The 183,077-nt window shown below is 47.3% G+C and carries 175 protein-coding genes, 1 tRNA gene, 3 pseudogenes and 2 riboswitches (1 of these 181 only partly in view); of the genes and pseudogenes, 73 read left to right on the forward strand and 106 right to left on the reverse strand.

All coding sequences use genetic code 11. The features are described from left to right. A protein-coding gene (locus S2091_RS04600; protein ID WP_243405312.1) for a Fic family protein crosses the window boundary here: on the reverse strand, positions 1–945 show its 5' portion. The gene continues 183 nt to the left of window position 1, outside the view; 945 of the gene's 1,128 nt are visible here — the first part of the coding sequence; its start codon is at positions 943–945; its stop codon lies off the left edge, out of view. 367 nt (positions 946–1,312) lie between these two features. Between S2091_RS04600 and S2091_RS24420 the strand changes: the two are divergent. Next, positions 1,313–1,432, forward strand: a pseudogene (locus S2091_RS24420) (RNA-guided endonuclease InsQ/TnpB family protein); the annotation flags it as partial. Positions 1,433–1,539: 107 nt separating this feature from the next. Here S2091_RS24420 and S2091_RS04610 read toward each other — a convergent pair. Further along, positions 1,540–2,025: a hypothetical protein gene (locus tag S2091_RS04610; protein WP_105530631.1), complete on the reverse strand. Its 486-nt coding sequence runs from the start codon at positions 2,023–2,025 to the stop codon at positions 1,540–1,542. Between the two features lie 296 nt (positions 2,026–2,321). Between S2091_RS04610 and S2091_RS04615 the strand changes: the two genes are divergently transcribed. Together S2091_RS04615 and S2091_RS04620 are read left to right on the forward strand one after the other, a co-directional pair. After that, positions 2,322–2,771, forward strand: a complete 450-nt coding sequence (locus tag S2091_RS04615; RefSeq protein WP_105530632.1) for an excinuclease ATPase subunit — start codon at positions 2,322–2,324, stop codon at positions 2,769–2,771. Between the two features lie 120 nt (positions 2,772–2,891). Continuing rightward, positions 2,892–3,257, forward strand: coding sequence for a DUF4124 domain-containing protein (locus S2091_RS04620; protein ID WP_207769623.1), 366 nt, complete (start codon positions 2,892–2,894; stop codon positions 3,255–3,257). A 603-nt stretch (positions 3,258–3,860) separates the two neighbouring features. On the opposite strand, the gene S2091_RS04625 is transcribed toward S2091_RS04620, so the two are convergent. The 3 genes from S2091_RS04625 to S2091_RS04640 form a co-directional block, all read right to left on the reverse strand. Then, on the reverse strand, positions 3,861–4,478 hold the full coding sequence (locus S2091_RS04625) for a hypothetical protein (RefSeq protein ID WP_105530634.1): 618 nt from the start codon (positions 4,476–4,478) through the stop codon (positions 3,861–3,863). An 82-nt stretch (positions 4,479–4,560) separates the two neighbouring features. Beyond that, positions 4,561–5,145, reverse strand: a complete 585-nt coding sequence (locus S2091_RS04630; RefSeq protein ID WP_207769624.1) for a hypothetical protein — start codon at positions 5,143–5,145, stop codon at positions 4,561–4,563. Between the two features lie 342 nt (positions 5,146–5,487). Further along, entirely contained in the window at positions 5,488–6,954 is a 1,467-nt protein-coding gene (locus S2091_RS04640) for an alpha/beta hydrolase family protein (RefSeq protein ID WP_207769626.1), read from the reverse strand. A gap of 442 nt (positions 6,955–7,396) precedes the next feature. On the opposite strand from S2091_RS04640, the gene S2091_RS04645 reads away from it, so the two are divergent. Beyond that, the gene (locus tag S2091_RS04645) at positions 7,397–8,038 is read left to right on the forward strand and encodes an energy transducer TonB (RefSeq protein ID WP_105530637.1); all 642 of its coding nucleotides are present in this window, start codon (positions 7,397–7,399) and stop codon (positions 8,036–8,038) included. A 174-nt stretch (positions 8,039–8,212) separates the two neighbouring features. On the opposite strand, the gene S2091_RS04650 is transcribed toward S2091_RS04645, so the two are convergent. The 4 genes from S2091_RS04650 to S2091_RS04665 form a co-directional block, all read right to left on the reverse strand. Next, on the reverse strand, positions 8,213–9,073 hold the full coding sequence (locus S2091_RS04650) for a helix-turn-helix domain-containing protein (protein ID WP_165794910.1): 861 nt from the start codon (positions 9,071–9,073) through the stop codon (positions 8,213–8,215). Between the two features lie 54 nt (positions 9,074–9,127). Beyond that, positions 9,128–10,000 carry an alpha/beta fold hydrolase gene (locus S2091_RS04655; RefSeq protein WP_105530639.1) on the reverse strand — a complete coding sequence of 291 codons (873 nt, stop codon included), beginning with the start codon at positions 9,998–10,000 and terminating at the stop codon, positions 9,128–9,130. A 63-nt stretch (positions 10,001–10,063) separates the two neighbouring features. Continuing rightward, positions 10,064–10,462, reverse strand: a complete 399-nt coding sequence (locus S2091_RS04660) for a nuclear transport factor 2 family protein (protein WP_105530640.1) — start codon at positions 10,460–10,462, stop codon at positions 10,064–10,066. Positions 10,463–10,768: 306 nt separating this feature from the next. Next, positions 10,769–11,122: a PilZ domain-containing protein gene (locus S2091_RS04665; protein WP_105530641.1), complete on the reverse strand. Its 354-nt coding sequence runs from the start codon at positions 11,120–11,122 to the stop codon at positions 10,769–10,771. A gap of 689 nt (positions 11,123–11,811) precedes the next feature. Between S2091_RS04665 and S2091_RS04670 the strand changes: the two genes are divergently transcribed. Continuing rightward, positions 11,812–12,924 (forward strand): hypothetical protein, encoded by a 1,113-nt coding sequence (locus S2091_RS04670; RefSeq protein WP_165794911.1) that lies wholly within the window; start codon positions 11,812–11,814, stop codon positions 12,922–12,924. 416 nt (positions 12,925–13,340) lie between these two features. Then, a complete protein-coding gene (locus S2091_RS04675) occupies positions 13,341–14,207 on the forward strand; it encodes an ion transporter (RefSeq protein ID WP_105530643.1) in 867 nt (288 codons plus the stop codon). Positions 14,208–14,391: 184 nt separating this feature from the next. Here S2091_RS04675 and S2091_RS04680 read toward each other — a convergent pair whose 3' ends face one another. The 3 genes from S2091_RS04680 to S2091_RS04690 form a co-directional block, all read right to left on the reverse strand. After that, positions 14,392–14,955: a hypothetical protein gene (locus S2091_RS04680; protein WP_105530644.1), complete on the reverse strand. Its 564-nt coding sequence runs from the start codon at positions 14,953–14,955 to the stop codon at positions 14,392–14,394. A 288-nt stretch (positions 14,956–15,243) separates the two neighbouring features. After that, complete coding sequence (locus S2091_RS04685; RefSeq protein ID WP_105530645.1) at positions 15,244–17,109, reverse strand: ankyrin repeat domain-containing protein; 1,866 nt, start codon at positions 17,107–17,109, stop codon at positions 15,244–15,246. 143 nt (positions 17,110–17,252) lie between these two features. Next, on the reverse strand, positions 17,253–17,924 hold the full coding sequence (locus S2091_RS04690; protein WP_105530646.1) for a hypothetical protein: 672 nt from the start codon (positions 17,922–17,924) through the stop codon (positions 17,253–17,255). Positions 17,925–18,433: 509 nt separating this feature from the next. Between S2091_RS04690 and S2091_RS04695 the strand changes: the two genes are divergently transcribed. Both S2091_RS04695 and S2091_RS04700 read left to right on the forward strand, forming a co-directional pair. Further along, positions 18,434–18,688 carry an AbrB/MazE/SpoVT family DNA-binding domain-containing protein gene (locus S2091_RS04695; protein ID WP_105530647.1) on the forward strand — a complete coding sequence of 85 codons (255 nt, stop codon included), beginning with the start codon at positions 18,434–18,436 and terminating at the stop codon, positions 18,686–18,688. Continuing rightward, positions 18,688–19,050 carry a type II toxin-antitoxin system PemK/MazF family toxin gene (locus S2091_RS04700; RefSeq protein WP_105530648.1) on the forward strand — a complete coding sequence of 121 codons (363 nt, stop codon included), beginning with the start codon at positions 18,688–18,690 and terminating at the stop codon, positions 19,048–19,050. The genes S2091_RS04695 and S2091_RS04700 overlap by 1 nt, the downstream gene beginning before the upstream one ends. Positions 19,051–19,336: 286 nt before the next feature. Here the strand turns inward: S2091_RS04700 and S2091_RS04705 are convergent, their stop codons facing one another. Next, entirely contained in the window at positions 19,337–19,645 is a 309-nt protein-coding gene (locus S2091_RS04705; protein WP_105530649.1) for a hypothetical protein, read from the reverse strand. A 324-nt stretch (positions 19,646–19,969) separates the two neighbouring features. On the opposite strand from S2091_RS04705, the gene S2091_RS04710 reads away from it, so the two are divergent. Further along, positions 19,970–20,296 carry a BON domain-containing protein gene (locus S2091_RS04710; protein WP_207769627.1) on the forward strand — a complete coding sequence of 109 codons (327 nt, stop codon included), beginning with the start codon at positions 19,970–19,972 and terminating at the stop codon, positions 20,294–20,296. 167 nt (positions 20,297–20,463) lie between these two features. On the opposite strand, the gene S2091_RS04715 is transcribed toward S2091_RS04710, so the two are convergent. Then, the gene (locus S2091_RS04715; protein WP_105530650.1) at positions 20,464–21,102 is read right to left on the reverse strand and encodes a DsbA family oxidoreductase; all 639 of its coding nucleotides are present in this window, start codon (positions 21,100–21,102) and stop codon (positions 20,464–20,466) included. A 389-nt stretch (positions 21,103–21,491) separates the two neighbouring features. Here S2091_RS04715 and S2091_RS23960 point away from each other — a divergent pair, with 389 nt between their 5' ends. Then, a complete protein-coding gene (locus S2091_RS23960) occupies positions 21,492–21,644 on the forward strand; it encodes a hypothetical protein (protein WP_165794912.1) in 153 nt (50 codons plus the stop codon). On the opposite strand, the gene S2091_RS04720 is transcribed toward S2091_RS23960, so the two are convergent. The 6 genes from S2091_RS04720 to S2091_RS04745 all read right to left on the reverse strand — a co-directional run bounded on the left by S2091_RS04720 (position 21,641) and on the right by S2091_RS04745 (position 26,193). Further along, positions 21,641–22,984 (reverse strand): type II toxin-antitoxin system HipA family toxin, encoded by a 1,344-nt coding sequence (locus S2091_RS04720; protein ID WP_105530651.1) that lies wholly within the window; start codon positions 22,982–22,984, stop codon positions 21,641–21,643. The genes S2091_RS23960 and S2091_RS04720 overlap by 4 nt on opposite strands. A gap of 9 nt (positions 22,985–22,993) precedes the next feature. Continuing rightward, complete coding sequence (locus S2091_RS04725; protein ID WP_105530652.1) at positions 22,994–23,335, reverse strand: helix-turn-helix domain-containing protein; 342 nt, start codon at positions 23,333–23,335, stop codon at positions 22,994–22,996. 635 nt (positions 23,336–23,970) lie between these two features. Further along, positions 23,971–24,411 carry a hypothetical protein gene (locus S2091_RS04730; RefSeq protein WP_105530653.1) on the reverse strand — a complete coding sequence of 147 codons (441 nt, stop codon included), beginning with the start codon at positions 24,409–24,411 and terminating at the stop codon, positions 23,971–23,973. Continuing rightward, the gene (locus tag S2091_RS04735) at positions 24,399–25,133 is read right to left on the reverse strand and encodes a LysM peptidoglycan-binding domain-containing protein (RefSeq protein ID WP_105530654.1); all 735 of its coding nucleotides are present in this window, start codon (positions 25,131–25,133) and stop codon (positions 24,399–24,401) included. The genes S2091_RS04730 and S2091_RS04735 overlap by 13 nt, the downstream gene beginning before the upstream one ends. A gap of 510 nt (positions 25,134–25,643) precedes the next feature. Further along, positions 25,644–25,940, reverse strand: a complete 297-nt coding sequence (locus S2091_RS04740) for a BrnA antitoxin family protein (protein WP_243405313.1) — start codon at positions 25,938–25,940, stop codon at positions 25,644–25,646. Continuing rightward, positions 25,924–26,193 (reverse strand): type II toxin-antitoxin system RelE/ParE family toxin, encoded by a 270-nt coding sequence (locus S2091_RS04745; protein ID WP_341476985.1) that lies wholly within the window; start codon positions 26,191–26,193, stop codon positions 25,924–25,926. The genes S2091_RS04740 and S2091_RS04745 overlap by 17 nt, the downstream gene beginning before the upstream one ends. Positions 26,194–26,314: 121 nt before the next feature. On the opposite strand from S2091_RS04745, the gene S2091_RS04750 reads away from it, so the two are divergent. From S2091_RS04750 to S2091_RS04765, 4 genes are all read left to right on the forward strand, one after another. Then, positions 26,315–26,602, forward strand: a complete 288-nt coding sequence (locus tag S2091_RS04750; protein WP_105530655.1) for a hypothetical protein — start codon at positions 26,315–26,317, stop codon at positions 26,600–26,602. Between the two features lie 292 nt (positions 26,603–26,894). Beyond that, positions 26,895–27,278, forward strand: a complete 384-nt coding sequence (locus tag S2091_RS04755; protein ID WP_133166862.1) for a hypothetical protein — start codon at positions 26,895–26,897, stop codon at positions 27,276–27,278. 398 nt (positions 27,279–27,676) lie between these two features. Then, entirely contained in the window at positions 27,677–27,952 is a 276-nt protein-coding gene (locus S2091_RS04760) for a hypothetical protein (protein WP_105530657.1), read from the forward strand. A gap of 387 nt (positions 27,953–28,339) precedes the next feature. Further along, the gene (locus S2091_RS04765; RefSeq protein WP_133166863.1) at positions 28,340–31,018 is read left to right on the forward strand and encodes an AAA family ATPase; all 2,679 of its coding nucleotides are present in this window, start codon (positions 28,340–28,342) and stop codon (positions 31,016–31,018) included. Between the two features lie 204 nt (positions 31,019–31,222). Here the strand turns inward: S2091_RS04765 and S2091_RS04770 are convergent, their stop codons facing one another. Together S2091_RS04770 and S2091_RS04775 are read right to left on the reverse strand one after the other, a co-directional pair. Then, positions 31,223–33,238: a Shedu immune nuclease family protein gene (locus tag S2091_RS04770; RefSeq protein ID WP_105530659.1), complete on the reverse strand. Its 2,016-nt coding sequence runs from the start codon at positions 33,236–33,238 to the stop codon at positions 31,223–31,225. Positions 33,239–33,364: 126 nt separating this feature from the next. Then, positions 33,365–33,706 (reverse strand): helix-turn-helix domain-containing protein, encoded by a 342-nt coding sequence (locus tag S2091_RS04775; RefSeq protein ID WP_105530660.1) that lies wholly within the window; start codon positions 33,704–33,706, stop codon positions 33,365–33,367. A gap of 317 nt (positions 33,707–34,023) precedes the next feature. Here S2091_RS04775 and S2091_RS04780 point away from each other — a divergent pair, with 317 nt between their 5' ends. Next, entirely contained in the window at positions 34,024–36,555 is a 2,532-nt protein-coding gene (locus S2091_RS04780) for a TonB-dependent receptor (RefSeq protein ID WP_105530661.1), read from the forward strand. Positions 36,556–36,697: 142 nt separating this feature from the next. On the opposite strand, the gene S2091_RS04785 is transcribed toward S2091_RS04780, so the two are convergent. Then, complete coding sequence (locus S2091_RS04785) at positions 36,698–38,761, reverse strand: hypothetical protein (RefSeq protein WP_105530662.1); 2,064 nt, start codon at positions 38,759–38,761, stop codon at positions 36,698–36,700. A 332-nt stretch (positions 38,762–39,093) separates the two neighbouring features. Continuing rightward, positions 39,094–39,327, reverse strand: a complete 234-nt coding sequence (locus tag S2091_RS04790; protein WP_105530663.1) for a hypothetical protein — start codon at positions 39,325–39,327, stop codon at positions 39,094–39,096. A 168-nt stretch (positions 39,328–39,495) separates the two neighbouring features. Here S2091_RS04790 and S2091_RS04795 point away from each other — a divergent pair, with 168 nt between their 5' ends. After that, entirely contained in the window at positions 39,496–40,665 is a 1,170-nt protein-coding gene (locus tag S2091_RS04795; RefSeq protein ID WP_133166864.1) for a TonB-dependent receptor domain-containing protein, read from the forward strand. Positions 40,666–40,853: 188 nt separating this feature from the next. Here S2091_RS04795 and S2091_RS04805 read toward each other — a convergent pair whose 3' ends face one another. Continuing rightward, on the reverse strand, positions 40,854–41,255 hold the full coding sequence (locus S2091_RS04805) for a VOC family protein (protein WP_105530666.1): 402 nt from the start codon (positions 41,253–41,255) through the stop codon (positions 40,854–40,856). 365 nt (positions 41,256–41,620) lie between these two features. Here S2091_RS04805 and S2091_RS04815 point away from each other — a divergent pair, with 365 nt between their 5' ends. After that, on the forward strand, positions 41,621–46,039 hold the full coding sequence (locus tag S2091_RS04815) for a response regulator (RefSeq protein ID WP_105530668.1): 4,419 nt from the start codon (positions 41,621–41,623) through the stop codon (positions 46,037–46,039). Between the two features lie 5 nt (positions 46,040–46,044). Further along, on the forward strand, positions 46,045–47,085 hold the full coding sequence (locus S2091_RS04820; protein WP_105530669.1) for a response regulator: 1,041 nt from the start codon (positions 46,045–46,047) through the stop codon (positions 47,083–47,085). 157 nt (positions 47,086–47,242) lie between these two features. Here the strand turns inward: S2091_RS04820 and S2091_RS04825 are convergent, their stop codons facing one another. Continuing rightward, complete coding sequence (locus S2091_RS04825; RefSeq protein ID WP_105530670.1) at positions 47,243–48,043, reverse strand: SDR family NAD(P)-dependent oxidoreductase; 801 nt, start codon at positions 48,041–48,043, stop codon at positions 47,243–47,245. A gap of 257 nt (positions 48,044–48,300) precedes the next feature. Between S2091_RS04825 and S2091_RS23965 the strand changes: the two genes are divergently transcribed. The 7 genes from S2091_RS23965 (at position 48,301) to S2091_RS04865 (ending at position 55,901) form a co-directional block, all read left to right on the forward strand. Then, positions 48,301–49,227, forward strand: coding sequence for a hypothetical protein (locus S2091_RS23965; RefSeq protein WP_105530671.1), 927 nt, complete (start codon positions 48,301–48,303; stop codon positions 49,225–49,227). Between the two features lie 429 nt (positions 49,228–49,656). Then, positions 49,657–50,088, forward strand: a complete 432-nt coding sequence (locus S2091_RS24425; protein ID WP_243405314.1) for a polysaccharide deacetylase family protein — start codon at positions 49,657–49,659, stop codon at positions 50,086–50,088. Beyond that, entirely contained in the window at positions 50,085–51,272 is a 1,188-nt protein-coding gene (locus tag S2091_RS04840; protein WP_105530673.1) for a glycosyltransferase family 4 protein, read from the forward strand. Before S2091_RS24425 ends, S2091_RS04840 begins: the two co-directional genes overlap by 4 nt. Beyond that, complete coding sequence (locus tag S2091_RS04845; RefSeq protein WP_105530674.1) at positions 51,269–52,438, forward strand: hypothetical protein; 1,170 nt, start codon at positions 51,269–51,271, stop codon at positions 52,436–52,438. The genes S2091_RS04840 and S2091_RS04845 overlap by 4 nt, the downstream gene beginning before the upstream one ends. A gap of 11 nt (positions 52,439–52,449) precedes the next feature. Continuing rightward, positions 52,450–53,418, forward strand: a complete 969-nt coding sequence (locus S2091_RS04850) for a TauD/TfdA family dioxygenase (RefSeq protein WP_105530675.1) — start codon at positions 52,450–52,452, stop codon at positions 53,416–53,418. Further along, complete coding sequence (locus S2091_RS04855) at positions 53,418–54,251, forward strand: ATP-grasp fold amidoligase family protein (RefSeq protein WP_105530676.1); 834 nt, start codon at positions 53,418–53,420, stop codon at positions 54,249–54,251. Before S2091_RS04850 ends, S2091_RS04855 begins: the two co-directional genes overlap by 1 nt. A gap of 720 nt (positions 54,252–54,971) precedes the next feature. Beyond that, the gene (locus tag S2091_RS04865; protein ID WP_105530678.1) at positions 54,972–55,901 is read left to right on the forward strand and encodes a hypothetical protein; all 930 of its coding nucleotides are present in this window, start codon (positions 54,972–54,974) and stop codon (positions 55,899–55,901) included. A gap of 53 nt (positions 55,902–55,954) precedes the next feature. Here S2091_RS04865 and S2091_RS04870 read toward each other — a convergent pair whose 3' ends face one another. Next, complete coding sequence (locus S2091_RS04870) at positions 55,955–56,326, reverse strand: hypothetical protein (protein ID WP_105530679.1); 372 nt, start codon at positions 56,324–56,326, stop codon at positions 55,955–55,957. Between the two features lie 287 nt (positions 56,327–56,613). Here S2091_RS04870 and S2091_RS04875 point away from each other — a divergent pair, with 287 nt between their 5' ends. Beyond that, positions 56,614–57,183: a protease pro-enzyme activation domain-containing protein gene (locus tag S2091_RS04875; RefSeq protein ID WP_105530680.1), complete on the forward strand. Its 570-nt coding sequence runs from the start codon at positions 56,614–56,616 to the stop codon at positions 57,181–57,183. Positions 57,184–57,262: 79 nt separating this feature from the next. Here S2091_RS04875 and S2091_RS04880 read toward each other — a convergent pair whose 3' ends face one another. The 5 genes from S2091_RS04880 to S2091_RS04900 form a co-directional block, all read right to left on the reverse strand. Continuing rightward, positions 57,263–58,234, reverse strand: a complete 972-nt coding sequence (locus tag S2091_RS04880) for a hypothetical protein (RefSeq protein ID WP_105530681.1) — start codon at positions 58,232–58,234, stop codon at positions 57,263–57,265. Between the two features lie 50 nt (positions 58,235–58,284). Next, positions 58,285–59,322: a type II secretion system minor pseudopilin GspK gene (gene gspK / locus S2091_RS04885; protein WP_105530682.1), complete on the reverse strand. Its 1,038-nt coding sequence runs from the start codon at positions 59,320–59,322 to the stop codon at positions 58,285–58,287. Beyond that, positions 59,322–59,942, reverse strand: a complete 621-nt coding sequence (locus tag S2091_RS04890; RefSeq protein ID WP_105530683.1) for a PulJ/GspJ family protein — start codon at positions 59,940–59,942, stop codon at positions 59,322–59,324. Before S2091_RS04890 ends, gspK begins: the two co-directional genes overlap by 1 nt. Further along, on the reverse strand, positions 59,932–60,357 hold the full coding sequence (gspI, locus tag S2091_RS04895) for a type II secretion system minor pseudopilin GspI (RefSeq protein WP_105530684.1): 426 nt from the start codon (positions 60,355–60,357) through the stop codon (positions 59,932–59,934). Before gspI ends, S2091_RS04890 begins: the two co-directional genes overlap by 11 nt. Positions 60,358–60,494: 137 nt before the next feature. Further along, a complete protein-coding gene (locus S2091_RS04900; RefSeq protein WP_105530685.1) occupies positions 60,495–62,474 on the reverse strand; it encodes a protease pro-enzyme activation domain-containing protein in 1,980 nt (659 codons plus the stop codon). A 981-nt stretch (positions 62,475–63,455) separates the two neighbouring features. On the opposite strand from S2091_RS04900, the gene S2091_RS04905 reads away from it, so the two are divergent. From S2091_RS04905 to S2091_RS04930, 7 genes are all read left to right on the forward strand, one after another. Next, complete coding sequence (locus tag S2091_RS04905) at positions 63,456–65,102, forward strand: tetratricopeptide repeat-containing sulfotransferase family protein (protein ID WP_105530686.1); 1,647 nt, start codon at positions 63,456–63,458, stop codon at positions 65,100–65,102. Between the two features lie 167 nt (positions 65,103–65,269). Beyond that, a complete protein-coding gene (locus S2091_RS04910; protein ID WP_243405315.1) occupies positions 65,270–65,479 on the forward strand; it encodes a TA system antitoxin ParD family protein in 210 nt (69 codons plus the stop codon). Then, entirely contained in the window at positions 65,479–65,769 is a 291-nt protein-coding gene (locus S2091_RS04915; protein ID WP_207769629.1) for a type II toxin-antitoxin system RelE/ParE family toxin, read from the forward strand. Before S2091_RS04910 ends, S2091_RS04915 begins: the two co-directional genes overlap by 1 nt. Positions 65,770–65,924: 155 nt before the next feature. Next, positions 65,925–66,047, forward strand: coding sequence for a sulfotransferase (locus S2091_RS24755; RefSeq protein ID WP_165794913.1), 123 nt, complete (start codon positions 65,925–65,927; stop codon positions 66,045–66,047). A gap of 546 nt (positions 66,048–66,593) precedes the next feature. Continuing rightward, a complete protein-coding gene (locus tag S2091_RS04925; RefSeq protein WP_105530690.1) occupies positions 66,594–66,881 on the forward strand; it encodes a hypothetical protein in 288 nt (95 codons plus the stop codon). Positions 66,882–67,076: 195 nt separating this feature from the next. Further along, the gene (locus tag S2091_RS24760) at positions 67,077–67,166 is read left to right on the forward strand and encodes a hypothetical protein (RefSeq protein ID WP_423828229.1); all 90 of its coding nucleotides are present in this window, start codon (positions 67,077–67,079) and stop codon (positions 67,164–67,166) included. A 230-nt stretch (positions 67,167–67,396) separates the two neighbouring features. Then, positions 67,397–68,293 (forward strand): tetratricopeptide repeat protein, encoded by an 897-nt coding sequence (locus S2091_RS04930; protein WP_133166867.1) that lies wholly within the window; start codon positions 67,397–67,399, stop codon positions 68,291–68,293. Positions 68,294–68,725: 432 nt separating this feature from the next. Here S2091_RS04930 and S2091_RS04935 read toward each other — a convergent pair whose 3' ends face one another. The 4 genes from S2091_RS04935 to S2091_RS04945 all read right to left on the reverse strand — a co-directional run bounded on the left by S2091_RS04935 (position 68,726) and on the right by S2091_RS04945 (position 72,800). Then, positions 68,726–70,030 (reverse strand): HipA domain-containing protein, encoded by a 1,305-nt coding sequence (locus S2091_RS04935; protein WP_105530692.1) that lies wholly within the window; start codon positions 70,028–70,030, stop codon positions 68,726–68,728. Between the two features lie 4 nt (positions 70,031–70,034). Beyond that, positions 70,035–70,385: a helix-turn-helix domain-containing protein gene (locus S2091_RS04940; RefSeq protein ID WP_105530693.1), complete on the reverse strand. Its 351-nt coding sequence runs from the start codon at positions 70,383–70,385 to the stop codon at positions 70,035–70,037. Between the two features lie 638 nt (positions 70,386–71,023). Further along, entirely contained in the window at positions 71,024–71,191 is a 168-nt protein-coding gene (locus S2091_RS23970) for a hypothetical protein (RefSeq protein WP_165794914.1), read from the reverse strand. Positions 71,192–71,219: 28 nt separating this feature from the next. After that, complete coding sequence (locus tag S2091_RS04945) at positions 71,220–72,800, reverse strand: phage tail sheath family protein (RefSeq protein WP_105530694.1); 1,581 nt, start codon at positions 72,798–72,800, stop codon at positions 71,220–71,222. An 823-nt stretch (positions 72,801–73,623) separates the two neighbouring features. Here S2091_RS04945 and S2091_RS04950 point away from each other — a divergent pair. After that, a complete protein-coding gene (locus tag S2091_RS04950) occupies positions 73,624–74,388 on the forward strand; it encodes an autoinducer binding domain-containing protein (protein WP_105530695.1) in 765 nt (254 codons plus the stop codon). On the opposite strand, the gene S2091_RS24255 is transcribed toward S2091_RS04950, so the two are convergent. The 20 genes from S2091_RS24255 to S2091_RS05050 form a co-directional block, all read right to left on the reverse strand. After that, positions 74,385–74,723 carry a helix-turn-helix domain-containing protein gene (locus S2091_RS24255; RefSeq protein ID WP_207769630.1) on the reverse strand — a complete coding sequence of 113 codons (339 nt, stop codon included), beginning with the start codon at positions 74,721–74,723 and terminating at the stop codon, positions 74,385–74,387. The two genes, S2091_RS04950 and S2091_RS24255, sit on opposite strands and share 4 nt — an antisense overlap. 76 nt (positions 74,724–74,799) lie before the next feature. Further along, positions 74,800–75,384, reverse strand: coding sequence for an acyl-homoserine-lactone synthase (locus S2091_RS04960; protein ID WP_105530696.1), 585 nt, complete (start codon positions 75,382–75,384; stop codon positions 74,800–74,802). A gap of 293 nt (positions 75,385–75,677) precedes the next feature. After that, on the reverse strand, positions 75,678–76,454 hold the full coding sequence (locus S2091_RS04965) for a 4'-phosphopantetheinyl transferase family protein (RefSeq protein WP_105530697.1): 777 nt from the start codon (positions 76,452–76,454) through the stop codon (positions 75,678–75,680). Positions 76,455–76,466: 12 nt separating this feature from the next. Next, positions 76,467–77,735 (reverse strand): hypothetical protein, encoded by a 1,269-nt coding sequence (locus S2091_RS04970; protein ID WP_105530698.1) that lies wholly within the window; start codon positions 77,733–77,735, stop codon positions 76,467–76,469. Between the two features lie 4 nt (positions 77,736–77,739). After that, positions 77,740–78,516, reverse strand: coding sequence for an outer membrane lipoprotein-sorting protein (locus tag S2091_RS04975; RefSeq protein WP_165794915.1), 777 nt, complete (start codon positions 78,514–78,516; stop codon positions 77,740–77,742). Further along, positions 78,516–79,736, reverse strand: coding sequence for an ABC transporter permease (locus tag S2091_RS04980; RefSeq protein ID WP_105530700.1), 1,221 nt, complete (start codon positions 79,734–79,736; stop codon positions 78,516–78,518). Before S2091_RS04980 ends, S2091_RS04975 begins: the two co-directional genes overlap by 1 nt. Continuing rightward, positions 79,733–80,401 (reverse strand): ABC transporter ATP-binding protein, encoded by a 669-nt coding sequence (locus S2091_RS04985; protein ID WP_105530701.1) that lies wholly within the window; start codon positions 80,399–80,401, stop codon positions 79,733–79,735. Before S2091_RS04985 ends, S2091_RS04980 begins: the two co-directional genes overlap by 4 nt. A 9-nt stretch (positions 80,402–80,410) precedes the next feature. Continuing rightward, positions 80,411–80,836: a DUF2141 domain-containing protein gene (locus tag S2091_RS04990; protein ID WP_243405316.1), complete on the reverse strand. Its 426-nt coding sequence runs from the start codon at positions 80,834–80,836 to the stop codon at positions 80,411–80,413. Between the two features lie 364 nt (positions 80,837–81,200). Then, positions 81,201–82,124 carry a ketopantoate reductase family protein gene (locus S2091_RS04995; protein WP_105530793.1) on the reverse strand — a complete coding sequence of 308 codons (924 nt, stop codon included), beginning with the start codon at positions 82,122–82,124 and terminating at the stop codon, positions 81,201–81,203. Positions 82,125–82,135: 11 nt separating this feature from the next. Continuing rightward, positions 82,136–82,447 (reverse strand): pentapeptide repeat-containing protein, encoded by a 312-nt coding sequence (locus S2091_RS05000; RefSeq protein ID WP_105530702.1) that lies wholly within the window; start codon positions 82,445–82,447, stop codon positions 82,136–82,138. A 39-nt stretch (positions 82,448–82,486) separates the two neighbouring features. Then, positions 82,487–83,713, reverse strand: coding sequence for an ATP-grasp domain-containing protein (locus S2091_RS05005; protein ID WP_105530703.1), 1,227 nt, complete (start codon positions 83,711–83,713; stop codon positions 82,487–82,489). 97 nt (positions 83,714–83,810) lie between these two features. Then, positions 83,811–84,407 carry an amine oxidase gene (locus tag S2091_RS05010; protein WP_105530704.1) on the reverse strand — a complete coding sequence of 199 codons (597 nt, stop codon included), beginning with the start codon at positions 84,405–84,407 and terminating at the stop codon, positions 83,811–83,813. Then, positions 84,398–84,925: a DUF6622 family protein gene (locus tag S2091_RS05015; RefSeq protein ID WP_105530705.1), complete on the reverse strand. Its 528-nt coding sequence runs from the start codon at positions 84,923–84,925 to the stop codon at positions 84,398–84,400. Before S2091_RS05015 ends, S2091_RS05010 begins: the two co-directional genes overlap by 10 nt. Further along, on the reverse strand, positions 84,922–85,773 hold the full coding sequence (locus tag S2091_RS05020) for an ApeI family dehydratase (protein ID WP_105530706.1): 852 nt from the start codon (positions 85,771–85,773) through the stop codon (positions 84,922–84,924). The genes S2091_RS05015 and S2091_RS05020 overlap by 4 nt, the downstream gene beginning before the upstream one ends. A gap of 51 nt (positions 85,774–85,824) precedes the next feature. Next, a complete protein-coding gene (locus tag S2091_RS05025; protein WP_105530707.1) occupies positions 85,825–87,087 on the reverse strand; it encodes a phenylacetate--CoA ligase family protein in 1,263 nt (420 codons plus the stop codon). Further along, complete coding sequence (locus tag S2091_RS05030; RefSeq protein ID WP_165794916.1) at positions 87,084–88,583, reverse strand: AMP-binding protein; 1,500 nt, start codon at positions 88,581–88,583, stop codon at positions 87,084–87,086. The genes S2091_RS05025 and S2091_RS05030 overlap by 4 nt, the downstream gene beginning before the upstream one ends. A 16-nt stretch (positions 88,584–88,599) precedes the next feature. Further along, positions 88,600–89,895, reverse strand: a complete 1,296-nt coding sequence (locus tag S2091_RS05035) for a beta-ketoacyl-[acyl-carrier-protein] synthase family protein (RefSeq protein WP_105530794.1) — start codon at positions 89,893–89,895, stop codon at positions 88,600–88,602. A 136-nt stretch (positions 89,896–90,031) separates the two neighbouring features. Further along, entirely contained in the window at positions 90,032–91,126 is a 1,095-nt protein-coding gene (locus S2091_RS05040; protein WP_105530709.1) for a beta-ketoacyl synthase N-terminal-like domain-containing protein, read from the reverse strand. Between the two features lie 23 nt (positions 91,127–91,149). Then, complete coding sequence (locus S2091_RS05045; protein ID WP_105530710.1) at positions 91,150–91,512, reverse strand: acyl carrier protein; 363 nt, start codon at positions 91,510–91,512, stop codon at positions 91,150–91,152. A 65-nt stretch (positions 91,513–91,577) separates the two neighbouring features. Continuing rightward, entirely contained in the window at positions 91,578–92,297 is a 720-nt protein-coding gene (locus tag S2091_RS05050; RefSeq protein WP_105530711.1) for an SDR family NAD(P)-dependent oxidoreductase, read from the reverse strand. A 654-nt stretch (positions 92,298–92,951) separates the two neighbouring features. Between S2091_RS05050 and S2091_RS05055 the strand changes: the two genes are divergently transcribed. Further along, complete coding sequence (locus S2091_RS05055) at positions 92,952–93,257, forward strand: hypothetical protein (protein ID WP_105530712.1); 306 nt, start codon at positions 92,952–92,954, stop codon at positions 93,255–93,257. A 681-nt stretch (positions 93,258–93,938) separates the two neighbouring features. Here S2091_RS05055 and S2091_RS05060 read toward each other — a convergent pair. Then, positions 93,939–94,934, reverse strand: a complete 996-nt coding sequence (locus S2091_RS05060) for a hypothetical protein (RefSeq protein WP_105530713.1) — start codon at positions 94,932–94,934, stop codon at positions 93,939–93,941. 340 nt (positions 94,935–95,274) lie between these two features. Here S2091_RS05060 and S2091_RS05065 point away from each other — a divergent pair, with 340 nt between their 5' ends. Further along, the gene (locus tag S2091_RS05065) at positions 95,275–96,876 is read left to right on the forward strand and encodes a hypothetical protein (RefSeq protein ID WP_133166868.1); all 1,602 of its coding nucleotides are present in this window, start codon (positions 95,275–95,277) and stop codon (positions 96,874–96,876) included. A 101-nt stretch (positions 96,877–96,977) separates the two neighbouring features. Here S2091_RS05065 and S2091_RS05070 read toward each other — a convergent pair whose 3' ends face one another. Together S2091_RS05070 and S2091_RS05075 are read right to left on the reverse strand one after the other, a co-directional pair. Beyond that, positions 96,978–98,375, reverse strand: coding sequence for an MvaI/BcnI family restriction endonuclease (locus S2091_RS05070; RefSeq protein ID WP_105530715.1), 1,398 nt, complete (start codon positions 98,373–98,375; stop codon positions 96,978–96,980). 124 nt (positions 98,376–98,499) lie between these two features. Then, on the reverse strand, positions 98,500–98,949 hold the full coding sequence (locus tag S2091_RS05075) for a very short patch repair endonuclease (RefSeq protein ID WP_105530716.1): 450 nt from the start codon (positions 98,947–98,949) through the stop codon (positions 98,500–98,502). Positions 98,950–99,151: 202 nt separating this feature from the next. On the opposite strand from S2091_RS05075, the gene dcm reads away from it, so the two are divergent. Further along, positions 99,152–100,390: a DNA (cytosine-5-)-methyltransferase gene (gene dcm, locus S2091_RS05080; RefSeq protein ID WP_105530795.1), complete on the forward strand. Its 1,239-nt coding sequence runs from the start codon at positions 99,152–99,154 to the stop codon at positions 100,388–100,390. A gap of 215 nt (positions 100,391–100,605) precedes the next feature. Here the strand turns inward: dcm and S2091_RS05085 are convergent. The 23 genes and pseudogenes from S2091_RS05085 to S2091_RS05195 all read right to left on the reverse strand — a co-directional run bounded on the left by S2091_RS05085 (position 100,606) and on the right by S2091_RS05195 (position 122,060). Beyond that, positions 100,606–101,711: pseudogene (locus S2091_RS05085) on the reverse strand (Fic family protein). Positions 101,712–101,964: 253 nt separating this feature from the next. After that, a complete protein-coding gene (locus S2091_RS05090; RefSeq protein WP_105530717.1) occupies positions 101,965–103,314 on the reverse strand; it encodes a type II toxin-antitoxin system HipA family toxin in 1,350 nt (449 codons plus the stop codon). Positions 103,315–103,317: 3 nt separating this feature from the next. Continuing rightward, positions 103,318–103,719 carry a helix-turn-helix transcriptional regulator gene (locus S2091_RS05095; RefSeq protein ID WP_105530718.1) on the reverse strand — a complete coding sequence of 134 codons (402 nt, stop codon included), beginning with the start codon at positions 103,717–103,719 and terminating at the stop codon, positions 103,318–103,320. A 164-nt stretch (positions 103,720–103,883) separates the two neighbouring features. Continuing rightward, a complete protein-coding gene (locus tag S2091_RS05100; protein ID WP_105530719.1) occupies positions 103,884–104,135 on the reverse strand; it encodes a helix-turn-helix domain-containing protein in 252 nt (83 codons plus the stop codon). Positions 104,136–104,718: 583 nt separating this feature from the next. Then, a pseudogene (locus tag S2091_RS05105) lies at positions 104,719–105,123 on the reverse strand (SDR family NAD(P)-dependent oxidoreductase); the annotation flags it as partial. 235 nt (positions 105,124–105,358) lie between these two features. Beyond that, on the reverse strand, positions 105,359–105,994 hold the full coding sequence (locus tag S2091_RS05110) for a 2-hydroxychromene-2-carboxylate isomerase (RefSeq protein ID WP_105530796.1): 636 nt from the start codon (positions 105,992–105,994) through the stop codon (positions 105,359–105,361). Between the two features lie 14 nt (positions 105,995–106,008). Then, on the reverse strand, positions 106,009–106,887 hold the full coding sequence (locus S2091_RS05115; protein ID WP_243405317.1) for a CmcJ/NvfI family oxidoreductase: 879 nt from the start codon (positions 106,885–106,887) through the stop codon (positions 106,009–106,011). Between the two features lie 155 nt (positions 106,888–107,042). Beyond that, positions 107,043–107,948: a LysR substrate-binding domain-containing protein gene (locus tag S2091_RS05120; protein WP_105530721.1), complete on the reverse strand. Its 906-nt coding sequence runs from the start codon at positions 107,946–107,948 to the stop codon at positions 107,043–107,045. Between the two features lie 123 nt (positions 107,949–108,071). Continuing rightward, positions 108,072–108,449: a nuclear transport factor 2 family protein gene (locus tag S2091_RS05125; protein WP_105530722.1), complete on the reverse strand. Its 378-nt coding sequence runs from the start codon at positions 108,447–108,449 to the stop codon at positions 108,072–108,074. A 248-nt stretch (positions 108,450–108,697) separates the two neighbouring features. Continuing rightward, the gene (locus S2091_RS05130) at positions 108,698–109,441 is read right to left on the reverse strand and encodes a 2OG-Fe(II) oxygenase (protein ID WP_105530723.1); all 744 of its coding nucleotides are present in this window, start codon (positions 109,439–109,441) and stop codon (positions 108,698–108,700) included. A 2-nt stretch (positions 109,442–109,443) separates the two neighbouring features. Beyond that, complete coding sequence (ada, locus tag S2091_RS05135) at positions 109,444–110,523, reverse strand: bifunctional DNA-binding transcriptional regulator/O6-methylguanine-DNA methyltransferase Ada (protein WP_105530798.1); 1,080 nt, start codon at positions 110,521–110,523, stop codon at positions 109,444–109,446. A gap of 302 nt (positions 110,524–110,825) precedes the next feature. Continuing rightward, positions 110,826–111,473, reverse strand: a complete 648-nt coding sequence (gene alkB, locus S2091_RS05140) for a DNA oxidative demethylase AlkB (protein WP_105530799.1) — start codon at positions 111,471–111,473, stop codon at positions 110,826–110,828. Between the two features lie 4 nt (positions 111,474–111,477). Next, entirely contained in the window at positions 111,478–112,197 is a 720-nt protein-coding gene (locus tag S2091_RS05145; protein ID WP_243405318.1) for a 2OG-Fe(II) oxygenase, read from the reverse strand. 339 nt (positions 112,198–112,536) lie between these two features. Then, positions 112,537–114,750 carry an OsmC domain/YcaO domain-containing protein gene (locus S2091_RS05150; RefSeq protein WP_105530724.1) on the reverse strand — a complete coding sequence of 738 codons (2,214 nt, stop codon included), beginning with the start codon at positions 114,748–114,750 and terminating at the stop codon, positions 112,537–112,539. A gap of 201 nt (positions 114,751–114,951) precedes the next feature. Further along, the gene (locus S2091_RS05155; RefSeq protein ID WP_105530725.1) at positions 114,952–115,149 is read right to left on the reverse strand and encodes a hypothetical protein; all 198 of its coding nucleotides are present in this window, start codon (positions 115,147–115,149) and stop codon (positions 114,952–114,954) included. Between the two features lie 48 nt (positions 115,150–115,197). Further along, positions 115,198–115,704: a hypothetical protein gene (locus S2091_RS05160; protein WP_105530726.1), complete on the reverse strand. Its 507-nt coding sequence runs from the start codon at positions 115,702–115,704 to the stop codon at positions 115,198–115,200. A 602-nt stretch (positions 115,705–116,306) separates the two neighbouring features. Continuing rightward, positions 116,307–116,669, reverse strand: a complete 363-nt coding sequence (locus tag S2091_RS05165; protein WP_105530727.1) for a hypothetical protein — start codon at positions 116,667–116,669, stop codon at positions 116,307–116,309. A gap of 49 nt (positions 116,670–116,718) precedes the next feature. Further along, positions 116,719–117,135 (reverse strand): hypothetical protein, encoded by a 417-nt coding sequence (locus S2091_RS05170; protein WP_105530728.1) that lies wholly within the window; start codon positions 117,133–117,135, stop codon positions 116,719–116,721. Between the two features lie 77 nt (positions 117,136–117,212). Then, complete coding sequence (locus S2091_RS05175) at positions 117,213–118,958, reverse strand: ATP-binding protein (RefSeq protein ID WP_105530729.1); 1,746 nt, start codon at positions 118,956–118,958, stop codon at positions 117,213–117,215. Next, positions 118,955–120,016 carry an SIR2 family protein gene (locus S2091_RS05180; RefSeq protein WP_105530730.1) on the reverse strand — a complete coding sequence of 354 codons (1,062 nt, stop codon included), beginning with the start codon at positions 120,014–120,016 and terminating at the stop codon, positions 118,955–118,957. Before S2091_RS05180 ends, S2091_RS05175 begins: the two co-directional genes overlap by 4 nt. A 346-nt stretch (positions 120,017–120,362) precedes the next feature. Further along, positions 120,363–120,439 (reverse strand) — tRNA-Met (locus tag S2091_RS05185). A gap of 81 nt (positions 120,440–120,520) precedes the next feature. Then, positions 120,521–121,366, reverse strand: coding sequence for a pyrroline-5-carboxylate reductase (gene proC / locus S2091_RS05190; protein WP_243405319.1), 846 nt, complete (start codon positions 121,364–121,366; stop codon positions 120,521–120,523). Continuing rightward, complete coding sequence (locus S2091_RS05195; protein WP_105530731.1) at positions 121,359–122,060, reverse strand: YggS family pyridoxal phosphate-dependent enzyme; 702 nt, start codon at positions 122,058–122,060, stop codon at positions 121,359–121,361. Before S2091_RS05195 ends, proC begins: the two co-directional genes overlap by 8 nt. A 79-nt stretch (positions 122,061–122,139) precedes the next feature. Here S2091_RS05195 and S2091_RS05200 point away from each other — a divergent pair, with 79 nt between their 5' ends. From S2091_RS05200 to S2091_RS05215, 4 genes are read left to right on the forward strand one after another with little or no spacing between them, the layout of a single operon-like run. Then, complete coding sequence (locus S2091_RS05200) at positions 122,140–123,183, forward strand: type IV pilus twitching motility protein PilT (RefSeq protein ID WP_105530732.1); 1,044 nt, start codon at positions 122,140–122,142, stop codon at positions 123,181–123,183. Between the two features lie 20 nt (positions 123,184–123,203). After that, entirely contained in the window at positions 123,204–124,340 is a 1,137-nt protein-coding gene (locus S2091_RS05205; protein ID WP_105530733.1) for a PilT/PilU family type 4a pilus ATPase, read from the forward strand. Further along, a complete protein-coding gene (locus S2091_RS05210) occupies positions 124,337–124,822 on the forward strand; it encodes a glutathione peroxidase (protein ID WP_105530734.1) in 486 nt (161 codons plus the stop codon). The genes S2091_RS05205 and S2091_RS05210 overlap by 4 nt, the downstream gene beginning before the upstream one ends. 53 nt (positions 124,823–124,875) lie before the next feature. After that, positions 124,876–125,454 carry a DUF2059 domain-containing protein gene (locus tag S2091_RS05215; protein ID WP_105530735.1) on the forward strand — a complete coding sequence of 193 codons (579 nt, stop codon included), beginning with the start codon at positions 124,876–124,878 and terminating at the stop codon, positions 125,452–125,454. A 56-nt stretch (positions 125,455–125,510) separates the two neighbouring features. Here S2091_RS05215 and metF read toward each other — a convergent pair whose 3' ends face one another. The 7 genes from metF to S2091_RS23760 all read right to left on the reverse strand — a co-directional run bounded on the left by metF (position 125,511) and on the right by S2091_RS23760 (position 134,959). Beyond that, positions 125,511–126,338: a methylenetetrahydrofolate reductase [NAD(P)H] gene (gene metF, locus S2091_RS05220; RefSeq protein ID WP_105530736.1), complete on the reverse strand. Its 828-nt coding sequence runs from the start codon at positions 126,336–126,338 to the stop codon at positions 125,511–125,513. A 28-nt stretch (positions 126,339–126,366) separates the two neighbouring features. Further along, complete coding sequence (locus tag S2091_RS05225; RefSeq protein WP_105530737.1) at positions 126,367–126,708, reverse strand: phage holin family protein; 342 nt, start codon at positions 126,706–126,708, stop codon at positions 126,367–126,369. A 146-nt stretch (positions 126,709–126,854) separates the two neighbouring features. Further along, on the reverse strand, positions 126,855–128,261 hold the full coding sequence (gene ahcY / locus S2091_RS05230) for an adenosylhomocysteinase (RefSeq protein WP_105530738.1): 1,407 nt from the start codon (positions 128,259–128,261) through the stop codon (positions 126,855–126,857). Positions 128,262–128,286: 25 nt separating this feature from the next. Next, a riboswitch (S-adenosyl-L-homocysteine riboswitch) is annotated at positions 128,287–128,380 on the reverse strand. 353 nt (positions 128,381–128,733) lie between these two features. After that, positions 128,734–130,473 carry an ABC transporter ATP-binding protein gene (locus S2091_RS05235; protein ID WP_243405320.1) on the reverse strand — a complete coding sequence of 580 codons (1,740 nt, stop codon included), beginning with the start codon at positions 130,471–130,473 and terminating at the stop codon, positions 128,734–128,736. Between the two features lie 10 nt (positions 130,474–130,483). Continuing rightward, on the reverse strand, positions 130,484–132,226 hold the full coding sequence (locus S2091_RS05240) for an ATP-binding cassette domain-containing protein (protein ID WP_243405321.1): 1,743 nt from the start codon (positions 132,224–132,226) through the stop codon (positions 130,484–130,486). A gap of 101 nt (positions 132,227–132,327) precedes the next feature. After that, a complete protein-coding gene (locus S2091_RS05245) occupies positions 132,328–134,463 on the reverse strand; it encodes a prolyl oligopeptidase family serine peptidase (RefSeq protein WP_243405322.1) in 2,136 nt (711 codons plus the stop codon). 244 nt (positions 134,464–134,707) lie between these two features. Beyond that, positions 134,708–134,959 carry a M14 family zinc carboxypeptidase gene (locus tag S2091_RS23760; protein WP_112886584.1) on the reverse strand — a complete coding sequence of 84 codons (252 nt, stop codon included), beginning with the start codon at positions 134,957–134,959 and terminating at the stop codon, positions 134,708–134,710. Between the two features lie 139 nt (positions 134,960–135,098). On the opposite strand from S2091_RS23760, the gene S2091_RS05250 reads away from it, so the two are divergent. From S2091_RS05250 to pdxR, 3 genes are all read left to right on the forward strand, one after another. Beyond that, the gene (locus S2091_RS05250; protein WP_105530741.1) at positions 135,099–136,373 is read left to right on the forward strand and encodes a benzoate/H(+) symporter BenE family transporter; all 1,275 of its coding nucleotides are present in this window, start codon (positions 135,099–135,101) and stop codon (positions 136,371–136,373) included. A 38-nt stretch (positions 136,374–136,411) separates the two neighbouring features. Continuing rightward, positions 136,412–137,197, forward strand: coding sequence for a YggS family pyridoxal phosphate-dependent enzyme (locus S2091_RS05255; protein WP_423828230.1), 786 nt, complete (start codon positions 136,412–136,414; stop codon positions 137,195–137,197). A 151-nt stretch (positions 137,198–137,348) separates the two neighbouring features. Further along, on the forward strand, positions 137,349–138,845 hold the full coding sequence (gene pdxR, locus S2091_RS05260; RefSeq protein WP_105530742.1) for a MocR-like pyridoxine biosynthesis transcription factor PdxR: 1,497 nt from the start codon (positions 137,349–137,351) through the stop codon (positions 138,843–138,845). Between the two features lie 383 nt (positions 138,846–139,228). Here pdxR and S2091_RS05265 read toward each other — a convergent pair whose 3' ends face one another. Further along, positions 139,229–140,119: a M14 family zinc carboxypeptidase gene (locus S2091_RS05265; protein WP_243405324.1), complete on the reverse strand. Its 891-nt coding sequence runs from the start codon at positions 140,117–140,119 to the stop codon at positions 139,229–139,231. Positions 140,120–140,137: 18 nt separating this feature from the next. Beyond that, on the reverse strand, positions 140,138–141,307 hold the full coding sequence (metK, locus tag S2091_RS05270; RefSeq protein WP_105530744.1) for a methionine adenosyltransferase: 1,170 nt from the start codon (positions 141,305–141,307) through the stop codon (positions 140,138–140,140). Positions 141,308–141,574: 267 nt separating this feature from the next. Here metK and S2091_RS05275 point away from each other — a divergent pair, with 267 nt between their 5' ends. The 11 genes from S2091_RS05275 (at position 141,575) to hslU (ending at position 153,168) form a co-directional block, all read left to right on the forward strand. Beyond that, complete coding sequence (locus S2091_RS05275) at positions 141,575–142,438, forward strand: lysophospholipid acyltransferase family protein (protein ID WP_105530745.1); 864 nt, start codon at positions 141,575–141,577, stop codon at positions 142,436–142,438. 15 nt (positions 142,439–142,453) lie between these two features. Beyond that, positions 142,454–143,320 (forward strand): LpxL/LpxP family acyltransferase, encoded by an 867-nt coding sequence (locus S2091_RS05280; RefSeq protein ID WP_105530746.1) that lies wholly within the window; start codon positions 142,454–142,456, stop codon positions 143,318–143,320. Positions 143,321–143,596: 276 nt separating this feature from the next. Beyond that, on the forward strand, positions 143,597–144,460 hold the full coding sequence (gene dapF / locus S2091_RS05285; RefSeq protein WP_105530747.1) for a diaminopimelate epimerase: 864 nt from the start codon (positions 143,597–143,599) through the stop codon (positions 144,458–144,460). Positions 144,461–144,531: 71 nt separating this feature from the next. After that, positions 144,532–145,176: a DUF484 family protein gene (locus S2091_RS05290; protein ID WP_105530748.1), complete on the forward strand. Its 645-nt coding sequence runs from the start codon at positions 144,532–144,534 to the stop codon at positions 145,174–145,176. An 8-nt stretch (positions 145,177–145,184) separates the two neighbouring features. Next, positions 145,185–146,129 carry a tyrosine recombinase XerC gene (locus S2091_RS05295; protein WP_105530749.1) on the forward strand — a complete coding sequence of 315 codons (945 nt, stop codon included), beginning with the start codon at positions 145,185–145,187 and terminating at the stop codon, positions 146,127–146,129. Between the two features lie 26 nt (positions 146,130–146,155). Further along, entirely contained in the window at positions 146,156–147,211 is a 1,056-nt protein-coding gene (locus S2091_RS05300; RefSeq protein WP_105530750.1) for a CobW family GTP-binding protein, read from the forward strand. A 154-nt stretch (positions 147,212–147,365) separates the two neighbouring features. Next, on the forward strand, positions 147,366–147,770 hold the full coding sequence (gene dksA / locus S2091_RS05305; protein ID WP_105530804.1) for an RNA polymerase-binding protein DksA: 405 nt from the start codon (positions 147,366–147,368) through the stop codon (positions 147,768–147,770). Positions 147,771–148,124: 354 nt separating this feature from the next. Next, positions 148,125–149,534 (forward strand): hypothetical protein, encoded by a 1,410-nt coding sequence (locus S2091_RS05310; RefSeq protein ID WP_105530751.1) that lies wholly within the window; start codon positions 148,125–148,127, stop codon positions 149,532–149,534. A 174-nt stretch (positions 149,535–149,708) separates the two neighbouring features. Then, a complete protein-coding gene (locus S2091_RS05315) occupies positions 149,709–150,995 on the forward strand; it encodes an alpha/beta hydrolase family protein (protein ID WP_105530752.1) in 1,287 nt (428 codons plus the stop codon). Between the two features lie 287 nt (positions 150,996–151,282). Beyond that, entirely contained in the window at positions 151,283–151,819 is a 537-nt protein-coding gene (gene hslV, locus S2091_RS05320; protein ID WP_105530753.1) for an ATP-dependent protease subunit HslV, read from the forward strand. Positions 151,820–151,836: 17 nt separating this feature from the next. Then, complete coding sequence (gene hslU / locus S2091_RS05325; protein ID WP_105530754.1) at positions 151,837–153,168, forward strand: ATP-dependent protease ATPase subunit HslU; 1,332 nt, start codon at positions 151,837–151,839, stop codon at positions 153,166–153,168. Between the two features lie 68 nt (positions 153,169–153,236). On the opposite strand, the gene S2091_RS05330 is transcribed toward hslU, so the two are convergent. The 5 genes from S2091_RS05330 to S2091_RS05350 form a co-directional block, all read right to left on the reverse strand. Continuing rightward, on the reverse strand, positions 153,237–154,223 hold the full coding sequence (locus S2091_RS05330) for an NAD(P)H-dependent glycerol-3-phosphate dehydrogenase (RefSeq protein ID WP_105530755.1): 987 nt from the start codon (positions 154,221–154,223) through the stop codon (positions 153,237–153,239). Between the two features lie 81 nt (positions 154,224–154,304). Continuing rightward, positions 154,305–154,754 (reverse strand): SH3 domain-containing protein, encoded by a 450-nt coding sequence (locus S2091_RS05335; protein ID WP_105530756.1) that lies wholly within the window; start codon positions 154,752–154,754, stop codon positions 154,305–154,307. Positions 154,755–154,860: 106 nt separating this feature from the next. Further along, entirely contained in the window at positions 154,861–155,352 is a 492-nt protein-coding gene (gene secB, locus S2091_RS05340; RefSeq protein ID WP_105530757.1) for a protein-export chaperone SecB, read from the reverse strand. A gap of 179 nt (positions 155,353–155,531) precedes the next feature. Continuing rightward, entirely contained in the window at positions 155,532–155,795 is a 264-nt protein-coding gene (grxC, locus tag S2091_RS05345; protein ID WP_105530758.1) for a glutaredoxin 3, read from the reverse strand. Positions 155,796–155,832: 37 nt separating this feature from the next. Next, entirely contained in the window at positions 155,833–156,234 is a 402-nt protein-coding gene (locus tag S2091_RS05350) for a rhodanese-like domain-containing protein (RefSeq protein WP_105530805.1), read from the reverse strand. A 161-nt stretch (positions 156,235–156,395) separates the two neighbouring features. Here S2091_RS05350 and gpmA point away from each other — a divergent pair, with 161 nt between their 5' ends. Genes gpmA through S2091_RS05375 form a run of 5 tightly spaced genes read left to right on the forward strand, consistent with a single transcriptional unit; the run spans position 156,396 to position 161,075 of the window. Then, on the forward strand, positions 156,396–157,142 hold the full coding sequence (gene gpmA / locus S2091_RS05355) for a 2,3-diphosphoglycerate-dependent phosphoglycerate mutase (protein ID WP_105530759.1): 747 nt from the start codon (positions 156,396–156,398) through the stop codon (positions 157,140–157,142). Further along, positions 157,143–158,486 carry a murein hydrolase activator EnvC family protein gene (locus S2091_RS05360; protein ID WP_243405325.1) on the forward strand — a complete coding sequence of 448 codons (1,344 nt, stop codon included), beginning with the start codon at positions 157,143–157,145 and terminating at the stop codon, positions 158,484–158,486. A 41-nt stretch (positions 158,487–158,527) separates the two neighbouring features. Continuing rightward, positions 158,528–160,060 (forward strand): S41 family peptidase, encoded by a 1,533-nt coding sequence (locus S2091_RS05365; RefSeq protein WP_105530760.1) that lies wholly within the window; start codon positions 158,528–158,530, stop codon positions 160,058–160,060. A 14-nt stretch (positions 160,061–160,074) separates the two neighbouring features. After that, complete coding sequence (locus S2091_RS05370; RefSeq protein WP_105530761.1) at positions 160,075–160,836, forward strand: HesA/MoeB/ThiF family protein; 762 nt, start codon at positions 160,075–160,077, stop codon at positions 160,834–160,836. A gap of 17 nt (positions 160,837–160,853) precedes the next feature. Continuing rightward, a complete protein-coding gene (locus S2091_RS05375; protein WP_105530762.1) occupies positions 160,854–161,075 on the forward strand; it encodes a hypothetical protein in 222 nt (73 codons plus the stop codon). Between the two features lie 166 nt (positions 161,076–161,241). On the opposite strand, the gene S2091_RS05380 is transcribed toward S2091_RS05375, so the two are convergent. The 5 genes from S2091_RS05380 to argB all read right to left on the reverse strand — a co-directional run bounded on the left by S2091_RS05380 (position 161,242) and on the right by argB (position 165,864). After that, a complete protein-coding gene (locus S2091_RS05380) occupies positions 161,242–161,577 on the reverse strand; it encodes a hypothetical protein (RefSeq protein ID WP_105530763.1) in 336 nt (111 codons plus the stop codon). 137 nt (positions 161,578–161,714) lie between these two features. Next, a complete protein-coding gene (locus S2091_RS05385; RefSeq protein ID WP_105530764.1) occupies positions 161,715–163,559 on the reverse strand; it encodes a chorismate-binding protein in 1,845 nt (614 codons plus the stop codon). A gap of 31 nt (positions 163,560–163,590) precedes the next feature. Then, the gene (slmA, locus tag S2091_RS05390; RefSeq protein ID WP_105530765.1) at positions 163,591–164,166 is read right to left on the reverse strand and encodes a nucleoid occlusion factor SlmA; all 576 of its coding nucleotides are present in this window, start codon (positions 164,164–164,166) and stop codon (positions 163,591–163,593) included. Between the two features lie 5 nt (positions 164,167–164,171). Further along, on the reverse strand, positions 164,172–164,888 hold the full coding sequence (locus S2091_RS05395; protein WP_105530766.1) for a pyrimidine 5'-nucleotidase: 717 nt from the start codon (positions 164,886–164,888) through the stop codon (positions 164,172–164,174). Between the two features lies 1 nt (position 164,889). After that, a complete protein-coding gene (gene argB / locus S2091_RS05400; RefSeq protein ID WP_243405326.1) occupies positions 164,890–165,864 on the reverse strand; it encodes an acetylglutamate kinase in 975 nt (324 codons plus the stop codon). A gap of 103 nt (positions 165,865–165,967) precedes the next feature. Between argB and S2091_RS05405 the strand changes: the two genes are divergently transcribed. From S2091_RS05405 to S2091_RS05435, 7 genes are all read left to right on the forward strand, one after another. Beyond that, on the forward strand, positions 165,968–166,531 hold the full coding sequence (locus S2091_RS05405) for a sigma-70 family RNA polymerase sigma factor (protein ID WP_105530767.1): 564 nt from the start codon (positions 165,968–165,970) through the stop codon (positions 166,529–166,531). A gap of 69 nt (positions 166,532–166,600) precedes the next feature. Continuing rightward, complete coding sequence (locus S2091_RS05410; protein ID WP_243405328.1) at positions 166,601–166,738, forward strand: hypothetical protein; 138 nt, start codon at positions 166,601–166,603, stop codon at positions 166,736–166,738. 3 nt (positions 166,739–166,741) lie between these two features. Continuing rightward, entirely contained in the window at positions 166,742–166,951 is a 210-nt protein-coding gene (locus S2091_RS05415) for a cysteine-rich CWC family protein (protein WP_105530769.1), read from the forward strand. Positions 166,952–167,192: 241 nt separating this feature from the next. Continuing rightward, complete coding sequence (locus tag S2091_RS05420; protein ID WP_105530770.1) at positions 167,193–167,927, forward strand: YIP1 family protein; 735 nt, start codon at positions 167,193–167,195, stop codon at positions 167,925–167,927. Further along, complete coding sequence (locus S2091_RS05425; protein ID WP_105530771.1) at positions 167,924–169,165, forward strand: efflux RND transporter periplasmic adaptor subunit; 1,242 nt, start codon at positions 167,924–167,926, stop codon at positions 169,163–169,165. Before S2091_RS05420 ends, S2091_RS05425 begins: the two co-directional genes overlap by 4 nt. Beyond that, a complete protein-coding gene (locus S2091_RS05430; RefSeq protein WP_105530772.1) occupies positions 169,162–169,890 on the forward strand; it encodes an ABC transporter ATP-binding protein in 729 nt (242 codons plus the stop codon). The genes S2091_RS05425 and S2091_RS05430 overlap by 4 nt, the downstream gene beginning before the upstream one ends. Continuing rightward, positions 169,883–171,112, forward strand: coding sequence for an ABC transporter permease (locus S2091_RS05435; RefSeq protein WP_105530773.1), 1,230 nt, complete (start codon positions 169,883–169,885; stop codon positions 171,110–171,112). Before S2091_RS05430 ends, S2091_RS05435 begins: the two co-directional genes overlap by 8 nt. A 178-nt stretch (positions 171,113–171,290) precedes the next feature. Here the strand turns inward: S2091_RS05435 and S2091_RS05440 are convergent, their stop codons facing one another. Further along, positions 171,291–171,749 carry a GNAT family N-acetyltransferase gene (locus S2091_RS05440; protein ID WP_105530808.1) on the reverse strand — a complete coding sequence of 153 codons (459 nt, stop codon included), beginning with the start codon at positions 171,747–171,749 and terminating at the stop codon, positions 171,291–171,293. A gap of 137 nt (positions 171,750–171,886) precedes the next feature. Between S2091_RS05440 and S2091_RS05445 the strand changes: the two genes are divergently transcribed. Next, entirely contained in the window at positions 171,887–172,108 is a 222-nt protein-coding gene (locus S2091_RS05445; protein ID WP_105530774.1) for a hypothetical protein, read from the forward strand. Positions 172,109–172,326: 218 nt separating this feature from the next. Then, a riboswitch (yybP-ykoY riboswitch) is annotated at positions 172,327–172,501 on the forward strand. A gap of 3 nt (positions 172,502–172,504) precedes the next feature. Further along, positions 172,505–173,095 carry a TMEM165/GDT1 family protein gene (locus S2091_RS05455; protein WP_105530776.1) on the forward strand — a complete coding sequence of 197 codons (591 nt, stop codon included), beginning with the start codon at positions 172,505–172,507 and terminating at the stop codon, positions 173,093–173,095. A gap of 119 nt (positions 173,096–173,214) precedes the next feature. Here S2091_RS05455 and sppA read toward each other — a convergent pair whose 3' ends face one another. The 3 genes from sppA to def all read right to left on the reverse strand — a co-directional run bounded on the left by sppA (position 173,215) and on the right by def (position 176,888). Continuing rightward, on the reverse strand, positions 173,215–175,071 hold the full coding sequence (sppA, locus tag S2091_RS05460) for a signal peptide peptidase SppA (RefSeq protein WP_105530777.1): 1,857 nt from the start codon (positions 175,069–175,071) through the stop codon (positions 173,215–173,217). A gap of 306 nt (positions 175,072–175,377) precedes the next feature. Next, on the reverse strand, positions 175,378–176,328 hold the full coding sequence (gene fmt, locus S2091_RS05465) for a methionyl-tRNA formyltransferase (protein ID WP_105530778.1): 951 nt from the start codon (positions 176,326–176,328) through the stop codon (positions 175,378–175,380). After that, the gene (gene def / locus S2091_RS05470; RefSeq protein ID WP_105530779.1) at positions 176,325–176,888 is read right to left on the reverse strand and encodes a peptide deformylase; all 564 of its coding nucleotides are present in this window, start codon (positions 176,886–176,888) and stop codon (positions 176,325–176,327) included. Before def ends, fmt begins: the two co-directional genes overlap by 4 nt. Before the next feature lie 169 nt (positions 176,889–177,057). Between def and S2091_RS05475 the strand changes: the two genes are divergently transcribed. The 4 genes from S2091_RS05475 to S2091_RS05490 all read left to right on the forward strand — a co-directional run bounded on the left by S2091_RS05475 (position 177,058) and on the right by S2091_RS05490 (position 182,561). Then, positions 177,058–178,146 (forward strand): LysM peptidoglycan-binding domain-containing protein, encoded by a 1,089-nt coding sequence (locus S2091_RS05475; RefSeq protein ID WP_105530780.1) that lies wholly within the window; start codon positions 177,058–177,060, stop codon positions 178,144–178,146. Positions 178,147–178,155: 9 nt separating this feature from the next. Then, entirely contained in the window at positions 178,156–179,286 is a 1,131-nt protein-coding gene (dprA, locus tag S2091_RS05480) for a DNA-processing protein DprA (protein WP_105530781.1), read from the forward strand. 52 nt (positions 179,287–179,338) lie between these two features. Beyond that, positions 179,339–179,800, forward strand: a complete 462-nt coding sequence (locus S2091_RS05485; RefSeq protein ID WP_105530782.1) for a Smg family protein — start codon at positions 179,339–179,341, stop codon at positions 179,798–179,800. A gap of 226 nt (positions 179,801–180,026) precedes the next feature. Beyond that, the gene (locus S2091_RS05490; RefSeq protein ID WP_105530783.1) at positions 180,027–182,561 is read left to right on the forward strand and encodes a DNA topoisomerase III; all 2,535 of its coding nucleotides are present in this window, start codon (positions 180,027–180,029) and stop codon (positions 182,559–182,561) included. A gap of 423 nt (positions 182,562–182,984) precedes the next feature. Here S2091_RS05490 and S2091_RS05495 read toward each other — a convergent pair. Next, positions 182,985–183,077: IS3 family transposase (locus S2091_RS05495; protein WP_133166869.1), on the reverse strand; the 93-nt coding region annotated here is incomplete at its 5' end.

Raw genomic sequence — 183,077 nt, forward strand, 5'->3', positions numbered from 1 at the left:
GCCGCGTGTAATCGGCCCGGCCGCAAATACATGAAAGAGCGGCAAAATTGCTTCTGCGCGCATACCTTTGTCGTGCATCGAACGAAAAGTAATCAGCGCCTCGATGCGGCGCTTCATACCATCGAGATCAAGCATCTTGCTCATGAAGTTTACTTGATCAAGGCAGATATCCAGAAAGTATTCGACCCATTCATTGAGACCTGCGGTAGTTAAATTTCCTCTTCCATCAAGGTCGCCACGTCGTGGCATATCTGCGTTATGTAGTTTGGCATAATAGGTGTTTACTGTTCGTGCAATTCCTCTACTCGGCGACCACAATCCATCCGATAAATTCCACAAGGCGCAATGTGACTGTAACCTCACCGAACGACCGTTTCCATCCCTGAAAGGGTGTACCCATGCGGCGCGATGGTGCTCACAAGCGACCGAAATTAGTTTTAAATCCCAACCCGTCGAACGATCGTAAACTTCGTCCATTCGCTCAAAGAAATTCAACAGTGATGAAGCGGTGGGAGCAACATGAGTACCAACCTCGACTTCTTGCGTCCGCACTTCGCCTGGCACAATAATATGACCGTCTACGGTCGTTCGGTCTTCTACTTCAAGCCGCGAATACAATGCATGGTGGGATGCGATTAAAAAATTTGACGACATTGCTGATTGGCCACCGAGCACGCGATTTTCAAGAGCTCGTTCGGCCTCAATGTGGGCTAGCGCAACCCGCTGCAGGCGGGCGATGTCCGGCTTATCCGAAAACTCCATCCTGAGCGCACGTTCGATATTTTGTGGGTGTGTCCCTTGACCTTCGATGCGATTGGAATAGTATGAGTTTAGCGAACGTACAATTTCACGAATTGCAGAGCGCGCAGAAGGATGCGCTGCAGATGTCAATCGTAATGAGGATGTTGAGATTTCGGACGCTTTATCGATTAGCGCTTGTGGCATTGGCGACGGAATCAGAGGTTCGAATTGGTTTGCTTTAGAATACATGTTTTTGCCGAGTTGAATTCCGAGTATTAAAATATGTAACTTATTGATTTATATGCAGATACTACATTCATTCATTATTGAATTCAATTAATTATTGCCGACTTAATTGCCGAAATTGGTTTGGTGGTCATTTTCAGACAAATTAGGCCAGTGGCAACCAAAAATGTTGTTGAATACGGTTAATTTCATCGGAACCAATACCGGCTTGTGTCGCAAATTTTGACCAATTTTGTAAAACATCCGACGTATTTTTAATGATGGATTTTATCAGACTTGCGCGTAAAACCTCGTCCTTTAGGGCGGGGATGCAAGCGCGGATGGCATACGGAATATGTCCAGGTCTGCCAAGGGGAATAGCGAACAGCCCGGTACGAAGGTAGCCCAGAAGTCCGGTTTGAACCGTTCTATCCTCGATCAGCGTTGGGGTGAGTTCAGGCGGCAACCCACCGAAGCGACTCAAGCAGTGTTTGTTTGAGCACAGTAGAATCCCGCCGTTTAGGGCGGGGAGGATGTGAAATTTTGTTGGGCTCAATTTAGCGAAGAGGGTAGCTATTTTGAGTTTTCTTCCATTAATTGGATTATTTTGTCCTTCGTTGTTTTGTCGAGCAAAGGGATAACTTTCGCAATCGAATTACCCATTTCCAGTTTTTTTTCTTCTTCGCGCGATTGATTCGTACCCTGGCCAAACCACGTTGAACCGATGAAAATACCAAACAGCGTCGCAATAACCGCAATGCCAACGATGTTGAATTGTTTTACCCTATCAACGGGCTTACTGCTAGATTCGGTATTGATCTGATGTTTAATTGATTTGGCAAATTCTGTTAAATCACGTTTCAGCATTGGCATGTGGGCTACCGCAATTTGCTTGGTTTGCTCAACCATGCGCAGATAGACCTGCTCATTATTTTTTTGAAGTACTTTTGATGGTTCAGCGAGGTAGGTTAATGTAATGGACGCCTCCCGCCCACAACGGCATCGCAATGTGCCAAAGTAGAGTTTCAACACACTACTTAAGTGAGGGGAGGCGTCCATTACATTAACCTACACACTATCTTCGCCAATTCGCAATTGACTCAGGTATTTATCATGTCCATGACCCCATGCAATGGTTAAGTCATGACCAGTAAGCGGCCGCATCCCCGTCGTTAAGGCGCCAGTCATTTTTTTTTGTGAAAGGTCGGATTCGGCACATTTCGGTCAGTGCGAAACTAACTAAAATTGTGGAGGTTAACTGTAGCATGACGAAATTTCGTTTAGTTCAGGCTGCAATTTTATTTGGTGTTTTTTTCTTGAGTGCAGTATTTTAAAAACCGATAAATTTAAAGAATATGAAATCATATCTGATGATCGCGGTCCTAACGATGGGTACAATGTCGTCTGTTTGGGCAGCCGATTCTATATTGGAACTCTCGCTGCAAGACGTGCTGACTATGCCTGAAGCTCGCGATGTCCTTGATGGGTCCGTAAAATTTTATTTGAAAGGACAAGTAACGCCAGAGACGGTCGTAATGCTAAAGTCGGCTGCTGTTGGCAATGTCAAAGGCAATGCTACTGAGATGGGCGATCGATACGCGTGCAAGCAAGCGGCACTGGCAGCGCTCGTTTCATTTCACAATCGTGCCAAAGAAAAGGGAGCAAACGCTGTCGTTGACATGGTCAACTATTACAAGCAAGTCGAGAGTGCGCGAAACACAGTTATTCAATGTCATGTCGACCATCCATTTGCCAGCGTTATGTTCAGGGGCCTTTTTGCCAAAGTGGCAAAAGGCCAGAATTAACAAGCAGATGGATAGACCGGTAAAACAAAGCGATGTTTCATGGCGTGGCGAGAAAAGTCGACCATTGCTCTTGGTACAGTCCGCGTGTGCGGCAAATTAAAACGTTGAAAGGAGATGCAATTGAAGTTATCAGTTCAGTTCGCGATATTGTTTATTAGCCTTCCGCTTCAGGTACAGGCAGGGGTATTTAAATGTACCCTGCCGGACGGGTCAACTAGTTTTCAGGATACGCCTTGTCCCGCTAATGCTGGTCAATCAACAGTCACTCTGCATAGCGCATCGGTCGATTCGGCAGCGACACCGAAGAACACTTCATTACCTTCAAAAGAAGAAAAAGCAGAAGTCGCAAAGCTATTTGCAAGCTGTGCTCACGCTATGGATCATTGGAACGCAGTTAAAGCAGCCAAGGCAACGAGATCGGGAACTGCCAATAGTGACGCTGAGCTTAAAGCGGCAGAAAAAAGGGTGGCCGATGAATGTAATTGAAGTAGAGCTGACAAAAATGTCGTTGATCGACTGAAATCTCTTCTATCAGTATTTTGGACAATTGGTTAAATACATTTCCGATAATCGGGTTCCCCTTAATTTTCCGATGAACTACAAGCCAAAGCGGCATATTGACGGTCGACGCGTTAGGAAGTATTTCGACGACGTTTTTCATTCGGCATTTATGCCAGCCTGGCGTCTCTATTGGATAGGATACCTTACGTTTGTACTCAAACCTCGCTGCCTGAATGACAGGTTTCAGCAACCCGATCTGGCGGCAATGGGCACTCATAGCAGTAATAGCAGTAATAATCCATCTAGCAGCAACCCGTTGAATCCGCCGTTCCTCACCAGACATTCACGCGTTGTTTAAAAAAGTGTTTTTTAGAGTTAAGGACTTAATCAAGCATTCTCACAATGGTGAACATTTAAGTTGGCTGCTGGTTTGACGCATGCAAACTGGTAGCTCATTTAAAATGCGAATTGGTGGCTTTCTTGATGCGAATATGGAGTCTATCCCTGTTGTGCCTGAGCCATCGGATAGGGTTCTCAGAAGCCGCCTTTGCTCATATTGAAGGTCAATCCACACATAGAACTTGTCGTTCAATTTGTTTTGTCAGCTTCGCCCTTGATCCGTGTGTCAGTCGCGATCCAGTTCACTTCCCATGATTTACCGCCATCCTTTGAAAACGCCTGCTCGAAGTGACACGAGTTCTGGGTGATGTCTGATATGACGAAACGGACCAAAATGCTTCGGCCATTCAGGGTTTCCTGATCATAAAATTCACCACGCCCATTCTTGAATTCGCCGACGGTAGGAGCATCAACCGTGCCGCTGCTGATGCTGGCAAAATTTAGGCTCCATTGGTGAGAGTCAGGGTTATATAGTCGGAGAGATAAACCTTGAATGTGGCCCGCAGATCCATCAACATCAAGTTCCACCAGATTTGCGCGGCCATTCCAAACTCTTCGGACTATGGTTGTCCCCTCATAGGCTACCCATGTTGTTGAGCCCGTTGGCGGGTGCAATAGACGCGACAAATGCGTTTTCCATGTGCCTATCTCAAAATCAAAGTCGTGCTGCCCATCTGGCACGGTAACAGCTTGCTGAGCATTTGATGCAGGCGAATCCTGTTGCGCAATTGCCTGCTGTGAAATGCAGGCAATCAAAGTGCAAGTTAAGGAATAGATTAAGGCATAGATGCGCAAACATTTTTTCATGATCTTGACTCCGTTAGTTCTCATCAAGCGTATATCGATTAAATCAGTACTATCTACTGGGGCCCAGCTCGCCTGGTTAGATTCATTCTTGCAGCCGCGTCATTGTTGATATCCAATTTACTTCCCATGTCTTGCCTCCATCGTCAGAGTACGACTGTTCGAAGTGGGCCGAATTCGGAGTGATGTCCGACCAAATATATCGAATAAAAATAGCTCTGCCATTTAAGGTATCTTGGCAAAAGAATTCACCGCGTCCATTTTTGAATTCTCCAACGCTGGGTGGTCCGCCAATAGCACCATCTTTGCTGTTGGCCCAATACAAGCTCCACTGGTGAGTTTGCGGATTATAGAGACGCAGCGTCAGACCTTCAATATGCCCTGACGGGCCCTCGCCCTCAAACTCATTCAGGTTGGCGCGCCCATCCCAAACTCGTCGGACGACAATCGTGCCGTCAAATTCGGCCCACGTCGTGGACCCTGTCAGGGGATGAATTAGGCGCTTGAGGTGCTGTTTCCAGCTGCCAAAATAGAAATCGAAATCATGTTGCCCGTCGTGCAGTGCTGGCTGAATCTCAACCGTCGTAGGAGTGGTCGCTTGCGCCGAAACAAAATTCGGCGCAATCAATAGGCACATTGCTAGTGTAATTAGAGTTCGATACCAATTCATTAATCTCTCCAAATGTTCAAGAGTGGAATTGCCTGAGCGGTGAATTTGGGTTCTGATTATGCAAACTCATCCTGCCTTCTTCGATTTTTCAATCAAAATGAAGGGAAGATTATTAACGACAGTGCGCATTAGTATAAATAATCCAAGTAGGTTTTGTTCCACCATTTATGAAAACATAAATTTCATAAATGCAGGTAATAAGCCGCCCACAGCTGAAGTGGTTGCGAGCGCAAGTCTTAGAGCGTGGCGCCTCAAAAAACTATTCGATGCGCTCTACGATGGTGCCCACTTTTGAAGAGCAGGCATCAATTTCAGAGAATTCTTTAGCGTCAACCCGCCCCATCACTTCGTATGTGCCGATACCCAATCACCGATAACATTCAAGGCGATAGGATTGATGGTTTCCTCAATTACCGCATATTCCGTTGGCGATCCCGTGCTGGCGGCTTGGAAGAGATGATTAAGATTGGCTAACTCCATTACCGTCACATCTTTATTGTTGCTCAAAGCATCCCGCATGGCAGCCAGATCGTCCTTAGGTGGAACCTGCAAGTCGAGTGATCCATTAAGTGCCAGTACCGGGACCTTCACCTGGCGCAGCGCAGGAACGGGATCGTAACTCAGGAAATAGCGCATCCATGGCGTACTCAATTGAGAAAAGCCTGCTGCTTTGGTCTGTGCAACGTCGCCAAATATCTTATGGTCTTCCACTGCCTTGTCAAAAATGGCTTCTGCCTTCAATTTTGCCTCGGACTCATTCGCTGCCTCAGCAATTGCCGTGAATATTTCCTCATTTATCTTACGACTGATGGTGCCATGATCTTCGGGAACGCCGGACGCTTTATCTATCAAATATATTTGTTCCGCCAATAATTTATCGCCGCGGATGGCGGGGCCCGCTAGCAGAACGATAAAGCTGACTTTCGCATCATTAGCCGCAACCGCTGGCACAATCTCGCCGCCTTCAGAATGGCCGATCAATCCGATATGTCGTACATCGACATCGGCCCTGCTGCGCAAATAGGTGAAAGCAGCTTCGGCGTCAGAAGTAAATTCCGCCGTGGTGGCTGATTTGTAGTCACCGGTTGACTGGTCGACGCCGCGTTTGTCGTACCGCAATACGGCGATACCTCGTTTAGTTAGATAGTCCGACAGTACTAAAAAAACCTTGTGGCCGGCAACCCCTTCATCACGTGTATTTGGACCCGATCCGGCAATCAACACCACAGCTGGGAAAGGGCCTTCTCCCTTTGGAGTGCTAAATGTTCCGGCTAATTTGACATTTGCGTTCCCGCCATCAAAAGTAACTGCCTGCTGGCCATAGGGTAAAGGTGCAGTCTCAATCGCGTGTTCCTGCGGTCGTCTTGGCCTCGGTATGTCGCCGTTTGTTCGTGATAGCGTAAGCGGCATGCCCTGGCCTTGTGTCCAGGTTCCGGCCCAGGCTTTGGCCTTGTCGTCCCATTTGGCATCGAAGGAACCATGAACCGTCGTGGCCGACAAAATGAGGTGATCAGCAGTGACTTCCAGCTTATCAACCGGAATCATGGCATTCCCTTGATCCACGCTCTCCATGACTGCTGTATATTCGCCGGAAGGTGATTTTTTGACGTGCAAAATAAGGCGCAAGGTTCCCGCCAGCGTTCCGCCCCAATTCCCCTCAATTTCCTGAGCGATTGAATGCGTATCCGCCTTCGGCTCTATCTTTATATCGGAAGAACCGGCTACTGCCGCGCTGGCAAGGAATGCGAACGCCGCGCCCGCAAGAATTTTGATCGATGCTACTGCCACATTCATTTTTTTCTTTAGCATACTCGAACACCTTTTTAAGATTCATAACAGAGACTACGTATCTTCCTATGCGTCCAAGCACATTTTCTGCCTGTAATTACTCAGGGACACATTTAAACGCACTCTTACCTTTTTTTATTGATAAGTCAATCTGCGATTTATTTGCGTTTTCACACAGTCTTTGCCGTTTTCTGCCGGTCAGCGCTCACATCAAAACATGGCTTAATTCCCTATGCTGCCGGATCTTATTCCCTAAACAGGTCATTCATCGGCGGGGATTTCATTCCAGCCTGTAACCCTATGTTCGATAACGAACAGATGGAATTTATTTAAAAACATACACTCAATTTCATAGCAATATTTTTAAATGAACCAAGATTAAAAAGTATTGAAGAAAAGCGATGTTAATTCCAAATGCTGAATTTGGATTTTGAAGTAACTATTACGCCGCATTGGGGGATATATGAATTTTTCAGAACGCGAGCAAGATCCGATCAAAAAAATGACGGGTATTTTTGTTGTTGTGGTGATTCATGCGATAGTTATCTATGCGCTGCTAACCGGCTTGGGTAAGCAAATTATCGCCGTAATAAAAGAACTGCCGATAGAAACAACAATCATTGAAGAGGTGAAGCCACCACCTCCTCCACCTGAGACACCTCCACCTCCACCGAAATTAGTTGAGCCGCCACCACCGTTCATTCCAGTGCCGGAGATACAGGTAGATCAACCAGTTTCGCCAAACGCGATTGCGGCTACAACGAATGTACAACCGCAGCCTTCAGATGCGACTGAAGTCGCGACGACATCAACAACAGGCCCTTCGGTTGTCAAGGCGCAGGTCGATTTCAGTACTTGTGATAAGCCAGCGTATCCAACTAATTCCCTGCGCAATGAAGAAGCGGGAGTCGTCCGGATTCAGTTCTTGATTGGATTGGATGGTCGTGTAGCAGATTCAAAAATCGAAAAGTCATCTGGCTTTAAAACATTAGATGTCGCTGCAAAAAAAGCGTTGGGCTTGTGTAAGTTCAAACCCGGCACCGTTGATGGAAAACCACAGCAATTATGGACTGCCGTGGAATATGCATGGAAATTGCCGAGTTAAGCCGATCGACAAAAATATGCCCTATTGACGTTATCCGCAACAATACCTATTTTGTTTTAGCACAGGCTACGCTGGCTTCTTAGTAAAGAAGCCAGCGTAGCCGTAACAGTTAACATCTGATCTTTTTCGTCTAAAAATATATATAAAAATTGTGGCCGAACATTTTTCCGTAACTCACTTCGCTTTTAATTTGAACCAGGCTGCAGTCGCATCATCAGCCGGAAAAAACGACTCCACCCGCAACTCGTGCACGGTCACGTCGTGCGGCGTTCCCATGGTAGTAATCGACGTGAACAGATTCAGCGTCACGTCGTTCTTGCGTATGGTGACAGGCATAAAGGGCAATGCCCGCGTATCTAGATTGGGCACGTTCTTCGCTGATTGCACGCCCGGAATGGTGGCCAGTTCTTGAAGCAACAGTGTAGATTCACTGCCCGGCCCATCACTCATTGCTTCGCGCTGAATCCAGTGCAGCAGATCTGCGCAAATGTGTTCCCAATTAACCAAATAGGGCCTTAGCGACGAGGGATCAAGCATCATCTTGATAACGTTCAGACCTTCAGTTGAAACTGGCTGGCTGTCTGGAATATCTAACAACCATTTGATCATCATCAGCGCCGGCTCATTACTCATGACCAGATTCCAGAGGCGATCAACCACTAGCGCTGGATAGGGTGCCTGCTGCGCCAACATGAAATTTAGCGCATATCTGACCGACTCCAATTCCGGGTCCGACATTTTCCGCTCCTGGTAGGCTGGCGCGAAGCCTGCTGCCAATAGCATCTGGTTGCGCTGGCGAAGTGGAATATCGAGAGTCACTCCCATTTTCAGAATTAATTCCTTACTTGGTTGCGCTCGACAACTTTCAAGAAAACTAATATGTCGCTGCGAAATATTACTAACTGTCGACAAGCGCAGCTGGCTAAAACCGCGCTTGTCGCGCCAATATCGAAGCGCCGAAGCGAAATCCTTGAAATAAGGATTGGAGACGGCATGGCCGCCCGAAGTATCTGTTACAGCATTTGAGGCAGACATAGGGTCAACTCCATAAAATAAATCGACAATTGGCATGCAGTTTGCGGCATATGATTATTCCATTTTTTTGCCGCCAATGAATTCCAACAGGTCAGCATTAACCCGATCCACGTCGGTAAGGAATAAAGCATGCGCTACATTCGCATACTCTTTCAGCTTGGCTCCTGGAATCAATGCGGCAGTACGGCGCGCGGTCAGTTCCAGCGGTGCGCTGACATCTTTGTCCCCATGCAAAATCAGTGTAGGTACATCAATGTTGGTCAGCTCTTTCCTGAAGTCTGCGTCCTGCAGTGAACGGCTGCATTCCAACAAAGCTTTCCCAGAGGTTGATAGCGCTATTTGAGTAAGCCATGTATCCATTCCTGTCGGCGTTTTCTCTCCAAAGAACGGCCCTTTACTTCCTTCTATCCAGCCGGGAAAATTCTGCATCAACTGCTTAGTTAAAAAATAGTCAATTGCCTCATCAGGAACACCGTCAGGATTATCTGCGGCTTTACGCATGCAGGGAGTGACGGTACCAAGCATGGCAATACGCTTGATGCGTCCGCTTCCATAGCGAGTCAAATAGCGTGTGATTACTCCGCAACCGATAGAATGCCCAACCAACGTAACGGACTGCAGCTCAAGTACGTTCAGTACTGCGGCCAGGTCTTGCGCCATTGTATCGAAGTCGTATCCGCGCCCTGGATCGCTGGAGCGACCATGGCCCCTCATGTCGTAGGCAACGCAGCGGAAACCTTGGTCGTTCAGATGCAGCATCTGATAGCACCAGGTATCGGACGACATAGCCCAACCGCTGAGGAACACCACGGTTTCGCCAACACCCCAATCACGATAAAACAAATTCACGTTATCGGTAGTGCGTATAAATCCTGGCTCGCCCAACGTGGCGACGGGGACTTGCTTATCAACGTTTTTCGCAGTCATGATCAACTCCATAAAAAATTAGTTTGTATTAAATTTGAATTGGAAAATTAGTTCAGTGCAGAATCAGCCTGGTACCGCCGCCGCATCCAAAAAACCGGTTACTTTACTGATGCGTCCATCTTCAGTAACAATGACGATGTCGGTGCCGAACGCGACCGGTGCAGCATTCTTTGCTGCCAGCTTCCAAGAAAAACGCACGACATTGTTATGCCCGTCCGGCGTTCCATGTAGCTGAAAACGAAAATCTGGGAATTGTGCCTGCACAGCGGCGATCATTTTGTCCATGCCGTCATGGCTGGCACTTTGCATCATGGGGTCGGTATATTCCACGTCGGGGGTAAACGTGGACGAAATCAGAGAGCGGCGGTGGGTAGCGCCCATTTCATCCCAAACGGCAATATATTGCGTAGCAATACGATGCGCCTGTTCGGCAATCAGTTGAGAAGTTTGTGAGGTTGACATGGTAGAGCTCCTTTATGTTTGAGCCGGATTTTCCGGAAAGTTGTTTGTCTTAATCGACAGACGAATTCTCTACTCAACATTTAGTCCGGTCGATTACCTGCCAGGTAATCAAACTGGCTTGCTCAATCATTTTGTGCAACTATTTTGGGGCAGTTCAAAAGGTATACGCAAAAGGGGTCTAACACTCAAACAACTAAATGGTTGAGTGTTAGACCTCAGTTTTTTATAGAATCTACTTAGTACTGAATACGCGGGCTGACTGATCAACAAACTCAATGCTGGAACAGGATGAACCGTCATGGGAAGTCACGCGAGAAGCAAGCGCAACGATTTCAACGCTTCCTCATTAATACGGTCAAATTTGAATCCGACCCGAAAACCGGTTGTGCCAACACAAATCGAATAGACGGCTTCCGCGTTCACAGTCACATTGATCAGCTTGCTGCTGGTAAGTTGGTTTGCGGATAGTGCCTCAAACATGATTATGCATTGCGGCGCATGGTCGAAAGGTTCGTCCAGCATTACGCTGATACCAGTCAGAGAAATGTCGATTGATCTCCCGACGAGCACTGAACCATTTTTCGAAATCACCTTAACCTTGCAATGCAATATCCTGCGCAAATGAGAGCGGCCTTCTTTGGTAATTGTCATCGTTGTCATACGAACTCTTTCCGATATAAAGTCTTGCTTCGTCTGCTGATTCAACGCGCAAGTTGCGAAAAAATATTTCTGTTCAATTCACTCAACGTCTAACTATTTACTTTTTATTAATGGACACATCAGCCACAATGTCATGCAGCGGGGTTTATAGTATCGCAAATTGGCATTGTCTATCTTAAATCAATGCGCTTCACTAGAGTGGCGCTATGACGCTATACGTCAAAAATGTAGGCATCTTAGACCTGACCTAACTCGCAAGGTGTCATAACGTAGCACACCAATTATGAGGCCACATAATCCCGCATCACATCGCTATCAGTCGAATTCAATGGGTAACCGCCATCTGTCACCAATCGATGAAAAAGTAAATTTGCTGACTTTTTGACCAATTTACAAAGAACTGTCATGCCACGACACTGCTCGGCATGCCACCTTGGAACGACTACCATTGACTCAACATAATGCGTATCCCCTCCTTGCCTTTTGCTTTAACCGCACGTAGTTTCGCATAGCTTTTTCGGCCTAAATACACATATACTCTTGATCATCATTGATGAAATGCTATTTCGTGTTTCTTGCTTCGCATTATCTATAGAAAGAAAACTGCCACTATGCGAGTTAAAACAGGGGCTCAAACTGACCTATCAAAACAGCCGCAAAGTCTAACCTCATCGCATCCAACACAATTAATGGCAACGCCACAAATTGTGGTCGAAGATCTCCGTCCACAGCTGGCGCAGCAAAAAGTAATTCAGGCTCAAATGGTGAACAGCTTTCCGCAGCAAACGTTAATGGCTATGCAAGCAAAAATGGATAACAGCCAGCAACGACAAAGCATGCCACGCATGGACACTCGTAATATTACGCCGTCAATTCAGCGTCTAGCCAAAAACGAAAAACAACATTCGGATTTTTCGGGTCCACGACCAGCTGAGAATTCGACTATCCAACGTATGCTGGTTCCCTTTAAAACACCGGCAGCAGCCAATGCCGATCAAACCAACATCATCACAGACGCCAATGTCATTGAAGGGATCACCAACGCCGCTTATGTCAATACCTGGAATAGGCTGAATGCAGCTACGCTTCCAGGCGCTGCAGTCCCGCTGGCCCAAGCGCAATTTCCCGGCGTAACAAACGGACACTTCGCCCACTTCGTTAATACCATGGCAGGTAACAACGGTGCGCTGAAAGCCGCCGCCGTCGGCTATGTCATTGAGGATCAGGTGACCCACAATGGGGCCTTACCAGCTACTGCGGCCCCACAAACACCTTCAGGAAATGCCATTCTTGACTTCGTTATTACCAGGAATGCGGAACGAGGAATCGTGGACATTACCTCTACTGGACAAGCAGGCCATGTGCTCAATAAGAGTTTTACCAAGGGGCCTTTTTCCTATATCGGTGAATCCATGTATCAGAGCATCGACTTCACCCAACTCAATGGTGGCGCTGCGCCGCAAATTGGCGTTGCCGCTGCAGCCTTGGCATTGGCTGCCAAGCGACAGCGTGCCAATAATTTTATCGGCAGTCAGCTAAATCAATTGAAGCAATCCATTGAACTCTACAAAATGGGAATCAAGCACAACGACGGAGGCTTTGAAATGGAATCCAATACGGTCGTGGAAGGGATTAATGCATTACCGAACGGAGCCTACCCGCCGGCAGATATAATCCAACTGGATCTCGACATAGCGACGATGAACCTTGGATTGGGCGCTGCATTTCAATTGAACACTCTCACGCAAATAATCACCGCGGCCCAAAACAATTACCTTCTTGCTGGCAATCCGATGTGGTAGCGGCAGGAAATAAATACATTGCCAATCTAAAAGGATTAGATGCGCAGATAACAAGTGATGTCTTTCAAAAAACTGATCGCCTCTTTTGGGCCGGGTGTTATCAGTCGATGATTTCAACCGCAAAGGAGGCCGATCTAACATTCCAATAACTAATAAATGATTGGGTGTTAGGCCTGACCCAAGATCCATCTTTCCAAGCAAAACAGTAAAGTTCAAATTTAGTGTGCCAATTTCTAAAAATATTTTTCTCAATGCAGAGACACTTTGCGTTGATCGCTATAATATTTTCAACCACACGTCGACAAGCAGATTGGTGTAGCCCAATGAAACTGTTTTCCGCATTAATGCGAGATGACATGGCGCAGTTAGCTGTTAGTCTGACTCACCACAAAATGAATAAAATTCAGAAATAAATAATGTCCACTCTTAAACCAACTACATCGAACGGCACGGCGCAGAATCGCGATTGGCGTGATCGCCTTTACACCATCATTTTTGAAGCAGATACCGATGCAGGCCGGCGCTTTGACAAGATGTTACTGGTTCTCATTGTGTTGAGTGTGGCAACCGTCATCATTGATAGTGTTGGCGCCATACGGTCAAACGATTATTTTGTTTTGAATGCCCTGGAATGGCTTTTTACCGTCTTATTTACGATTGAATATGTGGTGCGGCTTCTGTGCGTAAAACATCCCTTACGTTACGCGCTAAGTTGGTTTGGCATTGTTGACCTGATTTCCATTTTACCGACTTACCTTGCCATTATTTTTCCGGAATTTTATTATTTAATTGATGTACGCCTACTCCGCATGTTGCGTGTATTTCGCATATTAAAACTGCCGCGTTATTTTGATGAGTCGCAAATTTTATGGCAGGCGTTACGAAACAGCCGCGTAAAGATTATGGTGTTTTTAGGCGTAGTGCTCATCATGAGTGTCATTCTGGGAACAATCATGTATGTCGTCGAAGGACCCGAAAACGGGTTTACCAGCATTCCGGTTGGCATGTACTGGTCAATCGTAACGCTAACAACTACTGGCTATGGTGATATACATCCTAAAACACCGTTAGGGCAACTGATCACGTCCTGCGCGATGCTGCTAGGCTACGGCATCATTGCATTACCGACCGGGATTGTAGGTGTTGAGCTGGCAATGACGATGATGAAAAGAGTACCTACAACACGTACATGTTCCTCATGCATAACGGAAGGTCATGAATCCGATTCCACGTTTTGTAAGCATTGCGGTGAAAAATTAGATCCATACCAATTTGAAAAATAAAAGTAAAAAATGAACCAAAAATCATTGCGCCAAGCACGTGATTAGGATGTCAGAAATAGCACTGCGGAACGTGAGCGCGCCAGCCAGCGCGCTCACGTCGTAGCAAAACAAACTAAAACAGCTTTTGTCGTCGTGCGTAATGGCGAATTAGTAAAAGAAAATCTAACTGGATAAAAATATCCAGTTATTTGCTATATCTATCGGAAAGAAATTCCATTTCTGTACCGATGTTATATCTGTCGGATGACCATCGCGCATAAAGCTTCTCATTTTTGCTATTCTTATTTTCTTTGTGATTCATTGGAAAATCATATATATCTAAAAATAATTGCTCCAAGTATTTTGCAATACGGTTTTCACATTCATAAAATGAAAGGTGCAGCAAACCTTGATTTTCATACTTCTCCTTTGTATGTTCCTTGACCCTGTCTAAAATATCCCCTTTACCCACATATACACAGAGCATTGAATAGATTTTATGATCAGAACAGCGACTATTTTCTACCCAAAGGTGATAAACCCCAACCTTATCTTTTGCACGGGTAAGAAGCTTATTAAATTTAAGTACGTCAGTTGGATCATTTTCAATAAAATCAAGTGGAATCGAAGTGCAAAATTTACTCAGATTAATAATCTGATCTACGGTGACTGCGTTAATTAGTTCATTCGCACATACATCGTCAAAAAAGGCGTAGTTATTTGACTTGCACGGGACTTCGTCCGCGTATTCACAAGAAGCCATTGTCATAGTTATCCTTTTAAATTACAGCACAATCATTTTAGTTAAACCTTCGCAGGCTATCAGCCATCAACTCATAAACTGTAATGCGAAATGACTTGCCATCGTAGGTATATAGCCGCCAACACATCCTACTTATTACAGGCTACGACAGTTCTAGCAACCATGTCATGCATGCAGCGTTGTTTCTTGCTAAAAATAGGGAGTAAATCAATTAGAGCAATTAAACCGGTCAAATAAAGTCCGTCAAGAAAGAACACTGGCCGTGCTGTCAGCCCCCCATATTTCACACAATCGCTACTCTACAGCCCCAGCTTTTTGCAGCAAGTGCACTATCTCAATTTGATCTTCGTACTGTGCAATGGAAAGAGCGGTATCACCAGACATGTTCTGTGAATTCACGTCTGCTCCCTGCGCAATGAGCAGCCTGACGTTTTCAACATTTTTGCCCGCTACTGCATACATCAGCGCAGTACTTCCATCCGCATTTTTGGCATCAACAGGAACGCCAAGACTGATCAATCGTTTAAATAATATAGGCCCCTGGTTTTCCGCTGCGAGCATAAGAGTGCTCAAGCCAGTGACACTGATTAATTTTGGATTGGCTCCGCGATCTAATAAAAGCGTAGCTAATCCACTGTCAGACTCTTTAAGCAATGCGTTATGTAATGCTGTCAGTCCGTTTGCATCTTGTATGTTCAAGTCGCACTCCCCAGTGGCGAGCAGGCTTTCAAGGGCCTTTCTGTTATGGAGTGCAACGGCTGAGATGACAGCACTGCGACCAAACCAATTGGGCGTTACAAAACCTACCTTTGCTGCGAGTGCCTGTTCGCGATTTTCACTTCGTTTAATTTCCAGCTCATCGGCTTCCCATAGTGCGATTCTTCCGCGCCAATGTTCGTCGCCACATAGTTGTGTCGGAAGCGCATTTTTGTCATTGAAGAGGTTCAGTGGCGTTTGACCATCGGCCAACAAAACAGGGACTGCGCCTTGTATGCTACGGCGTTTATTGTCAGGCCGGGTCTCTCCATATGTATTGCCACCCCAAGCACAAACAAAGCCATCTTGCGTTAGCGTCAGCGTGTGATCGTAGGTAGAAAGTGCTTTAATTTGGCTCATTTGTGGAGTGACTAATGACATTACGTTTTTCCGCAAACCCATTGGTAGGTCTCGAACACTCTCATAATGGACACCCCAGCTGATGAGTTTCCCCTCTGCGGTTCTTGCGATTACGGTCGAGCCACCCGTCGCCAATTGAACAATCTCATTAACCGTTGCGATGTGACGAGGTGCAGAAGTAGTTGGATCGGTTTTTTTTCGAGCCGTAGTTTTAAATCCCAATTGCTCACTCCAAGGATCACCCCAGCCCCACACCGTGCCATCAGCGCGGTACGCATAAGTACTCTCGACCCCAGCCCCGATTCCCGCAGCTTGTGTGAATGCCACCTGAGGTTTAGGATTGAAACAAATGGATTCGTCTGGGGCGGATGAATGCCCAAGCTTGCCATTGTTTTCGTGCCCCCATGTCAATACGGCGCCATCATCTCGCAATGCCACGCCGTGAAATTGTCCAAGCCCAATCGCCTTGATTTTCTCTAGCCCGATTATTTGCTGCGGAGCTGATACGCCTGACCAACAATAGACATTGCCGTCGCGGCTAACAATGATGGTTGTATCGTCTAAAGCAGCGACAATAGCCGCAGGTGGTATTCCTGCTATGCGTATTGGCTTGGCGACATAAATCTTAGTAGCGCGTGCTATCTCCTCTTCTGCGCAGGGATTCTTGCCATGACCGCCGGATAGGAGTCTTTCTAACTCACAAACACCAAGCAAAGGTTGCCGCATAAGTACCTGGTATTCATTGTAAGGACTAAAGCCCCATTCATAAACACTGCCATCTTCCGCAATTGCTACACTATGTTGCCACCCGGCCGCAACTGATTGGATGCGCGGCAATCCATCAACACGCATCGGCGATTTCGGTTCGATCGGAATACGGATAAAATTTCTCGTACCCTGATCGTTACCCCACCAGTACACAGTGCCGTCACTTGCGAGTCCTAAATTATGATACCGGCCAGCAGAAATTTGCGGTTCAGCGGAGTGTGCGTCAACCAAGCAGAGGAAAAATAAAAAGAAAATAGATGTTTTTATTGTAGCCATTGATCGCTTAATTTAGTAATCGTGAATACCAGAAATCGTCCGATTGCTTACCTGTGGTGAGTCAAGCATTCCGATTAGTCGTATGCGTATTTCCTCAACGGCTGTGTCCCGGGGAAAATGAAGTACCACACACATTGCCAAGGTCACGCAATCCAATGGTGAGTGGAAAAATCCCAGTCAAAATGTACAGAAGTATTGCAGGACTCATATGCCGGTAGCGGTATCTCAACCCCATTGAGCCACGCGGAACCAAAGCCAACTCGAAAGGTGTCGAATTTATCCAATGTCACCGGAAAAGCCAGGAAATATGTCTTATGCGTAAAGTTCACCGGCAAGGTTACCTCCGTCTCCGGCATTTCCGCTCCGGTCCAAATGCGCGGTATAGCTGGGATTCTCTTGCCTTGCACCTCAATGTACGCCTTGGCGGGATCATAGGCCATCACAGGGAGCCCTCGATCGCGTGGAATCGGGCTGCCATCCAGCTTTATCCAATACACGCCAGAAAGCAGCCCGGAAGTTATCGCCTTACTATTCCACGATTCATCGCGAACAGAAAAGAAATAACGTCCTTCCTTTTGATCCAATTGCGATTGGACGCGATTGTATTTCCAATTGCTTAGAGCGTCGGCTTGGCACAAACTATGTTGGGCGGGATAAGCATTAATGAAACAGCCTGACAGGAGCGACGCCATGCTTACAGTCACCAACAGTGCATGGCACTGCTTCACCGGCGCAGTAAATTTGTTAAAAGTTTGCGTGACGCGTTGTCCGATGGCGAGCGCATTATCAGTCGCCATCGTTTTAAAATTTTGCATATATAAATCCTTTAGTTCTCTTTATTAACCAGCCTGTGTTGTGGTCCTAATGCATCCAATGAAGAAGCCATAATTCAAGATCTTTTTTTATAATTTAATGGTGAAGGATTAATAGGAAATGATTTCTAAAATATCGCCAAGTCAAATAATCAACCAATGAATATTGTCGAAATTGGGAGACATTTAATGCCATCTATCAACAAGGCGTCAATTTAATTTTATAGCCCGCAGCGATTATGTCTTATTGCGGCACATCTCCCTTCAAAATGACCTATATAGGGAATTGACGGCTTGAATCATATCGAGTAACAATCAACAGAAATGCAATGACCGGAACCATAGAATCTCGACGACCTGCATAGAGCCGCAGGCTGGCGTACGTCACGTCATATTTGGACGTGACGCAAAAGAGGTCGTGCGAAATATTTGTCGATATGATTTAATATGTATATACGTGTTGAAACATCCACACATACGTATATACTTGCATCTACACTAAAGGAGTTATTATGGGTAAGACAGCAACCTTAACTGTCCAGCAATGGGGGAATAGCTTGGCAGTGCGTATTCCCGCAGCGTTGGCACGAAAAGTTAACTTTGTAGTTGGTCAACCGGTGGAAATTTCTACTGATGATTTCGGCGTGGTCGTTCATCGAAAAGGCTCGCCAAAGCTCACACTAGAACAACGGCTGGCGGCGTTTGACCCAGAAAAGCATGGTGGTGAAGTGATCATATCCAGCCGCGTCGGTGCCGAGGTGTTTTAATGGTTAGTAAAATTTGGATACCCGAACGCCGAGATATTATCTGGATAGACTTCAATCCCCAAGTTGGCCAGGAAACGAAGGATATGCACCCGTTACTTGTATTATCACCGAAAGAATTTAACGACCGTACAAGAATTGTTATTGGCCTACCGATGACTACTGCGAAGTCTAACGAAACCAATCCATTTGCAGTGAAATTCGTTGGAGAAAAAGGCAAAGTTAGCTACGTATTGGCCCACCAACCTAAAAGCTTTGATTGGCGACTGAAAGGTGGAAAACCGCATCCTTGGAAGCAAGCGTCCGAAGAAGTTTTGATACAAGCTGGTGAAATGCTGAATCAAATTATTGCAATTTGCGAATAGGGCAATTTAGATGCCTCCAAGCCTGAATACTCAATTTAACTCCCGGATGTTCTGGCGTTAATTAGTCGAGAAGGCTGGGTTGAAAACCCAGCTTATACACTCTACTCAGAAATGCTGGGTTTTCAACCCAGCCAACAACTCAATGACAGACTGAAATGTTTTATCTCAATGAATATATTCATAAACGCATTGAATGAGTTGATAGCAAATTCCATCACGTCTGATGGAATTCTGTTAAACAAATCAAAGTCTTATTTTTGAACTTTACTGCAATACAAAAATCAACCTACTCTGTCGTAACGGTATTATTCGCAGGGCCGGTGGCCGTGGTCGGCACCACCACCACTGCGCCATTCGTTGTGTTAGTCGTGGTATTGCTCCCCGCAACGGTGACCGTTGTTCCGTTGGCACTGACCGTTGTTCCGGCAGGAACCAAGACCGAATTGTTCTGCTGCATGGTATAGGTCGCGCCAGGTGCCAGCACAGCCGGGCTAGAATCTGGAATAGAACCACTACCACCACCGCCGCACGCAGATAACATGGAAGCCAGAAAGCAACCAGCCAGTACATACGTTGCGCAAAATTTGGATTTCATAATGACTCCACAATTAGTTGAAAGGGAGTTCATCTTATCCTGCGACCAAGATCGATTCTGTGCGGTACCACACCTTCAATTTTTAAATACAATAGGCTCGTATACAAACTTAACATCCATCTACGAGTTGTGTATAAGCTGGGCTTTCAAGCCAGCCCAGATGAATATCATATTATCAAGGTGATTGCAGGATATGGTTTATGTCACCTCAAAATTTAGAATGCAAATGTTGACGCCATGTTGAAAATTTAAAAGTGCGGCACCGTACAGAAACAATTCTATTCTTAGGACAAGATGAAATCCTTTTGAACTATTTATGAAGTTATGATGAAACTCAAATTTGGTACAACGTACTTACTAGTTGGCTGCTTACTGGCTCCTATGGCAGGGGCTTATGCCGACAATGTTGATAATGATCATCCGATGAATTTGGTCAAAGACTCTGCAATCACCGCCGCAATTAAAACAAAGCTGGCCGCTGAACACCTGCCTAGTTTAAAAGATATTAAAGTGGATACCGACGACAAGGGTGTCGTCTGGCTGAGTGGAAGCACGGACACGCAAACTTCAATAAATAAAGCAGGATCGATCGCACGTAATACCGATGGCGTAATAGCCGTGAAAAATCAAATTATCGTGAAATCAAATTAGCTAACGCAAAAATTGGCATCGCCTTGTCTGCTGATAGTGTGAGTATTATTATCAGTTGACACAGAAAAATGCTGGCAGGTCACACTTTCCAACATCTAATAAATAAATGTAGGAAAGTGTGACCTGCCCCAATTTTCTCTATCTCCATTTTCTGAAGCAATCCAGACTCACTCTTCTTCCGCGATCTTGCGCAACGCTTCCACAAACACGTTCGGCGGCTGACCACCGGAAATCAAATGTTTTTGATTAATGATGAATGCTGGCACCGAGCTAATACCTGCCTGTTGCCAGTATTTTTCGGCTTCGCGTACTTCATCACTATAGAGATCACTGTTCACCACTTCACGCGCTTGCGCCTCGTTCAATCCGGCCTTAACCGCCACTGTGACGAGTGTTTCCGGATCTGCCGTATTGAGCCCTTCGCCATGATAAGCCTGCAGCAACGCGTGCTTAAGTTTGCGCTGCACATCGGGGATATTCTGCAACCCGGCCCAGTGCATCAGGCGATGCGCGTGAAAGGTATTCCATACCCGATTTCCGGTTCCAAACTGAAAACCAACTTCAGCGCCGCGTTGATGCAAATTCAACCGATTCTGCGCAAGCTGCTCTTTGCTCATCCCATATTTTTTGAGCAGATATTCAGCGCTGTCGACACCAGCAAAATCCATTGTCGGATTTAATTCAAATGGCTGAAAGTGCAATTGCACCGGAATGTCATCGCCAATTTTTTCCAGCGCCCGTTCCAATGAATTCAAGCCGACCGCACACCACGGGCAAGCCACGTCTGAGACGATATCGATACGCATAATAGTCCTTTAATAAATAGTTTCAGTTGAGCACTTATCCAGCAGTGTAATTGAAAATTGAGAAGCGGGCTGACGGGCCGAACCTGCCTAATTAATCTCAAAAATGCTTGACGCTTATAAAACACTGGATGAACTGAAGGTGAACAGCGCAGTAGGCTGGGTTGAAAACCCAGCATTTATTGATGAGTTGAGTTTAAAAGCTGGGATTAAATCCCACGCTTAACTATTTAGACGGAATTGGAGTGTTTGAACTGCCTCCAAAGCTCACATAGTTAGATGCTGGGTTTTCAACCCAGCCTAATGTAATGGACTCCACCCAATATACGGCATCATAATGTGCAAGCATGTCAGGTCGGCTGACATGCAACAGTCGAGAGGGGGAGTCCGCTATGAATGCTACCGCAAAAGTAATCGGTTTGGATATTGCCGAGCTGCTTTCTGACTTTCCATCCGAGCCAACGTTATCGACCGTGCCACAAAGAGGAGCGCCAATAGCGCAGCTGATCGACGTTACCTCGGGATGTATTACTGCATCAAGTTAAGGAAGTAAAGCACGCAATTTCGGAGTTGAAATTTTATCGATATGCCTGAATGCATTTGTCGCTTGCTCAATCGATTCAGTCGGCGCACCAAATTTTTCGAAATAGCTCTTCCATTCCCTTACTCGCTCCCATACATCGGCGATGATGGTAGTCGCTTCCTGTGCCGACAGATTAAAGGCTTCCTTGGCAGTTATTGCATTGTCCAGCGTTGCAACACGCCCCAACTGACCTACACCGAGAAATTGGTAGCGCTCAGTCGCAATTGTAGAACGGGGCATGACGTCATACAAAGGACTTAGACGCCATGCTGCCAATGTGGGATCCCAAAGAAAACCATGATTGCGCGGATGATCATCATCATTGGACACGAATATGTTGTAGACCATACGGGTAAATAATTCTCTGTTGTTGTCGCGAATGACGGTCTGACCGCAATATTTTCGAATTGCGTGGGCTAGATCACTATAGCTTTTTTCGCGTGACTGCATTTCGTCACATGATAGTAGTGTCAACCCGCTTATAAAATGCAGACTCTTTTCGACCCGGCCATTACCCGGCGTCGTTCGGAATAACGCATCCTCCATCGGAGGTGCTTCGCCAACATTTGCCCAATAACGATCAAAACGACGAATGAGCATTACGTTGCGATCACCGATTTGAATTACCTTCACTTCCGGGACAGTCATGCCACACTCTGAAGCGAGATGCATGGTAGCTGCCTCAATATTTGGTACATCTAATCGCTCATGCCTGCTTTGAAATTTTGCTAGCCACATCACACCTTGCTCATCACGAACAGTCGCTTTGGGACGAGCTCCTCCCAATGAGGCTCCGGCTTGAAATATGATCTCCAGCTTGGCAGGAATCGGGGCTCCTTCTTCGATACGTTCGGCTGCATCCAACAAATAATGAAGATCGGCCACTGATTGAACTCCGTCTTTTGCAGGTGAGCTGATGTCGGGGCGAATATCGAGGGCTCCGACTCTATTGCTGCCAGCTTCCAGCAGATAAGTTGATTCTGGCAAATCGTTTGCCTTAGCCTTAAGCTTGGCTTCGATCACACGGCGCCCCCATGCGTCTGGGGCTGCATCACGAATCCCCCCAAACATCCGCAAATCAGACACTGGAGCGACCTTCTTTTTATAGATCGCCTTTTTTGGGGAAATAGATAAGCTGACAGGGTCAATTTCGATTGCATTGGGCCGTTCAAGATATTTGGTGCCGTATGCAAATTCCGAAGCAATGACATTCGTGTTCTCTTCGGTGAGCGTCAGGATTCCTGCTGGGGCGAATTCGTTCTCAATTTTCGCAAAAACGAAAAGTTTTTTTTGATTAGGCATTATGGTGACTTAAAAATTCAGTTCTTCCAGTTCTTTCTTCGACAGCGAACGCACACGTTTTTTACGTTCGCGTTCCCCTAGCGCGGCGATTGATGGGTCACTTTCGGCGAAGAAGCTTTGAAGGCTTTTTCCAGGTGCAATTACATCAAGGTAACGGAGCAGCTGTCCTATGGCGACGCCCGGATCCCCTTTTTCCAATCGATAAGCAGTATTCCGTGAAATCCCCGCTCGGAGGGCAGCCTCTGTTTGTGATATATGGCGCGCAACACGAAGCCGTGCCAATCGCGCACCGATTTTCTCGGATTCGACGGCGAGCTCAGTAGGAAGCGCCAAGGATAGAGTGACACGCATTTGAATGAGGGTGGACTGTTAAGTATTGTATTGAATATAGGGGAATGTATGGGGCAAAGTCAATGTTAATGTTCGATAAATCAATCATTAAGAGGTTACGGATCGATTTATCGAACAAATTCACAACAGGAAGATCCCTTTAGCCCACCTGAAAAATTTTGATTATTAAAAGACGTCTTAGTACTAATGCCGTTCAGTTAAGCCAATAAACTGTGTAACGTCATCCTCGCGTAGGCGGGGATCTGGTGGCACGAAGTGCCTTCAGCGGTTGATTGACGAGCTTCTGGATTCCTAAGCAGGAGCCCGTGCCTGCAGGCACGAGCCGTTCCACTGGCAGACGATGTATCGTCTGAATTCCCAGTTCCACCGCGAGAATGACGTTAATGACCGCATAACCGTGCAACTATTTTGTGCTTAACTGAACGGCATTACGTCTTAGTACGCATATTTTGGAAGAAACTTGACAATTGATTTCTCATAGAAGGCTGGGTTGAAAACCCAGCATTTATTGATGAGTTGAGTTTAAAAACTAGAATTAAATCCCACGCTTAACTATTTAGACGGAATTGGAGTGTTTGAGCTGCCTCCAAAGCTCACATAGTTAGATGCTGGGTTTTCAACCCAGCCTACGCGGGCTAAAATCCCATAAGTTGAGACCCTTTAAGCACCCAAATACTGCACGAAAGCGTGTCTGAATTTGGATCATTTTTATTATAGAAGTCATCTATAGTGGGATAACCGATTGCCTTCCAATAATCGGGATATTCAGGATTAAATTTCACTTCAATTACCTGAAGCCCACAAGCTTTTTCACTCGAATTTTTAAGCAAATAAGCGATATGCGGGGATTTAGTAGAAAAATCCTTTTCAAGAATCGTGTAAGGCGTTTGCTTACACACAGTAAATGGCGTATTCCATTCAATCGTCTTGGTTTTAATGAATAACTTGCCATAGCACCCCCGCCCCTGCCCCTCAAACACACCAGTAAATGGCTTATCGGCGGCAAAAACTAACCAAGGTGATATAACGCAAAAAGAAAGAATGAAAAATTTAGTAAGCCTGTTTATTGTGAACATGATGCCCCTTTTCTATTGCAGATAACATTTAAAGCAAATTCTAATTTTTCAGCATAATTTTTATCGCCCTTGTTGTAACGTATCGCAATCATGCCCGTGGTAATAGGGCTCCAACCGGTGATGACTTTTTTGATAGTGGATTTTTGATACTTCAGTACCTGGCCTGGGCGCAAAATATGGGCGCTGGGATTGAGCTTTTTAAGCGTGGCGATAGTGCTGCCTTGAGTCCGGGCGATCCGGTCCAAACTGTCGCCTGGTTTGACGGTATAGCTGAGGACGGTGGTGTTAAGTAGTGTATTTTCAAAGCCGTATTCGGCTGAGCGCATTAACAGATAACCAATACCCGCTTGGATATTGTAGCTAGAATTGTGTTTGATCCGTTCACGAGTTAGCATGATTCTCAAATGTGGTGGCACGATGATTTCAGCCCCTTTATCATTCGCCAAAAAATCATCTATGCCCGGGTCGTTTCGATTCCCTATCTGCATCGGTTTGATTTTCCATTCATCATTCCCAGCCCCGGTTTCCACCCAAACCATTGCTTTGATCATCTGCCAGCTCAAATTCGGCTGTCGATAACCTTGGCGAATTAAGTGATGTGTGTAGGTAGTCAGGGTCGATTTGATTTCAGCATCATGGGCGTCCCATTTGGGGTCACCCGCGGCTTTTCTGATGCCGTCTTTCCATGCATCCAAGCCATTTGCGTGTTGTGATGTCGCCATATTTCCTCCAGATAGATTTCCATAAAAATGGCAATAAATACTAATAAATTTATTAATATGTTAATAAAATTAATAGTATAGCTATTCTTAGCGAATCTGTAAGGAGAACCCTTGATCTTCTAGAACTCGTTGTTTCAAGCAGGGATGAATGTCGACGTCATCGATTTATTAAGGCAGTGCTGTAGGCTGGGTTGAAAACCCAGCATTTATTGATAAGTTGAGTTTAAAAACTAGAATTAAATCCCACGCTTAACTATTTAGACGGAATTGGAGTGTTTGAGCTGCCTCCAAAGCTCACATAGTTAGATGCTGGGTTTTCAACCCAGCCGAGCTACGCTGGCTTGTTGGAGTCCGTCAAGCTTGCGCCATTGTGTACAGCACGGGGGGATGAGCCGCTGCAACAAAAGCAGCATCCGTATCGGGCGGAGTCTAAGGACTATGCATTGATCCCATCGCAGATCGGATCAATTCGGAAGTTGCCGAATGGCGAGGTGGTCGATTGAATAGGGTTCAGTTATTTTTTGCGTGTGTTTTTACCCATTCACGCATCACTTCATTAACACGAGTTTGCCAGCCTCGACCTGTAGAGCGCAATGCGGCCAGCACGTCTGGGTCAAAACGAAGTTTCACCGCTTGTTTAGCATCTGCCTTAACACTGCCAACCGGTCGACCGCGTCGCGCCACAATTTGCTCTGGTGTATGTACGGCAGCGTATTCGCCTTTTTTGGCTTGGTCCATACTACGCAAGAGCGCATCTTCAAAATCACGCATTTCTGGATCAATTACTGCTTTATTTCGTTTGTTCATCAAAATGCTCCTTCAATTTCAACAAAAATTCTGGGCGCAAGTTGTCGAATTTAGCCTTAGCATAAACCAACAACAGTACCAATTCACCACTAGCCAGTCGGGTGTAATAAATTACCCTGGCACCGCCGCTTTTACCCATTCCGCTGCGCGACCAGCGTACTTTGCGCAAACCGCCCGAGCCTGAAATGACATCGCCGGCAAGCGGATTATCGGCAATCCAATCTATAAATTCTTCACGCTCGGTGTCGCGCACACATGAGTGGCCCAATTTCTAAATTCAGGCGTTTCTATTACGGTCAACATGGTTTAACTGTGCTCCCAATTAATTATTTTTACAAAGTCGTTAAAACGAGTATTGGTCAAAGGGTGATTGGGTGAATCGAGATGATGTTGAGAAGGTAGGTCAGGCAGCATTAGCCTCAATTGAGTTACTGGCTGCCGATTGGTTCCCCAACGGCGTACGTGAAGGGCGCGAGTGGTGCATTGGTTCACGCGAAGGCGAAGCTGGCCGTTCGATGAAAATTTGTTTGTCGGGCGAATCGGCCGGTGTCTGGAAAGACTTTTCTGCAGACGATACTTGTGGTGATTTCATCTCGTTGTATGCCTACATTTTCCGTGTTGAGGAAGCTGAGGCAATGAAGGCACTTGCATGCGAACCGTAAGGGCAGTTATGTTCTGGTACCCAACGGCTTCTTAAATATAGTTATCGATGATTTACGGATTATGGTGTGTTACGCGTTAGACCTGCTGCCCGCCGATCATGATATTCATAACGAACGCGGCTAAATCAATGTCAAAAATGCTTGACGCTATACACCGCGTTACCTGATACTTAACACTTCCCTGAGAAAAAGGGGAACAGGCTTGGAAACCTGCCATATCCCACCCCGCACATACGGCGCGAAGCCGTTTTTTTGTGCGTATGCTGTCACGCCCAGTCTTTGGGCGGCGGTAGTGGGAGCCTCCGGGCTGCTGGTTTTGGGTGGTAATGCCAGTTTCCAACCTGTTATTTGCCGCCCACCCTCCGTGGTGGGTATCGGTCAAACGAACTGGAAGGAACGCACCATGCACACGCAACAACGTCCCCCACGTAATACTCACCTCGCCATCGACACAATTGACGCCTATACACAGGCCCGTGACATCGTCAGCGATCTTTCGGCCATTTTTGAAGTACTCGATCATCTTGCTCTGACAGATTTTTCCAATAAACGCATTACACCCATCTTATTCCGGGCAGGATTTGGTCATGCGACTGAACAGCTCAAATTCATTGAAGAAAAAATCTCCGACGCTTATAAAACACTGGATGAACTGAAGGTGGATAGCAACTCGTAACCTGTAGGGCTACAAGCGCCTCGTATTACGCCGCATGTGAGTTTCGAATGAACGAATACGTCTACAAGTTATGTATTTGGTTGTTTTACTTTCCCATGCGTCGCAATACGCTGCGCTATTGACGACCTACTTAATACGGGCTACAGGCTACGCTGGCTTTGATAAGGCAACGTTAATCTCAATCGTATCCATCTATAAATTCCACTTGACCAGCAACTAACGCTATCTGGCAACACCAACACCGACCAATTTATTCAAATATTACGCCTCATGAATCAAAATGCCCTATTTAGGGCATAGACAAACACACATTATAAAGATAGTGTTTGTTAGTTTTAAATTAGCAACGTTTAAGTTATCAATCAGAATGCGTCGAGCAGGCACATATAGGAAAAGTAATGTCCAGCATTAAACTATTTATGCCATCTGGTGGGGAGGATGGCGTAATAATCGCAATACGTGACGATGATGTCCGAGTCGAATTTAGAGGAAGTCCATATAGTAAGTGGAACGTAAATGAAAGTTCGCCTATGTATCAACTGCATTCCTCCCTTCGACGTATTGATATTTCTCAACTTCATAATGGGGAAATAGAAGTTGTCACACCTTGGCATCCAGAATGGAAAATAGTTAGCGAATTATTTGATACTGCGCTGCAAATCGGAAATATCTAAATTTTGGATGAGTATTATTTTGCAGCCCCTCTCTGAACGCCTAAACAGCATTAACACTAAAGTGAGTTTGCGAAAGCCCTTTAGCAAGCAAAAAAACTGAGATGAAATAAAACAGAATTAATTCGCATTCTTGGTCTTGCTAAAGTCAGTGTCGTGAATGGAAAAGCTCTATAAAAATGCACGCAATCAATAATTGAGAGGCAAAATTGCATTTTGGTACGAGATCCTTTCGACGCTCAATACCATGCTGAAAAAGTGGTGTCAAGGGGTAGAGATTCGGGAAAAATAAAGCGAAGGGTATTCAGTAGATTTTTGAAACCAATTAGCGACGATATAAATTTAAGAAAATTTACTCAGCAACATCAACCACTCATTTATCGGATCGCTATGTCTAAGTCAATTTCAGAATTTAAACGTTTTCTTATTAAATCTCAGGCAGCGTTTTCGGAATACGAAAAGAAGTTGGCAAAACTTGTTTTAGATAATTTTCACGAAGTGGAAGCATCTGGGACTGCCGGAGGAAAAAGGGGGAAGCTTATTGCGAAGTTTATCGAGAATGCCGGCGACTCTGCATCTAGTGATTTAAATATCGAGATTGATGCATCTACCGACGATCTTAATAGAATTACCTACCTTTCGGCTATAAAAATTAAAAATTTTCGTGGATTCTCTACTGAGAAAATACTTGAGTTCAAGAATCCGTACACGTTTATATATGGGCCAAATGGAACTGGAAAATCTAGTCTATGCGAAGCTTTAGAATATTGCCTGCTTGGATCAATCAACGAGGCTGACGCCAAAAGAATCGATATTACTACTTACATAAAAAATTCCATAACTAAGAAGTCAGATCAACCATTATTATCTGGTAAAACTTCAGACGGGAAAAGTGTCGCTGTTCAAGCTGATCCAAAGCGATATGAATTTTGCTTCATTGAAAAAAACAGGATCGATGGTTTTGCACGTGTTGCGGCGAATACAACGGCTGCGCAACAAGTTAGATTGGCGGCACTTTTTGGATTGGAAGAGTTTAACGGGTTCTCCACGCAGTTCAATGACAACTTTGAAAATTACATTGATTCTACCGGCAAGAAGGCCAAAGAACTAGCCGACAAGGAAAAGCAGATTGCAGGCCATAAAGCAATTCTGCTGCAAATTCCTGAAAAAGAAAAAGAAGTCAAAAGCAAACAAGATGCACTCCTACTAAAATACCCAGCCTACAAGGCATTGGATGAGATCAAAGAACACATTTCCGGGTTAGATGGTAACGGTGGCGTCACAAAAAAAAATCACACCGAAATTGGGCGACTCAACAATCTTAAATTGGCGGTTGACCCTGGCATAGATGTTATTTCGACCGAAATTCTAGATATGACAACTCTTATCCAAGAGAGCAAAGCAGCTAAACAATTTTTAGCTGGATACAAAGATCAACTCTCTCTTGGCGATTTGTATTCAGCGATACTAAAAAATAAGGAAAAATCTGAAAATCATTGTCCAGCTTGTGAATCGCTTTTATACGATGGGGACAAAATTATGGTTCCGGTTGATCCCTATCAAAACGCTACAGAAAAGCTGAAGCAGTTTGATGTCGCGATCAAGAAAGAGGCGCGCATAAAAGACATTGCAACGCAGCTCAATGATAGATGGCCGAAATTAGTATCAAAAGTCGGAAATTTGGCCCCTGCTGCAATTTTAGTAGCCTTTGCGAAATCAGTTGAAATCGATGCCCTTAAAGTTTCAGCTGAAAATGCAAACAACCCGAAATTAAAGGAAGATGTCCTGACTATGCTATTAAGCAAAGCGGATCTTTTGGGAGAATTGAAGAAGGCAATTTTGAATTTCAATGAGGCAATCGGAAAATCAAAATCGGAAATAAAAAAATTAGAAAACTCCAACACCGCACTCGCAAAAAATCTCGAAGAAATCGTTGCGATAAAAACGACAATTGATCAGAATATAAAAAATGCGAATGCAGCCAATATCGCCATCGAAAAGTTCAAAGCAGAAAACGATACTCTCATCAAACTCGTTGAAATAGAAAAACCGATTGTCTCGCGCAACATAAAATACCTAGTTGCCTACGAGAATTTCCGTGAAAAATTATTACAATACAACGGTAATCTTCCGTTGAATCTTGCTGCCGATTTAAACGATAGAACACTGAAATACTATAACGCTATCAACAAAAACGATCATGTTTCCGATAGATTGAAATCACTAACTCTTCCTACATCACCTGGAAAGAAAATAGAAATTGAATTTGAGGTGGGGCAGAAATGTGATGCGTTGCAGATTCTAAGCGAAGGTCATATCCGTTGCTTGGGACTTGCAATATTGCTTTCCAAAATCGTTCGGGATGACCTGCCATTTTTGATTTTTGACGATGTTGTAAATTCAATTGACGATGAGCATAGAAGTGGCATTATCGAACTAATATTGGGTGATGATGAAATCAAGAAACGGCAGCTTATTATTACAACTCATGGGGAGGATTTCGTTAAACGTCTTGAAAATGCCATACCGAAGATTGAATATAAGAGTACTGTCTGCCGCATTGACTTTCTTATACCAGTCGATTCGAAGCAAATTCTCGTGAAATTGGATTCACCTCGACATTATTTGGTGGTTGCCGAACAGAGCTATCAAGATGGGAAGATTCGTGATTGCTTGAGTTACGTGCGAAAATCGTTTGAAGACCTTCTCAACCGACTTTGGAAGAAAATCGGGAATAAAAGCCATACTGCACAAATTCAAGTCGGACTGCGTGGCCCAGGAGGATCACCTGATTTGATGGCTATTGCAAGTGGGCTTCATGGATTTCTAAATAAAAAAGAAGTTACGATTTTTCAAGACGTTATTCCATTGCTTGCCAAAATGATTGGGAAGGAAAGTACCCACGCTTTGGAATGGAATTATCTAAACAAGGGTACTCATGAAGAGGATAAAGAAGAAGAATTCGATATTTCGATGGTTAAAGAAATGCTTGAACTAGTGATGGAGATTGATACAGCTGTCGAGAAATCTGGAGCAACGCCTCAACTGCTAAAAGTAGTTGAGGCGTAGAGGTCGCGAATTTGTACGACTGACTATATTCGCAAATGGTGTTGTTCTAACATTCCAAACACATATTAGCTAATTGTTAGAATGTTAGGCTTAGCTTAGCCCTACTCACGTGCGAATTTTATTTAGTACTGAACCGAACAAAACCAACACACAAAATAATTAATGTCTTGGTGTCCAGGTGTTCCATGCAATATTCAAATTTGCCTAATTGAATGGAATTTGGAGTTTGTCAAAAAATGCTCGATTGCGTTTTTTTGCATCATTAAGCATTTTGTCATATGACAGAATTTCAATATAGCAGCCACTATTTTTATGAAAAGAAAAATATCCTTCGTTATCAGCCGTAGGGGTAAAATCACGATCTGCAGCAATTTGTCTGATCTTAGGTGTAAGGCTACAAATTATATAGGCATAAAAAGGTATCTTCTGCCCATTTATAGTTTTCCCTTTAATACTTTTAGCTTCGCCGTCTTTTATCTTTCGCACATAGCGAAGTATTTGCTCTACCGGATCTTCGTCTTTGCTTGGATATTCATTTCGTTCTGGCCGTTTAAATTCAACGAGTACAATTGATTGAAACGCTTGCTCCGATTCTGAGAATGCGGTGAGTGCATTGAAAACGACTATATCAGGTTCATCAGAATCATTTAAATTAACAACCTTTAATTTTTTCAATGAAACGTCTGACCCTAAATGTATGTGAAACGCGAGTCTCTCATCTATAACCCAAAGATTTTGCTCCGAGAATGCAACATCATCTGAAGTGACACGCATAGGAAAAATTAGCTTATGTACCAGCTCTTCTTTTGCGTAACGACCATCATCTTGAAATACCAGCGCTTTATCCAACAGATCAAGAATTGTTCGCCTGTGGATCACATACTTTGCTAGAGCAGCTTTTCCCAATTCATTTTCTTCTTGAATATAGCGATCATAAAGCGCCTTATACTGATCAGAGTCGGTAACAGCATTGGTTGATAGTGTTGAAATTTGTTTTGCTTTTTCTCTGTGCTCAACTTCTATTTCTCGCTGAACTTTAAAAAGTGCTAAATCCAAGGCATCGTCGGTTAAATGAGGTGGCACTGAATCCAGATGTGTTTCGTACCTTTCGTTTAAAATAAAACGATATTCAGGGCCTTTATTTGCGACAAATTGCTCAACATTTCGAATTTTTTCCACTTTCAATGTAGCCAAATATGGTGCGGCGACACTTCTTATTTGGTCTCCTACAGCCTTATAAAGCTCTTGTTTGGAAAGCTCTTCAATTAGATCCGATTCATCATCACGCATGAATAAAAAATCTGTTCGTTCAGAATTTACATTCTCATCTAAATATAATCCAGATATGTATGTAAGAAATACAAAAGACTCGTCGTCGTCGTCCAACAATTTAACTGTTAAATCAGAGACCAACGAACTGGCTTTTTGTGCCCGAACCTCTCGTTGATGTGCGCAATATGAAACTGAATGCTGCTTTGCTGTGCTCGAATGATATTTAACGATTCTCGCCATGAAAGGCCACTCTTTAACCATAAAAGGAATTTCAGTGACGGATGACCGGATTTCATCGGCAAACATATCATTCACGCTTAACGCAGAGCTGCCTAAATTATCGTGCAACCAAATCGATGGACAATTTCCCGATACAAAATAGATCAATAGATGATCAATAATTTTTCGGCTAATTGTCTCCAAATTCTTAGGGAAGTGTTTTTGGTATTCTGTTCGTAAAGAGCTAAGTGAAACAATAGTTTGGTATCGATTTGACTTTGACTCCGAAATATTTTCGTTTTCAACCCCGCTCTTTGTTTTTAAGAAATCAAAACTACGTTGAAACCATTCGGTATCATCACTATATGTGCTGAATACCGACGCTTTCTCGAACACTTTTAACCATGTAAAACGTCCAATACCTTTGTTCCCGTTTGAAACTTTATTAGTAGAATCGGAAAGAAAAAATGCCTGGTAATTTGCGTCGTTAAATCCAACACCTGTATCGGTGATAGTTATGTTTTGAATAGAGGAAGCTGCGTCTTCTATCCCTTTGAAACCTTGTTGGCGGATGTCATGCTCTATGTTGACATCAATGCGACGAGGACTCGAATCTGGCAGATTAGCCATAGCTTCAATTGAATTTACCAAACATTCAAATAAAGGTATGTAAGGCTGGGTTCTTGGCAATTGAAGATTATTAATTCTCCCAACAATGTCTACTTGCATCCAGTGCTCCTATTTACATTAAATTGCTGAAAATCATTCATTAGATCAGTTTTTCCTCATGACATGTCGCATGCACCCAACAAAGGCAGGCCATCTTATTTTAAGAAACCTGGCAGTATTACCGCCTCACGAACCCAAATGCTCAGTCAAACTCTCCACTATCCCCACCACAAACGCCCTATCCTTCGGTGAAAGAGCATTAATAAGATTAGTGATCAACTTCCCCTGATCTTTGGCTCGATTACTAGACTCAATCAACAAATCGCCAACTTGGGAATTAAAAATATCTGCCAATTCAACCAAACGGGAAACCGTCGGCATTACCGTTCCACGCTCCATGCGTGATACAGCCTCAGTTCCAATATTAAGACGTTCCGCCACATCTTCTTGAGTGAGATTACATGCCAATCTTCTCTTGGAAATAGCTTTACCTATCACCTGCGCTAATACCCGCTCATCTATTTTCATACGTAAACCTCCATTCGACTTGAATGGTCGCTTATCAACTTATTGAATTGAAGTGCTAAATAAGTTGATAGCCAACCTATAAGGTTGTGTTACGATTAATCTCGCTTAAACATAAAAGCAATTCCAACCGCAATTTGGAATACAAATTTACCTTAATAACGTAGTTGAATAAATTCTTATCTGCAAGTTTATCTTAGCGAAAGCTGTCTACAACCTAGTCAGCAATCATTCAGGGAGTTTTGAAAAAAAATTTAGCGCGTGCCTGAATTGACACAATTAATTCAACGCATCAATTCAATTCCTTAGGAGACATAAAAATGAAACAAGCAACACATGCACATTCCAAACGCGCACTCATTTCCAGCAGCATTGTTCTTGGTCTGGGCTTATTGGCCGACCCTGTTATGGCACTTGACGAGACGATAGAAGAAGACGGTAAAAAAGTACAACGGGTAGCTATTACCGGCTCGGCCATTAAACGCTTAGATGCCGAAACCGCCGCGCCGGTTGATGTGTATACCAAAAAAGATATTGAACGTACCGGCGCGACAACGGTGGCTGAATTAATTAAAAGTCTGGCGACGATTGATATTTATGACCAAGGTGAATTGAGCGGTAATTCACCTGCCGGTTCTGGTACGGCCACCGTCAAAATGCGTGGTTTGAGTTCACGTAACGTGTTGGTCTTACTCAATGGCCGTCGCTTGCCGACTAACGCTATGGCAGATGGCAGTGGCGCGGGGTCGGCAGTGGATGTGAATACCATTCCGGTCAGTGTGTTAGAGCGGGTGGAGATATTAAAAGATGGCGGTTCCGCTATTTATGGCGCTGATGCGGTAGCCGGTGTAATGAACTTTATTACCAAGAAAAATTATGAGGGCTTTGAAGTTAAAACCGGTTATGGACAAGCTGCGGTGGGTGATGCGCAAGAAAAAACGGCTAGCGTGGTTTATGGTTTTGGTGACTATGACGAAAATCGTTTTAACGTTTTAGCTACCGTCGATATTCTGCGCCGCTCTCCGGTGTATACCGCTAACCGGGATATTACCCGCTCTGCCGATTGGCGGCGCATGGGTGGTTTGGATGGGCGTAGCGGGTTTCATCCATCCGGCAATATTGTCGGCGGTGGGCAGGTAAAACCATGCCCGCCTGAAGATGTAAAAGGCAGTAGCTGCCGCTTTGATTACAACAAGTCCTTATTAACCGCCATCAATGGTGCTGACCGCGTGAATGGTATGTTGATTGGCAGTTTTAAAGTTAATTCCACAACGCGTGCGTTTACTGAGTTTATTTATTCAGAGAATAAAGACCATTTTTTATCTCAACCAGCGCCGGGTAATTTTAAAATGAATGGTAAAACCGTTGCAGGCCGTTTTATGCAAATCGGCCCGCGCACGACAGATCGCAAAGGCAGTTTGGCACAATTTACCGTGGGCTTAGAAGGCAGTAATTTTGACATTGATTGGGATGTGGCGATTGGTCGCGGCCAGACTAAGGTTTCTAATAGCGATTCCAATTACATGGATAAAGGCCTTTTTTATAAGGCCATCGATAATGGCTGGATTGACCCAACCAGCACCACTAATTCCGAAGCTGAAATTAATAAGTTCAGAATAAGGCCTTACCGCGAAGCGACGTCTAAACTGACCTTTATTAATGCGAAAGCGTCGGCACCCATTATGCCGCTGGCGGGTGGCTCGCTTGCTTATGCAGTCGGTTTTTCTGTGAATAAAGAGGCATTGGAAGACACGCCTGATTTCAATCAAATTAACGATAACGTGTTTGGCGGAATTCGACAGGCTGCGGTGAATGCCAGCCGTACTTCTAGCGGCGTGTTTGGCGAGCTCTCTATTCCCTTCCATAAAAATGTGGAGGCGCAAGTCGCTGCGCGTTATGACAATATCAGTAATGTGGGTAGTAAAACCAGCCCTAAGGTGGCAATACGTTATCAACCTTTGCCGAGTTTAATGCTACGTGCTTCGTATGCGGGGAGCTTTTTAGCGCCGACGTTGAAGCAAATGTTTGGCGGCCAGGAGGCTGGTGCGGAGACCACTGAAAATAAGATAATTTGCGCTGTATTTTCTCCAATTTCAGGCGCATGTGAACCGTTTTCTTACAGCAGGGTTAGTGGTTCAAATTTGAACCTGAAACCGGAGACAGGTAAAACCTTTAATTTTGGCGTGGTGATTGAACCGATTAGTGCGGTGTCGATAGGCGTTGATTATTTCCGAATCAACAAAAAAAATGAGATTGGTAAACCATCTGTGTTTCAGGCACTCAAAAACGGTCATTTCGGCGTTGTGAACGGTGAAGCTCAAATTTACATGACTAATCAAAATATGGCGAGCACTGACGTTGAGGGTTTTGATATTGATTTGCGCTACAAAACTGGCAGTACGCCACTCGGTAAAATCACCGTGCGCAATACCACAACGTGGTACACCAAAACAAATTCACAAGAAATCGCTGGAGAGGACATGGGAAAATATTTAGGTACCTTTGCGAATCCCAAATATCGAAATGTGATAACCGCGTCTCTTGATAACGATGAGTGGAATGCGACCGCATCGGTACGCACTGTTGGCGGCATGATTGATTTTGCTTCGTCGCTGGATAATATACCGCCGGGAACACGGTTTATCCCTGCGCATTCAGAACTTGATGTGATGGGACAATATACGGGTTTAAAAAATTTGACCTTCACTGGCGGGGTGAAAAATCTGATGGATAAAATGCCGCCGTACAGCGACATGGGCACCCTCGGTCAATATGGCTCAGGCGGTTTTGCCCAACTCTACAGCCCGCGTGGACGTTATTTGTATGTGGGGCTGAATTACAAGTTTTATTGATGGGGGTGATTTAAGTAGCCGCCTAAATCAAGAGAAATTTCGCGGCGTTAATTCTAAGAAATAAATGTAGCAACGGGGCAGGTCTAACTTCCCAATATTTTTCTGAAAATATTGGGAAGTTAGACCTGCCACGCTCTTGTGCCTACTTCTGACTTGTTGAGCTATTTTCAAGTGTGATACGGATATGCCTGTCAATTGCGGCATCAAAACTAAGTGAATCGACAGTGCCGTGAGCGCTAATATTTGCTGGTTTAGATATCAATCTTCTCCCAAGTATTAATTGGGCCCATATTGCCCGATTCTTTGCAATCGCTTCGTTTTTTTCGTTCTCACACTTCAAGCGCGTCTTCTGATCAGGAAGATTTTTTGAACAAACTGGCGGCGCATGTGAAGCGTAGCCCTCAACATGAACGGACGAGTAGTTGTAGCGCCAAAGATTCAACACGTTTGCCAACTTGAATAAATTCATTTCAATCGCGTTGTCATAAGTCGCACCTAGCGCAAAACTGGCATCAAACTCAATAATAAGTTGACCGTTCAAATTTGTGCAATGCGTTCCGTTAACGCTCGCGACTATCCTGTCGCAGACTGGATCTGGTTTGACATCTGGTTTCGGAATGGCCGCCAATACCTTGTCCAGCGTAGATTTAAATATAGCGGAATCTGCATCAAGTTGGCTGGCAGCCTGTGCTGCAGCAGCTTTAATTGCCTGTTGCGAATCAGCTAGATTAGACGTCTTGTTTACTATGGCCGATACAATCGCCTGACCGCAGGCCTGACGTACAACGGACAATGTATTTACGTCTTTGCCGTTGCTCAATGTTAATGCCTCCTCAATTGCAGAACAAAGTGCAACTTGATCAACCATCGCTGGTGCTTTGTTATTTTTAATATCACTTACGTAGGCATCACTTGCTTCACTTAAGATTGTATTGACATAGGTATCGCCAGACTTGTCCTTTTCTTTCGCCTCCTTTAGTGCAGACTCTCTTGCATCACCTGTTAAGGGCCCATCTTTCGCAAGATCAATTTGCACATTAATCAGAGTCTCATATAAAAATGGGGTAAACATGGAACGATTTTGAGCGGCATCTGCCGTGCCCAATCCCATTTTTTCGCACGCCGCTGAGGCGAACGCCAACTTGGCCGTATTCGTTGGAAAACCTTTGTTTATAACGTCGTTGAAAATATGGTCAAATTGTTTTTGCAATTTATCTTGCTCTAAATAGACCGCCAAATTGATAGCGCCAAAAAATCGCTCATCGACTTTATCGATCGCATGATCAGCTTGACTCAACATACCATCGATTACTGTTAACATTCGCGCTGCGACTTTGTTGTAGACTTTAAATGCCATGAGATCCGACGCAGCACCTTCAAAGTCTTTGCTTGATAATCTCTCCAGCGTCTCCTTTCCATTTTCAAGTCTTGCATCCAACCCATTAATAGTAGTCGAAAGCTTGGTGTACTCTTCAATTAAAGTATCCATTCCTGGAGCCTGATAATCAAATTTAAATTTTGTCAACTGATTATTCAGCGCAACTAAATCCGGACTAACCTTTTTTAGCGATTCTTGAAGCGTCGATACACTTTTCTGAAGATCTGCAAATTGAACTACATCGGTTTGCAGTACTTCAGCTAGATTCATCATGCAATCACTTCGTTTTTTACAGTTATTCAACGTGGTATCTCCGTTAATAGCTACTTCACGAAGGCCAGTCAGCTGCTTCTTTACGGCACCGTTAGCATTCTTCAATTGTTCAAAGTCACGAACTAATTGGCCAAACGCCACATTTATATTTTCAACCGACACGTCGAATTTTTCTGCATTACTTTGGTTGTTTGCGCTTACTGCACCTATTTGTTTTTTAAATTCAGCCTCCAGATTTTCCTTCGTGTATTCGCTCGCATCAAGCGACAAATTTTCATCTGTTTTTTTATCGCAAGCGTTGAGACAAGTTCCGACTAATCGCACAGATAAAGCATCGAATAGCTTACCTGTTTGCTCCTTAGGTCCAACAGGAATTGCTTCTTGTATAGCATTACAACGAGACTCAGTCTGAATTGCATGATCTATCGTATCTTTGACGGGGTTTGAATAACAGCCGGCAAGAAACAGACATAGAACTAAAGTCAGATAGGTGCAAAGAGTTGATGTTTTTTGATTCGCTTGTGAAGAAAAAGATTTAATACAGAATTGATTCATTTTTAGTTCTCCATTTTTGTGAGAAATAAAGCATGTTCATAACATTGCGAATCGTATTTTTTGAATTGCCTATTTCATTAAAATTCAATAATTGAAATTTCTCAAAGTACCTTTCGTCCTACAAATACTTTAGATGCAATTGAACAAGATAATACTCTGGAAAATAAAAAAACCGAATCAGCGCAAGGCTAAAAGCAGTTTTTGTACGTTCTTGGATACTTAAGAACGGAATTTTGGAATAAGTGGAGCGTATTAGTGGTTTGAAAACCACATAACGAAGGGCAAGAATTTATTGAAAATAAATACTACTTAAATTCCATGGAACATGTCAGTTAGTTTGACTTAGATGCTATTTCTGTTTTTTCAAAATAAGCATTCGCAGCCCAACCAATTACTTCGGTAACTGACGCCGCCGTACTGGCATTAATGATGTTGCCAGCAACGGGAATCCATCCCACCAAAAATTGACTAGCCGTGCGTCCCACCATTGTCGCGGTAAACGTAAGAAGCAGATCTGCTGCAATACCTTTGCTGATCGACACGCCATGTTCAGCGGCAATTGACATAATCATTGCCGTTTGGATAGGCACTATCGCAGCAGAATCTGAACCTGGAATTTGGGCAAGTCCAGCACCAACAATTCCGAAGCGGAAATTAATAAATTCAGATTAAGGCCTTACCGCGAAGCGACCTCTAAACTTACATTTATTAATGCTAAAACCTCGGCGCCTATTATGCCGCTGACGGGTGGCTCGCTCGCTTATGCAGTCGGATTTTCTGTCAATAAAGAGGCATTGCAAGACACGCCTGACTTCAATCAAATTAACGATAACGTGTTTGGAGGAATTCGGCAGGCGGCGGTTAATGCCAGCCGTACTTCTAGCGGCGTGTTTGGCGAGCTCTCTATCCCCTTCCATAAAAATGTGGAAGCGCAAGTCGCTGCGCGTTATGACAATATCAGTAATGTCGGGAATAAAACCAGTCCTAAGGTGGCAATACGTTATCAACCTTTGCCGAGTTTAATGCTACGTGCTTCGTATGCAGAGAGTTTTTTAGCACCTACGTTGAAGCAGATGTTTGGCGGCCAAGAGGCTGGTGCGCAGACAACTGAAGATAAAAAACTTTGCTCTGCTTTTCCTATTATTTCAGACGCTTGCGATCCGTTTTCTTACAGCAGGGTTAGTGGTTCAAATTTGAACCTGAAACCGGAGACAGGTAAAACCTTTAATTTTGGCGTGGTGATTGAACCGATTAGTGCGGTGTCGATAGGTGTTGATTATTTCCGAATCAACAAAAAAAATGAGATTGGTAAACCATCTGTGTTTCAAGCACTCAAAAACGGTCATTTCGGCGTTGTGAATGGTGAAGCCCAAATTTACATGACTAATCAAAATATGGCGAGCACTGACGTTGAGGGTTTTGATATTGATTTGCGCTACAAAACTGGCAGTACGCCACTCGGTAAAATCACCGTGCGCAATACCACAACGTGGTACACCAAAACAAATTCACAAGAAATCGCTGGAGAGGAAATGGGAAAATATTTAGGTACCTTTGCGAATCCAAAATATCGAAATGTGATAACCGCGTCTCTTGATAACGATGAGTGGAATGCGACCGCATCGGTACGCACTGTTGGCGGCATGATTGATTTTGCTTCGTCGCTGGATAATATACCGCCGGGAACACGGTTTATCCCTGCGCATTCAGAACTTGATGTGATGGGCCAATATACGGGTTTAAAAAATTTGACCTTCACTGGCGGGGTGAAAAATCTGATGGGTAAAATGCCGCCGTACAGCGACATGGGCACCCTCGGTCAATATGGCTCAGGTGGCTTTGCCCAACTCTATAGTCCACGCGGACGTTATTTGTATGTGGGGTTGAATTACAAGTTTTATTGATTGGGGAGATTTAAGTAACCGCAGCAATCAGGAGAAATTTCGCGGCATTGATTTTAAGAAATAAATGCAATGATGAGGCAGACCTAGCTTTCCAATATTTTTCTGCAAATGTTGGAAAGTTAAATCTGCCCACTTTCTTTGGCTTCACAGTTTTCTTGGCTGTTAATGCATTGATGGACTTGTAGTATTCATACGCCAACCGCTTGCTGCTGTTGCAGAGAAAATTTACAGACTGCTTCGATGTGATAACCATCTGGATCTATCAAAAAGGCGGCGTAGTAATCCGCTCCATAATGCAGACGCAGACCCGGCGCGCCGTTGTCTTGTCCGCCTATAGCCAGAGCGTCCGCATGAAAGTTATCAACCGCCGCGCGCGATGGGGCAGCCAAGGCAAGGTGAAAGCCAGCGCCCGGTGGCGTGGCGTTTGGTCGCAGCTTCAAACAAAGAATGTCCTTGCCATCGTAAAGGCCATAGCCTATGGCTGTATTGTCTTCAAACACACGGCGGAAATCTAGTGCGGCCAAAGCCGCGTCGTAGAACGCACCTGCTTTGGCCAGATTGGTTACGCCAAGGGAAATATGGTGCAGCATGTTATTCCTTTAACTTCAAGAACGGAAAAAGTAATCTAATTATTGCCTACGCTAATGGGCTACCTTTAACGATGACATCGATTTGTTGTAACTTGGAAAATGTCGTGGTTAACTTCAGCAATTGGCAAGATAGCGGTTGAAGATCTCGTAATATAAGCCTAAATTTAATGTAACTCAAAGTGTGCGTCATCACTAGAGCCTCCTCAATTAATTCTTTTTTTGCAACAAAATGCGACCATTTACTTGCGTCCATTATGAGTCTCGCCACCTAGCTTTAAATAGTAGCAATCCATCGAACATTTACGGGATTCGATTTGCTAGTGCTTAGCGATCGTCTACATCAACGGAAGATCTTGGCCACACGTATGCTACATAATCGCATCAACTTGCCTTCAAGACGCGGACTAACCGAATGGATGGCATTGATGTTAATGCTCGTGGCTTTCGGTGCATTTCTTACCTACTCCCATGTAACCGAGACAGATCGTATCAACAGTAGCGAGCGCGAGCGCTTGCATACGCTGACGAATGTAGTCGCCAGCGACATTCAAAACAATCTAACTACTGTCAACCATACATTAGAAGGGGTTATACAGGACTTCCTGGTGGGCCATCCAGTCCAATCTTCTGACGCGCTCTTGCTTCGATTGCGTGCCTTGGAGTCAGCCATACCTGGCATTCGCGCTCTGCTCGTATTGGATGCGCATGGATTGGTCGTTACAGCGTCACAGCCGATCCTGTTAGGCAAAGATCTGAGTTTTCGTGACTATTTCAAAAGAGCACAACAACAATCCGATAGCGCTACTTTATATGTGTCTGCCCCATTCCAGTCTCTCAAGAAAGAACCGGACTTGGTCATGGCAGTTTCTCGCGTTGTGCTTAGTCAAGATGGCCAATTTACCGGAATGGTCGTCGCAGCACTTAATCAAGATTTTTTCTCCGACTCGTTCACCCCAGTCGTTTATGCTCCAGACGTATGGGGTTTTGTCGTTCATGGCGACGGTGAGCAATTGCTGAACTATCCGGAGAAAAAAGGCATAGGCGGTACGAACTTAAACCGATCTGGGACTTTTTTCAGTCGCCATCGTCAGAGCGGTCAAGTGGAAAGCGTGGTGACAGGAACCATGTACACGACAGGGGAACGTCGGATGATGGTCTTGCAGACCATCCAGCCAGCCGCCTTGCACATGGACAAGGCAATCGTGATTGGAATTAGCCGCGAATTGACGGCTATTGCGGTACCTTTGCAACATCAAGCCGCTGCATACAGTGTGTTCTTTGTCGCCATTTCCCTGCTCTGTTGCTTGGCACTGTATTGGATGCAAACCCGGCGTTCTCGTATCGAGACACTACGAGTTGAAATTGAACAGGAGCGGCTCGACGCGAATGACCGGATAAAGCTAGCACTGCGGGGTGCTAATTTAGCGCTTTGGAGCGTCCATATTCCAACCAACACCAGATGGTTCGATGAAAATTGTTTTGCGATCATGGGTATTGCATCGCTTAGCACGAATGAAGATACCGATTTATTTCGCCAACGGATACATCCCGACGACTACGCCGCGTGTTTCTCTGAAGTAGGCACATGCATAAACGGCAGCAAGCCACTACTGGAAGTCACCGTCCGCATGCAACATTCCCTCGGCCATTGGATTTGGATTTTAACGCGCGGGCAAGCCATTGAACGCGACGCTAACGGGCGCGCCGTCATGCTAATGGGCACGTTCATGGATATCAGTGTTACCAAAACTGCTGAACAAGAAGTGGTTCGTGGACGTAATGAACTGCAAGTTATTTTTGACAATATGACGGAAGGCGTTTTTGTATTTGACAACACGAATACATTGATCCGCGCCAATGATGCCGCACGCAGTATCCACGGACTGTTTTACCAGCCCCGATCAATTGAAGAAGTGTGGTCTGGCATTGACGTATACCTGCCTAACGGCGAGATATTGCCGAAGGAAAACTGGCCGACACGACGGGGATTCCGAGAGGATTTCGTGCGCAATTTCGAATTGGAAATTCGGAGAAAAGATACAGGCATGGCTGTGTTTGTCAACGTCAATGTGACGCCTGTTTATGGCGAATCGAAAGAGTTATCGTTGTTGATTGTGACGTTTACAAACATAACCGAGCAACGACTCACCCATGCGCTGCGCGAGAGTGAAGCACGTTTCCGCACCTTGATTGAAGATGCGCCACTAGCAATCGCCATCCTGCGCGGTGGACATTTCGTGTACACCAATCCGCGCTACAACATTCTGCATGGGTATGCGCCAACCGACGATTTAAAGGACCAGCCGTGGCAAACCATGATTTCACCGGAATCTCTCGATCAATTGCATGAACAAGAAACGCTAATTAATGAGGATTCTCCCATCGAACAAATGTTTGAAGCGCACGGGCTAGGCAACAATGGCAAACTGGTGCCCGTCTTCAAAACCACCACCCGGGTGGAATTGGTCGACGGGCCGGCCACACTGATTTTTGCCCAAGACATCTCCGCGCAAAAGCGTGCAGAATCATTATTGCTTGAGGCGCGCGATGCTGCCGAGACTGCCAACCGCAGCAAAGCCGAGTTTCTGGCCAACATGAGCCATGAAATTCGTTCGCCGCTGAATGCTATTCTGGGACTGGCTTACTTATTGGAACAGGCACATCTTGATCTCGATGCCCACAATATGGTGCATAAGATAAGAAAGTCCGGACGCATGTTGTTGGGCATCATTAATGACATTCTGGATGTATCCAAAATTGATGCCGGTCACATGGTGATCGAACAGGCGCCGTTTAAGCTGGGTGACGTAGTTGATAATATCGCGAGCAGCATGGGCGTTATCCTTGGAGACAAAGACATTCAGCTGATCATTCAGCCTCCTCCCGCAGGAATTTTATCCCTGATAGGTGACGCGCTGCGGCTGGAGCAAATATTGAACAATCTGACTAGCAACGCCATTAAGTTCACTCATGAAGGCCGTGTCGAGTTGTGTATCTCTTTACAGTCCCAGAATGAGAAGCATGTTGTTCTGCGTTTTTGCGTGAAGGACACCGGTGTTGGCATTCCGCTGGAACTGCAAACAGCGGTGTTCTCGGCCTTCACTCAGGCTGACAGTTCTACTACCCGCCGCTTTGGCGGCACCGGCCTTGGATTAACCATCTGTCGCCAATTGGTGAGCTTGATGGGTGGCGAAATTGGTTTGACCAGCACGCCCGGACAGGGTAGCGAATTCTGGTTCACACTCCCGTTACAACTGATCACCAACGCTGATTTCTCTTCGCCGGATATGGTGCGCGTTGATGCGATGATCGCTGACAGCTGTGATATCGAATTGAAAGCCATTACCGATATCGCCCTTGGCTTGGGTTGGCAAGTCAGCGCATTAGCCTCGGGAGAGGCCGTGCTGGCAGAAATTATGGAGCGAAAAGATGGCGAATTGCCCGATGTCGTCATCCTGGACTGGAACATACCCGGCATGGACGGATTGGAAACGGCACATGCGATTCGCGCGTGTCTTGCAGACGACGAGTGCCCCGTCGTCATTATGGCAACTGCCTTTTCATTGTCCAGCTTGGCCAGCAGGCCTGGTGCGGAATTGGTGGATGCCATTCTGAACAAGCCAGTTACCACCTCCGCGCTGTACAACGCAACGATCGAAGCACAACGCAGGCGAGCCGTCTCCTTTGGCACATCACATACCGTTGCGCAAACGACGACTTATGGGCTGGCAGGTATTCGTCTGTTGGTCGTCGATGACAGTGAAATCAACCGTGACGTGGCGCAACGGATATTACAAGGAGAGGGTGCCATCGTCACGCTCGCTGTTGACGGCAAGGATGCACTGGATTGGTTGCAGGCGCATCCCGACGACGTCGACTTGGTTTTAATGGATGTGCAAATGCCCGTTATGGATGGCATCGAAGCCACGACTCGCTTGCGACTTATGCCTCAGTTCAATGACCTTCCCATCGTTGCATTGACGGCCGGAGCCTTCCAGTCGCAACAAGAAGCTGCACGCGCAGCCGGTATGACGCACTTCATCAGCAAGCCATTCGACGTGCCGACTACGGTTACCCTGATACAGCGACTTAGACGTACGCAAAACAGCGTCAACTCAGACACGCATAACATTAATGATGCGACGCCGGCAGAGCGCGCCAATATTGAGTTACCTACAGATTTGCCCGTCATTGATATTGCGAAAGGTTTGCAAATTTGGCCCAATCTTCAAACCTATCGCGACTACTTACGCCGATTTGTCAAAGGCTATGGAAATACGATTAACGTGATCAACGCAAGTTTGGTCAATGATGATCGCCCTGGCGCAGCCGCACTAGTACACAAACTCGCAGGGGTCGCAGGGAGTATGGCGATGCCCACCACCTACCGGCTGGCGATCGAGGCTGAACGGGTACTTGCTTCGGAGTACGATGCGACCTTGATACTGGGACGTCTTGATGATGCGCTAAAGCAAGTTATAGTCGCAATTGATCGATTTGCCCCGGCGGTCGTGATGGAGCAGTTGGTACCAGCATCTACGTTTACTGTAGGCGATATGTCATCAGCGCTCTGCGCTCAACTCGATATATTGCTCGCCGCGCTACTCAAGGCACTTGATACCGATAATCCGGCACCAGTTAGAAAAATCTTGTCTACACTAGTAACACTGTTACCTGCTCAAGAATTGTCGGCCATTCGCGAAAACGTGCATGCGTTCGATTTTCGCGCTGCTGAGACTGCCACAATCAAACTGGCCCAGCAGATAGGCATTACTTTGGAGTAGCTGTTATGAGTCTTCAAACCATCCTCATCGTGGACGATGAACCTGCCAATTTGGCTATTATGGAAGATGCCCTGGCAGACAGTTACAAACTCGCGTTTGCCCGCAATGGCCGTGAGACGCTGGCTGCTGTCGCGAAGCATTGCCCAGCAATGGTTTTGCTGGATATTGGCTTACCAGATATCAACGGCTACGATCTATGCCGGCAGATCAAGAAAATTGACTCTACAGGTAGTGTTCAGGTGATTTTTGTCACGGCCTATACGGATACGGCGCACGAAGAAGCTGGATTTGACGCTGGCGGCGTTGATTATCTGATCAAACCGGTTTCGACACCGATTGTTCGCGCGCGAGTAGCAACCCATTTATCTCTTGTGCGCGCCACGTTGCTGGAAAAGAGTTACCGAGATGCCATTTTGATGCTGGGTCAAGCCGGGCACTTTAATGATACAGATACCGGCGCACATATCTGGCGCATGGCAGCTTACGCGCGCGCTCTTGCACAAGGTTACGGTTGGAGTGAGGAAAATAGTGAACGGCTTGAGCTGGCCGCGCCCATGCACGACACCGGAAAAATTGGCATACCACAAGGCATTTTGCGCAAACCGGGGCCATTAGACGAGCAGGAATGGGTTGTTATGCGAACCCATCCGCAAATTGGCTACAATATTTTGAGTAAGAGTGATGCACCAGTTTTCCAATTAGCGGCGGAAGTTGCACTACGTCACCATGAAAAATGGGATGGCAGCGGCTATCCTGATGGCTTGCGTAGAAAGGATATTCCGGAATCAGCACGCATTGTTGCACTTGCTGATGTGTTCGACGCACTTAGTATGAGACGGCCGTACAAGGAGCCTTGGCCGATTGAAAAAATTCTGGGCTATGTCAATGCTAGCTCCGGGCAACACTTTGATCCTAAGTTGGTGGATGTCTTTTCTAAAATTCTGCCGCAGCTTCTCGATATTCAAAGTAAATGGGCATCTGCTGAAGACAAATCTATATTAAATCAATCGTCAACAACCAACGGCACTGATGCGAAATTGCCGTGACGTTGCAGTTAAAATCGCCGTGCGTAATGCCACAACTTTGTGCACTAAAATAAACTCACAAACTGACACTGGCGATGAAGTTGGAAAATATTTAGAGTCATTTGTGAGCCCCAAATATCGAAATGTGATGACCGTATCACTTGATCAAGATGATTGATTATGCCTCCTTGCTGAATGATATCGCGCCGGGGCTAGCTGGAAACGAAATACCCGAGACGCGCCTACACTCAGCCAAAAGTCTGTCTTGTATGTCCGTTTGGTACGCGATTTCATTTGCACTACCTTGTTCAAAATGAAAAAAATATCCGCCAGAAACTTTGGCTGCAGAGCTATTACTTACTGCCAACCATGCCTGTGTCCGTGGGGATTCCTTCAAGTCATCCGTCGCATTTTTTCCTCCCATCCGTGTTGCTACCCAGCCCGGCGAAACGGCATTCGCGAGAACATTTGGCAAAAACCTGGGCACAGCAAACGTCAAGAGAACACCGTAAAGCTTCGACTCAGCGTACGCATCATTCCTATTCCATTGACGGGTGGTCCATTGAAGATCATTGAAGTGCGCACTAGAGGCACGATGGGCGCCAGAACCTATATAAATGAAGCGCTCTACTCGTTCCATCATGGCAGTAAGAATATACGGGGCCAGTACGTTGACAGAAAATAGTTCGGATATACCGTCGCTTGAGATACTTTGAGTGAGTGGCATTGCGCCAGCATTGTGGATTATTGCGTCGAATGATCCCAACTTGTTTGCCGATTCAGCCATTGAACGTGTTTCAGAAATACTCCGCAAATCTGCAACCAGGACAGCCTCGGCATCTGGCAATGCTTCATGTGCTTCTTTAGCGCGTTCGCCGTTACGTGCATGCAACACTACACTATGCCCTTCTTCCAGTAGCACACGAGCTGTCATCTGGCCAATACCACCTGCTGATCCTGTAATAAGAATACGAGCCACGTCAACCTCAATTTAGTAGATTGTCCGCCACGATAGCGTTGGATTATTCACGATTTTGGCTAAAATTAACGCTCAATCGCATAGTTTGACATTTTAAAATTAGTAATTCATACTCCATCGTCAGAAGCGTTCAGCTAAGGCATTTGCAGTTATTTATAACTCGCCTCTAGAAGTACAACTAGTCCCAATATACCATACGACCACGATATGATTATTGATCTAATACGCGCAATTAAAGACATCCGACGGCTTGCAAAATGAAGCCAGATTGCCGGATTTGGGCGGTAACTGCTTACTTCAATCCATGCGCGTACAAATCACGCCGAGAAAACTATCGCTTATTTCGTGAGCGACTAAACATCCCATTACTGGCTATAGAATTACGATGCAATGACCACTTCGACCTAAGTGATGATGACGCTGACATTGTCGTAAGGGTCGCCGAGGGATCTTCGTTGTGGCAAAAAGAACGCCTGCTGAATGTTGCTGTCAACCATCTTCCGAGTGACGTAGAATATATCGTTTTTGTCGACTGTGACATTATATTTGAACGGTCAGATTGGGCCGACGAGCTCCAACGTGTTTTAGAACATTTCCCGGTCGTTCAATGTTATTCAGAGTTGGTTGATCTTCCAAAGGATCACAATTCCTCGGAAAAAATGCCCAATTCAATTTCAGGATATTCGGTCGCATGGCTAGCCCAAAGCGGCGAACTGGATGGGCCGCTTAAGTCAGACACTGCGCGTCGACGTTCCTCCGCTGGGGGAGCGTGGGCAGTGCGCCGAGACCTCATAAAAAAACACAATCTATACGACGTTATGGTGCTTGGTGGCGCTGATCGCCTTTTTGCCTATGCATGTTTAGGTAAATTTGAAGAGGCCATTACGCTCGCTCGATTAGGGCCCCGCCGTGCTCAACATTACCTTGATTGGGCAAAGCCTCTACACCAAACGGTGTGCGGAAATATTGGAGTGATTGAAGGGCGGATTTATCACTTATGGCATGGCACCGTCAGTGATCGCAGATACATCGAGCGCCATGAAGCGCTTGAGAATGCGGGCTTCGACCCTGATCAGCATATAGCACTAGGAACTTCAGGAGCGTGGGAGTGGACAAGCGCCGCGCCTGCATCCCTGCGGCGTCTGGCGCAGGATCACTTCCAGGCACGAAACGAAGACTCATAATAGTACAGAAAGTCCACCTTTAATGACGCAGGGGAAAGCGCAATGGGGATTCATTTGTTACATGGGTGTGCACCTACGTGGGTACAACACCGACAAAGCTTCCGCAACTATGTGCCGGAAAATCGACTTTGGACGTATCTTAAGTCCTTGGAACAAAAGTACGTACCTTGGTCAAAACACGGAATTAATCACCACGTATTGACCGTTGATGATTCAACTCAGGGGGCAGCAAGAGCATGTGTACTGGCTCGTGAACTTGGTCACCATGTCATACTTTTTGTAAATCCCCTCCAAATCATTCGGCAAGTCCCTTATTTCTTCTCATTACTGGATGAATTACTGGACCAGTGCGCCAATCATACAGTTACGTATGGTGGCATAAAGTATGAGCTGTACGGGCTCACTGTTACGCGAAGTTTGAGACGTGTCTTGAAGGCCGACTTACTGACCATATCAGACGAAGCAGCTTTGCAACGAGTCAGAGAACTTGCACGAGAATTTGACGCTCCTGATCTGAATATAAGCCACCATGCGCAAACCATGTCAATCGATGAGCTGCGCGAAATCAGCTCCCTGGGTGTAGAAATAGCAAACCACGGCTGGTCTCACCTCGAAATCAGTCATCTGAACCATGAACAAGTTGCTGCCCATATTTTGGACGGACAAAAGTGGATTCAACAAGAAATCGGGCTACCGGCAGAGCACTATGCAGTGCCGTTCGGAACGTCATTCGTTAGTGACGCTGCGCAGGTGCTAGTACGCGGCATCACCATGCTAGCGAACTCATCGCTTCCGCAGGGAGAATTACGGCCCGGACAGTGGAACAGGTTTGAGTTGACTGAGGAGCTACAGAAACCATGACGCTGTCCATTCATATCGTGACCGGGCAGTTTCCCCCAACTGCCGGCGGCCTAGAGCTTTGGACTCAGGAGCTCGCGGCGAACCTTGCACCGAGATTGGCCTCAGTAACCATTTATGTCACCGGTGACCAGCGCGAGATTGCAGCGCCAACGGCAAATTACGAGATCGTATCCATTGGCAGGGATCGTTCCGTGTGGGAGAGATCAATCGAAAAAGCGAGTTGGTCGGAAGCGCGCAAGGAAAATGAACGTGCAAGATTAAATTTTTTACTGCTGCGTAACGCTATCTCCGATCGTGTTGAACGTAAAAAAGAGTCGCACCACATCATTGTGTCTAACTTCGCGATGACTGTAGGGCAACTGGCGATGTTGGTGGCCGATGACCTGGCACTTCCGCACGTCACGACAATTGTAGGAACAGATTTCTCACGCGGGTTTCGCAATTTGCGCGAACGAATTAGCCTGCGTGAAGTTTGTCAGTCAGCTCGTCTCATTGTGTGTAAGAGCACGGAGCAATCGAACCGATTGTCGTCACTCACCCGAACCCCGATCATTACCATTCCAACTTCTGTCAATGTGGAAGAGTTGCTCCATTCACCTGAGAAAAAAACCGAAGTGATTCGCCTTATAGCGGACTCTGGTTTAAGTTACCACAAGGGATCGGACGTCCTAATCAACGCATTTCTCACGCTGTTAGAAGCCAATCTTCCGGTAACGCTCAAGATTTATGGAAAAATAGAAGAGCATCAAAAGGACTATTGGGAATCAAGATTGAAAGACGTCCAAACCCGTGCAGGCCAGGCATTTTCATTCATGAACTACGTTTCACGCGATGAGATATATACCGAACTACTACACTCTTCTATCTATTGCTCCGCAACGCTTGGGGAAGGCAGCTCCGCCGCACGTATTCAAGCGCTGTGTTCAGGAATTCCTATTGTAACCACGCGCTGCGGAGAATTTGCTGGTGACGTTACGGAAGTCGCCGATCATATTCGACTTGCGAGAATAGCCGATAGTGAAGACTACACACGTCAATTAAATTCGATGGCTCTCGACATGTTGGCTGGTCATGTTTCGATCAATCACGACTTTGTTTGGATGTGGCGCAAACGTTTTGCACCGGCCCGAGAATGGGCCTCGTGGGTCAACGCTTTTGAAATGGCAACGAAGGATTCCCAATGATTCATCGACAAATGCGAGTACTACTTTTTTGCCACGACGCCAAAGGACTTGGGCATCTCCGACGCATATCAAGAATCGCAGCTTCCCTGCAGGGAGATTTCTCTTGCCTGATAATGACTGGCATGACCGAATCCCACTGGATGGTTCCGCAAGAATGCGAAACGATTAAGTTGCCGAGCTGGGACGGTATTAGTGCTGTCCGAGCAAAACGCTATAACCGCCCCAGGTGGCTTCACGTTCCAATCGAAGAGGCTGTGAGCATTCGTTCTCGAATGATCGCTTCAGTAAGCGAGGCTTTTCAACCGGACGCAATCTTGGTTGATTATCTACCGTTCGGCATCAATGACGAGCTTCGCCCACTGCTCAAAACGACGACAGCAAGGAAGTATTTCATTCATAGAGGCATTGCTGACTCTGCTGACGCTGATATGCTTTTCGGTGCTGCAAGTCAAGACTTTGGCGAAGTTTATGACCGCATTATCGTCACGGCAGATCGTCGAATCGTCGATGTCGTTAAAGAGTATAAGTTCGTTCCTAATACCGCGGCAAAGACGGTATATGTGGGCTACGTATGGCCACCTCAAGCAAATCACACCCACGGTACAAGTGAAGACGCACCCAGAGTCGTTTGTTCTTGTGGCGGTGGCACCGGAGGTGGCGCACTACTTGCCGCGTGTATTGATGCGGCACGCATGATGCCCAATTGCAACTTCGATGTCATCGTTGGCCCGCATGGTGCAGTTCCCATCACGGCATCGTTACCAATTAACTGCCATATAACAATGGTGCATAAGGATCTCACCTCACTTCACCAGAACGCCGCCGTCGTCGTGACGCATGGCGGATATAACTCCGTGATTGAAGCTGCAAGCGGTGGGGCACGAATTCTCGTATATCACCTTGAAAGTCAAACCCCTGACAGTGATGAACGAATTCACTTCGAACAACGGCTCTCGCGTTACTACCCAGTAACATCAGTAAAATCGCTACAAGAACTCACTAACGATATTAAGCGAGAGGTGTCCCGTGCAATGCTAGAAGGAAAAGCAAAGTTTGTGCTTGAAAGTGACGCTCTGCCCCGCATAAACATGCTACTTAAGTCAGATCTTATGAGCCCCAAAGTTAGGCAGTTGGGAGAAGAATTCGAGCTCGACTCACAGATATAGAGAGAAAGCATATGCCTAGTACTTCAAGAGCCGGATCGACCGTATCACCCTTGATCGAACCAAGTAATTCGAGGGAAGCCACGTTAGATTATCTATTGAATTACATCAACTCTGATCGACAGAAATTTCGACTAGAACTGGAACAGTCGGGCACTTTACTTTTCCGGAACTTCCAGATAAATACCGTCGAGCAGTTTGACCGATTCACGCAGACGGTGCTTTCATCCCGAGTGCGGTATCGCGGAGGGGACGCACGCCGGACGTTGACCACTGATTACGTTTACACATCCAACGACACTTCAGGAGAAAAATACATTTCCGTACACAACGAAATGGGATACTCCCGCGCGCACCCTGAGATTTTAATTTTCTATTGCAAGAAAGCCGACATGATCGGCGGTGAAACTTTGTTGACAGACGGGCGGAAAATAGCAGAACGGCTCTCACCCGCAGCAGCACTTGCCTTCGCGCTGACCGAAGTGACATACATTCAAAACCTACCAGCTCAATCAAACGGTGCGCCCGAATGGCCAAAGACATGGGCACAAACCTTTGAGAGTAACAACCCAGATGAGGTGAGCCGATTGCTTGATAAGCGCGGCGCGCGATTCTGGTGGACACCAGAGATGAGTCTACACATAGAGGAGACTTTACCCAGCGTGGTCGCTGGAGCTTACACGGGTGTTAACGCACTATTTTGCCAAGCGGATCGTTGGCACGCCTCGCAGCATGACGATGGAACCAGGCAAGAGATTTTGGCAATCAATGGGTCGGATCGCTACCACCATTGCATCTTTGCGAACGGTAAAGAAATGAATCCAGATCATCTCCGAGAGCTAGGCAAGATAAAGAAAGAGCTGGCAATCGGCCACCAATGGCAATCGGGTGATGTGTTGCTCATTGATAATTCGATGACTTTACACGGGCGAACACCATACCGGGGTCTGCGCGAGCTTTTTGTTGCAATGGGTAAGTTCTGATGCGGGCGTTCGCCGACCTAATACGTGCCAGACAGAGTGAGTTGTGGTCTGCAATTACTCAGAGTGGACACCCGCAAGTGTGCGAACACGAACTTCGAACGCGTTTTGATGATTTTGCTCATTGGAAATGCTGCCCACAATGGCATCGAAAACTGAGCCACAAACTTAACGCCAAGGAATTTGCTGCAAAGTGCGGCGTACGCGTCGCCAATTTGTATTGGTACGGGACAGACCCCGCCGCAATCCCGTTCGACACGTTGCCAACCTCCTACGTCATTAAACTTTCTAACGGTGCCAATTCGGAACAAGTCATACCTGTACGCAACGGCACCTTTGATGTGCTTAAGGAGCGCCATATTTCGCACACAACTATTGAGCAAACATTAAACGAAATGCGCGGAGTAGTTGCAGATCCAAATGCGGGAATAATAGTAGAGGAATTCATTGGCTCTGCGGAAGAAGGGCTTCCACACGACTATAAGTTTTTCTGTTTTCACGGCGTCGCAAAAGTATTGTACGTTTGTGATCGGCATCGCAATACGTTAACCTGGTACGACCGTGATTGGAATTTGATCCGGGACCCAATGCATACAATGCGAAATTTCGGCCCAACTGAGGAACGACCGATTAATCTTGAAGCCATGCTTGAAACTGCAGAGTTGCTGGCACGATCCTATGAGTTTCCGTTTGTTCGGATTGACATTTATTGCCCGCAAGATGTTGGGCCTACGTTTGGTGAATTTACCCACACACCTTTTGGAGACAGTCTCGATTTTTTTACGCCGTTCGCGAATAAATGGCTCGGGCAATTCTGGGAACGGTCGGGCATCTAATTGAATCGATTTATAGACGCCGAGCAATGTTGATTTGCGGCATAAATTCCACCGTTTAAAAAATAAAATATTCTGTTGAGACAAGGCGCACATAGCGTCGACCCGTCCTTATAAGACATGCTCCTACGCTATGAATTGCGTCAACCAATTCGATAAAAATTCCACGCTGCAACACACTATTTTCCCTAGTAGCAATTCAAAATAGTGCCTTAAAAAAACATCGAAAGTTAATGGGCCTGATGCCTATTTATGTCCGGTTGCAACAGCACCACACACACCCCAAAAAAGCCTAGGGCGCTTAGTTTTTATTATGGTAGATTCGTGATTGCATCAAATTTTTTCGGAGTTGAATTAACATAAAGGAGTAATGGAAATGGGCACACACCTACACAATCCAGACCAGTTTGTAGACTATGCAGATATAGCCTCAATGTTAAGCACTTTAAAGAGCGAGGTAAATTTTCTTGCACAAATGAATGGATTCAATGAAAGAGAATTACATGCAGCGGCCGTTCTACATTCATTAACACAAGGGCACGACCCAGTATCCACTGATAAGCTTATAGAATTATTGAATGCTATTAAGGCTCACAAAAAACCTTTCAACTAACTACATGTCACACAGCTGCTTCATTGCAACAGAGCAAAGGTTGGTATCCTGCCAGCCGCAACTACCTACGTGGTTCCGGCTGACTGAGCACTATCAATCTGGGCTTTAGTTTGAGTACCGCAGCTCGAATCCCTGATCATATATTGGTCTTCAACGGGTGGGATGGCTACTTAGCGCAACATCTCTATCCAACTGCCGTAGTGTCCACATTGAAATTTGTAGATGGATGTATTTCTTTTGATCCAATAGAGATCGAGAAATGCACATTACTGTTAATTCATTTTGACATCAGCTACTTGGGAGGACTCCTTAATGAATTCCAAGGACTGTTTGATGCGATAAGATCCAATGGCGGTGTCATCTGGAATTCGGGGATATTGGATATTCGAAAATCGGCCGTGCAGAAGCATGCTCAAAAGATTGGATTGCCAACGCTCAGGGCGAGTCCCGAAATAAATCAAGACACTTTCCTTCTCTTAAAGACGGAACTTAATGCACGTGGCTGTCCAGAGGAACGTTTGCCGTGCGACGTACTTTGTAAATTGGGACTTCCCACTTTGTCTAAAACAGCTTGTATTTCTGAATATCCCTACTTACGCGCGGGTGATCTTTCCGCAGAAATCTGGGAAGATAAAAATCTGCATATTGAACGTTTTATTCATCGTTCAGATGGCATATTTTTTCGCGTATTTTTTTCTGGTCAACACTGCATTTTATGTGAAGGCCAATCGAATGCGGTAATAAAACGCATGGAAAGCGCAAGTGGCAGGAACGATTCGTTGCTTACACGGGATCAGTCCAGCGACGCTCTAGTATGCCTGTTGCTTGGATCACTAAAGGCCAACGTATTCGCCGCAGCAGTGACCTTTTCTAATGCTATTGAGCTGGATTTTGGCGCAGTTGACTTAGTTGTTGATGACGACGATGTCGTATACGTGGTGGACGTGAACTTAACGCCGTACTGGGGGCAACAAAAAATGCTTCCGACATATCTCAAACACTTTACTGGTAGTCTTTACCAACCAGCCAGTCTAGAGTAATTCAGACGCTACAAGCAGAGTTAAACCACTTGATTTCTATTTATAGATATCAGTTAGTTTGACTTAGATGCTATTTCTGTTTTTTCAAAATAAGCATTCGCTGCCCAACCGATTACTTCGGTAATAGACGCCGCCGTACTGGCATTAATGATGTTGCCCGCAACGGGAATCCATCCCACCAAAAATTGACTAGCGGTGCGCCCCACCAGCGTTGCAGTAAAAGTAAGGAGTAAATCTGCTGCAAGACCTTTACTAACCGACGCGCCATGTTCAGCGGCAATGGATACAATCATTGCCGTTTGAAGAGGCACTATCGCAGCAGAATCTGAACCTGGGACCTGGGCAAGCCCAGCGCCGATTCCAGCACAGGCTACGGCACAGGTATGAATAACTCCATGTATTTTTTTACTACGCGTAATTAGCATGATGCCCTCCCCCTTCATTATCAATTTACCGTTGCCCTCGGAAGATAGGCAGAGATAGGCTGATTATATCTGGCTTTAAAAATTTGACCTGCACTGCCGGTGTGAAAAATGTACTGGATAAAATATCCGCCATAGATAGGCAGACTCAACCAGTCATTGCAAATAAACCGCTGATTGTTGGATTCTGTTGGATTTTTACGCCGATTGTGCAAAACTAGATTGCGATTAAATGGTGAATTAACATAATTGCCGAATTCACTGCCGACTGAAGACTAAGGAGCGAATTAATGAAGCTTAAAACCAACCTGATCACTATTTTTGCTACCGCATTAATAACCCATTACGTTGTCGCAGCGGCTCAACCCAATACAGTATGGGTACCGATACAATCGCACACGCCCGACGTGTCAATGGCGAAGCCCGGTGCAGTGATGAATGCTGATGAAGCATTGCATATTACGGTTTCCCTGCAAGTTCGGGACAAGGCTGGCCTGGATGCATTAACGTCAGGTGTCACCGCCGGGGCTTCACCCGCCCCGCTGACGAGTGCACAATTTCAAAGCAAATACGCTCCTGCCGATGATGCGGTAAGCGCCGTTGTAGCTTATCTCAGTAAAAACGGTTTCAGTAACATCACTGTCGCCTCCAACCACTTGCTCATCACTGCTAACGGCAATGTCGGCGCAGCAAAATCTGCCTTCCATGTCAACATGCAGCATTTTTCCGTGGGTGGCAGAGACGCCTATGCGAATGTAAATGACCCCGTTGTACCGAAGGAGCTCGGTACTATTGTGCTAGCAGTGCAGGGGCTGCAAAATGTGCATATGCCACATACGATGCTGAAGGCGAAAGAGTAGCGAGATTCTTTTGCGCAGACGAAGAAGTTGTCGCTGCGCTGTTCCTCCCGCCACCTCATTTTTTCAGTGTGTGCACGATTTAACTCAAAGGGCCATCGGCGCAAATAGCTGCCACTTGTTCGGCGAGTGGTGCATCTTCCGTATTGAAATGCATCTCCCAAATTTGGTCACGATAGCCAGTAATAGTTCGCTCGACATGTTTCAACGCAAAGAACAACGGCGACAAACGTACGATGGCGGCGACATCCATATTCCAGCAAAAACGCCGATACGCTTCTTCGGCGGGAATCGGAAATGGTGAATAGTGCACGTCGACGAACCAACGCATATAGGCAATGGTCTCGTTTAGAACGGTGTCGTGCTTGTAGCTGCCTTGTGCCATATGCCCGTATACTTTATCGAAAAGATTTTCAATAAATACGGCGTAGTATTCAGCCAGACGAACCTCCTCGTGCTCACCTTCCGGACACCACTCCAAATTCCCACAAGCGCCAATCAAGAGGTGGGCTAAGTCATGGGTAGGAACTGTGTTGGTTACCCCGGCGTTTGCAAATATTTTACCGGCGCCATAGAACACTTGAAAATCCGGCTCCCAGCGCATGCCGAATTCAGTGATGGGCATTTGCCGATCTAAGATAGTCCGTATTTCTGTCGATAGCTCAGACGAATAGCGCTCACCCGGCGCAACGGCGGGGCCGATTTTCTGCTTCTGATGTTTGGTAGCGGTGTTGCCGATTGCATGCATCACGTCCGAAAAGGCGAGTTGGCAATCTTTGATCAAGAGCGCGGCTTGCTGCCTTTTGGAAAACACGGGGGAAATTTTTTTGGTCTGGTTCTTATAGCCATAATTCGGGATCGTCACTTGGTTGACCAGGTCGCGGCTCAAATCCATGGTTGGCATACTCTGATCAGGCATGAACGCGGCTGTGGTTGCAGTGGCGAAGTTACATAACGCAGCAGGCGCTCTCAAGCGATATTGCACATCGTATTTTCCATACATGTTCTGCACCATAGAATCGGCATTGCTTTGTAACTGTGACTCATTTTTCATTCTAGTCTCCGTATTAGTTCAAGAATTATTTTCAATGCATTTTTTAAATTTCAATATTCACGTAGCCACATGACGGTTGTATTTCCAGAGCTCTTGCGATAAATCAATGCTTGCATGTTCAGACTAGCGCGATCCCACTGCACCTTGTTAAACACCATGAAAAAGCTGGTCGATACGGCTATATCGAATTTACCTGAAGGCACATCAACTTGCGCGCGGCTCTGAAAATCATTGGTGGTGATGAAATAGGCGTGACTACGGCTCGCTATCATTGCGGTGGCCTTTTCCATGGAAAGGTTCGCCTTCGCTGCCAGCACTTCCACACCGGCAGTATTGACGTTGACCGGAGTTGGACGTGGCAGAATTACGACATAGTTTTTTAGTTTATCGATCACTGCTACCGTATAGCCGGGGATAGTAATTAAGTCTTCGGTGTGAATAAACAACGCAGGTTGCTCTGTACTACCAGCGCTCGGGGCACTTGGAGTCGAGGCTGGAGTTGAGTCGGGTGTATTGGCAGGAGGCGATGGTGCTGTTGTTGGCGCTTGTGTTGCCCCAATCGCCTTAGCCGTAGCTTCCGCTAGATTAGGATTGATGCTGAGAAAACCCAGCAAGCGTTTAAAAACAGCTATCTCTTGTGGGTCAACGACGCCACCCACCGCCAGATTATTGAGGTTGTAATAGGACTGCGCGTCAATCACCTTACCTGATAAGGTGCCGCCGCTTGCACCTGAATTACCGGAGTCACTGCCGTCTTTTTCAATGTAGTCATCAAGAGGTGTTTCCGGCAATGGTGTTGCCCACACTTCACCAAGTTGATCAACTGCCGTTGTGCGCGCATCTTCGCGCAAGATAATGCGGGTCCAATCAAGTGCTGCGCGCTGTACCCATTGTGTTTGTGATTGCAAACGTTGGTTTTCCACCGCACGAACCTGAACTTGCTGCTGCCAAAAAACACTGGCAACAATCGTCACGGCCAAGGCAGTCAACAATAGCGCGGTGACGATGGCGACGCCGCGTTGTCTACAAGTCGACGTTGGCCGGTTCGATGCCTTCAACGTCGACTTTTTTGTTATAGCGGCCTGCATCAGTTTGTCCCCATCAGTAATGCTTTGACGATGGCAGTTTGATGCCCGGAAATTTTCATTTCTACTTCCAGCGCACTCGGCATGGGCCCTGACAAATCGGTCAGCATAGCCGGTATCCATCCGTCGTCCTGCCAAACCCGCATTGTCATCGACGCCATATTTGACTGCAAAGTCACTGCCGCGCCATGATCGGCGTTTTGCAACGCGTCGTTCCACATTTGATCGAGTACACCCATGTCACGCGTTGGGGGCGATTCGCTGCGCGTTAAATTGCCATTCGCAATCCGATACGTCACTACCTCGAACCACATGGGTTGATTATCAACTTCGACGGTACGCCGAAGCGTCAATTGACCATCGGTTGCCTGCAATGCCTGCCGGCCGCTGAGTGCATCAATGCTGGCGGTTTGCGCACAGTCTCTTTGCAGCTGTGCAAATGTCAGTTGCATTCTGCGGGTGAATTCCATGTCGGCGGAAATGGCAACCCGTGCTCGCACGATGCCATCCAGGCCGCGCCACCCTATTACTGCGATCACCGCAAGAATGGAAATGGCGACCAATAGCTCTACTAAGGTAAATCCCTTTTTGAGATGGCGGAATGGTTTCAATTTATAAACCATTGGACACCAACTGCACTAAATGTGCGACACGTCGCTGGGTATCTTGCGCGTCATAAACGTTGATTTCAACGCGCCGAAAATTTGGATTATTGGACGCCGTCACGCTTTGTTCGCACACCAGTTGCATATCGTCTTGCGGACAGTTGATCGATTGCTTTCCTACATCTGGCCAGACCTTGGAGAGGCGAAGATTGACCAAGGTATTTTCAGCCGACCAAGAACCCATCGTCGACGCATGTAGCGCACCGCTGTTGCGTGTCAGGTTACTGACCGCACGCAAACTGGCGCTGAGAGCAGTGCCGACAATAACCAAGGCGACGAGAACTTCCAGCAAGGTGAATCCTGACGCTTTGTACCTTTTGTACGTTTGGGGATATCGTTGTTGTTCCAAATCACCAGTCCTAAAAATGACCATTAGTATTTACTAATCTATCGGCCTCACACGAATAGCAGCCGTAAGAGAAGAGTAAATCACATGAGATAAAAGCTCAAAATCCCCCGCTCCAATTGGAGAGGGGGACGTCCTTCTTACTACTTACTAACTAAAGCCAATTACTTGAACGTAGCTGTCAGCGTTACACCGCTGAAAGCTTGATACGCTTCAACAAACACGTAATACGTTCCGGCTGCAGGATTGCGATATGTGACGCTATCGTTGTCGCCGTAGTTGTCGGAGTATTTATCGAAGTTATTTAATGTAGGTTTGTAATTTTTACCTACATAAATATCATCATCACCAACAGTGCCCGTGGTCTTGATGACCAAGCTGCTCTTACCAGCCGGAACCACGATGGAGTAATACAAACCACTACCTTCAGTTGCTTCAGCCAAACCAGTCACTGGCACGCCACTGCTCAACACGTTGCCTGGTGGTGGTGGTGGTGTACCGCCCATCACTGACGCAAAATTCGCCATATTCAAGCTACCGTAGCCACTTGCATAATCCCAACCAGCTGCAGCTGAATAACCGCCGTTGCTGCCGGAGACAATGTCATGGAACATGGTTGGATTAGCTGCCGCCAGTTGATACATTTTGGCAGCTGGGAAAGCCAACGCGTTAGCATTCATCGATTGAACACGCGCCCAGAATCCAGCAAACAATGGTGCTGCAAGGCTAGTGCCACCGATCTGTGTTTGCTGGCCGTTGATGAGCACCATTGCGCCAGTGTTAGGATCTGCATCAAGAGCAATGTCAGGTACGCCACGTTTGGTTGCGCCTTTAAGCACGCCTGCCGAAATTTGCCAACTTGGTGCTGTTTCATCCAGGCTTGGTCCGCCGCCTGCACCGCCGTTTGCACTTTGCTGGCAGCTTGATGCGCTAGTACATGCCCACACTGTTTCACTTGCCCATGTAGTTGTGCCGGTTGTATTGACGGATGAACCGCCAACTGCGATCACATATGGGGAGGACGCTGGATAGCTCTGAGCAGTACTGGAACCACCGCATTCATAAGCGCCGGAGTCACCGGAAGAGATAGAGAATGTCTGACCTTGAGCAACAGCACTCTGGAATATCAGGTCATTACTGGCCATAGTACCCGCAGATTGCGCATCACTTTCGCATTCGCCAAGAGAAACGTTAATGGCTTTTGCAGTGTTATCGCTAACTACCCGGTTATAGGCAGTTGTCAGATCGGCGTCACTCAATGTGCTAGCCGTATACAGAATCATCTGTTTGATAGTACCGCCTGCGGCAGCCAGAGAATCCTGCGTATCCATATTCCATTCGTCTTCGCCTGATGTAGAAGAACTAGCGGAGCCGAGTGTCACAACACTCACGTTAGGTTGTGGATAACCGGAATTTGTCGCAAAGGTTTTCAAGTCAGCCAGCGTTGGTGACATATTGCCTGACGTGATAATACCGATGGTCGCGTTAGTCGCACTTGGCAAACTGCTTGCGTTATAGATTAACGGGAAATCAGTCGGATTATGACCAACAGCTGTCAATGTATGAACGCTATTCGGTTTTGCCTTCACCAACATTGTGTGAGCCATTTGCACGTCTTGCAGACCATGTACTGCCAAAATGGTGTCGCTCAATGATTGAGGAATGAATACATCACCGGTATTAGCATGTGCTGTACGGCCATTGACGTTATAAACATGCATTTCGGTATTGAACGCTGTTTTTACAGAAGCAGCCGTACCATCCGCACTGACCAGCATGTTATTTGGTTCTACCTTGATATTTCTAAAGCCGCTCCGAGTCAAGTAAGCGACCACAGACTGCACTTGTGCAGCGCTAGGTGCATGACGACTCATGAACTCTGCGCTTGACAACGTTTGAGTAGTGCGACCTGCCAGAATATTGGCCGTTAGCTCATCAAGTTGTGCTTTGTTGCGCACTTTGAGCGCTACCACAATATGTGTCGGCGCGCCGACTTGCATTGCTGCAACATGAACTGCTGAAGGCACCAATTGGCTCGATTTAGTTGCCGTCGGTGCCCATGGTTCGGCATGGGCTGCAACTCCCATTGATGCCAACACCATTGCTGCAAGAGGCAGCATTTTAAAATTACTTCTGAATTTCATTATTTCTCTCCGTGGTGATAAAAGACAAGATAATTCACAAGATAAATTCATGTGAGGATAGTCACAAGAACGCTTTCGCCTACACTGCCGCCGCGCAGGAAGTTACTCTTGCGTCGACGCAACAACTCCCCTGCCAGCGTCTCTAGAAAACGCGACAAACAAATTGTTGATCACAATCCAGACGATCGTGTAGATCGTCTACATTGAAACTCTATTCGGGGGGGGGAAAGTACTTTAAGTAAGAATTCGATGCAGCCGTGAATTCGCACTTGCGAATGACGGTTGCTGCGACTCATACTGAGCCGATGTCGAAAAAAATGAAGGTGTAATAAAAGATGATGATGCTGTAAACCGGAACCGGTACGACAAGCGATTTAAACGAAATTTCATGCAGGCTCTCCGTGTGGAAATCTCTATATATGGGAAATCTCTCTCTTATATGCCGTCGTTTGAGTTCTTGACTCATGCAGCATTTTTTCAATCAAATTTATTGTCAGTGCATTTAATTGATGTTGCAATTTATGACGCGTCAGAAATATATTCAACCAGTAATTTGTTACAAAATGTTGAGCTTTGATACTGCACAATTGCTCTAGAAAAACTTAATTTCCACAAGACAATACGTCATTACTGCTTGACGATAAAGTTTCACAAATGCACTCATTAATTTATGCAGATCGACTATTTTTAGGAAGAATTATTTCTCTTCGGCATTGTTTAGAATTCACATTCTAATTTGAATTTAGTGTGTGATTTTTGGCCTATTAATGTGAATTATTTATCGCAAATACGAACGCAATAATAGAAGCGCGATTACAACTCCGGCATCAAAAATTTTGGCATGAGTAAGCGGTTCGGCTCGGAGCAACGGGCGAATAAATATCGATCTCAAAAGCCCAAAAAAATGGTTAACTCTATCGAAGGGATTCGATATATTCTATGTTTTCGCTTAACTGACCAACCCTATCGGAGCGCCGCCTGATGCACGACGAGCAATCTAAGTTACCGAATATTCCATCGATAAAAACCTCCGACAATTTATTGGCGAGTGAGCCAACCACGCAGGAGATCGATGCGCTGGTTGTACTGTTCACCCAACGCCGTTATGCAGAAGCGGAAACGACGGCAATTGCCTTGATCGCACGCTTTCCAAAGCACGGTTTTGCCTGGAAGGCGCTAGGAACAGTGCATAGGCGCCAAGGCCGTAAAGACGAAGCGGTAGCGGCGCTTAAAAATGCGGCGGAATTAATGCCGGAAGATGCAGAAGCACATAACAATTTGGGTAATGCGTTACGTGAACAAGGCCGATCGATCGATGCAGAAACCCTTTATCGGCACGCACTTGAACTCCGGCCCACCTATGTCGAAGCACATTACAATTTGGGTTGCGTCCTCAAGGATCAGAAACGTGTTGAGGAAGCAGAAACCCAATATCGACGGGCGCTTGAATTAAATCCAGACTATGTGCCGGCGCATAATAATTTGGGCAACGTCTTGAAAGAACAAGGTCGTTTGGAAGAGGCTTGCGCATCGCTCGAAACGGCGATTACCATCAAGCCAAATTTTATCGAATCGCATTACAGTTTGTCGTCATTGAAGACATATCATGAAAACGATCCGCATCAGGATATGCTCGAAGCGTTGCTTGGCGAGGTCAAAGCTATGCCCGTAGAAGCGCGCATTCGTTACTGGTTTGCGTTAGGGAAAATGCGCGAAGATGTGGGACTCTACGATGCGTCATTCGCCGCCTACCAAGAAGCGAATCGATTGCAGCATGCCTTGCTACCTTTTGATGAAACGGCTGACGAAGCTGCGCATAAGCGCATGATGGACGTGTTTTCCAAGGAGTTCCTTGCACAACGTGCGCGCCCAATTGATATCGGCAAAGCTCCGATATTCATCGTCGGCATGCCGCGTTCGGGCACATCTTTGCTTGAACAAATCCTGTCTAGCTACCCCGGAGTCTTCGGAGCAGGAGAATTATCTGACATGAGTGAGGTCATCACGGCGGCGTTACCCGATGCAGCTTTCGAGCGTTTTCCCGATGTGGTACCGGATTTTTCAGCCGACGATTTCAAACGCTTAGGCGAACACTATTCCGAGCGCGTTGCGCGGCTGGCACCAACCGCTACACATATTACAGATAAGATGCCCGCCAATTACTATTACGTGGGCATGATTTATCTGATGTTTCCGAACGCGAAAATTATTCACGCGATGCGCGAGCCGATGGATTCTTGTTTCTCGTGCTACTCGCGCTTATTCAATATGAAGAACCTCGCATTCAGCTATGACCAGGGTACGCTGGGCCGTAGCTACGTGCGTTATATCAAGTTAATGCGGCATTGGCATGAAGTACTGCCGCCTGGGACAATCCTCGATTTGCGCTACGAAGACATGGTGGCCGACACAGAAGGTCAAGCGCGCCGCTTGTTGGACTATATTGGCTTGCCGTGGAACGACCAATGTTTGGCGTTTCATGAAAATAAGCGACGGGTTAAGACTGCCAGCGCCGCGCAGGTACGTAAGCCGATTTATAAAACTTCGCTGGCACGCTGGAAGCGCTATGAAGGCCATCTTGGCGAATTATTTGGGCTCGTGAAAGACTACCGTGATGTTGGTGATTAATTGCCGGAACGAGGTTATGGTAAGCAATGATCGCATCCGTATTCTTGAAGCTTGGATGCCGCAAATTTGCACCAATATGAAGGCAATCGATGGTTGTAAAAGGTAACCTTTTAAGCTAATATGAAACCAATTAACGATGGAAAGGCCTCCCAAAAATGTCGAAAACCATGAAGATATCAGAATCACTTATTGAAATTGCAAAGCCATATGCGGAAGCTCAGCACAGATCCGTCCCAAAGCAAATAGAGCATTGGGCCAGACTTGGCAAGGCGGCCGAGGAAAATCCAGAACTATCAATCGTCTTTATTCAAAATAGCATATTAGCTTTAGCGGAAGAAAAAGCTGGGATGGCAACGCCCTATAGTTTTGGCGAATAATGCTTACAATTCTGGCAGTACCCTCATTTACCAGAATTTCAAAGAAATTACATAAAACGGAAAAATTGGATTTAGAAGTTGCAATGAAAGCTGTGGCAGCTGATCCAACCGTAGGTGAAGAAAAGAAGGGGGATTTATCGGGCATGTTTGTTTATAAGTATTACAGTAACAAACAGCAGGTATTACTCTCTTACCATCTACAACCGAGCAAGTTTAATCCGGAGTCAGTCACATTTCTTAGTATTGGTTCACACGAAAATTTCTACGTAAACCTCAAGCTTATAAAGTAACTATTAGCCGCAAAAAAATCCCGGACTCTGGTACCGGGATTTTTTTATTTCTAGGCAGATCGGAAGAAAAGAACCATAGCATTGGGTTCAGCCGTTTGTGTTTTTTAAAAATCACTCTTCAAGAGATGATTCCGCCGTTTTCCATTACGGATAAGATGCCCACCAATTACTATTACGTGAGCATGATTTGCCTGATGTTTCCAAACGAAAAAATTATTCACGCGATGCGCGAACCGATGGATTCTTGTTTCTCATGCTATTCGCGCTTATTCAATTGAAGAACCTCACATTCAGCTACGACCTGGCTACGCTGGGTCGTAGCCGCCTGAATCAGGAGAAATTTCGCGGCACTAATTTTACGCAATAAATGCAACAACGCGGCAGGTCTAATTTTTTAATATTTTCAAATGCAGGGAAGTTAGGCCTGCTCCCATATCATTGAACTTATCACTGACCGTAATCAAATTACCGGTTGAAGGCTTATGACCGAATTTGTTTTTTGATTATCCAAATTGTCGACAGTAATATTCGTAACGAACCTGCCTAAATCAATATCAAAAATGCTTGACGCAATACACAGCATTAGCTGATACTTCAAACTTCCCTGAGAAAAAGGGGAACAGGCTTGGAAACCTGCCCTACTACAACCGCACGAACGGCGCGAGCCGTTTTTTTTGTGCGCATGCTGTCGCGCCCATTCATTGGGCGGGGGTAGCAGGAGCCTTCGGGCTGCTGGTTGTGGTTGTAGTGCCAGTTTCCAACCTGTTATTTGCCGCCCACCCTCCGTGGTGGGTATCGGTCAAACGAACTGGAAGGAGCGCACCATGCACACGCAACAACGTCCCCCACGTAATACTCACCTCGCCATCGACACAATTGACGCCTATACACAGGCCCGTGACATAGTCAGCGATCTTTCGGCCATTTTTGAAGTACTCGATCATCTTGCTCTGACAGATTTTTCCAATAAACGCATTACACCCATCTTATTCCGAGCAGGATTTGGTCATGCGACTGAACAGCTCAAATTCATTGAAGAAAAAATCTCCGACTCTTATAAGACATTGGATGAACTGAAGACAGATAGCAGCCACACTTCCGCTACCAAATAATTCGTAACATGTAGGGAGCTAATAGCGCAGCGCATTACGCCGCATGTGAATTTCGAATAAACGAATACGTCTACAAGTTATGTATTTAGTTGTTTTACTTTCCCATGCGTCGCAATATGCTGCGCTATTGACGACCTACTTAATACGGGCTACGTGGCTAGAATTTTTGGTGATGTGACGTTGACGAAGGGGGATGTGATTGCTAGCGGTGTTAGTTTGTCGGAGCATCCGCATGAGGGTGTTAAAAAAGGGAATGATACTAGCGAACCACCCAAAAAGAAGTGAAATAAAAACAGTATGGGGAATGTACGTGGCTGCCACCGATTAGCAAGGAACTGGTGACTGCCAATTAGGATGTTGGCGTGATTGAAGTATTGTTTTAAGAGGGATTATTTTTTAGGTTTGTTATTTTATTGTGCTCAAAATGCCCTATTTAGGGCATTGCCAAAAGGCATTTCAATAGATTGGAGTTTGCCAACTAACATTTTGGCAATAAATAATATAAGAGACTATCAATGACTACACATCATTCAAGCGTAACCGGGAAGGAAGTAACTGTAATGAAATCAAAACCGCTGACGATTATTGTAATTGTCGTGGCACTCTTCGCAGGGGCGGCTATGTGGATTTATTTTAGTTGGAATAAAGAGGCGGGCCCCGCATCGACTCAGGTCACCGCTGATCAGAGTAACCCTGAAAAATCAACGGGGCATCAATGGTTTTCAAACATAACGAACACCTCGAAGCCTGATGGGAGCAAAACTAAGCTATCAATATTTAAAGGAGGTGATGGGAAATATGTTGACGTGAATGGAACTACTGTTACTCAATACGTAAATGGGCTTCGTGCCGCTGCCGATAAGGGTGATACGCTCGCTGAATACAATATCTATTCAGCTGAAACCTATTGTACAGGTGTCGTCAAGCGCCAACGGGTATACAACACCCAACCGACTGACACTGAACAAGCATTCTGCAAAGACTTTAATTTCTCACCTAAAGAACGGCTAGACTACCTGAATATGGCTGCGAAGGGCGGTAATAATATGGCTCTCGTGACCTTCGGCACAGAAGCCCCCGAGTGGCTTTCGCAAGACCCCGAATCTGGAGTAAAAGACCCTCGCTATACTGCTTGGACACAACAGGCATTTAACTATAATCAACAGGCCGCACAACAGGGTAGCTCGATTGCTATGTTCATGTTAGGTGATAGCTATGCGAGAGGTTTGGGCGTTCAGCAAAATTATCAACTCGCTGTAACTTATGACTTAGCGTTCAGGGCTCTTTCGTACACAAACAAAGACCTCACCACAATACCACCCAATCCGAACTACGCTGAGCAACTTACCCCTGACGAGATAGCACAGGCTAGATCAGCAGCAGCTGCGCTAATCAAGTCAATCCCTCACTAATTCCGAATACTTTTTAGTAGTAATTAGCTTCCGCAGAGGAGGCAGTAATGTTGCAGTCTTTTTGTTATTTTCACTTTCAACCTAAATGGATATGTTCATGATGAAAAAGAAATTGATATATTTGATGTTTACTATTGTTGCTTTAATGGGATTTACTGCAAGCGCAACTGCTCAAAACGCACCTAATATGTTGAGCCTTTAAGACAGACGAAGTAATGACTAATGATGTCGAGGACAAGTCCTAATACCCTTCGACAAGTTCACTTCTACCGTACCAGAATGCATAAATCCTGAAATTCCACGAATACGAAAGTGATCACCCAGGCCAGGGTGTCACAAAAATGCGGAGGTCGTGGCCTCAATTTTGGCAGTATAAATTTGCCATAGCTGGAGGCAAGGGATGAGTTGAAGTGCGAAAATATTTTGATAGTTTTATTGAACGGATGCCTTATTAATCATCTCTGGAACAATAATGTGTTTGATTACCCCAATGAGACGAATTTCTGAAGCGAGAAATTTTGCAGTTTCTGGGTTTAAAGTCGCATTTTCTTTCACGATTTCCGCCTCCATCTGCTCCACTGCCTTGGGCAACTTCGAAATTTGGCGATCCAGCTCACGTACGCAAGCGGCTGGACGCAAACCCAAGTCTGCACCGGCTTGTAAAATGGCAGCCCTGGTGACATCAGAAAAAGACTTAACATCACCCAGCGCAATTACCATATCTACTTTATCCCAAGCGGCCCGGTCATTCGCGATCGCCCTCGTGTGATAGACCCCTGTACTCAATATATCGTAGAACGGAGACAGATCAATTCCTTGCTGACCCACCGTGAAAGAAAGATTTTTTAAATGATTATCTTCGTTGGCAATAAGAACGTTAAACACCAACCACTGATATAGCCGTGATGTCGCTAACACTCTGTTGCGGCACCGGGAAATCACGGCTTTTAATGTGGCAATCGACGCATCTTTATACTTAAATAATCGGTCTTTATTGAGCAGTTGGCACGTGTCGATAATATGATGTCGTTGCGTTTGACCACTCGGATCCGTATATCGATCAAAACGTTGAATAATGTAGACGGGTTCCGGCGTGTAATGGCGATAAATAGGGGGGACATTGAGACCCAGTTTGGAGGCCAATCGCATTGTAAAGTACTCATTCATTACGGAAGCCGGGTAATCTGCGCTTTGATGATTGGGCTTCAAAATATGCGTCGACGGCGTACGTCCGACAGGCTCGTGCAGTTTCCCGTCCATATACACAACCAATAATTTGTGTTGCGCGCCGGCCAACGACATTCTCTTGGGCGCATTCTTTGCAAAGGTAGCGTGCGGCAGATTTTTAATCCGCTGGCACAATGCCTCATCAGGAAGTTCCCGAGTCTGGCTAATAGGAGGCTCTTGCTGACCTGGTGGCAACAGAACAAGGGAGCCAGCGGACTCCGCCCCAAAATATTCTAAGAGAGAGAAGGCATCACTGCCATCAAACTTGTTTTCTTTGGCCAAGGCACTGCGCAATTCTTCCTCTGGCAGTAGATTATCGAAATACCACTGAACAGAACGCACCGTTGAGCCGTCGACGTGCTGTAGCTGAGACCGACTTAAAGCAGGTGACAGATCGAACCCAGAAGGCGACGCGGCCCACTCGGGATCATAGGTAAAGACCCATATATTGTTATCCTCACTCAGGACACCAACAAGTTCCTCATTTAATGTCGCATTCAACTGTCTCAAGATATCACCTTGACCGTGTTCGAGAGGCTGGTGTTAATGGATCCACCCCACCAGAGCGCTTTATTTTGGCCGTCGTAGCAAACCCCGCCGGCTTCAAACCACCGGATTTCTTCAATTCGGTAAACATTTGCTCGGCACTGGGAGGGATATCTAAGAAGACACGAATTCCAAGGTCCGACAACATTTTCAATGTCAACCCCATTTGAACGGTCTCTTTGCCGTGCTCGACGTCAGAAACGAATTGTTTACTCACTTTGCAGATGCCTGCCATATCATCAATACGGATCCCGCTCGAACGCCTGGTAGCGCGAACAGCAAACCCAACATCGGCAACAGATTCCAAATTAATAATCATAGACACCCCCAAAATAATTCCTATATACGTAGGAATTATATCGTATTTATCCAAAAAAAATCACACTAATTCCTACGTACGTAGGAATTAGTGTGAGTAAATTCAATAAATCATGAGATAATCCTACGACCGTAGGAATAAATTATTATAAACATGATTAAGTGAAGGTGAATCCTACGATCATAGGAACTCCATAAAATTCAAGCGTCCATCTTTGCAACTTTGTGATTAACAGTATTCGGGTAATAACCTATTTACTAACAAAGCACTTTCCTGGCACTGTGTGACTCGTAATTGGAACTAGTCGTCTGTTATTTTTTGCAATGGATGCAGGGAGCGGAGGATTGTGGTTTTGGCTACTGACGAATAGGATAGTGAGTCTGTTGACGAAAATTATTATTACGGCAATCTAAAATGGCTGCATATTATTCCAACTCATTGATTTATAAAGAATATTTTTCGATAGATGGACTTGAACCGCCGACCACAAACTAGATCCCCGCCTACGCGAGGATGACGTTACACAGTTTTTGGCTTAACTGAACGGCATTAGAGCCATTACAGGCTTTTGATTGAACCAGTCTAAAAATAGGTGCATCTCTTGATTTAACTTGTCGGCTGGTAGCGCCAGACACAACTTACATTGCGCCAGTCGCATCATCACGCCAAGAGCCAGTGCGAATTGTTGACAGGTTGCTGTAACCGGTTGGAAAAAGTTCGGCATGCCAAGCAAACAAGCGATCCTGAGTGAAGAATTTTCCAAAATTAGTGGTCGCACCCAGTACCATCTCGACTATGCCATCCACGTGGCGCTCTGCGTTATCAGTGCAAAAATCAGCCAGAATTTGCCTGGACTTGCTGGAAGGTGATGGTAATAAATTCAGCAGGGTGAACCACACAAACCTGAACAGTCACATTCAAAATTCCATTCAAAACATCGTCACCAGTCATTGTTGTACCAAGCCCGACACTCACGTTAAAGGCATCCGCAGGAGTCGCTCCAATTAACCCGCCTTCTTTCCACACGCTCGTCAAAAAACTATCGACCGTGCTTTTTATCGCAGCCCACGTATTGGCATCATTAGGTTCAAATACATAAGAACGTGCTGCTAATTTTATAGATTGTTCTAAAAAAATCATCATTCGTCGCACAGAGAGATAACGCCAATCTTGACTGTTGCCGTCGAGCGTTCTGGCTCCCCAGATTAGAATTCCCTGACCTGGAAATGATCGAATAGCGTTAATAGATTTTCCAGATACGGCATCTACATTTAAATTTGCTTGCTGACTATCCGACAGATTAATGGGAAGACTAACCGCACCAACAATCGAGGTATTTGCTGGGGAATTCCAGACACCTGCCATATTGTCGTTAACTGTATACACACCGGCCATCGCACCGCTTGGAGGCAAAATATTGGCCTCTGCTAAAACTAGGTTGATGATTTTACTGTAGAGCGGGCTCGCGTCAATAAGGTCGGCCTGCAACTGACTATTTGTCTTTGGATCTGATGGCGGCGTCTCGATCATTGATAAAATCTGGCCAGCAACAGGATTGGGATTACTCGGCGGATTGAGAATGGCGGCAAGTTGCTTGATGTCGCCTCCAAACAGATTCGTAAAATCTACATCTCCCGATTGCATAATCGTTGTGCCAATAAATGGATAATAACTTATGCCGTAATTCAGTCCAAGACTTCCAGTACTATTCCGAAAATTTTGGATATTGGTAGTGTACATAATTGGATCTGGATTAACTCCACCAATGACATCTAAGAGACATACTGCGGTTTGCATCTTAGCAGCCTGCAAAAGCATACTCTGCATGAGTTTCTCATTATCTGGCAAAGATAATAGCGTCGCGTCCGGGCAAATGTACATCGTTGGTTCCATCTCATTTAATAGCAAAGAAAGACCACGCTGTAAGTCGGATAATTGGACGTTAGGATTGACCACATTAACATTCGGACCTGAGACTGGTTTGCCACTTGGTGGACCATATGTACCAACGGAAACAATGTATGCATTTGCACCGCCGTTTTGAAAAAAGAGGCGAACGCTGTTGTACATGTAATAGATCGTATTTGGATCTGGCAGGACAGAATAATAAACTCCGTCAATTAAGACATAGTCGCCAGCTGTTGGAACGCCAATTTGCGCAACCAAATAGTATTCAGGATTATATTGCTTCGCCGGATCAGCTGGCGGCGGTGGATCTGGCAACATAAAAATTGCTTGAAACTCTGCAAAGGAAGTAATTAAAGATGGGATATTGAAATACGACTTCCCCAGATACGCTGCTGCCGCGGTATACCCTATAAATGCTGGTACCGCCGTTTCAACCGGGACAACCGAATTTGGAAAACCATTAATCTCGTTGATGTATACGCCTGGTGTTGATAGTGATGTGGTCATATGATGTATCGTCCTAGAATCCTGATGAGTACTATTGGAAAATTCCTTGTGCAGGGACTGGAAAAACAGTGAGCCAATTACAAATACATATAGATTTAAATCGGGATAAAAATATTGACGTTATTTTGTAGCCGAAATAGTTGAGCATCCTAGCTCAATTTGAGATTTAATCTGAATCCAAGTATCTCCTGGCACATACGAACTGGCCATATTTACGATATCGTACAGCGGTGATACTTGCAGGTCATCAGAGATTGAGTCTGTGTAACCAACCCTATTCATCAACTCATCGACTACCCACTTGGCACACGCAAAAAAACACGGATTGTCAAACAACACAACAAAATCATGTTTCAAGGGAATGTTGCTGAATTACTACAAATATGCAGAATGCATAAATAGGGAATAGATCTTTAAAATATTTCCGTGTAAATTTACTTAGCTTGATAATTTATTAAAACGTATGCCGGCTGTAAGTAGAGAGAAACAGGGGACATGTTTTGGCAGGGTTGGCGCACAACGTCAACATCACCTCGAGCGAGGTTAGCTCGAATAAGTAGTTGTTTACATGTTTGCTTAAGTAAAAAGTCTTCCCCCTCAAAGTAATAATTAAAAGAACAAATTGGAATAGATGAATACCTTGCCCGAGTTGTATTAGGTCATTGTTCTTTTCATCCAGCAGTCTTAATCATATTAAATTAACGTACATATCAGGGAATAATTGTGCTTAAAAAAATAGTATTTAGTTGGTGGATGATCAGTGCGTTGATGATGGTTGGTCAGCAGGTACAAGCGACGATTACCATAAAAGAGGATCGAACTTATGGATGAGGTTTTCGGAAATTCCGGCGTCGCGCCAGATTTTTTTACGACCTATGACGCGCTGATGAATGCGCGCGATGAAACCGATACGATCACGCGGTTGCAGACAGCCGCTCAGGGGCTGGGGTTTGATAAGGTGCTGTTTGCCGTCATCCCGCAGCCCAAAGTTAACATTGCCGACATCTACCTGCGTAGTAATTATCCGGACAAGTGGCGCGAACACTACGACCGCAACAATCTGAGCGCCGCCGATCCTACGGTCGAGTACTGCTTTAAATCCAGCTCGCCGTTTGTTTGGATGCCGCAGTCCTTCAAAACTACTGAACAGCAGGCGCTGTATGAAGAAGCCGCTTCGTTCGGCCTGAAGGTCGGCGTCACCTTGCCGATCCGCGGTATCGCTGGCGAGGTCGGCATGTTGACCTGCGTGCGCGACGAAAATCCCGGCCCCGCCTTCCTCAAAGAACTGAGCCAGAACCTGGGCGGCCTGTCGCTGCTGCGCGATGTTGCCTTCGACTCGCTGCACCAGTATGTGCACGCGTCGGTGGCGCCAGCCATAGACGTCCCGACGCTAACCTCCCGTGAGATGGATTGCCTGCAGTGGATGTGCGCCGGAAAGACCGCCTGGGAAATCGGCCGCATCCTCAGCATCTCGGAAGCGGGCGTCAATTTTCACATCTGTAATCTGCGTACCAAATTCGGCGTCAGCCGCCGCAATGACGTCGTGATCAAGGCGATCCGTCTCGGCCTGATCACCCTGCCCGGCTAATTGCCTTCGCTGTCGAAGCTGGGGGATCTCACCTGCTGCAAGTTGGAGTCATCAATAACACGCAGCAGGTAAAGCCGGATCAGCAACAATACTGGCAGCGGAATCGGCTTACCCCGTTCAAAACGGCTGCCCTGGGTCTGCGTTACCCCGAAACGGTGCCAGAACTGGGTCTGATTTTCCCGCATCACATGACGCAGGTCGCGTATCAAATTTTTATCCCGAGAGGTAATCCAGTACAGATTATTTTCTCCGCCGCCGGTTTTATCCTCTGACAATTCAAGAATTAATCGGCCTTCTGGAATAACTTCGCTCGTGGTTTTATATATTTTTAGCATTTTTGTCTAAGTTAAAACAGGCAACGATTAGTCGTTTAAAAATCGCCACCTTTTTATTTAAAAATCGCCGCTTTTTTTAATGCACAGCATTGCCAAACAAAGCCGTGCGAGTTTTTTCGCCCAGGTGAATTTCCAGGGCTACCGCACGTTCCACACCGACTTGCAGCGGAGGACCCATACGGCTGGTTTCAACGCCGGTGTGGCGCAGCAAACGCTCAATGGCGGTGGTGGTCACGGTCACATATTTGTCGATACCCTGCTTGTCGGCGAATTCAACGATGCCGCGCATCGCTGCAATCGCGCGCTCGGCAAAACCGAACTTGGAATCACCGTCGGTTTCTATGGCGAAGCGGCTCAGCTCCCAAATACGCTCTTGTTCCGGAGCTGTTGCACCGTGCAGCAACTCTGGGAAGGTGTCCTTCAGCATGTATGGGCCTTCGGTCGGCATCATGCGCCAAGTACCGCACACTTTATTGTCGTCGTCGCGGATCACCATGTAGTGCGGCTCGAGCGCATCGTAACCATCAATTTCCATTCCAGCCAAAACCGGCACTTCCCAGCCCATGCGGTCCTTGAAGACTTTGGCGCGCAGTACGTGCATGTCGCGCAGGTCGTTACGGTTGAATTCGTTGCGTTGGTTTATTTGAATCGTTGAGCCCATGACAGTTTCCTTTAATAAATTAGATTTAATTAGATTTAATTAGATAACCCGTTTTTGCTTCACTTTTCGCTACTCACTTACTGCAGTTGATGTAGCTACTTTATGCGTTTTGACTAAGCAAAATAACTAGCAGCTCGACTAGTGCAACTGACGCAACAACCTATTAGAACTACTAGCGATGTCCGGGTTAAAACCTGTTAAACAAATCAAAAATACTCAACCATTACTAAAGAAAATAACCATTCCCTATTGGGCGAGCACCATCAGGCACCAGCCATGTTCCCAGCGTATTTTTAGCTCGTATCCTGCCAAGGCAACGCGGTATCGCCGTTCAGATAGCGGAAGCGGACCGGCCGACCGTAACGGTAAGCCAGCGCCAGCTGGCAACCGCGCATGCGGCGCTGGGCGATAAAAGCATTAGGCGCGACTCTGTCCTCCACTGGCGCGCGGTCATGCGCGACAATCAGGCCGGCAGAGGTGCGTTCAAAACGGCAGTCGGCCATCGACTTGTGCATACCCAATCCCAGCGCTTTCAAATGAGCTTCCTTCAGCGTCCATTGTTCCAGGAAGCGCCCATAGCGCTGCTCTTCGGGCACTTCCATCAGTTGCGCCAGATCGTCCGGATGGAAGAACTTGCAGGCAATGTGCATAAAACTGGACCGCACCGGCACCACTGTCTCGACGTCAACCCCGAGCACCGAATCGCTGCCGACCGCCAGCGCCACGTGCGAGGCGCAGTGCGACAGACTGAAATGCAGCTCTCCATGCTCGGCCAAAGTAGGACGGCCCCACTCATCGCGATGGAAAGTCAGTGAGCGCGGGTCGCACTCGGCATACGCGCCCAACACCAGTCGCTGCAATACCCGGCTTTGCAGGTATTGCCACTGGCGTTCCACCGGTCGGATCTTTTGCCAGTTCGCCAGTTCCAGCGCCGCCAACAGCGACAGATAGCGCTGGGGCGAGTCGCGGCAGGCCGAATGGTCAAGTTCCAGCAGATAGATCGCCACCGCGTTGTGGGCGGGCAGCCCTAGCGGATCTATCGTCGGCGGCAACAAGAATGCTTCATCCATGATCGTCTTTCGTTAAAATGTCTTCAGCAACACCAGGTGAGCCTGGTAGCGGTATGGGGTCAAGCCAAATTCACTATTTGCTTTGCCGGTGAACGCGTTCAAATCGGCCTCCAATGTCAGGTGGTCGCGTAACTTCCAGGTCTTGGACAAGGTGGTCATCGCGCTGCCATCGGCCACGCCGGCAAAGGTGGACAGAAACCAGGTGGCGTCGCCCTGCCCCAGCTCGGCGCGCAGATACAAATAGTCGCGCCGCACGCCGTTCGGTGTGCTGCCCAACAGAGACAGATCGGTGCCCAGATTGCCCACGGCGGCGTCATGGTAAGGACCGTTCAGCGCAGCGGTATGCAGCGCTAGTTGTTCGTTGTATAGTTTCCACTGGCTACCGGACACGCCGTCGCCGTGGTGCACCCACTCGCCATACAACGCTACTCCGCGCTGCGGGGTCCAAGTGGCACCAATCACCGAACGCAGCACGTAATCGTGCCCAGGGTCGTAACTGAACTCCAGCGGCGGAAGAAACAACTGCGCCGGACCGGACAGCAAGCCGACCGGGAACTCGCGCGCCTCGGCTGGACCATAATAAGCATCGGCGTGCAGCGTCACTTCGTCCACGCCATACGACGTCGACACGCCAGCACCGACGCGCGCGCTATCGCGCTTGCGCAGCATCAGCGCAGTGTTCAGTCCCGGCGCCAATTCGCCCGACCAGCGGATCGCCAGCTGGCGCGCATTGGTCTGCTCGGCCTGATTATTGCCAGGGTTGGACGTGCTGGCCACGATGTCGGTCGTGACCGAGTCGCCCAAATAGGTAGCCACCAGCATCGGAATGCCCTGGCTGCGGCCTTCGGTATCGAACACGTCGCGCAGATCGGTCTGCGACGACTTGAAAAAGCCCAACGGCTGGAACGACATGCCGTTATCCCAGGTCAGCAATTGCTGACCTGCCGAGAAATGCCAGCGTTCACCCCAGAGCCAGCCATAATACAATTCCTGCAGGCTGGCATAGCGCTCAGTCGGCGAGCCGCTGCCGCTATAGCTCTCGCTGTCCACGGTCAACCGAGTGCGCCAGCGTACACCGCTGACATTGCCTTCCAGCCCCAGCGCCAGCTCGCCAGCGCCGCCACCCGCACCGAACAAATTGTCCGGATTGGCGGCGGTACTGCGCGCCTGCGTCTGTATCAGGTCGGTCAGGGCATAGCCATGCACGCCAGCATCATCGGCCAAGGCGGTCACCGGCAGAGCCAGCGCCGCGTAGATCAAGGGAAGAAAGACGGGGCGCATCAGATCAGTTTTCCAAAACTAAGGCTTGTGGTTGGAACATCGCGGCTGGCGTGCTGCTGGACTCCACCGCATCAATTTGCTGCACCGTGCGCTTGTCCGTATTGACGGCGTCAATATAGGTCAGCGTGGTCAACAGATTTTGGCCGCCGACCTTTTTCAGGCCGCCGAACTTCAGCGTCTTCAGTTTGCGGCCAGTACCCGCCATCAGGTCGGCCTGCACCGGCACCTGATCGGCCTTGTTCACGTACAGCGTAATGCTGGCGTACGAGGCTTCCGGCGATTTAGCGATTAAAGTCAGCACCCAGCAATCATGGTCGTCGATGCGGGCTTCGCTCTGGCTGGCGAAGGCGGCGCTGTAATCATCGGCCAAATTCAAGCGCGAGATGTCACCGATACTGGCCTGTCCACGCAACGTCTGTAGTGGCGTCAGGCGCATCGGACGGCGGGTGCGCGGTGCGTACAACCAGTAGCCGCCCGGCGTGTACAGATATTTCTGGCCGCGCTGATCACCGTCTTCCGCCAGCACCAGAGTGCCAGCGTCACGTCGGATCAGGCCGGTGTAGCGATAAGTATCCTGAGCGCCGCTCTCACTGGTAGTCAGCGTGAACACCATTTTCAAATTGGCGGCGCTGGGACGGCGCAAGGCGTCCAACTTAGCCACCAGCGCAGCCGGGTCGACCGCGGCAGTGGTGGCGGTGGCGGCTGTGGCGCTATACCAGCAGGAGCTGGCCAAAGCGAACACCAGCGCAGCGGAAATGTGTAGAGTCGTTTTCGTTTTCATCAGAGTGCTCCTAAAGCGTCGATTACTTTCAGCCGCGTAACACGGCCACTTGCCATCCATGCCGCTGCGATCCCCAGCAACAGCACCACCGTTGCAATGCCAGCCGTCGCCGACCAATCCCACAACACGCGCAACGGATAACCTTCAGTTTGTCCTGGCGGCGGTGGCATAGTGAGACGCAACGCATTGATACTCTCACCAAGCCCAGCCGCGACCAGCATGCCGAGGACAACGCCGATCACACACAACGCCAGACCTTCCAGCACAAAGGCGCGACGCACATGCCAAGCGCTAATACCAAGGGCGCGCATCACGCCGATTTCACGTGAACGTTCCAGCACGCTGGTCAGGATGATGGTCGTCAAGCCCAGCAGGCTGACCACGAGAATAAACAGGCCGAAGATGCGGAACAGGTTTTCATACAGTCCCAACACTTGGGTGTAGTACGGAGCAAGTTGCAGCCAGTTGCGAAGTTCCAGCTGCGGCAGCGCGGTGCTGAGGCGACGCTGCACGTCTTCGACGTCAGCCTGGTCATCCAGCAACAAAGCCACGTACGACACACGGTCGGTGGCCAGCAATGTTTGCACCATCGGCAGCTTGGCGCGCAACAAATGCAGATCACGTTCCGGCGAGCCGGTGCTTTCGATACCCACTACTTGCATGTCGGCCGCGTTGATGGCTCCGCTAACAGTCGAGGTCAACACGGTCACGCTCTGCCCTGGCTCAACGCCGAGACGGAGCGCCAATTCGGTACCAAGTACTATGCCGTCGTCCGGTGCGGATGCGTTCAACTGTGCTCCTTTGACGATGTCATGGCTGGCGCTGAAGGCGGCACTTTCCAGCGCAGGATCAACGCCGCTGCCGCTGAAGGCTAAGGTACGCGGACCGTTAGATACCAAGCCCTGAAAAGTCAGGCCCGGCACGATGCGGCGCACCGTCGGTTCAGCATCTGCCGCTTTTTCCAACGCCGCGTACTGAACCGGCGTCATGCCGTGTTGTAACTGCTTTTCTTCGTAGGCGTCAAAGCCACCGTGGGCAGCCACGCGCAGATGACCGAGGCCATCGTGGATGGTGGTGTGGCGCAAACCGACACGGATCGCGTTGACGTAACCGGCGAACAGCATCATCGCCACCGCCGCCGCCGCAATTGCGGCTAGCGCCAACATCGAACGACGCCGGTTGGCGACAATATTGCGCAAAGCAAGGGATAACCACATCATGATAAAACTCCATTCTCAAGACGAATAATTCGGTCTACACGGTCCAGGCAACGCTGGTCGTGGGTTGATACCAGGGCGGCCATGCCGCTTTCGCGCGCTAGTGCGGCCAGTTGATCCATCAAGCTCTCGGCATTGGCGCGGTCCAGCGCCGCCGTCGGCTCGTCGGCCAACACCACGCTAGGCTTAGCCGCCAGCGCACGTGCAACCGCGACACGCTGCTGCTGCCCGCCGGACAGTTGGGCCGGACGACGCGACGAATGCTCAGCCAAACCCATGCGGCGCAGAGCTTCGGTGGCGCACGCACGGCGCTCGGCCTTGGACATGCCGGTGTTCAACAGCGACAGCTCAACGTTTTCCACCGCGTTCAAACCTGGCACCAAGTGGAACTGCTGAAAGATGAAGCCGACGGTGCGGGTGCGCAGCGCATCCATCTGGGTCGGCTTGGCGCGGGTGACGTCAAACCCGTTAACCACCACGCTGCCGCCGTCCGCCTGGTCGTAGCCAGCGATAATATTGAGCAGTGTGCTTTTGCCGCTGCCGGATGGGCCGGTCAGCGCCACCAATTCGCCCGGCTGAATGGAGAAGGACACTTTGTCTAGCGCGGTGAACGCTTCCGCATCGCGCTTATAGCGCTTGGACAATTCGGTAACGTGGAGGGCAACCATGACAGCCTCTCAGTATTTAAGGGTGATTTGAACCGGCACCGCGGTCGCGCCAGCGCTCACGATCACAGCCGCTTGCCTGAACTGCGGCGGGCCGTACTTGGCGGTGGCACCGTTCGAGAAGCCGTAACCTTCGGTGGGGATGCCCATTTCGTCACGGTCCAGCTTCTGGTTGTCGTTTTCGTCGTGGTAAGCCATTACCGCCCAGTTACCAGTCGGTACATCAGGCACGTCGACCGTCACTGAACCGGTATGGGCTGGCGCCAGCGCGCCGATCGTGCATTTTTTCAGGAAGGTGCTTTCATCGCACACGGCCACGCGCAGCTTGCCTTTACCGCTGGCGACGCCGTCGATTTTCACTTGCAAGGTAGCGGCAGAGGCCGAAGCCGCCGATGCCACCAACGCACTCAACAGCGCCATTTTTAATATTCGTTTCATGATGTTGTCCTTAAATTGGGGAATGGAATACGCCTTCTAGAGCGTAATGGCAATTCTAAGGAGCGAGGCTGGCGGGCGTAACTAGTAAGACTAATAGGTTGACTTACTAGTGGTCGGAGAAAATTGCAATTTTGAAATGAAAAACGCCGCAACAGCGGTAATGCCGTTCAGCGAAGCACAAAATAGTTGCACGGCGATGCGTTCATTAACGTCATTCCCGCGCAGGCGGGAATCCAGGAGCTCGTCAATCAACCGCTGAAGGCACTTCGTGCCACTGGATCCCCGCCTACGCGAGGATGACGTTACACAGTTTATTGGCTTAATTGAACGGCATTACCGCGACAGCGGCGTAAGGGGTAAAAATTCAGGCGGCGAGAGCGTGTTCGTAGACTTGCAAATGGCAAAGCGCCATCCGCAAACAAGGATGCGGCAGTCCGGCGGCGGCAGCACATTGCGCCATATCGCCGACGATGTGTTCGGCCTCGGTGCAATGACCGGCCTGCAGATCGCGCAGCATGGAAGCGGCAAATGTCGAGCCCTTTTCTGTGAAGGCGCGCATCGCCAGCTTGTGCGCCAGTGGCCGCACCGCATGCCCATTGGCCGCCGCCACCGCCTGGCATTCGGCCAAGGCATCGCGCATCAGTTGGTCACCGGGCGCGGTAGCCACGATGCCGCCGATATCGCTGCGCAGCGCGCAGGTCATGCCAGCCAGCGTGGTGATGAAAACAAACTTCTCCCACATGTCCTGTTCGATGTCCGAACTGAGCACACTAAGGAAGTGCGCGCTCTTGAACACCTCTGCCACGGCGCTCGCGTCGATCGGTCCAGGCGCTTTTGCTTCCGGCTGTGCGCCAAAGCGAAGTTCATCGTAGCGGTTGTAGTGTTCTATGGCGCCGTCCGCCGAGCGGCCGACGCTAATATTGCACATGCCTCCCAGCACACGTCCGCGGCCAAACGCTTGGTTCAGCCGCTCCAGATGACGCAGCCCGTTCAGCAGCGGCAGTACCAGCGTATGCGCGCCGACCGCCGGGGTGATGGCGGCAATTGCCGCCTCGAGGTCATACGATTTGCAGCTCAGGATCACCAAGTCGGCAGGCTGCTCGACCTGGGTGACAACTTGCACCGGCATATGCACGTCGCCGCGCACACTGGTCAGCTTCAGGCCGTCACGCGCGATCCGCTGCGCGCTACCCGGCCGCAGCAAAAAGGTGACGTCACAACCAGCCGCAGCCAGACGCGCGCCGTAATAACCACCGGTGCCGCCGACGCCCAGTATCAGGATACGCATGGCGTCCACGCTCAGGCTGCCGCGCGGGCGCCGTAGGCGGCCAGCATGTCCGTCACCAGGATACCTTCGATACGCAGGCCTTCGTAGTTGGAGGCACGAATATCGGTGTTGACGAAGTTGGCGTTCTCGAAGCGGGCATTGTCGAAGCGGATGCCCTTGAAGTTGGCATCAGCCATGCTGACTTTAGTGAACTCGGCTTTTTCCATCGACACCAGGTTAAAACTGGAACCGACAAAACCTACATCTTCAAAGCTGCTGTTGGCCAGGTTGGCGTCTTGCACTTCCAGCTGATAGTGGCAGCGTTTCAATACGATTGCACTCATGATGGTATTCCTTTCAATTTAATTTAAATGGTGTGGTGATCAGGCAGCTTGCATTTCCAACGCGTTGTAAAAGCGCTCGGACAAATTGCGGCGGCGTTGCTCGAAGTGATCCATGTCGTTGGAGCTGAATACGAACAGACCGAGGAAATCGGTACAGTGCGCGGCGGCCGGTTTAAATACGCCCTGGCCGATGTCGATCTGGCGCACGTGGATCCAGTCCTCGCTGAAATCGCTTTGCTCGGCGGCACGTTGGATAAAGGCCGACTGCGCGCTACGGAAACCCATCAGTCCGACCAAGCCCTGCTGTTGCGCCGGGATCTGCAGCTGTTTGCCGTGGCCAGCTTCCAGCATCATCAGCGCGTGGTTGTAGTTGATGCCGCAGTGCTGCTCGATCATCCACACAATACCGCCACCGCCCGGACGGGCACCTACTTCGCAGAACACAATCTCTCCCGTTGGCGTGACGAAGCACTCCAGATGGGTGACGCCGTCGCGCATGCCCAACGCCGCAATCACCAGGTTAGAGAAGTCCTCCAAACGTCCTTTCAGCACCGGCTCGATAACCATGGCGCTGACGAACGGCGTGCCAGCCGCGAAATCAATATTACCCATGCCCGGCACATAGATTGCGCTGGCGGTAAGCAACGGTACGCCATCGCGCACCAACGCATTAACGTGATACAACACGCCGTCGATAAATTCTTCCGCTTCAAATTCGGCAGTGTTTTTGCCTTCAGCATACCAAGCGTCCAATTGAGCGGCGTTGTCGATGAAGACCACATCGCGGGCACCCATGCCGTTGACTGGCTTAACCACCAACTTGCCGTACTTAGTCAGCAACGCTTCCACCTCGGCGCGGTCCGACGCGTGGCAGGCATTTGGCGTGCGCACCTTGGCCTGATCCAACACTGTCTTCATACGCATCTTGTCACGAAACAGCTCCGCTGCTTCCGGCGTCAAGCCAGGCAAACCCAGCGCATCGCGGATCTTGGCCGCCAGGCCCACTATCTGTTCGTCGAAGGTGGTGACGGCGGTGAACGGCACGCCGGTGTGCAATTCGATGGCACGCTGGATGATGGCTGGCTCGTCGCTCCAACGTACCACTTCGATTTCGTGCTCACCTTCCAAGGCGCGCAGATCAGGGCCATTGCCGCGGTCGGCAAACAGGGTCACTTCAAATGGGAGACCGTCCAACAAGGAGCGGCCATCAACGCCGCGGTAGGTGCGGGCTTCGCCGCGGGCCAAAATTAAAAGATGTTGGTTCATGATGAGTTCCTGAATGTAAAGTTAAATAAGATAAAGTTTAATTAAGTAAAATTTAATAATGCATTTTTTCAATAATTCATTTGATCAATAATTCATTTTAGCCTGCAACGGGGAATTGGACCCGGTTGCGCATCGCCTGTTCGGCGAGTTGCGCTGCACGCTGCCTGGCAGAAGCCGGGTAGCGATCAGAAAACACGATTGCGGCAGCCAGCGACACATAACAAGCCAGTTGCGAACTCAGCGGCCAGGAGTGTGACAACGTCATCAGCACGCCATTCAGGGCAAAGGTCACAGCCCAGGCCAGCGAGAGGTGCTGGTTGATCCTAATAAAGTTCGGATGCTGCCAGAACTCCTGCGGCACGTAACGGCGGCCTTGGCTGGCTGTGAACGGTGCACGCAGCAACACCGTAGCCAGCGCTGTAACGGCCAGTGCGGCATAACACAGCGTGCTCGCATAGTCGTTTGCCCAAGGCAGTATGCCGGTGTAGCCGTTGGCGAACAGCCCTAAGAACAGCGCCAACGCGACGATTGCTACAGGGTTCCCCTCGCGCAGAGCGCGCCATCCCAAGATCAACTGGCTTGCAATCAACAGCAACCAAACCAGCACCAAATAGCGCGGCGGCGTGAAGTGTAGCAGCAGATTGAAGGCTGCCCAGGGCAAAATTCCGATGGCGATTTTTCTAGTCAGTTCCATGTCAAACCTCCACTGCCGTCAGTGCTCAACCGAGTGCGACCCAACAGCAACTGAGTAGCACTGGCGCCCCACAGCAAGCCGCTGGCGATGCCCGGCACGAGGCCAGTCAACAACGCGCCGCCGGTGCCAGCCAGTAGTTCCGGCTGCCAGCCCGCCACCGTGGCCAAGCCGAACTTCAACACGAAGGCCACCAAGCTACACACCAGCATCAACCAGCTGCCGGGACGTTGCAACTGTCCGCTCTGCTGGTCCCAAACATAACCGGACTGACCGGCAAATAAACCCCAGCCGGCAGCAGCACCCAGCACCAAACCCGCTGCCGCTGCGACCAAGGCGGCCGGTAACAAAGAACCAGTGCGGGCCAGACCCATCGCGCCCAATACCGTAAATATCAGCGGCAGCAAGAACAACCGCGGCAGCGTGACACTGTTGGGCTGCGCGGCGACCAAGCCACGTTGAATCAGCAGCGCCAAGATTGCCCACACCCACAACGGGGTATGCGTCAACACGGCGTTCATGCTGCCACCTCTGTTTGTTCGTCCTGCGGCACGGCCAAGCCGTCCTGCATACCTTCGAAGTGAAATATGCCCTGGGAATGGACGTCGCCGTTGGCTGAGCTCAGCACAAAGCGGAAGCGGCCAGGTTTGCCGTCCGCGGCTAAATCGCGCAAGCTGCAGGTGTAATCAACACCGGGAATGACCGGACGCACGAAGCGGGCGTCGTCAATCTGCAGTTGCTTGCCGCGTACGCCCAAGCGACGTGCCGTCTGTTCCCAGACAAAGGACAACACCAGCGAGCCGGGTGCGACTGCAAAACCGGGGAAGTGTTCTTCCAACAGCGGGCAACCGGGATTAACCTGAAAACCGTAGCGGTCGATCTGGCTGAACGGGCTGGTCAGGCGGAACAGCGGATCGTCATTCACTTGCCAGTTCAGCGGCGGCACGCTGTTCGCGTGGGCCGGGGTTCCGTCCGCCACAGCCACTACACCGGCCACGGCGGCCGCCACTTCCGCCTGCATCAACACCGGCGTCGCTTCCGCGCCCATCTTGCGCACCGTAATGCGCACCCGGGCAGTCGGGCCGAACTGACTGACGTCGCCTTCCACCAGAAATGGGCCCGTGCCTAGTTCATCCAGTTGTTGCAAATTACGGATACCGACTGGCAGCACGCGCAAGCGGCTTCCCATCACTTTCGGCAGCACGGTACGGGCGAAGCGCACGGCGAACTGATTCATACCTTCAGTCAGCAACGCGTTCATCGGTAGGTCACGCCAGTTCGAGAAACGCTTGACGTCGATCTCGGCGCAGGCATGGTAGGGCGCAGTGTAGACAGGCAGACTGCACATGTCCAAAAAATTTAAAGCCATTATGTTCTCCTAATCGTTGTGTAAATTCGTTGTGTAAATTCGTTGTATGAATTAAGTACGGTAGTCGAGGATCTGGCGCTGCTTTTGGCGGCCCGACAGCACGGCCTCTTCCAGCTTCGCGCTGCGCACTTCGACCCGACCGGCGTTCTTCTCGGCCGCTTCGCGCAGCTCCGGCAACGAGGCCACCAGTTGACGGGTCTGAACCAACTCGTCGTCAGACACGCCGTAGACGCGCAGCGTCAGCTCGTCGCGGCCGTCTTCGCCGGTGTACAGCACAACGTCGATCAACGGATCTGCCACGCCAGTGGTTTGCGCCACGGCAGCACGCAAGCTGCGCAGTTCGACCAGGTTGCCCATGAAGTTGAAGTCCAGATTGCTACGCTCGATGTGGCGTATCCAAGCCCCCTCCTCGGTGGTTTCCAGCGTGATGCGGTCGCCCGGCATGTAGCGCACCACCGGAATCGGGTTCGATGGGTCGAGGCAGGTCAACAGCAAACGGCCGTCGGTGTCGGTCTCCAACAGGTACGCGTTCTCACGCACCTTGTGGCTGCCGCTGCCTTCGTCGCCGATGGCGACAAAGCCGACTTCCGAAATGCCGTACAAGCTAATCACACGCACGCCGGGAAACACGCTGCGCAACAGCGCCAGCTTGGTCGAGCCCAGACGTTCGCCGGTGAAGGCGATGCGCTTGATCGGCACCGAGATGCCGGTGCGGCGCACCGCGTGAGCCACTTGCACCAGTGTGCCTGGTGTACCGACCAGCACGTTGGTGCCGATCTGCGCCAGGAAGTTCAGCTGGCTTTCGACGCAACTTTCATCCAGCGTGCCGAGTGGAACGATGCTAGCGCCGCAGGCTTCCAGCACGCGGTTCACGCCGTGGTGAAGGATTGAAAACAGGCCGACCATGAAGCCGTTGGCTACCACATCGCCCGGCTGGAATACGCCGTTCTGGCGCAGGTTGCCAATCAATTCGCGCTGCTCGTCGGTCGGCGCAATGCCTAGACGCGGGGTGCCGGACAGCACCAGCTTGGGTTTGTTAGTGGTACCGCTGGAGCCGCCGATATAAAAGCCGACCGCGCCGTTCTGGGCAAAGGTGGCTTCGGCCAGCGCCGCGTAGGTGGTGCCGTCCATCACCGGCACCAGACGAGTGAAGTCTTCGTAGCTGTTGATTTCCGGTACGCTGTCGGCCGGCTTGCCGCTCAGCGCGTACTGGCGTTGCAATAGTGCGCGCACGGGCACCGGATCAAAACGGGTGTGAGCAGTGGTGCGGACCGCGGACGATGCCGCATTGGTCGGGGTAAGAGTTTGGTTCATGCGAATTCCTTAGCGAGAGTCATGTTGAGTTCCTTGGCGAGAGTCATATTGAGTTGTTTAAAATCGATCTTGCCGCTCTCGGTCCGCGGCAAAGCCGGCACGATGCGGATATCAGAGTGCTTGCCGCCCAACGTGCGCGACACCACCCGGCGCAATTGCGCGCCCAAATCGCTGACAGGCTGCTCAGCTTCGACAAACAAATACAGTTCGTCGACCTTGCCGCGTGCATAGCCGACCCCGGTCACGGTCTGGTATGTCAGCAAGTCATCCGCCAGGGCTCGCAGTGACACGAACTGGCCGTTGACCTTAATGGTGTGGGCAGCACGACCAGCCCACAGGTAAGCGCCGTTGGCGGCGCGGCGGAACAGGTCGCCGCTGGCGATCCATTCCGGCGGCGGCGTGATGCTGCCGTCGTCATTCAAATAGCCCAGCATGGCGTAAGGCGTGCGGTAGGAAAGCACTCCGCAGCCGTCGGCGTCGTCGCTGGGGGCAATGCGCAGTTCCAACGCATCGAAGGCAGGGAAGCCCGGGGCGATGGTTCCGCAGTAAGTCACGCTGTCGAGGTCGTCGATCTGCGACAGATTAATGGCGAACATGCGTGGGCCAGATTCAGTCTGACCAAAGTTATTCCACAACGCCGTTGCATGCGGCAACAAAGTGCGTGCCTGTTGCTGGGTCAGGCGGTCAGAAGCGTTAAGCAGTAGCAAGCGTTGCGGTGCGTAGCCCAGCTGTTGCCAGCGTGTGCTCAAGCCGTCGGCCCAATCACCGATCACCGGCAGCACCGTAATGCCGTGCTCCGCTACCTTAGTCGCCAGCAAACCGGGATGCAGAAAGTCGCAGTATTCAATATGGCCGCCCGTCAACAAGGTGCACAGCGATGTCGAAAGGCCGTACATGAAGTGCACGGGGAAGGTGCACAAAGTACGGTCGCTGGCTTGCAGACCCAAGTATTCGGCCACCATTGCCGCGTTACCGATCAAGCGACTTTCGGCGCACAGTACGCGCTTAGGTTTGCCGGTAGTGCCGGAGGTGTTGAACACCAGACGGCATTCCTGCGCCGGCGGCGGTAACGCTTCAAACGATTCTTCGATGGCGGCTTCTGGCGACAGGTCGAGCAACAGCGCACCATAACTGGCAGCGGCGTCGGGCAGCTTATGGCCGGACGGCGCCACCAGACGAACCACCAGTCCTGGACCAATATCGTCAAGGAAGCGCGGCAAGGTGCGTGGCGACAGCACAGCAGCCAGCAAACCCAGACGCGAAGCGATGCAATAACACAGCAGTGTTTCTAACGGTGTGAAGGCACAGAACACAGTCAGTTGTTGACCAGCGACAGTGCCGGTAGCCAAGCGCAGTGCGTCCTGCGCTGCCTGCTGGACGTTCTGCAGCCGCTGCGCTGCCTGTTCCACAAGTCGGCGCGCGCTTGGCGCATCCAGCTTGACGCCGCGATAAATCGCGGTCCAAGTCGCGTTGTTAAGCAAATCGATGAATCGCATGGCGCGCCCTTTCATTTCAGTTCACCAGACGTGGGTTTTGCAGCACCATCGACGAGGCCAGGCCGCCCATGCCGAACGAGTTCTTCAGCACGTTGCGTACCGGACCGTCGCGGCGTTTGCGCAGCAATGGCAAGATGGCTTCTTCGTCACTCTCACCGAGGTTACGGATAGCTGGCAAGAAGTCGTCGCGGAAGGAGCCGATCACGCCCAGCACTTCCATCGCTCCGGCGCTGGCAATCAAGTGACCATGCTGCGATTTGGTGGCGGCCACGGCGGGAATCTTGAAGCCTTCAAACACTTCAGCGATGGCGCGGCTTTCGTGGTGATCATTCAGCTTGGTCGAAGTGCCGTGTGTATTGATTGCAGAGAATTCGTCCAGCGGAATGCCAGCATCGGCCAGCGCACGCTGCATGCACAAACGCATTTCAGTGTTTTGGGTGTGCGGCGCAACGATGTGTTCGGCAGACAAGCTGGCGCCGTAACCTTTCAAGCGAGCATAGATCTGGCCGCCACGGGCGCGCACTGCGTCTTCGCGTTCGATCACGAACAACACCGAGCCTTCAGCTGGCATGAAGCCGGAACGGCGGCGGTCGAATGGACGCGAACGTTCGGTGCCTTCCAGCGCCGCGTCGGTGCAAACAGCGCCGATCGCTTCCAAGCGGGCGATATTCATCGGCGTCACTTTGGCCGAGACGCCGCCGACGATGGCAGCGTCAATGCGGCCCTCGCGGATTGCGTTGAACGCCATGCCCAGCGCCTGCAACGACGCCGAACACAAGCCGACGTGGGTGCGGGTGTAGCCAGAGAACGGTATCGCTTTATGAATGGTGCGCAACACGGCGGTGGTGTCAATATCAAGCAGCTCGGAGATGCGGAACGACTGCACCGCTTTGTTAATCATTTCGCGGCGGTTGTTGATGTTGTCGCGGCCGGTGCGTTGCACAATGTCGATGCAGCGCTGCGGGTTGATGGCCGGCTCGTCGACGCCGAGCACACAACCGACGCGGTCGGCGGCATAAACGTCGAGCGGATTAAATTCCGCCAGCAAGCTTTGAATAGCGCGCTCGGCATACAGCACTTCGCCAGGGCGGGGGCTGTAACGGTTTTCGCGGTCGGGCCAGTGCATCAAATCATTGGCGATCGGCGGCAGGCCGGCCCATTTTGTGTCGAAGGTATCAGTGCTAAATTTTTCGATTTTGCGGATACCGCTGCGGCCTTCATAGAAGGCGCTGGTCACTTCGTCCAGCGTATCGCCCAGCGGGGTCACCGCGCCGATCGCACTGATGCAGATGGGGGAGTTATCGTAAGCCATAGTATGTAGTTCTCGTTTTAGGGTTGAATACATTTGCGCAGGCATGCAGGTCTCCCTCGGACGACCCCAAAGCCGTCCATGCACTAATGCGGGAGCTGCGCGCCGGCGGCGCGTGTTTATGCTTGTCTATGCTTGTCTATTGCAATACCGGTTTGCCCAGTTTGCGCACCAGCAAATAGCCGATGCCGAAACCGAAGCCCGCCCCGCACAGCAACACCGTGGCACCGACCGGAATACTGTCGTCAGCAAGGGTGGCCGCCAGATCGAGCAGGTTGTTAGCCTTGCCCGTATAACCGAAATAGCGCTTGTAATTACGAGTCGGTATTGGGCCGAACACCTCGTTGCGCGCAGCCGTTTCCGTCTCTTCCAACTGGCGCGAGCCGTTGGCGTAAGTGACGATAAGATCCGGCAAACCGTGGCGTTCGCGGGCGGTGGTGAATAAGGTTTTCCAGGTCTGCACCGTGACAAAAGGTTCAGGCGCAAACAAGGTCTGCACCGCCAGCACTTCCGCGATCGGCGCTGGGCCGTCTTGCGCGTCGGCGCTGTCAACTATCAGCGCGGCAGCGCCGTAGGAAGGATCGACCTGCTGCTGACCGCCGGCTTCATCCAACAAGCCCAGCTTGCCAAACACCACCAACGAATCGAAGCTGCGCATATTGCCCGAAGCGACCACCACTGCACGTTCGCTGATGCCAGCACGCAACGTATGCACCGCATCTTCCAACGCGCACAGGCCGGACAGCGACATGCTCTGGTTCGGATAACCACCGCCCTGAGCACCGAAGCGCTTGGAAACGTGGTAGGTCGAATTGGTCGACAGCATGCGCATCATATTGATCGGATTAGTCAACGATTTCAGCTCACCCAAGCGGTCGATGGCTTCGTCGCCGGCACGGTCGATCAGGCTGCTGATGGCGTTAAAGGTTAGTTCGTTACCGTCGGTACCGGTGAACACGGCGACATTGTTCATCTCGCCCATCCATTCGGTGCCGGTGTGGCGCAGCGCGTCTGCGATGGCGTTCAACACACCAGTCGAGATTTCGTTCAAGATCGAGCGGTCTTCGCGGCCGATTACGGCCAAGCCGTCGGCGTTGAGCCGGATCGCCGGCGTGCTGTAACGATCGGCCGAGGCTGGTGTTACAGCGCCGCTGCCGAGATTAGCGGTCAGTTGCTCCGTATCCTGGCAGCGCTCGCTATTAATGCCGATGGTGCGGATGTACAGTGATGTCATGATATTCCCCTGATGGCGGATGATTACAGTGCGCGCAGGCGGTGTTCAACGTAACCGACCGAGAACAACGCATACAACTCTTCGGTGCCGCCCGAGGCTGGCACGGTGGTGTAGCCATCAAACAAGCGCACTAATTCAGCGCGGCCAGCATCAGTCCAGCTACCGCCAGCGTAGAACACTGGGTTGTTCATCATGACGTTGATTGGCCACAATTGGTCTGGATCGAATTCCTTGTTAGCAGCTGCTTTCAACTCGTAAGCAAAATCGACGAAGTCCAACGACGACATGCCGTATTCCTTAAAGAGTGATTTGCCAGTGTCGATGGCGTTAGCGTCATCCAAGTACAAGACAGAAGCAGCGATTTGTGAGATTTGGTTAGCGTTCATGGTGGTTCCTTAGGTTTAGGTTAAAAGGTTAAAAGTAATGAATGGGTGCAGCAGGGTTAAAAAAGTTAGAAAACCAGTTCGCCGTTGCCCAGCACCAAAGTGGTGCCGGTCGACTTGATATGGCCTTTGACGAATAACAGGACAGTCTCCGCCACCTGGTCCGCCGTCAGAATTTCTCGGGTAGGAATTTCACGAATAATGTCCCGCGCATTGCCACCTGAGAATTTCTGAAACATCGGGGTATCAACGAAGCCTGGCGAGACACACAGTGTGCGCACTTTGAAACGGGCCATCTCTAACGCCAACGTCGCGGTGAAGCGCTCCAACGCAGCCTTGGCACTACCGTAGATGGCGTTGCCAGCTTTCGGACGCTTGGAAGCGATAGAGGTGATGTTGACGATCGAACCGGTGCGACGCTCAGTCATCAGCTTGCCGATGTGGCAGGCGATGGTGACCGGCGCCAGGTAGTTAATGGTGGTGGCCTGCTCCAAACGGGCCCGCACATCGCCCAACGACAAGGAGTCGGCGGCCATGCCAGCGCTGTTGACCAGCACGTCCGGCGCGTTGGCGCTGTCGACGGTAGCCAAGAAGGCTGAAACCGCGTCCAGCGAGGACAAGTTCAACTGAGTGCAGGTGCAGCTGTCGCCATACTGGAGGCGAATCGCTTCCGCACTGTCGGCGTTGCTGTTGTAGGTAAAGTGGACGGAGTAACCAGCTTCGATCAGACCCTTGATGATGGCCTGACCGATTCCTGCGGTTCCGCCGATGACTATGGCTTTTGGCATTTTCTTGCTTCCTTCAATCGTTAAGATTTGAGTGTTTCCGGTTTGCGCACTAGCGCTATACCGTTGGAAGCATTAAACCAAAATCACGTTTCTTACATAACTAGTAAAGCTGATAGGTGGGGGGATAAGTCACAGTCCGGCAACCGCACCGAAACCATGGCTTACGTGCATTGCGCAGGTAGTGTTTGATGTTGCCGGAACGCATAGTTGAGCTGGGAGCCACATCACGTTCCACGAGTGAAAATTTGGGTCAGGGGCTCTTTTTCGCTGTTGCCTAACATTCAAATTAGCGGCTGCAAGCTTGTGACCGAGTTTGTTTTTTGATTGTCAAAATTGTCGACAATAATATTCGTAACGAGCGTGTCTAAATCAATGTCAAAAATGCTTGACGCTATACACCGCATTAACTGATACTTAAGGCTTCCCAGAGAAAAATGGGAACAGGTTTGACAGCCTGCTCTACTTTACTACCCGCATGAACGGCGTGAGCCGTTTTTTTACGTGCGTGTACTGTCGCGTCTCTTCATTGGGCGGCGATAGTAGGAGCCTTCGGGCTGCTGGTTTTGGTAGTAAGTGCCAGTCTGTCAACCTGTTATTTGCCGCCCACCCGTTTAATAGCGGGTGGCGTTCAAACCGAACTGGAAGGACCGCACCATGACCAGCACCGATCAGATACACACGCAACAACGCCCCCCACTAATTACCCACCTCGCCGTCGACACAATTGACGCCTATACCCAGGCTCGTGACATCGTCAGCGATCTTTCGGCCATTTTTGAAGTACTTGATCATCTTGCTCTGGAAGGTCTTTGCACTGACCGAATTTCACGCATATTGTTCCAGGCAGGAATTTGTCACGCGACTGAACGGCTCAAATTCATTGATGAAAGAATTACCGACGCTTATAAAACACTGGATGAACTGAAAGCGGACAGCGGTAACAATTTCAATACCAAATAGTGATGCCGATTCAAGCTTAGATTCACTTAGGTATTGGTTTCCAAAAATGCGCTGTGCCTTGAGCTTGCAGTTGCTTTTACGTGAACTTTGCTTTTTATTTTGGCGTAGCTAACTGGATGGATTGATGCATCAAACAGATTAAATAAATGAATGTTTGAATCGGGTTGATGCATCACCCATTAGCATCCGGTACCTGTGAAGATTCAGAATGCCACAAACATGGAAAATCTTGGGCGAACAAAAAACCCGCTTAAGCACAAGGTGGATAGGTGGGATAGGTGGACTTTTATAAGCCTTTATAAAGCGCACGATATATAGGTTTTTATTCTCATAAAAATTCATATGGACATAAAATATGGCCCATTAATTTTCAAACTTTTTATTGCAATAATTGACACCAAATTATTGCAATTTTACCTCAACAAAATTACCATTTTTTTGTTTGAAAGGGCATAAAAACAACTGAAATTAATGAGAGCCGTAAAATATCGCGTAGATATGTTTACATACTTTCACCATTGGACTAAGTCACACACATTCCGTCCCGTGTCCCTCCAACAGAGAAGGCTCTTGAGGTGGACTGTGAGCGACTCTTTTATTTGTTTCGCCTAACTGCTTGCTCTTATGATCTGGCGCATCTGCACAGGAACGGACGACTTACTCCACCTCTGTCACGAACGCCTATTTTTTTGAAAAGTTTCGAATATCCAGTAACCCCTTTCGTGGTCGCGAAAATACATCGCCATCATCTGCAGGTCGTTCTTCGATTTTTATCGGGCCCTTTGCCCAAGGTGTACCATCGGAGTCTGGCAAATGGTAGATATAGTGCGGTTGAAAATCGCACTGACCAACCCGAAGGTCAAATACGTCATACCCTAACATTAAACTCCTATAGTCTCCGTGGTTCCAATCAGCAGGCAAATCATCGCTGCGATAGGATTTGTCCCAAAATTTTGTGGTCGCGAGTTGGGCTCCAAATGCTCCAATTCTACAAACCTGCAATTGACCACCGTATGGCCTGTCTTTTGAATTGTCCCTGACAAATAGTTCAACTTGCCTAGCAACTAGATCCTCGGCATCACAACTAGCATCTTCATCGCGCGACACTGACAGTACTTGGTTCTGAATACGCTCATATAGATTATCATCCGTAGGGCCGGATGCTATTGTAAGAGACGTACTAGGGACGTCAATTTCAGTGAAATACTTCCCGGATACACACTTTAGCGTTATTTGTCTAAGCACTACTTCCTGCTTAGACTGATCATAACCACCTACCAATAACCTCAAGTTAGTTGCTTGATGCCTATTGTTTGAGTATTCGGTAATGCTTACCTTGAGCGCTTCAGCGACAAATGACACAATTTGCTCTATTGAGGGTAACGTTTCACCAACAAGATGTCGCAACACATGTGCAGAAAAATTCAAAACACTCAATGCGACCAACGCTGACGCTCCCGCATAGCCAATTGCAACATCCGTGGTTAACGTTCGACGATCTGTGGTGACAACCTTAACCTCTTGAACGGCAATTTTCGGAGCAGTATCAATTATTAAATTAGCGCCTGCTTGGTCGCTAATTCTCCCATCGGCGAAGAGCATCACATCACACTCTCGTTGAAATACATGGGTATCTAGTATGCTCGATGAAAAAGAAAAACTCGCCAAAATTGTCATCACTCTCCCCTAAGAATTGATATAGCCATTGAACTCTTCAATATTTTTGGATTCTTGCGCAAAACGATCAATGCGTGCTTAGCGCCCGGCAACGCAATTTACTTAAAACGATTTCATTATTCGTTATTAGCCGTTGTATGAGGTCACGTCACTCAAATTTTTGTCGACCAGAATCTACTACCAATCGCGAAATACTTGCTGCAACCACTAAGGTGTCTAATATTCCTACATTTATTAATATGTTGAAATAGAACTATATGTCATTCAACCATTAATGTTACTGTGATAATCTTGCACTTTATTAATTTCACCATACAGTGTTTATCCTCTAAGGAATGCAATGACATTTGAAGCGTTAGCCTACTTCCATGATTTCAATGTTTCTGACTTTCCTCAGGAATGGCTACCCCTTACTTATTTGTATGATCCAGACCTCCCGCTTTTCCCAATTTTATATTTTCATGAACTTGATCCAACTCTTGATGCCACACAAAGACCCGGAGAAAGGGACAGGATATTCGGATTTGTACATAGCATTGCTTATGATCGTTCATTAGGGGTACTTCGCGTAACCCTTGCGTCAAGTAAAGATCTTTCGTTGCATGTAAATTCAAGATTTGTCGATATTGCTAAGATGGCAGCTCGGTCAAGGTTAGGGCTTGATAATCCTGTAGTGTTAAACGATATTACGGGTGCATTAACGAATTCATTGGTCGCTGCCAACGCTTTATTGCGGGAATTATGGATTCAAATTGTTGCAAGCTCATTTGGCGGAAAACTTCCGTTTGGAAAGTGCTGGGATGCAATATTTGGTTTAGCGAGATATATTGCAAGCTGGAACTCAGAGGGTGGACGTAAGGGCGAATTGATCCAACTACACGCTTATGTTGCTGCATTCGGTGAAAGAATTCAAACGGGTGGTGGTATACATGCAGATTTCTATTTATTACCAACTTGGAGCGAATTTCGTGATAATTCGAACCCTCTTGCGTTGTTTTCCAAATACTCATCATTAGTGGGACCGAGTGGTGCAACTGTTTTTTTCTCCAATGCTTTTACAAATATTGTTAATCTCGGAAGCTCCTCCTACTCTCGCTTTGAACTCAATAACGTAAGAATTTCAACTGGCAACAATTTTCGAAATTTAAATACCGATGCTCTGGTTGCATTGATAGAACAAGCACCGCGAGGTAGGGTTAGAACCGCCCTATACGATAATTATTCTGCATTTAATAGAGGACCTGGTCGAGCAATCCTTTCATTATTGATGCATCATGATCTGCGGACGGGTAAATGGAATCCAGAAAAATTGACTCAACAAGATTGCATTTCCCAATATACCGGACTTTCGAGCAGTTATCAGAGCCCCAAAGTGATGCAACTTTATGCCCAGCAGTGTTTTGGCTCCCTACCCGCACTTCCAATTGATAATTGGGTAAAAACATTTCTAAGTGCCCCTATTGGTCTTTCTGTAGCACCTAGAAATTTTCACGCCACTATTTTTGCTAGCAGCACCGTTTGGGGGAAAGTAGAACGGTTGATCTGGATGGCAGCACAAGCACGCAAAGTCCACTCTTCAGTTGCTGAAAATATTTTATGGTGCGTTCGGTACGGCGGCCCTGCTAAAGAAATGCGCTCTGCAAATCCACTAAGCTGTAAGGTGTGTGATACGCATATTCGAGCTGCCTGTCCATCATATGCATCAATACAGAATATGAATATTACATTCAACTTAGTAAGTGCGCCGCCAAATGGTTTCAACGTTCGGACAAGCTCTGGAGATAATTTAAATCAAAATCAAACATTTACTGCCAGCGAAGGACTCAATGCCTATGATGAATATACAACAAAGGATCGACCAAGCCAATTTGCAGCATATCCATCACCTAATCATGCTGGAGGTGCGGCGATGACTGTCTCAAACTTCATAAATACATACTGACTTATTTATTGTTTATCACAGGGCAGTGGGGACAGGTTTGGCATTCGTAAATTTATTTTGCAAACTTTGAAAAACTTGATCTATGAATGACATTGCTCAGGTTATTCACATAAATCAATTAGTTCGAATTTTTTATAAAGGGCACCTATATCCTTGTGATTAACTCTGAACTGACTTCTGCGTTTAAGCTTGGGGGAATTACCAGTCGCCATTTCCAGCTTTATGCCTGGATCATAATAGACATCACCTTTATGCATAGCAACCAGAAATTTTTCAAAATTGGTGCCCTCCCCTAATTCGATATCTTTGCCGTAAGAATATTGAAACGTACCGGAATCAGATCTTCTCAAACAGGGGATATAAACTGCCTGCGAATGTTTACGTTTCCAGTGATCCATCAGTTTCGCAAAACTCCAGCTCGCGCTCACATTACCGGCTTTGTCTAACAACGCGATGACACCATTTGCATCCGTAATCTTCGATAGCGCCGGATCGTAACCATTAAGATGCAAAGTTAGTCCAGTAAGATTCTGATATTGATCAACAATATGTTTTCCGCCAAAGTTTATTCTGTCTTCCTTGCCACTTTTATCCGGATATCCAAAGGTGCGAACAAATTCCATAGCGCCATGTTCCGTATAAAAGCCACCATTCGGTTCAGGTGTCATGAGTGTCGTCGGTTTTGATCCGGTTCGCGGGAATTTTGTGACGCCGAATTGTTTTACTTCCCAACCTAAGTAATCGGGTTCTGCAATGCCGTTTGGAGATATTCCAAGCAAAGCTTCAAGAGTGTATCCACCTCCGTTAGCTGCCTTATACGACTCCATCACCATTTCTGAACTTAACTTCTGACTTGCGACCCATCCCATATTGTGAATTTCAAGCAATTTAGTTTTTAGTGCTTCTTTTGTGGATTTTATTGTTGCAATGTGACTGGTATTCAGTTGCCAGAATATTGTGCTTATCTTGATGTAGTTTGCATTTGCGAGTTCCTTTGAAAGATCACTTTCAGGCGTTGCAAGATAGGCGTAAATCGAATTATCTTTAGAGACGCCTAAAAGCAACCATCTTCCCTCACTTCTTCCCTGTTTTTCGGGTGCCATCCATTTACTGATGTCTGCTTTGGAACCACTTAGAAATCCAGAAAACCTGACTTCTGGATATTGAGGGTAATAAATGAGTTTGGAATTCGGCGCTGCATACGTTTTGCCTTCAGCATCCACCCAGGATAATTTCAAATTAGTTTGATATTTGATTTTTCTTTTTGGATCTAACGTTTTTTGGGATTCAGAATTTGATGCGATCATTTCGCCTGTCGGCAAAAATGACAAATCCGTCAGATGGCTGCCAAAGAAAGGTTGATTTTTGCTGTTATCGTTCGAGGCTAATTTCTTAACATAGATATTTACAACGCCTAAATCATGAAATATTCGCGTGATATTTGACATCGTGATTTGTTTGGAAGATTGAGTGTCATACGTTCCCTGAACTGCTGCCATTAAAACTACCTTTCACAATTTTACTAAAATTATCTTCAGCGAAAAACCAACTCGTAATATTATCAAGAATTTCTTCTGTAGTTTTAATTTATTACGCAATTTTGAAATCAACATTTTTTATCGTTTAAGGTAATTCAAAACCTAGAGATTTTGGGTCATTAAGCCATTCAACAAATTCACTAATGAGCGCATTTAGCTTTTGATTACCGCATCCTTTTATTCCACATTCCCAGATCACAGCAATTCTCCACCCTGCGTCTGATAATTTTTTATAGATGAGTACGTCACGACTCATATTGGCTGAAATTTTAGAAAGCCAAAATTCTGTTCGTGTTTTGGGTGTTTTCGAAAGATGGCAGCGATGACCATGCCAGAAACAGCCATTCACAAATACGACCGTTTTAAATTTTGGCAAAACAATATCCGGCGTACCGGGCAGCGTTTTTACGTGAAGACGAAAACGCAGACCTCTTGCGTGCAAAGCCTGTCGAATAATGATTTCTGGCTTGGTATCCTTATTCTTAATGGCCCGCATATTTTTTGACCGGATAGCGGCGCTATGTACGTCAGACATATTCGTTAAAATGAACTGAAAGAGTTTAAATTGTGACAGGCATTAAATACAGACACATTGGTATTCAAATTAAAATACTGTTTTTATATACAGTAAATTTTACTTGACGGTTAATAATATAGGACGTATTGTCCTGCCTTATTCCCTTTTTATCGATATTTATATGGATTATGTCTTAGAAACGTCTGACCATGATGAAGCTATGTCCTACCTAGCCTTAGCGCGCGCGAAATTTACTCAGACCGAAATCGCCAGACACCTCAAGGTCGATTCCCGCACAGTACGTCGCTGGGAAGCCCGCCAGTCTTCACCCCAGCCATACATAACGGCGGCATTGAAGCAATTAATGTTACCTATTCACAGAATACCTGAACCTTCTGACGAATTTAAATTTATCGATTTATTTGCGGGCGTAGGTGGAATCCGTCACGGATTTCAGGCTGTCGGAGGGCAATGTGTATTCACCAGCGAGTGGAATACTTATGCGCAAAAAACGTATGAAACCAATTATCCTGATGAACACAAAATAGATGGCGATATCACTTTAATCGATGAAGAGGACGTACCAGATCACGACGTTCTATTAGCGGGTTTTCCGTGCCAGCCATTTTCGATTGCGGGCGTATCAAAAAAAAATTCACTAGGAAGATCACACGGTTTTGCTGATGAGACACAGGGAACACTTTTCTTCGATGTTGCACGAATCATTGCAGCAAAACGTCCACGCGCTTTTCTTTTGGAAAACGTAAAAAATTTACTATCGCATGACAAGGGACGCACATTCGATGTTATTAAACGGACGTTGAGCGAAGAGTTGGGCTACCACATTCACTACAAAGTCATTGATGGTGCGCATTATGTTCCACAGCATCGTGAGCGCATTATTATTGTCGGCTTTAGGGAACCGGTTGCATTTGATTGGAACATGTTGAATTTGCCTGAGAAAAACCAAATTAAGCTACAAAGCATCTTACACAAAACGGATGGAAGTGAACCCGTTCTGGCATGGGATGAAAATAAATATTTTGATCATCAACAACGGTGTGTTCCCGCAAAATATACCTTAACCGATAATTTATGGACTTACCTGCAAAACTACGCAGCTAAGCATAGAGAAAAGGGAAATGGATTTGGGTATGGGATGGCATATCCAGATTCAATTACACGAACACTCTCTGCTCGTTACCACAAAGACGGTTCAGAAATTTTGGTTTATCAGGGTGAGAAAAAAAATCCGCGTCGTTTAACGCCGCGGGAGTGTGCTCGTTTGATGGGCTATCCCGATACGTTCCTTATCCCCGTATCTGATACCCGGGCATATCAACAATTTGGTAATTCTGTTGTCGTTAATGTGATATCTGAAATAGCTAGGATCATGAAACCCTTTATCTGTGAAAATGAAATGCAATATCCGGAGTTTCCTGAATTAATCGCTAATTAAGTAATCAACTTGTATCAGTCGCGTGTAGCAACATCATTTAATCGCTTTAAGCCTTTGTAATAAGGCCCGCACAATTCTCTCCATGCCGTGGAGAGAGTTGACGACAATTAATCAAACTTTGCAGCGAAAATCTCTTGCCGTTTCCGGTACTGAGTTTTTGCGATAATTGTTGCAATGCTTGTTCCCCGCCCGATCGAATTTGGTAGCCTACAGCTTCATTTTTCCAAAATCAATTCATAGCTAGTACTTCTCCCACCAGAATCAGATTTATGCATTAATCCACGCTGAATTAATTCCGTCGCATCTCTTAATGCGGTGTCTGGTGAGCACTTTGCGATTGCCGCCCATTTACTGCTAGTCAGTTTTCCATCGAATCCATCCAGCATGCGGTTGATTATTTTAATTTGACGTTCGTTTAAAGGAGTGCCAGCCCAGCGCCTCCAAAAATTAGACTTTTCCAACACCGTTGATAAAGTGATTTCTGCGCCATCTATCGCCCGCTGCAAACATCCCAAAAACCAACTTAACCAGGCAGTGACATCCAAACTTCCTTTTTGGATTCTTTCTAACAGATCGTAATAATCCCTGCGCTCACGATGTATCTGTGCGGATAAGCTGTAAAAGCGTTGTGGCAATTGTTCTGATCGTGCCAGCGCCATATCACCAACAGCACGGGCGATGCGGCCATTACCGTCATCAAACGGATGTAATGTCACCAACCAACAATGCGCAAGCCCTGCTTTAAGAACGGGATCTATTACAGGCCTTTGATTGAACCAGTCTAAAAACAGGTTCATCTCGTGATTTAACTTGTCGGCAGGTGGCGCTTCAAAATGGATTTTTTGTCGACCGATAGCGCCAGACACAACTTGCATTGGGCCAGTCGCATCGTCACGCCAACAGCCGGTGCGAATTGTTGACAGGTTACTGTAGCCTGTTGGGAAAAGTGCGGCATGCCAAGCAAACAAGCGGTCCTGAGTGAGTGGTTTTGCATAATTAGTGGTCGCGTCCAACACCATCTCGACTATGCCATCCACGTTTTGATCCGCGGGTGCCAACGCACCGATATCAATACCTAATCGTTGTGCAATGGATGACCGTACGGTATCGGGGGTTCAATTTTTCACCCTCGATTTCGCTGGTTTTGATGACGTCTTCAGTCAGAATTTGTAGCATTGCCTGGTCACGCAGCGGAAACCCTAACGCTTCCATGCGGCCCAACATACGCCCTTGCGAGCAATGTCACTAACGCATCAGCATCAAAATGCCAGTTTGGCCAGTCTTGGTGTTGCCAGATATAGGTGTAATTTCCGCTTTTCATGCGGAGATTAAGAGCATTATTCTCCGCAAGTGACATTACATCGCCCCAAACCTGGCTTTGGAGGTTTGGGGGTAGTCGTAAAGTGCGTGGTAATACCGCCGGGGACGCTTACGTTTTTTTGACCGAAAAATGAATGAAACCCTTACCCATTTTCACTCCCTCTTAATCTGCAGATATGCGTTACAGAAAAGTCATAATTTCGCCATTTCAACGACCAAGACCACGACTATGGAGAGCGGTGTAAGTGTAAAAACTATCGTTGGTCAAAAGGTGGCATAGCACTTAGCTTATCGCTCTGGTGAAGAATTCCGTCTAAAATTGATTGTGCTACATCGATAGGAAAATCTACAGGTAGTAAGTTATACATCGCGTCTACAACGCCATTAACGGCGGCCAGTACTTCCACAATGATTTCTTCAGCTACATGATTACCCAAGCCAACCTGTTGCGCCATTTTAGTCCAGTGGCGCCGTTGAATTTGCGCTATTTCATAGTAATTTTTGCTGCCTCGTATCGCCATTGCGAGCTTCACTTTTTGAGGAGCATACTGGTTCTGACCTGTTCCAATAACTGGATGCGCAGAAAGAACGTCGTACAACGGCGTCGCACGATATTGGCTGCCTGGCAGATGTGCAATACTGAAGTTTTTGGCGTGACCATCTATTGCAGCTAAAAGCCAGAAAATTAATTGGGTTTTGAAAAAGTTACGACGATCAATGATTTTTTGATCTGATCCTAAGAGCACGTCCATAATGTTAATTATGCCTGGACCACCATCAGCCTGATATTTATGCAGGGGCGCTGTGCCAGTTACTTGGCAAAAATCCTCTTGAGGTAGACGTACGATCCATTTTCCGTCTGCAGAATATTTACGATCAAAGCGTTCCACTACCAATACCTTTTGGTCTTCGAAAGTGGAAATGTCGCAGTGTGCGACGGGGAGGCCAAAAGCAGCCACTATCTTTGAACACAGCCATTCATTTTCTACCGAAGTCCTCATATCTGCTTGCATGTTGCCAACAATGCCAAGTGGTAGTTTTAGAATATGGGTCGTTGGCGTGCTTCCGCCAGGGTATAGCCACTGATTTTGATGGAATAATAAAGCACTTTTCTCCTGTGCTCCTGCGATTGAGAGGCGTAAATCGTGATCATCGTCATCGAAACGAAGTGGCTCTGTCGATGTGGCGTTACGCAGGATTTTGGCAATAGCCGGCTCGTCCAGTGGCCGTCCTACGATCTGGTACAGGTTTTGTGGTTCTTCGTCTGGGGGGAGTAGTTGGATAGCTCCAACGCAATCACGGCCGATCTCAGAAAGCAATTGATATGGCTCAACGCCACCTGTTTTGAAACGTTGTGCCAACCGCTTCCGAATTAAATCTCTGTCCGGCAGCAGATTGTCAAAGTAATTGGCTACCAGCTCACCTCGGTACCGTTCATTACTTGGTGTAAATGGTAGCGACAATGAAAGTGGCCGGCCTTGATCATCTTGTATCCATTCGTCGAAATAGCCGAATGCGTTGCGACCAGGTGCTGCATCCCATTCACCTACGGGTAGGCCGTTGAGCCACACTATCAGGCGTTGGGTATGTGAGTGTCGTCCCATTATTTACCACGATTCCTTTTTAGCTGAAGGAGGCATAACTCTTTTTGGTGCTTTTCGGCTAGTCGATTTTTTTGCTGTTGTACGGCTAAATTTAACTGTTTCCGGCTCAACCTCTAACGTCTTCTCAATATTCTCATTCATTTCCTCTAGGCGAGGCGTTGAAAACGTACCCTGATCAATTTTTTGATTAGGTTCGTAAGCAAGTATCAATTCAACATTTAATATCCGCAAAATCTTATATAAGCGTTCCATGCTACTTACAGCAGGGTTCGCCTCTATCTGTGCGTAACTTTGCTGTGTAATGCCAAGCTGACTCGCCATTGCCGCCTGAGTGAGGCCGGCTGCTTTGCGAAACCCTTGTAATACCAGACGCAGTTGACTTAGTGTTTTAATTGGATATTCCATGGCACTCTCCTAAACCGGAACAGGCTTTATACAATATAGCAACAATACAGTATATAACTTGTATATCGAATATACAGTGTATTACCTGTAAAAATAAAATACAAGTCATATACTGTACGATTAACGAATTCCTATGTGGCATGATTTTTTCTAATTTCAGTGCCTTATTCATCATCCTTAAAAAGTTCTCTTAATTCGGCCTCGGAAGGGCGACTACCACCTGGTTTAATGGTTAACGTCAACTCCAACGCGTACAAAATTCTGGTCAGGCGACGAAGACTGATTGATGTTTTACCTGACTCAAAATCGATGATCGCTCTCCGACTAATTTGAGCAAGTTCAGCCAATTGGATTTGTGTTAACCGCAATTCTTTCCGGCGATTGATGAGCGTTTGAATGAGTTTTTGATTATCCATATGTGCAGTATTTAGCACATTATGGTTAATTTCAATATAAAAGTGCAAAATACCGCACAAATTAAGTAGTTTAAAGATAATAAAGTAGCGTCTTTAGCAAATGAAGGCTTTCCACAAAACTGGAGTCAAGTCTAATAGAGACAGCATCAAGATTGCACACGGTGCTGCGGCTTGGGACTATCTTCGATGCTGTTTGTCTTAAGCAAAATTGCGTAAGGTAGACCTTACACAACTTGCTTTGTGTTAGGTCTACCTGTTAAATAAAACAACGAATTTATGTGCGCATGAAAAAGTGCCTAGCGTGAATAAATGATTTGGCTTTTCGTGTAATCCCCTCTGCGTACTACCCGGTTTTAACAGTGATTTATTACTAAATTGCATTCAATCATTCGGCCTTTACGACCATTAGAAACGGTGAGAAGTCGTCAAAGGTTTAGCATTTTAGGGACGTTAATTCATGACTCACTTGCCAAGCCACTTGGATTAACCTCACCATGGGCCACGACTTTGTTACGGCCATTACCCAGCATGATGAGTCAGTGACTTATAACGCTTGCCAAGTGTTAAAACCCATTGGAGTCACGCCGGCCCGTTTAAGCATCGCGGGAAGTTGATACTTCGCACAGAGGAAAGCGCTCGTCAGGTTGGTCTTGATCGTATCCTCCCAACTCGACAGCAACACATCGGGCGTGGCACCCATATCGCCCATCGTCCCGGCGTTGTTGAACGCGACATCAAGACCGCCGAAACGATCTATCGCAAGTTCGACCAATGCCTTTGCGAAAGCCTCATCCTTGACGTCACCGGTAAGCGCGACAGCGTGACCGCCCGCTTGGGTGATTTCTTTAACAAGTGCGTCAAGTTCCAGTTGGCGACGCGCTGCGACAACGACGCTGGCACCCTCTCGGGCGAATAGTTTTGCGGTTGCATAACCGATTCCGGAACTTGCTCCGGTGATAATGGCGACCTTGTTGGACAATGCAGACATTTTTTGAAACCTCTCATAAGTTAGTTCTCGTACGGACAAGAATTTGTCCCGGTACGGAATAACCAATATAGAGATTTATGCGCGCATTCGCGTCCCGGATCTTGCTATGTTCACTGAATAAATTGCATGATTATCGGCATCTCTCATATAGTCATCGACTTCGCCGCCGGATAAAAATCACCAGCCACTGTCACCATCATTATCTGAAAGTTTTCGATACATAAAGCCAACTGGACTAATCCAACGGCAGTATCTTAAGTCCGGCAGCAAATATCAATGCATCCTGCAGCCGATCATTGCCCCAAAACAGAGTGCCGTCGACAAAAAAGGTTGGTGCACCGAATATACCTCTTTGCCGTGCTGTTTCAGTTTGCGCACGCAACCGGCGCTTGTTGTCTTCCGACTGTGCTTCTGCAATAAGTTGCGAGGCTGGCAGACCTAGTTCAGTCAACACTTTGGATACGATTTCTTCATTGTCGATATCCAGATCCTCGACAAAGTTGACCTGCATCATTCGCTTGTTATAGTCGACAATCCACGGCTTATCAGCTCCAAGTAATGCAACACGCATTGGTAGCAGCGCGCTTCGGGGAAAGCTGGTCGGGCATTTCCACGGTAAATTATATTTCACGCATTCACGCGCCATGTCTTGCCAGACATAGGCACCTTTTTCCTTTTGCAGCACAAAAGGCGAACTTTCCCATCCAAAGGACTTGAAAATCGGCCCCAGCAAAAATGGCTTCCATACGATGGGCACGCCATATTGTTCGGCCAGTTCTTTGACGCGCATCACGGATAAATAACTGTAATTGCTGCCGAATTCATACCAGAATTCAAGCGCCACAGGAGCGTAGGGAGTTGCTGTTTCCATAGAGGTCTCGGGATTCATTCGTAAATTACCAGGCAACGTGCTTCAATGCTTTCACGAAGCGGTGCATCCGGCGGAGTATAAGGGTGATCAAACGCTGCATGGGGTGTGAAGCGTGCGACGCCGCTGACTTGAGAGTCATATTGCTTGAAGATAAGCGCTTCGTGATTATTCATCTGGGAGAAATAAGACCAGCAGTGTCGTGGCGAATGCCGCAGCAGGTAAATCTCCCCAACCCGCTGGGGATAGCGCACTTCGGCACAGACCAAATCAGCAACGTCGATGGAGCGCGCATTGCAAACGGCCAGCGGCGTGTCAAGAACCGGGCCATTGATTGATCGCCAGACATTCACGATGCTATACCGATTTCTGTTCAATTCTGCAGTCTTTACGCCAAGGACCAGCGCCAGCCGCTTGCGGCCGGATTCCTCTGAATAGTCATTGTGAACGCGCCCATTTGCGGTCGCTGGGATTCCTTTGTTGGAACGTCCGAATCCAAGCTTGCTGCGGTCTGCTTCGCGTTTACGAACCAAATGATCAAATACGAATGCCTGCTTTGCGCCGGTTGCCGAGCAGGCCAGTGCCGCGACTTCGGGATAGTACCGTCGAATGATCGTATCGCGATCGTAAAAATCTCGCAGCTCGGACGACGCATCCAGCAGCTCAAATCCTTCATGATGAATTGAGCTCTGTGCCGTCGCATGGCGTGCGTCGAGGATACGCACCTCTCGATTATCGTGCGCGTAATTTTCCCAGGCTATGCCTGCTGGTGGCTCGTATGCATAATTGTAGGGGCGCGCTTCTGTCGGTTGCATATAGCCGAGCACTGCGTCAACTGATGTGATTGCTGTAGCTGCCGCAACGACTGTGTTGTGGGGATATAAATGAGTATTCATCACATTCTCCTTTGGAGCAGACATCGGATTGCCTTACTCAGGTCAACATTGAAACCCATTCACACAAAATCGCGCAAACGCAAATTTCGCGCAGTTCACATGCAAGGAATTCATGTGAGTCGATCAATGACAAAGAATTGTGGACAGGCTCTGCTTTATTGGCTGGCTTCGGAGAGAATCCATGCAGTCAATGCGGCGACTTCAGGTCGCGGAGCGGCATTCGCCTGAATTAGCCAGTAAGAATGATCGGTTCTTGGGCCACTATGTGAGGTAGGAACCAGTCTAAGACGTCCGTCATTTAACATCGGCTGAATCAGTTCGACTCGGCCCAATGCAACTCCCTGGCCTGCCATTGCGGATTGCACTACCTGATCATATTGATTGAAGCGTAAAAGTCCTTTTGGTTTTACACCGCCCAAACCGGCCGACGCCAGCCAGTCATTCCAATGAAGCCATGGACGTCCCGGGTCGTCGAATTCAAGCAGTACTTGTCCGGCTAAATCGTTTACCGACGTTAGCTGATCCAACGCCAGCGACGGGTGAGATACCGGAGCAACCGTTTCGCGAAAAAGCAGTGTCGCGCCTTCTTCCATGTCAGAACGAGATCCGTAGCGAATCGCCAGATCGATTCCTTCGCTGGTGAGATTCTGAATCCGGTTGTTGGCTGCAACGCGCACATCGATTTCGGGGTGCAATTGCTGAAAATGTCCAAGTCTGGGCAAAATCCACAGGCCCGCAACACCAATGCTGGCACTGAGTGTGACTGGACGGCATACGTGGTCAGGAATAATCGTGCCAACCGTGTCCTGAAGTTGCTGTAGCGCGCTATCGGCACTGCGAAAGAGTCGTTCACCCTCAGCAGTGAATGAAATCGAGCGGTGCCCGCGCACCAGTAACTTGATGCCAAGTCGCTCTTCCAGAGCCTGCACTTGTCTGCTCATCGCAGACTGGGTCAGGCACAAGTCACTGGCAGCAGCAGTAATACTCATACGACGTCCAACCGCCACAAATCCGCGCAACGGTTCCATCATTGAGGCAAGACTTAGCAAAGATACTGGCATACCCATTCCTCATGCAAATCGAAAAAGTATAGCATTTGGACCGAGGCACTATGGCAAATCGGGTATGAGCTATACGCGCAGAGCCCAAGTTAGGTATCAATTTCTCCTTGCGGTCCATGGCTGTCACTCGCGTAGTTTTGGTACCCGTTGCGCAGGGTCGTAGAAAAAAATCTCCTCGGCTATTCTTTCGCCTTCCCAGCGTTGGTACGCGAGTTCTTCCATGTGTGTTGATGTTCCATCCTGCCATTGGAATTTAAATATCCAGCGTATAACAACCCTATCGCCGCTCACGAAAACGGGCCTGACACATTCTGATGTCAGAGATCGCGCGCGAGCCATGACCTTCTGCTCGTTCTCAACGTGCGCGTCACGCCCTCGCCGGGAAACGCCTTGATTTTCCTGCATTGTAGAATCTTCAGTATAGAACTCTTGAACAGCCTCGACGTGAGCATTCTGTTCAACACGCGCAATGAAGCGCTCTATGGTTTCAGCTGTAGGCATAAGTGATCCTGGAAAGTTGGAATTGAACCTAATTAGTTTAGATCGCTACTATTGCGCGTGCTTTGTAATATGTTGGGTCAAGTGATTTACATATCGCTCCGGTTGTTCAATATCAGGGAAATGTCCGCAATCTTCAAACTCTATAATTTCTGCATGTTCGACACAATCAAGAAGTGACTGTGCATTAGTTTTGCGGTGTGATTTGTCTATCGATCCCCAGATCATTGTGCATGGCGTTTTCAGGAGTGTTAGGGAATGAATGGATTTCCTTGCGCATCATTGTGGAACAGCAGCTCAATTCCGATGCGTTCCCCACCGCGCACGCGGCTAATTGCGTGCTTGAGATTGACGCGATAATAGCCCTTGCTGCCCAAGTGCGGCCGATGGGCAACAGTAATCAGTGCCGCGTCGCCTTGCTGCAGCGGTAATACCATGGGTCTCGACTGCATGCGTGGCCGCTGTTCGGTCATCACGAATTCACCCCCGGTAAAATCAGTGTCTGGATCAGAAAGTAATATGACCAGCTGCAGTGGAAAGATGTACTTATCCTCCGCATGTTGATGCAAGGCCTGGAAGTCGCCCTCCCGCAGGCAGCTTGCCGTTGTTAGCGAGTCTGTTTGACCAGCTTCGTGGTTAGCTCGCAGATAGCTGATGAGCGTGTCCGGATAGTGGCAGTCAGCGCCAAGAATTTCGGCCCAACGATGCGCGATTGGCGCCAACTGTCTATATAACGCCTCACGCCAGGCGTCGAGCAGATCGGGCAATGGCGTTGATAGCCGCGCTATATTTCCCCGTCCTAAATCAAGGTTCGCGAGCGACTGCCATCGTTCTCGTGAATCGACATCACGCACCAATGTAGTCAGGGCTTTCACCTGTACCGAGTTGAGTAACTGAGGTAGCAATGCATACCCTTCCTTGTCAAGATCGGAAGTGATGCGCGGCCAATCCAGCTCTGCGATGGCGAGCTTTTCGGTTATTCTCCAGTCCGTCATTTTCACGCTTCACGTTGCAACAGTTCGCGCTTGCGCTCGACACCCCAGCGGTAACCGGAAATGTCGCCATTGCGCCGTACAACCCGATGACAGGGAATGGCTACAGCGATGTGGTTGGCAGCGCATGCCTGAGCGACTGCGCGCACCGCCTTAGGTGAACCGATCCGCTCCGCTATGTCGCTATAGCTGGCTGTCATGCCGGGAGGAATCTCGCGCAATGCCTGCCAAACGCGTTCTTGAAACGCTGTGCCCTGCACATCTAAAGGTAACTTCAGTCCAAGCGCAGGCGCTTCAATGAAGCCAACAACTTGAGCAATCAACTGCTCGAAATCAGCATCGCCACCGATCAGATGCGCCTTGCGAAATTGATCCTGCAAGTCGCGCACCAACAGATCGGGATCGTCACCGAGCAATATTGCACAGATACCGCGTTGGCTCTGCGCGACCAGTATGGCACCCAGTGAGCATTGACCCACTGCGAAGCGGATCTCGGCGTTATATCCGCCATCCTTGTAATCACGCGGACGCATACCCAGCATGCCCACTGAAGCTTCGTAAAAACGGCTATTGGAGTTGAAACCCGAACCATAGATGGCATCTGTGATCGTTCCTGATCCACCTAATTCCCCACGCATGCGACGCGCCCGTGAAGCGCTGGAATATGCCTTTGGCGTCAGGCCAGTCTCGGCCTTGAAAATACGGTGGAAGTGAAACGTGCTCATGCCTGCCTGTTCAGCCAATGCGTCCAGATTCGGTTGAACTTCGGCGTTTTCAATCAGGCGACAGGCTTTGGCAACCAATGCCGTTCGCTGCGTTGCCGCTGCGGTCCGGTCAGCTGATGCGCGCCGACTTGGTCGGTAACCCGCCGCTTCGGCAGCTTGTGCGTTATCGAAAAACTCTACATTCTCCCGCTTGGGCAGGCGCGCGGATGAGCTCGGGCGACAATAGATGCCCGTCGTCTTGACGCCATAGACAAAATCACCATCGGTTGCCGCATCACGTCCCTGCACGGCGGCCCAACGAATGTCATCAGCAGACGATTTCGGTGGTAAGACTGACGGCAGGGTGAGGCGAGGTTTCATGACCATGTCCATGTAAACGTGTTAATGAAGGTACTTTAAGACAAAATTCAATCGCAAGCACTCCGTTTTTTGCTATCGAATTTTCTGTGCATTTATTCAGCGTTGTGCGAGCGGCGTACCGGGCTAGTGCTATGACTATTTGAATTCAACGGCAGGACGCAGACACGGCAAAAACATCGTAACGATTATGTACTCACCACATAGGAGTCACCATGCAAATGTCAGACATTTCATTCGGCACCACCGATTGGTTGCAGAATGACAAAGTCGAACACAAGGGAGAACGAGCAACACTAAAAAGCTCAATCCGCCTTTCGGAACGTCAAATTAAGGCGTTGGCTACCTAGCAAACTATGCGGCTTTTCTTTAAGCGGCATCACGCCGTGATATCGTAGCCGGTCCACACCGCCCCACACCACCACATCGCCGTGCATCAGAGGGATACGCGCGGGTTTGTCGGTGCGATCAAGCCCTCCAAACAGGAAGACTGCCGGCATGCCGAGCGAAACCGAGACAATAGGTGCAGCAAAATCGCGCTCGTTTTTATCCTGGTGTAAAGAGAGCCGACTGCCTGGCAGATAACGATTCAGCAAACATGCATCAGCAACGAAATCAGCAAACCCTGCTGCGGACGCCGCTGCCTGTGCCAAGCGCATGAACGCAATTGGCATCAAGGGCCATGGTTGGCCCGTATCGGGATCGATTTGCGTATAGCGATAACCGCGGCGGTCGGTCGTCCAGCCAAATTGCCCGCAATTGGTCATGGCAACCGACATGGTGAAACCGCCCGGTGTAATCATGTTTCTAAATCCCGAGCACCGTTCCAGCGCCGCGACGGCAGGCAGTATTTCATCGACATACGGTAAAGCGAAACCGCGCAGGACAAAAGAACCGGGGCCTATCGCTTCCGGTTCATCGGAATGCTCCAATGGGAAAAGTTCGAGTGTCATAAAATCAGTGCGCATCGTGAAAGATCAATCCGACGGCATGACGACTGCCACTGCGTATCTTGCTCACACCATGCCGCATGGCGACTTTGCGCATAGAGCGCCTGCCTTGTGTTGGTCGCTGGTACACAGTGAAGATGACACCATCGCCCTGTTTTAACGGTACGACATCCGCACGCAGCTGCGATGAGCCTCGCTCAGTCATCACGAATTCGCCGCCGGTAAAATCCTCACCCGGGCGAGCCAGCAGAATGGCAATCTGCAACGGAAATACATGTTCGCCATATAAATCTTGATGCAGACAGTTGTAATCACCTTCGCCGTATTTCAGAATCAGCGGCGTGGGGCGGGTTTGACCTGCGGCGTGACAACGCTCAATAAAAGTATGCAAGTTTGCAGGATAGCGCATACCGTTTCCCATCAACTGGTTCCAGCGATTGGCGACAATTGCAAGATGGGGATAGAGTTCATCACGAAGTTTGGCAAGCATGTCCGGCAATGGATATGCGAAATATTTATATTCACCAAGTCCGAATCCGTGCCTTGCCATCACAACGCGGGAACGGTAGCGTTCCTCCTGCGAATACATGACGACCAGTTCTTCGCACTGTGCAGATGTCAGCAGATCCGGTAGGACTGCGTTGCCGCCGGCATCCAGGGATTTTTCTATGCTTGCCCAATCCTGCAAATGCAATGCCGGCATGGATTTGTGACTGTTCGTGCTCATTGGATGCGCTCATGTATTTGGTGATGCGTTCAGTCTAGGATACACGCATCGAATCAAAACCCCGCTCCTTGCGGTTGAATTCAAATACCGGCGAACGACGCTTGCCAAGCATTAAAACCAATGTCACGCAAGGGTGGGGATTTTTAATCAAATTCAAAGTTGGCACAAATTTGACACAGCTACATCACCGATGGAACCAGCTTTTCATGCTTTATTTCCATTTACTGAAGTACCGCCTCTACATTTGCCAAACACGTCAATCGCTTGGAATGCAACGGATTAATACCTGATCGGTTGAGTCCGCCGCCCTTAACGGGCAGATGGAACTCCGCATTGCCGTCATTCAAAATCTGAGGAGCTTGCCGTCACCTTGGCCCGTGCCGTGTGCAATTTTTTGTAGCTATCGATCAGGCGCTGGTGTCTATCAAGCCCCTCCAGTTTCATACTCGTTGGCGTTAAGCCGAAGAAGCGCACGCTGCCGTCCACTGACCCCAACACGGCGTCCATCCGAGGATTACCAAACATCCGGCGGAAATTGACCACGAAATCGTCCAGTTCCAGGTCGTCATCCAGCAGCACCTCCAGCACCACATTCAAGGCCTGATAAAACAATCCTCGCTCGACCGTGTTGTCGTTGTACTGCAGGAAGGTTCCCACAAGTTCATGCGCGTCCTCAAATTGCTCCAAGGCGAGTTGAATCAGCAGCTTTAACTCCAGCACGGTGAGCTGACCCCACACCGTATTCTCGTCAAATTCGATACCGATCAATGTAGCGACGTCGCTATAATCGTCTAGCTCATTGTTCTCTAAACGGTCTAGCAGCGCTTCGAGGCTGGCATCGTTCAGCTGATGCAAATTCAAAATATCGGTGCGGAACAACAAGGCTTTGTTGGTGTTATCCCAGATCAAATCTTCTGCCGGATACACTTCCGAATAACCCGGCACCAAAATTCGGCAAGCGGTCGCGCCTAATTGGTCATACACCGCCATGTAGACCTCTTTGCCCATGGCTTCGAGTATGCCGAACAAGGTCGCGGCTTCCTCTGCATTCGAGTTTTCGCCTTGACCCGAGAAATCCCATTCAACAAAATCGTAATCAGCCTTGGCACTGAAAAAGCGCCACGATACGACACCGCTGGAATCGATAAAGTGTTCGACAAAATTATTGGGTTCAGTCACGGCGTTACTGACAAAAGTGGGCTGAGGTAAATCGTTCAAGCCTTCAAAACTGCGCCCCTGCAGCAATTCCGTCAGACTACGTTCCAGCGCGACCTCTAAGCTTGGGTGCGCGCCGAACGAGGCAAACACACCGCCGGTGCGCGGGTTCATTAAGGTGACGCACATCACTGGGTATTGCCCACCGAGCGACGCATCCTTCACCAGCACCGGAAATCCCTGTTCTTCCAAGCTCTGAATGCCGGCCAAAATGCCAGGGAATTTTTCCAGTACTTCTTGTGGCACATCAGGCAAGGCAATTTCACCTTCCAGAATTTCACGTTTGACCGCCCGTTCGAAAATTTCGGACAGGCATTGCACCTGTGCTTCGGCCAGCGTATTACCGGCACTCATGCCATTGCTGACGAAAAGGTTTTCGATCAGGTTGGATGGAAAGTACACCACTTCGCTATCCGATTGCCGCACATAGGGCAGTGAACAAATACCGCGCGCTGCATTACCGGAATTGGTGTCGATCAGGTGCGAACCACGTAACTCGCCGTCGGGATTGTAAATGTCCAGACAGTATTCATCCAGAATTTCAGCCGGTAGCGCATCTTTTTTGCCAGGCTTAAACCAGCGCTCGTTCGGATAATGAACGAACGCCGCGTTAGCGATGTCTTCGCCCCAGAACGAGCCAGCATAAAAATGGTTGCAACTCAGTCGCTCGATATATTCTCCCAATGCCGATGCCAAGGCGCTTTCTTTAGTCGCGCCCTTGCCATTGGTAAAACACATTGGCGAGTGGGCATCCCGGATATGCAGCGACCAGACATTCGGAATAATATTGCGCCACGAAGCAATTTCAATCTTGATGCCCAAGCCCGCCAATAAGGCAGACATATTGGCAATGGTTTGCTCCAAAGGCAGATCTTTGCCTGCAATATAAGTGGCGGCATCGGCAGTTGAACTTAAGGTCAGCAAGGCCTGCGCATCGGCATCTAAATTCTCAACCTCTTCAATCACAAACTCCGGCCCGGCTTGCACCACTTTTTTTACCGTGCAGCGGTCGATGGAGCGCAAAATACCTTGGCGGTCTTTGGCGGAGATATCCGCCGGTAATTCGACCTGAATCTTGAAAATCTGCTGATAACGGTTTTCCGGATCAACAATATTGTTCTGGGATAGCCGGATATTTTCGGTGGAGATATTGCGCGTATCGCAATACAACTTCACAAAATAAGCAGCACACAAGGCAGATGATGCTAGAAAGTAATCGAAAGGCCCAGGCGCTGAGCCGTCGCCTTTATAACGGATAGGTTGGTCGGCTATCACCGTGAAATCATCGAATTTGGCTTCAATACGAAGCTTATCGAGAAAGTTGACTTTAATTTCCATGAGGGAATTCCAAAATAGTGCTCAAAATGATTAGCTTGTGCCTCGGTGCAGTCGTCGTTGCACATAAAACATGACACCCAAATGGGTACGATCACGGCCGTTGGCTACCGATGGTCAAGCGTGGGTATGCGTTTCTGAATGACACTAATGTGTCGAGATCGTGTACAAACTCCAGATCCGACAATTTTAATCTAAACGCCTTCAAACTGCGAAATATACACTCATGAGTGGCCCCAGTTTGATCTGATTTTTAATTTCTCGATGTATCGATTTTTTCAGCTCATCTGTCGCCCGCACTCGCAAGTACGGCACAATCTCCACTTCCACTCCTGCGATCATTACATCAGAATTGGCTGACACATTCATCATGAGCCCCATATCTGGTGACCTTAAGATCATTATTCTCCGTAAAGGGCATCACATCACCCCAAACCTAACTCTGAAAATTCAGAATACCGAAAACATAGAAAGCCTTGGGATTTCATTTAAATCGCTCAAAGAAATTGCACCAACCAGATATTCGTCCGAAACGACTAATTTGTTTCGTAGGTAGTTGATGGGCAAGGTTGATACGTCTTTTTCGAGCACATTGAAGATTAATCGAACGGAACCTTCTTCGATTTTTACGAAGGACAATTCCATATCGCCAGTCAATTTCTGAAGTAACTCTAATACGGTATTTATTTTGTCCGAATTCCAGTCTTTGATTTCGCCATCGAAAATAAGGGCAAATTGAATTCGTTTTGATTGGACTGCCGCAGTATCCACCTTGTCTTTGGCAGGAATCAGCTCAGGTATTAGAGTGATTGTCCCGTCAGAATCAGAATTGGAGTTAATATTGATAATGATCGGAGCGTTATTGTCCCCTCCAATGGAAACGCTACCGTTATTTGCAGAGACGGAATTTCGAACGAAAATATTAATCAGCCACTTAAATATTGCAGAATCGTCCAAAGCGCAATTGCATCATTTTCTCCATCAATCTAATGGGCGTCAGTTTTCGGGACTAACACCATACACTTTAAATGCCGAATTAACTCTCAGAAAACACAGGGCTCCACGCAACAATCGGCATTGCTCTGCGATTTATCTATTTCGTCAATAACCAAGATTTCCCTGAATCTGATTACAAATGCCGCAGTTCGCCAGCTTCGTTTATCAGACGTTCTCCGCGCACTTTTTCAACTTCTCGGACCAACCACATCCAATTGTCCTGTGCTACACCGTTCTCGTTGCGAAGGAGAGTATCGATATCTTCTTTGGTATGCCCACGGAGCATAGCCGCGACTTTTCGGAAATCATGTAAGTTGGCTGGTTCGGAAAGCACTCGGTCAATTAAACTTGCATGAATTGATCGATGTAGCGGGTTGCTCTATCGCACTTGTGATGCCATTGAGAAAATGATGATTCGAATGGGCTACTCCAATGAAGAGCTATCTATGATAGCGAATTGCCGCGCATTGATAATAAATACGAAGCGCGCGACAAAAGAAGCGGGCAAAGAAGATGAAATCGCCCATTGGATCCGTTAAGAATTTAATTTTTACGTCGACTTGTTATGGTTGCTCAACATAACCAGAATCTATCAATTGCGGCGGAAGATGGTCGTGAGGGAAATCCTCAACAATGAACGATTTTAATTCTCTCCCTCCGCCTTCTGGCCGCGGCGTAATATCGAGCAACTCCGTACCGGTATCAACTACCGAGTGTAAAGCAAACACACATTGTGCAGTAATAAGCCAGCCCAGCACCGCATGATGATTTGGATGACTAGCGATCCAATCGGCGACGTTATCATGACACTCTCGTTCGCGATAATGGGAGCAAATATCATCTGACGCGAGTACGATTTTTCGTACATTTCCGTTGTCAATTGCGTGGCGAATTTTTTTCAATAAAACGCTATTAGCGATTTTCATTTTTAAATTTGAAATAGATTTTGTATCTGTTGATTAGTTATGGACTATTTTAAATTTTAAAATTCAGAATCGACACATACAAATACCAACGTCCATAAAAAGCGGGCAAAAATGCGATTGACCCAAGTGTTGCACAGCCAATCAAAAGCGGGAGAAAATCAAATGGCCGTTTAACAAAATGCTCGAAGAAAATTTTTTTTTCAAGAGTCTTTGCGGCCTCGGTGCTCTGACTACGAAGTCGGTTTATGAATGGGGGGAAAGCGCTAAGTCCGAAAAAATATGACCATGTAAGCAATATCGAAGAGATTAACGCACAAGTATGTCTGTATTCCCCTGTTCCGAGGCAAGCCAAAAAAAGCAAAAATGAGGCAGTTCCCCAGGTATTTAAAAACCACCACCAGACTCCAAATTCTTTATCTATTTGTTCGTGCTTGCCGATTTTCGGCGGATTTTTTGGGATTTCCATAAGCAGTATTAAATAAGGTTGTCATCCAGCGTGAGTTATTAAATGCGCGTATTGTCTTGCTTCGTCAGTACCCACGTTCAACGCACTTGCCGTCGGAGCGCTTCTACTGCTTTGGGAATTGCATCGACCTTTGGCACCTGATTTGCCCAGTCAGTCCAAAACTGCCTAGTAGCACTAGCAGGTTCAATTTTCGGTCTGTCCAATTTAATCCTCGTCGGAAGCAAGATAGAGTCGCCAAGCAGCAGCGCCTCACCAAGATCAAGCAAAGGAAGTATGTCTGTGATACCGGCCATTGATTCAGGCATCAATCGTTTTACAACACTTTGATCTTGATCATTAGTGAGTCTCAAGACAAGAAAATTATTGCATTGACTTAAAATTGTGCGACTCACATCGGATGGTCGCTGACTTACGACTAAAAGTGAAACCCCATATTTACGTCCTTCCTTTGCGATCCGCTCAAACGATTCAAGTGCGCGCTTTTCTGCCGCCTCAGCAGAATCTCGCACCGGCAAATATAAATGTGCTTCGTCACACACAATTGTAAGGGGATGCCGTGATTCCTTATCCATCCAAAATTGAATGCTGTATAACAACCTCGCAAGAACGCCAGTAACTATCGGCAAAACGTCCGATGGAACCTCAGAAAAATCAATGATTTTTATACCGCGTTGTGTGTCAGATACGGCAAAAAGACTACCTAGCATTTTTTGGAGCCAATCATAATCATTACACATTGCTGGAGGCTGAAACATAAACCCACATCGTCTATCATCAGTCTTCGCCTTCATACGAATAATGAATCGACTGAGTTTTCCATTCCAATCGCCCTTGATATCCTTGTCGTTTGCGCCCTTCTTTGTACCAGTATCATCCTCGTTCAACAAAGCTTGAAGGGATTTAATGGGATATGGAATCGGTGAATCGACGGTAAAGGTTGCAAGAACATCTTCCTTCTTTGATTCCTTTAGCACTTGCTCTTTCAATGAACGAACATGTTCGGTAAATCGAGCCGCTTGATTCGGGGCATTGTCATCACTCCGGTCCAAAATTAGCGCTAACATTTCTTCTCGATTGAGTAACCAATAAGGCAAAAATAAACAGCCATCATCGGGCTTGTCCAAATCGCCAGGTCCTGCAATACGGTACTGCTGCGCAATTGCATTGGGTCCTTGACACAAGGTCGAATACTCTCCATGCATGTCAAGCACAATCAAATTCGCAGACTTCAAGGCCGCAGCACGCTCTAGCATTAGCGCAACTGCCCAACTTTTACCTGATCCGGTACTTCCCAATATTGCAGCGTGTCGTTGAAAAAATTTATCCCCGTTCGCTACTGCAATAGCTGTTTGATCGGCCATAAAATGACCAAGTGTTAGACGCTCCCCTTCTTTCACGTTCATGGATAACAAGTTCATGAATTGCTGAAGGTTCTTGCTATTAACATGGAAGCAGTCGCGATCAACTTGCGGAAAACAATCTGCTCCGCGCTTGAAGGTATTTGAAAAACTTCCGTCTACTGTTCGATAGGTTCCGATAAGAACAGTCTTGATGAAATCCTCTTGACTCTCGCCGACAGGAATTACACCTTCTTCTGTTGGCTCATCAACAAGCAGCTTCTCGCTTACAGATCTGGTCGCCCTCTCAACGATTCCAATTAGGAATTCGGCAGCGGTACGTCCCTGTATAGCAATAAGGTTACCAACTGCAATGGTGGTCATGTGTTGATGATTTTCAACTGAAATCAACACACGACTTGTATCGACCGCAGCAACTCGCCCGAGTCGGTCACTGTCTTGAAATTGCAATGCCGCGTTAGTCATATCGTCAAAACTCCTTTAACAAAATTTTCCACATCCCACCATTGCATATTTGGGATAAGCGTTTCAGTCGTACCACGAACTACTATAGTTCCTGGGCTAGCGGCATCCGCACAGCTAACAAGAGCGATGCAGTTTGATGATTGAACGACGATGGCCCGCGCAGTCGTCGATAAATCGCGGGTAAGCAATAGTGCTTTTGTCCCGCCTTTTAGTTTGGGGGACAGGTGAGTTTGTAGGTGGTCATCATTGAAGCCGTAACCTATGCACAGAATCGAGGAGGCACTGTCAATCGCCGCATTCCCACGTTCACGATGCGCATCAAATGGCTGCCCATAACCTTTTTTGTACTTGCCAGCACCGGGTGTGATAATTAGTGGATCAGATGGGAATGCCATGCTGCATGTCATTGGTGTATCGCCTGCCATAAACCAATCTAGACTCCCATGCGGTTTGAACAGCTTGACGTGATTTCTGTATAGAAGCCTAACAGTTCCTTTGTTTCCGTTGGATAAGCTTTTGACCATTAGCTTGTCGCTCAAGTCAGGATCATGCTTTCCCCAGTACCGTCCAACCATCATCGAATCTACCCCCCAACCTTCAGACTCTGCAGCAAACTCAATCAACCGATCGTAGTTGGTAGTGATGATATGTGCGATTTTGGGATTTGCCGCTGAAATATGAGGAAATAGATTCGCAATTTTTAACTTTCGAGTCCCGTTCATACAGGCAGTCATTACTTCTTGCTCTTTTAAAAGCACGAATGCAGCGGTAATCTTGATCACGACCGATTCAATATTGTCTGTTGGCGCATGCTTGAGCAGTGCACCTTCCAAACCATCGGACGTTAAGCACGCTTCAATTGCTGTCCATGTTGATTTATCTGCGTCAGGAATAGCGGATGGAACTTTCGACGCCAACTCTGTCGCAAGCGCCCCCATTCCTGGCAAACCCTCTGCGCACGACAATCCCGAACCAACGATAGTCACCAAACCGTCAGAAAAAATTGCCTGGAGTTCTTTTTTTAGCGCGTCTTGTGCTGAGGCCGTTATGGTATCCATCTTGTCAGTGTTGTCTTCAGGTAATCAAACAGTATATAGGCCGATTCAAATAAATCTTCGGCCTATGGAGTTAGGATTGATTTGACAATTATTTATAGAGCATCGTCAAAATGCTCTTACTCTACATCAGAAGGCATTTAATGCTGTCGAAATAATTATGAAAATAGCGAACAAATGTAGCTCGAAAGGAAATAAACTATGAAACACAGAAGGTGCGTCAGAAGGGGTCAGGTCTAACATTCCAACAAATAGCTACTCGCAAATACTCTAGAACACAAAAAACCCGCTTAAGCACAAGGCTAAAAGCGGGTTTTTGTAAGTTCCAGGTTGCCCTAAAACTAAATTTTGGTGGTGATAGGTGGATTTGAACCACCGACCCCAGCATTATGAGTGCTGTGCTCTAACCAACTGAGCTATATCACCAGGAAGCACGAGATTATGACTTCATGGCTTTAGGCTGTCAAGAAAAAAGTCAGAATTTTCGGTCTATTGTGGTACTTCTGACTAACGGCTAGGCTCACTACCAAATTCGTCCCCTAATTCACTGCTGCGCTCGGCTGCGGCTTTCAATGCGGTGACTATTGCATTGGAAACACCACTTTGCTCCATGCTCGTCAAGGCGGCATAGGTGGTGCCGCCTTTGGATGTGACTCGCTCACGCAATACCGCAGCAGGTTCACTTGATTGAGCCGCTAATTGTGATGCGCCTAAAAAAGTCGCCAAGGCTAATTGGCGGCCTTGTTCTTGATCTAGCCCCATTTCTTGCGCGGCTTTTTGCATGGCTTCGATGAAATAAAATACATACGCCGGGCCGCTGCCCGAGATGGCAGTTAGCGGGTCTAGCAGTGCTTCGTTGTCCAGCCAGACTGTGGCGCCAACTGCGCTCATGATGGCATTGGCAATAGTGCGTTGTTCCGCACTGACAACCGGCATGGCGTACATGCCGGTAATGCCTTGATTAATCAGGGCGGGCATGTTGGGCATGGTGCGCACTATTTGGGGGTAGCCATTTAACCAACGTGATAAATCTAATGCGCGGATTCCGGCGGCAATTGAGATGATTAATTGCCCTTTTAAATAGGGAACCAATTGCTCGGCTACTTCGCGCATTTGCTGTGGCTTTACTGCCAACAATACAACGTCGCACTCCGCAATTTGTGCATCAATCTGGTTGCTGGTTTTAATGCCAAACCGCTCCGTCAACTGACTTAAACAAACCGGGCTTACATCCACTACGTGAATGTCTTCCGGCTGACTTACTGTGCCGCATAGCCCGCCGATTAGTGCGCTGGCCATGTTGCCTCCGCCGACGAAGCTAATTTTTATTGGTTTCATTGTCTTATTAAGCATAATTTCTTTTCCCAAAAATAGCGCTACCGATTCGCACCATGGTGCTGCCCTCTAAAATCGCCGCTTCCAGATCTGCCGACATGCCCATAGATAAGGTATCCAGCGCCAAGCCTTGTTGATTTAACTGTTCTTGCAGCGTTTTAATTTGCTGATAAGGAGTGCGTTGTTGCTCCAGTGTTTGCGCAGGCTCTGGAATTGCCATCAAACCACGCAAGCGTACATTCGGTAACGCCGCTATTTGTTGGGCAAGTTGTGCTGCCTGATTTATTGGCACGCCGCTTTTTGTTTCTTGTTCGCTAATATTAATTTGTAAGCAAATATTTAATGGCGGCAAGTTGTCTGGACGCTGTTCTGATAAACGCTCGGCGATTTTTAACCGGTCCACCGCGTGTGCCCATGAAAAGTTTTGCGCGATTAAACGGGTCTTATTACTTTGAATTGGGCCGATAAAATGCCATTCCAAGGCAAGCTCGGGGGACAAACGGCGTACCTCCGCCATCTTATCCAAGGCTTCCTGTAAATAATTTTCACCAAAAGCCGTTTGGCCTGCTTTGCCCGCTTCTAAAACAGCTTCCGCATTAAAGGTTTTGGACACAGCTAGCAGCTGAATTTCGTGCGGGGAGCGGCCTGCTATTTGCGCAGCATGAATAATCTGTTGCTGTACGGCTTGCAAGTTAATAAGGATTGTGGACATAATCGGGATAATTTACTTTCATGCGCCATGTATTAAGCAAGGCGCCTCAACTTATTTACTTGGACTGTCAGGATTATAAATGGATATTTCCGAACTACTCGCGTTCTCAGTCAAGAATAATGCATCCGATTTACATCTGTCCGCCGGCCTGCCGCCGATGATACGGGTTCACGGTGACGTTAGACGTATTAATTTGCCGCCGCTGGAACACAAAGACGTCCATGCGCTGATTTACGACATCATGAACGATGGGCAGCGTAAACAATTTGAAGAATTCTTAGAATGCGATTTTTCTTTCGCCATTCCTGGCCTGGCTCGTTTCCGGGTTAATGCATTTAACCAGGAACGTGGCCCTGCCGCGGTACTACGTACCATTCCGTCCAAAGTGCTTTCGCTGGAACAACTGAATACACCTAAAATTTTTGCTGATTTAGCGTTAAAACCGCGCGGCTTGGTCTTGGTTACTGGCCCTACCGGTTCGGGTAAATCAACTACCTTGGCGGCGATGGTGAATCATGTCAATGAAAACGAATACGGTCATATTTTGACTGTTGAAGATCCGATTGAATTTGTGCACGATTCTAAAAAATGCCTGATTAACCAACGTGAAGTCGGGCCGCACACGATGTCATTCAACAACGCGTTACGTTCCGCATTGCGCGAAGATCCTGACGTGATTCTGGTGGGTGAGTTGCGTGACTTGGAAACCATCCGCTTGGCACTCACTGCCGCAGAAACTGGTCACTTGGTGTTTGGTACGTTACATACTTCCTCCGCCGCTAAAACAATCGATCGTATTGTCGACGTTTTCCCTGCAGAAGAAAAAGAGATGGTGCGTTCGATGCTGTCCGAATCGTTACAGGCAGTTATTTCACAAACGCTGCTTAAAACCAAAGATGGTTCTGGCCGTGTTGCTGCGCATGAGATCATGATCGGCACGCCAGCGATTCGTAACTTGATACGTGAAAGTAAAATCGCCCAGATGTATTCTGCGATTCAAACCGGTAGCAATGTGGGTATGCAAACCTTGGATCAAAATTTAACTGAACTGGTTAAACGTAATCAAATTTCACTTGGCGCTGCACGTTTCGCTGCCAAAATTCCTGATAATTTCCCAGGCTAAAATAGAAAGAGCTAAGCAAAATGGAACGCGATCAAGCCACCAAGTTCATGAACGATTTATTACGTCTGATGCTCACCAAAAATGGCTCAGACTTATTTATCACAGCAGACTTTCCGCCCGCATTTAAGATAGATGGCAAAGTAACGCCGGTATCAAACCAGCCGCTGACGGCCGCGCATACGATCGAATTAGCGCGCTCCATCATGAACGACAAACAAGCAGCGATGTTTGAACAAACCAAAGAATGTAACTTTGCGATTAACCCTGCGGGACTAGGGCGCTTCCGGGTTTCTGCCTTTGTGCAACAAAGCCGCGTCGGCATGGTGCTGCGTACAATTACCACCACCATTCCTAAATTTGAAGATCTTGGCCTGCCGGCTATTTTGAATGACATTGCCATGACCAAGCGCGGTCTGGTGATTATGGTGGGTGCGACTGGTTCAGGGAAATCCACTTCCTTAGCAGCGATGGTTGGGTACCGCAACGCCAATAGTTACGGCCACATTATTACGGTGGAAGATCCGATTGAATACGTGCATCCACATAACAACTGCATCGTTACGCAACGTGAAGTGGGTATTGATACGGAAGACTGGGGAGCCGCGTTAAAGAACTCGCTGCGTCAGGCGCCCGATGTTATTCAGATTGGTGAAATTCGTGACCGCGAAACGATGGATCATGCCATCGCCTTTGCCGAAACGGGTCACTTATGTTTAGCCACATTACATGCCAACAGCACCAACCAAGCACTCGACCGGATTATTAACTTTTTCCCTGAAGAGCGTCGTCAACAATTGTTGATGGATTTGTCGCTGAATTTAAAAGCCGTTGTTTCTCAACGTTTAATTCCTTTGCGAGGAACCAAAGGACGTTGTGCTGCATTAGAAATTTTAATCAACTCACCGTTGATTGGTGACTTGATCTTTAAAGGTCAGGTGCACGAAATTAAAGAGGTCATGAAAAAATCACGCGAACATGGCATGCAGACATTTGATCAGTCGCTCTTTGAGTTATATGAAGCGCAAAAAATCTCTTATGAAGATGCGTTACGCAATGCCGATTCGGTCAATGAATTGCGCCTGGCAATTATGTTGCACGGTAAAGAAGCTAAAGAACGTGACTTGAACAGCGGCACCCAACATTTAGGAATTGTATGAGTAATGTTTATGATTTTTCAGCCACCAGTTTGGCTGGCCAGCCTGTGTCATTAAGTGATTACAAGGGCAAAGTTATACTGATCGTCAATACGGCCAGCGCGTGTGGCTTTACGCCGCAATACAAGGGATTAGAAGCGCTTTACCAGGAATTTAAAGATCTTGGCGTTGTGGTGTTGGGATTTCCATGCAATCAATTTGGTCGCCAGGAACCGGGAACGGCGTTAGAAATTGGTGCGTTTTGCGAAAAAAATTATGGCGTTACTTTTCCCTTATTTGAAAAAATAGATGTCAATGGTGATGAAGCGCATCCGCTCTTTCAATATCTGAAACAACACGCACCCGGTGTGCTTGGTAGCGCTGCGATCAAGTGGAATTTCACTAAATTTTTAATAAAAAAAGATGGCACCGTTTATGACCGCTACGCGCCGCTCACTAAACCGGAAGAGTTAATTGAAGATGTAAAAAGTTTACTGGAAGAGTAATTGCACTTGGTGCAAACTTCTGCTTGTAATTCACCACTTTTTCGGATTTAGTAATGAAAAAATTGTTCGGCTTTATCGCAGCACTGACTTTACTGGCAAGCTCTCAAGTATTCGCACAAACGACTAAACCTACTCAGGAATCGTTGCAAAAATTATTTGAAATAACGGAAGTAAGTTCCATGATTCCAAAACTTCAAAGCCAGTTGGAAGCAGCGGTGAATCATTTGGTTCAAGAGGCGATGAAGGGAAAAACAATCACTCCGGACCAACAAAAAGCACTTGATGCATTCCGTGCAAAAATCATCAAAATTCAAAATGATGAAATTAGCTGGAATGCGATGGAGCCAAGAATTGCAGAAATTTATGGAAATACGTTAAGTCAGGCCGATGTTGATGGCATGATTGCTTTTTATCAATCGCCAGCCGGCATATCCTTTAGTAAAAAAATGCCTGAAATCATGCAACAAACCATGAACATGATGCAAAAAATGATGGGGCCGTTGATGGAAAAAATGGGAGCGGCGCAAGCTGAATTAGCACAAGATTTAAAACCTGAGGTGAAATCGGATGTAAAACCGGAGGTTAATCCGGATCTAAAACCCGAATTAACACAAGCATCACCTCAGAAATAATGAAAAAGGGCACTTAATCTAAGTGCCCTTTTTTATTTACCGAATAAAACAAAACATCACAGCAAGCGCTGCCAAATCGCACTAGTTGCTACCGCTTGATTCATGGAATAGAAATGCAAACCCGGTGCACCACCGGCCAGTAATCGTTCGCACAATTGCGTGACCACATCCAGCCCAAATGCTTTAATGGAAGCGCTATCATCGCCATAACTGGCTAATTTCAAACGCACCCAGCGTGGGATTTCAGCACCGCACATTTCAGAAAAACGCATTAACTGCGTGTAGTTGGTGATGGGCATAATACCAGCCACAATCGGGACATTCACGCCGAGTTTATTGGCGGCGTCTACAAACTGAAAATAGGCGTCGGCATTGTAAAAATACTGGGTAATTGCTGCATCGGCACCCGCTTGAATTTTACGTGCGAAGTTTTTCAAATCGTCTTGCGGTGAACGGGCTTGTGGGTGCATTTCCGGATAAGCAGCAACTTCAATCCGAAACCAGTCGCCGGTTTCTTTACGGATAAATTCAACCAATTCACTGGCATAACGGAATTCGCCTCCAGCACCGTATCCACTCGGCAAGTCACCACGCAACGCCACTAGGCGATGAATGTCATTGGCTTTATATTGCTGCAAAATGGCGCGAATTGATTCAGCGCTTCCGCCAACACAAGACAAATGCGGTGCTGCAGCAAACCCTTCTGCGCGCATTTCCAATACGGTGTCTAAAGTGCCTTGCTGGGTCGTGCCACCCGCACCAAACGTGACGGAGAAATAGGTTGGATTTAACACAGCCAGCTTTGCGCGGACTATGCGTAATTTCTCAACTCCTTCAGGTGTTTTAGGAGGGAAAAATTCAATACTAAAATTAGGTTGTGGCATGAGCTTAGTCTCGCAATTCGTTTCGTGATTAGTCTTTAAGTATTAAAGTCGAGAGCGCCCAGGAAATAACGCTATAGAGCATTGCTGCAAGCACCGCAGACCAAAATCCTGCAACATGGAAACCGGTAAACATGGTTGCCACCATCCAAAACAATAGTCCATTTAACACCAGCACAAATAAACCTAAACTAACGACGGTGACAGGCAAGGTCAGTAATAATAAAATCGGCCGCAATACCGTGTTCACAAAACCTAACACTACCGCAACTAATAAGGCAGTCGCGAAACTGTCGATGCTGACGGAATGCATTAAATACGGCAATGCCAATAGTGCCAGGGCATTGATTAACCATGTAGCTAACAGACGCATGAGGTCTCCTATAGTTGTTATCTGTAGGGTGGGCACAGGTTCATCGTGCCCACGCGTAACCGTACATCAACAACGGATTTGTGTAAAAATATTATAGATCGAAGAGAACGCGTGGGCACAAAACCGTGCCCACCCTACGAAAATAATCAATAACGATAATGATCAGTTTTGTACGGGCCTTCTTTTGGCACGCCAATATAAGCCGCTTGCTGGTCGGTGAGTACGCTCAATTGTGCATTGAGTTTTTTCAATTGCAAACGCGCGACTTTTTCATCCAGATGCTTAGGCAAGGTATATACGCCAACTGGGTATTTGCCTGGATTAGCAAACAGCTCAATCTGCGCAATCGTTTGATTAGCGAAAGAAGAGCTCATTACATACGATGGATGACCAGTACCGCAACCCAAATTAACCAGGCGACCTTTAGCCAACAAAATGATACGTTTTCCGCTAGGGAAAATCACGTGATCAACTTGTGGCTTGATGTTGTCCCACTCGTATTTTTCTAATGAAGCTACGTCGATCTCATTATCAAAATGGCCGATATTAGAAACGATCGCCTGATCTTTCATCGCCAGCATATGTTCATGCGTAATCACATGATAGTTACCGGTGGTAGTCACGAAAATATCGCCTTGTGCAGCAGCGTATTCCATGGTCACTACGCGGTAGCCTTCCATGGCCGCTTGCAGGGCGCAAATCGGGTCAATTTCTGTTACCCAAACTTGGGCTGACAAGGCGCGCATCGCTTGCGCACAACCTTTACCCACGTCGCCGTAACCGATGATGACGGCAACTTTACCGGCGATCATGACGTCGGTGGCACGCTTAATACCATCCACTAACGATTCGCGGCAACCGTATAAATTATCAAACTTGGATTTGGTAACGGAGTCATTCACATTAATCGCAGGAAAAGCCAATTTGCCTTCTTTATGCATCTGGTACAAACGATGCACGCCGGTCGTGGTTTCTTCGGTCACGCCTTTAATTGCTGCCAGGCGTGTTGAATACCAGCTACCGTCAACAGTGAGATGTTTTTTGATCGAATTAAACAGGCAGATTTCTTCTTCTGAACCTGGATTATTCAAGACGGAACTGTCTTTTTCAGCACGGCTACCCAGGTGCAACAACAGCGTAGCGTCGCCGCCGTCATCCAAGATCATGTTCGCAGGCTGGTCAGCCCAGTCAAAAATACGATGCGTGAATTCCCAATATTCATCAAGATTTTCACCTTTGAAGGCAAATACCGGATGACCGGCTTCAGCAATCGCCGCAGCAGCTTGATCTTGAGTTGAGTAGATATTGCACGAAGCCCAGCGCACTTCCGCGCCGAGTGCAGTCAGTGTTTCAATTAGCACGGCTGTTTGAATCGTCATGTGCAAAGAACCGGCAATGCGCGCACCGCGTAACGGTTGGCTGGCAGCGAATTCTTCACGAATCGCCATTAAGCCGGGCATTTCTGTTTCTGCGATATTGATTTCTTTACGTCCCCATGCGGCCAAGCTAATGTCGGCGACGAGGTAATCTTTGTTTTTATTGATGGCGTTCATCACGCCCTCCTTTCAGTTGAAAAAAGTAACGTGAGCGCAGTTGCGGTGTGAATTCTCCAAGCCTGGCAAAATACCGATTAATGTTTTAATCTTACTTTGTCGCAACGCTCCTTGGGAAACGGAAGTATACAGCAAAAAGCAACAAATGCCAGCTGCTGCTCACGTATCTTGATCATTGTAGGAGATTTTTTGTGGAACTAAAGGCGTTTAATCGGGTGCTGGTTTTAGTGAGTTTGTGAGGAATTTTCGGGAAATTTGCCATTTTTCCATGTACTTCACTGTTTTTTGACGGTAGCAGAGTAGATACAAAGGACTGCTCAATCAGTTAAGCCAATAACAATAATATCGTCATTCCCGCGCAGGCGGGAATCCAGTGCACGTAGTGCCGTCAATGGTAGATTTACGAGCTTCTGGATCCCCGCCTGCGCGGGAATGACGTTATTTAGGTTTTTAGCTTCACTGGAACGCCTCCTTACTCTTCCAACGCCTGCAATAAATACAGTTTTTGGTAAATGCCTTGCGGCAACTCCATCAATTCCGCATGCCGTCCTTGCTCCATCAATTTGCCATGATTGAGCACAATAATCTGGTCAGCGTCCCGTATCGTAGAAAGCCGATGCGCAATGGCGATGATGGTGACTTTACCGCGCAATTCCGCCAAGGCTGTTTGCACCACTTGTTCGGTTTCGCTGTCGATATGCGAGGTTGCCTCATCCAGCAATAACAACACCGGATCGCCCGCCAAGGCGCGTGCAATCGCTAGCAATTGCTTTTGTCCGGTAGATAATTTCGCACCACCTTCGCCTAGCTCTGTGTCGTAACCGTGCGACAGGTGTTGAATAAATCCATGTGCGTGAGCGCTTCTGGCGGCGGCTTCTATTTGCGCCTGCGTTAACTCGCGTCCCATTGCAATATTGTCGCGCACGCTGGCAGCCAGTAAAAAGGGCTCTTGCGGCACCAAACCCACTTTAAGCCGGAATTCTTCTTCGCTGACGCCAGCTAATGGCAAACCATCTAATTCAATACGGCCGGATTGCGCTATATAAAAGCGCAATAACAAACTCAGCAAGGTCGATTTTCCGCTGCCGGTATGTCCAACCACGCCGTAAAAATTTCCGGCTTTAATCTGCAAATTAATATTGTGCAAAACCGGATGGGCCGGATCATAGCCAAAACTAACGTCATGAAAAGCCACGCTACCGCTGCGCAATTTTTGCGTTGAAGTTGGATAAAGTTCGGTGCTTTCATTGAGTAAAGTGTTGACCCGCGCAGCGGATACCACCGCTTGCTGAATCTGCCCGAATTGCATGGTGATTTGAATTAAGGGATCAACCACGCGCGCAATGTAACTCACAAAGGCATACAAGATACCGACTTCAATGCCGCTAAAAGTGCGCTGACTAAAACTGTAAATAACCACCACCAGCAACATCGAATTCATCAAATCCAAGGCCGGACGTAATAGCCAGGCATTAGCACGCAATTCTGCAATACGCGCTTGGTAATGCGATTGATTGGTTGCGCCAAAACGCGCCGCAAAACGACCATCCGCCAAGCTGGCTTGTAGCACGCTCATACCAGCAATGCTTTCGGCCAATTGCGCATTTAAATCGCTACGCAATTGCCGCGCACGCGCCACTGCTGGTGCGCTCCATTTTTGATAAAACCAAACTATCACCACCATGGCGGGAATTAAGGTTGCTACGATCAGCATCAAGCGCCAGTCCAGCCAAGCCATGGCCGCTAACGCGCCCAACACCACAATCGAGCTATCCAACATCACAAACAGCACTTGTACGTACAAGTTTTTGACTGCTTCTGTGTCATTGGTGACGCGGCTCACTAATTGCCCGGTAATGGCTTTATCAAAAAAACTCATCGGCAAACGCAATACATGGGCATACACCTGCTCGCGCAAACGTCGCACCGAACGCATCGCCACACCGGCCAGTCGCAACAATTGCAAATAACGCAGCCAGGTCGCCATGCAACCAGTCAAGAAATTAGCCAATAAAAGGCCGCCGATCCAAACCCAATCGGCGTGCTTGGGCAGTAAATAATTATCAATGAAAGCTTTGCCCAATAAGGGACCCATTGCTTCAAGGCCAGCTGCAATTGCTAGTAAAAAAATACCGACCCAGACATGCGATTGATCGATTTTCGCTGCGCTTTTTAGCAATTGAACTGCTTGCCATTTTTCGTTTTTTTTCATATTAAGAATTTCAGAGTTCATCTAACGCCGCCTCCAATTGCTGATAACGCCATTGGCTAGCATACCAACCGTCTTGCTCCAACAAACTGACATGCGTTCCTTGCTCGGTTATTTTTCCATGACGCAGCACTACAATATTGTCGGCATCTGCTACCGCGCTTAAACGGTGACTGACTAACAGCACCGAACGGCCGACTCTGGCACCGCGCAAGTGCTGCAAAATACTAGTTTGAGTGCCGGTATCGACCGCAGATAATGCGTCATCCAATAACAACAGCGGGCTATTTGTCAGCAGCGCACGCGCAATCGCAACGCGTTGTCTTTGTCCGCCAGATAGCGTCACACCGCGCTCACCTACCGGCGTGTCATAACCCAATGGAAAGCGCAAAATATCGTCATGCACGGCAGCGAGTTGCGCGGCTTGTTCAATCTCGACCTGAGTCGCGTCCGGCTTACCCAAAGCGATATTGGCAGCGACGCTGGCGGAAAATAAAAACGGCTCTTGCGCAACCCAACTTATGTGGCCTCGCAAATTTTCTAAGCGGTAATCCGATAACTGATGTTCACCCCAATTTATGCTGCCTTGTTGTGCCGCATATTGGCGCAGCAGCAAACGGATTAAGGTGGATTTTCCTGAGCCGGTCGGTCCAACCAAACCAACCGTTGTTCCCTGTTTCAACGTCAGGCTTACTCCTTGCAAAGCGGCTTGCGCCTGCTCTGAATAGGCAAAATGCACATCGCTAAATTGCACCGAACCGTGCGGTGGTGTTGTGATGGTGCCTGCATCTTCTATCGACAATGGCAAACCCAGAACGGGCTCCAAACGTCGCCAAGCTGCACGGCCGCGCTCAACTAGGGAAAGCACCCAACCGGCAGCGAACATCGGCCAAATTAACTGGCCTAAATACATGGTGAAACTGGTCAACGAACCTATACTCATTTGCGCATGCCAGACTAGATACCCGCCTAAACTCAAGGTTAAAAACCCTGCGGTAGTTAAGGCTAATCCAACAGCTGGCTCATAACCCGCTTCCCATCGCTGCGCACGCAAGCTAGCGTCGGCAGCCTGTTCTGCTAGCACCGCAAACTGACTGGCATTGCGCGACTCTAAACCGAGCGCACGTACCGTCCGTACACCAGCCAAACTTTCTTGCACTTGCCCATTCAACTGACTAAAACAGGTTAAGGCTTCATGTGATGCATCATGCACTTGCTGGGTGATGCGCTTGAATGCTAACGCCATGAAAGGAAATGGCAGCAAGGCGATTAACGCCAAACGCCAGTCAACCCCTAAAAACATCATTGCCAGCACCATTACCAACGTTAACGTGCCATCAAACCCCGCCAACATCGCTTCACCGGCGGCCAGCTCAATCGCATCGGCATCATTGGTACCGAGCGCCATTAAATCACCGGTGCGCTGTTGCTGGAAAAAGTCAGGGCCTTGCAAGCAAAGTCGTTTATATAATTCAGTACGTAAATGCACGCCCAGTTGATAAGATGCGACGAACAATTGCATGCGCCAGCCAACCCGCAGAAAATAAATCGCCACGCCCATTAGTAGCAAAATGCCCAACTGCTGCAAAATCAAGGTATCAGTCAAGCGCCCAGCTACCATTTCATCGACCAGATGCCCGACCCGACGCGGGATCCAGACTGTCAACGTACCGACGGTAAATAGCATGGCGGCGGCCAGAAAATAGTGGCGCCGATGACGTGACACGAAGCTAAAAATTAATTGGGAAAACGTCACAGAAGAATCTTTCGGTTTTGAGTGAAATGTGAAAGTTTAATAAAAAAACGTGCAGCTTGCGCCGCACGTTTTGTGTAACCTACATCAAATTGCGAACCGCTTTATTTTACGGCATGTAAGCTATCTGTTGCTTGCAACATTTTCCACATAAAGGTGTATTGCAACGCATTCATGTCGGCACGTTGCGCATTATTAGCTGCTCCACCGTGACCGCCTTCAATGTTTTCATAGTAGCGCACGTTTTTATGCCCTTGCTCTATCATCTTGGCCGCCATTTTACGTGCATGTCCCGGATGTACGCGGTCGTCACGGGTTGATGTTATAAACAACACGTTCGGATAAGCCACGTCAGTTTTGACATTTTGATATGGCGAATATTTGCTGATATAAGCCCATTCCGCAGGCACATCAGGGTTACCGTATTCGCCCATCCAGGAAGCGCCGGCCAACAATTTATTAAAGCGTTGCATATCCAACAAAGGTACTTGGCTAATCACCGCATTAAATAACTCAGGATGTTGGGTCAGCATCACGCCAGCCAACAAGCCACCGTTGCTGCCGCCTTGTGTGCCGAGACGTTTAGGATTAGTGACGTTGGTCGCGATTAAATCTTGCGCTACGGCGGCAAAATCATCGTAGGCTTTTTGACGGTTTTCCTTCATCGCTGCTTCATGCCAAGCCGGGCCGAACTCTCCGCCGCCGCGAATATTCGCCACCACATATGCGCCACCTTTTTGCAACCATCCCAAACCGATTCCTGCTGAATACGAAGGTGTCAGTGAAATTTGGAAGCCGCCGTAGCCATATAACAAAGTAGGATTTTGTCCGTCCAGCTTCATGTCTTTACGATGAATGATGAAGTAAGGGACCTTGGTACCGTCTTTTGATGTTGCCTGCTTTTGCTCAGTTTGATAAGGGCTGGCGTCAAAAAAAGCTGGTGCGGTTTTAAGCACTTCGCGCTCATCATTGCCAGCTTGCGCCAACATATAAGTACTCGGCGTTAAGTAATCGGAATAACTTAAAAAATAGCCGTCGGAGTGCTCATCATCCAGCGCCGTTACGCCAATACTGCCGATGGTTGGCAGATGTACCGTGCGAGAAGCCCATTTACCATCAACAAACTTCCATTCAGTCATGCTGCTTTTTACGTTATCCAAGGCTTCCACCAGCAAGTAATTTTTGGTGGCCGTGGCTCCTGTTAAGGAAGTACGCTCCGTCGGCGCAAACAGGGTAGTAAAGTTGCGTGCGCCTTTTTTATACGCATCAAAGTCGATCGCCAATAAAGCACCGGCCGGATAAGTTACGTCCTTGATGACCCAAGGTTCACGTAAGGTCACCATAAATTGTGAGCCAAAAAAACTGATTCCGGCTTTGCCTGGCACATCCAACTTGTCTAACTTGGCGTCGTCGTACAGATAATATTCAGTATCGAAAAAACCAACGCCACGCTGAATAATTTCATGGTGTACGCCCAAATGATTACTGCTGGAACCGGATACGCTGATATCGGTCTTTTTCCCCTCTAACAATGTTTGAGCCTGAGATAAGGGAGTGCCGCGCTGCCAAAGTTTGACGATGCGCGCGTAACCTGAATCGGTTTTACTGCCAGCCCCAAAATCGGTCGCGACAAATACACTATTTTTATCGCGCCACTCTATATTGCTTTTTGCTTCAGGCAACACAAAACCACCCTTTACAAACTGCTTGCTGGTCAGATCGAATTCCCGCACCACAACCGCATCTGCACCGCCGCGTGAGAGTTGTAACAAGCAGCGATCATAATCCGGCTCACGGCATGCACTGCCTTTAAAAACCCAGTTTTCTTTTTCTGTTTTTGCCAACTCATCTAAGTCCAATACCGTTTCCCATTTTGGGTGTTCTTTCCGGTATTCTTCCAAGCTAGTCCGACGCCACACACCGCGCTGATGGTCACCATCTTGCCAAAAATTGTAGAAGTACTCGCCCATTTTCCCAATGACAGGAATTTTTTCTTTTGAATCTAATGCGGCTTGTATCTGGCTGCGCAACGTTAAAAAATCAGGCTCTTGTTCAAGCTCAGCACGGGTAATCGCATTACGCCCTTTTACCCAATCCAATGCTTTTGAATCGGTGACTTGCTCTAACCATTGGTAGGGATCAGCCGTGTTTTGTTGATCAGTCGAGTGCGCTAAATTGGCGGCGCTTAACAACGCAACAATGACGCTCAGCGTTGCAATGGATGGGGGATTTAGTTTCAATTGTCTTCCTCGTTATTGTGGTGATTTTAGGAGTAATGCAGAGATCATTCTAAAACGACAGCCACCAATCTTTGCGTGTAATTTATAACACTATGCCAAACATTGTTTTGGAAAACTAATTACTTACTAAGCAAAACGATAACAGCTATTTTTCGGCCAGCTTAGCCTGCGAAGGAATATCCAACTTCACCCAATCCAACATATCTTGCCAAATGCGGGCAATCTCTGCGTCGGGTGAGATTTGTTATTGCGGGTTGCTGGGGCAGTCAAAGTCCAATACACCGAACGGCACATGTACCGAAATGTTGACATCGGGCTGAAATTGCTCGACCTGATTGAATACCCAGCGACTTTCCGGCTCTGAAAGAGCCGCTTTGTCGGGGACGCGACAGGAGTCGCTGCCAGTTTTGGTGCTCCAATATTGGAGCACTTCGTTACCCCAATTGAAAGTGGGGAAATTGCGATTTAAATCTACTCCGTTTGCATTTACGCGGATAGCCTTAGCCGCTAATAATCCAAAGTGGTCTGTTAAAACATTAAAAAGTGCATGGTTCTAATAGCCCACTTGTACGGTATAAAACAGCTTCTATTAGCTCAGTTAAGCAACCATGCTTTTCAGAAAGTGCCATGACATCATGTATTCTTCAGCGTCATCAAAGTCAATAAGTCCGTCCTCTTCCATTCGACCAAGAGATCTAATACATCCCATTGTCGCTGGAATGATTTCAGTCATCGTTAATTATGGTGGCACCTTCATCTTAGTCTTTCAAGCTGCAAAAATTGGTGGTCTGAGCCCAGAGCTTACGGCCTCATGGGTGTGGTCAGTTTCTATTGGCGTTGGTGTTACAGGAATTTTGCTCAGTTGGTATACTCGCGAACCGATCATAGCGGCATGGTCAACACCTGCTGCTTTTCTGGTAGTCGCACTGGCAACCACGCCCTATGCCGAGGCAGTCGGTGCATATTTAATTTCAGCTGCTGCTTTTGTCGTACTTGGTTTGTCAGGCTATTTCGAGAAGGTCATTCGCCTGATTCCTCCAGGGATCGCTGCTGGATTACTTGCTGGCATTCTTCTGCAGTTTGGCATCGGCGCTTTTGGGGGAATAAGTGTCGACCCTCTGTTGGCAGGAATATTGATTGTTACTTATGTTGTTCTTAAACGTTTTACCGCACGATACGCAGTAGTGGGGATTTTATTGATTGGATTGGTTTTTCTACTTATTCAGGGTCGTGTCGACTTGTCGGGCCTGATGCTTGAGTTTGCTGCTCCAGTATTCACGACGCCAGTATTTTCGATAAATTCTTTGTTAAGTGTTGCATTGCCGCTTTTCCTAATTACCCTAACAGGGCAATACATGCCAGGCATGCTGATATTGCGGAATGACGGTTTCACGACCAGTGCGAATCCTATCGTAGCCGTAACTGGGCTAGGCTCTCTCATTATGGCACCGTTCGGATCACATGCTTTTAACATCGCCGCAATTACGGCAGCGATTTGCACTGGAAAAGAAGCACACGAAGATCCGTCGAAACGATGGATTGCAGGCATTGCAGCGGGAATTTTTTATATTCTTATCGGGATATTCGGCGTGACGCTTGCGGCTGTTTTCATGGCCTTCCCAACGACTTTTATTACCACGTTAGCGGGGCTAGCTTTACTTGGTACAATTGGCGGCAGCCTGGCTAGTGCCATGTCCGCCCCAGAATCACGGGAAGCGGCACTTATCACTTTTTTAGCATCGGCGGCCAACATTACGTTGTTCGGCATTGGTGGTGCGTTCTGGGGACTGTTAATTGGTTTAATCACTTACACTGCACTCAATGGTTATTTGCCGCGCAATAGTACTCTTTCAGGAGAGACGGTGAATCTTGTTTCAACATCGCCAAACAATAAAGGGCAGAAAAAATGATGACATCAATATCTTGTATTGGTGAAATAACTGCCACCGTGTTATCGGAAACTAACTCTGATCGTCAAGATCAAGCTCACTATCCGCAAGCCAATAACATTGAAGACTTTCGACACAATCTGGCTTGCGTGAATGAGCGCATTACTCGTGCTTGTCGGCGCGTCGATCGTAATCCATCAAACGTACGCCTCTTACCGGTAAGCAAAACCTTTGATGAAGCGAGCTTACGTCTAGCTTACACAGCAGATTGTCGGTTATTTGGTGAGAACAAGGTACAGGAAGCAAGTCGTAAATGGGAATCAATGACTGATTTGACTGATCTAAATTGGGCGCTAATAGGTCATCTACAAACAAATAAAGTTAAGCAAGTAGCTCGCTTTGCTTCAGAATTTCATGCGCTGGACAGCTTACACATTGCGGAGGAATTAGATCGTCGCTTGCAGGTTGAAGGACGCTACTTAGACGTGTACGTTCAAGTCAACACATCTGGTGAAGCCAGTAAATACGGATTACCACCTAATGAAGTAATTTCCTTTTTAAATTCGCTGCCTTCATATAACTCATTACGTGTTAGAGGCTTAATGACATTGGCAATATTCTCTTCTGATGAGGTTCGTGTCAGAAGCTGCTTTGCACAACTGAGGGAACTCCGTGATCAGGCAAGACAGGACGTTCATACATGCATTGAATTGGAAGAATTGTCGATGGGGATGTCGAGTGACGCTGAGATCGCCATTGAAGAAGGTGCAACTATAGTCCGTATCGGACAGGCTATTTTTGGCGCACGCTCGTTACCGAATGCGTATTACTGGCCCAGAAGTTAAAAAAAGTGACTAGAACAAAATCCTAAAAATAGCGTCATTTTTCACCATAAATTAGCTGCACTTATAGTCAACTATTCGGCAATGAAATTCATAGCTAAATGAAAAAATTGTCTGCTAAATCAGGACAATTGCTTTCTTTAAAGGAGCCCGAATGACAAAATCCTTCGAACTCGAAACACTTAAAATTCGAATGAATGAGACTGATTTTCAGAGTCTGGGTATTCATCAGCGCATTCAACGTGGATTACGTGATCTGATACTTGACGGTGCTCTTCGTGCAGGCTTGAAGTTACCGTCAAGCCGTACGCTTGCCGTGTCACTCCGTGTCGCCCGCGACACCGTCGAAAATTCCTATGAGCAACTTCACCGAGATGGTTTTATTGTTAGACGCAAGGGCTCGGGAAGCTATGTCTCTAAGACATTCGGTGCTCAATTGCGAGGACTCTCAGATAGTCGTTTAAAGCCTGAAGTGAGTAAGTGCAATGTGAAGAATGCCTCGAACGGCCTTAGCCGACGTGGGCGAAATATTTTTGATGGCGGTGGCGTTTCTGATCAACAGCTAATCAAAGCGTTTGCTACGGGCTTGCCCGAAACCCGAAACTTTCCTATCGATGTATGGGAGCGCCTGCAGCGCCAGACGATGAAGGAATTTCGTTCCAATGCTCTTCTTCATGGTGATCCGCAAGGTGCAAAACCATTGCGCAGGACTATCGCGGCCTATCTCAATCTTGAACGCGGAGCCAAGGTTTGCGCCGAACAGATAGTCGTGTTGAGCAGTACAAGGCAATCACTGTTCTTATGTGCGCAACTTCTAGTGGACGCTGGCAAGTCCATATTATTTGAGAATCCAGGATACTTTGGTGCCAAAAAAGCGTTTGAATTTGCGGAGACAAGTATTGTTCCCATCGAGGTCGATGCTCAAGGTATACGTACTGATCTTCTGCTGACAGACCGCAGTTCTGCAAATTGCATCTATGTGACCCCTTCTCATCAATATCCTACTGGCGTCACCATGTCGCTGGAGCGCAGACTTGAGTTAATCAGTTGGGCTGCCAAAAATGATAAATGGATTATAGAGGATGATTATGATAGCGAGTTTCACTATGACGGATTGCCAATCGCATGTGTGCAGGGACTGGACAAGTATCACCGAACAATCTATCTCGGCACTTTCAGCAAAACACTTTATCCAGGCCTTAGAATCGGATACATCGCTCTACCGCAAGAACTAGTCAAAGCTTTTACCAATGCTCGCAGCATTATCGATGGGCATACACCTCAGATTCTCCAGTTAACCCTAGCCCGTTTTATGGAAGATGGTCATTACAACTCACATGTCCGATCTATGCGTAAGCTATACGCGGGTCGGCGGAAAATTATGCTTGACGCAATAAGCAAACATCTGGCGGGCATCGTCACTCCATTACTAACTGAAGGGGGGCTACAGATACCGTGTTTGCTAGCGCATGGATGGTCCGAGGCTAAAACAATTTGTCAGGCAGCGGCAGCTGGCGTCGAATTATCAGGACTCAGCCGCTTATATGCAGGTGAGAATAAAAAAGAGGGATGGATCTTAGGTTACGCCTCTTTGACTGCAATTGAAATCGACGTCGCGATGCGACGACTTGCTAAGGCTCTGAGGAGTTAATAACTACTTTTAACTATTTTCTGATCCTCAAAGTTGACGACTATTTATTCGATTTAATTTTCTCTGTAACCATTCAATGATTTTTTGACGATAGTTCGGATTGTTGAGTGGCTCTAGTTTCGCCCACCCACCAACCATATCCATCAAAGACCACGCCGCTACTACTAACATTAGCCAACACAATCCACTATTCCTTCGTGAAGAATGGAGAACTGACTTCAGCACAGACGATGTTGGCTGGCACCAGTCTTGGTCTTGGTACACAAAACGTACCGCCGGCAAATAGCTTGCAGTATTTGTCACCCCGGATGAATTAGTTCTGCATTCGTGGCGGCCTTGCTTTACAAAGTAAGGCCGCCACGCGCACCGTCTCAACGCACGATTTATTTTTCGGCCAGCTTAGCCTGCGAAGGGATATTGAGCTTCACCCAATCCAGCATATCTTGCCAAATGCGGGCAATTTCTGCGTCCGATGGCATCTGGGATGAATTCGTGAGTTCAATGGTTACCACAGGAATCTCTTTGTGCAGACCGCCGTAGTTGCCTAACGAGCCTGGATAAACGCCAACCCGGTTAAACAGTAAGCGACCAAATTTGCTGGGTGGGGTGCCGGAACCGTCAAAATCTAATACACCAAATGGTGCATGCACCGAGATGATGACATCAGGCTGAAATTGCTCCATCTGATTAAATATCCAGCGACTTTCTGGCTCAGAAAGAGCGGCTTTACCAGGGAAACGACGTGGATCGCTACTGGTTTTGGTACGCCAATATTGAAGAGCTTCTTTATTCCAATTGGGTGTGGGGAAATTGCGATTTAAATCTACTCCGTTCGCATTCACACGAGTCGGCTTTGCTGCTAGCAAGCCATCAGGATTAACTACCGGAGCAATTTTCCAGTGGAACTCATTACCTGCTGTATTGTTTAATTTATCCAGCCACTGAAACACAATCGCCGAAGCGGTTTTTTCATCGCCATGAATGCCACCTATCAGCAAAACCTTGATGGGTGACTTGATAGGAAGGGTGTTATTAACAAGACGGGCAGGTACGTCTTTAATTAATAGTGGAAAACCTTTTTTTGAAACGGAACCACTAGCCTGCAAAGCACTATTTTGGCATTGCGCCATGGTGACTTTGGGCAAGCGATTAACCAGCGGTGTGCACCATTGGTTAATCGGGTTTTTAACGTTTTTTGGTGGAGTTGAGCTGCCTGCTAAAACAGGCAAAGAAAACATGAGCCCAACGAGAACACCAACATAGCCGTTACGCACGGAGTTGATTTTACTTGTTTAAAATTTCAACCCTGCGGCATCGCGCAGCAAGGCAGCTTTATCGGTACGTTCCCAGGTAAATTCAGGCTCGTCACGTCCAAAATGACCGTATGCAGCAGTTTTTTGATAAATCGGACGCAATAAATCGAGCATTTGTACGATGCCTTTAGGGCGTAAATCAAAAAATTGATGCACTAATTCTGCAATTTTTTCATCAGGAATAATACCGGTACCTTCGGTATACACAGTTATGTTAATCGGCTTAGCGACACCGATTGCATAGCTGATTTGAATCTGGCACTGACGCGCCAAACCGGCTGCCACAATATTTTTAGCCACATAGCGTGCAGCATACGCAGCAGAACGATCTACCTTGGTAGGATCTTTTCCTGAGAATGCGCCGCCACCGTGCGGGCAAGCGCCGCCGTAGGTATCGACAATAATTTTACGGCCAGTCAAACCGCAATCGCCTTGCGGTCCGCCGATCACAAAACGACCGGTTGGGTTAATTAAATAGCGGGTATTTTTTAACCATTCTTTCGGCACGACCGGGTTAATAATGTCTTCAATCGCTGCTTCTTCAATCGCTTTATGGTGCATTTCCGGCGCATGTTGCGTGGACAGCACAATAGTATCGATTCCCACTGGACGGCCATCGACATAACGGAGAGTCACTTGCGATTTGGCATCTGGACGTAACCAAGGCAGGCGGCCGTCTTTGCGCAATTGCGATTGACGCTCCACAATCCGGTGCGCATAGTAAATTGCAGCAGGCATTAATTCAGGTGTTTCGTCGCAGGCATAACCGAACATTAAACCTTGATCGCCAGCGCCCTGATCTAAATCAAGACCGCGGCCTTCATCCACACCTTGTGCGATATCTGGAGATTGTTTGTCGTAGCAAACCATGACGGCGCAACCGCGGTAATCAATCCCGTAGTCGGTATTGTCGTAGCCGATGCGTTTGATCGTTTCGCGTGCAACGTTGATGTAATCGACATTGGCGTGGGTGGTAATTTCACCGGCCAATACCACTAAACCGGTATTGCAGAGAGTTTCTGCGGCGACGCGTGCGTGCGGATCTTGGGCTAAAATTGCGTCCAAAATTGCGTCGGAGATTTGATCGGCGACTTTGTCAGGATGACCTTCTGAGACGGATTCAGAAGTAAAGAGGTATTCATTTGCCATGTCAGGCGTCCTTTGCTTATGGTTGACCATGTCGCAGAAAAATAAGAGCCTGCGACGCTTTAGCGGAATTTATATACCGTCTCGCAAGTTGTCTGTTAACTCGGCGGTAATTCAGCGCCACAAGCTTAAGAACTATGCAATAAGCTTAGTTCAAAACGCCAGATTTTCCAGATTTCTGGGGCAATTCGGCAGGCAGTGAGGCTGGATTTCGTGCTATTTTACGCCTCTTAGGAATTTTTTGCTGCAATTCACTACATACAAGGTCTTATGCTGGTTGGATTATTTCGTTTATTGTCATTTTTGCCTCTGCCTATTCTGCATGGAATCGGTGCCAGTCTTGGTTGGTTGGTCTATCTGATCAGCCCTTCTTATCGTCATCGCCTGCAAACGAACATTCGGCAAGCCGGCTTTGCCGAGCACACCCGGAGCGCTGTTTCTGAAGCAGGTAAAAATATTTTAGAACTGGCTTTTGTTTGGTGCGCGCCACCGGACAAAGTATTAAAAACGGCAACAATAGAAAACTGGGAGATAGCGCAAGCAGCGCTGGATGCCAAGCAAGGTGTTATTTTTTTAACGCCGCATTTAGGCTGTTTTGAAATTATTGCGCAAGCGATTGCCGTCAGAACGCCGCTCACCGCCTTGTATCGTCCGCCGCGCAAACAAGCCTTACAACCGCTAATGACTGACGCCCGCTCACGCACCAATTTACTGCTGGCGCCAGCCAATTTAACTGGCGTGCGCAGCATGCTTAAAGCGTTAAAAAAGGGCGGCGCAGTTGGATTGTTGCCAGATCAGGTTCCTCAGCAAGGTGAAGGCATTTGGGCTAATTTCTTTGGTCGCCCCGCTTACACCATGACACTGTCGTCCAAACTGCATAGCATGACAGGCGCGCCGATTATTCTTTCATACGCTGAACGACTTTCTTTTGGCCGGGGCTTTTTAATCCGCTTCGTTCCGTTCACCGAAACATTAACCGGCACACCAGAACAACAAGCCAGCGCGATTAATCTGGCGATGGAAAAATTAATTGCGCAGTGCCCAGCGCAATATTTTTGGAGCTATAACCGCTACAAAACACCGGCGAATGTGGCAGCGCCGACGACCAACTCAGACAACAATCATAAACAATAATAATTAGAGAAAAATATGAGATTACTATTAGGACTAATGTGGTGTTTACACTTTTTACCGCTACCGATATTGGGACGTTTTGGTGAAGCTATCGGCAGTATTTTTTATTGGATATTGCCTTCACGTCGTCACATCACGAAGACCAATTTACGTTTATGCTTTCCAGAGCTCTCCGAAGCAGAACGTACAACCATCGCAAAACAACACTTTCAAGCTTATGCGCGCAGCGTTTTTGAACGCAGTATTTTGTGGTGGAGTTCCGAGCAGCGGGTACGCAAACTGATCCGTGTTGAACCGGCTGTACCGACTGAGTTAATCGCTGCTGGTCCGGTGATCTTGCTTTGCCCGCACTTTGTTAGCTTGGACGTGGCGGGTATTGGCTTAGTGTTGGAGACGCCGATCTGCTCAATTTATGCGCCACAAAAAAATGCCGTATTTGATGAAGCTTTAAAAAATGGCCGCAACCGTTTTGGGCTGGTACGGCTGTTATCCCGTGCTGAAGGAGTCAAACCGATTATTCGTGCGATGCGCGAAGGGTATGGATTTTTAATGTTGCCGGATATGGATTTCGGGATTAAAGATGCAGAATTTGTGCCGTTTTTTGGGATTCCGGCAGCCACCTTAACTGCGCCAGCTCGGATTGCGGCAGCCACTAACGCTAAAGTTGTGCCAGTCATTGCCACCATGCTGCCTAACTACCAAGGCTGGCGAGTTACCGTACATCCAGCTTGGGAAAATTTCCCTGGCGACGATATTGTGGCGGCGACCCAATACATGAATACATTTTTGGAAGAACAGATACGCTTAACTCCGGCAGAATATTTTTGGTCGCATCGTCGCTTTAAGACTCGTCCGGAAGGCGCTGAAGATTTATATAAATAAAAAATTTAGTTTTGGCATACCCGTGTATTAAATAAATATTTGTTGATATTAACCAGGCTCTACATTGGGAATTATTAATACTGTCGAAAAACTCATTTTTAATCGACAGATGACCCATTGGATACGTTAAAATTTTCAAAAAAACATGAGAGTATATGGAAAGCTTCTCTGCGATAGTAAAATTGCTTACTATCATTAGAGCAGCCTATAATCCAATGTTGTTTGTTCGCTTACTTGTTCGCCTATTCATTTGTTCCACTCAAATAGAAACGCAGCATGAAAATAAAATTCACAAAAATGCACGGCGCGGGAAATGACTTTTTGGTGTTTAACGGCATCCATCAGCAAATCGCATTTACGCCAGAACAATGGAAAAAATTAGCCGATCGACGCTTTGGTGTCGGCGCGGATCAAATGCTAGTTGTAGAGCGCTCCACACTTCCCGAAGTTGATTTCCGTTATCGCATATTTAATGCCGACGGTGGCGAAGTGGAACATTGCGGCAACGGCGCCCGGGCATTTGTAAAATTTGTCCACGAAAAAAAGCTCATCAAAAAAACCCGCATTAAAGTTGAGATCATGAAAGGCATTATTGAGCTCAATCTTGAAACGGATGGCAGCGTTACAGTAGATATGAACGCGCCAATTTTAGATGCGACGCAAGTCCCTTTTGATACAACAGATTTAGTCAGCAAGACTGAAGCACAAGCGACGCTTTGGCCACTGAATGTCGGTAAAAAAACCGGCAAATCCGCCGTCTTAATTTCCGTCGTTTCAATGGGCAATCCGCACGCGGTACAAATCGTGACAGATGTTGATGCGGCACCGGTTCTTACCGACGGCCCATTGATTGAATGCCATCCGCGCTTTCCACATCACGTGAATGCCGGATTTATGCAAATCATTGATCAGCACAATATTAAATTACGCGTCTTTGAACGCGGTGCCGGCGAAACGCTAGCATGTGGTACCGGTGCTTGCGCAGCCGTTGTGGCCGGAATTTTACGCGGTCATTTAACCTCTCCGGTGCAAGTCACTGCGCGCGGCGGCGAACTCACTATTAGCTGGGCCGGCGTCGGTCAATCGGTGTTTTTAACTGGCCCTGCCGTAACCGTCTTTGAAGGCGAATTTAATCTATAAGACTTACCCATCGTGCTCTCCTTGCCTGAGCACTATGCGCAAGTCCTAATTTATAAAAGGTTGTCACTAGTATGAATCACATCGAAGTAGCCAGTTTCTTAGCAACCAATCCGCATTTTTTTGAAGAGCATGCCGAACTGTTAGGAACGATTAAATTGTCTAGCCCCTTATTGGGCCGCGCAGTTTCTTTGCAAGAACGACAAATGGAAGTAGTGCGCGATAAATATCGCCATCTTGAATTACGTTTATCTGAATTGCTGCGCATGGCGCAAGAAAACGACAACGCTACGGCTAAATTTCAAAAATGGACTAACTCACTTTTATTAGCTAGAAATGATGTCGATTTACCGCATTTACTCACGACCAATTTGCAAGAATTTTTCTCACTTCCACACGCTTCTTTGCGCCTGTGGAATGTCGCGGAAGAATATCAGCATGCCTGGTTTGCCAGTCCAGCCAGTGATGATATCCGCTTATTTGCACGCGGCTTAAATGCTCCGTTTTGTGGCGAAAATAAAGACTTTGAAGCCGCAAGCTGGATAGACGCGCCGGTCGCCTCCCTTGCCATGTTACCGTTACGCGCCAACGGCGAAGTGATCGGTTTATTAGTGCTTGGATCATCCGATAAATATCGTTTTACCAGCACCATGGCCACCGACTTGTTGTCACAAATTGCCGACACAAGCAGCGCGGCATTAAGCTGCTTGATTAAGTAAGTAGCAGCATGAATACCGCCACGGAAACCACACCAGTATTGCATCCAGACTGCGTAAGTTTCCTGGCGTATTTGCGTGATATTCGCCATTATTCGCCGCATACTATTAGCAGTTATCGGACCGATTTAATTAGCCTATCCGCCCTGTTCGCCAGCACCCCGCCGCATCAGGTCAGCACCCTGCAAATCCGGAAACTGACCAGTCAATTACACAGCAAGCAGTTACAAGCGCGTTCCATTGCGCGACATTTGTCATGCTGGCGCAGTTTTTTTTCCTGGTTATCTAATCATACCGATACAGAGATCAATCCCGTTATCGGCATCAAAGCGCCTAAACGCAGTAAAAGCTTACCTAAAGCGTTATCGGTCGATGAAGCGGTGCATTTAGTTGAACATGCGCTAGGTACTTCCGCGTCGCAAGCGGCTGACCATGCGATGTTTGAATTGCTGTATTCGAGCGGCTTACGGGTATCTGAATTAGTTAACCTGGACATCGGTTATTGTAAAGAAGCTGCTTATACATCGTCCGGTTGGATAGACCTGGCAGAGCAAATGGTGCATGTGACAGGAAAAGGCAATAAAGTCCGTGAAGTGCCCATTGGGAGTTCGGCAATTACGGCGCTGCAACATTGGCTGGGACAACGCCCCAGTTTATTAAAGTTGGAACCGCATGCGCTGTTTTTAACCAGCCGCGGCACACGCATGTCAGCACGTTTAGTACAATTACGGATCAAAGCACATGCGCAGCAATTAGAAATAAAAAGCAATGTTCATCCACACGTTTTGCGCCATTCTTTTGCATCACATGTGCTGCAATCCTCCGGCGATTTACGTGCCGTACAGGAATTATTAGGACATTCTTCGCTGGCATCTACCCAGGTATATACGGCCTTGGATTTTCAACATTTATCTCAAGTTTATGATGCGGCGCATCCGCGCGCAAAAACAAAATAAACTATTTATAGCAACGATTGAATATCATGAAACTCATTCCCAGCACAATCTTGACCGGTTTTTTAGGTGCAGGAAAAACCACCTTGTTAAACCGCATTTTGCATGAAGATCATGGCTTTAAAATCGCCGTGATTGAGAATGAATTCGGCGCAGAAAACATAGATAATGAAATTTTGCATCGCGACACCAAAGAGCAAATCATTGAAATGAATAACGGCTGTATTTGTTGCACGGTGCGCGGTGATTTAATTGTTGCATTAAGCAATCTGGCAGAAAAACGTAACGCTGGTGAAATTAGTTTCGACCATTTAATTATCGAAACCACTGGTCTCGCCAATCCAGGCCCGGTCGCGCAAACTTTTTTTGTAGATGATCAAGTCGCTAGCCACTATATGCTAGACGCCATCATCACGGTAGTGGACGCCAAACACGCCATGCAACAGTTAGACCAACATCAGGAAGCGCAACGTCAGGTTGGCTTTGCCGACAAACTGTTTATCAGCAAAGCAGATCTGGTTACGGCAACAGATTTAGATTCTTTAACCGCCAGACTCAAACGGATTAATCCACGCGCGCCAATTACCACCGCACATTTTGGACAAGTTGCGATTGCCGATGTATTAGATTTGCGTGGCTTCAATCTTAATGACAAGCTCGCCATTGATCCTGACTTTATGGGTGAAACTGAAGAAGAACATCATCACCATGACGATGCAGAACATTGCGAACATGAAGATCATTCCCACTGCGACCATCACGATCATGACCATGCCCATCAACATCTGGACGATATTTCCGCTTTTGTTTTTAAAAGCCAACGTCCTTTTAATACGGCATTGCTAGATGAATATTTAAGTGGAATAATTACTGCGTTTGGCCCTCAAATGCTGCGTTATAAAGGCATCCTATTTATGGACGGAGCCGATTGCAAAGTGGTTTTTCAGGGCGTTCATCAGATTATGGGCAGCGATGTTGGCCGCCCATGGGAAAAAGATGAAATAAAAGAAAGTAAAATTGTATTTATTGGGAATAATTTGCCAAAAGATATTTTTATTAGCGGTTTAGAGCAATGTCTGGTATAAACTATCGGATTACTGATTTAGAAAAAAATTTCTTATCAGTTGGGTCGTGCGGTCGTTAAGTGACTGCTCTTATATCAAATCTGTCGTATCGAGAGTATGCGAAGTGGCAACTAAAACTACCAAAACAAGTGCAGCAAGCAATAAACCGGCATCCATTATCACGGAAGAAGAACTTCTGAAGATGGGTGAGAAGGATTATATGAACGAAGCCCAATTGGCTTTTTTTAAGGCGCGTTTGCAACAGCTTGAAAAAGATCTGCTCAAAAACGCCGACGAAACAACTGAACACTTACGTGAAACAGTCTTGGTTCCAGATCCGGCTGATCGTGCGACGATTGAAGAAGAGCATGCGCTAGAACTACGTACTCGTGACCGCGAACGCAAACTGCTCAAAAAAGTTCAACAATCTATCGGATTAATCGATTCAGGTGAATACGGTTGGTGCGAAGAAACTGGCGAACCAATTGGCGTAGCAAGATTATTAGCGCGTCCAACGGCTAACCTGTCTTTAGAAGCACAGCAACGACGCGAATTAAAGCAAAAACTTTATGGTGATTAAGCAATAATTATTACTGCTTACATTATAAAAACAGGTAGCTTAGCCATTAATGGCAAAGCTACCTGTTTTTACAAGTGCGATCGATTTTAATCTCTCCACATCTAATTTTTTCTGTTTTACATAGCGAAAAACGACAAATAATGTATTATTAATGAGAGGGAATATTCGGATTTAATTTGGCGCATACTTCACTAAATGCTGCAGTAAAAATAGTAAGATTGTGTTACGGCAACATTTACATGTTATTAAATCGAATATACTTACCGTTTTAAGTGAAGCATTGCTAGTAAGTGTATTACTATAAAAAATACCTCAACACTTACCCCCACCAGCAATTAACACAGGAATACAGCAGTGATTTTTTCGATTTTCGGCAAAAAAAATGGAGGCAAGAAAACATCTGAGACTGATCAAAAATCAGCCAAAGACAGCCTCTTGACTACGACTGGCCTTACCGCCAATACGAGTGCTGATTTCGCCAATTCAATCATGGCGCAACGCCATATTGCTCGTGCTACAGAACGTAAGATTGACGCGATTGAATACGAAATGTCGCGTGACATTATCAAGAAAAAAATCGAACCACAGCAAGAACCCGTCAATAGCCAACAGCCCGACGCAAACATTAACTTGTTTGATGACGACAACACCATCGATCATAAAAAATACCCTAATCAGACCGATAACTTTGAAGCGACGATGCCTCTTCTCGGTGCCGTAACTGAGTATTTACTGGGTTCCAGTACCGAGGCACTCGCCAGCCATTCTTCACTTGAAAATATACCGGCACTAGAAGAAGCCGCGATTCTTTTTGCCAGTGAGCAATTTGAAGCCGCTGAACTCATTCTGCAAAACTTAATCCACACTGAAAACTACAATGCATTAAATCCTTCCGCATGGTTAATGCTGTTTGATTTATACCAAATCACCAACAATCAGGTGAAGTTTGAACAGTTGAGCCTGGATTATGTGAGCAAGCTAGAAATTTCTGCGCCGATTTGGGTAACCGCACAAACTCAAAGCGCACCTAAAAAAGAAAAAGGTTTTGTGCCTGGCGTTTCTTTTTCAGGAAAACTCAACGCGCAAATTAACAAACAAATAGATAAGCTTAATTCGCTTGCCAAGCAACACCAGCAAATGCGGCTTGAATTTGTTCGTATTACCGAAGTGGATGTAATGGGCTGTGAACTCTTATTAAAAGGGTTTCAGTCTTTAAAAAAATCCAAGCAAGAATTGACAGTAGTTGGTGCGCACGATTTAATTAAATATGTACGCGCCTTAGTCGCTGTGGGCCGACGCGATGAAAGCGAAGCGCCCTGGTTGTTACTGTTAGAGTTATTACAGCTCATTAATGACGAAGCGGCCTTTGAAGAAGCTAGCATTGATTACTGCATTACCTATGAAGTTTCCCCTCCGTCATTTGAAGCGCCAAAAAATAAAGCTACAGCAGCATCGGTAGGTATTTCTATTGAGTTTGTTGAAGCCGATCGCTTTTTACTGCCTAAAATAATCGATGGCAATACCGACGTGCTCATCGGCAACATTGCTACTTTTGCGCAGCAACACAATTCAGTTCAGTTAGATTGCTCTCAGCTGGATAGAATCGACTTCAGCTCATGCGGGCAGTTGTTAAGCGGGCTCATCCCACTTTCCAAACAACTGAATGTATCTATTGAATTCCATGACGTGAATCATTTAGTAATAGCTTTATTAAATGCCATGGGATTTAAAAACATCGCCATGATATTCCCACGAAAACGCTAAATCTCGCCTACACTTACTCAGTAATATATTTTCATCTACTGTCAACGCTACGCAATAAACACGAAGCTAGCACCGTCAAAAAATCATTTCCCATCGCTAGCGAATCATATAGTTAAGCTAATTCTCCCACTCCTTTGAGTGAACAGTAGTTATACGTTAAGTAAAAGGTGACCTATGGTTTTCCCGATAATAACTTTAATTGCGCTTGGTGTTTTACTCTGGCAGCTCAATCTTCTCCACTTTCGCCGACTTCCCATCACTCTGTATGCGACAGGCATTTTTCTGTTCGCTACCAGCGCAGCTACGCAGGGGCAAGAAAATGAAATCCGCGTCCCATCGGGAGTCACATACCAACTCATCGCGACGTATAGCGTTGATCGGCTAAATCAAATTTTGACTTCGGAATTGAAAGAGTTTTCAGATTTTCCGATGAGTTATCCTCCCGCACGGTATCCGGTGAAACTGTACCGGATAACCTACCCATCGGTGATCCCGGAACACAATAGCAGACCCACTAGCGCCTCCGGTTTGCTGGCAGTACCCGAGAGCGGAGCCGACACAATGCCGGTGGTCTCCTACCAACATGGAACGGTATTTAGCAAAACCGAGGTGCCATCCCACCCCGATAACTCGATGGAAACTCGCTTAATGATCGCCCAGTTTGCAGGGCAAGGCTATATGGTGATCGGTGCAGATTATTTTGGCAAAGGCATATCACCGGAGACCGATAGTTTTCTTGTCAAAGCCTCTACCCAGCAGGCTTGTTTGGATATGATGCTCGCTGCGCAGGCGGTCAGCGTCAATCTGAAACTTCACTGGGGACCTCTATTTTTAAGCGGCTGGTCCCAAGGCGGCTGGAGCACCATGGTTTTTTTGAACAAATTGGAAAGTCTTGGCATTCCAGTCAAAGCGGCCGCCGTTGCTAGCGCTCCCAATGATATGTTTGCCATCATGAATCGATGGCTGCATGCGCCAGAAAACCATGACGCGGTATATCTTCCCGGCTTGGCAATCTTGCAGATAAATGCCTATGAAGAATACTATGGCTTGCCTAACCTGACTCTGTCCGCCTTTAAGCCTCAATACCAATCCATCGCCCGCGACCTCTATCTCAACAAAATCACCTACGCAGAGGCTGGGCCTAAACTACCGAAACGCATGAACGATTTACTCCAGGATGATTTCATCGCCGGAAGCTCATTGGGCAGCAGCCGATATTGGGCGCTTTTACAGGACAGCCAAGCCTTTCGCTGGCGCAGCATAACGCCTTTACACACTTACTACGGGGATGAGGATGAGGTGGTACCTGCTTACATCGCCACTCTTCCGGTCAGCTACCAAAAATTCGTGGGAGGCGCTAGCGCTGTGGGAATAGAAGTTAAAAAAGCGAATCATCGCGGAACCTTTGTGTACGCCGTTGCAAATCAGAAAAAATGGTTCGATCAGCTACTAACCAAGTAAGCAGCCTTTCAGAAAAATTTGTATTCGCCAGCTTAAAAGCACCGAACTCAGGGCTGCTATTAAGTCAGATAAACCATGCCTACAGATATGTAGCATTAAAACATTGCCAGAATATTTCCACGGAAACGATGATTTTCATCTACACTTATTTGAGAATGCATTGCAATCGATAAGCTTCTATTAACTAACTAGCTTGTAATTTTTAACTCCTGCCCCAAACTCCTGCTTATCGTTCGACATGGCAATCATTAATGATTGCTTAGACAATATCCAACTTTAAGGCATTTATGGAACAATTTCACGGCACCACCATTCTGTCCGTCCGGCGTGGCAACAGCGTGGCACTAGGCGGCGACGGACAAGTCACACTAGGCAACATCGTCATGAAGGGTACCGCTCGCAAAGTGCGTAAGCTGTACCACGGTAAAGTGTTAGCTGGTTTTGCCGGCGGCACCGCTGATGCATTTACCTTAATTGAACGGTTTGAAGCCAAATTAGAAAAACATCAAGGACATTTAATGCGCGCCTCGGTCGAGTTAGCCAAAGACTGGCGCACTGACCGCATGTTGCGTCGTTTAGAAGCCATGTTATTAGTCGCTGATCGCGAAACAACCCTGGTTATTACCGGTAATGGCGACGTACTGGAGCCGGAAGATGGCATTGGCGCGATTGGCTCTGGCGGTACATTTGCTCAATCTGCGGCAAAAGCGTTGCAAGAAAATACCGAGCTCTCGCCCATTGAAATTGTCAAAAAATCACTGACTATCGCTGGCGAATTATGTATTTATACTAATTTATCTCACACTATAGAAACACTGGATTAATCACCATGAATAACATGATGAGCATGACTCCCCAAGAAATCGTCTCCGAACTCGATAAGCACGTAGTAGGGCAAGATCGAGCCAAACGTGCTGTGGCAATTGCGTTACGTAACCGCTGGCGTCGTCAGCAAGTGGCCGAACCACTGCGTAATGAAATCACGCCAAAAAATATTTTAATGATCGGGCCAACCGGCGTTGGAAAAACTGAAATTGCCCGTCGCCTGGCAAAACTGGCCGACGCGCCTTTTATCAAAATTGAGGCCACTAAATTTACTGAAGTTGGCTATGTCGGACGCGATGTCGATACCATCATTCGTGACTTAATTGAAATTGGTATTAAACAAACGCGTGCCACGGAAATTAAAAAAGTCCGGGCTCGCGCCGAAGATGCAGCCGAAGATCGCATACTCGATATTCTCTTACCGCCAGCGCGTGATTTTGGTCTTAATCCGCCTGATGCAGCCCCAGCTGACAACAACACTCGCCAGACTCTACGCAAACGTTTGCGTGAAGGCGCACTGAACGATAAAGAAATCGAAATTGAAGTTGCTGACGTTGCGCCTCAATTAGAAATCATGGCACCGCCCGGCATGGAAGAAATGACCGAGCAAATTAAATCGATGTTTTCTGGCGTTGGTGGCAGTCGTAAAAAATCACGCAAATTACTAATCCCGGAAGCGCTCAAATTATTGATTGAAGAGGAAGCGTCAAAATTACTCAACGAAGACGATATTAAGCAAAATGCGATTCAAAGCGTTGAGCAAAACGGCATCGTTTTTTTAGATGAAATCGACAAAATCGCCAGTCGCTCTGAAACCGGCGGTGCCGAAGTTTCACGCGCTGGGGTGCAACGTGATTTACTGCCATTAGTAGAAGGCACAACAGTCAACACGAAATATGGAACAATTAAAACGGACCATATATTGTTCATTGCATCGGGCGCATTTCACTTAGCCAAGCCATCGGATTTAATCCCGGAATTACAAGGCCGCTTCCCAATTCGGGTTGAGTTGGAATCGCTTTCCATCGCTGACTTTGAACGGATTTTGACCGGCACCGATGCCTGCCTGACTAAGCAATACATCGCCTTATTGGCCACAGAAAATGTACAAATTGTGTTTGTAGATAGCGGCATTAAAAAATTGGCTGAAATCGCTTATTCTGTGAATGAAACGACTGAAAATATTGGTGCTCGTCGTTTGTATACAGTAATGGAAAAACTGTTGGAAGAAATCTCTTTTGAAGCCGACAAAAATAGCGGCGATGCTATTGAAATTAACGGTGAGTACGTTCAACAACGGTTGGGAGCTTTAGCTGTAGATGACGATTTATCGCGCTACGTTTTATAAAAAAAAACGGATTCCAGTTTGCGCTGGAATCCGTTTTTTTAAACCTAATGTACACCTTGCAAACTCAATTAGTTAAGCTCCGCCTTAGCGTCCCGCGCCAACAAACGCCGCACCATGTCTGCGGTACTATCACCATCAAATAACACACCCGCAACAGCATCAGTAATTGGCATATCTACGCCGTACTGACGGCTTAAACTTTGCACAGCTTGTGCGCAACGCACGCCTTCAGCCACATGCCCTAACTCTTGGACGATCTGCGCTAGCGGCTTACCTTGCGCCAACGCCAGACCTACTCGCCGATTACGCGACAAATCCCCGGTACAGGTCAGAATTAAATCGCCCATACCCGTCAAACCCATAAAGGTTTCCAACTTCCCGCCTAAGGCTTGCCCGAGCCGCGTTATTTCTGCCAAACCACGGGTAATCAATGCAGCTCGTGCATTTAAACCTAAGCCAAGTCCATCTGCAACGCCGGTGGCAATAGCCAAAATATTTTTTACCGCGCCACCCACTTCAACACCGACCACATCGTCGCTAGAATAAACACGCATGGCAGAACTGTGCAAAGCGCTAACAACCAAATCAGACAATACCGGGAAGTTCGAGGCGATAGTGAGCGCACACGGCTTTCCAAGTGCTACCTCTTGCGCAAAGGATGGACCGGACAAAGCACCGCAAGGTAGCGTATCACCCAACTCTTGTTGCACAACTTGATGCGGCAATAGCAAACTGCCTTCTTCCAAGCCTTTGCATAGCCAGATCAAATTCGGCACAGAATGCGCTTTCAACGCTTGCGATAACGGACGTAGGCCAGCAACCGAGGTTGCAACAATCAACAAGCTATCCGATTGATTTACATGTGCTAGTGCCTGATTAAAATCAGCACTTAATTGCAGGGACGGTGGGAGAGTAAAACCTTGATGCTGACGCGTTTGATCAGCCTGTTGAATAACTTCACTATTACGCCCCCAAAGTATTACCTGATGACGTGGCGCCAAGGCGATTGCCAACGCACTACCCCAGGCACCGGCACCTAGTATGGTGATTTTCATGTTTTATAATGGAAAATAGTTAACACGCAACGTTCGACAGCATAATGGCGGGTATGCGTTTTTGCTTGCTTCGAATCTTAATTAAATGCCCCAAACATCATTCAGTCGCACATAACCCGTTGCACCATCGCTATGTTTTACTTTAGCCCAGCCTGGAATGACCGTATCAACCAATTCTAAGACAACACCTTTATCTGCAGAAAACACCACTTCAGAATAATCGTCTGCAGTAATGCGGATTTTTGCATTTAAATTGCGTACCAGAATATTTTTACGCTCACTTAATTGCTTGGTTTCAATCCAAGACAGATCACCGGCAAAATCACGTACTTTTGACCAGGCGCCATAATTAATGACGACTTCGACAGGCATTCCGCGTGGTGCTATAAATAATTTTTGACCGCGAATAGAAGGTGCGTCATACATGATGACTGGACTAGCGCCGACATTTTTGAAGTCAAGTGCGAAGGCTCCACTAGCATATCCACAAGCTGCCAGTGCCAAAATAACCAAGCGAGTTTGTGATTTCATACTAGCTCCCATCTGTTGATAACAGTTTAGTGATAACTAAATGTTTTGCGTGATATTTTGTGCCGGCCAAGTTACTAACTGGCCGACACAAAGTGAGGCCAGGCTGTTAGTGCGTTACTTGCGCAACTTCTTCAGTTCCTGCAGCTTGAGCTTGTTCTGCTGCAGCGGCGGCAGCTTGCATACGTTGTTGGAAAAACATTTCGAAATTGATTTCCGACAAGTGAACTGGTGGGAAGCCAGCACGGGTAATCGCATCAGCGATATTCGAGCGCAAATATGGATAAACGATATTTGGGCAACCAATGCCTAACAATGGAGCGAGTTGATTTTCTGGTACGTTGCGTACTTCAAAAATACCAGCTTGCTTGCCTTCTACCAAAAACGCGACTTTATCTTTGATCTTGGCAGTAACAGTAACAGTCACTGTCGATTCGTAAATGCCGTCAGCCAAAGGTTGAGCAGCGACATCTACCGCTACTTCAATTGCTGGCGCTTCTTGTTCCAAGAAGATTGCAGGGGAATTAGGCTGTTCTAAAGATAAATCCTTCAGGTATACGCGTTGGATTTGAAATACTGGCTGCAAATTTTCTTCTGACATGAAACACTTTCTATAAATTAGTATGGAAACTGCCGGAACATCTTAGAGCAGTGGTAAAAAATTAAGGCGGGTTAGGACAGAACAGCAAACTTAGTTAGCTTAACAGCGCCTCGTAGTTGAGGTCGCCCTCGAACTTATCAAGACCTTGCTTTGCATTAAGTTGCATCCGTTGCGCAATATTACGCAGGATGCAGCAATTCGTCTAGCTTTCCGCTTCGATCTAATACAGTTAAATCGTCAAAACCGCCTACATGATGTTCGCCGATGTAAATTTGCGGCACCGTGCGGCGACCAGTTTGTTGCATCATTAATTCACGTTGTTGCGGGTCAAGATCAATTCTGACTTTCTCAATCTGATCAACACCTTTAGACTGCAATAAACGTTCTGCCATAATACAATAAGGGCATACTCCAGTACTATACATCTTCACTTGCACGGTCATCTTACTACTCCAAAATTACATATTCACAACTAAAACTTTATTTGACAACTGGTAGGCCTTGCTCTTGCCAAGCAGCCATTCCGCCATCCAAACTCACTACGTTGGTAAACGCAGCACGATTTAACATTGCAGCAGCAGTCGCTGAACGGGTTCCTTTTGCGCATACGGTGATGACTGCGTGGGATTTTTGCTTTTCCAGTTCACCGAGTCGTTTAGACAGGTCGGACAATGGAATATTTTTAGCGCTTTTGATATGACCAGCTTCAAATTCAGCGGCTTCACGCACATCTAGCACCACGCATTTGCTTTGATTCATCAATTGCGTTGCTTGCAAAAGAGATACTTTTGCACCACGTCGTTGCAGTACCGGAACGAGTAATGCGCCACCTGAAATCAGTATCAAACCAATCAGCCAAATATTATCAATAATAAATTTCACACAGATCCAATAGTCTAAGTTAACGGCGTCATTATAAAATAGATGACCAAACAATGTGCTAATACTCTGTCAGACTTTTAGAAACGGTGAGAAAATAGCGCCAGTTTTAGCTTTAATGGCTCTAGCGCTTCCTACTTTTATTATCCTTATTGAAATCTATTATGTATAAACTCGTTTTAATGCGCCATGGCGAATCCACTTGGAACTTGGCTAATCGTTTCACTGGCTGGACCGATGTTGACCTGACAGAAAAAGGCGTAGCCGAAGCACGCGCTGCCGGTGAACTACTGAAACAATCCGGTTTTGATTTCGATATTGCTTACACGTCCGTACTCAAACGTGCCGTGCGCACTTTGTGGAATACCCTGGATACGATGGATTTAATGTGGTTACCGGTGCAGCACGACTGGCGCTTGAATGAGCGTCATTACGGTGCATTGCAAGGTTTGAACAAGGCCGAAACCGCAGCACAATATGGTGAAGATCAAGTCATGATCTGGCGCCGCAGCTATGATATTCCTCCTCTGCCTTTGGCGCAGGACGACCCGCGTACTGATTTTAATAATCCGCGTTACGCTCAATTAGATCCAAAGCAAATCCCACTGACCGAATGTTTAAAAGATACGGTTGAACGTGTTTTACCGGTCTGGAATGACAGCATTGCACCAGCCATCAAATCTGGCAAACGGGTTTTGATTTCTGCTCACGGTAATAGCTTGCGTGCGTTGATCAAAATGCTGGATGGCGTGAGTGATCAAGACATCGTTGGTTTAAATGTACCGAACGGCCAACCGTTGGTATATGAATTGGATGCCGATTTAAAGCCGATCAGACACTATTATCTGGGTGATCAAGACGCTATCAACGCGGCGATGGCTGCCGTTGCAAACCAAGGTCGGGCGAACTAATTGCCTAAATCTTACGCAGCAAAATTAGCCGCCCTGGCGCTGGTTCTGGCTTGGTTTACTCCAAGCTGGTCTGCCAGCCCTGGTCGCGACGAACAAAAGCGCACGGCTGAATCTGAGCATGCCGAATTGCGTAAAAAATTAAGCGACTTAAAACAAGATATCCTCACCACGGAGTCTGCCAAGCAGCGCGCAGAAGATAGCTTGGCCGATTCAGAAGCCGCGATCTCAAACGCCAATCGGAAGTTAGTCGGACTCTCTGCCGAGCAGCAGCAAACCCAACAAAAATTGACTGATTTAGCTGGGCAGCAGCAAAAATTACAGCAGCAAGTTGAACAACAAAAAAAACAATTCTCTGCTTTGCTGCGACAACAATACCAAACCGGCAATAGTGACCGGATTCAGCTACTGTTATCAGGAGATAATCCCAACCGGATCAATCGTGACCTGCAATATTTAGGTTATTTATCGCAAAGCCAAAACAAGCTGATCAGCCAATTACGCGACAACTTAGCCGCCGTCGATAAAAACAAACTCGCGACTGAGCAAGCCAAACAAGATTTAGATGATATCGCAGAGGAACAGCAGCAACAGAAATCGGATTTGGTTAAAGAACAAACAAAACGTGCAGGCTTAATTAAACAACTGTCCAGCAAGCTGAGTGCGCAACGTAAAGAAGCCGGACAATTACAAAAAAATGAGCAGCGTTTAGCCACCCTCGTTGACAAGCTTAACCAGCTCATCGCAGAACAACGCAAAGCCGAGCAAGCTCAGCAAGAAAAGCGGCGTTTGGCGCAATTGGCGCTGGAAGCCAAGCGTAAAGCAGCTACCGAAGCTAAGCCGGCTAAGGATGCTGGCAAATCTTCGTCGACTAAATCAGGCTCCGGCACAATCACCGAGTCTGCACCGATTCAAGTCACCAAAACTCCCGAAGCCAGTTCAGATAATAGCCAATTTGCTCAGCTAAAAGGCCGCTTGCGCTTACCAACCAAAGGTGAGCTGAGTGCTAAATTTGGCAGCCAACGTGGCGAAGGAACCGCGTGGAAGGGCTTATTTATCCGAGCTAACGAAGGAGCGGAAATTAAAGCGGTCGCCTCTGGCAAGGTTATTTTTGCAGAATGGTTGCGCGGTTTCGGTAATTTAATTATTCTTGATCATGGCTCGCAATACATGAGCATTTATGGCAATAATCAATCGGTTCTAAAGCAGGCAGGGGACACGGTCAGTGCCGGAGAAGTGATTGCTACTGTTGGAAATAGCGGCGGCAATGAACAATCAGGTTTATACTTCGAACTTAGGTTTCAGGGTAAGGCTATTGATCCACTTAGCTGGATTAATCTCAAATAGTAGTATCAATTTAGATTCAAACTAAATCTTTCAGGCGAAAAATGGGTAACAAATTAAAGAATTTTGGCTTAATCACTTTAGGTTTAGTGGCTGGCGTTGCTGCATCTTTACAGTTTTCTGCAATGGCGCAAAAAACGGCTACGCCACTTCCCATTGAAGAATTAAGACAACTTGCCGATGTGTTTGGCCTGATTAAATCCGATTATGTTGAACCGGTTGATGACAGCAAACTCATTTCCGAAGCCATTTCGGGCATGGTTGCCTCGCTTGATCCGCATTCCGTTTATTTGGACAAAAAAGCCTTCAAAGAACTCCAGGAGACGACCCAAGGTAAATTTGTCGGGTTGGGAATTGAAGTCGGCATGGAAGATGGTTTTGTTAAAATTATCTCCCCAATTGAAGATTCGCCTGCTGACAAAGCCGGTGTCAAAGCGGGCGATTTAATCACCCGCTTAGATTCCTTATCCGTTAAAGGCATGACGCTCGATGAAGCAGTAAAACACATGCGTGGTGAGCCAGATACCAAAGTCACACTGACTATTGCGCGTAAAAATGTTGATAAGCCAATTATCCTGACGATTACTCGCGCATTGATCAAGACTCAAAGTGTCAAAGGCAAAATGATCGAACCGGGTTATGCATGGTTGCGTGTTTCACAATTCCAAGAGCCGTCACTCGATGATTTAGTTAAAAAGATCAACGCCTTATACGCACAAGATCCACACATTAAAGGCTTGGTACTCGATTTGCGGAATAATCCAGGTGGCTTGGTTCCTAGCGCCATTGGTATTTCTGCCATATTTCTGCCAAAGGATGTCACCGTAGTTACCACCAACGGACAAATTCCTGAATCCAAAGCAAACTACACTGCCAGCCGTGAGTTTTATAGTACCCGCAACGGCCCGGATGCTCTCGCTAAATTGCCTGAAGCGATTAAAAATGTGCCGATGGTTGTGTTGGTGAATACCGGCTCAGCTTCCGCTTCTGAGATTGTTTCGGGTGCTTTGCAAGACTACAAACGTGCAGTCATTATGGGTACCCAGACTTTTGGTAAAGGTTCGGTTCAAACCATTCGTCAGATTAGTGCCGACACCGGCGTGAAACTGACTACAGCGCGTTATTACACGCCAAATGGCCGTTCGATTCAAGCCAAAGGGATTACGCCTGATTTGAACGTGGAAGAAACCGCAGAAAATGACGGCATTAACAGCCTGCGCTTGCGTGAAGCTGATTTGCAAAAGCATTTAGATAACGATAAAGATAGTACTGCCGGCACAGAAAAACGTGATGAAGCAGCAGATGAAAAGCATGCACTTGAAATTGAAAAAACGCTCAAACCATTGGAGTACGGAAGTGCGACTGACTTCCAATTGATGCAAGCGTTAAATCATTTAAAAGGCTTGCCAGTTCAACTTGCTAAAGTAGCGGATAAAGCCGATGCTGAATCTAAAGATGATGCCAAGTCAGATAAGAAGTCGGATAAAAAATCAGACGAAAAAACTGATAATAAAACTAAAGCACCAGCGGCAACTCCAGCAATTCCAGACGCCAGCATTCCTGCCACTAAAAAATAGTTAGCGAGAACGCTGTGAATGACCAACAACTGCTGCGTTATTCGCGCCACATCTTGCTTGATGAGATAGGTATAGAAGGACAAAGCCGGTTGCTGGCTTCTAAGGCACTGATCATCGGCGCGGGTGGCTTAGGCTCACCCGCTGCTTTTTACCTCGCGTCTGCAGGCGTTGGCAGCATTACCCTGATTGACCACGACCAGGTTGACCTGACTAATTTACAACGTCAAATTCTGCATACTGAAGAGCGCGTCGGCTTGAATAAAGTCGATTCCGCCAAGCTCACCTTAGCGCAACTTAATCCCCATATCCAGATTCATGCTTTGTGCGAAAAAGCCGACGCAGCGCGTTTGTGTGAACTAGTTCAACAGGCCGATGTGGTACTGGATTGCTCGGACAATTTTGCCACCCGACACGCGGTGAATGCGGCTTGTGTCGCGCATAAAAAACCGTTAGTTTCCGGTGCTGCAATCAGCTTTGACGGGCAATGCAGTGTGTTTGATGTACGTCAGGCAGATGCGCCCTGCTATGCCTGCATCTTCCCTGCCGAACTACATTTTGAAGAAGTAGCTTGCTCAACTATGGGCGTATTTGCCCCCTTGGTTGGCATCATCGGCACGGTGCAAGCGGCCGAAGCGTTAAAGCTGTTAATGCACGTAGGTACTTCATTGGCAGGTAAATTATTATTGCTCGATGCACGCAGCATGGAATGGCAACAAATTAAAGCAAAACGCAATCCGCACTGTGCAGTTTGCGGCCCCGTTCACCAAAACCCTTAACCTTACGGAAAATTAACATGGCCAAGAAAAAAACTGAAGAAATTGATGCCGAAACGATGGCAGTCATTGAATGGTGCATCGAAGTAGAAGGCCATTTAGTAGCCGCCGGCGCTACTCAAGCGCAGGCGCAAGATCATATTGAAGAACACGTTGAGTGGTTTACCGATTTATTTTATGACGGATTAACGCCAGAACAAGCGGCTAAAGAAGCACTTAATGATCCAGAAGAGAATACATAGCACTCAGCGACAAACTACCTACATAGAACTCAAAATGCCCTAAATAGGGCATTGCGTTCTTTCCCACCGTTCTATAAAATCGCGCAAACATAAATTGCAGATAAGCATTTATGTTTGTCTCAGATTCCCTACTTCCTTAGTGAACTAATTTTTCTTCAAAAGAAAGCTACAACATGCAAAATAGCCTGCGCACATTCTTAGCACTCTGCTTCGTTGCAACTTTATCTGCCTGCGGTGGCGGTTCAAGCCCAAGCTCAGCAACTTCAGCTCCATCATCGCTGACAGCAGGCAGCTCGTATACTATGCCGGCGAACAGCTCCGTCTTGGTACCATCCGGAACAATCATCACTTCTAATGGCTCCACCATCACAGTGAACGGAACTGGCAATACGGTAAATACACAGGCTGGCGCAGTGATCACTGTACCAGGCAGCGCCATAGGCCCGGCCAACAATACAGTCAATGCCGGATAAGCTATAAGCAAATGAGTTAAGTTGGGCATTGCCTCATCTGCCCAACCGATGAAACAGCAGCTTGATATATATGATCAAAAAATCGTGCTTCCATCGGCCGGAAAGCCATTGGATACGTTGAATATAAAAAAAATAGGGGGATATAATTTCCCGATAAAACCCTGTCTTAAATCAACACCAACTGCGCAGTCAACACGCCGCGTAAGGCATTACATACAGCAATCTCTTCCGCATTCATTAGCAGCTCTACGCTGATGCTGCGCTCGGTCAGCGCCCACGCCGGATCATCCATTAATACCGAACGCATTACGCCCGGCAATACGCCAGCACTTAATGGCGGTGTGATCCAACGACCATCTATTTTCACTAACAAATTCGTCCGACCACCTTCAGTGAGTTCACCACGCTCATTACAAAACAGCATATCAAACGCGCCCTGGCTTTCTGCCATTTGCCAGGCCTGATCATACTCAGCGCGCTGCGTCGTTTTATGTTGCAGCCATAGGTTTTGTGTCTGCTGCTGAGCACTGGCAAATAACACTTTTACCGGCATGGTCAGCGGGGCTAAAACGGCGCTTTGAATTTGAATTTGACCTGTGCCATCGACGCTTAATTTGAGGCGATGCGGAATATTTTCAGGTAGCGCAGCGCAAGCTGTTTGCAGTTGCTGCTCTATGTCAGATACATGCAAAGGCAGCCCAAAATAGTGCGTGCTTTTAGCCAATCGTTGTAAATGCCGTTCAACATGCCGGCAACCGTTTTCTTTGGTGGCGTACATGGTTTCAAACAGCGCAAATTGTGCGGGCAAGTCAGTTAAAAAGCGCGCTTTCAATTGGCACTCCTGGTACTCGTCGGCTGCCACACTATCAAACACAATGCCTGCGCCAACGCCCATCACGCCACGGCGATTGCCGTTTGCTTGCGGCGCTTGCAAATGCAGCGTGCGGATTGGAACCGACAAACAAAAATCGGGGATATTTTGTATACCGTAGGAGCTGTGTTGCGTCGGATCAAACCAACCTATCGCGCCGGTATAAATGCCGCGCGTTTCGGTTTCCACTTCCTGGATAATTTGCATGGTGCGGATTTTCGGCGCACCGGTAATCGAGCCGCAAGGGTAAATCGCCAGAAATAAGTCGGTTAAATTTACGTCTGCCCTTAATTGTGCCGTGACGCTGGAAGTCATTTGCAGTACGGAGTTAAAGCGCTGTACCTCAAATAATTTGGGTACTTGCACGGAACCGAGTTGCGCAATTCTGCCCAAATCATTGCGTAATAAATCGACGATCATCAAATTTTCAGCGCGATTTTTTACGTCTAGAGATAAGTGCTCACTGCGCTGCGTATTGAGTTGCTGATTCAATGTTGCGTCACAGGTATTTGACGCGGCGGCAGTGCCCTTCATGGGACGGGCACTTAGTTTGCCCTGGCTATGGCGAACAAATAATTCCGGTGACAATGACAGCATTGCCGAGCCGTCCGGCATGGCAATCAACGCGCCATACGGTACTGATTGACGTTCGCGCAAGCGTCGATACAACGCGCAAATGCTGCCGTAAGTCGTGAAGTGTAAACGGAATGTGTAATTCACCTGATAAGTGTCGCCACTGGCAATATAGCGCTGAATCCGTTCTATGGCGCGTGTGAATTCATCTTCATCAACGCTGGAACGTAGCCCGGCAATACCCGCCACCTCAGCTACACATTCCGACTGTTGTTGCAACCAGCTACCGACCTGCTCATGGCTTAAATGCTGACACTGCCGATACAACAAAATGCTGGATGGCTGCGCAGGGCCAGAATCTAAGCCCTGCAACTCCACACCCAATTCATACGAAAACACCGCCACTGCATACAACCCTTGCTGCAAAGCGGCTTGCATTTGCTCAAGCATGAATGAAAATTGCGCAGCGTCGGTGCAGCTTAATACTTGCTGAAGATCGGTATATAACCGCGAAGTGGGCTGTGCCGCACTGGCGTCGCTGTCATCAAGTAAGGTGAAACTGGACATGGTTTGCCGTTAAAGAGAGTCAGGAACCGCCTTACGACAACAAAAAGCTAATTTGCGCCGCTGAATTTTCTAATGGGTCATTCTTAAACGATGTTTTAACAAAGCGCTGCCAGCGCCCCAAAACAACAGAAAGGATCAAATTAGCGCGCACTGCCACATCTGCCTCATTAATCTGACCGGCCACTGCCGCCAAGCGCAACGATTGCTTCAATGACAGTTCAATCCGGTCAGCAAATTGATTCATGCGCAGTTGCAAACGCTCGTCTTCATTGATGAGCGCATGGCCTGTCATGACTTTGGTCATACCGGGATTGCGCGCAGAAAAACTCAGCAACATGGTGATGATTTCTTGCGCTTGCAACATGCCATTTTCTTGTTGGGTGGTGATCTGATTAATTAAACCAAACACCGAGCTTTCGATAAACTCAATCAAGCCTTCAAACATTTGTGCTTTACTGGCAAAGTGCCGATACAGCGCCGCTTCAGAGACGCCGATACGCGCCGCAAGTGCCGCAGTGGTGATTTTCTCAGCCTTGGGATTCTCTAGCATGCTGGCTAAAGTTTGTAGGATGTGTAGCTTTTTTTCGCCCGGTTTGGAAGTGGCCATAGTTTCTATTTATTTAATGACAGTCTGGATAGTTGTGTTGGAATTTGTTTAATGGAACGGATTTTCAAATCAATATAGTGCGCTCGAGTAAATCGTTTTTTTTCTTTTAAATACTGGGTAATCCACACCGTTTTCATCCCCAGTTGTTTAGCGGTACGTAAATTCTCACGCGTGTCTTCAATTAATACACAATGACGCGCCGATAATTTTTGCTTCGCCAACAATTTCCTCAACAACCAGCGACTTGGCTTAGGACGCAGCTTGCCATGCACGCGCATAGACTCAATCGAAATATGCTGATCAAAATGCCGATGCAACCCTAAGTGCTGCAACACCTGCCGCGAATACTGACGCGGTGCATTAGTGAATAAAATCTTACGTCCCGGCAAACGCTTTAATAAGCGCTTCAAGCCGGACTCATAACGCAGCAAATTAGGTAAATCGTCAAAGTGATGCGCTTGCTGCAAAAACTCTGCCGGATTGACATTGTGATGATTAATCAAACCCAGTAAAGTCGCGCCATATTTTTTCCAATACAGCGTTCGTGCAGCATTTACTGTTGCGGCATCTGCCGGGCTTTTCCCGTCACCCAAAAGGTCCGCCATATAGGCGTTCATGTTGGCATGAATTGCAGGAAAAACCGCGTGACTGGCGTTGTGCAGGGTGTTATCTAAATCAATTAACCAGGTAGTTTGCGGTGTTGAATCGCGCTTTAGCTTCAAGTTAGTGACTACGAATCATCGTACCGAATGCCTGTTCGGTCAGCACTTCCAGCAATAGGGAATGTTCAATTCGGCCATCAATAATATGTACCGTATTGACACCCGATTTTGCAGCATCTAAAGCAGATGAAATTTTTGGCAGCATGCCGCCAGAAATTGTGCCGTCGGCGAACATTTCATCAATTTCACGCGCGGACAAATCGGTAACCAGATTACCTTCTTTATCTAACACGCCAGGAATATTGGTCATCATGATGAGTTTTTCGGCTTTTAGAATCTCGGCAATTTTGCCGGCAACAACGTCGGCATTAATATTGTAAGCCTGGCCGTCGACACCAAAACCAATCGGCGAAATAATCGGGATAAAGGCATCGTCCTGCAACGCTTTAACCACTGCTGGATTGATCGCGTCAATTTCACCGACGAATCCAATATCCAAAAATTTGCCCGGATTTTCACGGTCTGGCATTTCAAAACGACGCGCACGGATTAAACCGCCGTCTTTGCCGGTTAAGCCAACAGCCTGACCACCATAATGATTGATCAGCATTACGATGTCTTGCTGCACTTCACCGCCCAGCACCCATTCAACGACTTCCATGGTTTCTTCATCGGTAATTCGCATGCCTTGCACAAAAGTGCCTTGCTTGCCGATTTTACGTAACGCGCTATCAATTTGCGGGCCGCCGCCATGCACCACGACCGGGTTCATGCCGACCAGCTTTAATAAAATTACATCGCGGGCGAAACCGTGCTTAAGACGTTCTTCCGTCATGGCATTACCGCCGTATTTAACGACGATGGTTTTACCGTGGAATTTGCGAATATACGGCAGCGCTTCCGCTAAAATTTCCGCTTTAATGTGCGCGGGAATAGAATCTGTAGCTAGTTCGCTAACAATCGGCGTCGCTGTTGCTAAATCAGAAGCGGCATCAGTCAGTGAGTCGGAGGGCAATTCAGGAGGCAGATTGGTCATGTCAAATCCCATAAAATTATCGATGAGATTTTACAGCTAAATGCATGCCTCGTTCTGTGATTTTCTTGTAATAAGTCATTGAATCCAGTACGCTACCGCACAAATGACTACTCCAACCCTATTCCAACAGCTTGAAGCCATGCGCCCGGCCTTGTTACGCTTTGCATTATTGCAATTGCGCAATCCCGAATTGGCGGAAGATTCTGTGCAAGATGCCTTATTGGCGGTGCTAGAAAAACCAGATCAATTTGCTGGCGCTTCTAGCTTGCGCACTTATGTGATCGGCATTCTTAAATTTAAAATCATTGATGGCTTGCGGGTGGCTGGTCGTACTGTTCAAATTGAAACTGAAACAGACCAGTCTGAAGACGATGTCATTGATCATTTGTTTCAGGCTAACGGCCACACGGTTGATCCTCCTCGCGCCTGGGGTAATCCCGAAGCAGTACTTGAACAACAAGATTTTTTTAAGGTGATGGAAGTTTGCCTGGAAAAATTACCCGCACAAAATGCCCGCGTATTTATGATGCGTGAATGGCTGGATTTAGAAACGGAAGAAATTTGTAAGGAATTAAACCTCAGCGCGTCTAATCTATGGGTGATCTTGTATCGCGCCAGATTGCGGCTGAGAGAATGCCTTGATATTAATTGGTTTGCACATAGTTAAACGCCTTTAGGACACATCGTGGGAATCAAACCTACTTGCAGAGAAGTACATCGCTTAGTTTCTGAGCAAATGGACAGAGACTTAAACCTTGTCGAAAAAACCCGCTTGCACTTGCACATGATGATCTGTGTCGCCTGCACCAACTTCGGCGGCCAAATGCGCCTTATCCGTCGCGCCATGCATCAGTTTCCTCTAGATAAAGAGTAAGTCATGAGCATCTGCCCGCGCTGCGCCGCCCAATTCACCTGTGCCATGGCCGACCAGACCGGCCAGCCTTGCTGGTGCGCAGCGCTGCCCACGGAACCGGTTTTACCGATTTATCCGGAATTATCGTTAAGCGAAGATGCGCGTTGTTTTTGCCCGATTTGTTTGCAGGAGTGGAAGAAGAGCAAAGCATCCTCGAAAGATTGTAACGAATAGCCAACCCGAGCTCATCGCTCAGAACCGTCATTTCATGACAAAAATGTAGATGTTCACCGCAAACATCATCATCTTGATTGCACAGCAATTAAAATCCCTGCACTTGATAAAAACCGGGTCGCGAATTATTTGCCAGTTGACAATAAATTGGTTGATTAATAGTATTACCCAGCTTTCTTTCATTACGCCCATACCATCCGTATTCCCTTTGCAGCACACTCATTAACGTTGAGGATTGCACATGACGACTACCGCATCAACCGATATCAACCACGTTCGCAGCTCCGCTTTTTCAACCCTGGTGAGCATGTTCACCGAGCCTTCCCGCGCCTTTGCCGCACTTGAAAAACGTTCTATGGTGTTGCTGCCATTATTGCTTGCCACGCTTGGATCTGCGCTGCTTTTACTGTGGTATTACCAAAGCGTGGATTTCGCCTGGTTACAAGAGAAATTATTAGCCGGAAAAGACATGGAGCCCGCGCAACTAGAAGCCGCTAAAAAATTCATGGGTAAAAGTACGCTCATCGGTATGTCACTTGCGAGCACATTCATCGGAATTCCCGTGTTTTATGCGCTGATTGCCGTTTATTTTCTTATCGTCGCCAAAGTCAGCAACTTAACCATCGGCTTTGGTCAATGGTTTGCTTTTGCCACTTGGTCGGCGGTGCCGAGTTTACTCAGTATTCCTCTGGGCGTAATTCAAATTTTATTGACGCAGCAAGGACAACTGGCACCCAACCAACTCAACCCGCTCTCGCTCAATCAATTATTTTTTCATATCGACATGAACCTGCCTTGGGCCGGTCTGTTAGACAATATTACTGTCACTAGCATCTGGGTGATGGTTCTAATGGTGATTGGCTTCCAGACATGGAGCAAAAAATCGCGCGCGACCAGTATCGCTGTTGTCGTAACACCGTGCCTGATCATTTATGGCGTAATGGCAGTAATCAACTTAATGCATAAGGCATCATGAAACGTAAATGGTTAGTATTCACAGGAATCGCCTGCCTATTCGCCGTGCCTTTCCTGCTCAAGCTGGTGCATAGTGAGACAGCCCAATTGGTCGAGGTGCAAAAAGTAGCGCCGCGTGAGATCAAGGCGTCGATTCTTGCATCCGGTAATTTAGTGTTTCAGGAGCAGGCGTTATTGTCGCCGGAAGTGATCGGCAAAGTCCGCTCGGTTCTAGTGAAAGAAGGCGACCATGTTGAGGCTGGCCAGGTCGTTCTCACGCTGGACGATCAGGCTTATCGCGCCGATTTAGCGCAGCAGCAGGCGCTGGTTCGACAAGGGCAGATTGATATTGAACATCAACAACTCAGCATCACCAATCAAACCAGTCAGTACCAACGCAAACTGGATATGCAGCGTTTGAAGATGGTTTCTGATTCGGCATTAGATGATGCCCGCTACGCTTTTGATTTATCTAAAATTGAATTGCGCAAAAGCCGCGAAGGTTTGCAGCAAGCGCAAGCGGTGCTCAATCAAAGCATGGAACGTTTAGCTAAAACCAATATCCGTTCACCGATTTCTGGCACGGTCACTTCCTTAGATATCAAGGTCGGTGAAACGGCGGTAGCCAGCCAAATCGGCATTGCCGGTTCCAGCCTGATGACGATCGCCAACACCGCCAGCTTAATGGCTGAAGTGAATGTGGATGAAGCCGATATTGCCCGGATTATGCTTGGGCAAGAAGTGCTGATTCATACCGCTGCTTATCCCGATACACCACTGACCGGCGTGGTTAAAACGATTCCTTTATCACCAAAAAAAGACTCAGGACAAACAGGCACATCGTTGGCGCGTAACTATTCCGTTAAAGTCAGCATTGCCAATCCAGACAAACTGATTCTTCATCCCGGCATGACGTGTCGCGCTGAAATTTATACCGCTACTTCAGGCAAATCCTTGGCAGTTCCATTGCAAGCGGTGCAGTCGAATAATGATCAACAAACCGATGTTGGCGCGGACAATAAAACAAAAAACAAAGCAACGGTCAAAATTGAAAACTATGTGTTTGTGCTAGAAAATGGCGTCAGCCACAAGCGGGTAGTGAAACTGGGTATTTCTGATGATACTAATCAAGAAATCGTGGCAGGTTTAACGCAGGGAGACTCCGTCATCATCGGCCCTTATAAAATTTTGCGCCACTTAAAACCCGATGAAAAATTGCAGGCTAGCGCAGCCAATGAAACCGCTGCGGTTAAAAAATGACTGAACTCATACGCTTGCACGACATCGGCAAACAATACCAAATGGGTGGGGAAATCATTGCGGCGCTGGATGGCATTAATCTCACCATTCAACGCAATGAATACATGGCATTCATCGGCTCTTCAGGTTCGGGCAAATCCACCATGATGAATATTTTGGGCTGTTTGGATACGCCGAGCAGAGGCAGCTATTCTTTAAATGGCCGCAATGTGGCCAGCATGAGTCAAGCTGAACTGGCGCAAACCAGGAACCGTGAAATCGGTTTTATTTTTCAGAGTTTTAATTTGCTGCCGCGCGCTACAGCGCTGCAAAATGTCATGCAGCCGCTGATTTATCGCGGCATTCGACCGGCTGAACGCGAGCGACGTGCGCGACAAGTGTTAGCACGAGTCGGCTTAGAAAATCGCGTTGACCACTTACCCAACCAGCTCTCCGGCGGGCAGCGCCAACGGGTTGCGATTGCACGTGCTTTATGCGGCGAGCCGTCTATATTGCTGGCAGATGAACCCACCGGCAACTTAGATTCCACCACCGCTGCCGACATCATGAGCTTGTTTGATACCTTGCACTCGGAAGGGCAAACCATCATTGTGGTGACGCACGAACCCGACATCGCCAACCACTGTCAACGAACGGTGCGCTTATCTGATGGACGGGTTCTCACTGATACAAATACAGCATCAACTACAGCGCTGTCTCCAACTGAGGAAATAGTCCGTGGTTAGTTTTCTTGAAAGCATACGCTCCGCTTTACTCAGCATCCGCGCTCATGCGTTGCGCAGTTTTTTGACCGCACTCGGCATCATCATCGGCGTTGCTTCGGTGATTGCCGTGGTCTCAATTATTCAAGGTTTTTCTGCCACCATTGGTGACCAATTTAAGGGCTTGGGCTCCAACAGTTTAACGGTGTACGCTTACACACCGTTTGAACTCCAGTTGCAAGGAGTTGTGAATCGTTTGAGCTTGAATGATTATTCCCAAGTATTGCAGCATATTGAAGGCGTGAGCAATGTTTCACCATCCTTCATGCCATTTGGCAATTCGGGCACGACCGTAAAAAACAGCAGCACCTCAACCTTCACCCGGGTTCAGGCGATTACGACGAACTACCAGGACGCTAACCAAATTTATCCTGAATTAGGTCGGTTTATTACTAGCGACGACAATCAGTCACGCCGCAAAGTGTGCGTAATTGGCAGTAAATTACGTGAAAACTTAAAGCTACCGAATGATCCGCTCGGCAGTTATATTGAAATCGGCGGCGAATGGTTTAAGGTCATCGGCGTGACCGAATCTCGCGGTGAAATGTTTGGCATAAGCCAGGACGATTACGCCTTAATTCCGTTTTCGGTCGGCCAAACCATCGCTGGCAATGCCGCCAAAATTAGTGTTGTCATCACATTTACGGTTGATCAAATGGAGCAGCTCGATGAAATCCAGGATCGGGTTACCGCATTGCTGCGCCAATTACATCGTTTAAAACCCGGCCAGGCTAACGATTTCAAAGTACAAACAGCGCAGCAACTAACCGATACTTTTTCAAAAATCATCGACACCATGACCTTGGTGTTAGGCGGCATCGTCAGCGTTTCTTTGCTGGTTGGCGGGATTGGGATTATGAATATTATGTTGGTGTCGGTCACTGAGCGCACCCGCGAAATCGGCATCTGCAAAGCCTTGGGTGCACAACGCCACCATATTTTGATGCAGTTCTTAATTGAAGCCGTGCTCTTGTCGATTTTGGGCGGTCTGATTGGTTTGGGACTTGGCTATTTGCTCGGCATCGGCGCGGCAAAAATGATTCCCAACTTCCCCGCTGCCTCCGTACCTTGGTGGGCGGTGCTGCTGTCTTTCGGTTTTTCCAGCGTAGTCGGCATTGTGTTTGGCATTATGCCGGCGGCAAAAGCGGCCAATCTTGATCCGATTGAGGCTTTGCGCTATGAATAAAGGCGGAAAATGATGCTATTTACGCCCTTTTCATATACTCCCTTGTTTTTTTGAAACAGGTAACGTAACCATTACTCACCATCCTCGCGCAGGCGAGGAGCAACGGCTACAACGTAGAATGGTGGATTCCTGCCTGTGGGGAAGCGATGATATTTAAAAATTAGTTATAAATTAATACTTAATCCAAAGTCAGGTTATACGTATAAAACTCTTCATCCCGCACCCAACCTAGCGACGCATACAGCGATTGCGCCGTACTATTAGTTTTTGCCGTTGTCAGATCAAGCCGGGCTTTACCGTCGGAAATCCCCAGTTCACGTGCCGCATTAAGTAAATGCTTCGCAACGCCGTTGCCGCGTGCCTCTGGGCTGACGAACAAGTCATATAAAACATAAATTGGTTGCGCCAATACTGAGCAAAATGTGGGGTACAACTGGCAAAATCCGCTCAGGCCGCCCGCGCTGTTTTCGGCGACCAAAATAACGGATTCGCGCTTTTCCACTCTCGTAGCCAGGTAGTGTTCGGCAAGCGCCAAATCAGGTGCTTGCTCATAAAATTGACGATATGCGTCAAACAATTGGGCCAGCTCGTTCAAATCACGGTGCTCAAATTTTCTAATTAATGCCTGATATTTCATTAAATTACCCATGCGATTAAAAAAAGTTAAAAATAAAGTGGAAATCTGAAAAAACCTTGTCAACCACAACCCGCACACCCCGTTATTAGAGCGTGGGTTGCTTTACTTAACGTAGTCTAAACTTAATAGGATCTAACATGAAAACCATTATCTCCGCATTAGTTGCTAGTTTGTTTGCTGTTTCTGCTTTCGCTGCTGCTCCAGCTACTCCAGCTGCCGCTTCAACTCCAGCACCAGCCGCTACACCAGCTGCAATGCCAGCCAGCACTCCTGCTTCAACACCAGTAAAAAAACATAAAAAGCACCATAAAGCAGCTGCCGCTTCAACACCAGCCGCAACTCCAGCTGCATCAAAATAAGATTCACCCGTTTTGATGTTAGTCCAGATCAAATAGACAGGCATAGCCTGTCTATTTGCTTTTTAAGTCTAGCTGCAGTTAAGTCTAGCACCTCTAAATTAATTCCCAAAAGAAACTTTTCACCACGGCACTGCCAAACCTTGCCAGTCCTGCGCTTCACGCAAAACAGAATAATAAAAATAGCTGGTAGCAAACCCGTTGAATGCATTGTTATAATGCGGGCTGTCATTGGGGAGTAGCCGCCCTTCATCTAGAAAGGGACTTACATCAACAGACTTGTCGCCCGCGACATGGTGTAAGTGATTCCAAGAATTTGGCGAGACCTTTGACCGTATTGCTTCCGCATGGCCGGGGTAGCATGCGGTCATCGCGTTTCTACCGGTCAAGGAGTCCAATGTGTTACAACCATTTCTAGTTTCAACCAGTGTCGTCGCGTTAGCCGAAATTGGCGATAAAACGCAATTACTATCCCTCGTCCTCGCTGCGCGTTATCGCAAACCCTTGCCGATCGCTCTTGGTGTATTGGTTGCGACGCTCGCCAACCATGCCGGAGCTGGCGGATTAGGCACCTTATTATCTGGCATATTAAATCCCACCGTGCTGAATTGGGCGGTCGTCGCGTCGTTTGTACTGATGGCAGGATGGATTTTGATCCCCGATAAGCTGGACGAAGGCGAACTTGCCATGCCCAAGAAAGCGATGGGCGTATTTGGTACTACGGTGTTCGTTTTCTTTCTCGCGGAAATGGGTGATAAAACGCAGATTGTGACGATTGCCTTGGCGGCGCGTTACCATGATTTTTTTGGAGTGGTCAGCGGCAGCACATTGGGTATGATACTGGCGAACGTGCCGGTTATTTACCTTGGCAGCCGTTTTGCCAACAAGCTCCCAATCAAGGCCGTGCACATTATTGCATCCATCATTTTTGTGGTGCTAGGCGGGCTAGCATTAAGAAATGCCATCACCGGCACCGCCTTCGCTATGTAGACGCTGTTCACCGAATTAAGGTGTCAGATTGCTTTTGATATTACAAAAAAAGCCTCATCGGCATTTCAACCGATGAGACTTTTTCGTTAAACACTAAGTAACCAGGCTATGGGTTCATATCATGGTACGCTGCACATGCAATGCGTCACCACACTAAACGCCTTATTACGGTCGGTCATATCTGATAACCAGCGCATATCATTTGTCATTTCTTGCGCAGCCTTAGGAGGAATTCCGGCTGGCAATATGTTGACATTGAAATGATCAGAAACTACTTTTGCTATCGAGATATCAAATATTTTAAAGAAACGATCAAGCCCGGTTGGCTCGGCTTCAATATAATCCACATTGTAATTACCAGTCAGCTTGGCTCTTGCTGCAGCAGACTTAATCGCGTCACCATAACTTCCCAAAGTATCAACCAAGCCGCGTTCTTTGGCTTGCTGGCCAGTCCAGACCCGACCTTGTGCTACTTCATCGATTTTCTCAGGCGTTGACTTACGTGCGACAGCTGCTTTGCTCGTGAATTCGGCATAGATATGGTTCACACTTTGCTGAATCAATTCAGCAAAACGCGGGTCTATCGGACGCATCGGATCATAGCCACCACGCAACCAAGTCGTAGTAGTGCCAGCGCTATGCACGCCAATTTTTTCCATCGCTTTATCGGCGGTCGGCAAAAGTGCAAACACGCCGATGGAACCGGTAATGGTTGCGGCATCAGCGAAAACCTCATCGGCGCTCATTGATATCCAATAACCACCGGAAGCGGCAACATTACCCATCGAAACCACGACCGGCTTGCCAGCCAGACGAGTAATTTCCAGTTCGCGACGAATCAACTCTGAGCCAAATGCGCTACCGCCGGGAGAATCGATCCGCAATACCAGTGCTTTAATCTGGTCATCTTCACGGGCTTTACGGATTAAGTTGGCGGTGGATAAGCCACCGATAGAGCCTGGAGGCGCCATGCCGTCACTAATTTCACCTTCAGCAACGATCACGCCGATGGCGTTGCCATTGGGATTAATAATCGGTTTTTGACGAGCTAAGTAATCTTCATAATTAACTTGGCGGAAGCTTTTTGTTTGCGCGTCTTTAACGCCACGATCCAACATCAGTTGACGCAATTCATCGCGGGTTTTTAAGCCGTCTACTAATTTATCGTTGAGTGCCAATTGTGCCAAATCACCATTCACTTGTTTGATTTGGTTGGGCAAATCATCAATATTACGCATGATGCTGCCAGATCCTAATTTGCGCGCTTTTTCTACATCATTAGTGTAGGTTGCCCACAGATCGTTATATAAAAATGCTTCTGCTTCCGATGCGGCATTAGATGGTCCATTAGCGATATACGGTTCTGCAAAGCTTTTATATGTACCGACCCGCATCAAATTAACGGTAATGCCTAGTTTGTCTAGCGCATCACGGTAATAGTTTTTGTAACCGCCAAAACCTTCCAGCGCAACCATCCCCATCGGATGCACATACACTTCATTCGCATGCGCTGCCAAGAAGTATTGCTTCTGATTAAAGCTGGAGCCCCAAGCGACAATAGTTTTACCGCTGGCTTTAAAACGGTCCAAGCCTGCTGCAACTTCGCGCAACATCGGCAAACCGGCGTTTTGCATTTCATCCAGCAATAACACGATACTGGTTATTTTTTTGTCTTTCGCTGCGGCGTCCAAGACATCAAGTACATCGCGCAACTGGGTATAATCTTTTTTCTCTCCCTGCGCTTGCATCATCAATAACTGGCTAGTACTGCCGCTTTGCTGCTCGACCAGATTGCCGCGCAAATCCAAGATTAATGCGGTTTTATCGTCCAGTTTTTTAATGCCGCCACCAAACAGCCCTACGGCTATAAAAATGATGACAATTAGAAAGAGCAAATTCAAAAAAATCCGTCGACCGCCATCCAGCATGCGCCAAAGAAAACTAAAGCTGCGCTGAGCATATCGTAGTAGAGACATCGTTACTCCTTTTTAAATCAATCTGGATAGTGCATGTTGCCGTCAACAACGGCATGTTGAGATTGTAATCCAGATAACTACCGCCGGATATACGTTCTAACAGGAAAAAAACGTTTAGGTAAAAAAAAACCCGCGACCTTATACAGGTTACGGGTTAAATCCAATTCCTTAGGAGGGTTTTGGAGGAGACAGGTGCAACTATAGTCGTCCAACGATAATTTTCCTAGTTTATTTTTCACATATCAGATATTCACAAAACATATAATTGATTCAGCAAGAGCTGCTCCAACATATAATGAACACCCTTCATTCAAAGCAACTTTTGTCATCAAGCGCAAACCCCTTCAAGAATTCAGCTGTAGGCAAACGCTTTCCTCCTGGCTTTTGCAACTCGAACAAACGCAACGCTCCTTCGCCACACGCCACCAGCAACATATGATCTTGCAGTATCAGTTGCCCGACTTTTGCTGAGTCAGGCCGCTCGGCTAATTCAGCACACCATAACTTTAGCGTTACGCCATTGACGACACCGCAAGCACCTGGGAACGGATTAAATGCGCGAATTTTTCGCTCTAATACAGTAGCAGGTAGCGCAAAGTCCAATGCGGCTTCTTCTTTAGCGATTTTGGCAGCGTAGGTAATCCCTTGCTCCGGCTGTGCAATCGCAGTTAGCCCGCCTGTGGGCAATTGCTGCAAAACACTCACGATCATTTGCCCGCCCAGCTCCGCCAATTTATCGTGCAAAGCCGTCGTAGTATCCGCAGCAGCAATTGGAATGCGCTGCATAGACAACATCGCTCCAGTATCTAACCCTTGATCCATTTGCATGATCGTGATGCCGGTTTCAGCGTCGCCCGCTTCAATAGCACGATGGATCGGCGCAGCACCGCGCCAGCGCGGCAATAAGGAAGCGTGAATATTCAGGCAACCATAGAGGGGAATAGTTAATATCGATTCCGGCAAAATTAAGCCATACGCAGCAACAATCATTACGTCATGCGGAGTTGCCTTCAGTAATTCATGCGCATCGTGTGCTTGTTCGGGGTATTTACCATCCAGCTTCAACGACATAGGCTGAAGAACCGGTATTTGATGCTGCAAAGCAAATTGCTTAACAGCAGAAGCATGGAGCTGCATTCCTCGCCCAGCCGGACGATCAGGTTGAGTTAGTACCAGCACCACTTCATGGCCTGCAGCTTGAATCGCGGCTAACGCGGTGGCAGCAAATTCAGGTGTCCCAGCAAATACTACCTTCATAAACGATTACGTCTAGGTGCTTGCGATGCGGCATTATTTCCTCGCCCACTGCTACGTTCCAATTCGCGTTCTTCTTTTAGCATCCGTGTTTTAATACGATTACGCTTTAAAGGCGATAAATACTCAACGAACACGATACCTTTTAAATGGTCTAGTTCATGTTGCACACAAACCGCCAATAAACCGTCGGCGTTCAGCTCAAACGGCTTGCCATCTAAATTCAGTGCACGCACGTTAACTTCGGTTGAACGTTCAACGCCATCGTAAATACCAGGTACCGAGAGGCAACCTTCGTCGTAGAGTATTTTTTCTTCGCTGGCCCAAGTAATTTCTGGGTTAATTAAAACTTGTAACTCATTTTGCGTTTCTGAAACATCTATCACCACAAGCTGAATATGCTCATCAACTTGTGAGGCAGCTAAGCCAACTCCAGGCGCTTCGTACATAGTTTCAGCCATATCAGCGACTAATTTCTTTAAACGGTCGTCAAAATTTGTCACTGGTTTTGCAATTTTATGCAGCCGTTTGTCTGGATAGCGTAGTATTGTTAATATTGTCATGGGACTTTCGCGCAACTTAAGCGCGTTTTCTCTTGCTAGTTCAAGGATTTATGTGCAAAATTTGATTCAAATTAGCAACTGTCGGTCTTAACCACTACTTAGCAACCGCAACCAATGAGGATATTTTTGATAATACTTCTCAAAATTGGCTGTACGCAATGGATAAATAATGAAAAAGTTTAGCACAATCGCGCTGCTCCTTGCTTTAAGCTCGTCAGTTTTTGCCGCTGATGAAATGAATGCACCTCAAACTCAATGTGCATTTTTGCCTAATGCGCCTGATCAGCATTTAGTCGTCAAGGGCGATACTTTATGGGGCATTTCCCAAATGTTTCTGGAACACGCTTGGTGCTGGCCGCAAGTTTGGGGCATGAATCGTGAAGACATTAAAAATCCACATTGGATTTACCCAGGTCAAATCGTCTACTTTGATCGCGCTGCAGGACGTCTGCGACTTGGTCAACCGGCTGGCGGCGGCGGTTCGGACACAAGCCCGGGCAATATACCAACGGTACGCCTTTCTCCACAAATACGCGGAGAAAATTTAGCCAGCAATGCTATCACCACAATTCCTTCCAACGTTATTGAGCCATTCTTATCGCAGCCATTAATTCTCGAAGAGAATGAATTAAAAGATACACCGCGCATTGTTTCAGCTCAACAAGGTCATGTGAATGCTGGTAAATCTGAAAAAGTTTATGCCATGGGTGATCTGCATGGCGGTAGCTTCTTCCAGGTGTATCGTCCGTCAACACCATTAAAAGATCCTGAGACCAATAAAATCATTGGTTACGAATCAGCTTACCTGGGCACGCTTAAATTAACCCGGGAAGGTAAAACTGATAATGAAGCGCATACGTTCTTAGTCACCACCTCAAAAGAAGAAATGACTGTGGGCGACCGGTTATTGCCTGTTCCTAATAGTGAAATGGCTAACTACGTTCCGCATCCGCCAAGCGCTGATGTCAATGCACGCATCGTTTCTATCTACGGCGGTGTTGCACAAGCGGGACAAAATCAAACGATCTCGATTAATCGCGGCTCAAAAGATGGCATCGATATCGGAACCGTATTGCAACTGTATCGTTTGGGCGACATCATTGCCGATAAAACCAAAAGCAAATCAGTCATCAAATTGCCTGATGAACAATACGGTACTTTATTTATCTATCGCGTATTTAAAAACATTTCTTACGGTCTGATTATGCAGGTAACCGATTCAGCTCAAGTCGGCGATATCGTCAGAAAGCCGGAATAAGGCGTTTGCGTGTCAGACGTAAGTGACTGGATACGATTAACTGCAACACCGGGAATTGGATGTGAAGCAGCAAGAAAATTGCTGCTTGAATTTGGTCTCCCAGATCAAATTTTTTCGGCAAGTTACGCAGCATTAAAACAGGTTGTTTCAGAACGGCAAGCAAAAGCACTTTGCGAGCCGCCAACTGAAACAATCCTGGCTTTAATTGAACGCACTCACTTGTGGTGCGCAGAACCAAATAACTTCCTCATCACGCTAGCCGATAACAACTATCCGACGCTGCTACTCGAAATCCCAGATCCGCCCACACTCCTATATGTAAAAGGCCGGATAGAGTTACTTAGTAACACCTCCATTGCCGTCGTTGGCAGTCGCAATGCCAGCACCCAAGGCTCAATCAATGCCAAACAATTCTCCAGCAACCTCAGTCAATCCGGGCTAACCATTGTTTCTGGTATGGCGCTGGGTATAGACACGGCCGCGCATGAGGGTGGACTAGAGAGTTTAGACTTAACTTCGGGTTCGACGATTGCCGTGATTGGCACCGGTGCAGATATTGTTTACCCAGCGCGTAACCGGGGCTTAGCACATAAAATAGCCGAGCACGGCTGCATTGTAAGTGAGTATGCACTTGGCACGCCCGCCATTGCCTCCAACTTCCCGCGCCGCAATCGCTTAATTTCTGGGTTATCCCAAGGTGTCTTAGTGATTGAAGCAGCGGCGCAATCCGGCTCTTTAATTACCGCACGCATGGCACTAGAACAAGGGCGCGATGTATTTGCCATTCCCGGCTCCATTCACTCCCCGCTCGCCAAAGGCTGCCATTTACTAATTAAGCAAGGTGCAAAACTGGTTGAAACTGCGCAGGATATTTTGCAAGAATTACGTTTAGATACGTTAGACAGCAAGCCAGAACCAGCACAATCCATGCTGCCATTCCCGTCCAATACAAATAACGAAATTGAAACTGAGGCTGAATCTGAACTGCTCATCGCAATCGGCTATGACCCAATTCACCCTGATGTCTTAGCGCAACGTTGCAATGTAGATAGTGGCGAACTGAGCGCTAAGTTACTGATGCTGGAGTTAGATGGTCACGTGGAAGTGTTGGCTGGCGGTTTATATCGCCGCCTGGGATAAATAGTTTCTTTAAAAACTTGAATCCTGACTCGCTAAAAGTTAAAGTAGCGTTATGTTTGATATTTTAGTTTACCTCTACGAGACCTATTACCGTCCTGATGCTTGCCCTGAGCCGCAAGCACTGGCTAAGAAACTGTCAGCGGTTGGTTTTGACGAAGATGAAATTTCCGAGGCCATCGACTGGTTAGATATATTGACTCAAACCACGCTAACTATTCCTGAACAGCCAGAATCAACCGGATTTCGTGTTTATGCAACGCAAGAAATCGCCATGCTGGGCATTCCTGCTGTTGGTTTTATTCATTTTTTGGAATCAGCGAAACTGCTTACTTCACAGCAACGCGAGATCGTTATTGAGCGCGCTTTAGCAGTAGACGATACGCCAATTACCTTGGATAAACTCAAAATCATCGTATTAATGATGCTTTGGAGCCAAGGGAAAGAACCTGATTTGCTGATGTTTGATGAGCTTTTATTATCTGATGAAGTCATCAAACCACATCTTTTGCACTAACACTCTGCTCTCGCACGGCAAATAATCCTTCGCTTATTGCTGATTTGCAAGCAAGTTATTACATAACTTACAATGCAAATACCAAGTTAAACGCAAAATTACCCTATAACAGCGTGTATTTTACAAATTTGCTTTATCATTGGCGAAATTTTGCACTATAGCTTTACCTCGGTTACAACTATAGTGTTTACTTGCGCCATATTAGAATTTACCTGAGAACAAAAAAATGACCAAAACCCTCATCATCGCCGAAAAGCCTTCTGTCGCCTCTGACATTGCCAAGGCCCTAGGTGGTTTCACCAAACACGATGAGTACTTTGAATCCGATGACTACGTCCTGTCTTCCGCTGTCGGGCATTTGCTCGAAATTACAGTGCCGGAAGAATATGACGTCAAGCGCGGCAAATGGAGTTTTGCTAATTTACCGATGATACCGCCGCACTTTGCGTTGAATCCCATTGCTAAAACCGAAGCACGCTTAAAAGTTCTCACTAAATTAATTAAACGCAAAGATGTATCCGCCCTAATCAACGCATGCGATGCGGGCCGCGAAGGTGAACTGATTTTCCGCCTGATTGCACAGCACGCCAAAGCCAAACAGCCGGTAACGCGCTTATGGTTACAATCCATGACCCAAAACGCAATACGCGACGGTTTCTCACGCTTGCGTACTGACAGCGAAATGCTACCGTTAGCCGATGCAGCGCGTTGCCGCTCGGAAGCAGATTGGCTGATCGGAATTAACGGCACCCGCGCCATGACCGCGTTTAACTCGAAAGAAGGCGGTTTTTACCTGACTACAGTAGGTCGGGTACAAACCCCAACGCTGTCGATTGTGGTGGAACGCGAAGAAAAAATTAAACAATTTGTGCCACGCGCTTATTGGGAAGTACGCGCTGAATTTGTCTGCGCCGCTGGTATTTATGAAGGCCGCTGGCTCGATCATCAGCATAAAAAGAATGAATTAGATCCAGAGCAACGCGCTGAACGCTTATGGAGCCAAACTGCTGCTGATTCGATCGTGACGGCGTGCCGTAACAAGATTGGCGTGGTTACAGAAGAATCAAAACCAGCCACACAATTAGCACCGGCCTTATTTGACTTGACCAGCTTACAACGCGAAGCCAACTCACGCTTTGGCTTCTCCGCTAAAAACACGCTCGGTTTAGCTCAAGCCTTGTATGAAAAACATAAAGTATTGACGTATCCGCGTACCGATTCACGTCATTTGCCGGAAGACTATATTGCTTCGGTGAAGCAAACGTTGGAAGTGATTTCAGAAAATAATAATTACCAACAGTTTTCATCCACCATTTTGAATCAAGGCTGGGTTAAGCCAAACAAACGGATTTTTGATAACACAAAAATCTCGGATCACTTTGCTATTATCCCAACCACACAAGCGCCTAAAAACTTATCCGAACCAGAACAAAAACTGTATGACTTAGTCACACGGCGCTTTATGGCGGTGTTTTTCCCAGCAGCAGAATTCCAGATCACGACCCGTATCACCGAAGTCTCCGGACATCATTTCAAAACCGACGGTAAGGTCATGACCAAACCCGGCTGGTTGGCTATTTATGGTAAAGAAATGGCCGCCGACGGTGAAGATAACGGCACTCTGGTCGCCGTCGCCAAAAACGAAAAAGTCAAAACCGAATCGATACACGGCAATGAGTTAGTCACTAAACCGCCAGCCCGCTATACCGAAGCGACGATTTTATCGGCGATGGAAGGTGCCGGTAAATTGATGGATGACGATGAATTACGCGCCGCCATGACAGGCAAAGGTTTAGGTACACCAGCGACCCGCGCCACCATTATTGAAGGCTTGCTGACTGAACGCTATTTATTACGTGAGGGCCGCGAATTACAACCGACCGCCAAAGCGTTCCAGCTGATGACGTTGCTACGCGGCTTGGGTGTGGATGAACTCACCTCACCGGAACTCACCGGCGGCTGGGAACATAAACTCGCGCAAATGGAAAAAGGCCAAATTAGCCGTGAAGAATTCATGCGCGAAATTGCCCAGATGACCCAAATCATCGTCAAGCGCGCCAAAGAATACAACAACGACACGATCCCCGGCGACTACTCCACCTTAACTACGCCATGCCCGCATTGCGGCGGGGTAGTGAAAGAAAACTACCGTCGTTTCGCCTGCACCAAATGCGAGTTTAATATTTCCAAAACGCCAGGCAGCCGTCAGTTTGAAGTAGCCGAAGTGGAAGAGTTATTAGCCAAACGTGAAATCGGTCCGCTGCAAGGCTTCCGCTCTAAAATGGGTCGCCCGTTTGCCGCCATTCTGAAAATTGTGCCTGACGATGAAGGTACTAATCTCAAGCTCGAATTCGACTTTGGACAAAATCAAGATGACGAAGACGCTGAACCAGTCGATTTCACCGGACATGCCGTATTAGGGCCTTGCCCAAAATGCGCGTCCAATGTGTACGAACTCGGTTTGGGTTATGTATGTGAAAAGACAGTGGCAAAACCGAAGGCCTGTGATTTCCGCAGCGGCCGGATTATCTTGCAACAAGAGATTTTGCCTGAGCAAATGGTTAAATTGCTGGTTGATGGCAAAACTGACTTATTACCTGGCTTTATCTCACAACGCACCCGTCGCCCGTTTAAAGCATTTTTGGTGAAAGCCAAAGACGGCAAGATCAGCTTTGAATTTGAAGAACGCAAACCTAAAGTAGCTGGTGCAGCTAAAAAGCCGGTTAAGAAAGCGGCGGCGAAAACAAAAGTAGCTGCTTAAATTCGTTATAGCGACACACCATACCGTCAACAACGTCATTCCCGCGCAGGCGGGAATCTAGGTTAACACGGCGCATCGTTAAATAAACAATGCGGCTTTTGATGGTTTGGTGATGGAATAAGACGTAGGGTGGGCACGGTTTTTTGTGTCCACGCGTTACCTCCGATTAAAGACATCCCCAAAAAAATCCATTGTTTATTAACCGTTACGCTTGGTGTAGTAGGGATTTTGAGTGGCATGCCACTCACCTACGGAACGGTCTGTGCATGCAGGCACAGACTCCCTCCCTATAGGAATACAGGGGCACAAAACCGTGCCCACCCTACGCAAAGATGACGATAAATGTAACCCTGCATAAAATGACGTTATCGAAAAAAAAGCCGATCAATTGAACTGACCCCATTTAGTTGGACAGATTAATTGCTAGGCTACCGAGGGCTGATTTCTGTATTGCACAGGACTCAGCCCTTTTAATTTCAGTTTAATGCGGTCGTAATTATAGTAGCGAATATAGTT

Source organism: Solimicrobium silvestre (assembly GCF_002976435.1).
Lineage (GTDB): Bacteria > Pseudomonadota > Gammaproteobacteria > Burkholderiales > Burkholderiaceae_D > Solimicrobium > Solimicrobium silvestre.

Coding starts and splice junctions, on each gene's coding strand:
- S2091_RS04610 (WP_105530631.1), bottom strand. CDS start 2,025: ATGGACGCCTCCCCTCACTTAAGTAGTGTGTTGAAACTCTACTTTGGC.
- S2091_RS04615 (WP_105530632.1), top strand. CDS start 2,322: ATGAAATCATATCTGATGATCGCGGTCCTAACGATGGGTACAATGTCG.
- S2091_RS04625 (WP_105530634.1), bottom strand. CDS start 4,478: ATGAAAAAATGTTTGCGCATCTATGCCTTAATCTATTCCTTAACTTGC.
- S2091_RS04630 (WP_207769624.1), bottom strand. CDS start 5,145: ATGAATTGGTATCGAACTCTAATTACACTAGCAATGTGCCTATTGATT.
- S2091_RS04640 (WP_207769626.1), bottom strand. CDS start 6,954: ATGCTAAAGAAAAAAATGAATGTGGCAGTAGCATCGATCAAAATTCTT.
- S2091_RS04645 (WP_105530637.1), top strand. CDS start 7,397: ATGAATTTTTCAGAACGCGAGCAAGATCCGATCAAAAAAATGACGGGT.
- S2091_RS04650 (WP_165794910.1), bottom strand. CDS start 9,073: ATGTCTGCCTCAAATGCTGTAACAGATACTTCGGGCGGCCATGCCGTC.
- S2091_RS04655 (WP_105530639.1), bottom strand. CDS start 10,000: ATGACTGCGAAAAACGTTGATAAGCAAGTCCCCGTCGCCACGTTGGGC.
- S2091_RS04660 (WP_105530640.1), bottom strand. CDS start 10,462: ATGTCAACCTCACAAACTTCTCAACTGATTGCCGAACAGGCGCATCGT.
- S2091_RS04665 (WP_105530641.1), bottom strand. CDS start 11,122: ATGACAACGATGACAATTACCAAAGAAGGCCGCTCTCATTTGCGCAGG.
- S2091_RS04670 (WP_165794911.1), top strand. CDS start 11,812: ATGGCAACGCCACAAATTGTGGTCGAAGATCTCCGTCCACAGCTGGCG.
- S2091_RS04675 (WP_105530643.1), top strand. CDS start 13,341: ATGTCCACTCTTAAACCAACTACATCGAACGGCACGGCGCAGAATCGC.
- S2091_RS04680 (WP_105530644.1), bottom strand. CDS start 14,955: ATGACAATGGCTTCTTGTGAATACGCGGACGAAGTCCCGTGCAAGTCA.
- S2091_RS04685 (WP_105530645.1), bottom strand. CDS start 17,109: ATGGCTACAATAAAAACATCTATTTTCTTTTTATTTTTCCTCTGCTTG.
- S2091_RS04690 (WP_105530646.1), bottom strand. CDS start 17,924: ATGCAAAATTTTAAAACGATGGCGACTGATAATGCGCTCGCCATCGGA.
- S2091_RS04695 (WP_105530647.1), top strand. CDS start 18,434: ATGGGTAAGACAGCAACCTTAACTGTCCAGCAATGGGGGAATAGCTTG.
- S2091_RS04700 (WP_105530648.1), top strand. CDS start 18,688: ATGGTTAGTAAAATTTGGATACCCGAACGCCGAGATATTATCTGGATA.
- S2091_RS04705 (WP_105530649.1), bottom strand. CDS start 19,645: ATGAAATCCAAATTTTGCGCAACGTATGTACTGGCTGGTTGCTTTCTG.
- S2091_RS04710 (WP_207769627.1), top strand. CDS start 19,970: ATGATGAAACTCAAATTTGGTACAACGTACTTACTAGTTGGCTGCTTA.
- S2091_RS04715 (WP_105530650.1), bottom strand. CDS start 21,102: ATGCGTATCGATATCGTCTCAGACGTGGCTTGCCCGTGGTGTGCGGTC.
- S2091_RS23960 (WP_165794912.1), top strand. CDS start 21,492: ATGAATGCTACCGCAAAAGTAATCGGTTTGGATATTGCCGAGCTGCTT.
- S2091_RS04720 (WP_105530651.1), bottom strand. CDS start 22,984: ATGCCTAATCAAAAAAAACTTTTCGTTTTTGCGAAAATTGAGAACGAA.
- S2091_RS04725 (WP_105530652.1), bottom strand. CDS start 23,335: ATGCGTGTCACTCTATCCTTGGCGCTTCCTACTGAGCTCGCCGTCGAA.
- S2091_RS04730 (WP_105530653.1), bottom strand. CDS start 24,411: ATGTTCACAATAAACAGGCTTACTAAATTTTTCATTCTTTCTTTTTGC.
- S2091_RS04735 (WP_105530654.1), bottom strand. CDS start 25,133: ATGGCGACATCACAACACGCAAATGGCTTGGATGCATGGAAAGACGGC.
- S2091_RS04740 (WP_243405313.1), bottom strand. CDS start 25,940: ATGAACAAACGAAATAAAGCAGTAATTGATCCAGAAATGCGTGATTTT.
- S2091_RS04760 (WP_105530657.1), top strand. CDS start 27,677: ATGTCCAGCATTAAACTATTTATGCCATCTGGTGGGGAGGATGGCGTA.
- S2091_RS04765 (WP_133166863.1), top strand. CDS start 28,340: ATGTCTAAGTCAATTTCAGAATTTAAACGTTTTCTTATTAAATCTCAG.
- S2091_RS04770 (WP_105530659.1), bottom strand. CDS start 33,238: ATGCAAGTAGACATTGTTGGGAGAATTAATAATCTTCAATTGCCAAGA.
- S2091_RS04775 (WP_105530660.1), bottom strand. CDS start 33,706: ATGAAAATAGATGAGCGGGTATTAGCGCAGGTGATAGGTAAAGCTATT.
- S2091_RS04780 (WP_105530661.1), top strand. CDS start 34,024: ATGAAACAAGCAACACATGCACATTCCAAACGCGCACTCATTTCCAGC.
- S2091_RS04785 (WP_105530662.1), bottom strand. CDS start 38,761: ATGAATCAATTCTGTATTAAATCTTTTTCTTCACAAGCGAATCAAAAA.
- S2091_RS04790 (WP_105530663.1), bottom strand. CDS start 39,327: ATGTCAATTGCCGCTGAACATGGCGTGTCGATCAGCAAAGGTATTGCA.
- S2091_RS04795 (WP_133166864.1), top strand. CDS start 39,496: ATGCCGCTGACGGGTGGCTCGCTCGCTTATGCAGTCGGATTTTCTGTC.
- S2091_RS04805 (WP_105530666.1), bottom strand. CDS start 41,255: ATGCTGCACCATATTTCCCTTGGCGTAACCAATCTGGCCAAAGCAGGT.
- S2091_RS04815 (WP_105530668.1), top strand. CDS start 41,621: ATGCTACATAATCGCATCAACTTGCCTTCAAGACGCGGACTAACCGAA.
- S2091_RS04820 (WP_105530669.1), top strand. CDS start 46,045: ATGAGTCTTCAAACCATCCTCATCGTGGACGATGAACCTGCCAATTTG.
- S2091_RS23965 (WP_105530671.1), top strand. CDS start 48,301: ATGAAGCCAGATTGCCGGATTTGGGCGGTAACTGCTTACTTCAATCCA.
- S2091_RS04840 (WP_105530673.1), top strand. CDS start 50,085: ATGACGCTGTCCATTCATATCGTGACCGGGCAGTTTCCCCCAACTGCC.
- S2091_RS04845 (WP_105530674.1), top strand. CDS start 51,269: ATGATTCATCGACAAATGCGAGTACTACTTTTTTGCCACGACGCCAAA.
- S2091_RS04850 (WP_105530675.1), top strand. CDS start 52,450: ATGCCTAGTACTTCAAGAGCCGGATCGACCGTATCACCCTTGATCGAA.
- S2091_RS04855 (WP_105530676.1), top strand. CDS start 53,418: ATGCGGGCGTTCGCCGACCTAATACGTGCCAGACAGAGTGAGTTGTGG.
- S2091_RS04870 (WP_105530679.1), bottom strand. CDS start 56,326: ATGCTAATTACGCGTAGTAAAAAAATACATGGAGTTATTCATACCTGT.
- S2091_RS04875 (WP_105530680.1), top strand. CDS start 56,614: ATGAAGCTTAAAACCAACCTGATCACTATTTTTGCTACCGCATTAATA.
- S2091_RS04880 (WP_105530681.1), bottom strand. CDS start 58,234: ATGAAAAATGAGTCACAGTTACAAAGCAATGCCGATTCTATGGTGCAG.
- gspK (WP_105530682.1), bottom strand. CDS start 59,322: ATGCAGGCCGCTATAACAAAAAAGTCGACGTTGAAGGCATCGAACCGG.
- S2091_RS04890 (WP_105530683.1), bottom strand. CDS start 59,942: ATGGTTTATAAATTGAAACCATTCCGCCATCTCAAAAAGGGATTTACC.
- gspI (WP_105530684.1), bottom strand. CDS start 60,357: ATGGTCATTTTTAGGACTGGTGATTTGGAACAACAACGATATCCCCAA.
- S2091_RS04900 (WP_105530685.1), bottom strand. CDS start 62,474: ATGAAATTCAGAAGTAATTTTAAAATGCTGCCTCTTGCAGCAATGGTG.
- S2091_RS04905 (WP_105530686.1), top strand. CDS start 63,456: ATGCACGACGAGCAATCTAAGTTACCGAATATTCCATCGATAAAAACC.
- S2091_RS04910 (WP_243405315.1), top strand. CDS start 65,270: ATGAAGATATCAGAATCACTTATTGAAATTGCAAAGCCATATGCGGAA.
- S2091_RS04915 (WP_207769629.1), top strand. CDS start 65,479: ATGCTTACAATTCTGGCAGTACCCTCATTTACCAGAATTTCAAAGAAA.
- S2091_RS24755 (WP_165794913.1), top strand. CDS start 65,925: ATGCCCACCAATTACTATTACGTGAGCATGATTTGCCTGATGTTTCCA.
- S2091_RS04925 (WP_105530690.1), top strand. CDS start 66,594: ATGCACACGCAACAACGTCCCCCACGTAATACTCACCTCGCCATCGAC.
- S2091_RS04930 (WP_133166867.1), top strand. CDS start 67,397: ATGACTACACATCATTCAAGCGTAACCGGGAAGGAAGTAACTGTAATG.
- S2091_RS04940 (WP_105530693.1), bottom strand. CDS start 70,385: ATGATTATTAATTTGGAATCTGTTGCCGATGTTGGGTTTGCTGTTCGC.
- S2091_RS04945 (WP_105530694.1), bottom strand. CDS start 72,800: ATGACCACATCACTATCAACACCAGGCGTATACATCAACGAGATTAAT.
- S2091_RS04950 (WP_105530695.1), top strand. CDS start 73,624: ATGGATGAGGTTTTCGGAAATTCCGGCGTCGCGCCAGATTTTTTTACG.
- S2091_RS24255 (WP_207769630.1), bottom strand. CDS start 74,723: ATGCTAAAAATATATAAAACCACGAGCGAAGTTATTCCAGAAGGCCGA.
- S2091_RS04960 (WP_105530696.1), bottom strand. CDS start 75,384: ATGGGCTCAACGATTCAAATAAACCAACGCAACGAATTCAACCGTAAC.
- S2091_RS04965 (WP_105530697.1), bottom strand. CDS start 76,454: ATGGATGAAGCATTCTTGTTGCCGCCGACGATAGATCCGCTAGGGCTG.
- S2091_RS04970 (WP_105530698.1), bottom strand. CDS start 77,735: ATGCGCCCCGTCTTTCTTCCCTTGATCTACGCGGCGCTGGCTCTGCCG.
- S2091_RS04975 (WP_165794915.1), bottom strand. CDS start 78,516: ATGAAAACGAAAACGACTCTACACATTTCCGCTGCGCTGGTGTTCGCT.
- S2091_RS04980 (WP_105530700.1), bottom strand. CDS start 79,736: ATGATGTGGTTATCCCTTGCTTTGCGCAATATTGTCGCCAACCGGCGT.
- S2091_RS04985 (WP_105530701.1), bottom strand. CDS start 80,401: ATGGTTGCCCTCCACGTTACCGAATTGTCCAAGCGCTATAAGCGCGAT.
- S2091_RS04990 (WP_243405316.1), bottom strand. CDS start 80,836: ATGAAACGAATATTAAAAATGGCGCTGTTGAGTGCGTTGGTGGCATCG.
- S2091_RS04995 (WP_105530793.1), bottom strand. CDS start 82,124: ATGCGTATCCTGATACTGGGCGTCGGCGGCACCGGTGGTTATTACGGC.
- S2091_RS05000 (WP_105530702.1), bottom strand. CDS start 82,447: ATGAGTGCAATCGTATTGAAACGCTGCCACTATCAGCTGGAAGTGCAA.
- S2091_RS05005 (WP_105530703.1), bottom strand. CDS start 83,713: ATGAACCAACATCTTTTAATTTTGGCCCGCGGCGAAGCCCGCACCTAC.
- S2091_RS05010 (WP_105530704.1), bottom strand. CDS start 84,407: ATGGAACTGACTAGAAAAATCGCCATCGGAATTTTGCCCTGGGCAGCC.
- S2091_RS05015 (WP_105530705.1), bottom strand. CDS start 84,925: ATGAACGCCGTGTTGACGCATACCCCGTTGTGGGTGTGGGCAATCTTG.
- S2091_RS05020 (WP_105530706.1), bottom strand. CDS start 85,773: ATGGCTTTAAATTTTTTGGACATGTGCAGTCTGCCTGTCTACACTGCG.
- S2091_RS05025 (WP_105530707.1), bottom strand. CDS start 87,087: ATGAACCAAACTCTTACCCCGACCAATGCGGCATCGTCCGCGGTCCGC.
- S2091_RS05030 (WP_165794916.1), bottom strand. CDS start 88,583: ATGCGATTCATCGATTTGCTTAACAACGCGACTTGGACCGCGATTTAT.
- S2091_RS05035 (WP_105530794.1), bottom strand. CDS start 89,895: ATGGCTTACGATAACTCCCCCATCTGCATCAGTGCGATCGGCGCGGTG.
- S2091_RS05040 (WP_105530709.1), bottom strand. CDS start 91,126: ATGACATCACTGTACATCCGCACCATCGGCATTAATAGCGAGCGCTGC.
- S2091_RS05045 (WP_105530710.1), bottom strand. CDS start 91,512: ATGAACGCTAACCAAATCTCACAAATCGCTGCTTCTGTCTTGTACTTG.
- S2091_RS05050 (WP_105530711.1), bottom strand. CDS start 92,297: ATGCCAAAAGCCATAGTCATCGGCGGAACCGCAGGAATCGGTCAGGCC.
- S2091_RS05055 (WP_105530712.1), top strand. CDS start 92,952: ATGACCAGCACCGATCAGATACACACGCAACAACGCCCCCCACTAATT.
- S2091_RS05060 (WP_105530713.1), bottom strand. CDS start 94,934: ATGACAATTTTGGCGAGTTTTTCTTTTTCATCGAGCATACTAGATACC.
- S2091_RS05065 (WP_133166868.1), top strand. CDS start 95,275: ATGACATTTGAAGCGTTAGCCTACTTCCATGATTTCAATGTTTCTGAC.
- S2091_RS05070 (WP_105530715.1), bottom strand. CDS start 98,375: ATGGCAGCAGTTCAGGGAACGTATGACACTCAATCTTCCAAACAAATC.
- S2091_RS05075 (WP_105530716.1), bottom strand. CDS start 98,949: ATGTCTGACGTACATAGCGCCGCTATCCGGTCAAAAAATATGCGGGCC.
- dcm (WP_105530795.1), top strand. CDS start 99,152: ATGTCCTACCTAGCCTTAGCGCGCGCGAAATTTACTCAGACCGAAATC.
- S2091_RS05090 (WP_105530717.1), bottom strand. CDS start 103,314: ATGGGACGACACTCACATACCCAACGCCTGATAGTGTGGCTCAACGGC.
- S2091_RS05095 (WP_105530718.1), bottom strand. CDS start 103,719: ATGGAATATCCAATTAAAACACTAAGTCAACTGCGTCTGGTATTACAA.
- S2091_RS05100 (WP_105530719.1), bottom strand. CDS start 104,135: ATGGATAATCAAAAACTCATTCAAACGCTCATCAATCGCCGGAAAGAA.
- S2091_RS05110 (WP_105530796.1), bottom strand. CDS start 105,994: ATGGAAACAGCAACTCCCTACGCTCCTGTGGCGCTTGAATTCTGGTAT.
- S2091_RS05115 (WP_243405317.1), bottom strand. CDS start 106,887: ATGAATACTCATTTATATCCCCACAACACAGTCGTTGCGGCAGCTACA.
- S2091_RS05120 (WP_105530721.1), bottom strand. CDS start 107,948: ATGCCAGTATCTTTGCTAAGTCTTGCCTCAATGATGGAACCGTTGCGC.
- S2091_RS05125 (WP_105530722.1), bottom strand. CDS start 108,449: ATGCCTACAGCTGAAACCATAGAGCGCTTCATTGCGCGTGTTGAACAG.
- S2091_RS05130 (WP_105530723.1), bottom strand. CDS start 109,441: ATGACGGACTGGAGAATAACCGAAAAGCTCGCCATCGCAGAGCTGGAT.
- ada (WP_105530798.1), bottom strand. CDS start 110,523: ATGAAACCTCGCCTCACCCTGCCGTCAGTCTTACCACCGAAATCGTCT.
- alkB (WP_105530799.1), bottom strand. CDS start 111,473: ATGACACTCGAACTTTTCCCATTGGAGCATTCCGATGAACCGGAAGCG.
- S2091_RS05145 (WP_243405318.1), bottom strand. CDS start 112,197: ATGAGCACGAACAGTCACAAATCCATGCCGGCATTGCATTTGCAGGAT.
- S2091_RS05150 (WP_105530724.1), bottom strand. CDS start 114,750: ATGGAAATTAAAGTCAACTTTCTCGATAAGCTTCGTATTGAAGCCAAA.
- S2091_RS05155 (WP_105530725.1), bottom strand. CDS start 115,149: ATGATCTTAAGGTCACCAGATATGGGGCTCATGATGAATGTGTCAGCC.
- S2091_RS05165 (WP_105530727.1), bottom strand. CDS start 116,669: ATGAAAATCGCTAATAGCGTTTTATTGAAAAAAATTCGCCACGCAATT.
- S2091_RS05170 (WP_105530728.1), bottom strand. CDS start 117,135: ATGGAAATCCCAAAAAATCCGCCGAAAATCGGCAAGCACGAACAAATA.
- S2091_RS05175 (WP_105530729.1), bottom strand. CDS start 118,958: ATGACTAACGCGGCATTGCAATTTCAAGACAGTGACCGACTCGGGCGA.
- S2091_RS05180 (WP_105530730.1), bottom strand. CDS start 120,016: ATGGATACCATAACGGCCTCAGCACAAGACGCGCTAAAAAAAGAACTC.
- proC (WP_243405319.1), bottom strand. CDS start 121,366: ATGCTTAATAAGACAATGAAACCAATAAAAATTAGCTTCGTCGGCGGA.
- S2091_RS05195 (WP_105530731.1), bottom strand. CDS start 122,060: ATGTCCACAATCCTTATTAACTTGCAAGCCGTACAGCAACAGATTATT.
- S2091_RS05200 (WP_105530732.1), top strand. CDS start 122,140: ATGGATATTTCCGAACTACTCGCGTTCTCAGTCAAGAATAATGCATCC.
- S2091_RS05205 (WP_105530733.1), top strand. CDS start 123,204: ATGGAACGCGATCAAGCCACCAAGTTCATGAACGATTTATTACGTCTG.
- S2091_RS05210 (WP_105530734.1), top strand. CDS start 124,337: ATGAGTAATGTTTATGATTTTTCAGCCACCAGTTTGGCTGGCCAGCCT.
- S2091_RS05215 (WP_105530735.1), top strand. CDS start 124,876: ATGAAAAAATTGTTCGGCTTTATCGCAGCACTGACTTTACTGGCAAGC.
- metF (WP_105530736.1), bottom strand. CDS start 126,338: ATGCCACAACCTAATTTTAGTATTGAATTTTTCCCTCCTAAAACACCT.
- S2091_RS05225 (WP_105530737.1), bottom strand. CDS start 126,708: ATGCGTCTGTTAGCTACATGGTTAATCAATGCCCTGGCACTATTGGCA.
- ahcY (WP_105530738.1), bottom strand. CDS start 128,261: ATGAACGCCATCAATAAAAACAAAGATTACCTCGTCGCCGACATTAGC.
- S2091_RS05235 (WP_243405320.1), bottom strand. CDS start 130,473: ATGAAAAAAAACGAAAAATGGCAAGCAGTTCAATTGCTAAAAAGCGCA.
- S2091_RS05250 (WP_105530741.1), top strand. CDS start 135,099: ATGTATTCTTCAGCGTCATCAAAGTCAATAAGTCCGTCCTCTTCCATT.
- pdxR (WP_105530742.1), top strand. CDS start 137,349: ATGACAAAATCCTTCGAACTCGAAACACTTAAAATTCGAATGAATGAG.
- metK (WP_105530744.1), bottom strand. CDS start 141,307: ATGGCAAATGAATACCTCTTTACTTCTGAATCCGTCTCAGAAGGTCAT.
- S2091_RS05275 (WP_105530745.1), top strand. CDS start 141,575: ATGCTGGTTGGATTATTTCGTTTATTGTCATTTTTGCCTCTGCCTATT.
- S2091_RS05280 (WP_105530746.1), top strand. CDS start 142,454: ATGAGATTACTATTAGGACTAATGTGGTGTTTACACTTTTTACCGCTA.
- dapF (WP_105530747.1), top strand. CDS start 143,597: ATGAAAATAAAATTCACAAAAATGCACGGCGCGGGAAATGACTTTTTG.
- S2091_RS05290 (WP_105530748.1), top strand. CDS start 144,532: ATGAATCACATCGAAGTAGCCAGTTTCTTAGCAACCAATCCGCATTTT.
- S2091_RS05295 (WP_105530749.1), top strand. CDS start 145,185: ATGAATACCGCCACGGAAACCACACCAGTATTGCATCCAGACTGCGTA.
- S2091_RS05300 (WP_105530750.1), top strand. CDS start 146,156: ATGAAACTCATTCCCAGCACAATCTTGACCGGTTTTTTAGGTGCAGGA.
- S2091_RS05315 (WP_105530752.1), top strand. CDS start 149,709: ATGGTTTTCCCGATAATAACTTTAATTGCGCTTGGTGTTTTACTCTGG.
- hslV (WP_105530753.1), top strand. CDS start 151,283: ATGGAACAATTTCACGGCACCACCATTCTGTCCGTCCGGCGTGGCAAC.
- hslU (WP_105530754.1), top strand. CDS start 151,837: ATGAGCATGACTCCCCAAGAAATCGTCTCCGAACTCGATAAGCACGTA.
- S2091_RS05330 (WP_105530755.1), bottom strand. CDS start 154,223: ATGAAAATCACCATACTAGGTGCCGGTGCCTGGGGTAGTGCGTTGGCA.
- S2091_RS05335 (WP_105530756.1), bottom strand. CDS start 154,754: ATGAAATCACAAACTCGCTTGGTTATTTTGGCACTGGCAGCTTGTGGA.
- secB (WP_105530757.1), bottom strand. CDS start 155,352: ATGTCAGAAGAAAATTTGCAGCCAGTATTTCAAATCCAACGCGTATAC.
- grxC (WP_105530758.1), bottom strand. CDS start 155,795: ATGACCGTGCAAGTGAAGATGTATAGTACTGGAGTATGCCCTTATTGT.
- gpmA (WP_105530759.1), top strand. CDS start 156,396: ATGTATAAACTCGTTTTAATGCGCCATGGCGAATCCACTTGGAACTTG.
- S2091_RS05365 (WP_105530760.1), top strand. CDS start 158,528: ATGGGTAACAAATTAAAGAATTTTGGCTTAATCACTTTAGGTTTAGTG.
- S2091_RS05375 (WP_105530762.1), top strand. CDS start 160,854: ATGGCCAAGAAAAAAACTGAAGAAATTGATGCCGAAACGATGGCAGTC.
- S2091_RS05380 (WP_105530763.1), bottom strand. CDS start 161,577: ATGCCCAACTTAACTCATTTGCTTATAGCTTATCCGGCATTGACTGTA.
- S2091_RS05385 (WP_105530764.1), bottom strand. CDS start 163,559: ATGTCCAGTTTCACCTTACTTGATGACAGCGACGCCAGTGCGGCACAG.
- slmA (WP_105530765.1), bottom strand. CDS start 164,166: ATGGCCACTTCCAAACCGGGCGAAAAAAAGCTACACATCCTACAAACT.
- argB (WP_243405326.1), bottom strand. CDS start 165,864: ATGACCAATCTGCCTCCTGAATTGCCCTCCGACTCACTGACTGATGCC.
- S2091_RS05405 (WP_105530767.1), top strand. CDS start 165,968: ATGACTACTCCAACCCTATTCCAACAGCTTGAAGCCATGCGCCCGGCC.
- S2091_RS05410 (WP_243405328.1), top strand. CDS start 166,601: ATGGACAGAGACTTAAACCTTGTCGAAAAAACCCGCTTGCACTTGCAC.
- S2091_RS05415 (WP_105530769.1), top strand. CDS start 166,742: ATGAGCATCTGCCCGCGCTGCGCCGCCCAATTCACCTGTGCCATGGCC.
- S2091_RS05420 (WP_105530770.1), top strand. CDS start 167,193: ATGACGACTACCGCATCAACCGATATCAACCACGTTCGCAGCTCCGCT.
- S2091_RS05425 (WP_105530771.1), top strand. CDS start 167,924: ATGAAACGTAAATGGTTAGTATTCACAGGAATCGCCTGCCTATTCGCC.
- S2091_RS05430 (WP_105530772.1), top strand. CDS start 169,162: ATGACTGAACTCATACGCTTGCACGACATCGGCAAACAATACCAAATG.
- S2091_RS05440 (WP_105530808.1), bottom strand. CDS start 171,749: ATGAAATATCAGGCATTAATTAGAAAATTTGAGCACCGTGATTTGAAC.
- S2091_RS05445 (WP_105530774.1), top strand. CDS start 171,887: ATGAAAACCATTATCTCCGCATTAGTTGCTAGTTTGTTTGCTGTTTCT.
- sppA (WP_105530777.1), bottom strand. CDS start 175,071: ATGTCTCTACTACGATATGCTCAGCGCAGCTTTAGTTTTCTTTGGCGC.
- fmt (WP_105530778.1), bottom strand. CDS start 176,328: ATGAAGGTAGTATTTGCTGGGACACCTGAATTTGCTGCCACCGCGTTA.
- def (WP_105530779.1), bottom strand. CDS start 176,888: ATGACAATATTAACAATACTACGCTATCCAGACAAACGGCTGCATAAA.
- S2091_RS05475 (WP_105530780.1), top strand. CDS start 177,058: ATGAAAAAGTTTAGCACAATCGCGCTGCTCCTTGCTTTAAGCTCGTCA.
- S2091_RS05485 (WP_105530782.1), top strand. CDS start 179,339: ATGTTTGATATTTTAGTTTACCTCTACGAGACCTATTACCGTCCTGAT.
- S2091_RS05490 (WP_105530783.1), top strand. CDS start 180,027: ATGACCAAAACCCTCATCATCGCCGAAAAGCCTTCTGTCGCCTCTGAC.